We start from the raw sequence: 203,857 nt of genomic DNA, 5'->3' as shown, positions 1-203,857 counted from the left end.
CTTTGCTATGTTGAGCAAAGGAACAGAATATCAGGCCCAGGCAATGACTGCCTGAGCCTAATATGTCCCAATGAAATGCTTTACTTAGATGAAAATCAGCTACCGTAATCAGTGACTTGCTAAGAGCATTAAAGCTCGCGTTCTAGATATGATCCGGTAGTTCGCGCAAATATCAGTGAGCCAGAGTTAGCGACTCAATCAGAGCTCGAACATAAGCGTGCATTTATTCTAAGTCAAAATCGTTTCATTGTTGACAGAGGGGAGTCCACATAAGCAAGTGGCGAAGCCACATCTAACCACTAGCCACTGCTTTTAGAAGCGAAGCCACGTCTAACCCCGAGCTACGTCTTTTCAAGGCACCGATACATATAACCATTTATGATTCAGGAGCAACGTGATAAACGCCTCCGGATCGCTCAGCCCGGAGAGATGAAGATATGATTTCACCGCAAACCCGGTGGGATTAAACCCCATATAGGTGACGCTTATTTCGTCTCCGCTCTCCCACGGGCCTGTCGCTGCCGCATCAATGATCTCTGCTCTTCTGGAATCTGATAAAACTCCGAGCTGGGTGGCGTGAGCGAGATACTCCTGCGCGGCATTGCTCCAGTCATCCTTTGCGCTGTTGGCGTTGTGCTGGAAGATTGCATGGGTGATCTCATGGGCGAAAGCACCAACATAGTGTTCAGCATCAAAGGGCATGCTGTACATCTCTGGCGCTTGGCTGCTATGCAATATCGCGGGTAATGACATCATCAGAATACGATCGCTCTGGCGGTCATAACTGCCATAGGCCATATAGCCCTCGTGATCGATGCTCTGTTCAATAATCTCTATCGCTATTGGCCGTTGCGACTGCAACGTATACCGATTAAGAAACCTGATCGTCCTGTCAGCCGCATCACAAACATAATCGACCATACTGTCATCGGGTGCCGATATTAAAATCTCAGGAGTCGCCGCACAACGATATTCACTTGCGACAACCGGGTACACCCAGATAGCAGGAACGATAACCAAACCATAACCAAAACAACGTATCGATTGGAAAAACTCTGATTGACACTTTTTCATATGCACATGTCCATTTTTAACCACAGGTTGCGCGTCGACTCTGACCTTCGGGCACCAAACCTGTGACACAAACTTTCAAAAAAACATTACCGTAGGTTGGGATGAGGTACGAATCCCAACAGGACAGAAGGTATGCCAACTGTTGCAAACGAGGCGATCAGTCGCTCTGGTTACAATGATTCTATGACACCTGTCAGTTTAATCATCATCGGCAGAAAATTCCGTGTTTTATGTTCGCTAACGTACGGTCTACTACGTTTATCTACAGTATGTTGGGGGAGTTAAGAATCCTTGGATGGTTACGCTTCATCGCCACCGGGAAATCAATGTTCAGGATCAGCCACCGGTCGTCAATGTTGTCGACCGTACAGATCGGCCTGAGACCTGCCAGGCATTATCAAATAAGGGGTTGGGTGATAACGCTGAACTGTTCATATCAGCCTCAATGTATTACCAGGAGTTAATCATGTTCAATAAAACGTTAATGATGACCGTTATGGCGAGTTCTCTGCTATTTACCCATAATTTTGTTCTCGCAGCAGACCAGGATCAAACACGTCTGCAAGACCCGGACAAAACCATGGATATGATGCAGGATAATGATCGTGTTCGGGATACAGACCAACTCAAGGACAATGATCAGACACGCGACATGGTTTATGGCAGCCACCTAATGACCGATGAGGAGCGCAGCCAGTATCGCACACAGATGCAGGCCGCTAAAACGGACGAAGAACGCGCGCAGATCCGTACAGAACACCATCAACGTATGCAGGTACGTGCCGAAGAGCGTGGCGTGACGTTGCCAGACAACATGCCGGCTAAACGCAGCGGTATGGGCACAGGTGCTGGCATGGGTACAGGCAGTGGTATGGGTTACGGCAACGGCATGGGCAATGGTAGTGGCGCAGGTAACGGCGGCAGTGGATCGGGTGGCGGAAAGTAATGATCAAAACGCGCTTTTGGGTTGCCCGTTGTTAGACGCGGCTGCGAGTTTACTGGCCCTTCAACCCATCAATAAAACGCTGAGGCAAGGGAGTGGTCTCTCCCGCTTGAGGCCAGTGCTTTGACGTTGCCTGGGCGCTGAGTGTTTTAATTCGCTTCTGGTCAAGTGGATGGGATTGCATAAACTCGACGCCCTCGCTATTGCCGGATGCTTTGTGCCAGGCGCTAATAGTGTCAAACAGATCAGAAGCGCCGTGAGTGTGACCATAGAGCGTGTACACGGCTTGCAGCGCTTCACTATCCGCCTGTTGTTCCATCGTCCGGCTAAAGTGCAGCATCGTATAGACACCCGCCTCCCCCATCAGATCAAGATCACTGAAACCCAGTAACACCGCAAGAGCAGCGCTGATCGTCACGCCTCGGGTCAGACTGACAATCGGATCACGGTGCTTTATGTGCGCGATTTCATGGGCCAGCAGCATCGCCAGTGCGTTCTCATTGGGCAACTTTTGCAACAACCCCCGGAACACCACGACATTGCCACCGAGGGTGGCAAATGCATTAACCGTATCGCCATCAGAATAGTGCAGTGTTACCTCGATCTCTTCAGGCAGATCCATCACCTCAACCACCCGATCAGTCACCTGTTGCAGGTAGTGCTCCACTGCTGTGTCCGCCGGTGCTTCAACCGGAAAGCTGGCCGTTAATCTCTTTTCGGTGTCGAACGGGATATAGGGCGCCATAAAGCCGGCGGACAAGCCCAGAATATAGACCAGTGCAACAATCAGAATGGTTGCGCCGCTGAGCAGCACGACCAGTTCTTTCAGGGGATGAACATCGGTGACATTTATCCCATCCGGTATCTCCCGGTGTTCAAACTTCATCGCTCGGTCCACACGCGATCAGCGCCGTACCATAGGCCAGCACCTCAACTGAACCGATGGCGTTATTGCGTCCTTTGGAGATTGAGGCCGTTTCGTACTTTACGTTAAACACATATTCCGCCCCCATCGCTTCAGCCTGCTGTTTCATTCGCAACAGGGATTCCCGACGGGCACGATCGAGCAGCGATTCATAGGAGGTGACCCTGCCACCCAGAAGGTTACGCAGTGCAGCGATAAAGCGTTTGAAGTAATCCACCGAGATGACCGTATTGCCCATCACCAGGGATTGATCAAACAGCCTGTCGGTGGGTGGAAAGCGGCTGGCTATGGTGGGCAAACCACTCAGTCGTTTTTCACGCTGAATAATCGATTTATAATGTTTTTTCTCGGCTACCTGGCCGACCAGATAGCCCAGCGTCATCAGCAGCAGAAATATAATCAGATTTGTCATCAGATTACTCCAGGATAACCGCGGAGCCATAAACGTAGATCTCAGCGGCACCCTGGGCCACGGAGGAGGTAGAAAAGCGGACATTGAGTATCGCATTGGCCCCCATTGCCTGCGCCTGACGTTGCATCCGTTCCATCGCTTCGTCGCGGGACTCCTGCAACAGCTCGGTATAACCTTTTAACTCGCCGCCGAAAATGTTCTTGAGCCCTGCCATAATATCCCGGCCGACATGCTTGGCACGTACCGAACTGCCCTGAACCAGACCGAGATGCGTCTTCACCTCTTTTCCCGGTAGTATCTCCATATTGCTGATCAGCATGCTGACCTCCTGTACTTGTTAACTGAAGGGTATGACTTAAATTAGCCGTGAGAAAATTATATAGGTTAATCCGGTCTTTACCTATGACATCCAGTTTTAACACCAGACCCAGGCGCTACCATTCTCTATAAAGAACTACCGGCCAGTTCAGTTATTCACCAATGGGGTTATAAAAATGAGCTTTATCAATGCGAGGATTCTGACCAGTGAGATGCTGTTGAAGCCGCTGCCATAAAGCAAAAAAGCTCCGACAATATGATTGCCAGAGCTTTTTATTCGCCGATAACGACAACGACTATAGTGTCAGACCGGACTTCAGGGCTGTCTTTAAGTTCTATCTTAAAGCGCTATCTTAAAGTGTTATTCTGCAGCGTTGTTGCTTTGCCCGAGAATATAATCCCGGTACTTCATATCCTCTTCGAGGATATGCTGACGCAGCCAGCGTTGCAGATAACCGTTAACTGAATCACCAATGATGAAGGGACTCTGTGGAAACCGTGCATAGGTTGCGCGTATCGTTTCCAGCCACTCAACGAAGTTTTCATGTTGCCCCAGGTGCTCATCAAACCCCGGAAACCCCGCTTGCTTCATATACACCTCTTCACGGCTAAAATGGCCGCGAGTGTAGGCTTTCAGGCGGTCCAGTATGGAGTTGATGTAATCATGGCTCATATCCGCAGAGTCGAGTTCATCTATCAGCGCAAATAAGCCTTTATGGTCATCATCAATACTGTGATCACCAACGCTGAGATCACTGGTCCAGGTAATATTCATAGCCTTAAACTCCTATAGCAGACCAAGTGATAACACTGGAAACGCGATAATCAAACCCAGTCGCACAATGTCTGACAAGACAAACGGGAAAACACCCTTAAAGATCTCCTTGATAGGAATATCCGGTGCGACCGATTTTATAACAAACACGTTCATACCTACCGGTGGTGTAATCAACCCGAGCTCAACGGTGATCACCGCGATGATACCAAACCATATAGGATCAAACCCAGCCGCTTCTATCAACGGGTATACCACCGGCACTGTCAGTAATAGCATCGCTATACTGTCCATGACGCAACCCAACAGAATAAACAGCAACAACACACAGAACAGGATCATATAGGGTGTCAGTTGCATGCTGTCGACAAATTCCACCAGCGAGAAAGAGATACGTGATACGGAGAGAAAATAACCAAAGATCTCTGCGCCGATAATCATAAAGAAGATCATCGCAGACATAAACAGGGTTTCTTCAATCGACTCTTTAAACTGCTGAAATTGCATGCCGCGGAACAGAGCAATAAAGAACGTACCGGCAGCGCCGACTGAGGCGGCTTCTGTCGGGGTAAAGAGACCGGTATAGATACCGCCAATAATCAGCGCAAATACTCCGGTAAAAGGCACCAGACCTTTCAGACCGATAATTTTTTCAGCAAAGGTGGTTTTCGTACCCGGCTGTGCCAGGTGTGGAAAAAGCATCACCACAATGGCAATAGTGACGCAGTAAAGGAAGAGTCCTAATAAGCCCGGAATCACCCCCGCAATAAACATATCACCCACGGATTGTTCAGTGATTAGCGCATAGAGCAGCAGCGCAATCGATGGCGGAATCATAATACCCAGGGTACCACCAGCCGCCAGCGTGCCGGATGCCAGTGACTTAGCATAACCGTTCTTTTCCATCTCAGGCAATGCGACCCGTGACATACTCGCCGCGGTGGCCATTGATGAGCCGGAGATTGCAGAAAAGATACCGCATGAGGTGACTGCTGCCAGCGCCATACCGCCGCGCCAGCTGCCAAACAGGGTACGCGCACCTTCAAACAGTTCCTGTGACATCTTCGCCTTGGAAGCAAACACCCCCATCAGGATAAACATAGGTATTGGACTGAAACTGTAGTTAGACAGGGTTTCGAACGGGCCACTATCCAGAATTGACAGAGCCGGTTCAAACGCAACGATCCAGCCAAAACCCACAAAGCCTGTCACCGCCATTGCCAGTGCGATCGGCATACGCAATGCGATCATTCCCAGCATGCCGAAAATACAGATTAAACCGATAATTGATCCGCTCATGACAGATTCTCTCCTTTCCAAAAGAAGAACAGGCGAAAACTGATCAGCAGTGCTGCCAGTGCAAGAAAGGCCGTTGCAAATGACGTCAGGCCATACAGGTAGGTCAGAGGGATCAACAGATCCTGAGTGGTCTCACCGGACATTTCAGCACTGCCTATTGCCTCATAAAAACGATAACTCATACCGCCTCCCAGCAACACGAAGCCCAGCATATAAAAACCTTCAAACAGCGCTTTTATACGGGGTTTAAAGTTATCGGTAAAAAGGTCGACGATAACCTGCGACCGGCCTACTGAATATGGCAACGCAAACACAACCATCAATAGCAAACCATATTTAATCAGTTCGACCCCGCCGATAAAGGTTAAGTCAACCGAGCCATCAGTTGCTTTAAACAAGGCACGGGACAGCACATCGGCAAGAGTAATAAACATCATTGAAACGAGAACAACGCCGCTGATCACATGCATTGCATGGGTAATACGATCAAACAGCCGGCTGAAAGCCATCATAAAATACTCCATTTAACGGAATAGTAAGGCGGGGCTTAACAGTTAAGCTTGCGCCTGCCAGACTTAGCAATCTAAACCCGACAGGCAACAAACATTACTTACAGGTTGCGGCGAGTTCATTCGCACGGGCATATACCTTACGAGCAGGTAATCCCTTAGCTTCCAGTTCCGACAGGTATTCTTCAATCGCCTGATCCATAACCGGTTTCCATGCTGGATTTTCAATACCACCTTCTACGGTGTAGATTTCATGCCCACTATCAACCGCTTGTGCACGGCCTTTGATATCAAGATCATCGAAGACCTTCGCGGCATTCTGTGACCATTCGGTACCGGAATTATCATCCAGAACTTTCTGCAGATCGGCAGGCATGCTGTTGTAAACACTTTTGTTCATGGTCATCAGGAACGACAACGTATACAGACCACCCACTTCGGTGTGCTTAGGCGTCAGTTCGTTAATACGGAATACCAGTTGGCCTTCCCATGGCAGCGAAACGCCATCGATCACCCCACGCTGCACAGACTGATAGGCCTGTGGTGCTGGCATACCGACAGGTTGAGCACCCAGACCTTCAAGCAGCTTAGCAACCACCGCGGTCGGACGGCGAATACGCAGCCCTTCAAAGTCAGAAGGTTCTTTCACCAACTTTTCAGTGGTATGGATATGACCCGGCCCATGGGTAAAGAAGAACAGCGGATGGGTCTCTTTATACTCACTGGCAATCAAACCCTCATCATAGAGGCCTTGAATAATACAGGAACCGTTGGCCGCATTTTGAGCGACGCCGGGCAGCTCTACTACCTGAGTCAGAGGGAAACGGTTAGCGGTGTAACCCTGAATCGTCATGGTTACATCAGCAATACGATTTTTAACCGCATCATACTGTGCCGGTGGCTTAGCCAGTGTCGAAGAGGGATAAACCTCAACTTCAATCCGACCATTTGAATCGGCTTTAACTTTATCGGCCCAGGCCTGGGCGATATTTTTGTGCTGGCTGGCAACCGGTGGAAAAAAGTGCGCCAGGCGTAGCGTGTAATCTGCCGCTTGAGCCGGAACCTGAACCATCAGGGCGGCCGTAAGCGCCATTGCTGTTGTCAGCAGGGGCTGTTTCATTTGAGACTCCTCAGTAAATTATATAAATTTTATATTTTTTATTATTTCGGTCATGCAGGCACAGAACCGTTTTTATTAATGCTTAAACAAACTCTTCAGTATCGATCTCCGCCTGAGTTGCCGGGTTATACCGGCTACCCGCGACGGTGTTCTGATTAATCAACTGATCGAGTTGCTGAAAAGCTTCAGCGCTCAGTTGCAGATCGACCGCACTGAAGTTCTCTTTCAGGTGATTCAGGTTCGTTGTTCCCGGAATCGGCACGATGTTCTCATCACGACCTAATAGCCATGCCAGAGATAGTTGCGCCAGCGTCATATCTTCTGCTTCAGCGATCTCCTCTACCCGACTTAAAAGCTGTAGGTTTACGGCATAGTTATCCGCATAAAAACGCGGCATACCCCGGCGTATATCTTTCTCTTCAAGGGCATTAACGTCGCGGAGTTTTCCGGTCAGAAACGCTCTGGCTAACGGACTGAACGCAACAAACGTAGCGCCCAGCTCACGACAGGCATCCAACACAGCAATTTCAGCGTTGCGGGTCCACAGGGAATACTCTGTCTGAACAGCAGCAATAGGGTGAGTCCTGTGAGCTTTACGCAGGGTATCCGCAGAGACTTCTGACAGCCCGATATCGCGGATTTTACCTTCGGCAACCAGATCAGACAGTGCACCAACACTGTCCTCAATAGGCACATTACGGTCCCAGCGGTGCAGGTAATACAGATCGATCACATCGGTTTGCAGACGACGAAGACTGTCTTCACAGGTCTTCTTAAGCATCTCCGGACGACCATTAATCTCACGCACACCCGCATCGTTTTTGAACATGCCGCATTTACTCGCCAGCACAAACTCATTACGACGCCCTTTCAACACCTTGCCCAGCAGCGTCTCGTTATTACCGAAGCCATACAGCGCTGCGGTATCCAGCATGCTGTAACCCATGTCGAGGGCCTGCAGCAGAACCTGCTCCGCTTCCTTCTCTGAAGGTGGCGTGCCATAGGCGTGTGACAGACTCATACAACCCAGACCAATCGGTGAACACTGAAAAGAGCCAAGTTTGCGGCTATTCATGAAAACAATCTCTCCTGCTGTATCTGTTCTTTTATGTTACTGCGCGGCTTCCAGACATTTTTCCAGTTGATCCAGGGTTTCCATTGCCGGATAACACTGGCTCAGACTGGAGTTTGGCTCGCGACCTTCACGAATAGCCGCGAAGAACTCGCGGTCCTGCAGCTCAATACCGTTAAAAGAAACCGCCACACCGGAAAGATCAATCGGATTACCTTTGCCATCTTCCAGATCATCATAACGGGCAATATAGGTGCCGTTATCGCAGATATAGCGGAAGAATGTGCCGAAAGGACCGTCGTTATTGAATGACAGAGAGAGTGTACAGAGCGCACCACTGGGTACTTTCATGCCGATACTCATATCCAGCGCGATACCCAGATCCGGATGAATCGGCCCCTGCATCGCCTGTACCTGAGTGGCGGTTTCGCCAGTCTGGTATTGAAAAAGATCAACTGTATGGCAGGCATGGTGCCACAGCAAGTGGTCGGTCCAGGAGCGTGCTTCACCCTTTGCATTGGTGTTGGTACGACGGAAAAAGTAGGTCTGCACATCCATCTGCAGGACGTTAAGCTCACCCGCCTGAATCTTGTTGTGAATCCACTGATGGCTTGGGTTAAAACGACGGGTATGACCGGCCATCGCAACCAGGCCAGTTTCTTTCTGTAGCGCAACGATCTCTTTGGCATCTTCGATGTTATCGGCCATTGGGATCTCAGTTTGCACATGCTTGCCTGCTTTAAGGCACTGTTTAACCTGAGCCGCATGAACCTGAGTCGGAGTCGCCAGAATCACACAGTCAACATCGTCACGCGCAAGGCTCTCGGCCAGATCAGTGGTGTAATGAGGAATATTATGCTCAGCAGCAAAGGCTTTAATTTTCTCTAAATTAGAACCGCCAACAACTGAAACGACTTCAGCGCCTTCAATTGCGCTGATCGCTTCCAGGTGTTTCATACCAAAAGCGCCTGCAGCGCCAGCAATACATACTCTCATTGAACCCTCTCCCATATTTCAATTACCGGAACACAGTTGCGAATCTGACAAATCAATATGCTCACCAGACGTTCCACAGCAACGATAATGCGTAACCTATTCGTTATAGTTAAATCTACAGATGGTGATAAAACTAACATCGGAATACCAAGCAGGATAATCCATTAACCGGAACAGCTATTCATTTTTTGAATAGAATAAATTTTATTACAGGTCTTCCAGGTCAACATCATGATCGGTATTACTCAATAACTTTATGAATGCAGACTGCGTCGCTGTTGGCTTCCAGCTGCTTCTGACTGTCACGCCTATAGGCCGGTAAGCATGCGACACCTCATAAGGAACTGCTTTAAAAACCCCCATTGAAAGTTCATGCTGTATTTGGTGTTCAGAGATCATGGTCAGACGATCACTGCCCGTTAACAGAGACCGAACCAGAATCTGGGATCCCGTCTCCACCAGCCGGGACGGCACATCAAGGCCTGCTTCGGTGAAGGTTGATTCAAAAATAGCCCGGGTCGGTGTGCCCCGACCAGGTATCACCCAGGGGTATTTCTGCAGTGTTTCAAGGGTAACATTCTGGTCCTGGCAAAGCGGATGGCCGGGGCGTGCCACGATCTCAACCGGCGATGAAAACAGCTCCTCCTGAATAACATCATCAGCAGGTACCGGAAAGCGCAAAGCTCCGAGTAGCAGATCGATATCACCATGACGCAGGTGATACAGCAGATCATCATAGGGGCCATCGTTTACCCGGATTCTGAAATCGGGAAACTTACTGGAAAACTCAATGATCGCTTTCGGCAGCAGCGATGTCCGGGCCAGCGGCATACTGCCGATCACCAGCTGTCCGATCTCCCGGTTGTGCAGAGCATCAACCTCATCCCGCGCCTGAGTAATCTCTGAAAATGCCAGTTTACTGGCTCTGGCCAGCGCCCGGGCCGCTTTACTTGAACTGATGCCGGTGCTGGTTTTCTCAAATAGCACCACCCCCAGTAGCGCTTCCAGCTCACGGGCTGCCCGATGCAGAGAGGATTGTGATATCCCCAGGTTGCGCCCGGCGATACTAAAATTGTGAGCTTCTGTCACTGCTATCAACGCCCGCAGCTGAGTAGTCGTCAACATCTGCAACAGGTGTGTGGGCTGGGATTTACTGCCTCCTAACCTGACCGCCCCGCGCAACCCTTCCAGAACCATATCCAGTGCCCGCTGAACCCGCAAAGCAAATACTTCGCCGGACTCACTGACATACATCCCGTCACTGCGGCGGCTGAATAAAGAGGTGCCCAAAGCGGCCTCAAGCTTGGCAATCGCCTGGGTAATCGCCGGTTGTGACAGGAACACCCGTTCGGAGGCTTTACTAATACTTTTACACTCAACAACCTCAAGAAAAACTCTGAGGTGGCGTATATTCGGTACTTCAAACAAAGGTGGCATCCTCTGAAAAACTATCTATAAAACATAGTCTATCTCAAAAACTAATACCATCACTTTAAAAATTGAATAGCCTTTAAAGGGCTGTTCAGAATACCTTTAAGGTATATTTGCTATCTTTGCTATGCAGAACTTACCTGTCAGGTACCCGCCTCTCAGGCTTTGCCCATAGCCAGATCGGCAGGCACACAACAACAAGGTATGAGAGAAGCGCAGATGATTATCGACTGTCATGGACACTACACCACCACACCTCCCGGTGTTGGTGAATATCGCGACCAGCAAAAAGCCGCTGTAGCCAAGGACCCTACTTTCAAGGGTGAAAAAGGCAAGGTTGTTGTCAGCGATGACGAGATTATCGAAAGTATCGAGAACAACCAGTTGCGCCTGCAACAGGAACGTGGCACAGATCTGACCATCTTCTCTCCCCGTGCAAGCTGGATGGGACACCATATCGGTAATGAGTACACCAGCCAGTACTGGACCGAGCACCAGAACGACCTGATCAAACGGGTTTGTGATCTGTATCCTAAAAACTTCGCACCGGTCGCTCAGCTGCCTCAGTCTCCCGGCGTTGATCCGGCTAAATCAGTGGCTGAACTGGTGCGTACCGTCGAAGAGATGGGCTTTATCGGCTGCAACCTGAACCCGGACCCATCTGGCGGTCACTGGCAGGATGCGTCACTCTCTGACCGCTCTTTCTATCCGCTGTATGAAAAGATGTGCGAACTGGACGTACCGGCGATGATTCACGTCAGTGCTTCGTGTAACGACTGTTTCCACACCACCGGATCACACTACCTTGGCGCCGATACTACAGGCTTCCAGCAACTGGTGATGTCTGATGTTTTCAAAGACTTCCCGGAACTGAAGATCATCATCCCTCACGGCGGCGGCGCGGTGCCTTATCACTGGGGTCGTTTCCGTGGCCTGATGCAGGACCAGGGCTATGAGCCACTGGAGATCTCGGCATTGAAAAACATCTATTTCGATACCTGTGTATACCATCAGAAAGGTATCGACCTGCTGCTGGATATTATTCCAACTGAAAACATCCTGTTTGCTTCTGAGATGATTGGCGCGGTGCGCGGTATCGACCCTGAAACCGGTCATTACTTCGATGACACCAAGCGCTATATCGACAACAACAGTAAGCTGTCCGCAGAGCAGAAAACGATGATTTTTGAAGGCAATGCCCGTCGGGTATTCAGCCGTTTGAAAATTGCAGAATAAGCTCAGCTTGCCATATTCAGAACTGACACTTTAGGAGAGCAGTTATGCAAGAGAATGTTGTTGTACAAAATATTGAGCGAGCTGATCCGGCAGTCATTGCAGCGCTGGGTAAGTGCGGTGTGGCGACAGTACATGAAGCTCAGGGCCGCCGTGGTCTGTTAGCCGATCACCTGCGCCCGATTCAGATGGATGTCACCATTGCCGGTTCCGCGATCACCATCTCTGGCGCAGCGGGCGACAACTGGATGATGCACGTGGCAATTGAGCAATGCCAGGAGGGAGATATCATGGTGTTTGCACCTACCTCCCCGTCTAACTTTGGTTTTTTTGGTGATCTGCTGGCGACCTCTGCACAGGCTCGTGGAGTCGTTGGTTTGATCATTGACGCCGGTGTTCGCGATACCCGTGATCTGCGTAAGATGAACTTCCCTGTCTGGGCTAAACATGTCTTTGCCCAGGGCACCATTAAAGAGACCCTGGGTTCAGTCAATATCCCGATGGCCTGTGCCGATGAGATCATTAACCCGGGTGATATCATCATCGCTGATGATGATGGCGTGGTCGTCGTTCGCCGCGAAGAAGCGGAAGAGGTGTTGGCAGAAGCACTCGCCCGTGAAGCACGTGAAGAGGATAAACGCGTGCGTATGGCCAATGGTGAGCTGGGGCTGGATATCTACAACATGCGCCCTCGCCTGGAAGAAAAAGGCCTCAAATATGTCTGATTCAGCCCGCTGTATGTGGATGCGTGGCGGCACCTCCAAGGGTGCCTACTTCCTCGCTGAAGATCTGCCGACGGATACTGCGGAGCGGGATGCTTTTCTGCTCGCCATTATGGGCTCGCCGGACCCTCGTCAGATCAACGGTATCGGTGGTGCCGATCCACTGACGTCGAAAGTGGCCGTGGTTAAAAAATCGGAACGTCCTGGTGTCGATGTTGATTACCTGTTCCTTCAGGTGTTCGTCGATCAGGCGACCGTGACTGATGCGCAGAATTGCGGCAACATTCTCGCCGGTATCGGCCCGTTTGCAATAGAACGCGGACTGGTCGCTGTAGACGCAGATGAAACCTCTGTTGCTATCTACATGGAGAACACCGGTCAGATCGCCATCGAACAGGTGCCGACCCCGAACGGTAAAGTCAGCTATCTGGGCGATGCCCGTATCGACGGCGTTCCTGGCACCGCCAGCGCCATTCCGGTTACCTTTCAGGACACTGCCGGTTCAAGTTGCGGCGCCCTGCTGCCAACCGGCAACCAGGTCGACATCATTGATGGCGTAGCGGTTACCTGTATCGATAACGGTATGCCTGTCGTGGTTATTAAAGCGGAAGACCTGGGTATTACCGGCACGGAAACCCGGGAACAGCTGGAACAGAACGAAGCGCTGAAATCACGTTTAGAATCGATCCGCCTGCAGGCTGGCCCGATGATGAATCTGGGTGATGTCACCCACAAATCGGTACCTAAAATGAGCATGGTCAGCCGGGCGACTCAGGGCGGTTCAATCTCCACCCGCACCTTTATCCCCCACCGCTGCCACGCATCGATTGGAGTATTAGGCGCTGTCAGTGTTGCCACCGCCTGCATTCTGCCGGACTCTCCTGCGCACGCACTGGCGGATATCCCTGCGGGTGCCACGAAGACAATGCCGGTAGAACACCCGATCGGTGAGATGACGGTGATTCTGCAGATGAATGATCAGGGCGAAGCGATAAGCGCTGCTATCCTGCGTACCGCCCGCAAACTGTTTGATGGCGAAGTGTTTGCCAGCTAAAGCCTGGCCAACCGCGCCTTTGCCAACGAAAGAATAGGAATAAAAAATGGACGCTGATTACCTTCCATTCCATGACAGCCCAAGTAAACCGGAATTCAGAGTACCGGCTGGTGCTGTAGACGCACACTGCCACGTATTTGGCCCGGCGGATAAGTTTCCCTACCATCCAAAGCGTAAATACACCCCCTGCGACGCATCTAAAGAGCAGCTCTTTGCCCTGCGCGACTATCTCGGCTTTGAACGCAATGTCATCGTTCAGGCCTCTTGCCATGGCACCGATAACGCTGCCCTGATCGATGCGCTGAATACAGCCGGTGAGCTGGCACGTGGCGTCGCTGTTGTCGACCCGGCTATCAGCATGGAAGAGCTGCAAGTGATGCATGAAGCCGGTGTGCGCGCCGTACGCTTTAACTTCGTCAAGCGACTGGTTGATACTACGCCAAAAGAGGTGTTTCTCAGTGTTGCTGAGAAGATCAAACAGCTGGACTGGCATATCGTGGTTTACTTTGAAGCGCCGGACCTGGAAGACCTGATCCCGTTCCTCAAGCAGCTTGATACCACCATCGTTGTTGACCATATGGGCCGCCCCGATGTTGCCAACGGTGTTGATCACGAAGATTTTCAGCGCTTTATCAATCTCATGGCTGAAAACACCAATGTCTGGACCAAAGTCAGCTGCCCTGAGCGTCTGACACTGCAAGCGCCGGATTACAGCGATGTAGTACCATTCGCCCGCACCCTGGTTGAGAAGTTCCCGGACCGGGTGCTGTGGGGTACCGACTGGCCACATCCCAACATGAAGTCTCATGTGCCTGATGACGGCAAACTGGTTGATGTTATCCCGATGATTGCACCGACTGCTGAGCTGCAACAGGCGCTGCTGATTGATAACCCAATGCGACTCTACTGGGAAAAATAATCTTATAACTTCCCCCACGTCCCACGTTGGTGCTGTTTAAGCATCAATGTCAAAGGCCTCTTGCGAGGCCTTTTTATTTACCTGCATGACAGTACAACACTTTTGTGCAACGTTATTTAGCCAGTGTTTACCCACTTGCGATTCAACAGAACCAATAACCAACCATTAGAGTCAACTATTTAAGTCAAGGGCTTAAAATGGTATCTTTTTAAGCGTAATTAACGCCCACTTCCGGAGTATCAATGGCCAAACCAACGCCTCTGCAGTTTTCCGTCAAATCAAACCTACTCATCAGCCCTAATATGCGCCGCATAACTGTATATGGCGAAGGCATTGCCCAATATCCGGAAAACGCTGCAGGGAACTACATTAAGCTGGTATTTCCACAGGAAGATGAGCAGAAACCCTGCCTGCGTACCTATACCATCAGTCAGATCGATTATGAGCAGTGCACAATGGAACTGGACTTTGTTATCCATACTGACGGCGGCCCTGCTTCTGTGTGGGCCGATTCGGCCAGGCCTGGTGATACGATCCAAATTGGTGGCCCTGGCCCTGGCAAACCGATATCACTGCCCGCAGACTGGTTTCTGATCGCTGGTGATATGACAGCGATGCCCGCGATCCGGAATAACCTGAAGCAGTTGCCGGAAGATGCACGGGGTTATCTCGTTCTGGAGATTATTTCAGAGGAGGATAAAGCTGCTCTGGATGCCATCACCATCCCGGCGGCCCTTGAAGTGATCTGGATAATCAACCCTGAACCAGGTGATCTGAAAAAATTTAGTGATGCGATACTCCAACTACCCTGGCTCGCGGGGCAGCCCTCAGTCTGGATAGCCGCAGAACTCGAAGAGGTGCTTAAAGCTCGCAGTCACATCAAAACCCAGCCACCGATAGAGAAAGGCAAGATGTATATCAGCAGCTACTGGCAACACGGTATGACAGAAGACCGTCACAAAGTGGCCAAAAAAGAGCAGCTGTAAGCCTGGTCGAGGAATCAGCGATCAGGTTTAGTTTCAGCGGGCCTTCGATGCGTTTCTGTAACCGCTTTTACCACGAAAGCCCCTCCCAACAGTCCCAGAAATCCAATACTGTAAGTTGCCATCGCAAGGCCTGAAAGTTTAACGATCAGGCCAATGATCAGTGGCCCGGATGTAGAACCGACATCCGAGAGCAAACGCCAGATACCGATGAATCCCCCCCGGTTCATTTTCGGCGCAAGATCAGATCCTACGGTCATAATTACCCCCGCTGAAACACCATTGCCCACCCCCATCAATGAGGCAATTAACACCAGACTCCATAACCCCTCGGCAAGAGGCAACAGACTGATACTCAGGCCCAGCAGCACAAGACTGGCGATAAAGATCGGTTTACGCCCAATACGATCCATCATACTGCCAGCAGGATAAAACAGCAGCGTGTCTATCATCGCACCAATAGAGATAGCGATACCGATACTGGTTTCATCCAGCATCAGTGCAGCGCCTGTCAGAGGCAGCAGCAACGCTCTGGATGCACGCACCAGCATCAGTGCCAACGATGCGACGCCCGCGGTCAGAAAAACCTTATGGTTGTCTACCAGCGCATCGCGCAAGGCCAGAACACTGTGATTATCCTGCCCATGAGGTTTGATATAGGAAACCCATAAGGAGACAAACAAAACGACCAGTAGAGAACTGACAGCAAATGCACCCAAGGTAAACTGATATCCCTGCGCGGCAATAAGAAGTCCTGCCAGTAACGGCCCGATTACATTACCCAGCCGAATGGTACCCGCAGACAAAGACATAACCCTGCCGCGCTCTCCCGGAGCCGCAGTATCCGTAACATAAGCAATACGCCCTACCAGCCAACTGCCATGGGCAAAACCCAGTAACAGTGCCGAAGCGGTTAATACCGAGAGCATCGGAAACAACGCCATCAGCCCAAGCGCCAGCGATGAGGTTACTGCTGCCCCGAGCATCACCCGCTTATCGCCAAAACGGGCCAAAAGAAGCCCCGCAGGCAGATCTGCAACCATCATACCGATCCCCTTAAGCCCGATAATCATTGCGGATTCAGCCAGCGATCCGCCAATCGTCAACACATACAACGGCAGCACCACCAGTAATGCCTGGTGAATGGTTGAAACAATTGCCGAGGGACAAACGACTGGCAGAAAAAACTTACGCAATATTCCGAACACTGAAAGCGGCCTGTAAGTAGGGTAAGAAGCGATGAATAAAATCGTCAGAACTGAGGGGCAATGATAGAAAACCGGTTAGTCAAAAACGAATCCATATGTTGCTATCGCTATAGAAAAATTCGATAAGCTATCATCCTGTTGCAGCCTAGCCGTTATTTTACCAACCTCATCGCAACAGAAAAGATGAGTTTTTCTAATCTTTTATTCAAGAATTACTCGTTTGTTTAGTCTTAGACCAAAGTCTAGAATAGTTTCTATCTTAAATATTCAAAGGAAGACAATCATGAGCAAACACTTATACGGACAGGAATCCACTGACTATGACCTTAATGAAGTTATTGCAGAAGCTGATCGCATGCGCGCAGAATATCTGCAAGAGTTCTTCTCTAATATCGCTAAAAAACTAACCAACCTGCTATCAGCAGAACTGCCTGAATTCATCCGTAGTCCACTGGCTCACCGCTGAGCGAGCCAGTCGCTTTCCTCTATTAAAACAATAAGCACTGATTAACCATTCTGACCTGTTCGTCCGTCTTCAGACTCCCGTCCAGATCAATATATACCGCCGATAATTTTTTAAGTGCGACCAGAGACTGATTGTCTGGCTGCCACCCCTCGCCCTCAAATTTCAACACGCCATCGACACGATGCTTTTCTGCCAACGCTAACAGCTCACTGGGATAGTAAAGTTTTGCGCCGTTCATCTGGTTCAGGTGATTCCAGGGCTCTTCATCGATATAGGCAATTATCTGATAACCTCCCGTTGCCAATAGCGCTTTGGACAGGTTATGACTTGAGTAACCGATGCCTATAATAATTAGCTTTTTGATGTCAGCTTTTCTAAAACGAGCTATCCAGCTAAACACTCTGCACTCCAGGTCAGATCAGATCAGCGCATTAAACGCTGCAACACCCGCTTCAGCGCACTGTATATCATCAGGCACTTTCCCCCCCGATACGCCGATGGCCCCGACCACACTGCCCTCCATAAAAATCGGTAAGCCACCACCAAACAGTGCGACCTTTTCATGTTGCGCCAAACCATTAGCCACGATGGGACGCCCTTCCAGTATCTCCGTCCATTTCTCAGTCGGTGATTTGAAGTTGGCAGCGGTATAGGCTTTTTTCTCTGCAAAATCCATCGCGGGCATGGGTGCACCCGGTTCTCGTAGGGAAACCAGACGGTTGCCCGCCGTATCAACCACCACTGCAATCATTTTAAAGCCAAGCTCATTTCCTTTACTGATTGCGGCCTTCGCAATCACCAGAGCCGCATCCAGTGTTAGTGATGCCTGCACATGGGTCTTGTTCATCGTATATTCCTGTTAACGCTGTTGCCCGGTTATCTAAGGCGCTGATTTTACACTTAATTGGTCATACAGGATCGCAGATATAGAGATTTATAGCCTATCTCTTTTGTTTCAGTGGTATTCAGTTTTACGATAACAATTGCTTCAGAAAATTGCTTTAATCTATGATCTAACGCTGCCGACACATACAGGAATGATTATGACCCAGCCGTCTTCACAAATTTCAGCCTATCATGCACATGTCTATTTTGATTCTAACAGCCTCCATCAAGCTGAAGAGTTTTGTGAACAAGCCCGCTATATACTGGGCGTCGCGATGGGCAGAGTTCACCAGAAACTGGTCGGCCCCCACCCGGAGTGGAGCTGTCAGCTTTCATTCAGCGCCGAACAAATTGGCGAGGTGCTGCCCTGGTTAATGCTAAACCGTAACGGTCTTACCCTGTTTATCCACCCCGTTACCGGCAACGATCTTGATGACCATACTAAATATATTATGTGGCTGGGCGACAGCAAGCCGCTTAATATTGAGCAGTTCCTCTAACAATATATTCACCTAATGCAGCAGATCTGTACTAGGCTAACCTTAAAGGGTCAATAATTCAGTCAGCGATGAAAACGATAACTGCAGAGGCCATTCATAATCGCCTGCCTCAGGAAACAATCCGCCAGGGTTCTCTTTTCGGAGCACTCTCAGATGATTGTATCAACTTTGTTCTCGAAGAGGGCCGCATACTTGAGCTTGCTGAAGGTGAAAAGGTGTTTGACAGCGGCGATAAAGGCGATGCCTTCTTCGTCGTGCTGGAGGGGAGTCTTAGCTTTGTTAAGCTCCACCACGGCCAACTCTACAACACCCGTGATATTAGTTTTGGTGAAGAAGTAGGTTTTGTTGCCATGATTGCGCTTCACGATCACGCAGGCTACGCCATTGCAAACTGCGACACTCGGGTGCTCGAAATCACTTCAGATCTGTTCGCCCGTATACATGAAAACTACCCATTCGATTTCGGGGTTATCACCCTGAATCTGGCTCGGGATATGGCGCGAAACATTCGTAAACTCAGCAATGCGCTGGTTAAAAACGCCATTAAATACTAAGCCGGAAATAAAAAACTGATGGCAGAACGTTAAAGAAAACGCAGGTTTCAAACCAACTAAAACCAACATTTCACTTTACATAACCAGCTTAACCAATTGAATTATATGTACCCAAACTCAGAATCCTCGGGCATCTGCTGGGCTTCAATCTCTTCTGTAATCCGTTCAACCTGTTTTTCAGCAGCGAGACTGCTGGCCTCAAAACGGGCCAGATGATAGAGGGCATCGCCCTCATTGACCACCGGGATATTATTCTGTCCGATGATAATTCCTGAGTTAGGCGCTATCACCTCCTCTTCATGCGTACCAAAGGGTGAAGCAACAATCCCCATCTGCTGGCCCCTGCTGACCCGCTGACCTACGGACACCACCGAGCGAAAAACCCCGTCAGAGTTGGTGCGAATCCAGGCTGATGAATTCGCTACGACAGGCGTCAGGGCTTTTTTGGTTTTCTTCAGTTGCGGTAACATTTTCAGATAACGCACCACATTCAATACTCCGCGAATCCCGCCACGAATGGCCCGGTCATCAAACCGCAGCGCCTCACCTGCTTCATAGAGAATCAGTGATATACCGGCCTCATCGGCGCACTGACGCAGAGATCCGTCCCTGAGCTTTGAATCAATAATCACCGGAGCCCCAAACGCATTGGCCATCTCCTTGGCTATAGGATTGTCCAGGTTAGCTCTGATCTGCGGCATATTACTGCGATGAATCGCCCCGGTGTGCAGATCAAGTACATGGGTACAGTGGCTGAGAATCTGGGTGCGGAATATATAAGCAATCCGGCTCGCCAGAGACCCCTTCTCGCTGCCGGGAAAGCAGCGATTCAGGTCACGTCGATCCGGAAGATAACGGCTCTGCTGAATAAATCCAAAAATATTAACCACCGGAACAATAATCAGGGTTCCCGCGATGCGGTGCAAAGATTTGTACTTTAATAACTGACGACAGATCTCTACCCCATTGAGTTCATCCCCATGAATAGCAGCGCACACCATCAGCGTGGGGCCGGAACGGCGCCCATGGATAACTTCAATATCAAGATCCAGATGGGTGTTGGTATACAATCTCGCCAGGTCTACGTGGATAGTTTTCCGCTCACCTGGCTTTACAATACAACCCGCAATCTCTATTGGACGGTTCAGCGAAGACACGATCGTTTATCCTTTCCCACGGGTGCGGGTACGGGTTGGATGCTTTTTAGCCGCAACGTTTTTCTCAAGAAAGTTGATAATACTCGCGGCCACATCTTTACCGGTAGCCCGCTCCACACCTTCAAGACCAGGGCTTGAATTCACCTCCATCACCAGAGGCCCCCGTTCTGAGCGCAGCAGGTCAACACCGGCTACATTCAGCCCCATCGTTTTAGCCGCCAGGACTGCTGTTGCGCGCTCTTGCGGAGTAATTCTAACCAGTGAAGCCGATCCGCCACGATGCAGATTGGACCTGAACTCCCCCTCTTTACCCTGACGCTTCATCGCCGCAACAACTTTATCGCCGATCACCAGGCAGCGGATATCAGCACCACCGGCTTCTTTAATGAATTCCTGCACCATGATGTTGGTTTTCATGCCCATAAAGGCTTCCAGCACACTCTCTGCCGCTTTACGGGTCTCTGCCAGCACTACACCGATACCCTGAGTGCCCTCAAGCAGCTTAAGCACAACCGGTGCACCACCGACCATATCTAACAGATCGGGAATGTCACTGGGCTTGTTAGCAAATCCGGTAATCGGCAAGCCAACTTTCTTGCGCGATAATAGCTGCATCGAACGTAACTTATCCCGCGAACGACTGATGGCGACAGACTCATTCAAAGGATACACATCCATCATCTCTAACTGACGCAGAACCGCTGTGCCATAAAACGTAACCGATGCGCCTATACGGGGAATCACCGCATCAAACTTACCCAGATCAACCCCCTTAAAGTGAATACTCTGTTCCTCGGAGTTGATGTTCATATAGCAGCGCAATACGTCCAATACTTTAACCTCATGGCCTGCTGCCTCTGCGGCTTCAATCAGACGACGGGTTGAATATAGGGATGAGTTACGGGACAAAATAGCAATTTTCATTAAAAAACCTTATTACTCTGGCGGATGTATGCCATGTGAAGTTAAGTATGCTCCCTGAGGATCTATCAAAAAACGGCCGTTCATTGCCGTTCTTCCCAGTAACATCCGAAAACGCATGGTATCTCGATTTGTCAGTGTCAGCTCGATAGAGTAGCGCTGAGCACCAATTACAATGTCTGTCTGTATTACATAACGCTGACTCTGATGGCCTCCTGAATCGGTAACCGTACGTATATCGCTAACAGGAGCTTCACAAGTGACAACCTTTTCAAGATCATACTGATTTGGGTGTACATCAAAACTGACCCAGTCCTGACCATCTTTTTGGAAAGGCTCCACCCGAAACGTATGCAACGCAGAGGTGCGGGCACCGGAGTCCACCTTAACCTTAATCTGCTCAATTCCCAGATCGGGTAATGATGCCCATTCACGCCAACCGATAACCGGCTTACTCTCTTTACTCAAGATAACGCCTCCCTCACTAATCCGCGAATTGAGTATGACCCGAGATCCCGGTCAAAGCACTCAAAATCATCCGGCACACTCTGAATTGCTGGTTAGCGCTGTTGCCGATGACGATATACACCATTCTCAGCCAAACCGATAGCCGGCTGATGAAAGTTGTTAAAAAAAAGCAAAATTCACCACCGGCCCCTATTACTACTGTTATATAAAACTTTATCTGCAGCAGAGGGTCAACTAAATAGTGTAATAGCCACCTCACCTTTGACATCAGCATCTTCAGAGAAGCAATAAAGCCAGAAATTCCCCACCTGATATCGAAGTGAACAAGCAAAGGAGTTACATCACCAATATGAAAACACGGGACAGCGGATGCTGATTTCTGAATTGCAGTATAAATAGCAACGTTACCCGGTATAATCGAACCCTATGCTTCCTGCCAGCGCCAGAAAACAAACCATGACTCTTACACGCCTGATACTTCTTATACTGCTCAGCAGCCCCCTTGAACTTCTTGCAGGCAACCTCACCATAACAATAGATGGGGTCAACGAAGAACAGGAAATCAATATCCGCAGTGTTCTGAGCATTGAGCAACTGAAAAACCTGGAGGTAATTAACCCCAGTCGGTTGCGATATCTGCACAATCTTGCTGAAGACGAGATAAAAACAGCACTGCAACCATTGGGATTTTATCAGCCGCAGATTAATGCAGAGCTGAACAAAGCTGAGCAGGATTGGCATGCCCACTACAGTATCACCCCTGGAAAGCTGTTATTGATTTCAAAATTTGATGTCCAGCTCAGCGGAGCTGCAGATAAAGATATCGCGTTTAAACAACTGTTAGCCAAAACGACCCTGAAGCTTGGCTCACCGCTGATACACAGCCAGTATGAACAGCTAAAAAAACAGCTCAGCTCGTTAGCCGTTGAACGGGGCTATTATCAGGCAAAACTGACCCTTCATCGTGTCGAAGTAAACCTGAAGGAGTATTCCGCAACAGTGATGCTTCACTTTGACAGCGGCCCCCGTTTTAATATCGGTGAGATCTCCTTTGCCCCTAACCCCTTTGATGATGAATACCTTAAATCATATGCCTCTTTCTCACCCGGTGATCCGGTACAGAACAGCAGTCTGATCGATCTGCAGTCAGCGCTGATCGATAGCGACTATTTTCAGCGCGTCGAGGTGCGCCCCCTGTGGAACCAGATGAGTGACACAGAGGTACCCGTATTTGTCGATCTGGAAACCAATAAGCGCACTAAATACCATGCCGGTTTAGGCTACGGTACCGATACCGGTGCGCGAACTAAATTAGGTATGACTAAACGCTGGGTGAATCACCAGGGTCACCAGTTCAACACCCAGTTACTGGCCTCAGAAATAATTACCAACCTGTCAGCAGAGTATTCGATTCCCGGAGAAAATCCGCGCGAGGACCGCTATGCCATTCTATTCAATCTGATGGATGAAAATTCAGACAGCGTTGAAACCCGAAGTTACTCCATTGGTATATCCAAACAGCAACAACGGGGACGCTGGCAGCAGGTTATTGCGCTAAATTATCAGCAGGAGGAATCAACCTTCAGTGGCGTAACCGATACCTCTTATTTCCTTATCCCCCAGATAACCTACAGCACAATCTCAACCAGAGACCGTTTACGGATTAAAAACGGTTATAGCCTGTCCACGCAACTACGGGGTAGCAGCCAGACACTGCTGTCGACTGAAGATTTTGTCCAGCTGCGGCTGAACGCAAAAGGAATATACAGCCTGAGCAATAATATTCGCCTGCTTGGGCGCGCTGAAGCAGGCACAACCTGGGTCGATGATTTTGATCTGCTACCAGCCAGCCTGCGATTTTTTGCCGGGGGTGATAACAGTGTACGGGGCTATGATTACCAAAGCCTTGGGCCACGCAATGCCAGTAATGATGTCATTGGTGGGCGGAACTTAGTGGTCGGCAGTGCAGAAATTGAATACCGATTCAAAGAGAACTGGGGGGTAGCTGCATTTATCGACAGCGGAAACGCCTTTGATGATGTGGATGTCAGCCTGCATACCGGTATAGGTATCGGCCTGCGCTGGTTCTCTCCGGTCGGACCGGTGCGCTTTGACCTGGCCGTACCACAGGATAATGGTGACAGTAACAGCGTACATCTGCACTTTAATCTGGGGGCTGATCTGTGACCCATCCCCCTATAGCGGCCAATACACCGCCTTCAGAGCCATCATCTAACAAGCAGCCTGAAAAACGCCATCGCCGACGTATTATGAACCGCTTCATTAAAGTAGCGTTATCGCTGCTCGCCCTCCTTTGCATACTGCTTATCGTTGTGTTTTTCTACTTCGTGGGCACTAACAGCGGTCTTCAGCAACTGATCTCGATCAGTCAGACGTGGCTGCCTGGCCAACTGCAAATCCGCCAAATCAACGGCTCGATACTGAATCAACCGGACCTTCAGCAGATCACCTATACCCAACCGGAGTTAACCGCTTCGTTTAGTCGTATCACCCTCGACTGGCAACCGGCCGCCCTGTTATCCGGCAAGCTACACATAGTTCAACTGAACATAGAAGAGCCGGTTATTACTCAGATAAGCAGCGCAGAAACAGCCCCTGAGGACACTGCCACCACACCGGTATTAGCCGATATTACCCTGCCTATACAGTTACAGATCGACTCACTGAACATCAGTCAGTTAAAACTGATAAATTCGACTGCGGCAGGTGAGCCTGCCCCAGCAACTGAAATTTCACAGTTTTCACTCCGCCTCCATACGGATGCAGATACACTGATCCTCGATCAACTGCACCTGGTCGCCCCACAAGCCAGTATCGATGTTAGCGGGCAACTTCAACCCAGCGGGCAGTTCCCGGTGCAACTGAACACCCAATGGACACTCAACCTGGCGGAACAGCAAACGCTGACGGGGCATGGCACGATAACCGGAACACTTAAAGGAGATAAAAATGGCCTGGCGGTGCAACAGACACTCTCCGGCCTGCTCAGCACGCAGCTCTCTGCAACACTGGAGAACCTGCTTGAAGCGCCACAGGGTCAACTCAGCCTGAGTGAGATTAAAACCGAACTTGGGCAGTTCACCCCTGAGTTATCCGGCAGCACCCTTACCGGTACAATTGAAGCACAGGGTGATAGCGACCAGGCCAGCCTCACGAGTCAATTGCAAACACGTCTGCCTGAGATGGGCGAAACGCAGCTATCACTCAAGCTTCAGCTGCACTTTGCAGATAATATTCTGCGCATCAAGCAACTGGACCTGACGCAGGTTAAACAGCAACACAGCGGTACAGCTGATAACCCAGACAGTCAGCAGCGCAAAGGCTTAACACTTAAACTCCAGGGCGAAGTCGACATCGCCAGCGCCCCCATCAGTTTTGACATTAACGGCCAGTGGAATGATCTGTACTACCCTATGACCGGCAAAGCTGCGTATGTCAGCCCCACAGGTAAACTGCAGATCAGCGGCGACCTGCAGCGCTATCAGTTCAGCCTCAACAGTTCCGTTGCTGGCACAGACATCCCGACTGGCCAATGGACACTCACCGGCAGCGGCAACGAGCATGCGTTAAGTCAGATAATGCTGAGTGGAAAGACCCTAGAGGGAGTCGTGCAGGTCAGTGGGGAGTTGGCCTGGCAGCCAGCGTTAAGCTGGAGATTTAACGCCTCTGGTAAGCAACTTAATCCGGGGAGTCACTGGGCTGAATGGCCAGGAAAACTCAATTTTCAGGCAGCGGTAAACGGAGCGCAACCAGCAGACAAACCACTGCAGCTGGAACTAATACTCAACTCACTGAGTGGTGAGCTTCGCAGCGAAGCGCTGACGGGTAACGGCACTTTCAGGGTTAATGGCGATAAACTGGGGATTCCCCATTTGCAGCTGAACATCGCCACCACCGAGATAACAGCGAGTGGCGCCATTGATGAAAAGCTGGATCTGGTTTGGGTAGTCAACTCCCCGAATCTGAACCAGCTGTTACCCAGCCTGCAAGGCAACCTGACTGGATCAGGCTCGCTGACAGGCACACAAGATGCTCCGCACCTGGTTGCCAAACTGGACGGCCAGAATCTGGCATTTAATACAGATCAAGCCGCCTCATTTACCGCTGATCTGGATATCAACCTGAGCACTTCCGCCCTCTCACATATTCAACTGTCAGCCTCGCAGCTTAATATCGCGGGTAACCGCTGGAAACAACTCAGCATCGATGGACAGGGAACCACCGATCAGCACACCCTGACACTCAACACCGAAGAGGGACCGGCAGATTTGCAGCTCAACCTTAGTGGACGCTGGAAAGACGCTCAGTGGAATGGCACGCTGAATAAGCTGAATCTGATTCAACAGGAGCTGGGTAACTGGCAATTACAGCAGCCGGTACCGGTGCAGCTGAGTGAAACCGATGCACAACTAAATACCCTCTGCCTCGAATCCACCGCTAAAGAGAACAGTTCGCTATGCCTCAGCGCTAACTGGTCAACTGTTGAGGGTATTCAGGGGCAACTGGACACTCAACGACTCTCATTAACCCATCTGGCCCCCTGGGTTCCCAATCAAAGTGAGTTGAAAGGTTATCTGCAGACCCATGCGACATTTTCCCAGTCGCCCAATAACCCACCAAGAATAAAAGGGGTTGTGGTGCTAAAAGAGAGCGAATTACTGCTTGAAGAGGATGATCTGCATATCATCGCTGATGAAATAACCATCAATATTAATGGGCGAAACAACCAGCTAAAGGCTGATATCGTTGTCCCATTGCAACAGCCCACAGGACAGCTAGAAGCCAACATCAGCATTAAAGACCTCAACGCTGGGCAGAACCTCGATGGCGACCTGAACCTGGCGCTGGATGATCTCAAGTTTATTTCGCTGTTCACACCCCAGCTTCAGGCGATCACCGGCAGCATCAGTTCAAAGATATCGATCGCTGGCACTATAGATAAACCTGTCGTTGAGGGCCACCTGACACTGAGTAATGCAACTGCCGACCTGCCCGCACTGGGTATCAGGCTTGAGGGGATCAACCTGTCCGTCATCGGCACCCCGGGAAATAACGCACTTCAACTCAAGGGGGAGATGCACTCTGGCAATGGGCCTGTAGCGCTGAGCGGTCAATACAACCCGGTCACGGATAGCGGTGAAGTCTCACTTCAAGGTGAGCGTTTTCAAGCGATCGCCACGGAAGAGATTCAGGCCTGGGTCTCCCCTTCAATCAAACTGAATATCGAGCCGCAAAAGCTCAGGTTACGGGGCGAGATCACAATACCGGAAGCTAAAATACAACCACCGGATATCCAGGCGACTGCGCCTATATCTGATGATGTGGTGATTATCGATCCGTCCAGTGACACACAAATCGAAGCGGCTATAAAACGTGTACTGGATGCACAGGTCAGGATCACCCTGGGGGATAAAGTCTATCTTGATGCACTAGGATTTGAAGGACGGTTATTGGGCAGCGTCCTGATTGAAGATGATGGCCGTCAGGTGACGCGGGCAACCGGCATCATGCAGGTCGCGTCAGGCCAGTATCGGCTGTATGGACAGGATCTGAACATCGACCGGGGCAGCCTGGTATACAGCGGCGGTCCGATGGACAACCCAGGGCTTGATATGCGAGTGTCGCGGGTCATTGGTGAGGTAACCGCAGGAGCGAAAGTCTCCGGAACGCTGAATGAACCACGACTCAGCCTGTTCTCTGATCCCTCAATGCCAGAAAGCAGCCAGCTGTCCTATCTGATGTTCGGGCATGCTCCCGGCGAGGGCGGCAGCTCAATGACCGAGCAGGAGCTGCTATTCAAAGCAGCTTCCGCACTGACACTCAAGGGAGGCAACACAGTTGCCGAGCAGATTTCCGAGACCTTCAATATTGACGAACTAGGGGTTGCCGGGGGAGACACTGCCACCGATACATCTCTGTATATCGGTAAATACCTCTCACCCCGCCTGTATGTTAAATATGGCGTCGGCCTGTTGGAGCCCACCCATACCTTCTTTATGCGCTATAAGCTGAATGATGCCTGGAGCGTAGAAACCCAATCGGCCACACAGCATAACGGAGGGGATATTATCTACACAATAGAGCGATAATGCGGCGCTTAGTCACGCTTATGTTGCAGTTAATCCTGAGTTTAAAAGCTGCCTCAGTTATTCTGGCAACTGCTCGGAACGTAACATTTTGATAGCACCGTTATCGGCACTACCCACACGAAAGATGTCCGCATAACGCAGTGCAGCGTTAGCATGCTCACGCATCAGCGCCTCTGCCCGAGCCCCCTGTCTGTTGATCAGTGCATCAAACACTAAGTGATGCTGAACATTAGCAAAGGTCAGGCGCAAATACTCCCGGTCCATCGCCGAACTGTCAATAGCGATGGAGTGCACCGATGCGAAAGGGATATGATCGTTCAGCATAATGGCTCCTTTAACCGCACCATTACCGCAATTTTCAATGATTGTGTTATGAAAATTCATATTCAGATCATGAAATGTCACCACATCCTCTTCATCAATTGAACCTGCGGAAAACAGTTCATCGCCTTTATCCAGACATTGTTTAAGGGTGTCGCGTACCACGTCAGTCATCCCGGCTTCTGCCAACAAACGTGCAGCCATCCCCTCAAGAACCCCACGTACATCCACCGCATTTCTGATCTCTTCAGTGCTGATCTCACGTACGGCATAACCCCGCGCACCCACCGTCTGTAGTAGCCCCTCCTGAGCCAGCAACTTCAGCGCAACACGGATCGGCGTCCGTGAAACACCTAAGCGTTCAGCCAGCGACTCTTCGCGCAGCCGCTCACCTGCCGCCAGATCTCCGTTCACAATCATCTGTCGTAACGATAAAATAACTCGCTGCCCCTGCTTACTCATCAATACTCCTAGCGTTGTTTCTAAACCACTGTCTAAAACCAAACCAGATAGTTCAAGCTATCTGATTACAGCTTACTTGGATACAAAAACCAAAAACTTACATGAAAAATCAAAAAACAATAACATCTCATATGACTGTTTTTACTGAGTTTTTAATCCAAAAAAAAGCATAGCCAACGTAGCGCAATCAAAAACACTTTACATTTTTGAATCCAATAATCTATATTTCTTACACGATTGAAAGCACTGACAAGGCTTTAACCTCAACCGCAAGGGCTGCAGAAACAGGAATCAGGTAACGATACAAACTGGCGCTCATAGTAACATTTTTTTCTTTTTGAGCATTGAATATCGCTATCTACAAAGCCTAGATAAACGACTGAACAGGACTTCACTGAGACGCCTGTCAATCGTACTCAATCGTTAGAAAAACCTGAACAAACCTATATATCTTATAAAAATAAACACATAGCGGACCGGCTTAGCCGATAACAGCCATATAAGACCCCTGCCTGACCATTACACCAACAGTAAGATCAGGACGTTATCGCTAAAAAGTCTGCGCATCATATAAATGATGCATAGGAGATACAATGTCGAAACGTCTGACTCGAATCATAGCCACAAATCTCATATCAGCATCCCTTCTGGCCTTAGTTCCGTTATCCTCAGCCCAGGCCGCCGAATTCACTATTCGACTGGGGCATCTGTGGCCTGCTGTCTCTGGCCCTCACAAGAATCTGATTCAGCCCTGGGCTGATAAAATTGAAGCGGAATCGGGCGGAAGAATATCTATAGAGGTTTATCCATCAGGTACCCTGGCTAAACCACCGGCTCAATATGATGCAGTCAAAAATGGAATTATGGATGCGACAGCAACCGTTCAGGGTTATTCAGCTAACCGCTTCCCACTTACGCAAATTGTCGAGCTCCCTGGGGTTGCGAAAAACGCAGTCAATGGCTCCTGTATTCTACAAAGCCTGCTTGATGAGAAGCTGATTGCGGCTGAGTATGAAGATACTAAGCCTATTTTCCTTTATACCCACGGCCCCGGTCTGCTGCATACGAAAGATAAACTGATCAAAGTGCCCGCGGACCTTTCCGGCCTGCGTATCCGCCGTCCGACCACGGTCGTAGCAGAACTGCTGACAGAATTGAACGCTCAGCCTGTGGGAATGCCAGCGCCTGGATCATACCCTTCAATGCAAAGAGGCGTTATTGACGGCGTAGCCTTTCCCTGGGAAGCAATGGCCTCATTTCGCCTGAATGAACTTGCCAATACCCACACAGAAGTCGGTGGACTCTATACGCTGTCTTTCATTGTCACTATGAACAAGAACACCTATGACGCTCTGCCTGCAGACCTTCAGACTGTAATCGATAAGAACTCCGGACTGGCGTGGGCGAAAAAGGCCGGTGAAGTATTTGACGCGCTCGATAATGTCGGCAAGCAACAAGCGATAGACGCTGGACATACCATTTATACCATTGATGGGGGCGCAGAAAACCCAGCCTGGAAACCGCTTCTGGATAAAGCTTCAAAAACCTACATCGATGCGCTGGAAGCCAATGGACTACCCGCCAAACAAGTCTACAACCGGGCAAAAGCACTGGCAGAAAGCTGCACTTCCTGAGCCCTTCAGCCTCTGAATCCGCTGGATTCAGAGGCAATCTCTTTGCACCCCTTTCTACTCCCTCCCCCGGCTTAAACTTCAACTTCGCAACGCCCCTATCGCAACACAGCTAATTTTTAAAACACTTTAGCATCCCGATATAAGCCTTATGTAAAAAAATATATTCGGAAGAACAATACAACAACTGTCACTATGAGATGTATTTGCATTGATTAATATCAACTGCCAGTTATTCTTATCCGTGAACACACTAAAACAAACACCGCCAGTACAGGTTGAGAGTATTTATGAAATCCAGCCCAATTCAAAGCATACGCTTTAAATTATCCATAACCATGGTAATGCTCACCCTTGCGATACTCATCGTCGCTACCGCGGGCAAAATTCTGACAGATGACCTTAAATCCGGGATAAACACCTTTGGTCAGAATTACCTGCCAGCAATTTCAAGTATATTAAATGCAGACAGAGACCTGTACCAGGCCAGAGAAGCTGAGCTGGAGTATCTGCTGGGAAATACCAACGAGAAAACACTCAAAGACTTTAATGAGAATGCTCAACAAGCTCTGGACCGAATGAACAAGTATAAAGAGCTGATGGCAGACTATCCTGAAATCATCCGTAAGCTTGACTCTTTTGATACACGATTCAAAAACTGGAAAAGCAAAGCTGAGCAGGTGCTTGTACTTGTTAAAGAAGGCAAAACAGACGCTGCGCACTCGTTGAGCGATGGCGAAGCACTGACTGCGTTTAAGAGCCTTCGAGACTTATACAACCTTGCAGGTGAAGAGCTTGATGCGCAGTCACTTCGCGAGCGTGACAGTCTGGCACACCAGCTCTCAAAGGTATCCTTCGGGTTAGGCGCCTTCATCTTTATAGTACTTATCATTGCCGGCCTGTTTACTTTTTTAACCCCTAAACTGTTAGTCGCAAACATCCGGCGTCTGACAAAAAGCATTGAGGATATCAGCCAGGGGGATGGAGACCTGACACTGAGAATCAACTCTGAGAGAAAGGATGAACTTGGGGAGCTCGCGAGTGCCTTTGATACCTTTGTCACAAACCTAGAGGTATTGATCGCAGATATTCGCCGGCAAGCAGAGTCAATGAACAGCAACTCTGAGCAACTGGAACATTCAGCAGACAGCAGCATGAAAATTGTCAACGAACAAAGCCAGGGCGTTGAGATGATTGCTACCGCAGTTGAGGAGTTCAGCACTGCGATTCGCGATGTCGCTGAAAATGCGCAGCATACCGCATCAGAAACAGCCAAGACAGTTGATATATCCCATCGGGGCAAAGAGATTATTAACAATTCGGTTATCAAGTTTCAAAACCTCAGCCGCTCAGTTACACATTCCGAAAAGGTTATTTCAGATCTGGCGAAAGAGTCCGAAAACATTGCCTCCGTCCTTGACGTTATCAGAGGCATTGCTGACCAGACCAACCTGCTCGCGCTAAACGCCGCGATTGAAGCAGCGAGGGCCGGAGATCATGGTCGGGGTTTTGCTGTCGTTTCCGATGAGGTGCGCTCTCTGGCGAGTAAGACACAGGCTTCCACTGAAGAGATTCAGGCGATGATTGAAAAGCTGCAATCAGGCGTCAGTCAGGCTGTCAGCTCAATCAGGGAAGGATCAGAACAGGTCAGCTCTTCCGTTGAACTGGTGGAGAGCACCCAGGAACTGCTGAACGACATTGAAACATCAGCAACATTGGTGAATGACATGGCCATTCAGATCGCCTCTGCAACAGAAGAGCAGAGCCTGGTAACCGATGAGATCAACCGCAACCTGACTCAGCTGAATGACCAGAACAGAGTATCCAGCGGTCTGTCACAGGAAACCCAGACAATCGCCATCTCCTTTAAGCACGTTGCCAGTGAACTCTATGGAAAAATGAAACGCTTCAAAGTTAGCAGTTAGTTAATAGGGATGCCGGACATAAAAAACGCCTCAATTGAGGCGTTTTCTTTAACTATTTAACGATGCGACACGATTTATTCGATAAGCGTATCTATCAGGTCAATCATAAACTCTGTTTGTTCAGAGTCCATCGGCTCCCAGTGCTTAATATCCATACTTTCAAGCACACCCTTACCTTTATCATCATCCTGCATGGTCAGTAATGCGGTCTGAATAGCCGGAATATGTTCAACCATTCGAGGCCCAACCAACAAGCTATGGTGCACAACACTGATCTCGCTACTGACCAAGACCCGCATTTTAGAACGGATCAGCTCGGAGAGCTCATCATAGGCTTCTTTAAGAAAGAATCCCGCGTCCGCATCACCATTCAACAGATTTTTAGCCACCACAACATAGCTGCTATGCTGTTTGATATCGGTATTACTTTTATCCAGATCCGCAGACTCGAGCATTATCATGCCCATGGTATGCACATCCGGATCATCTGTCGTCGCTACCCTGCTGCCCGGTTTTAGATCTTCGACCGTTTGAAATAAAGATTCGGCATTGACAGCAATAACCGTTTCATCTGATTTACTGGCAGGACGCGCAATAGCCTGAAAACCCATCTCCCGAACCAGCATCGAAGCATCGTATGGGTTCGCGTAAATCATATCAAACTTATCAGCACGGATATCGTTACGTTGCGCCTCAAAGTTATCATACAGTTCAAGATGAATACCGACGTCAAGTTTGCGCTGAAGCCAGGTATTAAAAAAGTACCAGCCTGAAATGTGATCAGGTGCGAAGTCAGGGCTGACCGTGAGATTAAATGTCATCGCCATCACTCCTCAGCCATCAATGTTTTATACAGCGCTTCACTCTCTTCAATCTTGCTGCGCGAAGGCTTTCGCCGCACCGATGTGTAGCCGACCAGCTGGCCATTACGAATATTGGGAATAACAGTCGCTTTAACCCAGTAATAGGCACCATCCTTGCGCAGATTCTTGACATAACCATGCCATTTTGTACCTTGATCAATCGTGTCCCAAAGACCTTTAAAAGCGATTGCGGGCATATCAGGATGGCGCAAAATGTAATGATTAGTACCGATCAACTCTTCTTCGCTGTAACCAGACATATCTATAAACGATTGATTCGCATGAGTTATTATACCTTGCGGATCAGTACGGGACACGATCAGCTTGCCGTCAGGATAGGGAACTTCCCGATCAACAATCTCTGCCGTGCGTTTCGTACCATCAAAATAGCTTATTTCAACAGTACGTACTTCTAATGTGTCTTGTTCAGACATACTTAAAGCCTTCTTCGCACAGGCACTGCACATCATCCATGACAGCCGTTTAACCCTTAATCAGTGCCCGATGTTAACGATTAAAGGATCTTACCGATCGCCTCTGCCGCACGCTTAACGTCAAGGAATATAAGACCCAGACGTGCATTTGGTTTAGCAACAACAGTTAGTACTGAGTCCTGGTTTGCATGGATCATCAGGATATATCCCTCATCCCCTTTTACCAGCACCTGCTCAAGATCTCCCCGGGCAAGCTCTTTTGACGTACGCTCCCCCAAAGACAACATTGCGGCACTCATAGCACCAACACGGTCTTCATCCATACTTGATGGCAGCAGGGCCGCAATCATCAGACCATCTGTAGAAATAACTGCAGAGGCTTCGATATCAGCTGATGTGCCGTTGAGATCACTCAAAATTGAGGTAAGCATCTCAGAACGCATAGAACACTCCTTCCATTTAATCTCCCTTTATGGGAGCTCATTAAATCTAAAGTTAATAATCAAGATAACGCCGCGCCAGACTTGCCAGAATTTCAGCAAATGCTTGCTGATTCAGCTTAGGCATATCAGATATCACCAGTGTAAAACGCTGATGACCGATATAAATCACCCAACAACCCACCTGACTTTGCCCTACGGCATTCATAATGCCCCAGGAGTCACCCGCTACACCAAGATCACTGGTTAAAATATGTTTATGACGCTCTTGCAGTGACAACAGGTCGGCTGCAAGTGCCGCCAGGGTTTCAGACTGTTCAACAGAGTAACCTGTTGAGGAAAGGCAAAAACCCTGATCATCGGCCAACAGCGCTTTACCACTGTCAGAGATCTGCTTAAGCAGGTCGGGCAGAATATCTTCCAGAGGCCCACGCTTAATTTCAGGCGGGGTTTCGGACAGAGCAACAAACCCCCGATCCAGGAGCTGTTGAAACAACCCCATAGCCTGAGTCTCGTCGAGATCTGCCAATTCAGCCACCAGCTCGAGCGAGTAAAGCAGCTCAAAATCCGTTGATAGTAACTGCAACAACATCGCTCTCGCATCATCCGGAGCTGAATTCAATGTTGCAAAATAGGCTCCGCTAGGGGTGATAGCGATATAACGAATGGAGTCCTGATTATAATCTCCCACCAAAATATCTCCGGCTACATTTATAAGTTACTAAATACCATATTGCCATGACACGACTGACAATTAGAAAGGCCCATTGACCACTGCTATTACTTAAATGCCCCCAGGGCATAGGCGGCAGTCATAAATGAAAACACATAACGCTGATGAATCTTCAACACTTTAACCACTTCCAAAGCGGACAGGCTATGCCGTCCCCATAAACTGCTAATGGTGGTTGCATGGGGTATTGCCAGCAAATGATCAAAATCCAGACGCCGGGTCAGACGATGAGGCTTCTCAGGGTCGATAACGCGGTTGAGGCGGCCCTTTGAGGTCCAAAGCGCCAGCTTCCAGATCATTTCATCACTATCAACAAGAGAAACCTTAGATCCGGCAACACTCGGACGATCAAGATCCAGATCAGCCCGTACATTGAGTGTCAGTTCCTGATAACCAAAACGCGTCAGGGCCAGCGGAATCAGCAGGTCTTCACTGAAGTCAAAAAGAAACTTCTTATGCTCTGGCAGATATGCCAGAGTACCGGGCAAACCGGTGATTTCAACAGGAACTTTCTGGGCTTCACCCGCAACAATCACTTCTTGTAAAATCGCCAGCAGGGTCGAATCCTCTTTAAAGAAAACACGGCGACGCTGATCCACTTCATACATGTTCACATCAGGGGCATTACCACAGCACTCATAAACCATCTGATAGGACAGTCGCGCTTTAACATCCTGCGGTTTCTTTTCTGCAGTTTTTCGTTCAACGGGAGCAACTGTCGGAGAGGTCAGCGCCGAAGAGGAAGAAACCGGCTGTGCAGTCTGATTACCCGCATTTGCCGCTGTTTCGAAACTAACAACTTCGTCACCATTGCTGGTTGTAGCCGGTACGCGATCCTGATCGAGTTGAAAACGCTGACGTACCTGAGAGGAGCTCAGAACGCGATCAGACGTAATCGTTTTGTAGTCTGCCATTGCCTGACGGCCTGACGCGAGTCGCTTTTGATATTCCTGAAAGGCTTTTTCACCCTCATTATTGACGCTGGAAGCAGTATTCTGATCGCGCTCATTAGGTACAAAACGTTCGACGGACTGTTTGATTGCTTTTATCAGGCGCTTACCTTCTAAGGGCTTGCGCAGAGTTTCAAAGCCGGAAAACTGATTTTCGGTGGCAGTGACTGCAATAATTGGACGGCTATCCCGGTACTGCTCAACCACAGGTTTAACCGCCGGGTGCTCCATATCAATGATAAGTACATCTGCCTGCTCAGTTGAAACAAGGCTGTACAGGTTCTGGTGCTGCATAAAGAACAGATCGATCGCTGTTTTAGATTGCAACTCAAAGCCGACGACTCCCAGCTTAATGACGTTGCTTGCAGCACGCTTATTCAGTTTGATATGAGATACCCCCACGACTTCGTCCACCCCGTTGTAGCGAGAAAATAAAAATAAAAAAATTATTAATGTAGTGAAAAGTTACCGTTACACAACACTGATTTCTGTTTACTTAACTGTAACAGTCTCGAATTATCGCCATCTGCCAGAATTTCACTAAACAGATCCAGCTCTTCTTTTCTCAACATTTCAGCACCCTGATCCAGAAGCCTTTTACGCAGTGCCAGCCCCCGACCATCAAGGGTCAGATAAAGATCCAGAAGTGCGCCGGTCAGTTCTGCTTCGTCATGGCATAAGATTGAGAGATAAACCCTCTGCACCTGGCTACGCAGATTATTTGGCCGTGAAGCCACTAATCGACTGAAATGATGTAGCAGTACAGACTTGTGCGGCCCATCATAGATTAGCTCTTTACCCTCCAGTGCGGTAAAAAGAGTCTCGATATTCAGAGCATTTAGCCCTTCAAGTTCAGCGTTCAGTTCCCATCCGGAAACTGCAGCCCAAATTGGTGAATTCACAAGCCCGCCCTCGACTACTTAGATTTTTCAAATCCGGTATCTGAACATCACTCAACCGGACTAACTTGTAAATAACGTTAATATAAAAACGTGCGGCTGGGTAATATTCACTACACATTTTAGTGACCTTATTAACATCATACATAAATACCTGATGCTTTCCTTACTCACAAGAGGTAATGTTGATCTATATCACATAGATCCAAGCCGCTAAATTAACTACAAATACATTAACTTAGACGAACAACTACTCAGCCTAAACCTAAAGCATTAGCGGGAAAATCTCTTACGAATCGTAACTTTAGCGTACTTTTAGGCTAAAAATCACGCACCAATTCAAGATTCGGGTCTAAGATTTCCGACCTACTGTCAGACCATCGCATACCAGTATTGTCTGACAAAGATAACAGATGAGGGGTATATCGTGCTTGAAGCTTACCGTAAACATGTAGAAGAACGCGCTCAGGAAGGCGTGCCAGCGAAACCACTTGATGCAGATCAAACTGCAGCCCTGGTTGAATTACTTAAGAACCCGCCTGCTGGCGAAGAAGTATTTATCCTGGAGCTGTTGGAAAACCGGGTCCCTGCTGGTGTTGACCAGGCAGCCTATGTTAAGGCCGGATTCCTGGCTGCAATCGCAAAAGGTGAAGCGGCGTCTCCACTTATCAGCAAAATCAAAGCTGTCGAACTGCTGGGCACTATGCTGGGCGGTTACAACATTCAGGCTCTGATTACAGCACTTGACGAAGAAGAACTGGCCCCGACTGCTGTTAAAGCACTGTCCCATACACTGCTGATGTTTGACGCATTCCATGACGTTAAGGACAAAGCGGCTGCCGGCAATGCTTTCGCACAGCAGGTTCTTGAGTCCTGGGCTGCCGGTGAATGGTTTACGTCTAAACCAGAACTGCCAGAGAAGATTACCGTTAGCGTCTTTAAAGTAACGGGTGAAACCAATACCGATGACCTGTCCCCTGCTCCGGACGCCTTTACCCGCCCTGATATTCCACTGCACGCAAATGCAATGCTGAAAATGGCGCGCGAAGGTATCGAACCGGTTAATCCAGGCAGCGTAGGACCCCTCACTCAGATCGAAGAAGTAAAAGCAAAAGGCTATCCTGTTGCATACGTAGGCGATGTTGTGGGAACCGGTTCTTCGCGTAAATCTGCAACTAACTCTGTTCTATGGTTCTTCGGTGACGATATCCCGCATGTACCTAACAAGCGTGCAGGTGGTTACTGCTTCGGTAGTAAGATAGCGCCAATTTTCTTCAACACTATGGAAGATGCTGGCGCACTGCCGATCGAAATGGATGTTGAAAAAATGAACATGGGCGACGTCATTGACATCTACCCGTATGAAGGTGTTGCCAAGAATGCTGAAACCGGCGAACTGCTTTGCGAGTTCAGTCTGAAGACGCCGGTGATCCTGGATGAGGTTCGCGCTGGCGGACGCATCCCTCTTATCATCGGTCGTGGTCTGACTGATCGCGCCCGTGAAGCCCTCGGTCTGGGGCCTGTTGATCTGTTCCGCAAACCTGAACAGCCTTCTGATACCGGCAAAGGATTCTCCCTGGCGCAGAAGATGGTAGGTAAAGCCTGTGGCGTTGAAGGCGTTCGTCCAGGCACATACTGCGAGCCTAAAATGACGACTGTCGGCTCTCAGGATACTACGGGACCTATGACCCGGGATGAACTAAAAGACCTGGCTTGCCTGGGCTTCTCTGCTGACCTGACGATGCAGTCTTTCTGTCACACTGCCGCTTATCCTAAGCCTGTAGATGTTCAGACTCACCACACGCTGCCAGACTTCATCATGAACCGCGGCGGCGTGTCTCTGCGCCCTGGTGATGGTGTTATTCACTCCTGGCTGAACCGCATGCTACTGCCTGATACTGTGGGTACCGGTGGTGACTCTCACACCCGTTTCCCAATCGGTATCTCTTTCCCGGCAGGTTCGGGTCTGGTCGCTTTCGCTGCTGCGACCGGCGTTATGCCTCTGGATATGCCTGAGTCTGTACTGGTTCGCTTTAAGGGCGACAAGCTTCAGCCCGGTATTACGCTGCGCGATCTGGTTAACGCTATCCCTTATTACGCCATCAAGCAAGGTCTGCTGACGGTTGCGAAAGCCGGTAAGAAAAACATATTCTCTGGGCGTATTCTGGAAATTGAAGGTCTGCCAGACCTGAAAGTTGAGCAGGCATTCGAACTGTCTGACTCCGCTGCTGAACGTTCAGCTGCTGCTTGTTCAATCAAACTAAACGAAGCCCCCATTAAAGAATACCTTAGCTCAAACATCACCATGTTGAAATGGATGATAGCTGAAGGCTACGGAGACCCACGTACTATCGAACGTCGTATCGCGGGCATGCAGGAATGGATGGCTAACCCTGTGTTGATGGAAGGCGATGCCGATGCAGATTATGCGGCGGTTATCGAAATCGATCTGGCTGACGTTAAAGAGCCTATTCTGGCCTGCCCTAATGATCCGGACGACGTTAAACTGCTGTCCGAGGTTGCTGGCACAAAGATCGACGAAGTATTCATCGGTTCATGTATGACCAACATTGGCCACTTCCGTGCTGCTGGTAAGCTGCTTGAAGCTGCGGGTACGACAACGCCAACTCGTCTGTGGATCGCTCCACCGACTAAGATGGATGCAGCTCAGCTGACTGAAGAGGGTTACTACAACATCTTTGGCAAAGCCGGTGCACGCATTGAGATGCCAGGATGCTCTCTGTGCATGGGTAACCAGGCACGTGTAGGCGATAACACTACTGTTGTGTCTACCTCTACCCGTAACTTTCCTAACCGCTTAGGTACCGGCGCTAACGTTTACCTGTCTTCTGCTGAACTGGCAGCAGTCGCAGCGTTGACGGGTAAACTACCGACGGTTGCAGAGTACATGAAATACGCGACTCAGATCGATAGCATGGCTGCCGATGTATATCGCTACCTGAACTTCGACCAGATCGATTCTTACATCGACAAGGCTTCTAACGTTATCGCTACGGCATAATCGAAAACCCGTCTGTTGGCGCTATGCTGTTCACATAAGCATTTGAGCTCTAACAAGGGCTTAATAAAAAATCCGGTGTTGATATCAACACCGGATTTTTTTATGCCTGTTCAGCCCTGCTCGATCTGAGCGACCGGTTTAATGTTTCTGACCTCAATAATTATTCTGACCTCAGTCACTCTACTCATAATATTCCCGTGGAATCGTTGAAGTCAGCCTTATCTTTATCCGAGATTAGCTTTACAACAGTCTGCCAGTCTATTGCTGTAAAGATGATAGTAATAACGGGGCATAACCCGCATGAGGCGCTCGTAAAAGAAACAGGGCGACAATTAGAGTACGCGATACGTTCGGAGAAAAGCGCGGCTAACGAAACGTTAGCCGCCCTGGATAAGAATGAGAAGCCAACCCGCAAAAAAAAAAGCCCTGAATGATCAGGGCTTTTTCGTTAATCACATTATCAGTGATTAAATACGTACGGCCGGGATAGCAGTAGGTGCTACGCTCAAGTCTTGGCTCGGTGGAGCAAAAGAGGTCAGGTTGATACCTTCAACCGCTTCTTTGTACTCTGCCAGAGTCGGGAAGCGACCCAAGATACAAGACAGTACAACCATTGGCGTAGAGCCCAGCAAAGACTCACCTTTCTTCCCTGCTGTATCTTCTACAACACGGCCCTGGAACAAACGGGTAGACGTAGCCAGCACGGTGTCACCAGGCTCTGCTTTTTCCTGGTTACCCATACACAGGTTACATCCGGGACGCTCCAGGTACATAATATTTTCGTACTTGGTGCGTGCTTGTTCTTTTGGATTCTCGTCAGAGAATTCAAAGCCAGCAAATTTCTCCAGCAACTCCCAGTCACCCTCTGCTTTCAGCTCGTCCACGATGTTGTAAGTCGGTGGCGCAACAACCAGAGGCGCTTTAAAGGTGATAGGACCTTTCTTCTCCAGGTTACGCAGCATCGCAGCGATAATCTGCATATCGCCTTTGTGAACCATACAAGAACCAACGAAGCCCAGATCTACCTTACGGCCATCGTAGTATGAAGCAGGACGGATCACATCGTGGGTATAACGCTTAGAGATATCTTCGTTGTTTACGTCCGGGTCAGCAATCATTGGCTCATCGATTACGTCCAGGTCAACAACCAGCTCGGCATAGTACTTAGCGTTGTCATCCGGAGCCAGTGCAGGCGCTTCACCGGATTTCACTTCAGCGATACGCTTGTCAGCCAGGTTGATCAGACCCTGCAGCATAGCTGCTTCGTTATCCATACCCTTGTTGATCATGATCTGGATACGGGACTTAGCCAGTTCCAGAGACTGGATCAGCGTATCGTCGGTAGAAATACAGATAGAAGCTTTCGCTTTCATCTCTGCAGTCCAGTCAGTGAAGGTGAAAGCCTGGTCAGCCAGCAACGTACCGATCTGTACTTCGATAACACGACCCTGGAAGACGTTTTCGCCACCGAACTTCTTCAGCATTTGTGCCTGAGTCGCGTGTACGATGTCACGGAAGTCCATGTGAGGCTTCATAGAACCTTTAAAGGTTACTTTCACAGACTCCGGAATTGGCATGGCGGACTCACCCGTCGCCAGTGCGATCGCAACGGTACCTGAGTCAGCACCGAACGCAACACCTTTAGACATACGGGTATGAGAGTCGCCACCGATGATGATTGCACGGTCGTCAACGGTGATGTCATTCAGTACTTTGTGAATAACGTCAGTCATTGAGTGATAAACGTGTTTCGGGTCACGCGCGGTGATGACACCAAACGCGTTCATGAACGCCATCAGTTTGGGCGTGTTTGCCTTAGCTTTGTTATCCCATACAGACGCTGTGTGACAACCAGACTGGAAAGCACCATCAACGCTTGTAGAGATAGTAGAAGCAGCCATCGCTTCCAGTTCCTGACAGGTCATAGGACCTGTAGTGTCCTGAGAACCTACAATGTTCACTTTAACGCGAACGTCAGAACCTGCGTGCAGAGGAGTCTTAGAAGTAACACCGACTGCGTTGCGGTTGAAAATCTTCTCAACAGCTGTCAGGCCCTGGCCTTCGATAGAGATCTCTTTAGAGGATGCGTACACAGCAGGCGCTTCAACACCCAGCGTTTCAGCAGCGAAAGTTTGCAGCTTCTTACCGAAGGTTACCGCGTAAGAACCACCCGCTTTCATGAATTCCACTTTTTGTGGCGTGAAAGCGTCAGATATATCAACCAGCTCCTGGTCGCCGTTGTACAGCTTCTTAGCTTTAGTGTCGATAGTCAGAACAGTACCGGTAGCAACAGAATATGCTTCTTCCAGAACCGGGTCACCGTTTGCGTCACGAACAACTTCGCCGTTAGCGTCGGTTTTCTTAACCCAGTTTTTCAGGTCCAGACCGATACCACCGGTTACACCAACAGTCGTCAGGAAGATAGGCGCGATACCATTAGTACCTGCAACGACCGGACGGTTATTGATGAATGGGATGTATGGGGATGTTTTTTCACCCGCCCAAAGTGCAACGTTGTTAACACCAGACATACGGGAAGAACCAACACCCATAGTGCCTTTTTCAGCGATCAGCATCACTTTAGCGTCAGGGTTTTGTTTGCCCATCTCTGCGATTTCCTGCTGAGCTGCTGGCGAAATCATGCACAGGCCGTGCAGTTCACGGTCAGCACGGGAGTGAGATTGATTACCCGGAGACAATAAATCAGTAGAGATATCACCCTCAGCAGCAATGAAGGTAATAACTTTGATCTTCTCTGGGATGTCATCCAGCTTGGTGAAGAACTCAGCCTTTGCATAGCTTTCCAGGATATCTTTAGCGATGGCGCTGCCCGCTTTGAAAGCATCAGCCAGACGAGCGTAGTCAGCGTCGTACAGGAATACTTGAGACTTCAGAACTTCACCCGCAGCAGCAGCCTGAGCATTGTCAGACAGAGCGATATCCAGCAGAGCTTCAACAGAAGGGCCACCTTTCATGTGCGAAAGCTGCTCAAGGGCGAACTCAGGAGAGATCTCTGCAACCGTTTCTTTACCCAGAGCAATATCTTTCAGGAAAGCCGCTTTAACGCCAGCCGCTGGAGTAGTACCCGGTAGAGTGTTGTAGATGAAAAAGTTTAAAGATGCTTCGCGATGTTCATTACCAACGTCTTTAATCTGGGCAATGATTTCAGAAAGTAGCTCAGCGCTATCAATCGGTTTGGGATTCAGTCCAAGGTCTTTTTTACGAACCTCGATTTCTTCTAGGTAGTCAGAATAGTAACTCATAGCGTAAAGCGTCTCGTCTCAGTTAATTCTAATTATGAATCGGTAACAGATTATAAGGAAAAAGTTACAAACAGCTCAATGAAAACAATTTAAATTAAGCTTATAGTCGATATAAATAAAATAAATGCCAGCAAAATCAACGTTTTCCAGATGGTATACATTGGTTGTAGGCTTACATTCTTTGTAGGCATACATATTTTTACACGCGGGGCGAGTCCATCCGTCCTTAATACAGGATTGGTTAACCGACTCTCGTGTCGATAGTGATTTAATCGATCAGTTAGACACCATTAACAGTCGCTTGATGCCGGTCGTCTTCAGAGCATGCAGAGCCTCCGAGTACTGACGGGGTGAGTATAGTTGTAACAAAAATGCAGAAAATTGACTGGCGCTCGCCGATCACTCAGGCATAGAGACATTCTCGATCGCCATCCATGAAACTCTTCTCTCATTGGCTTGAATTTAGTCGCCCATTTGGCTTCGCCATGCTTCTTCAATCCTGATCCATTATTCATTCAATAGCCTCTCAATTGACAAGCGTCACAACCATTCTGCGTTGCATACACCAGCCCGACACCACTTATAAAATTTTCAAAAAAGGCCAGATGCACTAGCAAATAGTCGTAGATTGTCTGTAATTTAGACAAAAACAACACCTTCAGCCTTGATTTAAGATGATCAATGACTAGTATTGTCGACAATCCTAACAAAATAACGATTTATGTTGCAGGTAATAGCGGCTCGTTAAACGGCTGAAAATATAACTAACAGAGAGATCGGGCAGCTCCAATCATGACTGGAAGCTCGTGCCTAAAAGGTTATAAGTTCAGAAACGTCCTATCTGCGTGAGGTATAAAATATGACAAGTCCTATCGATTTTGATCCCGCCCGTTCCATAAAAACACTTCCCGGAACAGCACACCGTTACCATAGCCTTCCAGATACCGCTGAACTATTTGGTATAAACCTTGATGAACTTCCCTTTTCTCTTCGCCCTATCCTGGAAGGTATCGCCCGGAATGTTGGCCAGAACGGTGTAACCGCTGAACAGGTTCAGGCGCTTGGACGCTGGACAGAACATCAGGGCACAAAGCCGATCGAAATTCCTTTCACCGCAGGTCGTGTCATTATGCACGATCTGAGTGGCACCCCCGCCATTGTCGATTTTGCGGCTATGCGTTCAGCAGTGCAGCGCATGGGCATGGACCCCGCGATCATTGAGCCTTTGGTACGCGCAGATCTGGTTATCGATCACACGGTGACAATGGACAATACCGGTAGCCCCGCTTCTCTGAGAATCAATGGCGAACTGGAAGCGGCCAGAAACAGGGAGCGTTATGCCTTTTTGAAATGGGGCGCGCAGGCATTTAAAACCATCAGGATTATTCCTCCGCAAACCGGCATTGTTCATCAGGTTAACCTGGAGTATCTGGCACAGGGCTACCTCAACATTAATGGGCTGATGACCCCGGATACCCTCATTGGTATGGATAGCCATACGCCAATGGCTAACGCTTTAGGTATTGTGGGCTGGGGCGTTGGTGGCATTGAAGCCGGAGCCTCCATGCTTGGCCAACCCATGCAGATGCTGGCACCCGAAGTGGTGGGTGTTGAACTCACAGGCGCATTAAGGGAAGGTGTCACCGCGACAGACCTGGTACTCACCATCACAGAGATGTTGAGAAAATATCCAGGGGGTGTTGTTGGTAAGTTTGTTGAATACATCGGTGAAGGGTGCGCTAACCTTTCCCTGCCTGACCGTGCAACCATCGCCAATATGTCGCCTGAATATGGCGCAACCATGGGCTTTTTCCCATTTGATGAAATCTCTGCCGAGTACCTGAGAGCAACCGGCAGGGATGGTGATCTGCCACTCGCATTTTATAAAGCACAAAATATGGCCTGGACGCCAGGTCAGACTCTTCCGCGCTATACCGATCTTCTTCAGCTTGATCTTTCTACTGTTGAACCTTCTGTGGCGGGCCCTAAAAGGCCTCAGGACAGGCTGCCGCTGGCTGAGCTTGGCAACGTTTTCAGAAAAGCGGCTGCAGAAGGAGAACGCAACCCTGAAGTGGTTAACGTGACGCCAATGAAAGCAGATGAAGCCGGTATTTACGCACCGTTACCTGAAAGAGAATTGAAAGATGGCGACATCGTAATTGCGGCGATTACGGCCTGCACCAATACATCCAACCCCGGCTTATTGATTGCAGCGGGCTTACTTGCCAAGAAAGCGAATGAGCTTGGGATGAAAGTACCTGATGGCGTTAAAACATCTTTGGCACCGGGGTCACCGGTTGCAACCGACTTTTTAACCAAGGCGGGACTGCAACAGCATCTGGATGCACTGGGTTTTAATACCGCCGGCTATGGCTGTACAACCTGCGTGGGTAATTCTGGCCCTCTGGCCCCGAGCATCGAAGCCGCATTACAAAACCACGACATTATCGCAGCCTCTGTTTTATCCGGTAACCGGAACTTTGAAGGCCGTGTGCATCCGGATGTTGATACCAACTTCCTTATGTCACCCCCTCTGGTCGTTGCCATGGCCATTGCGGGCAACGTGAATATTGATGTCACCACTCAGCCCATTGGTCAGGATGCCAAAGGCAATGATGTTTTCCTTAAAGATATCTGGCCGAGCAACGCTGAAATTACTCAGACGATGCATGCGTGTATGGACCCGAAAGCCTTCAGAGAAACCTACGAGAACTCTCTCGACGGCCCTGATACCTGGCAGAACCTGGCATCGCCTACCGGTCCTGTTTATGACTGGGATCCAGATTCAACCTACATCCAGGAGATCTCTTTCTTCGACGGTTTCTCACTGGAAACACCAAAAGATGCGTTAAACAATATCGCCGGGGCGCGCATGCTGGTGATGTGTGATGACAACACAACCACAGACCATATTTCACCGGTAAGCCGCATACGCGCAGACTCCCCTCCTGGCGAATACCTGATCTCACAAGGTGTTGCAGAGGGCGACCTGACATCGCTTGGGTCACGCCGGGGCAACCACCACGTGATGCTGCGCAGTATTTTCGGCAATGGTAAAGCCAGAAACCTGATGCTGCCTGGCACTACTGGCGCGGTAACGAGTTATCACCCTGCTGAAGGCGAACCTGCTCAAATGTCGATTTACGATGCCGCTGCGCGCTACCGTGAAGAAGGCACGTCCACCGTTGTGTTTGGCGGCAAGCTATATGGCACGGGGTCGTCACGTGATTGGGCCGCGAAAGGGCCTGCTTTGCTGGGTGTCAGAGCGATTATTGCTGAAAGTTTTGAGCGTATTCACAAATCCAACCTGGTGGGAATGGGTGTTTTACCGCTGCAACTACCGCAAGGGGTGACACGCGCTTCGCTCAATCTGGATGGCTCAGAAACCTTTGACCTGAATGGTATTAATACACTTGAGCCCAGGGGATCTGTAGAGCTGACCATTCACAGAGCGGATGGCTCTTCTCAGCAAATAGAACTGCTTTCACGTATCGATACCTCATCAGAGCTGGATCAGATACGTCATAAAGGGATCCTGCCGATGGTGTTACGAGATATTATCGCCGCAAATACATAACAGAATAGCGTAAGCGAAAAATACTGACAAAAAACCCGCCTGAGGCGGGTTTTTTATTTCAGCAACAGTCTGTAGAGCGCCAGCCTGGCGGAGACGGCTTAACGCAAATTAAACCTCCTCTGCCTCTTTAAGCCGCTCCTGCCGTTCACGCTCTTCCTGCATGACCGCTTTAATCTCCTCCAATACAGAATCAACGTCTGCACCCTCAGCGTCACCGTCATACAGACCGGTCAGCTCGGTTTCCGGTTTCAGCTCGCCCTCTTCATAGAGCGACCACATCTCTTCACCATAGCGCGACAGACTCAAAACAGGGGCAAACTGGGAATAGTAACGGGTCATATTATTAACATCACGCAGCAACATTGCCCGCGCACTGTTGTTTGCTGACGCATCGACAGCCTGCGGCAGATCAATCACGACCGGACCATATTCATCCACCAGCACGTTAAATTCAGACAGATCGCCGTGCACAATACCTTCACACAGCATCAGCTTAACGTAGTGCATCATTACCGCATAATCTTCCAGCGCCTGCTCTTCAGTGAGCAGTACATCCCCAAGACGAGGCGCAACATCGCCCTGATCGTCGACCACCAGCTCCATCAGCAGTACACCATCGATGCAGCCATAGGTTTCCGGCACACGCACACCCGCCCGATAGAGTCTTGCCAGCGCATCGACCTCAGCATTCTGCCAGATCTCCTCCTGCTGCTTGCGACCATATGCAGAATTTTTTTCCATCGCCCGGGCACGGCGACCGCTGCGAACTTTCCGACCTTCCTGATACTGAGCAGCATTTTTAAAACTACGCTTCACCGCATCTTTATAAACCTTGGCGCAACGTATCTGACCGGAGCAGTTGACGATGTAGATATCAGCCTCTTTGCCGCTCATTAGTCGGCTAATGACTTCGTCGATTAAACCCTCATCGATCAGAGGCAGAAGAGATTTTGGTGCTTTCATGCAAACCTATATGTTTAAAAAACCGTTTTAGCCAAGATCGGCAAAACTCTGTCAGCAATACTAACACTTTTAAAAAATAATATTAGCTGGAACAGATAGGATTATTGGTCGCAACCTGACAAAAAAAAGCCCGCGATAATCGCGGGCTTTTCAAAAGATTAAAAACATTAAACCATGGTAGGATCGGGATCCATTCCCATCAGCGAGCGTCCCAGAATCTGCTTACACACGTCATAATCAGTATACGCATGCGCCGCAGTCATATTGCAGTCGCGCCACAGACGCTGAATCTCATTGTCGTGAATCCAGGTTGAACCGCCTGACACTTCAAATAAGCGATTTACCGCCTCGCAACACATCTTAATCGCATACGCCTGGTTAGTACGCCAGAAAGCCAGTTCAGCATCGGTTGGATAGCGCTTCTGTTCACCAAAAGCTTTGTGCTCATCCCAGGTTTTTTCCATGAACGCACGCGCTGCAGATACCTGATGAGTCGCCTCAGCCAGACGCATCAGCGGCGGGATCTCCTTACCACTGCTGGCCAGTGTATAGGCACGGGTACGGTTTTTCGTCATCTCGGTATAGACGGTCAGCATCCGCTCAGCGATACCCAGTGCCATGGCCGCAAAACCGCAGGCAAAGTAAGGACGGTACGGTGTGTAATAGATCTTGCTGTCAGGGTACAAACCAAAACCTGAAGACTGACCGCTCATCATCGCCTTTGCACGTTCGATACGATGCTCAGGGATGAAGGTGTTCGGCTTGATCTTCAGGGTTTTAGTGCCAGAAGGCTTCATACCCGCAGAGTACCAGTCATCTTCAATATCATAATCGCTGGAAGGTATAACCCCGAAACAGTAGTCTTTTTCACCGGTTTCTTTATTGTCACGCAGGAAGCCCAGAATCGCCCACTGAGCATGGTCACAACCTGAACTCCAACGCATATCACCGTTAAAGATAACCCCGCCTTCACACTCTTCGGTTTTACCGAAAGGCGCAATAGAGCTACTGGCCACCGCATCCGGATCATCGCCCCAGAAATCATCCTGAGCCTGCTTTGAGAACATCGCCATCTGATGGCTGTGAGTAATCAGAAGGCTGAAAGCCCAGGCAGTACCGCCACAGGCTCCGGCAAGCGCCGCAATGCAATCGGTAACCTCAGGCAGTGACAACTCCAGGCCACCATACGCTTTCGGCTGAAGAGCACGATGCAGATTGATTGACTTTAACAGACGAATATTCTCATCCGGCACTTTACGCTCTTTTTCAGCCTGCACAGCATTTGCGGCGATAGCAGGCAGAATTTTTTTGAGCTCACCCAGCATTGGATTGGATCGTTCCATTACTCATTACCTTTCTCATTATTGTTTTAGTGACAGAAACTTTGACCGGCTCTTTGCCTGACTTATAGGTATTACGCAACCAGAGCAAAGCTTGCTATCAAATTCATGACTACATTATTGATGAGCTAGCAGCATAAGAGAATGGATCTTTCACAGTCTAACTTGCACTTTCCATAGTTAATATATGAAGTATAATCAGGTTGGTGATTATTTAAAAACCCTGCGAAAGCCCTGTATTTGGATGTTTTCATGTGAATACAACGACATACTGTTCTACACCATGAGATGCAGCTTGTACAAATCCATATTCAAAAGAGATAACGTTCACATCGAATCTTAACCACTATAATTGAGTATAACTGAGTAACTGAGCCCATGACTGAGATGCGAACAACGATGAGTAGTCAATCCAGCCCACTCGCGCAAAGTAACAACGTAACGACCGATATCCCCAACATCGATATCGGTAAAGCTTACGATCAGCATTACATCGACGCTGAAATACATTATGAGCACCTGGAAAAGCTGGCAAATTTCTTTGGCCGCAATATGCCGGTTCATCATCATGACCGTTTTTATCAGATTCATGTCATTCTCAGCGGCACGGTTCGTGTACACCTGGATGAAACCAGTTATACCGTCGAAGGACCGATGTTTTTTCTCACACCGCCAACCATCCCCCATGCGTTTGTTACCGACAATGACGCCACCGGCCATGTAATTACCGCAAGACAACAACTGGTATGGGAGCTGATGAGCGGCATGAGACCCACCCACTGGGGAAATAGCGGCATCATGAACACCCCTCTATGCGTCGCGTTATCGCCCGAGCAGGATCTGAACGCAAAGCAGATGCTCTACCTGTTAGGCCTTATGGCAGATGAGAATGACCATAGCAGCATCGAACATACTCTGGCGTTAAAAGCGTTATTACAGTTGGTATTGATCGATATCGCCCGACTTTCAGATCAAACCCACCAGAAACAAAAAACCCGGAAAGAGGATGTTCGAATATTTCACCGTTTCAATGAATTGATTGAAACCCACTATCAGGATCATCTTGCCCTGGCACAGTATTCTGAGATGATCAGCGTCACCGAGGCGCGACTCAATGAGATATGCAGACGTCTGGCCGGCCTTCCGTCCAAACGTCTCATCATGGAACGCCTGATGCAGGAAGCCCGTCGCTTGCTAACATACTCCTCAGCACCGATTACAGAGATTAGCTATCAACTGGGTTTTAAAGACCCCGCATACTTCGCAAGATTCTTCCGTAGAAATGCAGGAATTACAGCAAGCCAGTATAGAGAAGATAAAAATAATCAATAATTTCAGATATATAAAATACAAACCTAACTTAAATTATTATTTTATTGAAATAATTTATCTATGGAAAGTACAATTAAAGCAGTGGAAAATATATGTCTTATCACCCTGCGCACTCTATAATTAGTTAACATATTAATCTTTGTCCTGCCCTCGCACGGCAGCTACAATAATAATTACAACGATCCCCCCTATTGATCAAAGGTGACCCTCTATGTCTCAGACAGAATTCGACCCAAAAGATTTTCGCCGCGCACTCTCTCAGTTTCCCACCGGCGTAACGGTCATTACCACACTGGATGCTGAAGACAAGCCGGTTGGCGTCACCGCAAGTAGTTTCAACTCAGTGTCGATGGATCCTGTTCTGGTACTCTGGAGCATCGACAAAGGCGCTCATAGTCTGTCCGCCTTCGAAAATGCAGAGCATTTTGCGGTGAACGTCTTAGGTCAGAATCAGGTGTCCACGTCGAATAATTTTGCCAGCCGGGGCGAAGACAAATTTGCCAATGCAGCTTATACCTCAGGCCTGGGCGGCTCTCCTATTCTGGATGATTATGCCGCACAGTTTGAATGTAAAACCTGGGCGGTCTATGAAGGTGGCGACCATCTGATTTTAGTGGGTGAAGTGATTGACTACCGTTACAACGATAGTGTTGAACCGTTGGTATTTGCCCGGGGAAGCTATGCGATCTCTTCTCAGCACCCGGAGATGAACAGCTCACAAGCAGCAGCATCACAGGAAGATGATTTCATTGGCAGCTATCTGCTTTATCTGTTACGCGCTGCTTACCAGGGTTTTAGTTCTGAGCTCTACCCAAAACTAAAGCAACACCACGATATCACCCCGGAAGAGTGGCGTATCCTTGCGCGCATGATCTCCTCTCCGGAGATCGATACCCAGGAACTTGCTGAGCGGGTGATGCAACCTGAAGTAGCGCTCAATCAGACCATCAGCTGGATGGCAGAGAAAGGGCTTGTTGAAGTGTCTGATAACACCGCACGCATCACAGCTAAAGGCTCTGAGATCGGTGAAAAGATGAAACAGTTAGCGCTGGCTGAAGAAGCCCGGCTACTGGCCTCAATATCTTCTGAGCAATCTGATCAGCTGAAGCAAAACCTGAAGACACTGATCTCAAAACTTTAAGTTTAAAGCCATGAACTTAAAGCTATAAATTCAAAGCTCTAAATTTAAAACAAAAAAGCCCTGACACGAGATCAGGGCTTTTTTATTTCAGGTTACCTGAAAACGATAGATTTAATCGTTGATCAGTAACTGAATACCCGCAGCCGTATTGGAGATCGGCGCGATCAGGTTACGGTAGCCCTCGGTAACTTTACCGGTCAGACAGCCACGCATAGCCATCCACATATTCAGCTCAACGCCCTGACCACCGGCCAGTTCAACAATATCTTCCAGACTGTATTTAGTCAGTGCCTCAGGATCAGATACCATCTTATCCAGACACTCGATGTCGAAGTCGGTATTGATGATACCTGCCCGCTCGCCATCCAGCTGATGCGACAGACCACCGGTACCCATGACAACAACCTTCTGATCGCCACCAAATGATTCAACCGCACGGCCAATCTGCTGACCAAATGCATAGCTGCGCGAGAGCTTAGGCATCGGGTGACGTTCACAGTTGATGCAGATCGGAATAACCTTAACCTTAGCGTAATCCTTGCCCGGGTACATCAGGGTCAGCGGCACAGTCAGACCGTGATCGACTTTGATCTCCTGACAAACAGTCGGATCGAAATCGTTCTCAACCAGCTCATTCACAATGTGCCAGGACAACTCAGTCTCGCCCCGTACGGGAGGAATAGGATTAATACCCCAGCCTTCATCGGCATTCTCATACTCGGCAGCCGTACCCACGGCAAAGGTAGGTTTCTTATCCAGAAACATCTCCAGACCATGATCGTTATAAAAAATAATCAGAATGTCTGGATCAACTTCGTTAAACCACTTTCTCAGAGGCACATAGCTCTGAAAGAAGTCGCGCCAATATGGGGTGTCTTCCAGGCCTTTATCCATTGCAACGCCAATGGCTGGAATATGTGATGAACCGATACCGCCTACTATTTTAGCCATTGTTTTTACCTATCCCCTGACTGTCCAGATATGCTTGAAACTCTTCTGTGGTTTGTCCAGTCTGTAAACCACCGAAATCCTGTACATTCAGACCCAGAATCGGTCCGATTTTAGCGAGGTAATAAATACTACCGCCCTCACGAATCAACCCCAGAACGTCTCGATCACGCACGCACTGCTTCTGAGCTTCATTCAGCTTAAATTTCTCCATGTAAGCCTCTTCATCGGCGACAAAGGCATCACGGCCCTCCTTAGAATTAAAGGAGAAGAACATTTTATTCACGGGATAGCCCTTCGTGGACATCGGCCCATCGAAGAAAGTAGTGCCTGGAATAGCACGCATTTTTTTTATAGTCATAGTGACTCCATTGAGTTGCGGGACTACCAAAACCCTAGTATCAAAATATTAGCGCTTTCTACAAGTTGTATATTACGCACATTAACTATGGATAAAATGCAAATTTCATGCTTTATTATTGTACAAATCATGGATTAGCCAATTTCAGAATGACAAATAACAACTCTCACCACCCTATTCCTATTACCGACTTCTATGGCGAATCCACGGCCTGGCCGTTAGAGGATATGGTTCACTGTGAACAGTTAAGTCTGCGAAGCGCCTTGTATGACTGGCAGATAAAGCCCCACAGACACCGGGACCTGATGCAGATGTTCTTTGTCCTCGAAGGACAGGGTTCCGCCCAGGTTGATAATCGTTCGCTGTTGATAAGCGCAGGTGACCTGCTGGTCATTCCCGAGCAGTGTGTTCACACATTCCGCTGGGAATCCGGCTCCAACGGCTATGTACTGGCGGTCGCCCGCCCCCTGCTAAAACAACTGGAAAAAGTGCTTGATGACCCCTCATGGACCCACGGTACGGCAACCACCTATTCAACAGGAACCGACCAGAACTACCTGAATGATCTACTCTCCTCTCTTAACGAAGAGTGCTCAGGAAAGGAGATCTACCGCCACCTGTTGATGGAAAACCGGGTACTCTCTCTGGGAATCTGGATTACCCGAAAACATGCACTCATGAGCGAAGCAGAAGGACAACCCGAAAGCCGCTCAGAACAAAGACTAAAAAGATTTACTGATCTGCTAGAAAGCCATTTCGACCAGGAGCACAGCGTTGACTGGTACGCGAATAACGTGGGGGTCACAGCAGCCCATCTTAATGAGATATGTAAAAAGCTGAGACAACAAACCGCTCTCAGCCTGATTCACCAGCGCGTCCTCACCGAAGCCCAGCGCAACTTAATATTTACAGGTAAGTCCGCTGCAGACATTTCACACTTGTTGGGGTTTTCAGACCCTGCCTATTTCAGCCGTTTTTTTAAACGGCTGTGCGGCGTGACACCGAAACAGTTCCGACAATCAAAAATGCAAGATTAAGAAGACGATGTTTATACCCTCCCTGTTTGGCTGGGTTGTCATCCATCACTAAAGGGCTATTTCTCGCTAAACTTTAGCCCCAAAAATGCGTAGAATACCGCCTTCGTAAAAACACATAAAACCGGAGCTGTTATGAGTCTCGACGATATCGATAAGCCTTTAAGCAAAGAAGATGAAACTGCCCAAACGAAAAATGGCTTTCTGGCGCTTGTCTCAAGGCTGGTCTTCGATGAAAAGCTACCGGTACGCTTTATGTACAAAACCGTGCCTGCCCATCTGAATGACACCGGCTGGCGGATGTTTACCGGCTATGAGACCCCTGAGTTCCTCGAAGATGAGGTAACCAACCTGATTCCGGTAGCCGTCGAAAAGATGACCATGCTGGACCCATCCCTTACCGAACTGGTGGAGTACAACGCCGGTACCGTATGGGAGCGTACTCCAGAGTCTGAAGGATGGCAGCGGGTATATGACTTTAAGATTCCGGCAGACCGGGTGGAAGTCGAAATCACCAACGATATTGATGAGTTTAAACACTAATCACAAAAAAAGTGGTTATAAAACAGCCAAAAAAATTGAAGCCTTTCCCTTGAAAGGCTTTTTTTTGTCCTTATAAAGTGTATTAACGGAGGCTCAGAAGAGGTCCGTTAACGGCCTGATCATTGTGATAGGCAACTGAAAACATATTGCTCTATGAGGATATTATTATGCGTCAATTTGACCTTGCTCCACTCTACCGTTCCGCTATCGGCTTTGATCGTCTGGCATCCATGATCGACAACGCCACCCGCAACGAACAAACCCAGAACGGCTACCCACCTTACAATATTGAGCTGATCAGCGAGCATGCTTACCGCATCACGATGGCAATTGCGGGTTTTGAAAAGTCTGAAGTCTCTATCAACACTGAGCACGGTATGCTGACGGTGACCGGCAGCAAAAATGCCGATGAAACTGAGCGCCAGTATCTGCACCAGGGGATCGCCGCTCGTGGTTTTGAGCGCAAATTCCAGCTGGCTGACCATGTCCGGGTGACCGAGGCATCGATGGAAAATGGCTTGCTGCATGTCGATCTTGTTCAGGAGATCCCAGAAGCGATGAAGCCCCGCGCTATCGACATCAACTGATTCGTCGTTAACCCGACAGTTCGTTAGCTCAATAGCCATCAGATAACAGGGAGCCTGAAGCTCCCTGTTTTAATTTATGCCGCTATTCTCTGTTTTACTCTCAGCTCTACTCTCTGTTCTACTCTCTGCTAAGATAGGTAACTAACCGCCCGATGCCAGCGCTTGTTGATAAAGCCTGTTTATAGAGCTTGTTTATATAGCCTGTATATAAAGCCCGGCCATCTCCTGATCAAAACAGCAAAAGATAACCTCTTCCAAACCAAACGTTTTATAAGCCGCCGATACCGCGCTGGTTGCAATTGCGACCGCCTCAGCTTTGGGATATCCGTAGATTCCGCAACTGATGGCAGGGAAAGCAATACGTTTAATCTGATAAGCCGGACACAGCTTTAAACTATTAAGATAGCAGGATTCCAACAACCGGGACTCTCCTCTGCCTCCCCCTTGCCAGATCGGACCTACCGTATGAATCACATACTTCGCGGGTAACTCATAGCCCCGGGTAATACGGGCCTCACCGGTAGGACAACCATCGATAGTCCGACATTCAGCCAGCAACCCGGGACCAGCCGCACGATGAATCGCGCCATCAACACCGCCGCCACCCAGCAATAAACTGTTGGCGGCATTAACGATCGCGTCAACATTCAGCGTCGTAATGTCCGTTACCTCAACCCGAATCACTCTCATCTTCCCCAATTTTAATCGCCTGATAGATCCAGCACTTTACATCATCGCTCCAGTAATCCGCCGCAAGCCCAGCCTTTTGTCGTAACTGATTCAGAAAATTCTTTGGCTGATTTAACTGCTCCCACACCGACGGCAGAAAGGTAGAGCGGTGCCCTTCAGCTTCGAACAACAAACCATCAATACCCGGCCGGATCTTAGCCAGCAGATCAGCTTCACTACTGACTGGCAAGGGCACCATTGGCGTCAGCACCGAGATCTCATACTGCAGCTTTGCCAACTCAGCTGCAGACACCGGATCAAAACGCTGATCCCGGAATGCGGCCAGATAACTGTTGCGCAATACCGCATCAACCAACGAACTGTTCGCTTCCAGATTGCCAATACAGCCACGCAACCGCCCGTCGAGCTTCAGGGTAACAAAGCAGGCTCGCGACTTCTCCAGCCACGCAGGAATATTCTCGGCTGAGGGGCGTTGAGGCTCCTGGCCCGCCAGCCCACGGGCAACCGTGTCGCGGGCAAGATGAAGCAACAACTGTTGTTCAGTCGCGCTGTAACGCTCAATAGAATGCATAGGACGAATACCCCACTACCCGGCTTTGATCACCGGCGGTATCCCCGGAATTACAGTAACCCAGAAGCTCTGCCTCCAGTCGGTGTTCTGCTGCATAGGTCAACATACCGTTCAGGGCATTACAGCCGCAGGCTTGTTGCGGCTTGATATCGGTCGCAAGGTGGCTAATCTGCTGCAACGTTGCCCGGTCGATCTGCTGTGCTTCTGCGTAAGGGTGAAAATGACTCAGGTCGCTACTGATCACCAGCAGCGTGTGCGGCTCCCGCAGCACACGGCTGATCAGTGCAGCAACATCCTCTGATGGCGTTTGCCCCACCAGCACCGGTAACACCTTCAATGCACCATCCAACAGCTGTAAAAAAGGCAGCTGTATCTCCAGACAATGCTCCTGCGCATGCGCAGTATCGTTGACTACCGCCAGCCCGTCATCAACCAGCTTAGCCCCGAGCTCACGATCGATCTGAAGTGGCCCCAGCGGAGTTTGCCACATCTCAGCCCCGATCACCGCCATCCCCCGCAACGGCACCCGATGCGCAGGCCCCAACAGCACAACCCGGCGGATCTCTTTGAGATAGGGGCGGATGCGGTTATAGGCTTTTGCGGCAATCCCTCCCGAATAGATCAGGCCCGCATGGGGCACCTGAATAGCCACCGGCCTGCAACCCTGCTGCGGGTTATCTGCCAATAACTGACTGACCATCAGCGCAAGTTCGTCAGGATTATCCGGGTAGAACATACCGGCGACAGCAGACTGCTTAATTCTCATATACACTGATCCTTAGATAGCAAACGTACTCATACGCTCAGTATAGGTCATCCGCCCCAATGCAATCAGTCAATCCCCACCATCCAACCCATTACTGGCATCGTTCTGAAGATGGGCGAACCCAGTGTGATATTTGTCCACACCAGTGCAAACTGCAAGAGGGCCAGCGCGGACTCTGTTATGTCCGGGGGTGCGAAGCGGGCGAAATTGTACTGTACAGTTACGGACGCTCCAGTGGTTTCTGCATCGATCCGATTGAAAAAAAACCACTCAATCACTTTCTGCCCGGCACCCCGGTGCTGTCATTCGGCACCGCGGGATGCAATCTGAGCTGTAAGTTTTGCCAGAACTGGGATATGAGCAAATCCCGGCAGATGGACACCCTCGCCAGCCAGGCAAGCCCACAGATGCTCGCCGATGCCTGCGTCAAAACAGGCTGCCGCTCAATCGCTTACACCTACAACGACCCAGTCATTTTTATGGAGTATGCAGTTGACGTCGCCCAGGCCTGCCGGGAACAGAACATCCACTCTGTCGCGGTCTCGGCGGGCTTTATCCTGCCCGATCCCAGAGCTGAATTTTTCCGCTATATGGATGCGGCGAATATCGATCTGAAAGGCTTCAGTGAACGCTTCTATCACAAACTCTGTGGCGGCCATCTGCAACCGGTACTGGACACCCTCATCTACCTGGTACATCAGACCGACTGCTGGGTCGAGATTACCAACCTGATCATTCCCGGTGAGAATGATGATGCCGCTGAACTGCAAGCAATGTGTGAGTGGATATACGAAAAACTGGGCCCCTGGGTGCCTCTGCACTTTACCGCCTTCCATCCTGACTACAAAATGCAGGACAGGCAGCGCACACCACTACAAACCCTTGAAAAAGCGCGCAGCATCGCACTCAGCTGCGGGCTGAAACATGTGTATACCGGCAATGTTGCCGCAACCAACAGCGGCTCAACGTACTGCAGCCACTGCGGCCAGTTATTGATTGAGCGCTGCCAGTACCAGCTGGGCGAATGGAATCTTGATAAACACGGTTGCTGCAATCACTGCAAAACACCGCTGGCAGGAAAGTTTGAGGCGACACCGGGGAGCTGGGGAGCACAGCGGCAGGTAGTTCGTTTTAAGAGCAGTGGTTAGAGCGCTTTGAAAGCAGTGGCTAGATCGCTTCGAAAGCAGTAGCTAGATCGCTTTGAAAGCAGTGGCTAGATCGCGGCTTCGCCGCTGGCTAGTGGTTAGAACGTCGCTTCGCGACTCGCTAGAAAAAGCAAAGAAAAACAGCAGTAGCCACGATAATGCAAAGCGGGCATTAACGCTCAGCTCACCGGGATTTTGCGGAGCGCCAGCGTAGCAAAATATCCGTGTGTAGCTGCTTGTTATACACAATAACCTACCATGTATACTTTATAGGATTAGACGCACCCTTTTTGCGAAATTCATCTGGTGTGCGCTTACCTACATACTGTTGTTGTAACTCTACTGGAGCTTCATGCCCTTTGAATCCGTAGCGCCCTTCAACCGTCTCTCTTCCTGGAAAATTTGCTGTATTTGCTTCTATCCACTCATCCGCAACGAAAGCGCCCACAATTAAGCCTTGTACAGTTGCTAAAACAACCTCTGCTTCATTCGCTTTCTTTTTGCTCAAACGCCAAGCATAGCGAGTGGCTTCATAAAGTGAGCTATCCAGAGCGCTTCGATTAACGCTGATAAGCAAAGCTTTGTGTTCAAACTTTGCAGTTTCTGCGGAATATTTCTTTATGATTTCGGAAGAATGCATAGCACCAAAATCACTATTCCCATGACCATCCATAATATTGGTTATCCCCGGATAAGCATCTATTAAAGCGGCTTCAACCTCGAAAGCTGATTTTTCAGACAATCCATGCCTGTGAATAACATGAGCAACATCAAATCCCGCTATGTGAATTGATCTGATTCGGGTCATTTTTTCAGACAGGGAATCAGTCTCAATATCACCGCGAGCATGAGCAAATACACGATTGCCCTTACCTTTCCCGATATAAAAGGTTTCTCCGTTCCTAGGATCAATTAACCGGTAAACATAGTATTGAAGTTTTTCTGCTACTTCGGATGGAAAGGAATCAATCTTTGGGTCAGGCATGGGTTCTCCTTTGTGTATAACATCTTAATACTACGCCGGCGCATATGCATGCCGAACTGAATTTATTAAAGGAAAGGTAACTATCAGATAATAAAGAGGAAAAAAACCGACACCGCGATCTCCCTTAAGACAAAAACGAGAATGCGCAGTTGCATTCCGGGCCCGGCGTAATATTCCGCCAGCGTTTCAACCTATCCCTTTGTTTTTCAGACGTTTTGCTAACTCATCAAGCAGCAAAACGAGCCTTCTCTAACGATTCAACGAGCATAACCTCTGCGATATACAAAATATACTGTTTATACATACAAATTACGTACTGTTTTTGGTAGAGCTGGACTGATGATACTTCTAACGATTCTTTCTTTGCTCTTTCGAGCGACAAGCAAGTCACGCCTTTTGTGACGTTCGAACAACGAGCTACGGCTTTTAATCTTTTTCTAGCCAGTCGCGCAGCGACGTTCTAACCACTAGCCAGCGGCGAAGCCGCGATCTAGCCACGGCATATTCAATGCTAAATGAGATTCGACAACTTATCAAAAGCTCTTATAAAAAGCTCTTAAGAAAAGTTCTTATAAAGAATACTGATGCAAAAACTGCCGCACTTCGGGGACCTGTTTCAGGGTGCGCATCTGTTGCAACATCTGCATCGCTTCAGGGTATTCACGTGACATCATCTTCAACCACTGCTTGATCCGGCCGTGGACGTACTTAGGTGCCAGCTGTTGCTCCACCATTTCGAGAAACTGTTGTAGCAGAATCAGCATCTCAGGCCAGCTCAGGTGGTCCGGGTCATCGCCCCGTTGCAGTGCTTTAATCCGTAAACCCAGATCAGGTGCCGCAACTAAGCCACGCCCAATCATCACATCATCACAGCCGCTCACCTCACGACAGCGCTGGTAGTCCTGCCAGTTCCACACCTCTCCGTTAGCTGTCACCGGTATAGTGACATGCTCTCTGATACGGGCGATCCACTCCCAATGGGCCGGAGGCCGGTAACCTTCCTCTTTGGTGCGGGCATGCACCGTCAGACCATTGGCACCGGCATCAGCAATCGCTGCCGCATTCTCAAGCGCCTGGGACTTATCGTGATAACCTAAACGCATTTTCGCTGTCACCGGAATATGGTCAGGCACCGCCTGGCGTACCCACCAGACTATCTTATGCACCAGTTCAGGCTCGTTCAGCAGGATGGCACCGCCTTTACTTTTATTGACCGTTTTTGCCGGACAACCAAAGTTGAGATCGATCCCTCTGGCACCAATACTCACAGCCTTACGGGCATTACCCGCGACAACCTGCGGATCGCTGCCGAGCAGTTGCAGGATCACCGGGGTACCCGAGCTGGTATAACTGTCGTTAAACAACTCAGGACAAATTTTGCGAAAGACTTTGGCGGGCAACACCCGTTCAGAGACACGGACAAACTCCGTGACGCACTGATCGATCCCGCCAATACGGGTGAGGATCTCCCGCATGGGCGCATCAACCACCCCTTCCATCGGTGCCAGAACTATCTTCAAATTAACCCTTAAAGTCTATAAATAACATTTACTAGAGACAATAACTCTATGAAATCAAATACAAATAAAATGCCCGCTCCGATCTGCATCGGGCGGGCATCTTCATCAGACTCAGCTTAGATTGCAGCCAGACCCCGCTGCAGATCGCACTTAATATCGTCCAGGGATTCAAGCCCCACTGACAGTCGGATAAGATTGTCTTTAATGCCCGCTTCAGCTTTGGCTTCGGCGCTCATCCGTCCATGGGTGGTAGTGCCCGGGTGGGTAATGGTACTTTTGACATCACCCAGGTTTCCGGTAATGGAGATCATCTGCGTCGCATCGATAAAACGCCACGCAGCCGCTTTATCACCGCTCACTTCAAATGCCAGCACGCCACCAAATGCCCGCTGCTGTTTTTTCGCCAGCCCGTGCTGTGGATGCTCTTCCAGACCTGAGTAGTAAACCTTGTCGATACCCGGTTGCTGTTGCAGCCAGAGAGCCATCGCCAGTGCACTGGCACTGTGAGCCATCATCCGTAGTTCGAGTGTTTCCAGCCCCTTCATAAAGACCCAGGCATTAAACGGGCTGAGGCAGGCACCACCGGTACGGATAAAGCCGTACACCTCTTCCATCTCTTTGTCGCGACCGACAACCACACCACCCACACAGCGCCCCTGACCATCCAGGTATTTGGTTGCTGAGTGAACCACGATGTCCGCGCCCTGCTTCAGCGGCTGCTGCAATGCTGGAGTGCAGAAACAGTTATCGACCACCAGCAGTGCATCATGTTCATGCGCCAGTTTAGAGACCGCTTCTATATCACCCAGTTCTGCCAGCGGGTTGGAGGGGGTTTCAAGAAAAAACATCCGCGTCGCGGGTGTTACCGCCTCAACCCAGGCGTTGATATCTGTCGGGTCAACGTAGGTGACGCTGATACCGGTACGGCTGAGGTACTTATCAAACAGTGAAACGATAGAACCGAACACACTGCGTGAACAGACCACATGATCGCCCTGCTTCAGCAGCGACAGACAGGTGCTGAGAATAGCCGCCATACCTGAAGAGGTGGCAACCGCACGCTCAGCGCCTTCCAGAGCGGCCATACGGCGCTCAAAGGCATTGACTGTTGGATTGGTAAACCGGGAATAGATATTCCCCTCTTCCTCGCCACCAAAGCGGGCAGCCGCTTCCCGGGCGCTGGAATACACAAAGCTGGAGGTGGGATAGATCGCATCATTATGCTCTCCCTCATCACTCCGGTGCTGTCCTGCACGGATCGCCAGGGTGCTGAACTCATAGTCAGCATCCTCAAACTGGATCCGCTCCGGACGCTCAAAGCTGGACTTGGACATCAGCCATAGTTCCCATTAATTCAATAATACAGTCCTGCTAATCCGCTATATGGTCGCGTGCAGATCAGCATTCTGATTGGTTGATGATTTCTTTTCGCCACCTTTGGCAATATCGTTACGTTCTGCATCGATGCGATTGAGATAAGCCTCATCGATGTCACCGGTAATATATTTACCATCAAAGACAGACGCATCAAAGCCGGTCACTGAACTATTGCCCGCCAGCAGACAGTCTTTCAGATCATCCAGATCCTGATACAACATCCAGTCTGCACCGATCTCTTTACCCACTTCGTCATCGGTACGTCCGTGTGCAATCAACTCATTCGCCGATGGCATATCGATACCGTACACATTCGGGAAACGCACAGCGGGCGCAGCAGAGGCAAAGTAAACTTTCTTCGCACCCATCTCCCGCGCCATCTGCACAATCTGCTGCGAAGTCGTTCCGCGCACGATAGAGTCATCGACCAGCATCACTACCCGACCTTTAAACTCCAGTTCAATCGGGTTAAGTTTACGGCGCACCGACTTCGTCCGCTGAGTCTGACCCGGCATGATAAAGGTCCGACCGATGTAACGGTTTTTGATAAAGCCTTCGCGAAACTTAACGTTCAGATGGTGGGCCATCTCCAGGGCAGCGGTACGGCTGGTATCAGGAATCGGAATAATAACGTCGATGTCATGATCGGGACGCTCACGCATCACCTTCTCAGCCAGCTTAACCCCCATCCGCATACGGGACTTATAGACGTTCACTTCGTCAATAATGGAGTCCGGACGCGACAGATAAACATATTCAAACAGGCAGGGGTGCAACTGAGGATTTTCAGCACACTGCAGGGTGTGAACATCGCCATCCTGAGTGATAAAGATCGCTTCACCCGGCGCCACATCACGGATCAGGGTAAACCCGGAGATATCCAGAGCAACCGACTCAGACGCCACCATATATTCAGTGCCTGCGTCAGTATCACGCTTACCATACACCAGTGGGCGAATGCCGTGAGGGTCACGAAATGCAACAATGCCGTACCCGGTAATCACCGAAACCACCGCGTAACCACCCCGAACCCGCTTATGCACCGACTTAATGGCCGCAAAGATATCGTCAGCGCCGGGAACCAGTTTGCCAATTTTCTGCAGCTCATGTGCCATAATATTCAACAGCACTTCAGAGTCTGAGGTGGTGTTGATATGGCGCAGGTTCTCTTTGCGCATCTGCTCACGCAGTTCTGCGGTATTAGTCAGGTTACCATTATGAGCCAGCGCAATACCGTAAGGCGCGTTGACATAAAATGGCTGCGCTTCAGCTGAACTGGAGCTACCTGCGGTAGGATAACGCACATGGCCAATACCCATGTTGCCCATTAAACGTTTCATATGACGGGTACGGAAGACTTCGTTCACCAGCCCATTGTCTTTACGCATAAAGAAACGGTCTGCCTCACAGGTCACCATACCAGCGGCATCCTGGCCACGGTGCTGTAGCACTGTCAATGCATCAAAAATCGTCTGATTCACATTAGATTTGGCTACGATGCCAACTATACCGCACATTAAGGCTACCTCAGGTATTTAGTTAGTTACAGCAAGTATAAATGAAAAATTCGTTTAGCTATTCCGCCCGCTGAGATTCCAGATCATCTGGCCTATGTCAGCAGCGGTATCCCGTGTCCAGGATTCCATCAGCAGGAAGTGCGGAATCAGTTGTGATTCGGCCCACCAGCTATCTTCAATTACCGGTGAGCGCACCAGTAATGCAGTAATAACGATAACAATCAGACCGCCTCTGACAACGCCAAAACCGATGCCCAGAATCCGGTCAGTACTACTCAGACCGGTTGCCTGAACCAGCATATTGATAAGGTTGTTAATCACGGCTCCCACCATCAAAGTGGCAACAAACAGTAGTATAAAGGCTGCACCTAAGCGCAGTGAAGGCGTCTGCAGGAGGTCTTCCAGCAGCGTACTCAATGAGGGGGCAAACAGTCGGGCGACGATGAACGCTGCCACCCAGGTAACCAGCGACAGTGCCTCTTTCATAAAACCGCCGCGCAGGCTGTATAATCCGGAAATTGTGATGATGCCGATAATTGCCCAATCGGCCCAGTTTAGTTGCATACTAAGAATCTACTTCAGGATCTGAATCAAGGGCAGAATTCTACCAGAGCTCTCCGCTTAACCCAACGTTTATCGCGTCGTGAAGCGGACTATAATGCCTTCCAGACCGAACTCTTTCTGAATACTGGCCTGTAAAGCAGTCAGGCGGGTTTTCTGAATATCCGGACCGACAAAGACTTTTACCAGATCGTCCGTCTTGCGAATATAGACCTTATAACCCGCTTTAATCAGCTTTGTTCGCAACCCCTTAGCGTTATCCTCATCCTTAAAGCTTGCCAGCTGCAGACTCCAGGCGACGGGTACGCCTTCCTGATCCAGCGCAGGCGGATCATCGCGCTCTTCGATAAGCGGCTTTTGCTTCGCGACCGCTTCCGCAACCTGTTGCGGCATGACAGCAACCGTAACCGGTTCTGCAGGCTCAGCAGGCGTCGTTGTATCAGGCAGCGGTTTATTTTCAGGTGCTATGGTCACCAGTTGAGGCTCAACCGGCGGAGGAGGAATCGCACTCTCTAACTGGCGCTCCCGATATCCGGCACCATCAAAAAAGATCGGCAGAAGAATTGCCGCCGCTACAATCAGAATTGCCGCGCCGGCAAGACGCTGTTTAAAGCCGTCATTCACTGTTATATACCATCCATATTCAGTGCAATTAATGCATCACTCACAGTAAAGAAAGAGCCCGCAACGATCACCCGATCACCCCTGCTCGCTTCTTTTTGTACAGTTTCCAGCGCATCCGCAACAGTATCACAAGCTGTCTGGAGAGTAACGGCTACACCCAGGCTCGTCAGTTTTTCCGATAACACCTGTGCCGATTGCCCGCGGGCACCTTTAAGACTAACCAGATACCACTGATCAATCACCGGCTGCAGCAGACTCAACACCTGATCAATATCTTTATCGGCCAGCATCCCCAGCACCATCAGCGTACGCCCCTCTGCAGGTTTTTCACGCAGCTGACCCGTAAGATATTCAGCCGCTTCAGGGTTATGGGCAACATCGAGGATATAATCGGTATCAGCAACGCGAATCTGCTGCATTCTACCGGTCAGTGAAGCCTTCGAAAGACTCTCTTTTAACTGCTGAGGTTCAGGCATCATGCCCAATAATCCCAGCACCTGCATAACCGTTGCCGCATTCGCTTTTGGCAGGGTCAACTCAGGCAAACCGGAGACAGTCAAAATGCCGCCATCCATCTGCTCTCCCTGCCAAAGCCAGTTGTTGTTATCGGTTTGCTGCCAGTTAAAATCTCTGCCCCGCTGATATAAGCGTGCACCTATTTCATCAGCATAACGGGTTAACGTTTCCGGCGGATTCGGATCACCACAGACAGCGGGACGGCCGGCGCGATAGATACCGGCCTTTTCATAACCGATCTGCTCCCGGTTATCACCCAGCCAGTCGATATGATCTACTGCTACTGTAGTAACCACGGAGATATCCGCATCAACAATATTGATCGCATCAAGGCGACCACCCAACCCCACTTCAAGTAGCATCACCTCTGGCTTTTCGGCCGCAAACACATGCAATGCCGCCAGCGTATTGTATTCAAAGTAGGTCAGGCGAACATCACCGCGAGCCTGCTCTATCGCCGCAAATGCCCGAATAATATGCGCATCATCGACCGGCTGACCGGCAAGCTTAATCCGTTCGTTATAGCGCAGAAAATGAGGCGAGGTAAAACATCCAACGGTCACTCCCTGATCGCGCAACACCTGATCAAGCATCGCAACGGTTGAACCTTTACCGTTAGTGCCACCGACAATGACGGTCCGACTGCAGCTAAGGTCCAGCGACATCTGCTGGTAAACCATACGCACACGATCAAGACCCAGCTCTATCAGATCAACCGGGTGGTTGTTTTCAATCCATTCCAGCCACTGCTGCAGGGTAGTAAAGCGTGCTTCGGACATCAGTTTATTCCAGACAATAAAAAGGCCGCTAAATAAACTACAGCGGCCTTATCAGAGAGCTTCGGTCAGACTACGGCTGCTTCATAGTCTGATTCAGGAGCTGTATCAGACACACTAGGCAACCCCTGCATGATGCGTAGCATCGAAGAGAGGCGATCACGTAGCTGGCCACGGGAGATGATCATATCGATCTGACCATGCTCAAGCAGAAACTCGCTGCGCTGAAACCCTTCCGGAAGCTTTTCACGTACGGTCTGCTCAATAACCCGCGGCCCGGCAAAACCAACCAGTGCACCCGGCTCGCCGATGTTCAGGTCGCCCAACATCGCCAGCGACGCTGAAACACCACCATAAACCGGATCAGTCAGTACAGAGATATAGGGAACACCCGCCTGCTTCAGACGCTCCAGCGCAGCGCTGGTTTTTGCCATCTGCATCAGCGAGAACAACGCTTCCTGCATCCGCGCGCCACCACTGGCAGAGAAGCAGATCATCGGAATACGCTCTTCCAGCGCTATATTAGCCGCACGCACAAAGCGCTCACCGACAACAGCACCCATGGAGCCGCCCATAAACTTAAATTCATAGGCAACCGCCACCACAGCAAGACCTTTGACCTCACCACGCATAGCGATCAGGGCATCTTTCTCGCCGGTCTCTTTCTGCGCAGCGATCAGACGATCTTTATACTTTTTGGTATCACGGAATTTCAGATGATCTACCGGCTCTACCTCAGCGCCGATTTCACGCGTGGTACCTTCATCAAGGAACGAATTCAAACGAACCCGGGCCGTCAGCCGCATGTGATGATCACATTTAGGGCAGACATTCAGGTTTTTTTCCAGCTCCGGACGATACAACACGGACTCACACTTTGGACACTTCTTCCAAAGACCTTCCGGGATATTATTTCGCTTCTTCTCGGAACGAACCAGGGAAGGAACAATTTTATCCAGCCAGTTACTCATTAATCACTCCAGCTTCTGCCAATGGCAGCCTTTATTTATCCATGGCCTGACGCATGCTTGCAGTAATCGCTGCAACCGCGCCAGGAATCTGTTCCTGATTGCCGGCAAGCTCGGCAATCTTATTAACCAGTACACTGCCGACAATGACACCATCGGCCACTTGGGAAATCGCCCGGGCTGACGCATCATCACGAATACCAAAGCCCACACCAACAGGCATATCTGTATATTTGCGAATCATCTCCAGCTTTTCCGCTACCTCAGCAACATTCAGCGAGGCAGACCCGGTGACCCCTTTTACCGATACGTAGTAGACATAACCGCTACCTGCCGCACAGATCTTCTTAACCCGCTCGACCTCAGTGGTTGGCGCAAGCAGGTAGATCACATCGATATCAGAGGCCTTCATCAGCCGGTTAAATTCATTAGCTTCTTCCGGTGGCAGATCAACCGTCAAAACACCATCCAGTCCTGCCGCTTTGGCTTTATCTGCAAACACTGAATAGCCCATCACTTCAATCGGGTTCAGATAGCCCATTAAAACGACCGGGGTGGTCTGGTTGGTCTTGCGAAACTCAGCCACCATATCCAGCACATCGACCAAACGTGTACCGTGCAGTAAGGCACGTTCACAGGCCAGCTGAATAACCGGGCCATCGGCCATCGGGTCAGAGAACGGAATACCCAGTTCAATAATGTCTGCACCGGATTCGACCAGTGCATGCATCAGTGGCAGGGTTACTTTAGGCTCAGGGTCACCGGCTGTCACATAGGGGATCAGCGCTTTGCGGCCCTGGCTTTTCAGATTATTAAAACACTCAGTAATACGACTCATCTTAATCTTCACTCAGTCAGGGCTTAAAAGTTAATACCGTCAATTTCTGCAACGGTATGGATATCCTTGTCGCCCCGTCCTGACAGGTTAACCAGAATAATCTGATCTTTGCCCATCGTTGGCGCAATCTTCATCGCTTCAGCCACAGCATGACTGGATTCCAGCGCTGGCATAATACCCTCGGTCAGCGTCAGATGACGGAATGCATGCAATGCTTCATCATCGTTGATCGCGGTATATTCTGCTCTGCCGATCTCTTGCAGGTAAGAATGCTCAGGTCCTACGCCCGGATAGTCCAGACCGGCTGAAACGGAGTGAGTCCCAATCACCTGACCACCTTCATCGGACATCAGGCTGGTGCGGTTGCCATGCAAGACACCCGGCTTGCAATGCGAACTCAAAGGTGCCGCATGCTGGCCGGTTTCGATCCCATAACCGCCCGCTTCCACACCGATCATGCGTACACCCTCATCTTCGATGAATGGATGAAACAGACCGATAGCATTAGAACCACCGCCAACACAGGCAAGCAACACATCCGGTAATTTACCGGTCTGCGCCAGACACTGTTGACGCGCTTCACGACCAATAATGGACTGAAAGTCACGAACCAGTTTTGGGTACGGGTGCGGACCGGCCGCGGTGCCAATGATGTAAAAAGTATTATCAACATTGGTAACCCAGTCACGCATCGCTTCGTTCATCGCATCCTTCAGAGTGCGGGTGCCCGATGTAACAGAGACAACTTCAGCGCCCAGTAGTTTCATCCGGTAAACGTTGAGAGCCTGACGACGAATATCCTCTTCGCCCATATAGACAGTACATTCAAGCCCCAGCCGGGCAGCAACCGTTGCCGTCGCAACACCGTGCTGACCTGCGCCGGTTTCTGCGCTAACACGGGGTTTACCGGTGAACTTAGCCAACAAAGCCTGACCAATGGTGTTATTCACTTTGTGAGCACCTGTATGGTTCAGGTCTTCACGTTTCAGGTAGATTTGTGCACCGCCCAGCTCACGGGAAAGGCGTTCCGCGTGGTACAACGGTGATGGCCGGCCTACATAGTGGGCAAGGTCATAGTCAAACTCAGCCTGAAACTGTGGATCCCGCCAAAGCTTTTCGTAGGTCTGTTCAAGCTGCTGGAGAGCAGCCATCAAGGTTTCAGACACATAACGGCCCCCAAACTGGCCAAAATGACCACCTGCATCGGGCATCTGCTTTGCGATCGCGAGATCTTCTTTAGTTAGCACGAGCTACCTCATTCATAAATGATATTAGTTTTGAACTATCTTTTAGGCCTTTAGCCGCTTCCACCCCGCCGCTAACATCAACAGCATAGGGTTTAACCTGGCATATGGCCTGTGCCACATTGTGCTGATCGAGGCCACCCGCAAGAATCAGAGGGACATCGATATCAGCTGGGATGCGGTCCCAGTCGAACGCCTCACCTGTACCACCGGGGACTCCTGGACGATACGCATCCAGCAGAATCGCACGGGCAGCGACAAAGCGTTCAGTTTCAGCCGCTACATCAATGTCCGGAGACATTCGCAGAGCTTTGAAATATGGGTGATTGAACTGATTGCAGTATTCCGGCGATTCATCACCATGAAACTGCAGCAGATCGATACCCGTCTGATCCAGAACAGCCCTGACCTGTTCGGGAGACTCATTGACAAACAACGCCACCGTGGACACAAAGGGCGGCAATTGTTTGATAATAACCTCCGCTACAGCAGGCTCAACATACCGGGGACTGGGCGGATAAAAAACAAAGCCCAGCGCATCAGCACCGGCGTCTATCGCTGCTAGCGCATCCCCCAGCCGGGTAATTCCACAGATTTTTACGCGGGTTCGCATCACTTGGATCAGGCTAATTAGAAAGATCCCAATAGTAACAGATAGGAGGGCCTGAGGTTAACCGTTTTGCATCAGGAAATAAGGCCCCAGCTCCGATTTTGGCAACTCAAACCGATCCGGATATTTAACATCGACAAAATACAGACCATAGGGCGGCGCAGTCACGCCCCCCTGAGTGCGATCCCGGGCATCAAGCACCTCTTTAGCCCAGACAGGCTCAGCCTCCCCGGCACCGATTTTCATTAATACTCCGGCAAAATTGCGGATCATGTGATGCAGAAAAGCATTAGCTCGTACATCGATAACGATCAACTCTCCCGCCCGATAGATATCCATCGCTCTGACTTCACGCACCGGGCTTTTCGCCTGACAGGCAATTGCCCGATACGAGGTAAAATCGTGTTCACCGAGAAGATAGTCTGCCGCCGCCTGCATCCGTGACATATCCATCTCTTTATGGGTCCAGGTGACCCCCCGACTCAGCAGCCCCGGCTTGACCGGTGCAGAGTAGATCAGATAGCGATAACGTCGTTCCAGCGCAGAAAAACGGGCATGAAAACTATCATCCACCCGTTTAGCCCAGCGAATTGCAATATCATCAGGAAGTTTGGTATTAGTACCCATCACCCAGGCCCGGTCGGGGCGCTGCGTAGCGGTGTCAAAATGAATAATCTGATAAGTGCCACTGACACAGGCATCGGTACGCCCTGCGCAGATAACCTTAACCGGTTCATTCGCTATTGCAGAGAGCGCCTGCTCGACAGTCTCCTGTATCGAAGCGACATCTTTCTCTTTCTGCGTTTGCCAGCCACGGTAGGCTGCGCCAGCATACTCTACGCAGAGCGCATAGCGACTGACGGCTGCGCGTTGTGGATTTTCTGACTGAGATTCAGAGCTTTCTGAATCCAAGCCCTCTGAGTGGAAACTACCTGATCCAGAACTTTCACTGGCAACATCATAAGAAAGGGCGACCGAAGTCGCCCTTTGCTGATTTTCAAACTGGGTTTTATCCCGCTGCATATTCAATCATTTCTCGGCAGTTAATCGAACCGGGCCAGGCATACACCTGGCCTGTTGTGTTAGCTAATGGTGTTTAGCAGGCTGTTCGCCTCAGAACGCTGAGCTTCAGAACCCTCTTTAACGATCTCTTCGAGGATATCTTTGGCGCCATCCAAGTCTTCCATATCGATGTAGGCCCGCGCCAGATCAAGCTTAGTCTCAACCTCATCAGCACCTTCAAGAAGGTTCAAACCATCTAAAGAATCATCCTCAGAATCATCCGTCATATCGAGGCTAAGCTCATCACTGCCCGCATCACTTAAGAGCATTTCCAGCTCAGAATCCAGCTCAGCATCAAGATCATGGCCAAGAGGAGATTCATCATCGGCCTGAGGTGCAGCAAACTCTTCCTCATCCAGGACAACCTCATCATCAGCACCATCCAGCAGCGCCTGAAGGTCAGCATCCAGATCATCATCAAGATCAAGATCAAGATCAGTATCACTGTCCGCAGCATTCAGCTCTTCAACATCAGCATCACCGACACCGGCAAGCAGCGCATCCAGCTCAGCGTCCGCTGACTCATCGTCAGCATCTGAAGCGCTCTCTTCTTCACCCAACAGAGAATCAAGATCAGCAAAGTCGTCATCTTCATCAGCAACAGAATCATCCATCACCAAATCAAGCGAATCACCCTCATCGAAATCAGCGCTCTCAGCATCCTCAAGCTCAACATTTTCAAGCTCTGCATCTGCAACATCAAGACTGAAGTCGAGATCCAGATCATCTTCAAGCTCATTTGCTGGCTCTGCGTCTTCGCTGACATCAGCCATCGGCTGTATATCGAACTCTAGATCTGTATCATCATCAACGGCTTCTTCCTCAACGTCTCCACCAGCCAATAAGTCTTCTATACTATCAGCCTCTGGCTCCTCAGGTTCCTCTGGCACTTCAGGAAGAGGCCCCAGATCACCAAGATCACCCAGATCAGACTGAGCTGTCAGATCATCCAGGTCAAAAGACTCTGCTGCGCCCTCTCCCAGAATTGAATCGAGAGCATCATCAACCTCATCTTCATCTTCCATCGAAGCTGCAGCAACCGGTGTCTGACCAAAGTCTTCATCAAACCCAAGATCAAACTCCTGCTCATCAATATCCTGAGACTCTGCGGCTTCAACTTTATCGAGATCCATATCCAGATCAAGATCCAGCTCATCCAGATCAGTTTCCTCAGCAAGCGACTCATCGGACTCAGTTGCAGCGGCGACTGCAGCAGCGGCAGCAACTGCCGGAATAACGGTAGCGTCTTTATCCTGCGGCTGATCGACATCAATAGTCTGACCCGGCACAACAGCCTCGGATGAATCTTCTTTTTTGCCCCGACGCATAAACAATAGCGCCAGCAGGAACGCTATGATAGCGCCACCAGCGGCACCAATATAAAGACCAAACTCTTCCAACAAGCTTTTAGGTTGCGCCTGCGGCTCAGGTGCAGCCGCTACCTGACTTGCGATCGGTTGTTTCTTGGCTGTTTCCAACTCAGCCTGAAGATCCGCCAGCTGCTGATCTTTCAGTTCCAGCATGCGCTGTAGCGTTTCCATCTGCTGCGCAAGCGCATCAACCCGCCCGGTCAGCTCTGCATTCTCACGCTGAATCTGATCGACACTTTCAAGCGCTGAAGCCAGATCAGTTTCAAGCTGTTTATTTTTTTCCAGAAGAGCAGAGTCTGCCTGACTCATATCAGCGCCAGCCGCCTGGTCTGATACCGCGCTGGTATCAGTCTTGGCATCAGGGGAAACTATCTTCAGTTGCCCCTGCGCCGATTTGGCTGCAACCTCTTCACCCTTTTTTCCGGTGGCCGCCGCTTTATCAGCACCCTCTGCACCGCCAGAATTATCCATCTGCTGTGGCTGAGCAGCCGGGGTTACACCCTGCTTCCACATCTGCGTTTGACGCCAGAACTCTTCATTTGCCTGTTTTTGATTCAGCGCCTGAACCTCTTCCAACGAAGGCAGGCTCATAACAACGCCAGCTTTCAGCTGATTAACGTTGTTATTGCGAAAAGCATCGGGATTTTTGCGCTGGAGCGCCAACATCATCTGCGCTTCAGAGACTGTGTTGCTAGGCTTATGTCGTTTGGCGATATCCCAAAGGGTATCATTAACATCAACATACACCTGACCGTCGGTCATGCGGGTACGGATATTATCAACCGGTGCCTGGGGCGCCATCGGCTTTACCGCAACAGAAGCAGGTGCGCTCGCTGCAGAAGAACGTGCTGGCTGAACAGCAACCGGAGCAGGTGTCGGATCATAGATAGGGGGATCCAGCAGCACAGTGTATTCACGAACAAGACGTCCGCTGGGCCAGTTAACCTCTACCAGAAAGTTGAGGAACGGCTCTTTAACGGGAGCCGATGACGTCAGGATAATAATACCCCGACCAGAAGCACCCGGCTTCACCTCAAATTTTACATCAGAGAGGAAACGTAACTTCTCTATCCCGGCCAGAGCAAACTCATCGACATTGGCCATTCTTGGAAGAATCTGTTGCGGATCGACTGACCGCATCTGCAAAAGCTGTATCTCAGCTTGCAGAGGCTCGTTCAACGCTGATGTAATTCTAATTTCACCGAGACCAAGCGCATTTGCATTTGAGGTTCCTAAGACACCTGCAATTGCCAAACTTAGGGCTAATTTGCGCAGCATATTTTCGCTTCCTTAATTTCCCCTGGTCCTGAACATCACAAAAGTCGTCAATATTCAGAAAGTTACGTATCCAGTTTTATTGGGCAAAGTATTCATTAAAACCCATGTTTAATCAACAACCCAGATCGGCCATAAATAGCGAAACTTCAGTATTTAAAACCGCCCTGCACTGAACCGACATCGTCACACACCATTAAAATGTTCAAAATTAAAAATATAAAATCATATATTTCATAGACTTATAAGCAAAACATAAAAAATATTTTAACCTAAACACAAAATCAACAACCCACTGAACTGACACTACCTAAGTTGGTGACCGTACTTAACAACACGACTTAAAACTATTTATATCGGTTTCGTTGACCTGAATCACACCTGCAGATACAAAAAAACCGGCCTTTTCAGCCGGTTATATCTGTTTCGATGAATCAGCCCTGCAGCAGAATCCGCAGCATACGGCGTAACGGCTCTGCCGCACCCCACAGCAACTGATCACCCACGCTGAAGGCGTTGAGGAATTCATCCCCAATGTTCATCTTACGCAGGCGTCCCACAGGTACACTCAACGTACCGGTGACTTTGGCAGGCGTCAGATCACGGGCGGTAATATCACGTTCATTAGGCACCACACTCACCCAGTCATTCGCCTCCGCGATCATGGATTCGATCTCATCCATCGGCACATTCTGCTTCAGCTTGATAGTGAATGCCTGACTGTGACAGCGCATCGCACCGATACGCACGCAGGTACCATCAATCGGTACCGGATTAGCGCTCAGTCCCAGAATCTTGTTGGTTTCGGCATAGGCTTTCCACTCTTCGCGACTCTGACCATTATCCAGACGGGTATCGATCCATGGGATCAGAGAGCCCGCCAGAGGCACACCAAAATTATCGGTTGGCATCGCACCAGAACGAATAGTCGCGGCCACCTGACGGTCAATATCCAGAATTGCGCTGGCAGGGTTCGCCAGATCAGCCGCTACCGATTCTTTGATAACGCCCATCTGTGAGATCAGTTCACGCATATGACGTGCACCGCCACCGGATGCTGCCTGATAGGTCATGGAGGTCATCCACTCGATCAGACCCGCACTGAACAGACCGCCCAGCCCCATCAGCATCAGAGACACTGTACAGTTACCGCCGACATAGGTTTTTACGCCATTAGCCAGTCCGTCTTTGATGACATTCATGTTAACCGGGTCAAGTACGATGATGGCATCGTCTTCCATCCGCAGTGAAGATGCGGCATCGATCCAGTAGCCATCCCAGCCTGCAGCACGCAGAGCACCATAAACCTGTTTCGTGTAGTCGCCGCCCTGACAGGAAATAATGGCATCCATCTGTTTCAGTTCATCAATGGATGTTGCGTCTTTCAGGGTCGGAATATCTTTACCGATATCCGGACCTGGCTGACCTGCCTGGGACGTTGTAAAGAAGACCGGCTCATCGATATGATCAAAATCACCTTCTTCTATCATGCGCTGCATCAGCACGGAACCAACCATTCCGCGCCAACCTACAAAACCTACACGCTTCATCTGTTCCACCAAAAATTCGAACCTGCTAACAGATCCCTGAGAATAAAAACAACAAAGCTGCCACAATAGTCTATAGCAGCCTGCTATGGCTCCGGACGCTCCGAAGCCCTTTAATTATGCAACAATTTAGTCACATAGACTATCTGATTCAGAGCATTTTATGACCAACTGAAGCCATAAAACCCGGTTTACGCCTGTAAAGCCGCAATAACCGCATCACCCATTTCAGTGGTAGATACCTTCTGCATCCCTTCAGACCAGATATCGCCGGTACGCAGATTCTGATCCAGCACCTGACTCACTGCTGCTTCAATACGATCTGCTGTTTCGCCCGCGTTAAGCGAGTATCGCAGCATCATCGCAACCGACAGAATCGTTGCCAGTGGGTTCGCCATATTCTGCCCGGCAATATCCGGTGCAGAACCGTGGCATGGCTCATACATTCCTTTACCGTCAACATCCAGAGAGGCCGAAGGCAGCATACCGATGGAACCGGTCAGCATCGCTGCCGCATCAGAAAGAATATCGCCGAACATGTTACCGGTGACCATTACGTCAAACTGCTTCGGTGCACGCACCAGCTGCATCGCCGCGTTATCAACATACATATGGCTCAGTTCAACATCCGGATACTCTTTGGACAACTCTTCCATCACTTCACGCCACAGTACTGTCACTTCCAGTACGTTAGCCTTATCGACTGAACAGAGACGCTTGTTGCGGGCACGGGCGGCTTCAAACGCCACACGACCGATACGGCGGATCTCGTTTTCATCATAAACGTAGGTGTTATATCCCTCACGGACATTACCCTCTTTCAAACGCACGCCCCGTGGCTGACCAAAGTAGATACCGCCGGTCAGTTCACGTACAATCAGAATATCCAGTCCTGAGACAATTTCCGGCTTCAGGCTTGAAGCATGTGCCAGTTGCGGGTACAGAATCGCCGGACGCAGGTTACCAAACAGCCCCAGACTGGAACGGATACCCAGCAGCCCTTTTTCCGGACGGATCTGAAAATCAGGATTAGTGTCCCATTTCGGGCCACCCACAGCACCCAGCAGGATAGCATCAGCGGCGCGGGCCGCATCCAGAGTTGCTTCAGGCAGCGGTACGCCGTGAGCGTCAATTGCCGCACCACCCACCAGGGCCTCGGTCAGCTGCAGATCCAGACTGTCCTGCTGGTTAACCAACTCCAGAACCCGACGCGCCTGAGCTACGATCTCAGGGCCAATACCATCACCCGGTAAAACCAGTACATTTTTAGACATTATTCTCTTTCCTTAATCGGGGCTACAGAGCCTGCTCTGCCGCCGGAAATTCATTTATCTTGAGTATGGCGATTATTTAATCGCGTCAAACAACCACGGTGCCTGCTGACGACGGCGCGCTTCATAGGCACGAATATCCGCCTCGTTTTGCAGCGTAATACCGATATCATCCAAACCATTCAGCAGACAGTGCTTGCGGAAGCCATCAATACTGAAGGTCATCTCCTCACCGGATGGGGTGATGACCAGCTGGCGCTCCAGATCGATACTCAGCTGATAACCGTCAGCCGCAGCACTTTCTTTGAACAACTGATCAACCTTCTCTTCATGCAATACAATCGGCAACAGACCATTCTTAAAGCAGTTATTGTAGAAGATCTCAGCAAAACTCGGCGCAATCACGCAACGGAAACCGTAATCATCCAGCGCCCAGGGTGCGTGTTCACGGCTGGAGCCACAACCGAAATTTTCCCGCGCCAGCAGCACACTAGCGCCCTGATAACGGGGCTGGTTGAGGACAAATTCCGTATTTAGTGGACGCCCTTCGCAGGACTGATCCGGCTGACCTTCATCCAGATAACGCAGTTCATCAAACAGGTTTTTACCAAAGCCGGAACGCTTGATCGATTTCAGAAACTGTTTGGGGATAATCATATCGGTATCGACATTGGCCCGATCCAGCGGTGCAGCGATACCTGTGTGCAGTGTAAACTTATTCATCTCGCTCTCCCGATACCTAATTAAAGCAATTCACGTACATCGATGAAGTGGCCAGTCACGGCCGCCGCCGCCGCCATTGCCGGGCTCACCAGATGGGTACGACCACCGAAGCCCTGACGGCCCTCGAAGTTACGGTTAGAGGTTGATGCGCAGTGCTCACCATTGCCCAGTTTATCCGGGTTCATCGCCAGACACATGGAGCAACCGGGCTCACGCCACTCAAGGCCTGCCTCGATAAAGATCTTATCCAGCCCTTCCTGTTCTGCCTGAGCTTTAACCAGGCCAGACCCCGGTACCACCAGCGCCTGAATAATGTTATCCGCTACTTTACGCCCCTTAACGACTTTGGCCGCATCACGCAGATCTTCGATACGGGAGTTAGTACAGGAACCGATAAACACCCGATCCAGTTGGATGTCGGTAATTTTCTGATCGGCGGCCAATCCCATATATTTCAGCGCCCGGTTGATACCGTCAACCTTAACCGGATCTTTCTCATTAGCAGGGTTTGGCACCTGACCAGACACGCCCACCACCATCTCCGGCGAGGTTCCCCAGGTGACCTGTGGCTCGATATCGGCAGCGTTAATCTCAACCACCGCATCAAACTCCGCATCAGCATCAGAGGTCAGATCGCGCCACTCAGCAACCGCTGCATCCCAGTGCTCACCTTTCGGGGCAAACGGACGACCTTCGAAATAATCAATAGTGATCTGATCAACCGCCACCAGACCCACGCGTGCACCCGCTTCGATAGCCATGTTGCAGACGGTCATCCGCCCTTCCATCGACATCTCGCGGAACACGTCGCCACCAAACTCAATCGCATAGCCGGTGCCGCCTGCAGTACCGATCACGCCGATCACGTGCAGCACCACATCCTTCGCTGTCACACCAACGCCCAGCTCACCATCGACACGCACCAGCATGTTCTGCATCTTCTTAGTGATCAGACACTGAGTCGCCAACACATGCTCAACCTCAGAGGTACCGATACCATGGGCCAGCGCACCCAGCGCGCCCAGCGTCGCCGTATGAGAATCACCACACACTGCGGTGGAACCCGGCAGAATAGCGCCCTGCTCCGGTGCCATAACGTGGACGATCCCCTGACGGTGATCGTTCATTTTAAATTCGAGAATACCGAACTCATCACAGTTAGCATCCAGGGTTTTCACCTGAATTTTAGACACCGGATCGACAATCAGATCGACACCACCAGAACGTTCTGTAGTGGGGACGTTATGGTCCGGCGTGGCGATATTAGCATCAATACGCCACGGCTTACGCCCGGCCAGTCGCAGCCCTTCAAATGCCTGCGGTGAAGTCACCTCATGCAGCACCTGACGATCGATATAGATCAGCGAACTGCCGTCTTCGTTGGTTCGCACCAGATGCGAATCAAACAGTTTGTCGTATAACGTTTTTCCAGCCATTTGAGGTTACCTCACTACGTCTTATTACCGGCGATTGTTCAGCCAGCCTTTTTATATGCAGCAATCCTAGTGCAGGATATAGCAGAAAACAAATTCATAATTTTTATACTTTGCATTCCAGTTTGGAATAGATAGACTGACGACAACAGCAACAGGACAGATCCCATGGATACCAACTCGTTACAGGCCTTTGTCGCAGTTGCCGAAAGCGGCTCTTTTTCCCGGGCAGCGGAGCAACTATTTCTCACCCAGTCAGCGATGAGTAAGCGCATTCTGATACTGGAGCAACAACTGAATAGCCGTCTGTTTGACCGCATCGGCCGCACCGTCGGACTGACCGAAGCGGGTCGCGAACTGTTGCCCAGAGCGAACCGCATTCTGCTGGAACTGGAAGACGCGCGCCGCTCCCTGAGCAACCTCAGCGGTGAAGTCAGCGGCACCCTGTCAGTAGCAGCCAGCCATCATATAAGCCTGCACCGCCTGCCCCCGGTATTGCGTCAGTACATTCACGAGTTTCCCGAGGTAAAACTGGATCTGCGCTTTGATGAGTCAGAGATCGCCTATGATAATGTGCTGCGTGGCAATCTTGAGATCGCGCTGATCACCCTCTCGCCTCATCCCGACCCCAGCATTCATTCCCGGGCAATCTGGCGCGATAAACTCAATTACGTTGTCGCGCCCGATCACCCACTGGCAGCTCTTGATCAGGTGACACTGGAACAGCTGTGCGATTTTCCGGCAATCCTCTCTGGCAGCGCCACCTTTACCCGTCAGCTGGCCGAACTACAGTTTTCACAACTGGGCTTGCAGCCAGATAAAGCGATGTCGACGAACTACCTGGACACCATCAGAATGATGGTTCAGATCGGGCTTGGCTGGTCGCTATTACCCGAGACCATGACCGAAAACAGCTTAAAAGTGCTCAATGTGGATGTGCCTCCGGTGACCCGTGAGTTGGGATACATTACCCATAAGGAGCGGACACTGAGCAATGCAGCCCGTCACTTTATACTCCTTTTGGAGCAGGCGGCAGAAAAGGGTTCATAATCTTCACCCGCTTCATTAAGATGTTAATACAGATAACCATTAGGCACTGATGATGACTGAGAACTCGGGTAGCGGTACTGACAACTGGCTACAGGAACAACTGCAACGTTGGCAGGAGATGGCAGGTCAACTGACGTCTATGCAACCTGAAAAGTGGCAGCAGTTTCTCGACAGTTTTCAGGGCGGCCCTACTACTGATTTCAGTGATCAGCAGGCTAACCTGCTGAATCTGGTCAAGTCACAGGCAGCACAGTTCAGTCACTTTGCCGATTCACTGCGTGATAAAAACAGCGACAATCTCAGCACCGATCAGTTGGTGGAGCAGATGCAGCATTATATGCAGCAGCAGTGCAACGAGATGCTCAGCCGCCAATGGAACCTGCCGGAACCTTTTGCCACCCTGATGAAAGACGCCCTGTTGAATCCCGAATCTCTCTCCCAGACGCCCTTTCGGGAACTGCTGGAACAACTGGCAAAATCCCCGGAGATCGGCAACGGCCCCTACAGCCCGGCACAGATTCGCTCGCTGGCCCAGGCGGTCATCGATTATCAGGACTCCCTGCATGGTTACCTGCAGCAGTATGACCAGATCTTTAACCAGACCGGTGTCGATCTGAAACAACTGCTGGATCAGCAAACAAACGATATTGACAGTGTTAAAACCCTGCAAAACCTTTGGGTTGAGTGTTACGAAAAAGCCTACCGCGAAACTGTGTTCACCGAACAGTATCAGGCGTGTCATGGCCGCATCAGCAACAGCCTTAACCGGGTGCGTCAACTGGCCTTTAATAACCGGGATAAAAAGCTCAAAGAGTTTGGTCTGGTTACCCGGGAAGAGCTCGACAGCACCATCCGCGCACAACATCGGATGCGTAAACAACTGCGGCGACAGCAACAGGAGATCGACGAGTTGCGTGCGCTGATTGCCACACTCCAGAAGCAGCAGAAGCCGCCGCAACGCCGCAGCCGGAGCAAAACTGAATGAGCGGTTTCAAATTCAGCCCGGAGAAAATCATTTCAGAACTCTGCCAGTTCAACGAGCACCTGTTACAGAGCGTAAACACGCTGCAGCATCTCGAAGAGGTCAGCGTCGGCCAGACGCCTAAAGAGATCATCTATCGTGAAGATAAACTGCAGTTGTTCCGCTATCAAAGCGAGAAAACACCCGGCAAGAAACGCTGCAAAACCCCACTGCTGATCTGCTACGCGCTGGTTAACCGTCCCTATATGGTCGACCTTGACCAGGAACGCTCATTTGTTAAGCGACTATTGGAGCTGGGGCTGGATATCTACCTGATCGACTGGGGGTACCCCGATGCCGCTGACCGCTACCTGGATATGGATGACTATATCAACGGCTATATTGCCAACTGTGTCGATCAGGTATTACAGGATTCCGGCCAGGACCAGCTTAATCTGCTGGGAATCTGTCAGGGTGGCACTCTGAGCCTCTGCTATACCGCGCTTAACCCCGACAAAGTCAAAAACCTGGTCACCATGGTGACCCCGGTTGATTTTAAGACACCGGACAATATGCTCAGCCACCTGGCACAACAGATCGATATCGACCTGGCCGTTGAAACCTACGGCAATATCCCCGGCGCCATGCTCAACGATGCCTATAATGCCCTGATGCCGATGCGCCTGGGGCTGCAAAAAAACCTCAACACCCCCCGACAACTGAGAGACAGAGCCTCTGCGTTAAGCTTTCTGCGCATGGAAAAATGGATCTATGACAGCCCGGACCAGGCAGGTGAGATGTTCCGCCAGTTTCTCACTACCTTTTTCAAAGATAACGGTTTCATCAACAACGCTGTACTCGTCGGCGACCAGTCTGTCGACCTGAAGCAGATCACCCAGCCCCTGCTCAACGTTTATGGCAGTTCTGATCACCTGGTACCGCCCTCTGCTTCCCGTGCCCTGACCGGGCTGACAAACAGCCATGACTATACAGAGTATGAGGTCGCTTCCGGACATATTGGCGTATTCGTGTCCGGAAAATCGCAAACTGAGGTCGCCCCGGGCATTGCCGACTGGTTAAAGCAACACGAATAACAGGAAGATAATCCCGGCTTTTTTTGAAAATTCCCTTTTTTCCTCCGGGTTTCTCATCTAAAATCCCGCCTTTCTTTTGTCGTTAACCAAAAACCGTTTGGTTTTTAGCCGGAGTTTATGACGTTGCCATCTAACGGGAAAATCAAACTGCAGGGTTTTAACAACCTGACCAAAAGCCTGAGCTTCTGCATCTATGATGTCTGCTATGCCAAGACTAAAGAGCAGAAAGCTGAATATATCGAATATATTGATGAGCAGTACAACGCTGACCGTCTGACAGAGATCCTCACCGAAACCTGCGATATCATCGGCGCTACTGTGCTCAACGTTGCCCGCCAGGATTATGATCCTCAGGGAGCCAGCGTCACCATTCTGGTGGCAGAAGAACCCCTGAAAGACTCAGCAAATGTCGACACCTCGGAAAAACCAGGACCGCTTCCCGATTCGGTGGTTGCTCACCTGGATAAGAGCCATATCTGCGTGCACACTTACCCTGAAGCACACCCGGATGATGGCATCTGTACCTTCCGTGCCGATATCGAAGTGTCCACCTGCGGCATTATCTCACCACTGAAGGCGCTGAACTATCTGATCCATAAACTGGATTCCGATATTGTCACCGTCGACTACCGGGTGCGCGGCTTTACCCGTGACGTCAACGGCGTAAAACATTACATCGACCACGATATCAACTCGATTCAGAACTTTATCAGCCAGGATATCCGTGATGAATACCAACTGATGGATGTTAACGTCTATCAGGAGAACATCTTCCACACCAAGATGATGCTCAATGATGTCGACCTCAACACCTACCTGTTCGGCACCACCACCGCCGACCTGACCGGCCGCGAAATCGAAGAGATTACCGAACGTCTGTATCAGGAGATGAACGAGATCTTCTACGGGCGGAACATGCCGGATATGAAGGGGAAGTAAACAGTTAGAACGGCGCTGCGCGCCTGCTAGTCGCTAGTGGTTAGACGTCGCTTCGCGACTTGCTAGCAAGAGCCACTCGTTCCCATGCTCCTGCGTGGGAATGCATACCTTAGTTAACGTGCTCAACCAACCATGCTCAGCTATCTCTCACACTCTCATTCTTATAAATCAATGACTCTGACCCTGTTGATCGTTTTTATACCTAAGCAACGGTGTCAATACATATTCAATCAAATAGTACTTTCAAGTTTTCACTCCAGCACTAACACTCATACCGAGCACCAGATCGACTTCGCGGCCATCTACCCAGAGGGTGTTTTTATGCATCAGTATTCTGGCTTTGCAGATTAGTCCGCAGTTTTCATCGGCGGTGGCATCGCTGGAAACATTATCGACCACCGCGATGATCACTCCATATTTGGTAAAGGAGAAGGTGTTGATCCGGGCAATACACCCGATCAATTTGAAATAAAGGAATCGCGGTCTGCCATACAACCATTGGAGTAGGGTCGGGTTACCTGAGCGGGTAAAAAAATAGGTAGCCAGTAGATTATTGAGCTGCAAGGCTGCTGTCTATTCCATAGACTACATAACCCATTGTTTCAAAGCCGTAAACCATCGGATCATAGAGGATTCACTGCTCGAATACAAAGACCTGTATCAGCGCTTCGACACGCTATTCGCTGCCTTCCCACTCCCCTTTTCCATTAACTAAACCTATCCCTTTATCTTGTAGATTTTTCACGTCGACAGCCTCCACCCATCTATCACCTACTTTTTACATGGTTTTTTAGAATTCTTGCCTATACTAGATAGGTTCAGATTGCGGGGGTCTGGCACATAAAAATTATTAAAACTGAAACCCATTTGTAGAGAGAGCAATTATGAATCATCTCAATCGACGCGACTTTATCAAGCTCGGCGGCGTAGGCGTTGCTGCCGGGGTAACGTCTCTAACGCCATCAAGCGCACTGGCTAAACAGGAAGTATATAACCCTGGGGCAACGACGCTTCCCTATCCACAACTGGCCATTGCCTTAGCCAAGTCACTGCCACAAAACAAAGCCGTATATTTTAACTACCCCGATGAAAGCTCTCCATGCACTGTGATTCGTATGGGGCAACCTGTGCCTGGTGGTGTTGGCCCCAACCTGGATATTGTGGCTTACAGTAGCCTCTGTCCACATATGGGATGCCCGGTCAGCTACGACCCCGTATCTCGTGATTTCAAATGCCCCTGCCATTTCAGCGTGTTCGATAGTGAGAAAAAAGGCCAGATGGTCACCGGCCAGGCAACAGAGAACCTGCCTAAGATTCGCCTGGAATACGATACCAGTACCGATTCGGTGACTGCTGTTGGTGTTGATGGTCTGATCTTCGGCCGCCAGGCCAACATTTTATAATCCGGAGGGTCATTATCATGTCACTTAATAAAGATCGTATACCACTACCCCCTGTGGATGCTGAGAAAACTAATATGACCTGCCACTTCTGTATCGTCGGCTGTGGCTACCATGTATACAAATGGCCCCATGGAGCCGAGGGTGGGCGTGCACCTAATGAGAATGCTTTGGGCAAGGACTTCCGCAGCCAACAGCCGCCACTGTCGGGCACCATGACCCCCGCCATGGTCAACGTGGTTGAAGATAACGGCAAGAAGTACAACATCATGATCCAGCCGGACAAGGAGTGCGTGGTTAATCAGGGGCTGAGCTCGACCCGCGGCGGTCAGATGGCCACGATTATGTACAACGCCGACAGCATCACACGGGACCGTCTCAAATACCCACGCCTGTTCACCGGCGATGACTGGGTGGACCTGAGCTGGAGCGACGCGATGTCGGTTTACGCTGGGGTAACAAAGCGCATTCTTGACGCCTTCGGACCCGATTCAATCATGTTCAACGCCTTCGACCATGGCGGTGCCGGTGGCGGCTTCGAGAATACCTGGGGTAGTGGCAAGTTAATGTTCTCTGCCCTTAAAACCCGGATGGTGCGTATTCATAATCGCCCGGCTTACAACTCTGAGTGTCACGCCACCCGCGATATGGGCATCGGCGAGCTGAATAATAGTTATGAGGACAGCGAACTGGCAGACACCATTATGTTTATCGGAGCCAACGCCTACGAGACCCAGACCAACTACTTTCTCGCTCATGCTCTACCTAACCTGACTGGCGCCAGCCTGAATAAGAAGAAACAGTGGTTCAAAGAGGAAACTGTTGATAATGGACGCTTCATTCTGGTGGATCCGCGCCGCTCACTGACCACGGCGATTTGTGAGACTAACGCCCGGGACCGGGTACTTCACCTGCAGATCAACCCGGGTACCGATACCGCACTGTTCAACGGCCTGCTAACCCATGTCGTTAACAAAGGTTGGCACGATAAGGACTTCATTGCTCAATACACCTCAGGCTTCGATGAAGCCCTCAAGACCAACCAGATGAGCCTGGATGAGTGCTCCAGGATCACCGGCGTATCAGTGGCGGATCTGGAAAAAGCGGCCGACTGGGCCTATAAGCCGAAGCCATCCGGCCACCGCCCGCGTACCGCGCACCTGTATGAAAAGGGTATTATCTGAGGCAACGACAACTATCTCATTCAGTCAGCGCTGGTAGATCTGGTACTGGCCACCCACAACGTGGGTCGTCGTGGCACCGGCGTCTGCCGTCTCGGTGGTCATCAGGAGGGCTATGCACGTCCGCCCTATCCCGGTAAGCGGCCGATCTACATCGACCAGGAAATCATCAAAGGTAACGGCAAGATGCTCACCGTGTGGGCCTGCAACGCCTTCCAGTCTACCCTGAACGCTCAGGAGTATCGTCAAACGTTATATCGCCGTGCCAACATCGTCCGTGATGCGCTGGCCCAGGTGCGCGGGCGCGGCGTAGATAGCATGATCGACGCCATCTATGGCGCGGTCACTAATCGCGGCGGGTTATTCATTACCACCATCGATCTCTACCCGACTAAGTTCGCTCAGGCATCTCACCTGATGCTACCTGCGGCTCATCCCGGTGAAATGAATCTAACCTCGATGAACGGTGAACGACGCATGCGTCTATCGGAAAAGTTCATGGACCCTCCCGGGGAAGCCAAGCCCGACTGTCTGATCGCCGCCGAAATTGCCAACAGCATCAAAGCACTGTACGAGAAAGAGGGTAATAAGACGATGGCTGAACGCTTCTCGGGCTTCGACTGGAAAACCGAGGAGGATTCCTTCAACGATGGCTTCCGTAAACCCGAAGGCATAGACAGTCAGGGAGGGCCAACGGGCGATCTTGTCACCTATGAACGATTGCGTAAACAAGGCAATAATGGCGTCCAACTGCCGGTCAGGGAGTACAAGGACGACCAGCTGATCGGTACCGAGATGGTCTATGCCGATTACAAGTTCAGCACCTCCGATGGCAAAGCACACTTCCTGCCTGCCGAGTGGACCGGCCTGCCGGAGATGGTTGAATCCCAGCGTAAAAAATACCGGTTCTGGATCAACAACGGCCGCACCAACCATATCTGGCAGACGGCCTACCACGACCAGCGCGTCGACTTTCGCACCAAGCGCTATCCCATGGCACCAATCGAAATCAATCCGACAGATGCCAAAGAGCTGGGGATCGAGTCAGGTGATGTGGTCGAAGTGTTCAACGATTTCGGCTCCACCTTTGCCATGGCTTACCTGGAACCGGACATGAAGTCTGGCCACACCTTCATGATGTTCGGGTATTTCAACGGTAACGTAGGCGATGTTGTCACCAGCTGGACCGATCGGAACTACATCCCCTATTACAAAGGGACCTGGGCCGATATCCGTAAGGTCAGCTCGATGAAGGACTATAAAGAGACGGTATCCTTCAAGCGTCGCCGTTATATCTGACCATGGTGATTAAAAGCCGGCCCAGCAGAGGCCGGCTTGTTAAGTAATGAAAACAGAGAGATAGAATCAGATAGCTAACCTGCAACCATTTTAGAACAGATTTGTTACCCCCCCTCTTCCGTAAAGTTGCCCTGTAGTATTCATTTAATACCTCCTGCTACGCTGAGGCTGCTACCTTGTAACGCGTACCTTCTGAGATATAAAAACAATCAGCAACCGCTAGGAGTACGTGATGAGTAATAAGAAGATTCTGATGATCACCGGGGATTTCACCGAAGACTATGAAACCATGGTGCCCTTTCAAACCCTGCTGACGGTGGGTCACCGTGTCGATGCGGTCTGCCCTGATAAAGTGAGTGGCGATTCGGTTGCCACTGCGATTCATGATTTTGAGGGCGATCAGACCTATAGCGAAAAGCGGGGTCATAACTTCACCCTGAATGCCACCTTTGCAGAGATCGATCCTGCTGACTATGACGCGCTGGTTATTCCCGGTGGTCGTGCCCCGGAATACTTGCGTCTCAACCCTGCTGTGCTAACCATGGTGCGCCATTTCTTTGATACGAACAAACCGGTGGCAGCGGTTTGTCACGGCGCTCAGATACTCTCTGCGGCGGGTGTATTGAAAGACAGGAAGTGTTCTGCCTATCCCGCCTGTATGCCTGAGATCACGCAGTCGGGGGGGATTTTCGCTGAGATCGCTATTGATGCGGCCATCACCGATGGCAACCTGGTCACGGCACCTGCCTGGCCCGCTCATCCTGCCTGGTTATCGCAGTTTTTAGCGCTGTTGAAATAAGCTGCAACCTAGCACTGTTGAAATAGAGCGTTAGAAATAGCAAAAAGTTTAACCTGCAGCTAACCTTTGATAACGCTCAACAACGGCTATCTGAACAGGTAGCCGTTTTATTGTCGGCAGGAATAGCTCTGTTTTCAAAACGAACAGACAGGATTGAACTATGTGTAAACTGTTTATCAATGGCGATACGGCCCACTGGAAGAGCAGTACCCGATCACTACGTATCGACGGCATGGTTACCAGTGTGCGGCTGGAAAACTATTTCTGGAACACCCTGGAAGAGATCGCCGCGCGGGACCATATGAATATCCCGCAGATGCTCACCCGTCTCTATCATGAATCGATTGATGCGGGGCATGATCTGGGTAACTTCACCTCGTTCCTGCGGGTATGCTGTATGCGCTATCTGGCATTGCAACTGACCGGAGAGATTCCGGTCAACAGAGAGATCGCCATTAATACGCTGGATGCAGACTCTATTTTATTCAGAACAGGCATTAAAAAACCCGCTAGGACCTGTAAGGATCATTAGCGGGCTTATTCAACTAACAGACACTACTTATCTTCTTTCGTTGGCCCGGCATCATTACTGGCAGGATTGTCTGACGACTTTTCACCACCCGGCGGGGTAAAGATATTCCACATCGCCATGTTCTGATCGGCGATCTTGTTCATCATATTCAGTGGGTTGGCGGCACCGATCATATTCTGCATCTGTTCGCGGATACGTTCCTGCTGATCGATGAAGGTCGCAATACTCTGTTCCAGGTACTGGCTCATCATTCCCTGCATACTGTCACCGTAGAATCGGATCAGTTGTTGCAGCACCTGATTGGTCAACAGCGTGCCATGTCCCAGCGCTTCCTGTTCGCTGATAATCTGTAGCAGTATATTACGGGTAAGATCGGCTCCGGTTTTAGAATCCTGAACCTGAAAATTTTCCTGACTCAGTACCAGTTGCTTTACATCTTCCAGCGTGATGTAACAGCTGCGGGATGTATCGTACAGACGGCGATTTGTGTATTTTCTGAGAATTCTCAAAATTATCTCTCTCTGCTGTTTTATTCCTGCTTCCAACACGCTATATCAGTGCGGCGGGAAGCTATTTATTTGTTTTTATCCGAGCTTTTACTGGTGTTGCTATAGACAGTCATCATATTCAGCAGCATTTTTTGTATCGCATCCATAGAGCCAAGCCCACTAGCCATATAGGGCTGAAACAGCGTCAGCGGATCATAACCATCTACACCGGCATCCATGCGCTCCTGAATTTTGTTCATCATCTCTTTCTGAAACGATTCCACATCCGGCAACCCCAACACTTTACGGAGTTCTTCGGGAGTCATCTCCACATCTATTTTGAAATTCATCAGCACTATCCTCATTCGGATCAGCTTATCAGCCAGAAATTATCACCTACAGAGCAAGCCTTGCAGAGCGTTCTTTTAACAACGAACTTTCAACCACGATCTTTCAACCACAATCCCTGCGTAAAGCTGCACAATGGTGACTCAATGACTTAACTTTATTTAATCTAATACTATACCAACTGCGGTGCAAAACAAATTTACCGATTCGTAACTGCACAATTTTCTGGTTTTATCCAAATAGTTGCGCACAAAGCGGCGATTAATACGGCGATAGCAGCGACACTGAATGTTGCGGCTGCACCCAGGTTTTCCCACATCATGCCACTGCACAATGCGCCCAGTGCGCCGCCAACACCGAAGCCGAAGCTACTGAACATCGCCTGTCCCTGACCGTGATTGGAAGGTGAAAAATAGTGATGCACCAGGGCAATGCCCACCACGTGCAATACGCCGAAACTGACTGCATGCAGCGTTTGGGCAAACAGCATCAGCGAGAGATTTTCCGGGATCAGCCCGATCAGCAACCAGCGCAACACGCTGAGCAGAAGACTGATAATCATCAGCTTACGCAACCCCAGCCCGCCAATCAGTCTGGGCATCAGAATGAAGATCAGCACTTCTGCAACCACGCCAACCGACCACAGCAGACCGATCTCGGTACGACTGTACCCCAGGCTGTCCATCAGCACCGAGTAAAAGGTGTAATAGGGACCGTGACTAAACTGTATCAGCAGACAGATGAGAAAAAAGACCACAACCTGAGGCCGCAGCAATTGCTGCATAAAGCCACTTTCATTGCTGTTGCGGGCCGGGGCTTTACCCTCAACAAACAGTGAAGAGATCCAGATCATCACCATCAGCCCCAGCATCATACCAGGCAGCCAGCGGATACTGACCAGGTCGAGCAGCCAGCCTATACCCATCACCGCCGCAATAAAGCCAACAGACCCCCACAGGCGGATACGGCTGTAGAGCTCTTCCCGGCCCTTAAGGTGGGTCAGGGTCAGCACTTCAAACTGGGGGAGTACCGCGTTCCAGAAAAAGCTGAAACCCGCCATCACCAGTGCTATCCCCCAGGCCCCCTCTTGCCAGAAGATCAGTATAAAGATCAGGCAGGTAAAAAATGCACCATAACGCACAATCCGCAGCCGCTCTCCGGTGCGATCCGCCAGCCAGCCCCAGATATTCGGCGCCACAATCCGCGAAGCCATCAGAATCGCCATCAGCCCACCGATGGTCTCTGCATTAAAGCCAAACGACTTCAGATAGAGACTCCAGTAAGGCACCATCGCACCCAACAGCGAGAAATAGAAGAAATAGAAGCCCGACAGACGGCTGTAGGTATTGAGTTGCATCAGCTATTTGGTTTCATTGAGGTTTTGCTACGACTCCTGTCATGCATTCAGGTCATAAAAACAAAAATCCACCGATTTGTGCAACCGATGGATCTTTGCGATAGCGCAATACAGCACGCTACCCCACTAGCGGAAGGAAATCAGGCGTCGCCCAGTTCCTCAAGAATATATTGTGGCAGCGCGAAACTACCGCAATGGATCTGCGGGTTATAGTAACGGGTTTTGATACCGCTGGCCTTAAAGCGTTCGGCAATCAGATCGACACTCTGCTCTCGCTTAGCCGCATCATCGCAACCCCAGGCAAAGGTCATGGATCCGCCAATATAGGTTGGTACCGCTGCGGTATAAAAAGTCTGATCCGAGAAGTAAGGGCTGAGACGCTGACGGGTAGTCACCACCTCCTGAGGCTGCATATAGACCACGCCGTTTTGCGCCACGAAGATACCACCCTCATTGAGGCAACGCTTACAGCCTTCATAGAAACGGCTGCTGAAGAGTACTTCACCGGGGCCAACAGGATCAGTACAGTCAGAGATAATGACATCGTACTTCTCATCGGTCTGGCAGACGTAATCGATACCATCACCAATCACGATATTCGCACGAGGATTGTCGTAGGCGCCCTGCGAGTGGTTCGGCAGATACTCAACACACATATCGATGACCGCCTGATCGATCTCCACCTGAGTCACACTCTCGACCGCCTGATGTTTCAGCACTTCACGCAGCATACCGCCATCACCACCGCCGATAATCAGCACCTTTTTCGCATTGCCGTGGGCCATCAGCGGCACATGGGTGAGCATCTCGTGATAGATGAACTCATCTTTTTCAGTGGTCTGAATAATGCCATCCAGCGCCATAACAGTTCCGAATTTAGGGTTACGGAAAATAATCAGATGCCAGGAATCGGTCTGCTGTTCAAACAGCACCTCTTCAACATCAAATGCCTGACCGTAGCCATCGTAAAGTGTCTCTTTGTAGACTGTCATAGTAAATCCACCAAAACTGAAGACGAACGTTTCGCCGTCGTTAAAAAATAGTTACAGGTAACTAAAAACAAAAACCCCTTGGTTGCAAAAACAGATCTGCAAAAAGGGGTTTCACGAATGCAATGGAGTAATTTTAACCTTTTAACACCGGAGTTTCACACACTACCTCGGCATTTTGTGCCCGATGGCGCAGCAAGTGATCCATCAGTACAATCGCCATCATCGCTTCAGCGATAGGCGTGGCGCGAATACCAACACAGGGATCATGACGCCCATGTGTGACAACCTCAATCGCTTCGCCCCGGCTATTGATGCTTCGGCCCGGCAGACGCAGACTGGAGGTTGGCTTTAAGGCGATATGCGCGGTGATCTCCTGACCGGTGGAGATGCCTCCGAGAATGCCGCCCGAATGGTTAGAGAGAAAGCCTTCCGGCGTCATCTCATCACGGTGTTCGGTGCCCTTCTGTTCGACACAGGCAAAGCCATCACCGATCTCAACCCCTTTAACGGCATTAATACTCATCAGTGCATGGGCCAGTTCAGCATCAAGACGGTCAAAAATAGGCTCGCCAAGGCCGACAGGCACACCGGTCGCCGAAACAGAGATTTTCGCACCCACTGAGTTGCCCTCTTTACGCAGGGCATCCATATAGGCTTCCATCTCAGCCACTTTATTCACATCGGGACAGAAAAACGGATTTTGCTCAACCTGATCCCAGTCGAAGCCATCGATCTTAATCGGGCCAAGCTGAGACAGATAACCGCGCACCTCAACCCCTTTTGCAGCAAGAAACTTTTTCGCGACAGCACCTGCAGCAACGCGCATCGCCGTTTCCCGTGCCGATGAGCGGCCACCCCCACGGTAATCACGGAAGCCATATTTATGGGTGTATACGTAATCAGCATGGGCCGGACGGAAGGTTTCCTCAATGTTAGAGTAATCCTTGGAGCGCTGGTCGGTGTTTTCGATCAACAGGCCGATCGGCGTGCCGGTGGTCTTGCCTTCGAACACACCGGAAAGAATCCTTACCTCATCCGCCTCACGCCGCTGCGTGGTGTGTCGGGACGTACCCGGCTTACGACGATCAAGATCCCGTTGCAGATCCGCTTCAGTCAGTTCAATTCCCGGAGGACAGCCATCGATAATACAGCCCAGTGCCGGACCATGGCTTTCGCCGAAAGTAGTGACAGTAAATAGCTTACCGTAGGTGTTTCCTGACATCGTCTGTTCCCGATTTTAAAGCAAAAAAATTTAGTCGATTATACCCTAGTCATTCAGACAGCGCTGCAATACTGTCGCACCTCTGCGGCGGTCAGCAGGAAGACGCCATTGCCGCCCTGCTCCAGCTCCAGCCAGGTAAAGGGGATCTGCGGATACTGTTGTTGCAGATGTACTTCACTGTTACCCACTTCAACCACCAGCAGACCATCCTCGGTGAGAAACTGCTCTGCCTGGCGCAGAATCTGTTTAGTGATATCCAGACCATCAGGCCCGGAACCCAGCGCCAGATCGGGCTCATGCTGAAACTCCTGGGGCATCCCTGACAGATCAGCACTATCTACATACGGAGGATTGCTGACAATCAGATCATAGCGACGCCCCTGCAAATTGCTAAACAGATCGCTTTCGATAGCCGTGACCCGCTCATCCAGCTCATGGCGGGTGATATTACGCCGGGCAACATCCAGCGCATCGGCTGAGATATCCGCCAGATCAACCTCCGCCTCTTCAAAGGCATACGCGCAGACAATGCCGATACAACCACTGCCGGTACAGAGATCCAGAATTCGCTCCACCGGCCCTTCCCGCAACCAGGGGCTAAAATGCTGCTCAATCAGTTCCTGTATCGGCGAACGGGGAATCAACACCCGCTCGTCAACATAGAACGGCATCCCGGCATACCAGGCTTCTCCTATAATATAGGGCAGAGGCCGGCGCTGAATGACCCGCTGCTGAAGAAAATCCAGAACTCTTTCTTTCTCATCCTGGGTGATCCGCGCATCCAGCAGTTGTGGGTTACTGTTCCACGGCAGATGCAGTGCCCCCAGCACCAGTTGCACCGCCTCATCCCAGGGATTGTCGGTGCCATGACCAAAATAAAGGTCATGTTCATAGAAACGGCTCATGCTATAACGGACAAAATCACGTATCGTATGCAGCTCTTTCAGGGTCTGTGCTTGATTGATGGTCATGTCTGGATGGATAATTCGTCGGATTAATGCCTGCTTTATTGCAGGCCGTGTATGTTAATGAATAATGTTTGCGAACGCTATGTCTGAAAACGATCTGCCTGATAACGAAAACACCGAAGTTGATTTTGCCTCTGCCATGCAGGGCGTTACCCGCATAACAAATGACCGGGCAGACTTGCGCGGACGGCCCAAAAAACTGCGGCTGGCTGACGATGAGACCACCCGCTATAAACGGCAGATGGCGGTCACCGATGAAGAGATGATTGTCGATGGCCTCAACTCAGAGGTGATCAATCTGGTTGAAACCGAAGATGAATTGATCTTCGCCGCGCCCGGCGTTCAACTAAAACTGATGAAGCGTCTGAAACAGGGACATATCCCCTGGGATGCAGGTCTCGACCTGCACGGCTATATTATTGACGATGCCCGTACCGAGCTCAGCAGTTTTATTCGCGAATGCAGCCTTCAACAGCTACGCTGTGTAATGGTGATCCACGGTAAATCGAACAGCGTAGAAAGCCAGCATGCATTGATGAAGTCTTATGTGAATGACTGGCTGAGACAGATGCCTCAGGTGATCGCATTCACCTCTGCGCAACCAAAAGATGGTGGAACAGGCGCCCTTTACGTACTACTGAAACGGGCTAAGTAATAAAATCCGCAGAAATGCTTAAATCTTCGTCTACACACTTTACCTCTGTGTACTAATCACGTAAGTTAGCACACTTTTTTAACGGCCCTGTCACACAGCTGTGTTCCGCAGACGGTTCTCAGAGTGAGTGGCGGAGGATCAGACAGGCCAAGACAGGATTACACACTGTAATGGAAAAAGAATTTGCCAGCATAATCGAACAGCTGGGTGAAGACCTCACCCGTGAAGGCCTGGTCGATACCCCGAAACGCGCTGCCAAAGCGATGCAGTTTCTCACCCGCGGCTATGAACAGAACCTGGAAGAGGTCATCAATGGCGCGCTCTTCCCTACCGAAAACAGCGAGATGGTTATCGTTAAAGATATCGAGCTGTACTCTATGTGCGAGCATCATATGCTGCCATTCATCGGCAAATGCCACGTGGGTTATATTCCCAGGGGCCAGGTGATAGGACTGTCTAAGATCGCGCGGATTGTGGATATGTTTGCCCGACGCTTGCAGATTCAGGAAAACATGACCAAACAGATCGCTGATGCGATTATGCAGGCGACCGGCGCTGACGGTGTTGGCGTCGTTATCGAAGCACAGCATATGTGTATGATGATGCGTGGCGTGGAAAAACAGAACAGCAGCATGAAAACATCGATGATGCTGGGGTCGTTCCGCAAGAGTCAGTCAACCCGCAGTGAGTTCCTGTCACTGATCAACTGAGCTTTTTGTTAATGTTTAACTATAAAGGGATCCTCATCTGAGGATCCCTTTTTTAGTTATTGCTTACTTAATTTTACCTTTGAGTCATTTAGCCTCGACTCTGAACGTCCGCAACAGCGGCTTGAGCCAGCGCCAGCGACTCACCAGCATCGCCATAAAAATAAGACTACAGCCTCCCAATTGCAAAGCGCTCATCTCCTCTGCGTAGATTATCGCTGCCAGCAGAGCGGCCCATACCGGTTCCAGCGTCATGATTAACGCGACATGACTGGCCGGTGCCAGGCTCTGAGCGTAGGTCTGCAGGGCAAAACGCAAACTGGTGGCAATAAAGGCGCTGGCGAATAACCAGCCAAGTGCCGCATCACTCACCGAATCGGGCCAGACCTCAAAACAGGCCGAGACAACTATTCCGCCTATACCGACTATTAGCAGCTGTACTGCTGTCAGAATCAGCGCCGGAACCGCTAACGCCATGCGGGAGACCAGAACAAAATGCACCGAAAACAGCAATGCAGCAAAGAGAAACCACAACTGACCCGCCGCCAGAGAGATCCCGCCTTCGAGCGATAGAAGCATCAAGCCAAAAATGGCAACGGGCAGAGAGAGCCAGGTGCTCAGCGGTGCCCGTTCGCGGTACACCAGCCACGCCATCAGCGGGACCAGCACCACCCCCAGACTGGTAATAAACGCACCTTCCCCCAGATGAGACCCATGCTGCAGCCCCATAATCCAGCACAGCAGTGCGCAGGTCATCAGCAGCCCCAAACGCATCACCGGGACGAGAGTATGCTGCTGCAACAAAGGCCGCAGATCTTTATAGGCTGGCAGCATCAGCAATAATCCTGCAAACAGAAAACGGATACCGATAAACAGCAGAGGTGGAAACTCTTGTAACGCCTGCTTAGAAAAAATCCATCCTGCCGCAGCAATCAGGGTTACCAGTAACAGCAGCAGATCAGCCCGTGCTGCAGGAGACAGCGGCATAAAAACCTCAGTAGTCAGATGACGATAGTCTGTGAAAATTTTGGAAGTTTAGGCTGTTATCGCTTTTTGAACCATGAAAAAAGCTCAGGCGGTTAACTGTAACCCCCTGGCGGCATTATACATATCCTGTTTTGCGCAACACTCATTGGTTAAAAACAAGCAGGGATATCGCTTTATTAACGCATTGAAAGCTCCATCTGCCTCAGACTTTCCTGAGCCAGATGACGACCCAATTCTATCATCTCCCGTGCGCGGTGAAACTCATAGAAACGGCAGGCATCTTTGGGTATACCAATCAGCAGATCGGGTGGATAACCAGCGACTTTATACTTACCAAGCGACTCCTGCATCACTTCAACTGAGTTAAACAGAACATCAATTCGACCGGTAGCCTTATGAGGGGGAAGATCCCTGACGCCGGCTTTCAAGGTTTCGACTTTGGACTCATATTTTCGATTTAACTGCCATTCGTCACTAAAACCTGACTGTTCAAGATATTGAGTGTCCGGCAGGGGCACTCGATGCCGTTGGGCTTCGGCATTCAGATCAACCGCGATAATCAAGTCAGCGTGGGCGGCCACTGTCGGTATAATCGGGATCGGATTCAGTACACCTCCGTCGACCAACACCCGATCCTCTTCAATCACCGGCGTAAAGAAACCAGGAACCGCGATAGACGCCCTGATCGCATCAAACATCAGGCCCTTCTGGAACCACACCTCTTTCTGATGGGTCAGATCCGTGGCAACCGCCGTGTAGGCGATCGGCAGTTCCTGAATCAATGGGTTACCGGCGATATCACGCAGTTTGGTTAATAACCGCTCGCCTCTGATAGTACCCTCTCCCCGAAGAGTTAGATCCATCAGTTTAAACACATCGATACGTCTGAGGCTGGTTACCCACTCAGTGTACTGCTCGAGACGGCCCGCAGCGTAGATCCCACCCACAAGCGCCCCCATTGAGCTGCCAGCAATACAGACGATCTCATAGCCACGCCGGTTAAGTTCTTCAATAACACCGATGTGGCTATAACCCCGGGCTCCACCACTACCCAATACCAGCGACACTGTGGTTTTCATAGCTCTGATCCTTGGCTAAAACCTGACACTTAAATCGTATAAATAAACGGATATAAAATTGCTAACCAATCTGATCAGCGTAACTGAATCCAAACACCAGCAGGTTGCTCTATCTCACTAACCGGCAGTGCTGGTCCAACGCCAACATTCGAGACCCTTGCGGGCTCAATGCCTGCTTCGATCAGCAGATCCTGAACTTCAACCGCCGCGTTACTGCTGCGGCTCAACAGTTCATCTAACGCCACGCCACTGGCCTTATTATAGCTACCAATCAGAATCGACTGCTGTGGATTATTACTCATAAAATCGATCAGAGGCTCGAGTTGCTCACTATCATTCAACCAACTAAACCCTTGTTGTTGCAGATCTGCCGCCAAGGTTTCCGATGTCTGTTTCAGCGGTTCAATCAGATCAATATGCACATAGACCCGACGGTTACCCCGTTTTACCGTATACAGGGCCAGCTGAAGATTTCCGGCACTCGCAGAAAGAAAAAACTGACTCCGGTCCAGACCATAGAGTTCTGCGACTTCAAAATAGTTGTTTGCCCACTGGTTACTGCTACCACACTGGCGGCTGCTGCACTGAAAAAGAATTTTTGCCTGCATACTTTGCAGTAATTTCAGGTAATAGTTAAACGCCTGATCCGGTGTATCAATATCCGGAAGTCTGTAGGTGATGCGGGTGAGTTCGCCCTTTATACGTTTATCGAGTTCTGGCGCAATAATGCCGCCAATCTTTCTCATCGGACCGGTAGCAAGGGCATATTCAGGTACCGTCCGGGTGTTATAGCTGACAATCCAGCTTAACGGAAATCTGGGTAGCTGATGGGGGTCACTACTGCCACTGACATCACTCTCTGCCCGAACCGTGAAACTTAACAGCAACATCAACACTACCGGTAAAAATGCTTGAATCCTCATTAACAATCCTTATGTTCGCTAACTAAAGTTAAACCAGATCAAACTCATTAATCAGTGTAGCAATCAGTCCGACCGCCTGCTCTTCCAGATGCAGATGATGGCCTCCGGCTAAGCGTTCTGTTCTGATATTACGTAACAAAGCAATACGCCGATCACTCTGAGGTATACCATCTTTACCCAGAATAAGCAGTGTTGCTGCGCTGATACGCTGAAGAAAGCTTTCCACCTGAGCCTCTGACATACGCAGAATAGAGGGCAGCATTAGGCTCGGGTCACTACGCCAGAAGTAGCCCCCCTCACGCTGCTCAAGTCCACGTTCAACCAGCCATCGGGCCGCTTGCGAGTCCACCGGCCAGCGACCATTCATCCGAGCGGTTACTGCCGCTGCAAAATCGTCATAGCCTTTCTGCACCCGCCCCTGCAATCTGACACGTTTTCTGATCGCCAGTGCTAACTGCTCTGCCGTATCTTCCGGGTCGGTCACCAATGGTGCGATCCCCTCAATCAGTACCACTTTATTTAATCGCTCAGGAAAAGCCCCGGCAACCAGCGTAGCGATGCTGGCCCCCATTGAGTGCCCTATCAGAGAAAAGCTTTCTAATCCCAATTGATCGGCGACACCCAGTACATCCTGTACATTATCCCAGATATAATAGGGCATCGACGCGGGCCGGTGATCGGAATAACCATGTCCCATCAGATCCAGCGCAATCAACCGCATACCCCTTAACCGGGGCGCCAGACGATTAAAGGTAGCCGCATTATCCAGCCAGCCATGTAGCGCCAGCACCGGGGTTGCATCAGGATCACCCCAGCTCTTTGCCGCTATCCGGTGTCCATTGACGTTAAAGCGCAACTCTTCTTCAATCAGGGTATCGTTCATCTATTTATAAACCTTACTTTCCGTCGAGTTTGTCCCCGCACGGCATATATCAGGATACAAAAATGGGGTAGTATCTGCACTGTTTTCTCGTTTAAAAACAGATAGTTTTCAAAAATAGTTTAAACCGGAAGATTAACAATAGTGCTAACCGACCCGTCCCGAGGCCTTAGATGACGAACACCATATCACGCATTAAACCCCAACAGGCGGGGCTGTGGCTTCTGGGTATTCTGCTTCTGCCTGCAACCCTGTTCTTCCAGCCCAACCTTGGCGGCGAAGGGATGTCGATTTCACACAATATCTCCGTCTGGGTCGCTGCCGTTTTAGTAATATCCGCCGCCACCCTGCTGATGCTCAGAGAGAAACAGTTTAGCTATCCGAAGCTCTGGCTGCCAATGACCGCCCTGCCGATCGGGATGATAATCCTCGGCTTTATCGTGGACAATTTTCTACCGACAGAATGGCTGTTTCGGCAGCTCTATATTTTCGGCGGTTTTCTGTTTCTGATCGCCCTGTTCCAGTTTCGCTTTTCGCCCAGGGATGTCGAGCGGGTGCTGTGCATCATTCTGATCGCGGGTGTTGTCCATGCACTCTACGGAATCTCACAAATCCTCTGGCCCGGTATTCTGCCGCTGGTTATAACCCCGAGCCATAAGATCCCGTACAGCATTTTCCAACAGATCAATATTCATGCATCGTTCCAGGCGACAGTGCTGATGACCGGACTCTACATACTAAGCCGTCCCTGCACTCTCAAACTCCGCCCTTTATTGATGCTACTACTGCTAGCCAGTATTTTCCTGAGCAGCTTTATCGTTGCCTATTCCGGCTCACGCACGGGTCTTATCTCTGCGGTCATCGGCGGGACCATTTTCATTATTTGTAACTGGCGTCGCTATCTTCAACGTAAAACGCTCGCTATAGCTGCCGTATTCTCAATCTTTTTAGCGCTCTTTATGGGCAGTCAGGGTATACAGATTAGTTCAAAAAAGATTGGAGATATCTCCGATGCAAGCATCTCAGGGGTTGCGGAATCAGGAAACAACAGCCGCATTAATATCTATAAAATAGCCTTTGAGGTGTTTAAACAGCAGCCGCTCAGTGGCCACGGCATCGGCAGTTTCCAGAAAGTCTGGCATGACCAGAAAGTAGATTATCTACAACGATTTCCGAATGCCAATCTCCCCCCCGACCGCCTGAGTCATCCCCATAATGAGCTGATGTTCTGGCTGGTAGAGGGTGGACTGATCGCAATAGCCGGGATTCTGATATCGGTTATCGCGGTGCTCTATGCCGCCTTCAGCTGCGGCTGGCGGCGCGGATTGAGCTATATTGCGATGCTGATTCCCATCGGTTTGCATACCCAGGTGGAACTGCCCTTCTATATCAGCAATATCCCCTGGTTTATGATGCTATTGCTGATATTTGTGGTACTGCAACATAGTACTAAAAGCAAACCTCTGGCCCTGAGCCGATCTGCAGAGATCACCACCGGGGCTACCGCTGTCGCCCTGTTTCTGGGTGTAACACTGGTTATGGTTCAAACCGTACAGGCCAACAACAGCATTATCCGTTTTTTACAGGGTCGCATGACAGAACCGGCACAGCTACAACCGGCGCTGAGCAATCCATTCTTCAGGGAGGACGCCGAACTGTACCTTATGCGAACGCTATTGTTACGCGAACTGAACGCCCGACAGGGACATTTCGCACCCCAGTTTATTCAGTGGGCAGAGCCCTATATTGAATACACCCCGATCCCCCAGCTCTATATCGATCTGTCACGGGCCTACCTGGCAACCGGCGAGAAAGAAAAAGCGATTAAAACAATTGTGGATGGGCAGGCACGCTATCCCAAGATTGCAATGTTGAACGAGAGTTTCCGACTAATAAAAAATGCTGCAGCAGGGATATCTCAGCAGCTAAAGAGTAACAACCCGGCAGTGAGCGAAGCTGTTAGCGTGAACAGTACAGAAACTAGCGCAGCAGACGCTGCAGCTGCCCCAATCCTGCAGCCGGAAACGCCAGCTCAATAATCGCCATAGCGCCCGGTAACATCGGTTCCGGGCGAGTTAGGTTACCTTCGCATAGCAGGGAGACCAACGAGCCTATCAGCGGCTGATGTGTCACCAGTATTAGCACATCATCGGCCTGCTCTGCCAACCAATCCAGCACCCGCTGAGGTGATGACTCCGGCGTCAGTAACGCCAGAGGAAGCAGCTCAGCAGGCTGCACCTGGCGTACCAGATCAGCGGTTTGGCAGGTACGGACAAAGGGACTATGCACAATCCGCTCAACCCCGACAAGTTCAGCTGCGTTGAGTCTGAGCATCTGTTGCAGCTGCAGCCTGCCACGATCGGTCAACTGACGCTGCTCGTCACTCGGAGCAGTGTAGCTTGCCTCACCATGACGCAATAACAGTAAACGCATTAGCTATCAGTTCTTGGTAAAACAAACTCAACATCACTACTCTGGGTATTGAGCATCATCATCTTCGCCACCTGAGACACCGGAGCATGGTTAAACACCACCTCGTAAAGACCGCTGACTAATGGCATATATATCTCCAGCTCATCGGCTTTCTCTTTGACATAACGCAGGGTATTAACACCCTCAGCAACCTCTCCCAGCGCATCGACAGCGTCTTCCAGAGTCTTCCCCTCTCCCAAGGCATAGCCAACCCGATAATTACGACTCAGGGGGGATGAACAGGTTACAATCAGATCACCCACTCCGGCTAAACCAAGGAAGGTCATGGGATTCGCGCCCAGCTGAACGGCAAAACGACTCATCTCTGCCAGGCTGCGGGTCATCAGCATGCTTTTAGTATTTTCCCCCATGCCCAGCGCCGCACTCAGGCCAGAGGCGATTGCATAGATATTTTTGAGGGTTCCGCCAAGCTCGACGCCATACATATCGGTGCTGGCATAGATGCGAAAAAAGGCACAGTGAAGAATCTCCTGCACGGCGCTTCTTACCCGCTCATCGGCGCTGGCAATCACTGTCGCCGTCAGTTGCTGTTGCGCTATCTCTTTTGCCAGATTAGGACCGCTGATCACGCCGATAGGATTTGTGGGCAGCTCTTCAGCAAGAATCTGACTCATCAGACTGAAGGTCTTTGCCTCAATCCCTTTGGTGGTGCTTACCACGATCTGATCAGCCCGTAAAAATGGTTTTGCCTGATGAATTACATCGCGAAAAGACTGGCTGGGGATAGATACAAAGATAATCTCAGCATCCGCGACTGCGCGCTGCAGGTCTGCGGTAGCGGTAAGATTGTCAGATAGTTGGCGACCGGGAAGGTAACGATTATTCTCGTGGGTGCGATTAATCTCTTCAGCCCGCTCGGCATTGCGCATCCACAGATTAACTTTTTCACCCTTAGTGCCAATCAGGTTTGCTATTACAGTACCAAAACTGCCACCACCCAGTACTGCAACTTTTACCCTGTCTGTCATCAGAGATTCCTTACATATATAGATTTGCTTGAAGAACGTTTCTATAGCAGAGCGGTAATATACAAAAGCTCTTACTGATAAAAACTATTACTTATAATTACTGCCACTTAGCAAAGGTAAGTGTATTTTTGATCTGTCTATTCAGAACGCTCATTATGTTTTTCATCCAGCGAATCCAGCAATTTGTTAACCCCCAGAAACAGCAGCTTAACAATAAAATACCCCAGCACTGCTAACAGGCCAAACGACATCGCCACTGCGATTTCACCGGTCCGCTGATAGCCATTGACCGCAATAATAATAAAAAACAGGCTGACGACAATGGCCAGGACCTGGCTGATTCGGCCAGTTTTGTGCTTATCCATATCTTCCTCTTTGATCGTTCCCCACCTGTTGATCACAAAAAAACTGGCAAGTTCCGGTATATCTATTCAGTACAGTCGAACTTAACTCAGATAACAATCCATTAATGTTTTCAGGATGAGCAACTGAGCGATACATTCTTACCCGAGTCTGATGATCCCTGAGAGTATATCTCTAAATGCGCTTTATAGGGCTCCCGTAGTGCTGCATGTAACTGAGCCAGATCATTAAAGTCCCCCTGCTCCGCCCGTTCAATCACCTGTTGAGCGAGATAGCTACGCAGCACAATCCGCGGATTATACTGACTCATCAACTCAGCGGCATTAGCACCGATACGAGTCCGATAGCGCTGCAACCAGTCGGCAACCGGTTCGCTCTCTCCCAGCAAAGTAGTAATAGGTTCCGGATCGCCGATAACCCACTGCTGCAGGGCCAGAAAGGCATCATTATAATCCGCCTTTGTCTGCTGCAGAAGCTGTAGAAACGTCTCAATTAAATCACCATCCTGCAGGGTTTTATCATCCATACCAAGACGAAGTTTCATCTGCTCGGTATAGGCAACCGCATAAACAGGCTCAAAACGATTAAGCGCTCGTTCCAGATCCGTCTTTTTGACTAATCCGCTAAGGCTTTGCGCCAGGCAGACACAGTTCCACATCGCCACCGAGGGCTGCTGCTGATAGGCATAGCGGCCATGTTCATCAGACCGGTTACAGATGTAAGCTGGCTGGTACTCATTGAGAAAACCAAAGGGGCCATAATCCAGCGTCAGCCCGAGAATAGACATGTTATCGGTGTTCATCACCCCATGACAGAACCCCAGTACCTGCCAGCGAGCGATTAGCTTCGCGGTTCTCTCAACCACCTCAGAATACAGCGCAAGGTAGGGGTTCTCACTCACGTAGCAATGAGGGTAATGATGCTCGATAACAAAGTCAGCCAGCTGTTTTAATTGTTCAGGCTGGCGGGTGTAGTAGAAATATTCAAAATGGCCAAAACGGATATGGCTGGGACTCAGGCGCACCATCGAGGCAGCAAACTCTATCGATTCACGGTAGATCTGGGTTTCACTGCCAATAATGCACAACGCGCGGGTTGTCGGCACACCCAGTGCGGCTAGTGCTTCACTGGCGAGATATTCACGGATGACAGAACGCAGCGCAGCGCGGCCATCCGCATGTCTTGAGAATGGGGTTTTACCACTACCTTTAAGTTGCAGTTCCCAGCGCTGACCATCAGCACCCGGGAGATCACCCAATAACGCGGCACGACCATCGCCCAACTGAGCAGTATAACCGCCAAACTGATGACCTGAATAAACCGAGGCAAGTGGCTCACTGCCAGGCAGCAACCTGTGACCACCGAAATACTCACTCAACTGCTGCGCTGAAGCCTGACAGGGGTCAAGCCCTATCAGCGCCGCAGCATCCGTACTGAAAGCAACCAGAAATGGATTTTTAAGTGGCTGAGGGGTGACCGGGCTATAGAGCGCTTCAGGCAACTGGCCGAAACGGTTACCCAGTTGCAGTTGATCTAATCCAGCCCGGTTCATCATGCGTTACCGTCGCGGTGGTTATACCGGTTCCAGCAGATTAGGATCAGGGTAAACGCACTTCATCTTCACCCCGGCAACCTCTTCGATCTCTGGCAGCAGGAAGGAGTCATCCTCGGTAGCAAAGCTTATAGAGGTCCCTGTAGAACCTGCCCGACCGGTACGACCGATACGGTGCACATAGTCATCCGCATCTTCAGGCAGCGCATAGTTAATCACATGGCTGACACCATCAACATGGATACCCCGACCGGCCACATCTGTGGCGACCAGAATATTGATCTTGCCGCTGCGGAAATCTTCCAGGGTTTTAACCCGCTTCTGCTGGGTGATCTCTCCGGACATCAGCGAGGCTTTCAAACCATCTTTTTGCAGTCGCTCAGCCAGACGTCGCGTTTCATCACGTCGGTTACCAAACACGATGACCCGCTCAAGCTGATTGAGCTGCATAAAGTTGCGCAGCAGTGTGTATTTGTCTTTACGGGAGACCAGGTAGACTAACTGTTCGACAGAATCGGTACTCTTCTGTTCAGGGGCGATCTCAATCACCTTAGCATCAACCGTCCATTGACTGGCAAGAGCCATAACATCATCGGTAAAGGTGGCACTGTAAAGCAGCGTCTGGCGATCCCCTTTACGCGGTGTGTGACGGATAATCGTACGCACATCCGGGATAAATCCCATGCTCAGCATCCGGTCTGCTTCATCCAGCACCAGCACTTCAACATCACCGAGATCGACATCTGAGGAACGCACAAAATCGATCAGGCGCCCCGGTGTCGCCACCAGAATATCAACCGGGCGGGCTGCCAACTGCTTACGCTGTTTATCGTAATCCATCCCGCCCACTAGTGCGACGACGCCGATATTGGCATATTTACCCAACTCTTCAGCATCCGATGCGATCTGCAACGCCAGTTCCCGGGTGGGCGCAATAATCAACGCGCGAGGAACCCCTTTTGTCGGTTTATATTCCAGCGGGTAATCGAGCAGATCGGTGATGATACTGATCAGAAACGCTGCGGTTTTGCCGGTGCCGGTCTGCGCCTTACCGATCATATCCCGCCCTTCGAGTGACTCAATCAGCGTGGCTGCCTGAATATCAGAGCAATATTTGAAATTGAGATCCGCAATGGCATGCATCACATCATCGGGCAGATCAAAATCATGAAAGCGCTTTTTACCCTCAACAGGTTCTACGGCAAAGTCTTCACGGCGCCACGGCGTTACCGGTTTTGCTTTAGCCTGAGGTTTTGGCTGGGATTTAGCCTTTTCAGGGGAGCTTGAGCCGGAATCATCAGCGCTGGCCGAACGTCGGTTAGTCCCTCTGGAGCTTCTGTGATTATCGGATTCAGTTTTCGTTGCCGTTGCCTTGTTTGAAGCGGGTGTCGCAACGGTTATCGGGTTTTCCTGAGACGCACTATCGTCTGCACGTTTAAATAATTTCTTTAACAAAGTCATACCTTATCCGCAGGAGCGAACGGTTAGCTAATATTTCGTCTGAATGGTGGCAGAGAATCCAGCAGTTGTCGGCCATATCGCCGGGTTACAACACGCCGGTCCAGCAGCACGATTCTTCCCCTGTCCTGCTCGGTTCGCAGCAGCCGTCCAGCGGCCTGGGTTAATCGCACCGATGCCATCGGCACCGACCATTCCATAAAAGAGTTGCCACCCTGCTGCTCAATCCACTCAGCCATGGTGGCATCCACCGGATCATCCGGCACACTAAAGGGAATCTTGGTAATAATCACTTCGGTGAGATAGTCACCGGGAAGGTCGACCCCTTCAGTAAAAGAAGCGAGGCCAAAGATAACACTTCCCCGCCCCTCATCAATTTCGGTCTTATGGCGTTTCAGAATCTCGTTTTTACTGAAATCACCCTGTGACAACACCCTATTGTTGAGCTTTTCGTCGAGACTGGCAAGCACTGATCGCATCTGCCGCCATGAACTGAACAACACCAGGGTACCGGTATCGGTCTTCAGCTCCGCATTAAGATAATCAGCAACAGCTTGCGTATGCAGTTCCGGGTCGTTTGCCTCAACTTTCATCGGCGGAACATAGAGTTCGGCCGCATGATAATGATCAAACGGACTGGGCAGGCTGAAACAGGGCGTATCCGCAGGCAACCCAAGATCAGCCAGCAGCCGGTCAAAACGACCCAGAGCGGTCAGCGTCGCAGAGGTAACCACCGCAGCATAACAGTGTTGCCAAAGATTCATACGCAACATCTCAGCCGCGGATACCGGGGCACTGCTGCATTCAAAATCATACCCCTGAGCCGTTTCGGCGAGACTGATCCAGCGGGCGGTTGGGGTGGTATTTTCAGCATCGGGATGCCCCATCGCGCGACCCAGCCCGGTAATATTCTGCAGCCGCGCTACCATCATACCAACACGGGGATACCAGATCTCAGCGGCCTGACGATCAATCCCCCCTTCACCATCAAGCGACTCTTTCAGCAGATCCAGTATCATCTCCATCTTCGCTGCCATACGTGCGCCCAGATGCTCAACCTGCAGACCAAACTGTTTTACCTCATCCGGCACCACCCCACTGGTATAGCGAAACCGCTCTTTAGGGCGCTTGAATGAATCATCCAGCAGAATAGGGCGAATCAGTTCAGCCCAGTTATTCAGCACCACCTGAAGATCTTCGCCGGGCTTGCGCTGCTGCTGTACATAATCACTCATGAGCTGTGGCGTGCCGGTTTGCTCGAGCATCTTATCCAGTTGCTTGATGGTCCCGGAAAGCCAGCGCTCGGTTGATTTTAAACGCAGGTTAAAGGAGAAATGCCCACTGGCCTTATCGGACAGGTGGTGGCCCTCATCGAAGATATAGATGGTTTCAGAGGGATCAGGCAGAATCGCCCCGCCCCCCAACGCAAGATCGGCCAGAACGATGTCATGGTTGGCAATAACGCACTCAACCTGATCAAGATCTTTACGCGCTTTAAAAAAGCTGCAGGCGGAAAAATTGCTGCAGCGCCGGTTAGTGCACTGCAGGTGGTCACTGGTCAGCGGGCTCCAGTCCTGGTCACTGATATCCTGAGTCAGGTTATCCCGGTCACCATCCCAGCGCCCGGAGGCAAACTCATTCAGCAGGCTCTTATAGAACTCGACAGTGTCGCTGTCTAACCGTAGCGACAGCTCATCCTCATACAGCGCCTGCTGAGCTGTCACACCATGAGCATCGAGATGCTGTTCAGCTTTACTGATACAGAAGTAGCGACCACGCCCTTTGGCAAGACCGAAGGTGACGGATAATCCGGCATGCTCAGCCACCTCAGGAAGATCTTTATTCAACAGCTGTTCCTGCAGTGCAACGGTCGCGGTTGAAAGCACCACTTTCTTACCCTTCGCCTTGGCAATCGGCAGAACGGCGAGCAGATAGCCAATGGTTTTACCGGTTCCGGTGCCCGCTTCAATCACGCTGACATGCTTTTCACCGAGACGATGAGATTTTTCGTCCTGTAGAATCGCACCGAGCACCTTTGCGACTTCCGCTATCATCTGCTTCTGGCCCATTCGGGGCTTCAGCTGACGGCTTTCCAAAAAACGCCTGTACGCTCCCTGTATCTCTTTTTTTATCTCTTCTGAAAGCACCTGACCGCCCTAATACACTGTAACCACGCACATTCTAGCAATAATACTGGATAAATAGACAGAAAAATGTTTACAAACAAATAATACTGTATATAGTTACAGCTACTGGATAAAAACACAGAGTTCATCATGAAACTGACACAACGCCAAACAGATGTACTTGATTGCATAAAAAAATGCATCAGCACCACCGGTTATCCACCAACCCGTGCGGATATAGCTAAAGAGTTGGGGTTCAAATCAGCCAATGCGGCAGAAGAACACCTCAAGGCACTGGCCCGTAAAGGTGCCATCGAGATGATTCCCGGTACATCGCGGGGCATCCGGATACCTGGATTCGATGATGAGCAAGGCCTGCCAATTGTAGGCCAGGTTGCTGCCGGTGAGCCGATTCTGGCCCAGGAGAATGTTGAAGACCGCATTACCATTGCGTCTGACTTTTTCCATCCTCCTGCTGACTATCTGCTGCGGGTGCGTGGTACCAGTATGAAAAATATTGGCATTATGGATGGCGATTTGCTGGCTGTTCACCAGTGCCAGAGCGCTAAGAACGGCGAAATAGTTGTCGCCAGACTCGACAACGATGTCACCGTAAAACGCTTTAAACGTGAAGGTAACCTTGTATACCTGATCGCAGAAAACGAAGAGTTCGAGCCTATTGTGGTCGACCTGCAAACGCAGGAACTCTCAATTGAAGGCCTCGGTGTCGGGGTTATCAGAAGAGGACAGTAATCATGTTGCACGCAGTTAGCAGTTTTAACAGCTCAGAACCCGTTCTGCCAGGTCTTATTCGTCCGGCAGCAGCAGCACAACCGCATCAATCAGGACTTGCCGGCAAAGTGACCGAAATAGTTTTGCAGGGCAGTGATTTTGGGGAAATGACCATGCTACTGCCGCTACTTGCACAACTGAGTAAAGATGATCGCTGGTTTGCCTGGATCGCCCCGCCAACAGCATTGCCAAAGAGCCTGCTCGAGGCCGCAGGCATCGATCTGAAGAAGGTTATGCTACTACAGCCCGATCAGAGCCACTCAACCTATCAACTGGCGTGCCAGGCGCTTAAAGCAGGCACCTGCCATGCGGTTATCAGCTGGCCGGGCGTAGTAAGCAGTGAAGAGCTGGCAGGGTTAGAAGATGCTGCCGTTAACGGTAAAAGCCACGGCATTGTTATCCGTGACCGTCGACTCTGCTGAGTCGCCCCTTCAGAACAACTTAACTGAAGAAAATAAGCACACTAGACATCTTTTTTACTCATCTGACCAAAAATGAGAGTCAAAAAAAACAGCGCCGAGGCGCTGTTTTTTTTTTGCTTTTCTAGCTGAGCAAAACCTTAACTGATCAATGTCAGAGACACAGATCAGCTCGGTTAGATAAGCGCTAGTGAATGACTCGCGACTGATAATCTGAGTCATCACCAAACTCATTGTCTGACTCATTGATAAGATTATCCGTTTCAGCTGCAGCTTTCACATTCAGATCAGAGATCATATGAATCCCCGCGGTTAGCATCACCTTAGCCACATCAATGCATTCCTCTTCAAGCTGCTCCCTGACACTTTCAGAGAAACTGATCCGCATAATAGGCTCGTCGTCAGAATCAGCCCGTCGCAAGGCTATCTGGCCATCGTCCAGCTCAATTATTTCCAAAAACATATCTGACATATTCTTCTCAATCCAGGCGACACCCGGGTCTGAAAAAACACTGTTAAACGACTCGATAAACCAATCGAGCCTGCTATACCAAACCTACTGGGCACGCGTTTACAGAGGCAAACTTCATCTGCCAGCGTATACCGGCTGACAAAAACCAGCATAAGTCGATGGTTACCACTCCTGCATGCCTGCACGCAGACGCTCTATCAGCAGTTTAAACTGGTTAAACCAATTTTGATATTCTTTGAGAATATCGGCATCTTCAGCATGATCCGGATTGATCTGCATAACATGGATCTCAGAAACACTGTGCGCCTGCGCCGCAGACGCCTTATGCTCTTCGGCACGCCAGCAGGCTTTATACGCTGCCAGAAGCTGGTGTAACCAACTGCCAGAATCATTATGCAGCTGTTGCAACTCAATCACTTCAGGCGCTTCTAACCCCTGCGCTTCCATCTGCTCAGTCAACTGGCTCAGTTTACTGATCCGATTCGCATCGAACCGGTATTGCTCAGCAATCTCTCTCAGCAATGAACTGTAAGCAGAGACCATATGAAATAACACAGACTCGTTATAGGACTCAATCAGAGCATGTTTACTCCAACCTGTCGATTCCTGAGCCACTTTAAGCGCATCCAGATGGATGCGGGTAAAGTTTAGTTTCTGATTGGTACGGGTCAGGTATACACCGCTCATACTAGGTCTCCGCTCACTTCGTAGCCGCTGATTTCTTCGCTTTGGCAGCTTCCGCTACCCACTTACTACCAGTATAAAATGCTCGCCATCCGGTTGCTTTACCGTCGACTTCAGTCATCACGTACTGCTCTTTTGTTTTACGACTGTAGCGAACGATAGCTGGGTTACCCTCATCATCCTCCACGGGCGCACTAAACAGGAAGCTGTACTTTGGATCGATCTCACTCTGGTGCGGCAGAAGCTCAGTGACTTTCGGCGCCCGTGTTTCCCGCTTTCGAGGAAACTGGCTGGCGGCCAGAAACAGACCGGAAGCACCATCCCGCAGAATGAAAGTGTCATCGACGTTGTCACACTGCAACTCTGGCATCGGCACCGGATCCATCTTGGGCGGTGCAGCCTCGCCACTGCGCAACAACTTACGCGTGTTTTTACAGGTCTCACTGGTACAACCAAAGAATTTACCAAAACGGCCTGTCTTCAGCTGCATCTCAGAGCCGCACTTATCACACTCAAGTACCGGGCCGTCATAGCCTTTAATTTTGAACGAACCCTTTTCAACTTCGAAACCTGAACAGTCAGGATTGTTACCACAGATGTGCAGCTTACGTTGCTCATCAATCAGGTAACTGTCCATCGCAGTATCACAGATTTTACAACGATGCTTGTTGCGCAGGATTCGGGACTCTTCCTCTTCGTCGCCGTCAACACTCACCACTTCATCACCGTGAACCAGATTCATGGTGGTTTTACAGCGCTCTTTAGGTGGTAAAGCGTAGCCTGAACAGCCCAGAAAAACCCCGGTGGTACCGGTACGGATCATCATCATCCGACCACAGCTTGGGCAGGCGATATCCGTTTCTGTCGGAGCATTCAGCCGCATTCCCGTTTCAGGATCCTGCGCTTCAAGCAAACGGTCACTGAAACCTTTGTAGAACTGGTTCAGCAGGGATTTCCACTCCGTTGTTCCGGTCGCAATACCGTCCAGCGATTCCTCCATCCGGGCGGTGAAACTAAAGTCCATCAGATCTGTGAAATTTTCCACCAGCCTTTCGGTGACAATATCACCCATTTTCTGCGCATAAAAACGGCGGTTCTGGACTTCGACATAACCCCGGTCCTGAATGGTGGAGATGATCGAAGCATAGGTCGATGGCCGGCCGATGCCGCGCTTTTCCAACTCTTTAACCAGGCTGGCTTCAGTATAACGTGGCGCAGGCTTGGTAAAGTGCTGTTTAGGATCCAGTTGCTGAAGCTGCAACACGTCGCCCTGCTGCACATCCGGTAAAATAATATCTTCATTCTTACCCTGGCTATTCATCACCCGGGTATAACCATCAAAACGGAGGATCCGCCCCTTGGTACGCAGTTCGAATTCACCAGCGGTGACTGTGATCCGGGTACTGGTATAGAGCGCCGGAGTCATCTGACAAGCAAGAAACTGACGTCGAATCAGTTCATAGAGCCGCTCAGCGTCCCGCTCCATGCCGTTAAGGGCGGTCGCCTCGATAGTGACGTCAGAGGGACGAATCGCCTCGTGAGCCTCCTGAGCGCCCTCCTTGCTGCTATAAGAGTTAGGATTTTCCGGCAGATATTTACTGCCAAAATTGTCACTGATGTACTCTCTGCACGCGGCCACTGCTTCGCCACTCAGATTAGTCGAATCGGTACGCATATAGGTGATGTAGCCAGCCTCATAGAGCCGTTGTGCCATCATCATGGTTTTCTTCACACCAAAGCTCAGACGGGTACTGGCCGCCTGCTGCAGTGTCGAGGTAATAAACGGCGCTGAAGGACGACTACTGGTCGGCCGATCCTGGCGGTTTGTTACCCGGAAGGCCTGCTGTTTAAGCTGCGCAAGGTGTGCCTCAGTCTCTTTCCCGGTGACCGGACGGAAGGTCTGATCGCGGTATTTATCAACCTGGAGCCGCAACGCCTCTTTTGTATCTGATTCTACATCCGCATGCAGCTCCCAGAACTCTTCAGGGATAAAGCTGCGAATCTCTTTCTCACGTTCTACCAGCAAACGCACAGCAACTGATTGAACCCGTCCTGCGGACAGTCCCCGGGCAACTTTTGCCCAAAGCAGCGGCGAGACCATATAACCCACGACACGGTCCAGGAATCGTCGCGCCTGCTGTGCATTAACCCGATTAAGATCAAGCTCGCCAGGCTGTTTAAACGCTTCCTGAATCGCTTTTTTGGTAATCTCATTAAATACCACACGCTTATAGCGCGAATCCTCACCGCCGATCGCTTCCCGCAGGTGCCAGGCAATCGCCTCCCCTTCGCGGTCCAAATCGGTTGCGAGATAGATAGTGTCAGCATCTTTCGCCAGTCGCCTTAACTCATCCACGACTTTTTCTTTACCCGGTAAAATTTCGTAGCGCGCATCCCAGTTATGCTCGGGATCAACACCCATTCGGGCAATCAGTTGCTTTTTGCTCTTTTCAGCCTGATGACGAGCCTTCTCGTCCGGTGACATTTTCCGTGTCAGAGCGGCCTGCCGCGCACGCTCTTTGGGGTCGGAGCCGGTCCCGTTACCTGAACCACTGGTGGGCAGATCACGAATGTGGCCCACACTCGACTTAACCACAAACTGGTTACCCAGATACTTGTTTATGGTTTTCGCTTTTGCAGGTGACTCAACAATAACTAGGGACTTTCCCATATAAATACAATCCTTAAAGGACAAGGTGACAATACAAAACAGCGTGCATATATAAGGGCTGTAACCAGCAGGGTCAAGCTTCTGCCAAAAAAAACACGCTAATTGATCAAGAGTATTGGCTAATAAAGGTATGTTTCTGGTAGCTTAAATGCAGTATGCTGCCGCCAATATTAGCCTGTTCCTTAATTACAACTACCTGAGAATATGTTGCAAGACAACCTGATTTTTCTTTTTTCTTTAATCGCCGTCGGTTTCATTGCGCTACTGGTTAACCATTTTTTTTCTACCAGAGAGCAACAGCAGGAATATCGTTCCAAGCGATTAAGAGAGCTGAACCAGAAGTCTGGCGAAGCTTTGGAAACCCTTGCGATTCTCAAGGAAGCTAACTGTCGCTCCGAAATTTCCGATGCCTTAAGCGGATATATCGTAAGTATGATCGAAGAGATCTCGATACTGGCACCAGACTCTGACCTACTGCAGGATATCAGTGCGCAGAAAGAGAGTACCGACAGGGTTAGCCCCGTTCCCGGTGGCTTTAATAATGACCGGGCACTGAAAAAAGCTCAGATCCACGTGCAACACGCGGAAAAACTCTGCATTGAAATGGCACAGCTGGGCAAATTGAGCGTATCCCGGGCTAAGCAGTTTCAACATGACCTCTACTGGCTGCATGTCTGTGTCTTTGTCGATGCACATATCAACCAGGGAAATTATTATCTCGAGCGGGACGACAAGTTAATCGCCATGTCCCATTACAAACATGCGAAAGCGATGATTGCCCGGGCCAACGTACCGCAAAAGCAGAAACAGGTCTATGTCGACAGGATCAGAGATCTGCTCAACAAAGCACGCCCAAGCAGCGCAATGGCAACAGGTAATCTGGCGGCATCACTTGACCAACTGGCTCAGAAAGAAAACAGAGAAGAGCAAAACTAAGGCTTATCATCTCTGATAAACTCAAACCGTGGCACGACGGTTCCATCACTCACAGTGACATTTTCATTAAACATCTCCAGAGGTCGAACCCATACCGCACGGTCTCCATAACACGGCCGGTAGACCACCAGCCACTCCTCGGTTTCGGAGTGTCTGGCAAGATGAAGTACCTGATATTCTGCGCCCTTATAATGCCGGTAGAAACCCTGCTTAAGTGTCATAAAACTGCCTCTAGAACTGTTCATCGATAAAAGGCTGAAGCAGCGCGTGCAACTGTTCAAGCACCTCTTCGCCACCTTTTTCATTCCAGTACAATGAGATATGTATAGGCGTCGATTCAACCGATGCAACCCCCTCCGGAAGCTGTGAAATCAACAGGTTAAGCATGGCTAGCTGTTTTTCATTGAGACGACGCTCTCCCACCCCCCAGCACCAACCCTCTGGCAGACCTTCGTCAGCAACCGCAATCTGGCGAAAAATCTGCCACTCAATAAAGTTTGCCCGGTGTTTTTTGTCCAGATTATAACGCGGCAGTCGGTAAGCGGTCGCCTTCATTACTTCAGGCTCAACCTGACCGGCGGCGCGAGGAGGTTTTGCCCGCACTATCTGCACCTGAAATCCCCGGCGACTAGCCTGCTGCCTTAACTTTGCTAAATAACGCTCCCGGGGACTGGGCATCACCCACATCATTGACCCCAGCAAGGACATCATAACAAGAACAATAATAGCCCACTTCATTCAATATCCTCGACTACCCAAATTGACCCCGGTCAGATTCAAAACCTGCGGGTGTATGCTACTCTAATAATCAGGAATCAAAAGGAGATATTCCCATGTCCCTATACAAACATATTTTAGTGGCGACTGATCTGTCAGAGGAATCTGATCAGTTGATCGACAAAGTTAAACAACTGGCAGAATGCACCAATGCAGAGCTATCACTGGTTCACGTTATAGAGCCCCTCAGCTTCGCTTATGGCGGCGATGTCCCTATGGATCTGACAACCATTCAGGCACAGCTGGATGAACATGCACAGAGCAAAATGACTCGCTACAGCAAGCAACTAGACTATCAGGTAAAACAGTGCCATGTGGTCTCAGGCCATACCGAAACTGAGATCCACCGGATTGCTGAAGAACAGGGTTGTGACCTGATCATGGTCGGCAGTCATGGACGTCATGGCCTGGCTCTGCTACTGGGTTCAACCGCAAACGGCATCCTCCACGGCGCTAAGTGTGATGTTCTGGCTATCCGGGTTAAAGCAGAGGCATAGAAGCATTGAAACATAGAGGCACAGCCTCTATGTTCCTGCATACCACACTAACGAGTATTCTTTCAAATACTCGTTAACGCTTATAGCATCGCTTCTAATTCGACCCAGCGTTCCATTAGCTCCTCTAGCTGAGCCTCTTTGCTCTGCAACGCAGCCAGCCTGGCTGAAACATGCTCACGATCGCCGCTATAAAAGTCAGCGGCACCCGTTTCAGCGTGTAACCGATCAATCTCAGCTTCCAACTGCTCTAACTGCCCCGGTAACAGATCTAACTCCCGTTGCAGCTTATAACTGAGCTTTTTCTTCGGCGGTTCGGCCTTAACCGGTTCAGCAGCAACCGCAGGCTTAGCACTGGCTTTTGCTGTACTAACCGCTGGCGCCTGAGACCGCTGACGCAGCCAGTCTTCATAACCACCGACATACTCCTGGATTTTGCCGTCACCTTCGAACACCAGTGTTGAGGTTACAACATTGTCCAGAAACGCCCGGTCATGACTGACCAGCAATAAGGTCCCTTTATACTCTAAGAGAATCTCTTCCAGCAGTTCCAGAGTCTCTATATCAAGATCGTTGGTCGGCTCATCGAGCACCAACAGGTTAGATGGCTGACTGAACAGTTTCGCCAGCATCACTCGGTTACACTCGCCACCGGATAATGCTTTGACCGGTGTGCGGGCGCGCTCAGGCGAGAACAGAAAATCACTCAGATAGCTGATGATATGGCGTGACTTACCATTAATGACAATACTTTCACGGCCTTCTGAGATATTGTCGATAATGGTTTTTTCGGGGCTCAATGTCCCCCGCAACTGATCAAAATAGGCGATATTGAGGCTGGTTCCGAGCTTCACCACACCGTTATCAGGCTTCAACTGTCCTAGCAATACTTTTAACAGCGTACTTTTACCCACACCATTAGGGCCAATCAGACCGATACGATCACCGCGTTGCACCGACATTGTCAGATCGCTGATCACAGCCTCTCCGTTATAGCCGTGACTCACCTTTTCCAGTTCAATCACAATTTTGCCGGAGCGGTCGGCCTGCTCGACCTGAAACTTCGCTTTACCCTGCAACTCCCGACGCTGAGAGCGCTCAACCCGCAGGTCTTTCAGCGCTCGCACCCGACCTTCGTTACGGGTTCTGCGCGCCTTAATACCCTGCCGGATCCACTTTTCCTCTTCCGCCAGGCGCTTATCAAACAGCGCATTGTGGCGCTCTTCCTCTTCCAGCAACTTCTCTTTTTGTGTCAGGTAAGCGGAGTAATTGCCGGGAAATGAGGTCAGATTTCCGCGATCCAATTCAACGATACGGGTGGCAAGACGCTCAACCAACGAGCGGTCGTGAGAGATAAACAGCACACCACCACGAAACTCCATAATCTGTTTTTCTAACCACTCAATGGTTTCGATATCCAGATGGTTGGTCGGTTCGTCCAGCAACAGGATATCCGGTGACTGAACCAGTGCAGCCCCCAATGCAGCCCGACGACGCCAGCCACCGGACAGGGCAGACATCAGTTGATCTCCATCCAGCTCAAGACGCTCCAGAACCTGCTGAATTTTCTGTTCCAGATGCCAGCCATCAACCAGTTCAATGCGGTGCTGCAATCGTTCCAATTCAGCCATATCCGTATCACTGTGGCTCATGGCCAGCGTTTCGTAACGGTTTAATAGATCAACTGTTTCAGCACAGCCAGACGCAACCACATCTCTGACTTTGCGATCATCGGCCGCAGGCAGCATCTGCGAAAGCTCAGCAACACGCGCCCCGCCATCCTGCCAGATCTCGCCATCATCGGTTGCCTGATGACGTGCTAATACTTTCAGCAGGGTCGACTTACCCGCACCATTAATACCCACCAGAGCAACCCTTTCGCCTTTATCCAGCTGAAAGTCGACGTGATCGAGCAGTTGTTTATCGCCAAATGCGACGGAGACCTTATCCAGTCTGATCAGAGCCATGCTTAAATCCACCAAAAACGTTGGCCGCATATTCTACAGAAAAACCACAGGGCGGTGATACGCAAAGAAAATATATTTACAGTTCCCGTTAAAGATCATGAAGATATAAGGGCTGCTTGATCAATTTCACCAAATCGGCAGATATTTCACTCGAATTTACTGCACCATTGCCGCTATGATTGGGGTAACAGTGACTACTGAAATAGGGATATATGCTTTATATACTGAGTTCAACCAAATTACCCCGAACCCTCTGCAGTATTTTTGTCTGTACGTTGTTGACGGGAGGTATAAATACGGCTGTTGCGGAGTCAACTCTGGCAGACTCAGCTATTGCGTCAGCTTCTGAAGCAGGCCTCGCTGTGGCCACTGCCGCAGAATCACGGTTGCTCTATGAACAAGCCCTCAACGCATTGAAAGATGATGACCTTGAGCAGTTTTATCTGCTTAAGTCCCGGTTAACGGCCTACCCTCTTTATCCCTATATTGAACAACAAGAGCTTGAACACAATTTTGACACTGTCACTCAGCACCACATAAACCTTTACGCACAGCAATACCAGGAGATCCCCACGGTTTATCAATTGCAGCAAAAATGGCTGAGTTATCTGGCAGCCAATAAACGCTGGCAGCACTATATTACCGCCCATCAGAACGCTGACGTAGAGAGTGAGCTATATGAGTGTCATTACCGTAACGCGCTGCTACAAACAGGTCAGTCGAGTCTTGCCGTGAAAGGTATTGAGAGTTTATGGAACGCGGGGCATTCGATACCGAATGCCTGCGATCCTGTTTTTGACCACTGGAGCGCAAAATATAATGCACCCTCCAGCAAGCTGGCCTACCAACGGTTCTGGAAAGCCGTAGATAATAACAATATAGACCTGGCTCGATATCTGACACGTTTTATTAAAGATAAGCAGCAGAAGCGCGCCACAGAGCGATTCTTCGAGATCAGCAAGACCCCCTCTCTGGCTCAGGACCTTAGCTACTTGCCAGGTGACAATATTGCCAGTCAGTCAACCTATCTGTATGGCATCGATCGTCTGTCAAGAAAAAGTCCGCAGGCTGCCACGCAGGCGTGGCTTAAAATTCGCACAAAACTGACCTTTAGCCCGGAAGATCAGCAAAATCTGAACCGGACACTGGCACGACGTGTGGCAAACCGGCCCGATAAGCAAACCGATACACTTCTACGGCAGTTGAACAAACCCGTTGATGAAGAGATTCAGGAACGTCGTATCATGCTTGCGCTGACCGATCTCAACTGGAAAAAAGTCCATCAGTTGATTGACCAACTGCCCGCAGAAACACAGCTAAATGAACGCTGGGTCTACTGGAGGACGCTCTCGGCCAGCCACATAGAGGGACTTAAACCTGCCTATTCCGATGCTTTTGTAAACCTGAGTACCCAGCGCAGCTATTACGGTTTACTGGCCGCGAGAACGCTGCAAACCGGTTTTCGTCTGAACCCACAACAGGATAAAGTACCCGAGCAGGGTGTATTGGCACTGGCGAATCACCCCGCTATGCTGCGAATGCATGAACTTTACCAACTGGACGAGCGCTATCTTGCCCGGCGTGAATGGAATCAGCTAACCCGGGATTATGATGCCGATCAGCTGCGCACTGCAGCCACTGTCCTGCACCGCTGGGGCTGGCACAATATGGCGATCATCGGTGTTGCCAAGGCAAAATACTGGGATGATATAGCCCTGCGATTCCCCATGCCCTACTCTGAAATCTTTTCCGAACTGGCGGGCAAGTACAATATAGACACCAACTGGGCCCGTGCGATTGCACGCCAGGAAAGCGCCTATCAACCCCATGCTCGCTCCCATGTTGGCGCCAGAGGCTTGATGCAACTGATGCCAAAGACCGCTCAGTTTACGGCAAAACATAACGACATCCCCTACAAAAACAGCAGCGATCTTTATCTGCCAAAAACCAATATCAATCTGGGCGTAGCCTACCTGGCTGAGATGCAGGAAACATTCAGCAACAATCAGATCTACGCCACCGCTGCCTATAATGCAGGCCCCCATCGGGTTAAGCAGTGGTTGAAGCAACGCGGGGATCTGCCGGTTGATATCTGGATAGAAACAATTCCTTTTAATGAAACCCGCCGATACGTCATGAACGTTATGGCCTACCATGCGGTTTATCGTACGCTGGCGGGACAGCCTTCCCATATCATTGAGGGACAAACAGCTTTCCGCCTGGCGTTACAAACTTCTACAGGGGCTACACAGGCCGCGCAACTGCGGGATTATATCCGCCTTAATCCCAACACACCTCAGACCCGGTGATGACAGATCAGATTAGCCACAGTGGCCGCTATTCACTGACCGATATCGGCATCAATCTGACCGATAGCGTGTTTGATGCTGATCGTGAAACCGTTATTCAGGATGCGGATACAGCCGGGGTTAAGCGAATGCTGATCACGGGGACCAATGCCAGGGAAAGTGAACAGGCGATCAGCCTTTGCCAGCAACACCCCAACCGATTGTTTTGCACCGTTGGGGTTCACCCCCATTATAGTAAGGAGTTTAGCCCGGAGGTTCGCAATACTCTGGCCGCTTTACTGAAACACCCACACGTGTGTGCTGTCGGCGAGACCGGCCTGGATTTTAACCGCAATTTTTCCACCCCCGAACAACAGATATGGGCATTTGAGCAACAGCTTGAGCTGGCATCAGAATCGGGGCTGCCGCTGTTTCTTCACGAAAGGGATGCACATATGCAGCAGATTAAGATGCTGCGCTATGTGAAAGATGAGATAAGCGGTGGGGTAGCACACTGTTTTACCGGCAGCCGTGAAGAGTTGTACAACTATCTCGACCTGGATCTGTATATCGGCATTACCGGCTGGATATGTGATGAACGCAGAGGCGTTGAGCTTTTCAATCTGCTCAAAGAGATTCCGGCCAACCGCCTGCTGCTGGAAACCGATGCGCCCTACCTGATACCTCGCAACCTGAAACCTAAGACCAAAAGTCGTCGCAACCTTCCTGCCTATCTGCCACACATTCTCGAACAGGCAGCCCTGGCGCGCAATGATGATCCGCAGGAGTTAGCACAGCAAACTGAAGCGAACTGCCAGCGGCTATTCCGTTTTAGTCAGGCAACACTCAATTAGGCCGATAAATCCAATCAACAACAGCTTTTTCAAAGAGAACTCAGACAACCTGAACTTCAAGCCCGGAGACAAAACGGCTAAGATCCTCAGCACCAAATGGCCAACGCAACTCAGCCCCGCTTGCTTCATCCACCAGCACCGGGATCAATAACGCGTACTGTTCCATCAACTGATCATCATAAGCGATATCGACCTCATCCAACTGGTGTTGATGTGGATCAAGACCGGCAATAAGCACTTCAACCGCCTCATCACACAGATGGCAGCCAACACTGCTCATAAGTAGAAACTGACGCATTCCCCCTCCTCATCACCGTGGCGAAACAAATATTTGAATTCTGATAAGCGTATAATCATACCTCATTTAAACCCTGAATTTGTGCTATCTCAACGCCGTTCAGATACACTGACGGGAGTCTCAGCCCGACAGACGTTGAAGCAATACGGATTGGACCGTTGACAAAATACTGCAACATACCAATGTTACATTTACGGCCAGGATTGACCGGAAAGCCGATAAACCGGACTAAAGTAGTGCAATACTAGTGAAATTGAGGCTTGCTGCGCCGCATCAAGTTGTCTATGCTCAGGTACTCTGTTTGCATAATAGTCATTCTACTCCGGGTTCAGAAGATAGCCCTTACGGCTAACCAAACAGGCATAAAAATTATAAACAGTCGTCCATGCGGTAGCTCATCATAGAAGTGACACCACATACTCAGGCAGGCTCCAGAAAGAAGGCAGTTTTATGGAAAACAACAGCAACATGCTCTCTAACCCACAAGAATTTATCAATTATCTAAATCAGGAAAGCAAAAAAGTTCTGGAGATGTATTCTCAGGGAAACAGTGACGATCTGTTCAAGAAATTCACGCAGTCCTGGACTGAGCTTGCTGCACGCTCTTTCGAAGACCCTTCCGTCTGGGTTCGTGCTATTACTGACTATCAGCAAGCCCAGATTAACCTGTGGCAAAACATCCTGACAGGCAAAGCGGTCGAAAAGCCGATCGCTGAACCACAGAAAGGTGATCGTCGCTTTGCTGCTGAAGAGTGGAGTCAGAATCCGGTATTTTCGTATATCAAGCAGTCTTACCTGCTGACCTCAAATTTGCTCAACGAGATGGCAGCCAACGCCCAGCTCAGCGATATTGAGCAAAAGAAGCTCCAGTTCTATACGCAGCAATATACTGATGCAATGTCACCTACCAACTTTGCACTGACCAACCCTGAGGTTTTGCAGCAGGCGCTGGAAAGCAAGGGTCAAAGTTTGGTTGATGGTCTGCAAAACCTGATGGGTGATATTGAGAAAGGCCGCATCACTATGACGGATGAGAGCGCTTTCACCCTGGGTGAAAATATTGCCACATCTAAAGGGGCCGTGGTTTTCGAAAACGAAATGCTGCAACTTATTCAGTACACACCTTCGACCGAGCAGGTATACAGCCGGCCAATGCTGATTGTGCCTCCCTGCATTAACAAGTTTTACATCATGGACCTGCAGGAACATAACTCTTACGTTAAGTACTGTGTTGACCAGGGACAAACCGTATTTCTGGTTTCCTGGGTTAACCCTACTGTTGAACAGCGCGGACTGGCGTGGGATGACTATGTTGAAAACGGCACCCTGAAAGCGATTGATGCGGCTAAAAAAATCACCGGACAGGATAAAATCAACTGTGTCTCATGGTGTATCGGCGGAACCATTCTGGCGTCCACTCTGGCGGTGATGGCGAAGCGCAAAGATGAGTCTGTTGCCTCTGCAACTTTCCTAACCACACTAACGGATTTCACTGATCCTGGTGATCTGAGCGTTTTCATCGATGAGCAGCAGGTCAAACAACTGACTCAGAAAGTCGATGACGAAGGCCTGCTCAACGGTCGCAATCTCGCCTCTGCATTCAACATGCTGCGCTCTAATGATCTGGTCTGGTCATACGTTGTTAACAACTATCTCAAGGGCCAGAACCCGGCTCCATTTGATATTCTGTACTGGAACTCTGACTCTACCAACCTGCCAGCGAAGATGTACAACTTCTATATCAACGAGATGTACATCAACAACAAACTGTCCCAGCCCGGTGGCCTGACGATTTGTGGTGAATCGATCGATCTGCGTGATATCACTATTCCGGTTTACTTCCTCTCGACGATCGAAGATCACATCGCGCCCTGGAAAGGTACTTTCAAAGGTACAGAGATGATGCAGGGTAAGATTGAATTTGTACTGGGTGCCAGCGGTCACGTTGCCGGCGTCATCAATCCTGCCTCTAAAAACCGTCGCAACTACTGGACCGGTGGCGAATTGGGTCAGGGTCCGGATCATTGGCTGGAAACCGCTGAACGCCAGGAAGGCAGCTGGTGGCCAAACTGGTCTAAATGGCTGAAACCTAAGGCAGGCAAGAAAGTTGATGCACCTAAAGAGCTCGGCAGTGCCGAATTCAAAGTCATCGAGCCGGCTCCGGGTCGTTATGTCGCAAGTCGCGTTGACTAATTGACATAACAACCGATAATAAGCCGGGGCCTGTGCCCCGGTTTTTTTTACTTCTGCTTGCAGTCTTAGACCTGACATCCTGCAAGCCATCACTTTTGAAGCAATACCCTGTGAAAGCATCACCTTTGAAAAAACGCACGCAACCCTCCATCCGCGAAAGCCGCCAGATTCTCGCATTGGCTATTCCGATTCTTATCGCTGAATTATCGCAGGCCGCGATGGGGTTTGTTGATACACTGATGGCTGCCCGCTATAGCGCAGAGGACCTTGCCGCTGTAGCTTTAGGCTCGGGGATCTGGCTGCCCGTAGTGATCTCGCTGGGGGGGCTGCTGATGGCCGTCACGCCGATGGTCGCAAACCATGCAGGCAGCGATCAGTTGCGGCGTACCCGATTAATTTTTCATCAAGCGGTTCTGATCGCTCTGATTGCAGGCGTATCAGCCTGGCTAATACTGCGCAATATGGCACCGGTTCTTGATCTCATGCAGGTTAGCGGCAGCTTGAAAGAGAAGACTCTCGGTTATCTGGATGCGCTTTCCTGGGGTGTGCCCGGGATGATTCTCTACCAGGCGGCACGCAGTTATTCAGAAGGATTAGGCAAAACCCAGCCGCTAATGAAAATTGGCCTGTTAGCCCTGCTCTGCAACATCCCCCTGAACTACCTGCTGATCTACGGTAAGCTGGGCTTTCCTGAACTGGGAGGCGTAGGCTGTGGCTGGGCGACCACCATAGTGATGTGGATTATGGCGCTATCGGCAGGCTGCTATCTTCACTACTCCCGTCACTTTCGCAGACTCAAACTGATCACCCTGCCATGGCCCAGGACGAAATACTTCTTCAGTATTCTGAAAATCGGCGTGCCTATTGGCGTTACACTGCTGATTGAAGTCAGCATGTTTACGATGATCGCCCTGCTGATTGCCCGACTGGGAGAGAACGTCATAGCCTCTCACCAGATAACCCTGAGTTTTACCGGCATGGTATTTATGGTTCCGCTGAGCATCGCTATGGCACTTACCATTCGTATTGGTCAGTGCATCGGTCGGCGGGACCTAGTTGCAGCGCAAACAACAGCTATTACCGGCTATGCTATCGTCTGCTGCTGTTCAGTTATCGCCTGCTCTCTTATCGCATTACTCTCCGTTCAGATTGCAACCCTATACAGCAACGAGGACGAGATCATTCAACTCGCCAGCAGTCTGCTATTGATCGCGGCTATTTTTCAGATACCTGATGCGATTCAGGTAGCCAGTGCCGGCATTTTAAGAGGACACAAAGACACTGGAGTGCCACTGTTAATTGTATTCACTTCATACTGGCTGATCGGCCTGCCACTGGGTTATATGCTTGGCCTCACCGACCTGCTGGTTCCCGCCCTGGGTGCAAAAGGCTTCTGGCTAGGAATGATCGCAGGCCTGAGTGTTGGTGCTACACTGTTGTTACTCCGGTATCAAAACATTAAACGTAGATGCGATATTCCAGCCCATTCCTGATAATTCTGCTCGCAATGCTGTTGCAGGGCTGCGACCAACGGCCGGCAGAATCGATGCTGGAGCGCTACAGCAACCGGGTCGCGAACAGCCTCAACAGTGATGCAGAGCTGAATCTGGACATTCCTCTGGCACTCCCCCCCTACCCCAAAAGACGAGAACGTATTCAACCGGTCCCCGATCTGCGGCAGGGCCTGATTGAGGTGCTGAACCTGCGCCACTGTCAGCTGATCAATCTGATAGCTGAGCGCAACAGTTCATTGGGTAAGGTAATGCCCCCCTCCCGGCAGATGGTTTATGAGATAAGATTGTTATTCCGTTTGGGCCGCTGCCAGCAGACTCTGACTCAACACGACTCTGATGCTGAGCTGTTACAACAGGTCGATGAAATTTTTCTGATTAAAAAAGCCAACTTTGAAGTAGCGCTGTGGAATGGCATCTTTACCAGCGAAGCGATAGAGCGGAATTTTTCACGCTCGGAGCCTCCGCTATCGTTAACCGATGATGACGGTTTCAGCCAGACCCGTCAGGCGTTACTCATGTTAAACCGTATCGCCGCTCTGAACAGTGAGATCAATACCCCTCAGACAGAATGGACAGAGCCGGATTATCTTGATCAGCTGGAACCTCACTACCAGGCTCTTTCAAGCCTTCGATACGGTAGTCGCTGGCTACGATCACTCTATCTGGTTACCTACACACTCAACCATACCGCCAGCGTGATTGAACAAAAACTCGGGCAACGACCGCTCTGTTTCAATAAACAGGCAACGCCAAAAGCGCTGATTGTAAAAAACGTATTCAATAAATACTATGCAGGGGAACTGCAGCCCTACATGGCCAGAATAGACAGAGAGGGCCGGGAATGGCTGGAGCTCAACCGTCGACTGCTACTTAACTTCAAGCACATTCCCGATGCAATGAAGGATTATCAGGCGCAGATTATCGCCAGCGATGCCCCACTATGGCTGAACTACACAACCGCAAGAGACCGTCATACGAAAGCCTGGCAACGCCTGCTGAGCCAATGCAACCTGATGCCTGGCAGTTAATCGACTGGCCAACACCATTTTGAGTAAATAACACAGGTGTTGTCATCTAAGCTGTGAAACAATAAAGTTACTCTTTATTTTTTAAACGGTTAACCGTGTCCAGAGATTCCCAGTACAGATCCAGAAACGCTTCTGCAGGCCGGTTTTCATCCAGCCTGAGTTTCCTTGTGGGTCTGATACTGTTATCACTCACCTATACGCTCATTGCCGCCCCTGAATTCACCGTACTGATGTCAGATGCCCAGATCAAAAAACTGGGGCAAAAGTATGGCGATATGGCCGAACGGCGACTCCAGAGCTGGCAGAATCTGATCAAAGATATTGCCGACCTCGACGAAGATGAAAAACTTCATCGGGTAAATCGTTTTTTTAACCAGATGGAGTTTGTCGATGATATCGTCCACTGGAACCAAAAAGACTATTGGGCCAGTCCGGTTGAATTTCTGATTACCAACGGGGGCGATTGCGAAGACTTCTCTATCGCCAAATACTACACCCTGCGTCAGGTAGGCATCCCGATAGAAAAACTCAGTATCGCCTATGTTAAGGCACTCAGACTGAACCAGGCACATATGGTGTTAACCTATTACTCAACGCCTAAAGCGACACCTCTGATACTGGACAATCTGATACCCGAGATAAAACCTGCAAACCGGCGCCCGGATCTGCAGCACGTTTACAGTTTTAACGGCGACAATCTGTGGTTATCGAAAAAAGGCCGCCGCAGTACGCTGGTGGGTACTTCGGACCAGCTAAAGCCCTGGGTACAGCTTCAATCACGAATGGAAAAGCAGGATTTTTAATCCTGATAAATAAGCAGATGAGGAATCGAAAATGTCTATCGTTAATCAGTTAATGGCCGCCGTGTTAGCCGTGCTGATCGGATTGGCGTCTGGCACGGTATATCTGATGTCAGATAGTTCCAAGGAGATGCTGATCCATCAGCTCGAGTCCCATGGCCAGGATACTGCCACCCACCTGGGCCTCTATCTGGCTCCGTATATGGCGGAACGGGATACTGCAGCGATTGAAACCACGGTAAACGCAATTTTCGACAGCGGTTTCTATCAACAGATCCGGGTCGTCGATGCAGAAAACCAACCGCTGTTTATCAAACACACCGATGCACAGATCAACGATAGCGTACCCACGTGGTTTATTCGCCTGGTGGAGATCACCCCACCCGAGATGACCCGGGAAGTTACCAGCCAGTGGCAGAAAGTTGGTTCAATTTTCGTCCAGAGCCGTGCGGGCTATGCTTATGAGCAATTATGGCGGGGAACCGAGAAAACCTTTGCCTGGTTTGTTGTGCTCTCTCTTTTCAGCATGTTTTTTATCAGCCTGCTAATGCGCTACATACTCAACCCTCTGAAGGGAGTCGAAGAGCAGGCAATGGCACTGTCACAACAGAAGTATATTGAACAGAGTCTCATTCCCGGCACCCGTGAATTAAAACAGGTCGTATTGGCGATGAATATGATGGTTCGCCGGGTACGTACCATGTTTGATGAACAGGCGAAGAATATCGAAGAGATACGCCGCACCGCCTATCAGGATGACCTTACCGGACTGGCCAATCAACGGGCAACGTTTACCCAGCTTAATGAACGTATCGATTATCGCAAGGATTTTGGCCAGGGCAACCTGATTCACTTACAACTAGACGATCTGCAACAACTCAATAAAGAATTGGGGATGGAGAAAACCAATAATTTTATACGCGCCTGTGCTGACCAGCTCAACGAACTGGCTCGCATAACAGATGAGCCGGTTATCGGGCGCATCAGCATTTCGGAGTTTATCCTGCTAAGCGATATTACCGACCCTGACCAGCTACAGAGAGAGTTAAACAAGCTGGCAAGCAACCTTAAAGACTTCTATCAGCAGCTAAGTGATACCGCTGAGAGTAAAGTATTCTTCCTCGGTGCAGCCGCCTATTCAGAACAAAGCAACTCCAAAGAGCTGCTGGGTAACGCGCGAAAAGCCACCGATAAAGCGCGTAGGGATAACGTCACCCTGTATTGTCAGAGCACTGACAACAGCGAAGCGCAAAAGAGCTGGCATCAGCATGTGAGTGATAAAATAAGTAGCGGCGATATTTTTTTACAGTCTCAGCCAGTAAAACAGGTATCTGAACGTCAGGACGTCATTCATAACGAGATTTACGCCCGCATACTTAACCAGGATAACCTCCCCTGCATGGCAGGTGAGTTTATCAGTGTGGTGAAACAGTTAAATCTGATGTCGGCCCTGGACAGGTCAGTTCTGAAATCCGCCATCAAGCTGCTGGAAAATAATCCGGAAATGACCCTAGGGGTAAATCTGAGTAATGATTCAGTCAGAGATATTGCTTTCTGCGAATGGCTGATCAGCGCTGCAGAAAAACTTTCCGGCGCCGAACGACTCTGCATAGAGATCAACGAAACATCGGTGCTGAATAACCTTAGCCAGGTCGCACTCTTCCGTGATCAGCTCAAACAGGCGGGCGTCCAGTTCGGTGTCGATAACTTCGGTATCAACCCGGCGGGTTTCAGCTATCTTTACACTGTTCATCCGGATTACATCAAGATTGACGGTTCTTTGATCAGAGAACTGGACAATAGCGCAGAAGACCGCTTCTTTGTCAGAAGCCTGGTGACTGTCGCCCACAGCCTGGATATAAAAGCGTATGCGGAACATGTGGAGCGGGATACTCAGCTGAGTGCACTGCGGCAGCTGGAAGTTGACGGCTCACAGGGCTGGATTCACGGCAAGCCCGAACAGCTCTGAATCGGGCTATTGCAGGATTGATACGGACAAAAAAACCGCCAACAGGCGGTTTTTTTAGTACTACAGGTGATTAACCGCGCTTGGTTAGCAACATTTCCAGCTTGTTGTTAAGGCGCTCTTCCTTCTCCTTAACTTTTTGCTGAACCTTCACTTCCTGCTGCTTTTGCTGACGCAGTTTATTAATCTCTTTCAGCTGCTGCTTGGCATGTTCAGCTTCAGACTCAGTAACAGTGCCGGAAGCCTGACCATCCAGACCGATACGGTCAGCACCCTCTTTCAGGCTGCGAAAGTAATAGGGGGAACGCACATACGAAGCCAGCGCCCGCTTAATCTTATTCTTCGCCAACTTCTCATCAGCAACCAGATCTTCCTGAATTCCGATTTTCAATGGCCGCATACTTTCCCGATTAAAGACCTCGGGATAAGCATCGCATAGCAACTGTAACGCCGCCTGGTTAGCTGCCCGGTTTTTTGAGCGGGTACGGGATTTTGATTTATCCGTAGTATCTGTTGCTGTCACAGTAAGTTTCTCTCAACCATTTATCTATCGGCCCTCGGGGCCTGTTATAAAAAAAACACTACCTGATCCTTAACAGGGAGACTACTCCCCTTTACGGATCAGGTAAAAAAAACGATCATCTTCCACTTTCTGGTCAATCAGTTCATGTCCCAGAAAAGTACAGAATTTTGGTACATCACGCTGAGTTGATGGATCGGTTGCGGTCAACTGCAACACCTCACCAATCGCCATTTCCCGCACTCTGTTGTGCAACAGCATTACCGGCTCAGGACAGAACAGACCTGTTGCATCCATTACCTGATCCGCTTTAACTTCAACCATCAACTCCACCTCAACTTCATCGGGAGACATATTGTCGCAAATTCAGAGGTATAGAAAAACCCATCTTTTTATCTGATAGCATTTTACCCGCTTCAACAGTGCTATTATATTGAAATAAATGAAAATAAATTTATTCAGTTAACGGAGAAGAAAAATGATTCGAGTACTGATAGAGCGCCATATTGCCGACGATCTGGCAGAGCACTACGAGAAAGCTGCACGCAATACTCTGCAACTTGCAATGCAGGCCCATGGTTTTATCTCAGGCGAGTCCCTTAAGAACAGTCATGATGCCAACCACCGGGTGGTCATGGCAACCTTTCGTTCGATTCAGGACTGGCAGCGCTGGCACGCATCTGAAGAGAGACGGCAGATTATGGAAGCGATCATGCCAATGCTGGAAACAGACGAAAAGATTACCGTTCTGGAACATTAACCGTCACACTCACACCCGAGTACAGCCAGCATCAAAGATGCCTGCTATCCATGATAATCCAGCAGTCTCACATGCACGGTAATCTCTTCACGGTCATGATAAAGGTGTTTAGCCGCTATAGAATAACGGACACCCGCATCATTTAACGCATTTTGCAGATAATCCAGACAGCTTTTCACCTCTGGATAACGCTGCTTCATCGGCAACTTAAGGTTGAAAATTGTTTCACGACACCAACCGTTAACCAGCCACTGCGTCATCAGCTTTATCACCCGGGTCGGTTTATCAACGATATCGCAGACCATCCAGTCAACAGCCTTATGCGGTTGATAAGTGAAGGCATCTTCGGTCAGATGTTTCACCTGCCCGGTCTCCATCAGCGACTCTGCCATCGGACCGTTATCAATCGCCGTGACAAACATATTCTGATTTACCAGCTGCCAGGTCCACCCGCCTGGCGCCGCACCCAGATCAACCGCACGTTTGCCACTGCTAATATACTGATGCCACTGATTTTCAGGAATAAACCAGTGCCACGCCTCTTCAAGTTTCAAAGTCGAGCGACTGGGGGACTGATTGGGAAATTTCAGCCGCATAATGCCCATCGGCCAGGGAGCAGAGTTAACGACCGGTGCATAGCCAATATAAAAACAACTACCCGTGAGGGCGAAAATATGCAGTCTGCAAGCCGCTTTTCGTTGCAGAATACCTTTTTTTCGCAACACCTGACTGAACGCTGAGCCGAAGCTATTACAGAATCGCTGCATTTCACGACCTTCCGTCGTATCAGCAGGCTCAACCCATAACTCACAACACTCAGGTAATCCGCTAACATGTTCAATCAGCGAGCCAATCCGGTCTTCAGTATCAATACCCTCAACTATTGGCAGACAAGCAACCCACTGGCGAACAAAGACAAGATCATGAAACTGCAGCTTCTCCACGGCCAGAGAGGCCCCGTCCGGCTGGTGACTGACAAACAGAGCATAGCCGCTGTTTTCTTCAAGTTTACAATAACCATAGATACCCTGTTGCTCACACAACTCACGTACTTCGGCCGCACACTCTTTTTCAAAGCCGGGACGACAATAGAGTAAAAGGTGATTCACAGGGCAGTACCTCACTGATAGGGGTTAATGATTTTGAGTGAGGATTCTACTGCATCGGAGACATGTTCGTCCTGAGTAATTCCGGATATTTTCCTGGGCTTGAGATCATGATCACCATCCTCAAGCCAGTGGAGCTGAACAGATGGGGCAAGCCTGTACCTCTCAACCACCTCTTTTCGCCCCATAACATCGCGGGTTCCCTGAAATATATGCACTGGCTTAGCGACACAAAGAAGATGTTCAATTCTGGGGAGATCCTGCTTCCCTGCAGCATAGAAAGGATAGCCATAGACTAAACACCCGGTTACAGCAGGATGCTCTGTCAGCATTGTCGCCATGCGTCCACCCATTGACTTCCCGGCCAGCCAGAGCGGTTGTCCATCATCAAACTGCTCAATCAGCTGAGCAAAATATTCAAGCAGCCGGGGTTGGCGGTCTGGTGGACGCTTTTTCCCGTCAGACCTGCGCTTTTGCATGTATGGAAACTCAAACCTGATAACCTCAACCCCGCCAGCCGCAAGCCCACTGGCAATCTGACTCATAAATAAGCTATCCATCGGCGCACCGGCGCCATGGGCCAGCAAAATACGCCCCTTATCTGCCCTGCCTTGAACGATCATTGTTACCCTCCTAATCACAAATGCGACTGATTATGCGTCAAAATCCGCTTGATCCACATCAACAAAAGAGAAATTAGTAACTTTTGATACTGGCTTGATCTGCGTCAACCTTTGCCAAAAACAGCACTAAAGGCCAGTTTAAGAATTCATATTCAAAAAACAAACAACACATAAAACCAATATAAATCAATATCTTAAAAAAAAACACAAACAAGATTAAATTTTAAAAGTGTGAGATTTTTCAATTTCGCACTGCGGCACTATGTCGCAACTAATACCGTTGACGCATTGAAATGTGGGCGTTGTTTCCACATAATAGCCAGCGGAAATTTACTTTCTAAACCTTTCTAATAGCTTGTTGATGAGAGCCTGATATGAGCACAGCAGCTGAACACCCAACCTACAATTACAAGGTGGTGCGTCAATTCGCCATCATGACAGTGGTATGGGGAATCGTCGGAATGGCCGTGGGCGTGTTAATCGCATCCCAATTAGTATGGCCTGCACTAAACTTTGATACTGCCTGGTTGACTTACGGTCGCTTGCGTCCGTTGCACACCAACGCAGTTATCTTTGCATTCGGAGGCTGCGCACTGTTCGCAACCTCTTACTACGTCGTACAGCGTACGAGCCAAACCCGCCTGATCTCTGACAAACTGGCCGCCTTTACTTTCTGGGGCTGGCAGCTGGTTATTCTGAGTGCAGCGATCACCCTGCCACTTGGCTTAACTCAGTCTAAAGAGTATGCCGAGCTGGAATGGCCTATTGATCTTCTGATCACTGTGGTCTGGGTTGCCTACGCTATCGTGTTCCTGGGTACTGTGAAGATGCGTAAAACATCTCACATCTACGTGGGTAACTGGTTCTACATGGCATTCATTCTGACAGTTGCAGTACTGCACATTGTTAACAGTGCAGCAATGCCTGTTTCTCTGTTCAAGTCCTACTCTGTATATCCAGGTGCGGTTGATGCCATGGTTCAGTGGTGGTATGGCCACAACGCGGTAGGTTTCTTCCTGACTGCAGGCTTCCTGGGCATGATGTACTACTTCGTACCGAAGCAGGCTGAGCGTCCAATCTACTCTTACCGTCTGTCTGTAGTACACTTCTGGGCTCTGATCGCAACCTATATGTGGGCTGGTGGTCATCACCTGCACTACACTGCCCTGCCTGACTTCGCTCAGACGCTGGGTATGGTTATGTCCCTGATCCTGCTGGCTCCATCATGGGGTGGTATGATCAACGGTATGATGACTCTGTCTGGTGCTTGGCATAAGCTGCGTACTGACCCTGTACTGCGTTTCCTGGTGGTTTCTCTGTCTTTCTATGGTATGTCTACCTTCGAAGGCCCGATGATGTCTATCAAGACTGTAAACGCGCTGTCCCATTACACTGACTGGACTATCGGTCACGTACATGCGGGCGCTCTGGGCTGGGTTGCGATGATCTCTATCGGTGCTGTTTACCACATGATCCCTAAACTCTGGGGTAAAGCACAGATGGCAAGTGTTGGTCTGATCAACACCCATTTCTGGCTGGCTACTATCGGTACTGTTCTGTACATCTGCTCTATGTGGGTTAACGGTATTCTTCAAGGTCTGATGTGGCGTGCAGTTAACGAAGACGGCACCCTGACTTACAGCTTCGTTGAAGCTCTTGAAGCAGGTCACTGGGGCTTCTTCGTACGTGCCCTGGGTGGTTTATTCTTCCTGACCGGCATGTTCCTGATGGCATACAACGTATGGCAGACTGTCCGTAAAGACAGCACAGCTCCTGCAGCTGATGCGTCTGCGCAGACAGCTTAAGGGATAGGAGCATAGAAAATGATCAAACATGAAACGATTGAAAAGAACATTGGCCTGATGATCCTGCTGATTATCCTGGTAATCAGTGGCGGTGGTCTGGCTGAAATCGTACCTCTGTTCTTCGCCAATTCGACTACTAAGCCGATTGAAGGTCTGCGTACCTATACTCCACTGGAACTGGAAGGCCGGGATATCTACATCCGCGAGGGTTGCTATGTATGCCACTCTCAGCAGATCCGTCCTTTCCGTGCAGAAACTGAGCGTTACGGTCACTACTCAACTGCCAATGAATTTGTATGGGAACATCCGTTCCTGTGGGGTTCAAAACGTACCGGTCCTGATCTGGCCCGTGTAGGTGGACGTTACAGTAATGACTGGCACCGCGCGCACCTTTACAACCCGCGTGATGTAGTACCGGAGTCCAAGATGCCCGCTTACCCATGGCTGTTTGAAAACAAACTGTCTGGTGCGGATACGGCTGCCAAGATGCAAGTGCTGGCTAAACTGGGTGTTCCATACACCGAGGAAGAAACCAGTAAGGCTCGCGAGCAGGTAGAAGGCAAGGCAGAAATTGACGCCCTGGTTTCATACCTACAAGCACTTGGTAAAACCCACTCTCAATATACCAACAAGCGGTAATTCGAGTGAGCTACGAAGTTTATGGTCCCTATCTGCCAGCAGTGATGATAATCACTTTTATCGGACTGTTTATCTGGGTGTTATTACCGGGTAACCGAAAAAGGTTTGAAGACGCATCACAACTACCTTTCGCCGACGAGGATGAAAAACCTGCCGGTGAAGACTCTGCAAGTGCTGATATGACCAATAGCGGGAGAAATGAAAGATGAGTGCTTTTTGGAACGCATGGGTATGGGCAATTACCCTGGCAGTTATTCTGGGTTGTACCTGGTTACTGCTTGCCACGCGTAAGAGCGAACCACACAAGGAAGCGACAGAGGAAACTCTGGGACATTCTTTTGATGGTATCGAAGAGTATGACAACCCTCTTCCGGGTTGGTGGTTTCAGATGTTTGTGGCTACCGTTATCTTTGGTATTGCCTATCTCGGACTCTACGGTCTGGCTAACGTAAAAGGCTTTTACGGCTGGTCTTCTGTAGGTCAGTATGAAGAAGAGATGGCACACGCCGAAGAGGTGTACAAACCTGTATTTGCAAAATACGCAGCGATGTCTGTTGAAGATCTGCAGAACCAGCCTGACGGCCTGAAAATCGGTCAGCGCATGTTTGCAAACAACTGCTCACTGTGTCACGGCGCAACCGGTGCAGGCGCCTATGGCTTCCCTAACCTGACCGACGGTGACTGGCTGTATGGTGGCGCACCTGCCACTATCAAGCAGTCAATCACCAATGGTCGTCAGGGTGCTATGCCAGCCTGGGGTCCGGTACTGGGCGAAGAAGGTGTACGTGATGTGGCAAGCTATGTATTGTCACTGAGCGGCGCTGAGCACGACGCTGAGATGGCTGCTCGCGGCCAGCAACAGTTTCAGGCTCTGTGTACTGCTTGTCACGGTGCTGACGGTAAAGGGATGCAGGCACTGGGTGCGGCTAACCTGACCGACAACACCTGGCTGTATGGTGGTTCTTTCGCGCAGATAAGCCACACAATCCGTGCGGGTCGTAACGGTGTTATGCCAGCACATAAAGATCTGCTAAGCGATGACAAGATCACCCTGATCACCGCCTACGTGTACAGCCTTTCTAACAAGTAAGGTTCAGATCAATAAAAAAGGCGATATGATGAAAATCATATCGCCTTTTTTTGTACCGCCGCTTAACTACTGCATCAAACCGCGTATAATATTCAAATTCACTAATAGACCTTTTACATGATGGTTTTGGTGTTGGTATTTCGACTACTTGATGGTGAGGAATGGTATGAATCAAATACCAGTAAAGGACGTAACTCCAAAAGGCAATAAAGGTGATGAGAACTTCGATCTTTATGCCAAGCGTGAACATATCTATGTAAAGTACTACAAAGGGTTCTTTAAGAACTTCCGCACAATCTCCGGCTTTATGATGCTGGTGATGTTTTACGGTTTCTCCTGGATTCAATGGAACGGTCAACAGGCTGTTTTATTTGACCTGCCAAGCCGACAATTCCATATATTTGGTTTTACTTTCTGGCCCCAGGATTTCATGCTACTTTCCTGGCTGCTGATCATTCTTGCGTTCACTCTATTCTTTGTCACCGTATTTGCCGGTCGCCTGTGGTGTGGTTATGCCTGCCCTCAGTTCGTCTGGACCTGGTTCTTCATCTGGGCTGAACGGGTAACAGAGGGTGATCGCAACCAAAGAATGCGCATGGACAAAATGGGCTGGAGCGGTGAAAAAATCGTCCGCAAAACAGCTAAGCACGCTATATGGCTAATTATCGCTGCCGCATCTGCTATTGCATTTGTCGGTTATTTCACCCCAATCCGCGAACTAACCCCCGCGGTGCTCTCCTGGAATCTGGGCCCATGGGAAACCTGGTGGCTCGGCTTTCTGACAGTGGCAACGTATGCCAATGCTGGATGGATGCGTGAACAGGTGTGTATCTATATGTGTCCATACGCCCGCTTCCAGAGCGTTATGTTTGACCAGGACACTCTGATCATCTCTTACGACAATATCCGCGGTGAAAACCGTGGAAAACGGAAAAAAGGGACTGATTACAAAGCGGAAGGTCTGGGCGACTGTATCGACTGTGATAACTGCGTTCATGTTTGCCCTGTCGGTATCGATATCCGTGACGGTCTTCAATATGAGTGTGTTGCCTGCGGTGCCTGTGTCGACGTCTGTGACGATATTATGGACCGCATGGGCTATGAACGCGGCCTGGTTCGCTACACTACCGAACATGCACTAAATGGGGGAGAAACGCATATTCTCCGGCCACGACTGATCGGCTATTTCGTCGCGATCTGTGCAATGTTCATCGCGTTTAGCGTTACCCTGTATAACCGGGTTCCGCTGGAAGTTGACATTATTCGTGACCGCGGTCAACTTTATGTTGAAGCGTCGAACGGCATGATCGAAAACGTTTATACTCTCAAGCTTGCTAACAAGTCTCAGGTTGATCACCGTTTCAGCATTGAGATTTCAGGAGTTGAAGGCATCACCATGTCAGGAGACAGTGAAGTAGTGATTCGCTCAGGAGAACTATTGGATCACCCAATCAGTCTCCAGGCAGATCCACGCTATCTTGAACGCCCGAACTACGACATTATGTTCCGCGTTCAGGCTCTGGATGATGAGAGTATTCTGGTTGAGGAAGAAAACCGCTTTATCGGACCGGTAAAGCGGTAAGCAAAGCCTACCCTCCCCCAGTCGACTGAGTTAGAATAGCTGCCGGATTTACCTCCGTGCAGCTATTTCTTTTTTAAGGAAACATATGACTGACCAACAAATCGCCCCCTGGTATAAGCAGCCCTGGCTATGGTTTATTATCGCCCCACTCATCGCCACCGTCCTCTACTCTACTGTTTACATCACAGCATCAATAGTCACTAATGATGGTGTAGTACTTGAGGAATATACCAAGCGCGCCAGGGCATTTCACGAAGACAACCAGCTACAAGAGGTTGCAGTTCAACTGGGTATGAGCGGCACGTTGCGCTTTGACACGGTCACTAGCGATATCAACTTTGCACTCCTGAGCAGCAAAGACGAACCGCTTCCGGAACAACTGAATCTCACCATCGGACACCCAACTAAAGCCAGTCTGGATGTAACCACAACGCTGCGTCAGCTGAGGCCCGGACACTATGTAGGTGAGTTGCAAACGTCTCTCAATGGCAATCGAAAACTGATCATCAGCCCGGATGATAAAAAATGGCAGTTAATCGAAGAAGTTGAACCTCCTTACGATCAGCAAAGCTTTACATTTGGTAACCAGTAACCCGTCATGAATGCCGCTGAAGGTAATCTGCACAAACGTCAGGGCTGCTATCATTGTGGCCTCGACATCCCCAATCACAGCCAGTTTTTTACCGTTATTGCAGGTGAACCTCGCCGAATGTGCTGCCCAGGCTGCCAGGCGGTGGCTCAGGTAATCGCTGACGGAGGCCTGGAAAACTACTACAAGCATCGCACTGTCGAGGCGACCTCTCCTGAATCGCTCAGTGCCAGTGAACAGCTTCAGGCTGAGTTCGAGCTATATGATCACAGCAGTGTCCAGAAACACTTTGTGGCTGATCTGCCTGACGGTACCAGGCAGGCGACACTGGTCATCGAAGGCATTACTTGTGCAGCCTGTGTCTGGCTGCTGGAACATCACATCAGCTCACTTGATGGCGTTATCGTTGCCAGCGTTAACCTGACCAATCACCGTGCCCGCGTGCAGTGGGATGATGAAACGATTAAACTAAGCGAAATTTTTTTCGCGATGCACAGCATCGGCTATCAGGGTCATCCTTACCACCCTGATAAAGAGGAACAACTGCTAGAACAAGAGACCAAACGAGCGATGCGCAGGCTGGGCATCGCCGGGGTCTTTACTATGCAGATTATGATGCTCGCCGTTGCACTCTATACCGGTGCCGGAGCAAGCCTCGAAGCCGATTATGAGAACTTTATTCGCTGGGCCAGCCTGGTGTTAGCCACGCCGGTAGTATTTTACGCTTCCAGACCTTTTTTTCAGGCGGCACTGCGTGACCTGCGCACCCGTCATCTGACCATGGACGTACCGGTTTCCATCGCCATTGGTGGTGCCTATATTGCCAGCATCTGGGCCACGGTAACGTCCAGCGGCGAGGTTTACTATGACTCAGTCAGCATGTTTACCTTCTTCCTGCTGATAGGCCGTTTTCTGGAGATGAAAGCCCGACACCGCACCGGCAAAGCAGGCAATGCGTTACTCAACCTGCTGCCTGCCAGCGCCATACTCCTTTGCGACGAAGGAGAGAAAATTGTCGCCGCTAATGAGCTACAACAGGGCGATCGGATTCTGGTAAAACCCGGCCATACAATTCCTGCTGATGGTCTGATTGTTAACGGCACCAGCAGTATTGATGAATCAGCACTCACCGGCGAGTATCTGCCATTAACCAAAAACATTGGTGATGCGGTTGTCGGCGGGACAATCAATGTTGAAAATCCGATTCAACTGGAAGTCACGCAAGTTGGCGAGAGTTCCCAGCTTTCTTCTATTGTACGGCTACTGGAACGAGCCCATGATGAGAAACCTAAGGTCGCCCGGCTGGCCGATAAAGTCTCAGGATACTTTGTTGCAGCGGTACTGATTGTTGCCGCCACGGTCGGAACAGTGTGGTGGCAGATTAGCCCGGACCATGCATTCTGGGTGACCCTTTCCGTACTCGTCGTCACCTGCCCTTGCGCCCTTTCCCTTGCGACACCAACAGCCCTGACTGCGGCAACCGGAACCCTGCGTCAGCATGGTCTGCTGATTACCCGCGGTCATGTATTAGAGAGCCTGGCAAAAGCGACCCATATCGTATTCGACAAGACCGGCACCCTCACCGAAGGCAACCTGTCACTGCAAAACACTTATCGCCTTTCTGATTTATCTGAAGTAGAGTGCCTGGATATTGCGGCATCATTAGAAGCACATTCAGAACACCCGATCGCCAGAGCGTTCCACCGGGCCAGTCGGCAAGACCGGGTCATTCCAGCTGAGCAGTTGACAAATCATGTTGGCATGGGGCTTGAAGGCTATATTGCAGGCAAACGTTTTTTCATCGGCAAACCCAGCTTCGCCAGCCAGTTCTGTGGCAAACCACTGGATTTCAGTGATGCCCCCGATAGCCATGGGCAATGGCTGTTGCTCGCCAGCGAAACTGAACCCCTGGCGTGGTTTGGCCTGAATGACCCGGCCCGCAAACAAGCAGCGAGGATGGTACAGCAATTACAAAAAATGGGCCTGGAAGTACAGATGCTCACCGGCGACAGCTCCGCTGCGGTTCAACATATCGCCCGGCAGCTGAAGATTGACAAGGTTATTTCCGGCGTTAGCCCGGAGCAGAAGCTACAGCATATCCAGCAACTTCAGGAGAGTGGCGCACAGCTGATAATGGTCGGCGATGGTATTAATGATATACCGGTACTGGCCGGCGCCCAGACCTCCATCGCGATGGGCTCTGCCACAGATCTGGCAAAAACTAATGCCGATGCAGTGCTCATATCCGGTGAACTGATGCGCCTGCCACAAGGGTTGCGCCTCGCCAGACGCACCCGGGCAAATATCCGCCAGAATCTGAGCTGGTCTCTTTTGTATAACCTGATTGCACTACCCCTTGCCGCAGCAGGCATGATTGCCCCCTGGATGGCGGCGATAGGTATGTCCGCCAGCTCCCTGGTGGTAGTGGGTAATGCCCTGCGTTTGACTAAACTTGATCGCCCTGATCGGTTAGAATAGCTACAACAACCTGAGTGAAGTATTGCTATGTCAATTATTTATCTGCTTATTCCTATTGCTATCATACTTGCCGGGATAGGCATCTGGGGCTTTTTCTGGTCAGTTAACAACGGCCAGCTGGATGATCTGGAATCACCAGCACACAGTATTTTATATGATGATGATGAGCATCTGATTCCCGACGAGGCTAAACAGCGCAAACCCACTGAACCGCCAACCGAAAAACGATGACAGAACCACTATCAGCCTTTACCGCCTTGCTTTTAGGCCTGCTGGGCAGCGCACATTGCCTGGGCATGTGTGGTGGTATATCCAGTGCTGTGGCCATGGGGATCGACCGTAAAAACCAACGGCCCGTGCTGCTGCTACTCGGGTTTAATGTTGGCCGTATCGCCAGCTACACCCTGGCAGGCGCACTGCTAGGCAGCATCGGCTGGCTGATTCGTTCACCGGAAGTATCTCTGTTTTTACGCAGCCTGGCAGGTGTCATCCTCATTTTTATGGGACTCTACGTCGCACAGATCTGGAAGGCACTGGCCTATTTAGAAAAGCAGGGAAACCGGCTTTGGCGGCACATTCAGCCGCTCAGCAGGAAACTACTGCCGGTGCATAACCCGATGCAAGCGCTGGCGCTTGGCGCGCTGTGGGGCTGGTTGCCCTGCGGCCTGGTCTACAGCACACTGATCTGGAGCGCCACCGCCAGCGACTGGAAAACATCAGCCCTGCTGATGGCCTGTTTTGGCCTGGGGACGGTACCGGCAATGCTAGCCACAGGGCTACTCGCGAGCCAGGTACAGGCACTGTTAAAAAATAGAAGCGCCCAAACCGTTGCCGGGCTTCTGATCATACTCTTCGGCCTGTACACCATTCCCTGGCGGGGACTGGGTTTAAGTCTGGCTTGATAAACATCAATACGGGGTCGGTTAAAATCACTATAATCGTCCCTTTGCAGTATAAGTGAGAAATGTTGTGACCCAGAATAACCTGATTAAATGGGATCTTGACCTGATCCGCCGCTATGATCTTTCCGGCCCCCGGTACACGTCTTACCCTACTGCGATTCAGTTTAACCCTGATCTTTCCGCTACCGATCTCGTCAGCACGGGTCAGCAAACAGCAGATCATAATGCTCCACTGTCTCTCTATGTCCACATCCCTTTCTGTGCGCATGTGTGCTATTACTGCGCCTGTAACAAGGTGATTACCCGCAACCGCAAAAAAGCCCAGCCCTATCTCGATACCCTGTATAAAGAGATGGAGCAACTGTCTGCATGGTATGCCGATGACCGTATCGTAGAACAGCTGCACCTTGGGGGCGGTACACCAACTTTCATCAGCAATGAGCAGATGATTGAGCTGATGCAGAAGCTGCGACAAAACTTCAAACTCCTGGATGACGATTCCGGCGACTACTCCATCGAAATCGACCCACGGGAAGTGGACCACGAAATGCTTAAAGTATTACGTGATATCGGCTTCAACCGGGTAAGCTTCGGCGTGCAGGATATTGAACTGAAAGTGCAGCAGGCGGTCAATCGGGTTCAACCGGTTGAAGAGATCGCTGATGTGCTCCACGAAGCTCGGCGCCTGGGTTTCCGTTCGATCAATATCGATCTGATCTACGGCTTGCCCCATCAGACACTGGACAGTTTTGTGAAAACGCTGGACACCATTATCGAGCTGAGTCCCGACCGACTCTCCGTGTTCAACTATGCGCATATGCCAGACCGATTCCGCTCCCAGAGCCATATCAAAGCGGAAGACCTGCCCAGCCCGGAAACCAAACTGGCGATTCTGGAAACTACCATCAGCAAGCTGATTGGCGCCGGTTATGTGTATATCGGTATGGATCATTTTGCCAAGCCCGACGATGAACTGGCACTGGCACAGCAGAGTGGCAAGTTGCACCGTAATTTTCAGGGATACACCACTCACAGTGATTGCGATCTGGTGGCGATGGGCGTTTCATCGATCAGCCAGATCGGTGATGTTTATTATCAGAATGAGCACGATATGGGCGCTTACACCGGTGCCGTTGAGGATCATAATTTCGCCATCAAACGCGGCGTTACCCTGACACTGGATGATCGCATCCGACGGGCGGTTATCACCCAGTTGATCTGTCATTTCCAACTGCATATGGCCGATATTGAACAACAGTTTGATATCAGTTTCCCCGAATACTTTGCTGAAGAGTTACAGGAACTGGAGCGATTCACCGGTGACGGACTGGTAAAACTCAACGATAACAGCATCGAAGTAACCCCCGCCGGACGTCTGCTGATCCGTCGTATTTGCATGGCATTTGATGCTTATATTCCTAAAGAACAACCAACAAAAGGATTTTCCCGAATCATTTGATTCGGGAAATACTTCACCCGGCTTGCGATTTAGTAGATAATCACTGGCTAGCAAAGTCTAACAATACAACAAAACAGGACATAGTTATGGGCAACCATAAGGCATCTGAAGGGAAACTACATAGCTTAAGGCAGGTTCATTGCAGCACATGCAGCCTGAGTTCATTATGTTTACCCGTGTCCCTGAATATGACAGAGATGGACCGGCTGGACGATATTATCGATAAAAGCCGGCCGCTGAAAAAAGGCGAACACCTGTTTCATCAGGGTGAACCGTTCTCTTCAGTCTACGCGCTTCGTGCCGGCACGATAAAAACATACACCCTCACTAATGAGGGAGAGGAACAGATCACCGGCTTCTACTTCCCTGGCGAAATGGTCGGTATGAGTGGCTTTGACAGTGAACAGTATCCGGTTTCAGCGAAGATTCTGGAAACTACCACCGTGTGTGAAATACCGTTTGAACGGTTGGATGAACTGTCCGGTCAGATGCCGGAGCTGCGTCGTCAGATTCTGCGTACAATGAGTAAAGAGATCCGCGATGATCAGCAGATGATGCTGCTGTTAAGCAAGAAAAATGCTGAACAGCGCGTCGCTACCTTCCTGGTAAAACTCTCCACCCGCTTTAAAGCACGTGGATACTCAGCAACCCACTTCCGCCTGTCGATGTCCAGAAACGAGATCGGTAACTATCTCGGCCTGGCCGTTGAAACCGTTAGTCGTATCTTCACCCGCTTCCAGAAAATGGAGCTGGTGCGGGTGGATGGTAAGGAGATCGAGCTGAGCAATCTTGAAGAGATCTATAGCCTTTCCGGTGAGTCTCAGGATCTGCATCCATGCGAAGAGCAAACCTGCCCGCACACCTGATCCCTGTCAGAATTGAAAAATACCCGCCGATTGCGGGTATTATTTTTATAGCCCCACAGTTTTAAGGTAATACTGATGAGTTTCGATGAATGTTATATCAAGTCCGTCATGCGCACCATTCCGGACTGGCCAGAACCCGGAGTAATGTTCAGAGATATCACCCCGCTGTTTAAAGACCCTAAAGCACTACGGATGATCGCTGACGCCTTCATTCAACGCTATATCGACACTGAGGTTACCCACATCGCCAGTATCGATGCCCGTGGATTTCTGTTTGGCTCTATTATCGCTTACCAGTTAAACCTTCCTCTGGTGCTGGTGCGCAAAAAAGGCAAACTCCCCGGTAAAACCATCCACCGTGAATATGCCCTTGAGTATGGTACTGCCGCGGTTGAGATGCAGGTTGATGCGGTCGCAGCAGGTGATAAAGTGCTGATTTTTGATGACCTGATTGCAACCGGCGGCACTATTCTGGCGGCCAGTACCATTATTAAAGAACTCGGTGCTGAGGTCTATGAAGCCGCTGCACTGATCGATCTGCCGGATCTGAAAGGCTCTGAGCTGATCCAGCAAAGTGGTATTCCGGTATACACCCTGCTTGCGTACGAAGGCCTCTGATCCGCTGACGAGGGAACACTCTTTAAATCGCTCCCTCACCCTTTCCTATTTTTAACACCCAGACGCCAAACCTGAATATCAGCAGATCATTCCTGTTCGCAGCTCGCTTATCTCTTTACAATAGCCACTCTTTTTTTATCTGTTATTAAGGGCTCATCTTATGTGGTTCAAAAATGCCATCTTTTATCGTTTCACACAGCCGTTTAGCTATACACCGGAAGCCCTTGAAGAGAAACTCAGTGAGAAAGCCTTTACCCCGTGTGGCAGCCAGGAACTCAGCCGCTTTGGCTGGGTGAGCCCCAGCAGCGGCCTGTCTGACATGCTGGTGCATGCGGGTAACGGCTATCTGCTGATCGCAGCACAGAAAGAGGACAAGATCATCCCCTCTCAGGTCATCCGCCAGCAGCTGGATAACCGGGTCAAAGTGATCGAAGAGGAACAGGCACGCAAAGTCTATAAAAAAGAGAAGGATCAGCTCAAAGATGAGATCGTTCTGGACCTGTTGCCGCGGGCATTCAGCAAGTTTCAAACCACCTGGGCGTTGATCGCACCGCAACAGAATCTGCTGATTGTAGATGCCAGCAGCCACAAACGCGCTGAAGAACTACTTAGCCACCTGCGCAGCCTGCTAGGCTCTCTGCCGGTCGTTCTGCCTGATGTTAATCAATCTCCCTCTGCTGTCATGTCTGGCTGGCTGGAGCATCCTGAGGGCCGCTTCGCAGGTCTTGAGCCGATGGACGAGTGCGAGCTGCGTGATAGCGCGGTGGAAACCGGCGTCATCCGCTGCAAAGGGCAGGATCTCGATAGCGATGAGATCCGCCACCATCTGGAAGCAGGCAAACGCGTGGTTAAGCTATCGCTTGAGTGGCAGGAAAGCCTCAACTTTATTCTCCAGGACGATCTGTGCATTAAACGTATCAGGCTGTCAGATCAGCTGAAAGAGAAACTCGACCAGGACAGCCCGGATGAAGCATTTGCCCAGTTTGACGCCGAATTTGTACAGATGTCTCTGGAGCTGACCCGTCTGATTCCAGCTCTCACCGAAGCCTTCGGCGGCGAGGCTCAGCGCCCCTGATAGTGACACTCAGGTAATGGATTAAAACCGGACAGCTGTCCGGTTTTTTTGTATTTCAGGCCAGCGCTGTTATAAATCACCGTTTTTTTTATCCAGCACTCATCGAATCAAGCCGACTATTTCGACAGTCTGGCTAAGCATACTATTTGAACATTGCTGGCCACTGTGTAGACTACGCCCATACAGCCGATCAGGATCCTTCCGTGAGTAAAAGTTACAGCGTTAAAGAGATTTTCTACACCCTTCAGGGAGAAGGTGCACAAGCCGGCCGACCTGCCGTATTCTGTCGTTTTACCGGCTGCAACCTCTGGTCCGGTCGCGAGCAGGATCGCAGTAAAGCAGTGTGTGATTTCTGCGATACCGATTTTATCGGCACCGATGGTCAGAATGGCGGCAAATTCCGCTCAGCGGATGCTTTGGCAGAGAAGGTAAAAAGCTTCTGGCCCAATAACGCCGGAAAAACTCAGGGAAAGCCTTACGTCGTCTGTACCGGAGGGGAGCCACTGTTGCAGCTTGATGCAGAACTGATCGCAGCGCTGCATCATGAGGGCTTCGAGATAGCGGTAGAAACCAACGGCACCCTGCCAGTACCCGATGAGGTCGACTGGATCTGTGTCAGCCCTAAAGCGGATGCGCCGCTGGCGCAGCTCCGGGGTGATGAGCTAAAACTGGTTTATCCGCAACCCCTGGCCCAGCCCGAACAATTCGCGCAGCTGCAGTTTACCCATTTCTACCTGCAGGCGATGGATGGACCGATGCAACGCATGAACACCCAGGATAGCATCGCCTACTGCTTAGCCAATCCGCAATGGAAACTAAGCCTGCAAACCCACAAGCTACTTGGCATCGACTGAAGCCGCCCGCAGACTAGCCGGACTATTGCGCCATATCACCAGCAGCACCGCAGGTATCTGCATCAGAATGCCGTACAGCAACACCGCGAGGGACATCTCCGGCTGTTGCAGTATGGCGCTAGTGACCATCAATGCCGTACCCGCATTCTGAATCCCTGTTTCGATACCCAGCGTCAGCGCCGTTTCAGTGTTCAGGCGCAGTAAGTAACGAGCGATAAGCATCGCCAATAGCATCGCACTACTGGCAAGCAGAATAATGGCCGGGCTTAGCAACGGCATCAATTCAGGCAAAACGGACCGGTTCGCCCAGCTGATCATCACCACCACCATACACATAAACACCAGTGAGAGAATCTTCATTGGCCGTTGCAACTGAGCACAAATTTGCGGCCAGCGGTAATTTATAAGCACCCCGATTGCGACCGGTAGCAGGGTCACCATAATCAGTTTCATAATCGTACTTAGCAGCGGTAACTCCACCATCACACCATTACCTAACAGGTGTTCCAGAGTGAACCAGGCAAGCCAGGGAAGCGTAAAAGGGATAATCAGGCTGGTAATCGCAGTCAGTGAGATTGACAACGCGGTATCTGCGCGACACAGATAACTGATCATATTCGAAGTGGCACCGCCCGGCGCGAAAGAGACAATCAGCAACCCCGCGGCCAGGGTCACTGGCAACGCCAGCGCTGTCACTACCAGCCAGGCCAGCAACGGTAGCAACAGGAGCTGCAGCGCAACACCCGCAATAATAGCGACCGGCCGGTATCGAAGCGATAAAAAATCAGCGGGTTTAAGTGTCAGCCCCATGCCCAGCATAATAATAAACAGAGCAATTGGTAATAACAGCGAAAGTGCATTGCCACCTTCCATTCAGGATGACTCCATCAGACTCATTTCAAGAGCGGTTATAGTAGGGTGCTGACACCACTAAGACAACCGCCAGATAACACAGAATCAAAGGGCTATCCCAATCTACCCACATAAGCTGTGGATAACGTTGTGGGTACCCTCAAATTACCTCTCCGGATGACCCGGTACTTCACCGATCCGCCCAATATGTTCATTTTTTAACCAGATGTTTTTTCCTATATTTTTCAGACAGTTACAACCAATTGATCTGGATCAAACGAATAGTTCAGGATACTTATCCAAGATAAGTGTCAATTCAGCGTCGTTACTGTGACAGATAAAAGTCAACCTGTTTTTTGTAAAAAAATTAATAAAAATCAGCTTTCATCTGGCCAATTGATTCTGTTCCACTTAACATGTTGGCCTCTTAAAGAACCGGACTCGTTTTAACTCATGTCAGAAACACGTAGCAATCAGTCACAAGCACAACGCATTACCATTATCGGTTCAGTTATCGATACTATTTTGGGCGTGCTGAAAATCGTTTTTGGTATGTTGTCACACTCCAGCGCATTGATCGCCGACGGCATCCACTCACTGTCTGATCTGCTAACTGACGTACTGGTCGTCTGGATTATCAAATACTCGCATCAGGAGCCTGATGAAGAGCACCCCTGGGGACATGCCCGCTTCGAAACAATCGGCACCGTCATTCTGGGTTGTATACTCATCGCAGTTGCTGGCGCAATGGCCTATGACAGCCTGTTGACACTCTTTCGCGCTGAAGTAGTACTACTGCCAGAATGGCCAGCACTGGTGATTGCAGCAATCTCTGTATTCGCTAAAGAAGCTATCTTCCGTTACACCCTGACCGTTGGCAAGCGCATTAAATCCGATCTGATTATCGCCAACGCCTGGCACAGCCGTACCGATGCGTTCTCCTCTATTGTGGTATTTTTCGGTGTTGCGGGTGCCATGGCGGGAATCGCCTGGCTGGATGCCGTTGCGGCGGTAGCAGTGGCGCTGATAATTGCCAAAGTGGGCTGGGATCTGACCTGGAAAAGTATTCTCGAACTGGTTGATACGGCCCTGCCGGAAGAGCAGACTCAAGCGTATACCGATGTCATCATGCAGGTTGAAGGGATACTCAGCGTCCATAGTTTCAAAAGCCGCAGTATGGGCAGCCAAAGCTTGCTGGAGATGCACCTGCAGGTAGCGCCCCACCTGAGCGCCTCAGAAGGTCACTATATTGGCGATAAAGCCGTGGCGCAGTTGATGCGAAAGTTTGAGGATATTGGACATATCATCTTCCATATCGATACGTACGATGATGAAGAGGGATTCGACAACTCAACCAACCTGCCGGTACGTACCGAAATCAGCGGAGTTCTGTGGGAACTGCTTGATCAAACCGGCCATCCAGAACTGGGGATCAGCCGTCTGGCTCTGTATTACCGCAGAGACTCTGTAGAAATTGAACTGATGTTGCTGGACACCCCAGCCAACCAGCAGATTGATATGAAAGCGCTGGAAGCAGAGTTGGAGCGATTATTTAAACAGCACAGCTGGTTCCGAAGTATCCGTCTGTGGCAGGGGTATCAGCCACCCAAACTCTGATGGGCTTTATTTAATAAGCTTCACTGCATGAGCGCGAGCTAATGGATTATATACGCCCAGCCCGGCCCCATAGTGCCGAGCTGGAGATTCGCAAAAGCCGATTTATTGCTGATATTCAGCCGGTCTGCGACCGGGAGGAGGCAATGCGCTTTATCGAATCAGTACGTGCACTCCATCCTAAAGCTAATCACCACTGCTGGGCTTATGTCGCCGGCAATCCTGACGATGCCCACCAATGGAACTGCAGTGATGATGGCGAACCCAAAGGCACCGCGGGTCAGCCGATGCTGAATGTGCTGCGGCACAGTTACCTGGGCAATATCTGCGTGGTTATCACCCGTTATTTCGGCGGTGTTAAGCTAGGCACAGGAGGACTGGCGCGAGCTTACTCTCAGGCGGTACAAGAGGCGTTGAACGAACTCCCTACGGTTGCTGTGATTGCCACTGTTGCGGTCAGTCTCACTGCTCCCTATAACCTCACCGGAGAGCTGGAACATCTGATAGCTCAGTTCCAGCTGAGTGACTGTGCGCGAAGCTTTGGTGAAGCCTTTATGTTAACGGCAAATCTGCAAGCGCACCGGCAGGAGTCTTTTCGGGAGGCACTGATCCCCTTCCAGCATCTGATCACCCTCAGCATTAGTTAATCTCATCACGAAATACCATTGCATACGCAGTCGCCAATGCTTCACTGCGGGTCTCATGGCAAAAACTCTGCGGAATCAAACCCAGAATTTTCAAACGACTGAGAATATCCTTAACGATCGGATTAAGACCGATAATATGGACATCACGGCCAAGCTGCTGCGCCTCCGTAATCATATCCTCGATTGCCAGTGCCGTTGATACATCGATCAGAGGTACCCGGCTAAAATCAAGCAACAGGGCATCGTGGGGATTACGGCCCTGAAGCTTAGCCGCAAGGCCTTTCGCAGCGGCATAACTTACCGGGCCATCAAACTGATACAGAATTACCCGCCCACGGGTTTCAGCCAGCAATTTACGTTCCCGCTTACTCAAACCCTCATTATTTCCAGCCACACTGTCAATCACCCGTATACTGTCTAACTGATTATCCGCCAGCCTCTTAACGGTGACGACATTAGCAATGAAGATTCCGGTAAACACCGCAGTCACCAGATCCACCATTACCGTCAACACCAATACCAGCAACATCAGACAGGCGACAAACAAAGGTGCCCGATGAAGCCGCACCAGAAAACGCCAGTCAATAATATCCAGCCCCACCTTAATCAGAATACCAGCCAGCACAGCATGCGGAATTTGCTCCGCCAGGGGCGCAGCACCCAACACGACACAGACCAGTACCAGTGCATGAAAACCGCCTGCCAGAGGTGTACTGCCCCCCGCTTTGATATTCACCACGGTGCGCATTGTGGCACCGGCCCCGGGTAATCCGCCAAACAGACCTGCGACCATATTACCGACGCCCTGCCCGATCAGCTCCCGGTCTGAGTCATGCTGAGTTTTGGTCATATTATCCGCCACCAGCGAGGTAAGCAGAGAATCGATAGACCCCAGTACGGCCAGCATCAGCGCGGCAAACAACATATCGGTAACAATTTCCAGCGAAAATCGGGGAATCTGCAGCTGAGGTATTCCCGTGGGGATATGACCAATCAACGCCAGATAAGTATGTCCATGAAATAGCTGATAGATCACCGTACCCGTAATTAGCGCAAGCAGTGCCGGAGGGATAATACGAGCTAGTTTTTTGGGGCAAAAGATCACGATTGCCAGCGTCACTGAGCCCAGCAACAGCGCCGCAGGATCGGCAGCGGTCATATAATAAGGAATAGCCTTCAGCGCTGTTACAGCATCCGCTGATGAGGGGTAACCGAACATCGGCCCCAGCTGAAGCAGGATAATAATAATGCCGATACCTGTCATAAAACCTGAGATCACAGGAAACGGCACCATAGTGACATATTTGCCCAGTTTCAGCAGACCAAAGCACATCTGAAACAGACCTCCCATCATCACGACTGTAAACGCAAACAGAGGCCCATTTTGCGGATCCAGAGCAACAAACTGGGTAAAGACGGATGCCATCACCACGGTCATCGGCCCGGTAGGCCCGGATACCTGGCTTGGCGTACCGCCAAACAGCGCCGCAAACAGCCCGACAAAAATCGCTCCGTAAAGGCCTGCGATGGCTCCGGCTCCGGAAGAAACTCCAAACGCCAGGGCTAAAGGCAGGGCAACAACGGCGGCCGTTAACCCGCCCAGCAGATCGCCTTTGAGGTTTTGAAAGTGAAGTCCATGAATCAGTGACATATCAGATCCTGACTATGCTTGTTTTTTTATTAGTGTCTGGACAGATCAGAAAACAACGGAAGTGCCCTGCAACCTTCCATCACTTGTCTGGTTGAATCAATCAATAATTAGTCGATATAGATCAGGTAAAAACGATATTTTTTGAAACAACCGTTCGATATCATCAAAAAACTGCAATAAGCACTATCTACCCCATTGAAAAATAATGGTATTCTTTACCGCATTAAATGTCAGGACATACAGTCTCGCGAAATAGGAAAAGGTTCTATGCAGTTCGCAGATAATCCGCAACAAGCCACCGAGTATCTTCGCCGGGCGATTCCGCTGATGGTACAAAGTGGTATCCCGCCAACCCCGCTTAATTATGCCCTCTGGTATGCCTATGTTTCCAAAGCACTGCCTGCGCTTAACCAGCAGATGGACAACGTTTTGCAAATCTATGGCACTTGTCCAAACAGAATAAGTGAACAACTTTTCCGAGACTTTCTCATTAAAGATGAGGTTGAAAACGCAGAGATAGTGCAGAGAGCACTCCTCTCTGTCATGGGGGATCTGGAGAGTACCGCGTCTTCAACGGTGCAAAACACAGAAGCCTATAATGAGGTATTAATAGATAGCCTGGCAGCACTCAAAGAAAGCAGTAATGACCAGTCCCTCGAATCTATTATCCAGAATTTAACCGTTAACACCGAGACCATCAGTGAAAGTACACGACTGTTTCAGAAGAAGATTGATGAAGCACAGTCTGAGATCAGCGAGCTAAAGAAACAGCTGAACCAATCACGTCAGGAAGCCACCATTGATCCACTCACCGGGTTATATAACCGCAGAGTCTTTGATACAGAGATCAGTCAATTGGCGGCTAAACCTGAACCTGATGTATCCCTGATTATGGTGGATATTGACTTCTTCAAAAAGTTTAATGACACCTATGGCCACCAGATGGGTGACAAAGTTCTGCAATATGTTGCCAAACTGATCAAAGCTGAGTGCCCGGAGCCCCTCCTGCCTGTTCGTTTTGGCGGTGAAGAGTTTTCCATGTTACTTCCTGGTGTAAAAATACCTGATGCGTGCAAACTGGCCGAAACAGTACGCAAGAAAGTTGCTGCAATCCGTATCACCCAGAAAAAGAGTGGCGAGACTATCAGCTCAGTCACAGCATCTTTCGGGGTTGCCCGATTAAGCGAGGATGAATCGCCGGAAAGCCTCATTGCCCGTGCTGATGCAGCCCTTTATAAAGCCAAGGAAGCCGGACGGAATAACGTGCAGATCGCCGATCATGCCTGAATCAGAACCTTTGAGTGAGCACCTTTTACACCCTTAAGACAAAAAAAATCCCCGGTCTGCATAACAGCCGGGGGAATAGTCGATGAAGGTCACTTAACTCGCTGGTTCACGCATTGTCACAAACTCTTCAGCAGCAGTCGGGTGAATACCAATGGTGGAATCAAATACCGCCTTGGTGGCGCCGGCTTTCAGTGCAACAGCGATGCCCTGAATAATTTCGCCAGCGTCGGGGCCAACCATATGCACCCCAAGCACCTTGTCACTGTCACGATCAACCAGCATTTTCATAAAGGTTTTCTCGTCACTGCCGCTCAGCGTATGCTTCATTGCTCTGAACGTAGACTTATAGACATCGACATTTTCATAGAGTTCACGACTTTTTTCTTCGGAAAGCCCAACGGTGCCAATATTTGGCTGGCAGAATACCGCCGTAGCGATCAGATCATAGTCCACCTGCTGGTTTTTACCGGCATACAGGTTGCGCACCAGCGCCATCCCTTCTGCCAATGCAACTGGTGTCAGTTGCACCCGGTCGATCACATCTCCAATAGCATAGACTGAGGGTTCCGCTGTCTGAAACTGATCATTAACCACAATCGCACCATTCGGTTTCTGCTCGATGCTGATCGTCTCCAGGCCCAGATCCATAACGTTTGGTACCCGGCCGGTCGCATACATGATGGTATCTGCTTCCAGAGTAGAACCATCGGTCAGATGCGCCAACAATGATCCATCAGTCTGCTTCTCGATCTTTTCAATATTGTTATTGAAACGCAGATTCACATGTTTCTTCGCCACTTCCGCAGCGGTGAACTCACGCACCTCCTGATCAAAACCACGCAGGAACATATCGCCACGGTAGATCAGCGATGTTTCCGCCCCAAGCCCGGCGAAGATACCGGCAAACTCAACCGCTATATAACCGCCACCAACGACAATGGCGCGTTTAGGGAACTGATCAAGATAGAACACCTCATTGGAGCTAATAACATGTTCGCTGCCCGGAAACTCAGGCACATAGGGCCAGCCACCGGTAGCGATTAGAATGCGTTCAGCGCTGTACTGTTTGCCGGACACTTCAACAGTGTTTGGTCCGGTGATACGCGCCCGGCCATCCAGCAGATTCACCCCTGAATTGACCAACATATTGCGGTAGATACCATTGAGCCGCTCTATCTCTTTGGTTTTATTATCCCGTAAGGTAGGCCAGTCAAAGGTCGATTTACCCACCGTCCAGCCAAACCCGGCGGCGTTTTCAAAATCTTCGCTAAAATGGGAACCATAAACAAACAGTTTCTTAGGCACACAGCCCACATTGACGCAGGTGCCTCCCAGGTAGCGGTCTTCTGCCATTCCTACCCGAACACCCATCGCTGCAGCCATACGTCCAGCCCGAACACCACCGGAACCGGCACCAATTACAAACAGGTCAAAATCAAACTCTGCCACAGAAATCCCCTTAACACTGATAACAATTAACAAAAAGACTGGTCGGATAAAGCTGAACCGTCTGATAACAATCTATGGTGCAATAATCTACCTGTTGTAGCCCTATGATGCCAATAAAGATAGGCAAAATAGGTAATAGGGTTTTTCAATCGGTTGGTATTTGCACTTTGCCCGGACGAAGGTTAAGTTAAGCGCCACTGTATTATTCTCTATAGATTTTATTCTTTATCGACCTTCCTTTGGATTTATCATGAAACTGATCTCATTTAATACCAACGGCCTGCGCGCCCGACCCCACCAGATTAAAGCCCTGATAGAAAAGCATCAGCCCGATGTTATCGGTATTCAGGAAACCAAGGTGCATGATGATGAGTTTCCTGCGGAGATGATCACCGCACTTGGCTATCATGTGGAATATCATGGGCAAAAAGGCCATTACGGTGTCTGCCTGATCTCTAAACTCCCGCCTGTTAGTCTGGAAAAAGGATTTCCTGGCGATGACGACGATGCTCAGAAGCGCATGATCATTGGTGAGTACGATATCGAAGGGACTCGGGTGAAAGTACTCAATGGCTATTTCCCGCAGGGGGAAAATATTGCCCATGAAATCAAATACCCGGCCAAACGCAAATACTATAACGATCTGCAAAACTATCTTGAACAGCAGTGTGATCCGGCACACCCACTGGTGGTGATGGGTGATCTGAACATCTCACCGGAAGATATCGACATCGGTATCGGCGAAGTTAACCGCAAGCGCTGGTTAAAAACCGGTAAAACCAGTTTTCAACCTGAAGAACGTCAGTGGCTGACACGATTGCTAGGCTGGGGACTGAAGGACACCTTTCGTAAAATTCATCCGGACACTGACAACCTGTTCAGCTGGTTTGATTATCGCAGCAAGGGCTTTGAAGACCAACCGAAACGTGGCCTGCGTATTGATGCGGTGCTGGCAACGGAATCTCTCTATCAGCGCTGCACCGATGCCAATATCGACTATGATATCCGCGGCATGGAAAAGCCCTCAGACCATGCCCCTATCTGGGCTAGCTTTGAGTAACAATCTGAGCACTAAAGAAAAGCACGTAAAAACAGGATAAAGGGGCGCTCAGCCCCTTTATACATAGCGTTATATAATCTAATCACTCAGTAATTGAACTGACAAAGCCGGCGGACTTCACCACCATCAGGTCGGCGTGCAGTTCATCCAGAATACGCTCGATGGTGCTACCGACTAATATCCGGTCCAGCAACCCTCGCGCTATAGCACCCACCACCAGAATATCGATGTGGGCTTCATCTACATATTCAAGAATCGCATGATGGGTCTCTTTCTCTTTCAGCGTGACCGCAGGGCTGTCAGTTGTAAGGCCATAGGGTTCCAACAGCTGCCCCAGAGCAGCAACATGTTCTGCCCTGACCTTACGTTGCATACCTTCAAAATCGGTCACCAGATGTTCATCAAAGATGGCTGAGTGAGGCAACACATTAAAGCTGTGCATCACTTTCAGATCTCCTTCCAGGGTCTGAACCATCCGCCGCGCCCATTCCAGTATGGTTTTATCCAGAGCCGCCGGGCTATCACACTCGTGAAAAGGATCAACTGCAGCCGCGACATGACCACCATCAGACCAGGGTTTCTGTTTAACCAATAGTAAGGGAACAGGGCACTCTCTGATCAGTTGCCAGTCACTCTGGTCAAAAATGTAATGCCCCAGACGACTGTGCTGCTCTATCTGATGCAAAAGGATATCAGGCGCATAGCGTAACACTTTACGCACCACAGCTTCTGTCCGATGCCGCTGCCAGCAAAGATCCAGATCAACGTCGATACCAAGCTCTTTAAAGGGTTCGGCAAGTCGTTCCAGTTCCGCTTCGACCTTATGCATATAACCATGTTCGGCTTTAAGCAGAGACTCCTGATCCAACAGATAGGTGTTACGCAACGATGTATTATAACAGCAGCAGAACAGCTCAACTTTTGCCCCACTCCCCTCTGCCAGCCGTACAGCTTTTTCCAGTATCAGACTGCAATCTTTACCGTGCTCAATATTCACCAGAATTTTGCCGATATCCACAACAGAACCTCCTCAGCGGGTTACCCTTTAAGCATGAGCCAGCATCGCTATTTTGCAAACTCAATCTTTTGATCTGGTACCTATAAGCGATACAGTTTTTAACACACGCATTCACACGCCATCAACCTCAGATCAGGCCTGTAAAAATTGCAGCGGAAACACAGATAATCTTTTATATTAAGTCTTTCTAATATAGAATAGGTGACATGATTTCCGATGGTACTGAGACAACTCAATGCAGTCTCATCGATAACTATACGCCCATAATTTAACCACGAGGTTACCCCTATGACTCTTAACGCTGCCCTTCGCCTGCTGGCGGGATCCGTTATTCTTATCAGCCTGGCACTGGGAACTTACCTCAATCCAGCCTGGTATTACCTCACCGGCTTTGTCGGCCTTAACCTGCTGCAATCCGCATTTACCAAGTGGTGCCCGGCGATGACAATATTTCGTCTGTTAAAGCTAAAAGAGCAGACGTGCGCCACCGGCATGAGTGTCCATCAGGGAGTCCATATCATCGCTGGCGCTGCGGTTCTGATTACCGTTGCCGCCTTTATGTTTTTTGCCGCGCCGCAATGGGTGTTGTACATCACCGCCGTGGTTGGTGCCAGTCTGCTTCAGTCTGCGTTCACAGGCTGGTGCCCCGCGTTCACCGTTGCCTCACTGCTGGGATTTAAAAAAGCGGCTTAACATTCGTAGTTTCCACTAAATGCCGCCCTGTGCGGCATTTTTTATACCTTTTACAACCTCATGCTGGCATTCATCGCTGCAGCATCCTCTGGCATCGGCTCCAGACAGCAAACTAATTACCCAAAGCGGTAACTGCTGCCCACTTCTGATCACTGGAATTCCTGCCACCATGGTAGGATAAGCAGTTGATTAAGAGGAGACACCGGGTGCTGCGATATAACCTGCATAAAATATTAAAGCTGATGTTACCTGGCGTCATACTTATGCTGCTCGCTCCGCTTATTCACAGCCAGCTTGTTGATCTTAGCTTTATCCAGCAACAGCTATTCGGCTATCTCCCCCCTCTTCTGGGTGGCCTGTCTGTCATCCTCTGCATCAGTTTTAATCAGGGCCGGTTGTTGCTCACAACCATTAATCTGCTCTGCCTGTTTTTGTTAATTCAGAACCAGCTGCAAACCAGCCTGAGCCAACCCTCTAATTTTGTTTTATTCAGTTGCATCAGTCTGTTATTCCCTCTGTTGCAGCTGTTTATTAACTTTATTCCGGAACGGGGTCTGAGCACCCGCTGGCTGATCAGACATCTGCCGCTGATCACCGGAGGTTATCTGCTGTTCTGGATCGCAGCGGAAAATGGCCTGCTTGCGGCCTGGTTCAGTGAACTGCCGATGGGGCTGATTCAGATGTTTTCCGATCCCTATCTGCTTAGCCAGTGGTCGGTATCAGCATTCGCAATAGCGACCCTGTTGGGACTCATCATTCTCTGGTTCCGAGCCACTTTGGCTGATGCCTGCCTGGTGATCATTACCCTGTCGATAGCGGCGATGATGGCGCTGTTCGGTATGTCTTCCGTTTCCGTTCTCAGCTGTACACTGGGGTTAATACTCATCCTGTTTACAGTACTGTTTAACTCATACAGCATGGCATTCATTGATGAACTGACCGGTCTGCCCGGGCGTCGCGCCCTGGAAAACACACTCCGCAGTGCCGGACGTCACTACACCCTGGGGATGGTTGATATCGATCATTTTAAGCAGTTTAACGATACCTACGGCCATGACGTGGGGGATCAGGTGCTGAAAATGGTAGCCAACCAGATGAAGCAGGCAGCCCGGGGCGCAACTGTATTCCGTTATGGCGGCGAAGAGTTCACCATTGTGTTCAAAAGAATGGATGAGGTCAGGGCCATCGAGATCGCTGAGAAAGTACGCACCACCATTGAGGCTTATCCGATGCGCATTCGCGATAAAGGCCGTCCGGGTAATGAGAAGCAGGGCCGCCAGCAGCGTAATCGTTCAGGTGGTTCTAACGACACCACAGAGGTCACCATCAGTATTGGCCTGTGCGAGAAAACGCCGCAGCATAAAGACAGTCAGGCCGTGATAAAACAGGCGGATGAAGCGCTCTACCTTGCAAAACAGCAAGGACGTAACCGTTCGGTGGCCTGTCATATCGCTCAGCCACGTAAACGCAGAACGCCAATCTCCTCATGAAAAACTTTCACGCATGAAATTTTGCCAGCGGCCGATAACCTTGCGTGACACACGGGAGTTACTAAACTTAAAGCTCTTGTAAACTTAAAGCTCGTTAAATGAGTTCCGGCAACACAAGCAAAGGAGATGATATGGAGATCAGTTCAATACAGAATCAGTCGGCGACTGAACGCAGTAAGCCAACTGACGAGATATCAGCAAAACAGCAGACCAAAAACGAACAGAACCAGGCAATTTTGCAGGCATCTCTGGATGTCAGTATCTCCTCAGGTAATGATTCACTGGCACTTCTGTATCGCACCGCTGTCAATGAGTTAAACAAAGTACTCGAAACTGACCTGGGCTCATCAGCAATTCAGAAAGCCTATGATTCGGGTCTGGATGTGACTCCTGAGGCAACCGCTGAAAGGATTGTCTCGCTGAGCGCTAACTTCTTTAGTAGTTATCAGAACCAGCACCCGGAGATGGACTATCAGACTCAGGTTGAAAGCTTTGTCGGTATTATTTCCGGGGGTATTGATCAGGGATTCGCGGAGGCCCGGGACATTCTCGATGGTCTGAACGTTCTGGAAGGTGATATTGCCGCAAATATCGACACCACTTACACCATGGTACAGGAAAAGCTTGTCACACTGATGGATACCCTCCTGAACGCTGACCAGACGCCTGCTCCAGATACTGCTGAATAAAGCAGCGACGGCATAACAGTGATATTTAATGCAAAAAAACCGGGTAATGCCCGGTTTTTTTATCACTGTATACAATCAGAACGCATATCTCACCCGACCATAGATATTGCTGGCATCTTCAAACTGACCAAAGAAAGTATGAGCTTTGTCACCAACAAACACGTTCGCCCCAAGATCAAAACTCAGAGTGTCACTGTAGCGATAGTTAACTGATGGCCGCGCATAGTAGTCGTCATCACTGGGAGAATAGAAGACAAACATCGACCAGACCAGATTATCCTGCCACATCCGATAGTTCAGCCGGGTGGTATAGAGATAACGGTACTCTTCCGGGTTATAAGGCGAGGCGGATGCGGCTTCCAGCGCATCATAATCCAGCGTCTGTTCAAGATAGTACTGCAACCCCAGTGTCAGCTTAGGTAGCAGTTCGCGCTCATATCCCAGCAGGAAACGAAACTGGCTATTGGGCTTGAAAGGATCACTGCCATCATTGTCTTCAGCCATATGCAGTGCAATCTCAGCATTGGCTAAACCGGAACCGAGGTTCCCCCGTACACTGGCGCCCAGCACATTCAAGCGGGTGAATACGGGATCGCCCAGACTATCCAGCGCATTGGGCTGCTTCTGAAATCCACGATAGCCATAGAGTGCCCACTCGGTACTATCGATGTTTCCAGAGACCCGGGCAGCAAACTCACCGTTGGTGAAACTGTTTGCGGGTTCCTCTGCATCAATCCGTCCTGCAGGCGCAGCGACATTCTGCCCTGCCTGGGGTGAAAACCAGGAAAAACGCTCGCCGTTAATATAGCGATCAGATGTATAGTCGGGCATCCACACCAGATCAAGACTGGCTGAATCACCATAGTAGCTAGCCTTAGCGGCCAGGGACGGCGCTTTCAGATACTCAGTATCACGACCGGAAAAAAAGGACTGCCAGTCTTTGGGAAACAGGTCATTGAGAAACAACAGATCCCCAGTGCCCCAGGTGAGCACCTGCTGCCCCAGCTTGAGGTCGGTACGGTCAATAGGGGTCAGGGTATAAGACGCTTCACGCAGATCGCCCCGCACACCCTGATCAACGCCATCAGCATAAACATCCGCTTTCAGAGTATAGCGGTCATTACCCACATAACCGGTGGTTTCAAGACGCAGGCGCAGATCCGCCAGCGTGGCATCATCCACGGGGGAGAAACGATCATTCAGAGCCGGGTCGTAATTCAACCGGTTGCCCAATCCACCCTCAATGAAACCATGCCATTTACTGCTACTTTTCGGTTCAGCCCAGCTATCGTCACTCCAGCTATCATTCCCCCAGCCCTGCTCACTATCGCTGGCTGCCGCAGTTGTGTCCTGCTGTGCAGCGACAACCGACGTCGAGGCCAGAATCGCGATCAGCAGCGCCGGTTTAAGGGCTAGATTTTCCAGAACGTTCGTTACACTCATAGCCATTACTCTGGACGCTTCAGCCACTGACGTGGCGGATTACGGAGGGATCGTTCAGTAAATACCGCGCTGTCCATACCCAGATCATAACGGATAAAACGGAACTCCATCGTGGTGCTCGCGCCACTCACCAGATCACTGACCCGGGATTTGGTTACCGTCGTAATATCCTGAACCGTCTCAGTTTCCAGCACCTCTACCCGGCGATACAGTTTATCGCCAACATCGTAATACTCGATCTTCATCGGTAGCATACTCACTTTGTCGATCCACACCTGATAACGGCTAAACTCAACCGAATCAGGATCTTTAGGGGTATTTTCGAGCACATAAAACTCCCCGGTAGTGTCCGTCAGTGTATGATTATCTTCTTCAGGATTACGACCGGACACATCCTCATAGAAATAGTTTGAACCGACAAAGCTGGTACGTTTATCACCGGCAGAGATCCGTTTAACCAGATCCAGTCCCGGCAGATAGAGCCAGCGGTCATCATCGGTGCTTGCATGTTTTTCAACCAGAAAAACCGTATCACGTACATCGGCCGGGCGGCTGAAGGCAACCAGAAACTGCTGATCTCCGCCATCCTCATGGTCTCGCCTCAGGATGGTAAACTGTCGCTGTTGCTCACGTCCCTGAGAGTCCTGAATCAGCATCCGTGCTTCTGAACGACCATCTGCACCCTGATAATAGGCTGCCAGGTTTGCCTGCTTCACTATCTCATTAACATCGGTCAGATCTGCAGCACACAGCTGCGCTGAAACGGTTAAGGTCAGACCCGCTACGAATGTGGTAAACAGTTGCTTAATCATGGGTACTCTCCTTCATGCCAGGCTTAACGCCAAACAAACTATCTTTATCTTTAATCATCTCCATCACAGCGGGCAGCAACATCACCGTTACCACTGCTGACACGGCCATGATGGTTGCCAGAAAGAAGCCCACCGTAATGTAGGGAACCAGCGGCGCAAACAGCAATGGCGTGAAGCCAATAGCCACCACCACAGCGTTGCGGCTGATCGCCCGGGAGGGGCCTTTGTAAACCTCAGCCACGGTCTGCTCCCAGTTACCACACTGACGATAGATCGCCCGGGTGCGCTCCAGAAAGTGGATGGCAAAGTCGACCGAGAGCCCCAGCGTCAATGCTGATAATACGGCAATCGGCATATCATAGTCCTTACCCACCAGTCCTATCAGGCCGTAGATAAAGAGAATGGTCACCGTCAGCGGCAGCATTGACAGCAGGCCGATTTTGATCGAACGGAACAGCACCACCATGATCAGCAGTACCATGAAGAATGCCCCTATCAGGCTTTTCAACATGCCATTAACCATCTCGTCCTGCCAGACAACGTTAATGTAGGTGAGACCCGCCCAATTAAGTTTAACTCCATCCGGCAGCGGATGATCCGCCACATAACCCTCTACCAGTGTCAGCACCCGGCTCATATCCTGATTATCACCGCTGCTGAGCTGCAGCCATAAAACCGTAGAACGGTAGTCCGGAGTCACCATATGCCACAGATCGTTAGGACGGTGTGAGCCCTGAAAGCTCAATACTGTCTGTGCTGCAGCGGTGGCGGTAGGTGGCAGACGATACTGTTCTGCAGCGCCGCCCTGGAGTTCACGATAGACTGTTTTCAGCATCGTTGGCAGACCATTACTTTTGCCAACATATTCAGACTGGTCGAGAAAGTTCTGCAGGTCGTCCACATATTTCATCGCCTCAGGGGTGAGAAAATACTTACTGCCTATCTGAGCCTTCTCAGTCATACCCAACAGATCCAGCCACATTGTTTCATTGGCACTGTCGTCATAGCTTAGCTGGTCGAACAGATTGATCAGCGCATTGGTATATTCGATAAAACTCTCAACCTTAACGCTATCCAGTTTCTGTTGCAGCTCAACGCCCTCTTTGGCCGCCCGGGCCAGAAGCGTTTGCTCAAGCCCGCTGCGCAGATCACTGGTTTTATCCAACACCAGAAATGCATTATAGGTTCCGGGGAAGTGGTGGTTCATTACCCGATCAGCCACACGCAGCGGGTGGTCAGGTTTAAACCAGCGAACCGGATTATCGTTAATCTGAATCTGTGCCACACCATAGGCACTGCCAACGATAACCAGAACAAACAGCATCAGCAGACCCTTCGCACGAGCAATCGAGAAACGCCCGGTTGAGATCAGTAAACGGCCGAGAAAAGAGTTGTCGTCTTCATCGATATTATGATCTTTCATCTGCGCCATCCGCTTGGGGGACAGGCTGATAATATAAGCAGGAACCAGTGTGATGGTGAGCACAAACGCCAGCATAATACCAAACGCCACATGCAGACCGAAGATCTGTACCGGCGGAATCGGTGTAAACGCCAGTGAGGCGAAACCCACTGCAGAGGTCACCGAGGTATACAGCATGGGGGTAAACAGATGGCCCAGCACCTCTTTCAGCGCCTTTTTCGGATCTTCACCAGGACGATAACGATCAGCAAATTCTGACAGAATATGCACCGAGTCGACCACCGCAATCGGCATCAGAAAGATCGGAATCATCGAACTCATAATGTGAACGGTATAACCCTGACCAATCAGTAATCCCATGGTGATAATCACCGCTCCCATTGCCACCAGCATTGGTGCTGTGATCAGCAGGAAACTGCGGAAGAACACCCACATCAGGATAAAGATCATCAGACCTGCAAGAGGAGCTGAGATCGCCATCTGGATAAACATCTCAACGCCGAAAGTATCTTCAGCCACCGGCAAGCCGGAGATGTAATACTCATTGTTACCACTTAGCTTGCCTATCTCTGTCTGAATCAAGCCGGAGATACGGTAACTTTCAGATTTTTTAGTAATCGGAACATAGATACCGGCTGCCTGACCATCACCGGACACCAGGGTGTTATTGAGCAACGGCAAACGTTCAACAGAGGCTCTAAGCTGATCAATGCCCGCCTGATCTTTGGGCACCTGCTTCATCATCCACTCAAAGCGGATCGTCCCGGGACCCTCCTGACTGATATTGTCGACGCGGTCCAGCGACATCATATCCTGACTGACCACACCATCCATCTGCACAATAGCATCAGACAGTTGCTGCAGTTCAGACAGACTCTGCTGATTGTAGATCCCCCCGGCGGAGTTATTCACAATACCGACAACTATCATGTCATAGAGGCCGAAACGCTCTTTCACGTGATCATGAAATACCCGCGCTGCATTGTCTGCAGGCAGCATGTTTTCAGGATCGGTATCCACCTTGATTGAAGGGATCTGCAAGCCCGCCAACACAGTCAGCAACAGCACTGCAAAAAAGACCCATTTCGGCCGATTCATTGAGATATTAATCAGTGTAGATCGAAGCATCTGCGGTTCCCATTTTACGTATAAGGAAATCTTTATTTCGCTTATTATATTAGAATATACTAATATTTAAAAGTACTACATTAGTAAATTGAGATTTAAGCGCTGCTAAAGTAGAATCACTACTGTATTGTAGGGTACGAAAGATACTTTCAGGGCTCAGCAAGATAATAAAAACTGGCGAGAAGAAAAGATTGAATACAGCAACTCAGCAGATGACGCCCGAAACACTGGCGATGATGAAAGAGAATTCAACTAAAGCCGCTAAACTAATGAAAGCACTGGGTAATGAAAGTCGCCTGTTGATTCTCTGCTACCTCGATGGCAAAGAGTTATCAGTCACCGAACTTAACCACTGTCTTGACCTGAGCCAGTCAGCCCTGTCGCAACATCTGGCAGTGCTGCGTAAAGATGGTCTGGTAAGCACACGCCGGGAATCACAAACGATCTACTATTCACTGTCCGGTAATACCGCCACTCGCATTATTCATACATTGCATGAGATGTTCTGCCCTGCTGTCTGAACCTGAGATAGGCCTCTAAACTAAAAAACCACCTGAGACAGGTGGTTTTTTATGGCCTGATTCAGACTCAGCCCTGCAGCCGGTAGCGCTGCCAGTCCTCGGTTGGCTCATTCAGCATCATCTCCATCTCCACAACATCCTCCTCCATGTTGTAGTGATTTTTAAAGCCCAGTTTCTGCGCCAGACCCTGCATTCCCTTATTAGAGGTGAGGGTCGATCCCATCAGCAGCAGAGTCCCCCGCGCTTTACAGTAGTCGATCGCTTTTTGCATCAGCACAACCCCAAGCCCCTCCCCCTGGAGATCATCGCGGATCACCACGGAAAATTCAGCGCGCACATTATCAGCATCGGTAACCGCCCGGACGACCCCCAGGGTTTCCCAACCCGGCTCGCCCTGCCTGGGTGCAGTGACAATAAAGGCCATCTCCCGGTCATAATCGATCTGGGTCCAGTTCGCCAGCTCCTGGTGGGTCGGAATGCCACGGCTATAGAAATAACGCAAGCGGATCGATTCCGGGCTGAGCTTGTTATAAAACTCCAGATGGTTCGGCTCATCCTCTCCCCGTATCGCCCGCACCATCGCCTTGCGGCCCGATTTACGCAGGGAGATATGTTCACTGAGATACTCCGGATAGGGGGAGATTGCCAACACCGAAGGTTCACCCAGAGAGACTGCCACATCAACCGCCAAAACGCCCCGTCGGTTAATCAGCATCGGATTAATCTCCAGCCCCTTAAGATTGGGCAGCTCCACAACCATCTGCGACAGCTTGATCAGCAGATTGCTAAGCTGCTCCAGATCCCTCTCCAGTTGCTCACTGCTCTCACTGAGCACAGAAAATATATGTGAAGTACTGATCAGCTGACGTGCCAGGCTGAGATTAAGCGGCGGTAACATCACCTGCCGATCGGCCAGAACATCGACGGAATAGCCACCTTTACCAAACACTAACAGTGGACCAAAAACCGGGTCCCGGGTGATTCCCATATTGATCTGCAAAGATTGAAAACCACGTTTCATCTGCTGCACACAGAACCCCTGGATATCATCATCAGGAAAACGTTCCCGCACCCGGTAAGCAAGCTGCGTCGCCGCCTGATTAACATCATGAGATGAAAACAGATCCAGCGCCATATCTTTCCAGCGGGGATGGTTTTTATTGTCATAGTTAAAGGGGTAGATGTTCTCTTTATGTATCACTTTAACGGCCACTGCACCGCCAAGTTTTTTAGCGATCTCGACCACACCATCAACATCATCTGCATACTGGGTATGGGATACCGGAATATCGTACTGATCTAACAAGTCTGTCGCTTCATTGTGGGTCAGATAATCCCGCCCCTCTGCCAGTGCATTGGCGATCAGTGCTTTGGCCCGCTGATGGTTTTGCTCGTTTGGATCAACAAAGGGCGCCGGTGTTTGCTTCATAACCTCCTGATTACGGCGAAACTCAACCATATGCATGAAAGCATCCACCGCCTCTTCCGGGGTAATAAAGGTGGTAATACCCGCACCATTAAAATGATTGCGGGACTCAATCGCGGTACTCCGCCCCATCCAGCAGGTGAGGATATTACGCGGTGTATTGCGCGCCACCTTGATAATTTCTTCGGCAGTGGCAAGACCCGGGGCCAGCCGGGTGGGCGCATGCAGCACCAGCACCGCATCAACATTAGGATCTTTGGTCAATAGTTGGGTCACCCGGGCAAAACGTTCGGGCGTCGCATCAGAGTGCATATCAATTGGGTTTTTCAGATTCCAGTGATCGGGCAATATCTCCCGTAGCGCCGTCACCGTTTCTTCACACAGTTCTGACAGTTCTCCACCCTTACGTCGCAGCTGATCAGTTGCCAGAGCATTAGGCCCCATACCGTTACACACCAATGCCAGTCGTTCTCCACGCATCGGTTTCATACGGGTCAGGGTTTCCAGCGCATTGTAGAGCTGATCGACTGTATCCACGCGAACCACACCCGCACGGCGCAGCGCAGCATCATAGACCAGATCTTCATCCCTGATCCCCAGCGCGGGCTGATTCTCTTTCTCCTCATCAAAGATCATATTTGATTTAAGCACCAACACCAGCTTGTTGCGTGAGGCAGATCGTAGCGAACTGAGAAGATTGCGGGAAGAACCCACTAAGTGATCCAGCTGAATCAGGATCGACTGGGTGTAAGGGTCCTGCGCGAAATAGTCGATGATTGACGGCAGGTCGATATCAACCCCCTCCCCCAGTGTAAGGAAGTGGGAGAAACCGATCTCTTGACCGTTGGCCCAGTCGATCATCGCCGTGCCTAACAACCCCGACTGACCCACATAGCTGACTTTACCCTTACGAATATTCAGGTGTGAATAACTGGCATTCATATTATGGCCAGACACCAGCATCCCCATGCAATCCGGTCCCATTATCCGGATACCATAAGGCTTCGCGGCTTCCATAATCTCATCGCGCATGCTTTTGCCCAACGGCTCACTGGCGATAGTCAAACCACCGGTAAGGATCATCGCGGCTTTAACCATATTGGCACCCAGCTTGCGAATAAGCTCCGCAACACTTTCGGGGGGAGAACAGATAATGGCCAGATCCGGCATTTCCGGCAGCTTTGTTAAACTGCTGTAACAGGTAACCCCGAAAACAGTGTCATAACCGCGCTTATTAACCGCCATCAGCGGTCCCTGATAGCCACTATCCAACAGGTTTTGCAGCACGATGCCACCCATGCTGTTCTCTTTTTCAGAGGCTCCGAACACCGCAATCGATTTAGGCTTAAAAAAACGTTTGAGATATTTTGTACTCAAGAGACTTACTCCACAGACCTTCAGAACTGATCAGTACATCTGATCCAACTACTGAGTCTATATCTTCCATATTACGCAGGTGCAGCACAAACATTATTCATCGAATAATAATGATTAACGTCATAAACCCCTGCCAAAGTGGGTAAAACCGTCATGGCTTACCGGTTTATCTATCAACAGGTAAGAAAGCGTCCCGTTCAGTTTAGCAACTCTGGCGAGTCTCGCCGAGATTTCCAACCGGACCAGCCTTCAGATAGAAGCGGGGAGTCGGTGCGCAGATCCTTTCGATATGTGGATGAACATTTCTGCACAGATCATGCAACAGCCTGATCTTTGTTGATCTGCACTAAGAGTATCCTGTCCAGAAAACAGATGGTGAGACACTACGTTTACTCAAAAACGTCTATGTTGTCAGCTATAAATAGCAGTATGTTTGATGTCGAAACGTCGCGATGCAAAGATTCAGGATTCAGGTTTCATCCAGCAGCGAGAAAGATATAAACGTGGTAAACAACCCCAGACCAATAATCACGGGTGGTGCGGGGATCGCCAGCATCAGCAAGCAGGAGCCCAGCCAGATACGGTAGACCCAGCGCAGTCGGGCCTTATAGGCAGCGGTAAACTTACGTCGGAAGAAGTGATTACTATCAGGATGAGTGACATGCATCCATTCGGGCAACAATAACAACAGATAGAAGCGTATTAATTCAAATCCCATAGTGATTCTCCCTCGAAAGCTGTTCATACAGCTTAACAAAGAATCAGGATATTGCCTGTCCGACACCTGACATTGGATAACACCAGGGCCGTTTGAATCAGTAATCGGCGACCCGATAAAGAATGGCATCACGATACCCGGTCACAATACGGATCAATCCAGAAAGCTGATGATTGAGCTCTGCATCACCGCTATCAACGATCAACGGGCGACCTTCCAACTCCTTTATTTTGCTCTTGGTCGCCACCACAATGATATTTTCGCGGCCCAAGCGTCTTAATAGTTGAGGACTCAGTTGCTGATTGCCACGACCGATAATGTGTCCCTGACCGCCAATCACGGTAATCACCAGCCGGGTTGCATAACCCTCGGTCATGTCTAATAGCTGCTGCGCGGTCAGATCGCTGCCGATCAGTTCACCGTTCTCAATCAGGTCAACCCCCAGCAGGGTGTTCTCAAGCCCCAGATGATCCATCAAAGCCTGCACGGTTGAGCCTGAGCCCATGATATAGCGCACGTTATCCTGCATGTTTTCAGCAAAATCAGCGGCGATATCGTCCAGCACCAGCTCTTCGACCTCCCGTCCGCCATTTTTGACGTGCTGAAGAAAGCGCCCCTCCTCCGGCACCAGCAACTCACCATAGTATTTAGCCCGAACCCGTCCCGCACGGAACGCATCTTCGTCGATATCCCGCACCTCCTGATCTGCCAGGGTCACCAGCTCACCCCGCACCAGCATCGCCACCACTTCGCCAGCGGCTTTGGGAGTGACCGCATAAACCCCGGAATGAATTTTGACGCCTGCGGGAATGCCCAGCACCGGGGTGGAATCACCAATCGCATGACAGATATTACGGGCCGTGCCATCGCCACCGGCAAACAGAATCAGATCAACACCCTGTTCAGCCATCTCCCGGGCAGCACGTTCAGTATCTTCGGCTGAGGTGTGGCCCGGAGTAATAGCGCCGATCACACGAGGCTCAAAACCTGCAATACGGGCGCTCTCCTCGCCCATCTCTCCCGGATAGGTAAGCAGTTCAATATCCAGACCTGCAAGAGGTTCCAATGCCTGCTGGGTGCGCAGGTTGGCTTTGGGCTCAGCCCCCATTGCCAGTGCTTTAATAGCGGTCGCTTCACCATCGCTGCCTTTAAGCCCAACACTGCCGCCAACACCGGCCAGCGGATTAACAATCAACCCAAGACGAAACATCTATAACTCCTGCCCGGTCTGATCCAGATTGCCGGTTTCTACCAAAAACTGCTGATACACGAAGGCAGTAATAATCAACCGGGTATCTTCATCAAGATCCAGGAACTTAAAACCATGGTTAAACAAACCGTTCGCCTCCGCCGGGCTGCTGTGAATATTTCTCAACTCCACCGGCACCAGTAAAACCTGATCGATATCGCCTATCTGTAAACGGGTTGTCAGATAAAAACGCTCGCCGACGCTGCCCAGCGTATAGGGCAACTGCAGACAGACACCATCGGTACTGATATCAATACAGAGCGCACCAGCAGGCAGTCCTTCCCGCTGGGCCATCTCATCATAGTCATCGAGAGAACAACTGAGGTTCACCGGAATCCGGCTATGCCCCCTGATCCGCTTCAGCTCAATCGTATTGGGATATTCCAGCAGCCAGTAACTGAACGGTTGCTCGTACTGTTTAAGTATTTTGCTGGTAAAATTGCAGATTCGATTGCCGCTGATCAGACGAAGACTGGCCAGGTTACCTTCATTCGTCAGTGTTGAAGCACCACTTTTCAACGATGGTGCGGAGATCATAATGCCGCCATTTTCAGCATACCCCAGCAACTTAGAGGTGAACTTCGTCCGGGGAGTCCTGATCTCAACCCGGACCGACTCCCCAATCTGCAGGCGCAGATCTGCCAGCGTTTTATCCGTATGCATTGATTCCAGTTTTAGCGACATCAGGTCTTTTTCGTGTTCCGGTTTATAAAAATATATACAGATCAGCAGGGTTGCTAAGCTAACAGAAGATCACTTCAGACAAAAGCCAACCGCTTGTAACTGCTGAGACAGTTCAGCTGAAGGGGTTGCTCCAGACAGTTTTGCCGCGACAAACTCACGCCTCACAGGGTAGTTTTTCCTTAACAGATCAAACGCCAGCGGTTGCGCGTCAGCGTCCACCAGCGAGTCCATAAAGCGCTGAAAATCGGCCTCCGGCTGGTAGATGGCGTGAACGATGTCGGTGAGCGTCTCCGAACCCTCCAGCAAAATCTCAGGCGCAGGCCCTGCATTCGCAAGACAATCAGACAGTTCGATCTCAGGGGTTATTCCCTGTTGCAGGCAAAACGCCCGATACAGCATCCAGGTGCCGCGAATCTTACCATCCAGGGTGTAACCGGCAATATGCGGTGTGCCGATGCGAGCCCGCTGCGCCAGATGACTGTCGACCACCGGCTCATCCTCCCATACATCCAGCACCAGTGTTACATCTGCGCGTTGCTGATGCCAGTGAAGCAGCGCTTTATTATCGATGACCGGCCCCCGACCCGCGTTCAGTAATATCGCCCCGGGCTTAATCATATGAAGATTCTGCTCATGCAGCAGATGATAACTTGGATGAGCCCCACTGTGGGTCAGTGGCGTATGCAGACAGATAATATCGGCCTGTTCTAACAGCGCTGAAAGACCGATAAACCCCGCTTCGCCAGCATCCGCACGAAGAGGATCATTCAACAATAACTTAACCCCCAGATCCGCCAGCCGCTGTTGCAAACGTCGGCCAACATTGCCCACACCGACGATACCGACCACTTTATCCGTCAGACTGAAGTTCTGTTCCGCAGCAACCAGCAGGAGATTGCTGATAACGTACTCAGCCACCGCATCCGCATTACAGCCCGGCGCGCTGGAAAAACCAATGCCATTCGCCTTAAGCCAGTCAGTATCAATATGGTCCATTCCGATGGTCGCGGTGCCGACAAATCTGACCGGGGTATTGTCTAGCAGCGGCTGATCTACCCGGGTCACCGAACGCACTAACAGCAGGTCCGCCTGTTGCAGATCACTGTTCTGGATAGTTCTGCCGGGCAGCTTATGAATCTGCCCCAGATGGCCAAATAAGCGCTCCAGTGCAGGAATATTTTCATCAGCAACGATGTTCAGTCCGGTAGATTTCAATGATCACTCCAAAGGTTATAAAATCAGCTGGTTAAGGGGCGAAACGCCGATTATAATGGCGCGCCTTACGCTTTGACATCATTTCCGGGCAAATTTACTCAGGTAGTTTTTTGATTATTCGCTGGCGCAGACAACAGGATTATTTCATTGTCCGACTCTATCAGGATCTGATGGGGGACTGGGTGCTGAGCGAATCCTGGGGGAATACGCTGAACAACCGAGGCTCAATTAACCACACCATCTTTCATTGTTACCATGAAGCGCGCGGCCAGCTGCGCGAGATCAGCCGACGTCAGAAGTCTCTGGGGTTTAAAAAAACCGTATCAAAAGAGCAGCAGATCGAACTGGATTTCGGTTAAGCTGCTTCGCCTCAATAACTCTGTAATTAATTAGCCTCAACGGTTGGCATCTGCTTGCCGCAGCGATATATTCCCCACTACATAACACACATATTAATAATAATTGTGCCCGACGGTATCACATTGTTAGCCGTCAAATATGAGCTAAGAGAGGTTTTATGAGTAAGTTTGATTTTGCCCCAATGCCTGATACAGAAGGCTTTTTCGGTAACTACGGCGGCCAGATTATTCCTCCTGAACTTAAAAAAGTGATGGATGATATCAACCAGGCTTACGAAGAGATCTGTAAAAGAGAAGATTTTCAGCAAGAACTGATGCAGCTGAATCAGGACTATGTTGGCCGTCCCAGCCCGATCTACCATGCCAAACGCCTGAGTGAAAAACTCGGCGGTGCGCAGATCTACCTCAAACGTGAAGACCTCAACCACACCGGCGCCCACAAGATAAACCATTGTCTGGGCGAAGCACTGCTGGCGAAGTTCATGGGTAAAAAGAAAGTGCTGGCGGAAACCGGTGCCGGTCAGCACGGTGTAGCTCTGGCGACCGCCTGTGCACTGGTGGGCATCCCCTGCGAGATCCATATGGGCCAGGTGGATATCGAGAAAGAACACCCGAACGTCACCAAGATGAAAATTCTCGGCTGTAAGCTGGTACCGGTGACCCGTGGCACCGCCACCCTGAAAGACGCCGTTGATAGTGCCTTTGAAGAGTATCTGAAAAATCCCGAAGAGTTTATCTACGCCATCGGTTCTGTTGTTGGCCCCCACCCGTTCCCGAAAATGGTACGCGACTTCCAGAGCATTGTCGGCCGTGAAGCGCGTCAGCAGTTCAACGAGCGGCATGGCAAAAATCCGGACATCATCACCGCTTGTGTCGGTGGCGGCTCTAACGCCATCGGTCTGTTCACCGCTTTCCTGGAAGATGAAGATGTGAAAATCGTCGGCGTCGAGCCGGCCGGTAAAGGTCTGGATACTAAAGACCACTCAGCCACCCTGACCAAAGGCACACCGGGCGCAATTCACGGTTTCAAATGCTATGTCCTTCAGGATGAAAACGGCGAACCTCTGCCGGTTCACTCGATTGCATCCGGCCTGGATTACCCCGGTGTCGGCCCGCAGCACTGCTACCTGAAAGATATCGAGCGGGTTGAGTATGAATCAGTTACCGACGACGAATGCCTCAACGCCTTTATGACCCTGTCTCAGGTAGAGGGGATTATCCCGGCACTGGAAAGCGCCCACGCCGTCGCCTGGGCGATGCGCGAAGCACCGAAGCTGGGCAAGGATAAGAGCATTCTTGTGAACCTCTCCGGTCGGGGCGATAAAGACGCTGATTATGTGGCGGATAAATTGGGGCTTTAAGCACCGAGTTAAACCCTGAAGTTATCTTTTACATGGAAAGAAAGGACCCAATCTTATTTACTTAAGATCAGGTCCTTATTTATTAGCGCTTAACTTTGAAGCTTTTCCATCTTCCGATACAACGTTGACCTGGCAATCCCAAGATACTTCGCCGCCTGGGTCAGATTGCCCTCGAATCGTTCGATTGCTTCCAGAATCATCTCATCACAGCTCGCTTTGATCGTACTGGTTGTAAAATTTTCGATCGTTGCATCGCTGACTGAACGATTGGCGTAAACGATATCAGGCAGATCACCCGGCTCAATTGAGCGACCAGGCTCTGCCAGAGTATCGGCATAGATCAGCGCATTTCGTAACTCACGCACATTACCCGGCCATGAATAACGATTGATATAGTGCAATGCTTCATCAGTTAACTGCCGTTGTCCATCTGATTCATCCGCTAATATCAGTTTGCTAACCCCCCTGATATCGTCTCTCTCTCTCAGGGGCGGAATAGTAATTTCAAAACCACTGATCCGATAGAACAGATCCCGCCGGAACGCCCCGTTTTCTATTGCACCTGAAATATTTTTATGGGTAGCACAGATCAGCTGAAACTGTACCGATTCAGATTTTGCTGACCCCAGACGCACAACTTCACGAGTCTCAAGGACTCGTAACAATCGGGTTTGCAACGCCACGGGCATATCGCCAATCTCATCAAGGAACAGCGATCCACCATTGGCTTGCTGTATTTTCCCAGCTCGCCCTTCCCGACTTGCACCCGTAAACGTTCCAGCTTCATAACCAAAAAGCTCACTCTCGATAAGTGATTCAGGAATAGAAGCACAATTGAGCGTCACTAGCTGTCCCTTTCTCGCAGGGCTGAATTGATGTAGATAACGAGCAACCACCTCTTTGCCAACACCTGATTCACCCAGGATCAATACCGGCAGTCGGCCAATCGCTTTCAGTCCGTTATCTATCGCTGCGTGGATTCGCTGATCACCGAAATACGGCTTAGCTGCAGAGGAGTCTATTTTTTCAGCTTCCTTTTTTTTAAGCACGCGGTTTTTATAGTCTTGGCTATGCTTTTCAAGGCGATTCTGATCAAAACCTTTCTGTTGAAAACTAAGCTCAGGCGGATTCAGCTCACCACTCTGAAACAGTCGTTCCTGCTCACTACGAGGTACATTAAGTACTCGCCCATGCAAGGAGATACCTCCCGACAGGTTCAGATTGAAAGACTGGCTCCTTAATAAGCCCTGATCGAACAAGACAGAGAATGACTCATCAAACAGCCCCTCAAAATATATACTCTGGTGCTTAAGGTCTAGCTTAAAAAAACGTTCCGCAACGATGTTGGCGCCGATCACTGTCTGCTCGTACGAAAATGCCAGCACAATGCTATTGGCACCAAATTGCCCCGTTCCTGACTGAAGCTCAATAACGATCGCATTGGGTATCGACATTATCAGTTCGTTTTGAATATTTCTGGCGCAGGCTTCGAGAAGATAAAAAGCAGCCGGATCCCGGTTGGGGGCTTCATTAGTAATATCCACAGTGGCACAAACAGAGCCTAAAGGGTCATACACAGGAACTGCCGCACAATTAAAGCTTTTGTGAAACTCTTTGTAATGTTCCGGACCAAACACACTTACGAAACGTTCAGAGGTGATGGCACAAGACATCGCTGAGGTGCCGATCAGTTCTTCAGACAGCACAGCCCCCTGCCTGAAAGCATCCATGATTCTAGGTTCAGCAATATTTTTTGAGCGACGGACATCAAGCACCTGGCAAACATTGTCGGTCAGTAAAACTGACCAGCCTGCCCCGCCCAGAGATTGGTAGAGTGCATCAAGGTGTTTACGTGAGCAGTCAAGCAGAGGTTTCTGAAACAGAAAAATATCTTTAAACTGATCCGAGGCTAAAAAACCATAGTCTACATGACCCGCCATCAGCAGATTATTCGAATAGCATCGCTGCCAGGAATCAAAGATCGGTTTATCGAGTAAACGGGCCAGATCATGCTGACCGCGTTCAAAGTCGCGACGAACCACAGACATATTGGGAAGCATAGGGTCCCTCTTATTTTTATTATGGGTCTTGAGCTATCTATATTACGTTGAAAACTATACAGCGATGGGTGACAAAATTCATCCGTTTAAAAACTGAGCTTTGCCAAAACAGATAACAGAACTCCGATACAACGGTCAGGAAGACGTATCCTGTCAGAACACACTAAAAGTCGCTATACAGTTCCCGCAAATACTATGCAATTACTGCAAACGCCAAAGTTATGTGGAACTACGGCGCGTTAAAGCAGCTGACTCTCTGACTTAACCGAGGTAAAAACAGCTATACCATGAGGGGGGCGGGGGGGGTAAAAAATAGCAGAAAAAAGCCCCACCGAAGTGAGGCGAAAGCCAGCAAAGTGCTCCTTATGATGCTTATCAGAAGGGGTAGATAAGTGCTTCATCCCGTATGCTGATCCACTTCCTTTCAGTGAATTCTTCCAGATTGGCCGGACCACCAAAACGACCGCTATTGCCGGATGATTTCATACCCCCAAACGGCACCTGATACTCGTTATTCACCGTCTGATCGTTGATATGCACCATACCCGCATCAATACGATTGGCGATTCGTTTAGCACGGGATATATCAGCACCCTGAATAGAGGCGGCAAGCCCATACTGAGTATTATTGGCAAGCGCTACCGCCTCATCATCTGTAGTAAAAGTGACCACCGGGGCAACCGGGCCAAAAATTTCCTCCTTAAAGATGGGCATATCGGGTGTAACCTGCGTTATCACCGTTGGATAGATAAAGGCACCTTCCCGCTTGCCACCACAAACAACCCGGGCCCCCATCGCAACAGAATCCGCAATCAAACCCATAACACGATCTGCCTGGCGCGCATTGATAACAGGCCCAAGGTGTACCTGCTCTTTATAGGGGTTGCCGACCGCCAGGTTCTCTGCGCGGGCACAGAGTGCCTCAACATAAGCATCCGCCACCGACTCATGAACAATGTGCCGACCCGCCTGCATACAGATCTGACCCTGATGCAGGAAGCTGCCCCAGGCTGCGCAGGAGGATGCCCCTTCTATATTGGCATCGTCGAGTACAACAAAGGCGTTATTACCGCCTAACTCCAGCGCCACTTTCTTAAACATTCCACCGCATACCTGCCCTATCTGGCGCCCGGCAGCTGTCGAACCGGTAAAGGCGATCATATCGACCTGAGGATGCTCAACCAGCCGCTGACCAACAGTCACCCCACCCGGTGCCAGGGTGCAAATACCTTCAGGAAGCCCTGCTTGTTTGAGCAGTTCAACAATGAGATATCCGCCCACGACAGCGCTATTAATATCCGGTTTAACAATGACACTGTTGCCCATCGCCAGTGCTGGCAAAACGGCCCGCAGACTCAACAATAATGGAAAGTTCCAAGGTGAAATCACCCCCACAAGTCCGACCGGAACACGGATACAATGGTTTTCACGTCCGGGAATATTTGAGGGATAGATATCCCCGTAGGGAGTCATCGGCAGCGCCGCGCACATATAGGCCTGATCGATGCAAGCCTGCAACTCCCATTGTGCTTTGCCCTCAATAGAGCCGCACTCCCGGGTATTCCAGGTATTAATCAGCGAAGCATTCTCTTCTAACAACGCCGCAAACCGACGAATCACTTTCGCCCGGGCATCAAAATCGGTGTTTGCCCAGCCTTCCTGAGCGGCCTTAGTCGTTTCGATCAGCCCATCCAGTTCATTAATCGTCACCGCTGCAAAAGAGCCAAGACGACTCCTTGTGGCGGGTTCAGTGATATCAATTAACTCTCCGGAAAATGCCTTGTCTGACACAAAGTTGCAGCTGTCATTATAGATCTCTGAAAAACTCATACTCATCTCCACTATCAGCTGAAGTTAGCTTTAATAATCTCATCCGCGATATAGCTCGACAGCGCGTAGACCGTTTCAGACGGGTTATAACCAATTGAGGTGGGCAGCAAACTGGCATCCGAGATGTACAGTTTTTTCACATCGTGGGTTTCACCATAAGGATTCACTACTGACGTTTTGGGGTCAGCGCCCATTCTGCAGGTGCCCTGCGGATGGAACGAGGTATACCGGTAGCGGGCAGGCTCATTCTTGAGACTATCAATCACATCGTCTATCTCAACCACGCTGTTAATCACCGTGCGGTCTGAGGTCGGCAGATACAGGTATTTTGCCCCAGAGGCAAAAAGGATCTTAGCGTTAAATTTTAGCCCCTCTTTCATCGCATCGAAGTCATGATCATCCACTTCATAGAGAATCTCTTTAACGCCATCGGTGTATCTGACTTCGCCCACATTCTTATCGTGAATCAGGGTTATCAAGCGGATGCTGTTACGATATTTTTCCATATAAGCAACATAGTTTTTACCGGTCCCTGGCTCTGCCTGAAAGCTGGCTTCAACGGGCTCCTGAACCGCATTTAGCAGGATATACCCACCCTCGTCTGGCAATGTATGAGTATCCACATAGAGAGAATGAGTCGCCCCATGAAAGTCATCGACTTTCTCTTCAAACATAGCGGTCACAGACATACTGGGGTGACAGGCAAAGTTTTTACCCACCTGTCCACTCGAATTCGCGATACCCGAGCGTTGTAGAATAATCGGGCTTTGTACTGGCCCTGCAGCGAGCACAACAATCGGGGCGTTAACGGTTACCTGGGTTTTCACCACTTTAGTTTTCGGATCAACTACTTCGGCTTCAACCCCTGCCGCCTGACCATTCTTAGTCACAATCCGTGTCACCCGGGTATCAGCATAGATCTCTGCACCGTGGTTGCAGGCCCATGGCAGATAGGTCACCAGCATCGACTGCTTACGATCGGTTTTACACCCTGAAAAACAGAAGCCGGTCATCGCACAATCACGAATATTGCGCTTCGCAATACCCGGCTCAATATTCAGTTTATTCAAGCCTTTAAGAATCAGATCAGCACCAATACTGGTCTCATGCCTGGCATTAGGTTCGATACTCAGATTCTTCTCAATCTTATCAAAGTAACCTGACATCCGTTCAGGTGTCAGGTTGCCTAAACCGTGCTCATCCCGCCATAAATTAAGAAAGTAATCCGGCGTTCTGAAACACAACGCAGCATTCACAACGGTTGAACCACCCACACAGGCTCCCTGTAACACAGTCACATCACCATGAGTATTAGACTGCCCACCTTCATCCTGATACAACGTCCCCATGGCCATTGCCAGCATCTCTTTAAACTCAGATGACGGAACATAGGGGCCTGCTTCCAGAACTACGACTTTCTTACCCTGTTTAGCCAGTTCATAAGCGTTGATAGCTCCACCCGCACCGGAACCGATAACAACGACGTCAGCATCAATCGTCAACTTCGGATTCTGAATATCCTGCGCCGTTTTTATATTCAATTTATTATTATCTGTAGACATAAGTTACTACCTGCCGTCTTTATATCGTAGGCTCGGGTGTATTTCCGAGAGAAGAGAGATTCCACTTATCTGAAACGGGACCATCATAGCCAAGCGGCCCCCAGGTATTTGGAATAGCCCAGTAAGCCAACACCGTCAGTTTCTTAATCCCCATGGACAGAGCCCTTTCAGGTGGCGCAGATGAAGCACTCCACTGGTCGACGAAACGGATCGCATCCGCATCATTCAGATTGATAAAACGATCACCAAACGCCTTCAACGATCCCTCGTTGAAGTAGCTAATGCCACCACGAAGCCCCTGACGGATATTCGGTGCCATTCCTGCCAGCAACGCCCCCTCAATGGTGGGAAGAACGGGCAGTGAAGCAGGGTCAACCAGCGTGCTATCACCGGTTGGCAGGGAGATCTTCAGCATTTTGGCAAACACCGCACGCTCAAGATCATCCATACGCGACACATCAGTCAGTACACCTGCGATCACATTGACTGCGGGTAAAGCACTGATAGAGGCAGCGATCATTGCAACATTTTTAATAAAATGTCTTCGGCTAATTATCAGATCTTTCATAGAATTACACCTATTCAGAATACTTTTACAAAACGGAGATTCAGGCGATCTTCCTCAAAAAATCCATTTTCAACTTCAAGGCTTCGACCATACTCCACCATCACCTGCAGATCCGGCGCGACAAAATGAGAGAAGGTGGCGTTCCAGCTGCTGTTGTCCAGCTCATCGTTCTGGTCAACGCCATTCAGGCTCGTCTCTCCCCCAAAATCATGATAATAACTCAGCGCGGCTTTTGTTCCAGGCCCAAAACTTTTCGACAGGTGGGCCTGAATACCGTATTGATCGTCCTGATCTTTACGTGCACCGCCAAAATCATCGTTTTCACCAAAGAAGGTATATTCAGCAATAAGATCAAGCGAGAGGGTTTCCGTAAGAGGCGTGACATAACCCGCCTGGGTAATCATTTTCCAGCGGTTTTCACCAATGTTTACCGCGCCTTTAGCACCGTCATAATCCCCGATTGGCAGAGAGGCCAACGCTGTTATACCGAAAGCCTGCTTAGTCTCAGCGTTGTTGTATAGCCAGATAGTGCCGCCCACAATCGGGTCACCGACACCTGAACTACTGATAGTCCCCCCTGTGGTATCCAGAGATACCTTACCAAACGGGATAATGATCTGCGGATCAAGAATGTAACCACCTGCTTCAATAAAATGCACCCAACGCAACAAACCGATATCGGTCTTCAATTCATTGATACCCGCCAGACCGGAGATCTCCTTTCCTGAAGAGTAGAACTCCTGATGTTCGGTATGTTGGATATACAAAAGCCCCAGATCAATACCTGCAGGCAGAGGACTATAATCTCCCGGATCGGTTGCCACCTGAGCTGAATTGGCAATTGCAGGAAAAAGTGCAACACCGGTTGCCAGTGTCGTTGCAGCAAGAACAGATAAATGTTTTTTCATCATCGTACCATGTTATTTTTTTATGATTGGTACAGATGTCAAAGCAGCGACTGTGCCACCAGAAAAAAAGCCATTATTTTCAATAACTAATAATATTCAGATATTAATAACTTCAGCTTAATCGTCCCAGATAGGGACAGATTAAAATCGCTGACTGTCCCATTTTCGGACGGTTCATTATCGGTCTATAAACGTATACTGAAAGCGGCTTTCTGATCGAAGGGGTACCTGCGATTCATTTAAACGAATCACTTTAGACTGAAATACACCAGCAGGTTAGTCAAACGGGACCATCCCTAAAAATGCTTTACCATCCAGTCGATAAACACTCTTAAAGCCGGTTTCATATGTGAGTGATGGCTGTAGAGCACTGAAAGCGGTAATGAAGGGGGGCGAATGTCGGGCAGAATCTCAACCAGTGTGCCTGCTTCAAGCTGACGCCGGATATGGTATTCCGGTATCTGAATAATCCCCATGCCCGCTTCACAGGCCGCCACATAGGAATCACCGTTGCTGACCGAGAGCGTTGCCGGCAGATGCACTTTACGCAGTTCACCGCTGATACTGAACTCTAAAGGCTCCACCTCCCCGGACGATGAGGATCGGTATTCAACACAGCGGTGCTGTTTGAACTCGTCCAGCCCTGCAGGGATTCCATACTGACTTAGGTAACGGTGACTGGCACAGGTAACCTGCGGCAGCGGTTTAAGTGAGCGGGACACGGATGAGGTCTCAGCCAGTTTACCGATACGGACCGCACAGTCGACCGACTCTTCCACCAGATTAATCAGCCGGTCACCGGCACTCAACACCAGTTCAATATCAGGGTAACTGGCACAAAACTCAGGTAACCGGGGTATCACTTCCAATCGTGAAAATGTATTAGGAAGGTCCACTCGCAGCAGCCCCCGTGGCATAGCAGCGACCTGCGACAGGATCTCTTCTGTTTCAGTGACCTGTTCAAGTATCTTGCGACAGCGCTGATAATAAAACCGGCCATCAGCAGTAGGATTCACCTTCCGGGTGGTTCGGTGTAGCAACCTGACACCGAGGCTATTTTCCAGCTGCTTTAGCATCGAGGTCGCAGAGGCTCTGGAAATATTCATCTCCTTCGCCGCCTGGGTAAAACTTCCGCTATCGACAATACGGGTAAACACCTGCATAGCAAAAAGTCTGTCCACACTCTGCCTATTATTCAGAAATTTAAAACAGTCTATCAATACATTGGCTAATTATCCCGACAATCCAAAGATATATACTTGATATTCTGAACAATAAATTACTTAACCGGATAGTTAATCTGATGCATAAAGACCTTTCATTATCGGCGATCACCGCCGGACTACTGGCCGTACTGATCTCCTATTCCGGCCCGCTGGTGATTTTCTATCAGGCGGCGCAAAGTGCGGATGTCAGCAACGAAATGATGGCCTCCTGGGTCTGGGCGATCTCTATCGGTGCTGCTGTTTCAGGCATATTCCTGAGCATCTGGTTTAAAGCCCCTATCATCACCGCCTGGTCTGCCCCCGGAACGGCGCTGCTGATCACCCTCTTTCCTGAGTTGTCACTGAATGAAGCCGTTGGGGCTTATATTACGGCGGCGTTTCTGCTTATTCTGCTAGGGTTCTCGGGTTACTTTGACCGCATCATGAGCGCTATCCCCAGAGGGATCGCCCACGGGATGCTGGCAGGAATTCTGTTTCAGTTCGGCATTAAAGCGTTTCTGGCGATCCAGTTTATGCCTGAGCTGAGTATTATGATGATCGCCAGCTACCTGATATTCAGGCGCCTGCTACCCAAATATTGTCTGCTATTACTGCTCATCGCCGGTCTTGCCGGGGCGATGCTATTAGGAGAAACCAATCTGCAGTCAGTCGAACTCAGCTTCACCTCTCCGGTGTTTATCGCGCCAGAATTCAGCTTTAACGCCACCCTCAGTCTTGCCCTGCCGCTGGTAATAGTCAGTCTCAGCGGCCAGTTTCTACCGGGTTTTGCCATTCTCAAAGCCTCAGGATTCAACACCCCGGCCCGGCCCATATTTATCTGCACCGGAGCCATATCCGTGATTACCGCACTCTTTGGGGGGATCACCACGGTGATTGCCGCGATTACGGCGGCACTCTGTACCGGCAAGGATGCCCATCCGGATCCCGACAAACGCTATATCGCAGGCATCTCCAATGGCGTGTTCTATCTGATTGGCGCTACCTTTTCTGGAACGATCATTGCGTTGCTCGCCGCACTGCCTGAGCATTTTGTCGAGGTTCTGGCAGGGCTGGCGCTGCTGGGGGCGATCGCCAGCAATCTGCTGGGGGCGGCACAGGAGAGTTCACACTTCGAAGCCTCACTGATCACCTTTGTCGTCACCGCGTCAGGGATGAACTATCTGGGCATTGGCGCGGCGTTCTGGGGGGTGATTATCGGCCTGCTAAGTTACGCTGTGCTGTATCAGAAACCGGGTAATTTAAAGGGATGGTTCAAAAAAAGCTGATTACTTATAGCGTTACGCAAAAATTGAATGATTGACAGGCCGAATCCGGCCTTCTGTCGATTGGGTTAGCCTTTTCGATACCCTATACTATTTTCATTCATCGTTTGGCTCTCTTACGGACTTCAGTGAACAACTCGTCTGGAGTAATAAAGATAAGACGCTGCCCGTTTATCAGATCGATCCTGACTCTGTTCAGGGCAAACGATGCACGTTCTATAGCTGTGAAAATGAGAAGAAATATAATGAAACAATCAATTCATGAGTATCTCGCCGAGTTCGAAGATATTCCGGGTACCCGGGTGTATACCGCCCAGCGGGGCAGAAAAGGTTACTGGTTAAACCAGTTTTGCATGAGCCTGATGACGCCGGAAAACCGCGAACGTTTTAAAGCCGATGAGCGGGCCTATCTCGACGAATGGCCTATGACTGAAGCGCAAAAACAGACCATTCTGGATCGCGACTACAATGCGGCCCTTGATGAGGGCGGCAATATCTACTTTTTAGCCAAAGTGTTTTCAACCGATGGCTTAAGCTTCCTGCAAGCGGTTGGCACCATGACCGGCATGACCCCGGAAGACTACCAGGCAATGATGATCGCCGGTGGTCGCTCTCCTGAAGGCCTGCGTTCAATTAAGGATGGGAATTAATCATGGCACGAATTACAGCAGCCATCGCCAGCAGCCATGTACCCGCCATTGGTGCAGCGATTGATAACGGCAAGACCGAAGATGCCTATTGGAAACCGATTTTCGAAGGCTACGAATGGACCCAACAGTGGCTGAAAGAAGAGAAGCCAGATGTGGTTATTCTGGTCTATAACGATCATGCCTCCGCCTTCTCGATGGATATTATCCCAACCTTTGCGATTGGCTGTGCTGAAGAGTATCAGTCAGCGGATGAGGGCTGGGGGCCAAGGCCGGTACCGCCCGTGGTTGGCGAGCCGGATCTGGCCTGGCACATTGCCCAGTCCTGCATCCTGGATGAGTTTGATCTGACCATTATTAACAAAATGGATGTTGACCACGGTCTGACCGTACCGATGTCGCTGATGTTTGGTCAGCCCGACGCCTGGCCGGTAAAAGTAGTGCCGATTGCCGTCAATGTTGTGCAGTATCCACCACCCACGGGCAACCGTTGCTGGATGCTGGGTGAAGCGATTGCCCGCGCCGTAGAAAGCTTCCCTGAAGACCTCAATGTACAGATCTGGGGCACCGGCGGTATGAGCCATCAGCTACAAGGCCCACGTGCAGGACTGATCAACCAGCCATTCGACAATGCATTTCTCGATGACCTGACCGCCAACCCACAACGTCTGCGGGAGATGCCCCACATCGAATATCTGCGCGAAGCAGGCTCTGAGGGTATTGAACTGGTCATGTGGCTGATTATGCGCGGCGCACTGGGAGACCATGTTAAACCGCTACACCGTCACTATCACGTCCCGGGGTCCAACACCGCAGTGGGCCATCTGGTATTAAAACCGGAATAACCTGTCTCACGGTTAACACGTTACTTTTGTGTTGTTCTCAGGCCATCGTCGTTATGGCCTGAGCACTTTATCTTGGCGTTTGTTGCTTTCAACGATGTCGAAACTCACTTAACTTGAAATAGATGACAGGCATTCTCACAGAGGATGTAATGACCTCGAAGGTCAACTTTCTACAATGCGGGCATTAACGCTTCCAGCACCGGTGCGTTCAGCGTCCGGAGACTGGACTTGTTATATTTTGTATTTCAGTGACGAGATTTTCTTGTTCTTTTGAAAGCTCTGCAAGCTCTTCGTTAAGTGGTGGTAAAATCTCGTCTAGCGTTTTATTCTCTGCTTCTTTTGTAATAACGGTATATTGCAAACCATGTGTGGTAGCCTGCTGCAGTAGTTGATTAATGTATTCTCTCTCAGCAAGTATTCTTGTATTGACATATTCTAGCTGAGAGTTTAATGCCTGGACTTTTAACGTTCTAAACGTTAATTCTGCTTGATCTTTTTGGGCTTGACTTGATGCTTCCCAAATTTCCTTTGTTTCAGCAAGTTCTTGCTTTTGAATTTGTATTGATTGAGTGAGCCAGTAAAATGCAAAAAATGCTATAAACGGATTCAGTACTCCACCAATAAAATCACCAAATGTACCCCAGTCTGAAGTATTTGTTGACACGTCTTGTCCATTTAGCACGAACCACACTAAGTAGCTTAATGGAACTATAATTATCGCTGCCAGAACTAATTTTGACGTTCTATCTATTTTTGATTGGAGATCATCCAGGTTCATGTATTTTCCTGATTAGAAACATAATTTTATAGTCTGCCCTTGTAAGGTTGGAAAGCTTGCAAGCTGTGCTACCTTACAAGTTACGTTAAACTCCATGGGTGGATAAAAAATGCACCTTAGAAGTCGAAAGTACCAGGAAAATGTGACTAATTATGCGAAGGCAAAGACTGTCAGAGAGGAAAAAAGGATAATGGTATTCATCCTGAATATCCGTCTTAAGTGCCTGGCCAAGCAACACAGACCCATCAAAATCACAGACTACGATACGGGTACTCCAGTTACCCACCGGATTTCACTATATCCCAGCCTTGTTGATGACTACAACTGCTGTTTTCTTTGCTTTTTCTAGCGAGTCGCGAAGCGACGTTCTAGCGACTAGCCAGCCGCAAAGCGGCGATCTGATAACGCCCCCCCAATCATAAAAAAGGCAGCCAAATGGCTACCTTTCAAATAAGACTCAGACATAGACGCGTTGCGCATCACCCCTGATCGCCCCCACCTACGGGGAGGATTGTTCCGGTGATATAAGAGGCGTCATCGGAGGCAAGAAAGAGGATTGCGCTGGCCTGCTCATCGGGGGTGCAATAACGGCCCATCACTGTTGAATCGATGGTCTGATCTACGATCTGTTGATACCACACTTTTTCATCATCGCTCATCGGCTGGGTGTTGCGGGGGATTTTTCGCTCACCGACATCGGTGCCGCCGGGTGCGACCGCATTAACACGGATTCCGCGCTGGCCATTCTCCCAGGCCAGACAGGCGGTCAGTGCGTTTACCCCCCCTTTGGCTGCAGCATAGGGAACCCGGTTGAGTCCTTTTGTTGCGATGGATGAGACATTCACGATTGAGCCTGCGTTTTGCTTCTGCATAAAGGGCAGTACCGCATGACAGCACCAGAGTGTCGGAAACAGTGAGCGGCGTATCTCCGCTTCTACCTGTGCCTCTTCATAATGCTCATAGGGTTTAACCCAGATGGTGCCACCGACATTATTGATCAGGCTATCGATACGGCCATATTTGTCTACGGCGGCAGCCATCGCCTTGCTGCACTCGGCATATTGCTCCAGATTGGCGAGCACTACCAGTGGCTCTGGAAAGCCCTGCCCGGTGATCTCAGCGGCAACCTCCTCCACCAGAGGCGAGAAATCGACCAGTACCAGCAGCGCACCTTCCGCCGCCGCCTGAAGCGCGACCTCCCGGCCAATGCCCTGAGCGGCCCCTGTGACGACGACAACCTTTTCTTCAAAACGACGTACAGACATAGAGGTTACCTCAGGCAAATTTTTCGTAATGGAAGCTGGCGGGTGTCATGCCTTTTTCTGAGAAGTAGTGGTTGACCGCATCGACCATCGGCGGCGGTCCGCAGAGATAGATATCAACGTCACCATCACAGAGGTGTTCGGCTTCAATGTACTGGGTGACATAACCTTTGGCTGGGTGTTCGCTGTCCGGGCTGGCCACACAGGTGGCGAAACTGAACAGTGGCAGCGCTGCCGCCAGACGCTCCAGCCGGTCAACCTCGACCAGGTCGATATCGTTGGTTACACCGTAGATAAGGTGTACCGGGTATTCCAGACCATCCCGTTGCATCTTTTCCAGCATCGCCGTGAATGGGGCCAGACCGGTACCGCCTGCCAGAAACAGTGCCCGGCGGTTCATATCCCGCAGATAGAAGCTGCCAAACGGACCAGAGATCTCCAGTGGTTCGCCGACCTGAGCACTGTCACGCATATAACCGCTCATCTTGCCATCGGGAATCACCCGGATCAGAAAGGAGACTTCGTTAGCATCACTCACCAGTGAACTGAAGGAGTAAGCCCGGGTTTCATCACTGCCCGGCACTTTAATATTGACATACTGCCCTGGCAGAAAGTGCAGCTTCGCCAGTTTTTCACCTTTCACCGAAAAGCTGATCGCGGTGTCTGAATGACGATTAATCGCCGACAGCTCAACCGGATAGGTCTCGGTAACGGTTTTGCAGACCTTAGAGGACACCGGTACTGAAACGACGCAGTCAGAGGTGGGCACCATACGACAGGTAAGCACCTGCCCCTGCTCTGCCTCTTCCTCAGAAAGCGCATCCTCGATGTAATCTTCCAGTATGTACTTGCCTGATTCGGCATGACACATACAGGTACCACAGGCGCCGTCGCGGCAATCCAGTGGAATATTAACCCGCTGACGATAGGCGGCATCAGCGACCAGTTCACCCTCGTTGCACTCGATAAAACGAGTGACACCGTCTTCAAAGTTTAATGCAATTTTATAAGACATAATCGATCCCGGCCCCCGTCAAACCGGGGGCCTTATTGTTATTATTAAAGATGATAGATATCGACCACATGATGGATATAGTCGTTTTTCAGTACGACTTTTTTCGCTTTGATCCTGGGACGATCACCCGTGGTATCCAGGGTGTAGTAACTGGTACCGAAGTAGGTGTAGACGTGCTCATAACGATAGGCATAGTTAACCCAGTTAAAACGCACTTTACACTGATCATCTGACGCTTCGACAATCTCAATATTGCTCAGATTATGCGAAGTGCGCGGCTGTGGCAGACTGGTGGCGCTGGATTTATCCGTGTTGATACGGAATACCCGGTCTTCCAGTCCGCTGCGTGAGGGGTAATACATCAGCGAAATCTCGGACTGAGGGTCTTCGGTCAGCTCGCCGGTATCATCCCAGGAGGGCACCCAGTAGGTTACATCTTCGGCATACATCTCCAGCCAGCTATCCCAGTCTTTGTCATCAAGATAGCGGGTCTCTTCATAGAGGAACTTATTTACCTGCTCGATTGAGATAGCCATGATTATTTCTCCTCCTGTTCGGCTGCCGCTTTCTTCATCACATCGACCCAGTAACGATGTTGCACGGTGTACAATCCCTCATCTTCGGTTTTGGCACCGCTCATCACTGGATTCATACCCAGCTTTTTCGCCTCCTCATCCGGCCCTTTGATCCAGTGCTCTGCCCCCCGGCACATATCGTTCCATTCCAGGCTGCTGGCCATAAAGCCTTTCTGACAGGAGCGGAACTCTTCCAGGTCATCCGGGGTTGCCATACCACTGGCATTGAAGAAGTCTTCATACTGACGAATACGCTGAGCACGCGCCTCGGCACTTTCGCCCTTCGGCGCGATGCAGTAGATGGTGACTTCCGTTTTATTCACATCGATAGGACGGAACTGGCGGATCTGCGAGCTGAACTGATCCATCAGGAAGACGTTCGGATAGACGCACAGGTTACGCAGATTACCGATCATCCAGTCCGCTCGTGCCTCACCACTGCTGGCGATCAGCTCGTCACGGCGCTGGTAGATTGGCCGGTCTTTCGGGTTTGGCCACTGCATCCACAAACAGATATGGCCATGGTCGAAGGCGTAGAAACCACCCTTCTGCTTCGCCCAGGTGCTGGCATCCATCGCTTTGGTTTTATCGGTTTCTTTATCCCGACGACCGGTGGTGGCCACATAGTTCCAGTGCACCGCACTGACGTGATATCCATCCGCGCCGTTTTCAGCCTGCACTTTCCAGTTGCCGTCATACACGTAGGTAGAGCTGCCACGCAGTACTTCCAGACCTTCCGGCGACTGATCAACAATCATATCGATAATATTGGCCGCTTCCCCCAGATACTCCTCCAGAGAGACGACATCAGGGTTCAGACTGCCAAACAGGAAGCCCTTGTAACTGGCAAAACGAGGCACCTCTTTGAGGTTGTGCGAACCTTTGCAATTAAACGATTCCGGATAACCGGCATCATCAGGGTCTTTAACCTTAAGCAGCTTACCATCGTTGTTGAACACCCAGCCATGGAACGGACAGGTGTGGGCCGCACGATTGCCTTTTTTGGTCCGGCACAACATCGCTCCACGGTGACTACAGGCGTTGATAAAGGCTTTCAGCTCATTGTCTTTGTTGCGGGTAATAAAGATCGGCTGGCGCCCCATGGTGTAGGTAAAAAAGTCATTCTTGTTAGGAATCTGGCTTTCGTGAGCAAGATAGATCCAGTTGCCTTCGAAGATATGCTTCATCTCCAGTTCGAACAGTTCCGGATCGGTAAACATATCCCGCTTGCAGCGATAGATACCCTCTTCAGGTTTCTCTTCCATCATTGAATCAATTTTATTAAACAGTGCTGTGTTCATTCGGGCCACCTCTATTGTTTTATTCAAAGATACTCAACAGAGGAGTCGATCAATATCCGCTTTATGCCGACCTATATCCTATTTATGCACCTACCGTACAGAAACCGGATAATGCGTCTTTGTCGACCAGGAAAGGGGGATCGAGGTAGTGACAAGTAGTTACTAATAGAACGGCAGTCTGCCGTGATAAAAGACGGTGACTTAATCTAAAAACATACGCACCCCAGAGGACACAGAGAGCACAGAGAAACCGCTAAACAGCACTTCTCCGTATCCCCTGTGCGCACTGTGGTAAAGCCTTATCCAGACTCAAGCCCGCGGTTTTTGGCGCGACGTCTGCCGTGATAAAACACGGGAGCCATCATCTAAAACAGACTCACCACAAGGACACTGAGAGCACAGAGAAACCGCTAAACAGTACTTCTCCTTGTCCTCTGTGCGCTTAGTATGCCCTTTGGGTACTGTGGTAAAACCTTTTTAACATCCAGACTCAAAACAGCGGATTTTCTTTATCTCCCATAACCTGCGATAAACCAAAAAAAGACCTCCAGAAGGAGGCCAAACACATTGCGAAAGGGAGCAAAGCAAGCGTGAAAACACGGTGACACAAGAGCCATATGAAACTCAAGATATCTGGCTGTGTAGCCCGAAAAATCCCTCTTCCGGGCAACGTTGCCGATCAGGTGAGTACTGACAGGAAGCGTTCATTCAGAACCCGGTCATGATAGAAGATCGCCTTACCCAGATCTTCCGCTTTCCAGGTGACCGGTTCATGGTCGGGATAGTGACAGTCACCGCCACAGAACACCTCGTTACGGTTACCTGACGGGTCGAAGAAGTAGATAGTCTGGCCGTGTGTCAGACCATGACGGGTTGGACCAATATCAATGGAGGTATCGGTCATGGAGATCAGGTCACCGGCGCGCAGCACCTGCTCCCAGGTTTCCAGAAAGAATGATGCGTGATGAAACTTACCGGGATCAGGGCATTCGATAAACGCCACATCATGGGCTTTCATGCTGGCGGTGATGAACGCGGCGATGCGGTTACCATCCGGATCAACCACCTGCTCGGCCAGATCAAAGCCCAGCACATCGCGGAACAGCTCATAGGTTTTGTTGACATCTGGCCCGTACAGCAGGCAGTGATCGAAGCGGGTGGCTTTCATCCCCTTGAGATCACGGGGCCAGGCCTCAGGGTTCACATTTGAGATCCCCCACTTGCCGGTTTGCTCTTTCTCAGCATAGAGTTCAAATGCGTGACCGGTGGGCGCCTGGAAACGGATGCGACGACCACAGCCATTCAGTTCACCGGCGGCGATATGCTCAACCGCACAACCATAGGCGACCAGATCCGTTTCTAACTGTTTCAGCACTTCGTCGTTGAGAACCTTAAAGCCCATAAAATCCATACCGGGAGCATCTGCTTCACGCAGCACAACCGAGAACTTATCAACTTCGGTCCAGCCTTTCAGATAAACCCGCCCCTGCTCATCGCGATCCATTTCGATCAGTCCTAACAGGTCACGATAATGTGTAACGGCTTCATCAATATCCAGCACCCGGATCTGTACATGACCGGGACGCATAACACCCTTTTTCATTTTTTCTTCCTCATTTTTATTATTAGTAGGACTTCCCGGCTTGCCGGGTCTTTACCCGCTAGTCATCAGCAATGGAACGCCTTAATGCCCCCACTATCGCGAATGAGCACTGTAAAAAAAATCCGCTCAGCGAAACTCTGTATCCGTTTTCTGCAGCGAAGCGAATGCAATGCGCTAGATGGACAAAGCTTGCAACCAGTGGCTATTGGAAAGTCCGCTGCAGACATAGGCTGGGGTCGACTTAATCCTCTAACTTTGAGACATTAGTGATGAACAATAAAAAGAAGATCTTCCAGTCAGTTCTACCTGCTACCGTTGCTGCAACCATTATCTCTATGAGCACCTGCTCGATGGCGGCAGACAGTGATCCGATTAAAGTGGGTGTTATGCTGCCCTTCAGTGGTGTCTATGCAGGACTGGGCGAATCGACCCGTAATGGTTTGAAGCAAGCGTTAAAAGAACAAGGCAACAGCATCGCTGGCCGCCCGGTTGAGTTTATCGAGATGGACACGGAAGCCAAGCCTGCACGGGCACCCGAAATCACCTCCTCGCTGGTTGATAACCAGAAAGCTGACTTCGTCATTGGCCCGGTACATTCAGGTGTAGCGATGGGGATGATCAAAACGATCAAAGGTAAAGACTCCATCATGATCATTCCCAATGCCGGTGCTAACGCTGCCACGGGTGCATTCTGTCAGCCCAACGTCTTCCGCACCTCATTCTCTTCATGGCAGACCGCTTTCCCGATGGGTAAAGAAGCCTATGACATGGGCTATAAAAAGATCGTCACCATGAGCTGGAACTACGGTTTTGGTAAAGAGTCGCTGGAGGCATTCAACGAATCCTTCACCAAAGCCGGTGGTGAAGTGATTAAAGAGATGCTGGTGCCGTTCCCGAAAACAGAGTTTCAGTCCTATCTGACCGAGATCGCGTCCATTAATCCTGATGCCGTATTTGTCTTCTTTGCGGGCGGCGGTGCGGTTAAATTTGTTAAGGATTACGATGCCATGGGTTTGAAAGGCAAGATCCCTCTGCTGGGTTCAGGCTTCCTTACTGAAGGCACCACCACCGCACAGGGGCCAGCCGCTGAAGGAGTGATTACCACGCTGCACTACGCCGATGCGCTGGATATTCCGAAGAACAAAAGTTTCCGTCAGGAGTATGAAACACTTTATGGCAAGCCCGCCGATCTGTTTGCTGTGCAAGGCTATGACGCCGGTCAATTGATCGTGGATGCGGTAACCGCGACCCATGGCAACACCGCCGACAAAGCCGCCCTGATTCAGCAGATGGAGAAACTGGAAATTGATAGCCCCCGGGGTTCATTCCACTTTTCAAAAGCTCATAACCCGATTCAGACCATCTACCTGCGCAAGGTCGTCGATGGTCAGAACACCGTCGTTAAAGTCGCTCACGAAAATCTGGAAGACCCTGCCCGCGGCTGCAAGCTGTAAATAGTTGATCTGGGCCTCTGCGGAGGCCCACTCAACGTTCTTCTTAAGGTAAGCATTTATGGATACTTCACTTTTCCTAGTACAACTTCTCAACGGAGTTCAGTACGGCCTGCTGCTATTTCTGATTGCATCCGGGCTTACGCTGGTGTTTGGCGTCATGGGCATACTGAATCTGGCGCATGGTTCAATGTATATGATCGGGGCTTACCTCGCATATTACTTCACTACCCTGACTGATAGCTTTCTGCTGGCCTTTATTATCAGTGGCACCATTGCGCTGGTGATTGGCATCATCATTGAAAGATTTCTGATTATTCACCTCTATAAGCGGGATCATCTGGATCAGGTTCTGTTGACTGTGGGCCTGATCTTTATCTTTAACGCCACCCAGAGTTATGTCTGGGGCAATGATCCTCTGGGCGTTGAAGTACCGGAACTGCTGTCAGGCTCAATCAGGCTGACGGATATCGTCGAATATCCGGTGTATCGCCTGTTTATCTCGCTGCTCTGTCTGGTGGTTGCGGCAAGCATGTACTTCACCATCAATAAGACCCGGCTGGGGATGATGATCCGCGCGGGCGAATCTGATCGCGCAATGGTTGAAAATCTGGGTGTTGATATCAGCAAACTGTTCACCATTGTATTTGCCATTGGCGTCTTTCTCGCATCGCTAGCGGGTATCGTTTCTGCCCCTATCGTCAGCCTGGTTCCGGGCATGGGCGAACACGTGCTGATCTCCTGCTTTGTCGTCGTGGTGATTGGCGGCCTGGGTTCAATTAAAGGCGCATTTGTGGCAGCACTGATTGTCGGCATCGTTGATACCTACGCCTCCGTTCTACTGCCGCAGATCTCGAGTATGTCGATCTACCTGCTGATGGCACTGATCCTGCTGGTCAAGCCTCAGGGCTTGTTCAAAAACTGAGGATTTAACTATGTCAATTTTCGCTAATAAATCAGAAAAGATTTTTATCTATCTGTTCTTTGCTATCGGGCTGTTTATTCCTCTGTTCCTTGAGGGTAACACCTTTTATATCAATAAATTTTCAACCATTATTATCCTGGCCATTTTTGTTATGTCGCTGGATTATCTGGTCGGTCGTACCGGTCTGATCACCCTGGGACACGCAATGTTTTACGGTCTGGGGGGTTATATATTTACCATTCTCGCACCCGAGTATGAAGCGGTTAACTTCTGGGTTTATACCTTCTATGTAATGCTGATCAGTGGCTTTATTGCGCTGATTGTAGGTCTGATTGTGCTGCGTACCAGTGGTATCTATATGATCATGATCACCCTGGCACTGGCACAGATGACCTTCTACTTCTTTGCGGACTCAATTGAGTATGGTGGCCAGGATGGTCTGTTTATTTACATCAAACCGGAAACCAGTATTTTCGGGCTGAGCTTTCTCGATCTGGACAATGAAACCCACTTTTACTATCTCTGTCTGCTGTCGCTGTTTAACTGTTTTGTATTCTTTAAAATCATTATGAACTCCTCTTTCGGACGGGTTATCGATGCTTTGAAAGAGAACCCTGACCGGGCCACTGCGCTGGGTTACAACATCTTTCATTTTCGCTTAATCGCGTATGTTCTGGCCTCCTCACTGGCGGCCTATGCCGGTTATCTGTTTGCGCTGCAGTTTGGCTTTGTTAACCCCAGCATGATGTCCTGGGACGTATCTGCCACCGCGCTGGTGATGGCGCTGCTCGGCGGGCTGGGATCTATTTACGGAGCTATCATTGGCAGCTTTGTGTATGAAGGTTTGCACTACTTCATCGAACACCTGACAGAGTATTGGATGTTCTTTATGGGGGCGCTGATTATTGTGCTGGTACTCACCCTTAAATACGGTATGGCAGGCTTCCTCAATAATCTGAGCGGAGGGAAACGGTCATGAGTCAAACAATCCTTGAAGCCGAAAACCTGTGTAAATTCTGGGGAGGTCTGAAAGCACTGAATGAACTGAATATAGAGTTCAAAGATAAGCAGTTGCACAGCATTGTCGGCCCCAATGGCGCAGGCAAAAGCACCCTGCTAAACACGCTGTGTGGTGCCTATCCGGCCACCAGCGGCGTGATCCTTTATCATGGCAAACCGATCACCCACCTGAAAGGTTATGAGTTTTGTCGTACAGGCATTGGCCGCAGTTTTCAGAAAACGAATATTTTCCATAACGCGACCTGCCTGGAGAACTGTTGTATCGCTGCCCAGCAGCGGATCGGTGGTAGCTTTAACCTGTTCAGAAAACGCAGTACCAACCGAAAAATCGCTGAGATAGCCCGGTCGGCCCTGGAACAGGTCGGCCTGGGTGCACGGGCGGATACCAAAGCTACGGAAGTCAGCTACGGCGAGCAACGCCAGCTGGAGATCGCTATGGTGCTTGCCACCGCGCCGAAAGTACTGCTATTGGACGAACCAATGGCGGGGATGGGCCATGAAGAATCACAAACGATTATCAGCCTGTTAAAAGAGCTGAAAAAGCAATACTGCATTGTCCTTGTCGAACACGATATGGATGCCGTATTTGAGCTGTCAGATCTGATGACCGTAATGGTTGATGGCCAGCACTTAATAACCGATACCGTAGACAATATCCGCAACAACCCGCTGGTTCAGGATGCTTATCTCGGAAACGATGACGAGGTATTTTAACCATGCAAAATATTCTTGAGGTTCACGGGCTGCAAACACTGTACGGTGAAAGCCATATTCTTCATGGCGTATCCTTTGATATTAAAGCGGGGGAAACGGTGAGTATTATGGGCCGCAACGGCATGGGAAAATCGACGACCCTTAAATCAATTCTGGGAATCGCACCACCGCGTAGCGGTTCGGTGATTTACAAAGGTGAAGATATCACCCGCCTGCCCACCTGGAAACGGATGCGTCAGGATATCGCCTATGTCCCCGAGGGACGCGGTATGTTCCACAACCTGACGGTAAAAGAGCACCTGCAGATGGCTGCCCGAAAAAATTCCCGGGGTGAAACCAACTGGACCTATGACCAGGTGCTGGAAGTCTTTCCCCGCCTGACAGAGCGGCTAACCAACAAGGGCACTCAACTGTCCGGTGGTGAACAACAGATGCTGGCAATTGGTCGTGCACTATTGACCAACCCGGACCTGCTGATTCTTGACGAAGCGACTGAGGGGCTGGCCCCCCTGATTCGTAAAGAGATCTGGCAGGTGATCAGACAGATTAAAGACTCCGGTGTTTCAACCATCATTGTTGATAAAAACATCAAAGTCCTTAATGAACTCTGTGAACAGCATATCCTGATCGTCAAAGGTAAAGTCGTGTTTAACGGTGACTCTGAAACGCTCAATGAAAACAAAGAGTTCATTGAACAAAGTCTGGCAGTCTAATACGATAGCAGGGGTCGCACGTAACAATCGCGACGCCTGCTATAAGGAACAAAGCACTGTATGATCGACACTACGATTACCATTCCCAAAGATCAGAAACAGGGCATCAGCTCTTTAGAGCTGGGCCTGAAGATCCTGGAACACATTGCTGAATATGGCAAGCCTGTTACCCTGAAAGCACTCGCAGAGCTTGCTGAGATGTCTCCCAGCCGGTTACATAAATATCTGGTTAGCCTGGTAAAACTGGGCTACATCAACCAGCAAAGTAACTCAAGATATACGCTTGCCACCAGCAGTCTGAAAATCGGCATCTCAGCATTACGTCTGATCGATCCGATCCAGAGCGCTTTCCTCTGCGCAGAGAAGCTGCACCGGGAATACGACCGAACCATTACCGTCGCGATCTGGAACGGTAACTACCCTCTGGTAATTAAATGGCTTGATTCCAGCCGCTCGCTGAACGTCAATATCCGCCTCGGATCACAGCTTTCACCTTTTACCTCAGCTTCCGGGCGCATTTTTCTGGCGTTTCTGCCCGATCAAAGACGTCAGGAGATCGTCGATGAATTTTTTGACAACCCTCCGGCCCTACCGAGACATATGGGACAGCCGCTGAATAAAAGTGCGTTTATAAAGCTGCTGGAGGAGATCCGGGAGGAAAAAGTCTGTCGCTTCAAGCAGGACTATCTGCCGGATATAAACGTCGTCAGCGCGCCCATCTTTGATGTTGATAACAACATCAGCTCTATCATCAACCTACTCGGTCAAACCAGTGACACACCGGTCGATAAAGGCAGCCTCTATGAGCAGGCGGTGCTCAGTGCCTGCCAGACGGCCACGCAGCAATTGAGAGGCTATATTTAGACGCCCTGTTCCGGTGTAATCGAGACATAAAAAAGGCACCGATTTAAGGTGCCTTTTTTATGAGATATCAGCTTTCAAATAGCGTTAATGGCTTCTTTTTTTTAACGTTTCAGATGGCAGTTCGCCAAACATCTTGCGATATTCGCTGGAAAAACGCCCCAGATGCATAAAGCCAAAATCTAAAGCTACTTCGGTGACATTGCGACAGCCACCCTCGCCATCCTGCAACATTTTGTGCACGTGCATCAGCTTCTGCTGCTTAATATAGTGCATCGGGGTAACTGACTTGTGCCGGGCAAAAATATTATAGAGGGTTCGCTGACTGACCCGGCTAAGCGTAGCCAAATCATCGATGGAAAGGTCATCTTTTATATGATTCGCAATGTAGCTGTCGATGGCAGAAAAACAGTGCGGCGCCTGCAGTTCATCGGGAATCTGAATGTTATTTGAAAAGCAGTCCAGCAACTTAACCGCCAGCAAACTACTGTAGGGTGCCAATTGAGAAAAATCAGATTGTGCGGCTTCGGCTTCCATAAAGATAAGCTCCAGCAGGTGGATCAGAGAGCGGTGATCTGCCGTTTTACGTACCGCATGATCGAACTTCACCCCATCCTTTGGCAGATAAGCGACCTTTTCCGCCAGCGCTGAGACCATCACACTCTTAGGGATTTTGACGATCACTTTCTCGCAATCAGCAGAGTAGTTAAGGTCAACCTTGTCATTAGGATTGAGCAGCAGCACCTCGCCAGCACTGACTCTCAGATCTTTATCTGCCAGGCTCCAGTCACAGACTCCGCTGGTCACTATCTGCAGATGGTAGATATCTTCCAGATCAGCTGACTGCACCCTGACATTACCACCATAGGTTATCCGCGAAAGCGCCACATCGGAAAAATTTCGATGCCAGATAGACGCTTTCTGGTCGCACTCACCCTTAACAGATATCCTATGTGTTCCAATGTGTTGATTGACGTAATCGGATATAACTTGCGGATCTCGCGCCTGATAGATGGCACTACCCTGAAGCACTTCGTTAAACATCATAACTACTCATTTTTTATTATTTATGAATGCATTTATATATAATCAATCTCTTAAAGTCAATTTACGCGACCAATACCAGCCCTTTTCAACATGAATAATTTACAAGATGATATCGACGCACGGTTTACGGGATACACCTTGCTGTCGTTAACTTTCCCCATGTTGACATAAGACCAGCAAAGCTTTGCTTTTACAGAAAAAACCACTGCGGTTCGACGCTTGCCCAGATCCAGATTACTGCTAGTATCGGTAAGCTGAACGGCCGCTATCCAATAAGAATTAACAATAATAAGGACGCTTCATGGGAATTTTACAGGTGCTGATCAACCCGGTATTACCGGTGTTTGCGATTCTGGCGCTGGGGTTTTTCTTAGGGAAAACAAACCGAATGACGGTCGAACAGGCTAAAACCGTCAACTGGGTGGCGACGTCCATCTTCCTGCCTATTCTGGTATTGGGTCTGGTGAGTAACGTACCCTTCAAGCAGTTTAGTCCTGAACCCTTGTTATCCTATATGCTGGCGGAGCTGATCATTATCAGTCTGGCATTCTGGCTGGCACTAAAACTGGGGCTGCAAAAACAGGAAGCCGTACTCATGTCGGTCGGCTGTGTTTTTGTCAACAATGTCTTCTTAGTATTGCCTATCTCTCAATTTCTCTATGGCGCGGAGAACGTATTGCCGATTGTTGCCATTCTGACGCTGGATACCATTATTCTGTTTATGGGCACACTGTTCGCCCTCGAACTGACACGCCCTGAACAACCATCACTGCGGCATGTCTTCAGAGTCATAACCCGGCTGCCTCTGGTACAGGCAATCGGAGCAGGACTGTTGTTAAACCTGCTGAATATAAAACTGGCAGACCCCATACAGACATTTATCAGCTTCAACGGACACGCCGCCGCGCCTCTGGCTCTGGTGGCACTGGGTATTGTTCTTTCACAGGTTCCCATCCGTTTTGACCGAGTGGTATGCATCTTTACAGGAATTAAACTGATCATCTTTCCATTCACGGTATGGGCCGCTATGTCACTATTCGCGCCGGTAACGCCAGACAGTGGCAAATATATGCTCAGTTCAGCGGGACCGATTACGACCGCGGTGTTCTCTTTTGGCATGCTCTATGGGGCACCAACCACCCGGGTTGCACAACTGCTGGTGTTAACCACGCTGCTCAGTCTTATCTCGATTGCTGCGCTGGCCTGAGACAGAAGAGCATCATTATCCAGTGAAGCAGATATCATCTGTATGCATGTTATCTGCATGCTTTCAAGATCAGATCGCTTCACTGCGTTCCCCCTGCAGTGCAACCTGAGATTGCCTTTTACTTTTCTGGACAGGAATAACAGCGACAGCGAAGCCACGACGCTACCAGGAATAACCTGATAGCGTTATAGCCCCTTGCAATCTTATTGCTGTTACACGCTCGGTAGCAGTTGCTCCGGCATGTACGCGTTATAGGCAGCACTCTGAATCAGCTGCTTGGCATTTTCAATATCCGGTGAGAAGTAACGATCCTTATCATAGAAAGGCACCACCTCACGCAGCTGTGCTTTCGCCGCCTCAACCCGTTCTGATGACTTCAGCGGCGCACGGAAATCGACACCCTGACAAGCCGCCAGCAGTTCAACCGCCAGAATACCCGCAGTATTGTCCGCCATATCCTTCAACCGGCGAGCGGCGAAGGTGGCCATCGATACATGGTCTTCCTGATTGGCCGAGGTTGGCAGACTGTCAACGCTGGCAGGGTGTGCCAGTGACTTGTTCTCCGAGGCCAGGGCCGCACCGGTCACCTGGGCGATCATAAAGCCAGAGTTCACGCCGCCATTATTAACCAGAAACGGTGGCAACTTACTCAGATTGGAGTCGATCAATAGCGCCATGCGCCGCTCAGACAACGACCCGATCTCAGCGATGGCCAGCGCCAGATTATCGGCTACCATGGCGACCGGTTCGGCATGAAAGTTACCGGCGGAGATAAACTCATCAGTTTCGATAAACACCAGCGGATTATCAGACACCGCATTGGCTTCTACCAGCAGAACCTCTGACGCCTGCCGAATCTGCTGCAGACAAGCACCCATAACCTGAGGCTGACAACGCAGTGAATAGGGGTCCTGAACTTTCTCACACCCTTCATGGGAGTCACCAATCTCGGAACGCTCACCCAGCAGATGACGGTAGGCGGTCGCCGCATCGATCTGCCCCTGTTGCCCGCGCACTTCATGTACCCGGGGATCAAACGGCCGACGGCTACCCAGCGCCGCTTCCACAGACAGGGATCCGGATATAATCGCTGCTGCAAACAGATCTTCGGCGGCAAACAGCCCCTGCAGCGCAAAGGCGGTAGATGCCTGGGTGCCATTCAGCAGCGCCAACCCCTCTTTAGGTGCCAGAGCGATCGGTTCCAGCCCGGCGATCCGCAGGCCCTCGGCACCCGACATGCGCTCACCGTTATAAGTCACTTCACCTTCACCCAGCAGTACGGTGCTCATATGTGCCAGTGGCGCCAGATCACCGGAAGCCCCGACCGAGCCTTTCTGCGGGACACAGGGGTAAACTTCAGCATTAACCAGTTTGATCAGCGCTTCTATAATTTCCAGACGGATTCCGGAAAAACCCCGTGCCAGCGAGTTGATCTTCAGAGTCATCATCAACCGTACAGTCGATTCAGCCATGAGTTCACCCACACCCGCAGCATGAGACAGAACAATACTGCGCTGTAGCAGCGCCAGATCTTCAATGGCGATACGGGTATTTGCCAGCAGACCAAAGCCGGTGTTGATCCCATAGACAACCCGTCCCGCTTCGATGACCCGTTCAACCGCCGCACTACTGGCATGAATCCTATCATGACAGGCGGGATCGAGAGACAGCGACACCGGCTCATGGTTAATTCGGCGTAATTCAGCCAGGGAGAGATGCCCCGGGTTAACAGTAAGTTGATACATCAGGATAATTCCTAAAAAATGTTTATCGCCTGCATCAAATCAGGCCCGACGTCGATCAGGCCCAATGAGCAATACACTATCAGTTATAGTTGATTTTTTATCTGTTCAGCATCGGCAGATCCAGCCCCTGCTCCCGGGCGCAATCGATGGCAATATCATAACCGGCATCCGCATGACGCATCACGCCGGTGCCCGGATCATTGCGCAGCACCCGCGCCAGGCGTTTTTCCGCAGCCTCAGTACCATCCGCAACAATTACCACTCCGGCGTGCTGACTAAAGCCCATGCCTACACCACCGCCATGATGCAGCGACACCCAGGTGGCTCCACCGGCGGTATTCAACAGGGCATTCAGCAACGGCCAGTCGGACACCGCATCGGAGCCATCCAGCATCGCTTCCGTTTCCCGGTTGGGGCTGGCTACCGAGCCTGAATCAAGGTGATCCCTGCCGATTACCACCGGCGCTTTCAACTCTCCATTTCTGACCATCTCGTTAAATGCCAGCGCCAGGCGCTGACGATCCTTCAACCCTACCCAGCAGATCCGCGCCGGCAGCCCCTGAAAAGCGATCCGTTCACGGGCCATATCCAGCCAGTTATGCAGATGCGGATCATCCGGAATCAGCTCTTTGACCTTCTGATCAGTTTTATAGATATCTTCAGGATCACCGGACAACGCTACCCAGCGGAAAGGACCGATCCCCTCACAGAACAGCGGCCGGATATAGGCGGGCACAAATCCGGGGAAGTCGAAGGCGTTATCGACCCCCTTATCTAAAGCCATCTGACGGATGTTGTTACCATAATCCGTGGTCGCTGCACCCTGGCTTTGCAGAGCCAGCATCGCCCGCACCTGAACCGCCATCGACTCTTTTGCAGCATCGACCACCGCCGCTTCATCTTTCAGGCGCATCTGCGCTGCGTACTCAAGCGTCCAGCCCTTCGGCAGATAACCGTTCAAAGGATCATGGGCACTGGTCTGGTCGGTCACCACGTCGGGTGTGATACCCCGTTCAACCATTTCCGGGAAGATATCCGCGCAGTTACCCAGCAAGCCTACCGAAACCACTTCGCCCTTAGCTTTAGCGCTGGCGATCATATCCAGCGCTTCATCCAGGGTATAGGCTTTCTTGTCGACATAGCGGGTTCGCAGACGGAAATCGATGCGGGTCTCATCACACTCGACGGTAATACAGGAGAACCCGGCCATGGTTGCCGCCAGGGGCTGAGCCCCCCCCATTCCCCCCAGACCACCGGTCAGTACCCAGCGGCCAGAGGCATCACCCCCAAAGTGCTTTTTCGCCATCGCGGCAAAGGTCTCGTAGGTCCCCTGCACAATCCCCTGCGAACCGATATAGACCCATGATCCCGCGGTCATCTGGCCGTACATCATCAGGCCCTGCTTATCCAGTTCATTGAAGTGTTCCCAGGTCGCCCAATGGGGCACCAGATTGGAGTTGGCAATCAGCACCCGGGGGGCATCCGCATGGGTTTGAAACACCCCCACCGGCTTACCGGACTGAATCAGCAGGGTTTCATCTTCTTCCAGTCGCTGCAGCACCTCAATAATCTTGTCATAGCACGCCCAGTTGCGCGCTGCACGACCGATGCCGCCGTAAACCACCAGATCCTCCGGCTTCTCGGCAACGTCCGGATGCAGGTTGTTCATAAGCATCCGCATCGGCGCTTCAGTCAGCCAGCTCTTACAACTCAGCTCAGTTCCGGTCGGCGCTTTAATAATGCGACTGGCGTCGTGGCGGGTATCGTTCATTTTTCTTATCCTCGTTTAACAATACAGTGGAACAGACGCGCAGCAACGCGTGCGGTCCGGTTATCAATATCAAATTCAGGGTTGTATTCGGCAAGATCGGCCAGTTTCAGTTTGCCGGTTGCGATAATCGTTTCGATCAGCGGTTCCAGTATCTCCAGCCCTACCCCCCGGGCGGCGGGAGCACTGACACCGGGAGCCACCGCTGCCGGCAGCACATCTAAATCGATGGTCAGATAGAGCTGGTCGCAGTCGGCCATAAATTGTTGTAGCAGAAGCGTTGTTTCAGTCAGTCGGGTAATATCCAGCTCACTGTCCTTACGGTAAGTGACATGCAGCTGATCGGCTCGCTGGAACAGCGCGGCGGTGTTCGACATCTCACTGACACCGAGACAGCAGTACTTAAACGGCCAGTTATTGGCCTGACACTGTTGTGCAATCTGATAAAACGGCGTGCCGGAGCTACAGCCGTTGCTATCCAAACGCATATCGAAGTGAGCATCAAAGTTGATAATGCCGATGTTGGGCATACTGCCGGATATGTCACTCTGCCCCTGCAGATAGTGGCTCAACCCTAACCAGCTGCCATAAGCAACCTCATGGCCACCACCCAGAACAACCGGAAAGTGACCTGCGCTCAGACAATCCTGCACCTGATCCGCCAGCGCCTGATGAGCCGCTTCTAACTCATCGCCCTCGCACACCACATTACCGGCATCCCAGGCCGGCCGGGAGACAGACCAGGGCAGGCTGGCCAGCGCACTGCGCAGCAGATCCGGTGCCCGGCGAGCGCCAACACGGCCCCGGTTTCGGCGCACTCCTGCATCGCTGCAAAAGCCGATAATCGCCACACTGTCAGCGGTCTCAGCCGCAGTCCCGGCAGTCAGCGGTTGAATCTGCTGATGCAGACGATTGGCCAGTTCTGGCAACTCTTCCGTATCAATACGGCCTTTCCAGATAGCGTCAAACGCCGTTGAGTATTCAGACATGGGTTACCTCCCCGGCGACAATTCGCTGGCGGATCGGATTGACGCCAAACTGACAGGCCAGCTCAGCCGGATGAGCGATATCCCAGAGCACCATATCAGCCAGCATCCCCTCGCGAAGCATCCCTATATCCGCAGCTGAACCGAGAGCCTGCGCCCCATAACGGGTGACCCCCGCGAGCGCCTCTTCCGGCGTCAGGCGGAACAGTGTGCAGGCCATGTTCATCATCAGTTGCAGCGATGCCAGCGGCGAGGAACCGGGATTCAGGTCGGTGGCAATAGCCATCGGCACCCGGTAGTTACGCAGCAATTCGATCGGCGGCAGCTTTGTTTCGCGCAAGAAATAAAAGGCACCGGGCAGGAGAGTTGCGACGGTGCCCTGCCCGGCCATTGCTTTAACCCCCGCCTCATCTAACCACTCCAGATGATCAGCCGACCAGGCACCATAACGGGCCGCCAGTTCCGCCCCGTGCAGATTGCTTAACTGTTCAGCATGGGCATGAATCCCCAGACCGTGGGCCCGGGCAGCCCGGAACACCCGATCACATTGGGCCGGAGAAAACGCGATGCTTTCGCAGAACACATCCACCGCATCAGCCAATCCTTCACTGGCCGCTGCTGGAATCAGTTCATTGCACACCAGATCGATATAGCCCTCTGCATCATCGCTATACTCGGGTGGTAGCGCATGGGCACCCAGCAACGTCGTCGACACCCTGACCGGGGTTTGTTCAGCCAGCTGTTTAGCCGCCCGCAGCATATTCAGTTCTGCCTCAAGACTGAGTCCATAGCCTGACTTAATCTCGACCGTGGTCACCCCTTCCGCCATCAACGCTTGCAGACGCGGCTGGGACAACTCCACCAGCTGATCGACCGTCGCGTTACGGGTCGCATTCACCGTCGACAAAATACCGCCGCCCTGTCGGGCGATCTCGGCATAACTCACACCCAACAGGCGCTGTTCAAACTCCTCAGCGCGATTACCGGCATAGACCAGATGGGTATGCGCATCAATCAGGCCTGGTGTCATCCAGCCGCCCCGAGCATCGATCAGCTCAGCTGTCACAGTGTTCAGATCGAGCTCAGACATTGATGCAATCGCCACGATCTTGCCATCCCGAACCCCGACCGCCTGATCGTTCAAAGCCCCATAGGGGGCTTCGATATTCGGATCCAGCGTTGCACAGTTGACATTGATCCAGATTTTCTCACAGCGCTTAAACACAGAAACACCTCAGAAACACTTTGTATATACATATATATACCACTGCATTTTATTGAAGCCAAACTCTTTTTATTAATATTGCTGACGCTGAACCTGAATGGAAGTTGATATGGCGGAAAAACGCCTTATAGATTATAGGAATAGATAGATCAGACTTGGCTTACTCTGCTTACAAAATATTCGTTATTCGTCCCGACCCAGACAGGAAAAATGGGCATACAACGAACTGAACAGATCTGAGTATATGTATAGACATAACAAAGCCGAAGCCTTGTAATAGCCCTTATAATAGCGACAGTGATAACGGTACGGGAACAGAGCTGTTCCGCTATTTGATAGATGAACAAAGAGGAAGTAACTGAACGGTGCCTCTGACTAATTAAAGAGTTAGTCAGCAATAATAGAACACTTACGCGCCCGGTGACGCCAGCGAACGTAACTTATAACGGGTGCCGGGATAGGTCAGACAGGCAAAGCTAACCAGACGATCATCGGACCAGGTGCGGCGATTGACTAAAAGACAGGGGGTATTGGTGTCGATATCCAGCAACTTCTGCGCATTCGAATCCGGCAGGATCGCTTCGACGATATGTTCCACATTCGACACGGGATACATTTTTGACAAATATTCGTGAGGCGTACCGGCAGTGAAGTCCTGCTTCAGATAATCTGGCAACAGGCGGGCGATAACGAAACGATTTTCCAGCTGAATGGGCAGATCGTTTTCCCGATGCACGATCACCGAGCGATACAATGCCGTACCTACCGGAACACCCATCTGCATCGCAATCACCTCATCCGCTATCGCTTCTTGCAGTTTGATGACCGAACAGCTGTAACGGTGCCCCCGCTGTACTACCTCTTCAGCGATATTACGGATATCCACCAGCGGTGATTCCGCTTTAGCATCGGTGACAAAGGTGCCCATGCCCGGATAACGCACCAGCAGGTTTTCCTGCACCAGATCCCTGATCGCTTTATTGACCGTCATCCTGCTGACTTCAAACTGTTTCGCCAGCTCAACTTCGGCCGGGATTTTACTGCCAGAGGTATAGGTCCCCTGTTTAATGCCGTCCAGAATATAGCCTTTAATCTGCTGGTAGCGCGGTCTGTTGCTCACAAGCTCCCTCATCACGGTGTAAAAAATTGATTGTATCTATTCAGGCCTGAGTTGTCAGATTTACTTAGCCCGGGCGATATAATGATGACCACCGTACAGCAGATAAGCTATTTCTGAGCGGTCGCACCTCCCACTCAATGACCAGCCGATTTCAAATTGCGCTTCAGGATTTAAACGTTCATCATATAGGCCGTTTTTAACTGTTAACGGTATGCATACAACCATGAGTAATTTCACCGACGTTTCCTTTTTGAACACTGTATTTGGCAATAAGCTGGGCAACCTAGACAATCCTGACTGGGAAAAAGCGGGTAAGCAGTTACACCTGATACAAGAAGAACTGGCGGAACTGGTTGAAGGGATTCAGAACAAAGATATGTCTGAAGTACGTGATGCTGTGGCTGATATTCTAGTGGTCACCTATGGCATGGCCCATGTGCTGGGTATCGATGCGGATAAAGATATGGCAGCGGTTCAGGAAAGCAACCTGTCTAAACTGTGCAAAACCGAAGCTGAGATTGAAGAGACTCTGGCCTACTATCGTTCAGAAGTGGGTATCGATGTATACAGTGGCGGCGATCTGCCTAAAGCCTTTGTTAAGTCGTCAGAAGATCAGACCGGCAAGGACGGTAAGTTCTACCCTGCGCATAAGTTTCTTAAATGCATTAACTGGCATGAGCCAAAGCTGGGTTAAATATTCAGACTGAAAGCTGCCAAAAAAACGGTGCATTTATGCACCGTTTTTTGTTAGCTAACGAGGCCGGTTAAAGATCTATTCGCCAACAACATCAATAAAAATAGATCTTAACCGTAAAAATAAGCATTTTACCCGACGTCCAATATGTGACTCAGACATCAGTAAATCAGAGCGCAATAATCGGGTCATTAAAGGCATCCCGGGTGTAATTCTCAGCACCTGTAGCGGTAACGCAAACATTATCTTCAATACGTATTCCCCCCCATGGCGTAAGCTCATTAACTAACGGCCAGTTAATATGACGAGCAAGGGGTGTGGACTTTAATTGCTCCAGCAATAACGGAATAAAATATAATCCGGGCTCAATAGTGACAACCATCTGTTCGGTTAACAGGCGGGTTAAACGTAAAAATGGATGTTGCTCCGGTGGCGCTGACATTGAGCCTTTGATGTTCTGTTGCCAGCCACCAATATCATGCACCTGTATGCCCAGTAAGTGCCCCAGACCATGGGGATAAAAAGTCCGCGTAATTGCAACTTTATCCGATGGATCGAGGCCCGCATCAGACTTCACTATGCCGGCAGTAGATAATATCGAAAACAGTTTCTGATGCATCT

The 203,857-nt window shown here is 50.2% G+C and carries 186 protein-coding genes and 1 pseudogene (1 of these 187 only partly in view); 79 read left to right on the top strand and 108 right to left on the bottom strand.

The window, feature by feature from the left end; genetic code table 11:
- Positions 1 to 351 precede the first annotated feature (351 nt).
- Positions 352 to 1,074, bottom strand: coding sequence for a DUF6639 family protein (locus Q0499_RS05320; protein WP_299196993.1), 723 nt, complete (start codon positions 1,072 to 1,074; stop codon positions 352 to 354).
- Between the two features lie 295 nt (positions 1,075 to 1,369).
- Between Q0499_RS05320 and Q0499_RS05315 the strand changes: the two genes are divergently transcribed.
- A complete protein-coding gene (locus tag Q0499_RS05315) occupies positions 1,370 to 2,020 on the top strand; it encodes a hypothetical protein (RefSeq protein WP_299196991.1) in 651 nt (216 codons plus the stop codon).
- Between the two features lie 49 nt (positions 2,021 to 2,069).
- Here the strand turns inward: Q0499_RS05315 and Q0499_RS05310 are convergent, their stop codons facing one another.
- The 10 genes from Q0499_RS05310 to Q0499_RS05265 form a co-directional block, all read right to left on the bottom strand.
- Positions 2,070 to 2,903, bottom strand: a complete 834-nt coding sequence (locus Q0499_RS05310) for a M48 family metallopeptidase (protein ID WP_299196990.1) — start codon at positions 2,901 to 2,903, stop codon at positions 2,070 to 2,072.
- The gene (locus Q0499_RS05305; protein ID WP_299196989.1) at positions 2,893 to 3,354 is read right to left on the bottom strand and encodes a YbjQ family protein; all 462 of its coding nucleotides are present in this window, start codon (positions 3,352 to 3,354) and stop codon (positions 2,893 to 2,895) included. The genes Q0499_RS05310 and Q0499_RS05305 overlap by 11 nt, the downstream gene beginning before the upstream one ends.
- A 4-nt stretch (positions 3,355 to 3,358) precedes the next feature.
- Positions 3,359 to 3,673 carry a YbjQ family protein gene (locus Q0499_RS05300; protein ID WP_299196988.1) on the bottom strand — a complete coding sequence of 105 codons (315 nt, stop codon included), beginning with the start codon at positions 3,671 to 3,673 and terminating at the stop codon, positions 3,359 to 3,361.
- Positions 3,674 to 4,033: 360 nt separating this feature from the next.
- Positions 4,034 to 4,447, bottom strand: coding sequence for a bacteriohemerythrin (locus tag Q0499_RS05295; RefSeq protein ID WP_299196987.1), 414 nt, complete (start codon positions 4,445 to 4,447; stop codon positions 4,034 to 4,036).
- Between the two features lie 12 nt (positions 4,448 to 4,459).
- A complete protein-coding gene (locus tag Q0499_RS05290; protein ID WP_299196986.1) occupies positions 4,460 to 5,746 on the bottom strand; it encodes a TRAP transporter large permease in 1,287 nt (428 codons plus the stop codon).
- Complete coding sequence (locus Q0499_RS05285; protein ID WP_299196985.1) at positions 5,743 to 6,258, bottom strand: TRAP transporter small permease subunit; 516 nt, start codon at positions 6,256 to 6,258, stop codon at positions 5,743 to 5,745. The genes Q0499_RS05290 and Q0499_RS05285 overlap by 4 nt, the downstream gene beginning before the upstream one ends.
- 94 nt (positions 6,259 to 6,352) lie before the next feature.
- Positions 6,353 to 7,375, bottom strand: a complete 1,023-nt coding sequence (locus Q0499_RS05280; RefSeq protein WP_299196983.1) for a TRAP transporter substrate-binding protein — start codon at positions 7,373 to 7,375, stop codon at positions 6,353 to 6,355.
- Between the two features lie 82 nt (positions 7,376 to 7,457).
- Entirely contained in the window at positions 7,458 to 8,450 is a 993-nt protein-coding gene (locus Q0499_RS05275) for an aldo/keto reductase (protein WP_299196982.1), read from the bottom strand.
- Between the two features lie 36 nt (positions 8,451 to 8,486).
- The gene (locus Q0499_RS05270; protein WP_299196981.1) at positions 8,487 to 9,443 is read right to left on the bottom strand and encodes a Gfo/Idh/MocA family oxidoreductase; all 957 of its coding nucleotides are present in this window, start codon (positions 9,441 to 9,443) and stop codon (positions 8,487 to 8,489) included.
- 207 nt (positions 9,444 to 9,650) lie between these two features.
- Positions 9,651 to 10,871, bottom strand: coding sequence for a LysR family transcriptional regulator (locus Q0499_RS05265; protein ID WP_299196980.1), 1,221 nt, complete (start codon positions 10,869 to 10,871; stop codon positions 9,651 to 9,653).
- Between the two features lie 222 nt (positions 10,872 to 11,093).
- Between Q0499_RS05265 and Q0499_RS05260 the strand changes: the two genes are divergently transcribed.
- From Q0499_RS05260 to Q0499_RS05240, 5 genes are all read left to right on the top strand, one after another.
- On the top strand, positions 11,094 to 12,110 hold the full coding sequence (locus Q0499_RS05260; RefSeq protein WP_363317775.1) for an amidohydrolase family protein: 1,017 nt from the start codon (positions 11,094 to 11,096) through the stop codon (positions 12,108 to 12,110).
- A 44-nt stretch (positions 12,111 to 12,154) separates the two neighbouring features.
- Positions 12,155 to 12,832: a 4-carboxy-4-hydroxy-2-oxoadipate aldolase/oxaloacetate decarboxylase gene (locus Q0499_RS05255; protein ID WP_299196978.1), complete on the top strand. Its 678-nt coding sequence runs from the start codon at positions 12,155 to 12,157 to the stop codon at positions 12,830 to 12,832.
- Positions 12,825 to 13,883 carry a 4-oxalomesaconate tautomerase gene (locus tag Q0499_RS05250; protein ID WP_299196977.1) on the top strand — a complete coding sequence of 353 codons (1,059 nt, stop codon included), beginning with the start codon at positions 12,825 to 12,827 and terminating at the stop codon, positions 13,881 to 13,883. The genes Q0499_RS05255 and Q0499_RS05250 overlap by 8 nt, the downstream gene beginning before the upstream one ends.
- A 46-nt stretch (positions 13,884 to 13,929) precedes the next feature.
- The gene (locus Q0499_RS05245; protein WP_299196975.1) at positions 13,930 to 14,802 is read left to right on the top strand and encodes an amidohydrolase family protein; all 873 of its coding nucleotides are present in this window, start codon (positions 13,930 to 13,932) and stop codon (positions 14,800 to 14,802) included.
- 242 nt (positions 14,803 to 15,044) lie between these two features.
- Positions 15,045 to 15,788: a siderophore-interacting protein gene (locus Q0499_RS05240; RefSeq protein ID WP_299196974.1), complete on the top strand. Its 744-nt coding sequence runs from the start codon at positions 15,045 to 15,047 to the stop codon at positions 15,786 to 15,788.
- 14 nt (positions 15,789 to 15,802) lie between these two features.
- On the opposite strand, the gene Q0499_RS05235 is transcribed toward Q0499_RS05240, so the two are convergent.
- Positions 15,803 to 16,993, bottom strand: a complete 1,191-nt coding sequence (locus Q0499_RS05235) for an MFS transporter (RefSeq protein WP_299196973.1) — start codon at positions 16,991 to 16,993, stop codon at positions 15,803 to 15,805.
- Between the two features lie 283 nt (positions 16,994 to 17,276).
- Here Q0499_RS05235 and Q0499_RS05230 point away from each other — a divergent pair, with 283 nt between their 5' ends.
- Entirely contained in the window at positions 17,277 to 17,459 is a 183-nt protein-coding gene (locus Q0499_RS05230) for an RSP_7527 family protein (protein WP_299196972.1), read from the top strand.
- A gap of 22 nt (positions 17,460 to 17,481) precedes the next feature.
- Here the strand turns inward: Q0499_RS05230 and Q0499_RS05225 are convergent, their stop codons facing one another.
- Entirely contained in the window at positions 17,482 to 17,859 is a 378-nt protein-coding gene (locus Q0499_RS05225) for a hypothetical protein (RefSeq protein ID WP_299196971.1), read from the bottom strand.
- 18 nt (positions 17,860 to 17,877) lie between these two features.
- A complete protein-coding gene (locus Q0499_RS05220; protein ID WP_299196970.1) occupies positions 17,878 to 18,306 on the bottom strand; it encodes a heme-binding protein in 429 nt (142 codons plus the stop codon).
- A gap of 196 nt (positions 18,307 to 18,502) precedes the next feature.
- Here Q0499_RS05220 and Q0499_RS05215 point away from each other — a divergent pair, with 196 nt between their 5' ends.
- Together Q0499_RS05215 and Q0499_RS05210 are read left to right on the top strand one after the other, a co-directional pair.
- Positions 18,503 to 18,844, top strand: coding sequence for a DOPA 4,5-dioxygenase family protein (locus Q0499_RS05215; protein WP_299196969.1), 342 nt, complete (start codon positions 18,503 to 18,505; stop codon positions 18,842 to 18,844).
- A gap of 68 nt (positions 18,845 to 18,912) precedes the next feature.
- Positions 18,913 to 19,398 carry a cyclic nucleotide-binding domain-containing protein gene (locus Q0499_RS05210; protein ID WP_299196968.1) on the top strand — a complete coding sequence of 162 codons (486 nt, stop codon included), beginning with the start codon at positions 18,913 to 18,915 and terminating at the stop codon, positions 19,396 to 19,398.
- 101 nt (positions 19,399 to 19,499) lie between these two features.
- On the opposite strand, the gene Q0499_RS05205 is transcribed toward Q0499_RS05210, so the two are convergent.
- Genes Q0499_RS05205 through Q0499_RS05195 form a run of 3 tightly spaced genes read right to left on the bottom strand, consistent with a single transcriptional unit; the run spans position 19,500 to position 21,944 of the window.
- Positions 19,500 to 20,555 (bottom strand): succinylglutamate desuccinylase/aspartoacylase family protein, encoded by a 1,056-nt coding sequence (locus tag Q0499_RS05205; protein WP_299196966.1) that lies wholly within the window; start codon positions 20,553 to 20,555, stop codon positions 19,500 to 19,502.
- Positions 20,556 to 20,561: 6 nt separating this feature from the next.
- Positions 20,562 to 21,479, bottom strand: coding sequence for a 30S ribosomal protein S6--L-glutamate ligase (gene rimK, locus Q0499_RS05200; RefSeq protein WP_299196965.1), 918 nt, complete (start codon positions 21,477 to 21,479; stop codon positions 20,562 to 20,564).
- Positions 21,480 to 21,491: 12 nt separating this feature from the next.
- Positions 21,492 to 21,944 (bottom strand): ATP-dependent zinc protease, encoded by a 453-nt coding sequence (locus Q0499_RS05195; protein WP_299196964.1) that lies wholly within the window; start codon positions 21,942 to 21,944, stop codon positions 21,492 to 21,494.
- Positions 21,945 to 22,400: 456 nt separating this feature from the next.
- On the opposite strand from Q0499_RS05195, the gene Q0499_RS05190 reads away from it, so the two are divergent.
- Positions 22,401 to 24,131, top strand: a complete 1,731-nt coding sequence (locus tag Q0499_RS05190; RefSeq protein WP_299196963.1) for an autotransporter assembly complex family protein — start codon at positions 22,401 to 22,403, stop codon at positions 24,129 to 24,131.
- On the top strand, positions 24,128 to 28,054 hold the full coding sequence (locus Q0499_RS05185) for a translocation/assembly module TamB domain-containing protein (protein WP_299196962.1): 3,927 nt from the start codon (positions 24,128 to 24,130) through the stop codon (positions 28,052 to 28,054). The genes Q0499_RS05190 and Q0499_RS05185 overlap by 4 nt, the downstream gene beginning before the upstream one ends.
- 57 nt (positions 28,055 to 28,111) lie before the next feature.
- Here Q0499_RS05185 and Q0499_RS05180 read toward each other — a convergent pair whose 3' ends face one another.
- Positions 28,112 to 28,837, bottom strand: coding sequence for a GntR family transcriptional regulator (locus Q0499_RS05180; protein ID WP_299196961.1), 726 nt, complete (start codon positions 28,835 to 28,837; stop codon positions 28,112 to 28,114).
- A gap of 593 nt (positions 28,838 to 29,430) precedes the next feature.
- Here Q0499_RS05180 and Q0499_RS05175 point away from each other — a divergent pair.
- Both Q0499_RS05175 and Q0499_RS05170 read left to right on the top strand, forming a co-directional pair.
- Positions 29,431 to 30,471, top strand: coding sequence for a TRAP transporter substrate-binding protein (locus tag Q0499_RS05175; RefSeq protein ID WP_299196959.1), 1,041 nt, complete (start codon positions 29,431 to 29,433; stop codon positions 30,469 to 30,471).
- 287 nt (positions 30,472 to 30,758) lie between these two features.
- Entirely contained in the window at positions 30,759 to 32,393 is a 1,635-nt protein-coding gene (locus tag Q0499_RS05170) for a methyl-accepting chemotaxis protein (protein ID WP_299196958.1), read from the top strand.
- A 74-nt stretch (positions 32,394 to 32,467) separates the two neighbouring features.
- Here the strand turns inward: Q0499_RS05170 and Q0499_RS05165 are convergent, their stop codons facing one another.
- The 6 genes from Q0499_RS05165 to Q0499_RS05140 all read right to left on the bottom strand — a co-directional run bounded on the left by Q0499_RS05165 (position 32,468) and on the right by Q0499_RS05140 (position 36,715).
- The gene (locus Q0499_RS05165) at positions 32,468 to 33,214 is read right to left on the bottom strand and encodes a phosphate/phosphite/phosphonate ABC transporter substrate-binding protein (protein WP_299196957.1); all 747 of its coding nucleotides are present in this window, start codon (positions 33,212 to 33,214) and stop codon (positions 32,468 to 32,470) included.
- Between the two features lie 5 nt (positions 33,215 to 33,219).
- Entirely contained in the window at positions 33,220 to 33,690 is a 471-nt protein-coding gene (locus Q0499_RS05160) for a PAS domain-containing protein (RefSeq protein ID WP_299196955.1), read from the bottom strand.
- A gap of 80 nt (positions 33,691 to 33,770) precedes the next feature.
- Positions 33,771 to 34,133, bottom strand: a complete 363-nt coding sequence (locus Q0499_RS05155) for a roadblock/LC7 domain-containing protein (protein WP_299196954.1) — start codon at positions 34,131 to 34,133, stop codon at positions 33,771 to 33,773.
- 52 nt (positions 34,134 to 34,185) lie between these two features.
- Entirely contained in the window at positions 34,186 to 34,821 is a 636-nt protein-coding gene (locus Q0499_RS05150) for a hypothetical protein (protein WP_299196953.1), read from the bottom strand.
- Between the two features lie 89 nt (positions 34,822 to 34,910).
- Positions 34,911 to 36,215, bottom strand: coding sequence for a hypothetical protein (locus Q0499_RS05145; RefSeq protein WP_299196952.1), 1,305 nt, complete (start codon positions 36,213 to 36,215; stop codon positions 34,911 to 34,913).
- 47 nt (positions 36,216 to 36,262) lie between these two features.
- Complete coding sequence (locus Q0499_RS05140; protein ID WP_299196951.1) at positions 36,263 to 36,715, bottom strand: hypothetical protein; 453 nt, start codon at positions 36,713 to 36,715, stop codon at positions 36,263 to 36,265.
- Positions 36,716 to 37,139: 424 nt separating this feature from the next.
- Between Q0499_RS05140 and acnB the strand changes: the two genes are divergently transcribed.
- Positions 37,140 to 39,734, top strand: a complete 2,595-nt coding sequence (acnB, locus tag Q0499_RS05135) for a bifunctional aconitate hydratase 2/2-methylisocitrate dehydratase (protein WP_299196950.1) — start codon at positions 37,140 to 37,142, stop codon at positions 39,732 to 39,734.
- 467 nt (positions 39,735 to 40,201) lie between these two features.
- Here acnB and Q0499_RS05130 read toward each other — a convergent pair whose 3' ends face one another.
- The gene (locus Q0499_RS05130; protein WP_299196949.1) at positions 40,202 to 42,997 is read right to left on the bottom strand and encodes a bifunctional aconitate hydratase 2/2-methylisocitrate dehydratase; all 2,796 of its coding nucleotides are present in this window, start codon (positions 42,995 to 42,997) and stop codon (positions 40,202 to 40,204) included.
- Positions 42,998 to 43,856: 859 nt separating this feature from the next.
- Here Q0499_RS05130 and acnA point away from each other — a divergent pair.
- On the top strand, positions 43,857 to 46,574 hold the full coding sequence (acnA, locus tag Q0499_RS05125) for an aconitate hydratase AcnA (protein WP_299196948.1): 2,718 nt from the start codon (positions 43,857 to 43,859) through the stop codon (positions 46,572 to 46,574).
- 108 nt (positions 46,575 to 46,682) lie between these two features.
- Here acnA and Q0499_RS05120 read toward each other — a convergent pair whose 3' ends face one another.
- Both Q0499_RS05120 and Q0499_RS05115 read right to left on the bottom strand, forming a co-directional pair.
- Positions 46,683 to 47,537: a PA4780 family RIO1-like protein kinase gene (locus Q0499_RS05120; protein WP_299196947.1), complete on the bottom strand. Its 855-nt coding sequence runs from the start codon at positions 47,535 to 47,537 to the stop codon at positions 46,683 to 46,685.
- Between the two features lie 167 nt (positions 47,538 to 47,704).
- Positions 47,705 to 48,880, bottom strand: coding sequence for a p-hydroxyphenylacetate 3-hydroxylase oxygenase component (locus tag Q0499_RS05115; RefSeq protein ID WP_299196946.1), 1,176 nt, complete (start codon positions 48,878 to 48,880; stop codon positions 47,705 to 47,707).
- Between the two features lie 396 nt (positions 48,881 to 49,276).
- Here Q0499_RS05115 and hpaA point away from each other — a divergent pair, with 396 nt between their 5' ends.
- The gene (hpaA, locus tag Q0499_RS05110) at positions 49,277 to 50,209 is read left to right on the top strand and encodes a 4-hydroxyphenylacetate catabolism regulatory protein HpaA (protein WP_299196945.1); all 933 of its coding nucleotides are present in this window, start codon (positions 49,277 to 49,279) and stop codon (positions 50,207 to 50,209) included.
- A gap of 211 nt (positions 50,210 to 50,420) precedes the next feature.
- Entirely contained in the window at positions 50,421 to 51,350 is a 930-nt protein-coding gene (locus Q0499_RS05105) for a flavin reductase (RefSeq protein ID WP_299196944.1), read from the top strand.
- A gap of 111 nt (positions 51,351 to 51,461) precedes the next feature.
- On the opposite strand, the gene Q0499_RS05100 is transcribed toward Q0499_RS05105, so the two are convergent.
- Both Q0499_RS05100 and Q0499_RS05095 read right to left on the bottom strand, forming a co-directional pair.
- A complete protein-coding gene (locus Q0499_RS05100) occupies positions 51,462 to 52,301 on the bottom strand; it encodes a class III extradiol dioxygenase family protein (protein ID WP_299196943.1) in 840 nt (279 codons plus the stop codon).
- Positions 52,294 to 52,659 (bottom strand): protocatechuate 3,4-dioxygenase, encoded by a 366-nt coding sequence (locus tag Q0499_RS05095; RefSeq protein ID WP_299196942.1) that lies wholly within the window; start codon positions 52,657 to 52,659, stop codon positions 52,294 to 52,296. The genes Q0499_RS05100 and Q0499_RS05095 overlap by 8 nt, the downstream gene beginning before the upstream one ends.
- A 149-nt stretch (positions 52,660 to 52,808) precedes the next feature.
- Here Q0499_RS05095 and Q0499_RS05090 point away from each other — a divergent pair, with 149 nt between their 5' ends.
- From Q0499_RS05090 to Q0499_RS05080, 3 genes are all read left to right on the top strand, one after another.
- Complete coding sequence (locus tag Q0499_RS05090) at positions 52,809 to 53,696, top strand: helix-turn-helix domain-containing protein (protein WP_299196941.1); 888 nt, start codon at positions 52,809 to 52,811, stop codon at positions 53,694 to 53,696.
- A gap of 132 nt (positions 53,697 to 53,828) precedes the next feature.
- Positions 53,829 to 54,236: a DUF2185 domain-containing protein gene (locus Q0499_RS05085; RefSeq protein WP_299196940.1), complete on the top strand. Its 408-nt coding sequence runs from the start codon at positions 53,829 to 53,831 to the stop codon at positions 54,234 to 54,236.
- Between the two features lie 167 nt (positions 54,237 to 54,403).
- A complete protein-coding gene (locus Q0499_RS05080) occupies positions 54,404 to 54,823 on the top strand; it encodes an Hsp20 family protein (protein ID WP_299196939.1) in 420 nt (139 codons plus the stop codon).
- A gap of 192 nt (positions 54,824 to 55,015) precedes the next feature.
- On the opposite strand, the gene Q0499_RS05075 is transcribed toward Q0499_RS05080, so the two are convergent.
- Genes Q0499_RS05075 through amrB form a run of 3 tightly spaced genes read right to left on the bottom strand, consistent with a single transcriptional unit; the run spans position 55,016 to position 56,850 of the window.
- Positions 55,016 to 55,513, bottom strand: a complete 498-nt coding sequence (locus tag Q0499_RS05075) for an O-acetyl-ADP-ribose deacetylase (protein ID WP_299196999.1) — start codon at positions 55,511 to 55,513, stop codon at positions 55,016 to 55,018.
- Complete coding sequence (gene amrA, locus Q0499_RS05070) at positions 55,494 to 56,084, bottom strand: AmmeMemoRadiSam system protein A (protein ID WP_299196938.1); 591 nt, start codon at positions 56,082 to 56,084, stop codon at positions 55,494 to 55,496. The genes Q0499_RS05075 and amrA overlap by 20 nt, the downstream gene beginning before the upstream one ends.
- Entirely contained in the window at positions 56,071 to 56,850 is a 780-nt protein-coding gene (amrB, locus tag Q0499_RS05065) for an AmmeMemoRadiSam system protein B (protein ID WP_299196936.1), read from the bottom strand. The genes amrA and amrB overlap by 14 nt, the downstream gene beginning before the upstream one ends.
- Before the next feature lie 59 nt (positions 56,851 to 56,909).
- Between amrB and amrS the strand changes: the two genes are divergently transcribed.
- Positions 56,910 to 57,998: an AmmeMemoRadiSam system radical SAM enzyme gene (gene amrS / locus Q0499_RS05060; protein WP_299196935.1), complete on the top strand. Its 1,089-nt coding sequence runs from the start codon at positions 56,910 to 56,912 to the stop codon at positions 57,996 to 57,998.
- Between the two features lie 250 nt (positions 57,999 to 58,248).
- Here amrS and Q0499_RS05055 read toward each other — a convergent pair whose 3' ends face one another.
- The 17 genes from Q0499_RS05055 to leuC all read right to left on the bottom strand — a co-directional run bounded on the left by Q0499_RS05055 (position 58,249) and on the right by leuC (position 78,215).
- Positions 58,249 to 58,980 carry a hypothetical protein gene (locus Q0499_RS05055; protein ID WP_299196934.1) on the bottom strand — a complete coding sequence of 244 codons (732 nt, stop codon included), beginning with the start codon at positions 58,978 to 58,980 and terminating at the stop codon, positions 58,249 to 58,251.
- Positions 58,981 to 59,549: 569 nt separating this feature from the next.
- A complete protein-coding gene (locus Q0499_RS05050) occupies positions 59,550 to 60,500 on the bottom strand; it encodes a tRNA-dihydrouridine synthase (protein WP_299196933.1) in 951 nt (316 codons plus the stop codon).
- 116 nt (positions 60,501 to 60,616) lie between these two features.
- The gene (locus Q0499_RS05045; RefSeq protein WP_299196932.1) at positions 60,617 to 61,834 is read right to left on the bottom strand and encodes an O-succinylhomoserine sulfhydrylase; all 1,218 of its coding nucleotides are present in this window, start codon (positions 61,832 to 61,834) and stop codon (positions 60,617 to 60,619) included.
- Between the two features lie 45 nt (positions 61,835 to 61,879).
- Positions 61,880 to 63,394 (bottom strand): amidophosphoribosyltransferase, encoded by a 1,515-nt coding sequence (gene purF / locus Q0499_RS05040; RefSeq protein ID WP_299196931.1) that lies wholly within the window; start codon positions 63,392 to 63,394, stop codon positions 61,880 to 61,882.
- A 54-nt stretch (positions 63,395 to 63,448) separates the two neighbouring features.
- Positions 63,449 to 63,958 (bottom strand): CvpA family protein, encoded by a 510-nt coding sequence (locus tag Q0499_RS05035; protein ID WP_299196930.1) that lies wholly within the window; start codon positions 63,956 to 63,958, stop codon positions 63,449 to 63,451.
- 69 nt (positions 63,959 to 64,027) lie between these two features.
- The gene (locus Q0499_RS05030) at positions 64,028 to 64,579 is read right to left on the bottom strand and encodes an SPOR domain-containing protein (RefSeq protein ID WP_299196929.1); all 552 of its coding nucleotides are present in this window, start codon (positions 64,577 to 64,579) and stop codon (positions 64,028 to 64,030) included.
- A 2-nt stretch (positions 64,580 to 64,581) separates the two neighbouring features.
- A complete protein-coding gene (folC, locus tag Q0499_RS05025) occupies positions 64,582 to 65,874 on the bottom strand; it encodes a bifunctional tetrahydrofolate synthase/dihydrofolate synthase (protein WP_299196928.1) in 1,293 nt (430 codons plus the stop codon).
- Positions 65,875 to 65,939: 65 nt separating this feature from the next.
- Entirely contained in the window at positions 65,940 to 66,842 is a 903-nt protein-coding gene (gene accD / locus Q0499_RS05020; RefSeq protein ID WP_299196927.1) for an acetyl-CoA carboxylase, carboxyltransferase subunit beta, read from the bottom strand.
- Positions 66,843 to 66,873: 31 nt separating this feature from the next.
- On the bottom strand, positions 66,874 to 67,677 hold the full coding sequence (trpA, locus tag Q0499_RS05015; RefSeq protein WP_299196926.1) for a tryptophan synthase subunit alpha: 804 nt from the start codon (positions 67,675 to 67,677) through the stop codon (positions 66,874 to 66,876).
- Positions 67,678 to 67,700: 23 nt separating this feature from the next.
- Complete coding sequence (gene trpB / locus Q0499_RS05010; protein WP_299196998.1) at positions 67,701 to 68,888, bottom strand: tryptophan synthase subunit beta; 1,188 nt, start codon at positions 68,886 to 68,888, stop codon at positions 67,701 to 67,703.
- Between the two features lie 25 nt (positions 68,889 to 68,913).
- A complete protein-coding gene (locus tag Q0499_RS05005; protein WP_299196925.1) occupies positions 68,914 to 69,534 on the bottom strand; it encodes a phosphoribosylanthranilate isomerase in 621 nt (206 codons plus the stop codon).
- Positions 69,535 to 69,591: 57 nt separating this feature from the next.
- The gene (truA, locus tag Q0499_RS05000; RefSeq protein ID WP_299196924.1) at positions 69,592 to 70,554 is read right to left on the bottom strand and encodes a tRNA pseudouridine(38-40) synthase TruA; all 963 of its coding nucleotides are present in this window, start codon (positions 70,552 to 70,554) and stop codon (positions 69,592 to 69,594) included.
- 59 nt (positions 70,555 to 70,613) lie between these two features.
- Entirely contained in the window at positions 70,614 to 73,241 is a 2,628-nt protein-coding gene (locus tag Q0499_RS04995; protein ID WP_299196923.1) for a FimV/HubP family polar landmark protein, read from the bottom strand.
- Between the two features lie 431 nt (positions 73,242 to 73,672).
- Complete coding sequence (gene asd, locus Q0499_RS04990; RefSeq protein ID WP_299196922.1) at positions 73,673 to 74,788, bottom strand: aspartate-semialdehyde dehydrogenase; 1,116 nt, start codon at positions 74,786 to 74,788, stop codon at positions 73,673 to 73,675.
- A gap of 188 nt (positions 74,789 to 74,976) precedes the next feature.
- On the bottom strand, positions 74,977 to 76,059 hold the full coding sequence (gene leuB / locus Q0499_RS04985; RefSeq protein WP_299196921.1) for a 3-isopropylmalate dehydrogenase: 1,083 nt from the start codon (positions 76,057 to 76,059) through the stop codon (positions 74,977 to 74,979).
- A 72-nt stretch (positions 76,060 to 76,131) separates the two neighbouring features.
- Positions 76,132 to 76,779, bottom strand: coding sequence for a 3-isopropylmalate dehydratase small subunit (leuD, locus tag Q0499_RS04980; protein WP_299196920.1), 648 nt, complete (start codon positions 76,777 to 76,779; stop codon positions 76,132 to 76,134).
- A 20-nt stretch (positions 76,780 to 76,799) separates the two neighbouring features.
- The gene (gene leuC, locus Q0499_RS04975; RefSeq protein WP_299196919.1) at positions 76,800 to 78,215 is read right to left on the bottom strand and encodes a 3-isopropylmalate dehydratase large subunit; all 1,416 of its coding nucleotides are present in this window, start codon (positions 78,213 to 78,215) and stop codon (positions 76,800 to 76,802) included.
- A gap of 165 nt (positions 78,216 to 78,380) precedes the next feature.
- Here leuC and Q0499_RS04970 point away from each other — a divergent pair, with 165 nt between their 5' ends.
- The 4 genes from Q0499_RS04970 (at position 78,381) to speD (ending at position 82,256) form a co-directional block, all read left to right on the top strand.
- Complete coding sequence (locus Q0499_RS04970) at positions 78,381 to 79,262, top strand: LysR family transcriptional regulator (RefSeq protein ID WP_299196917.1); 882 nt, start codon at positions 78,381 to 78,383, stop codon at positions 79,260 to 79,262.
- Positions 79,263 to 79,314: 52 nt separating this feature from the next.
- On the top strand, positions 79,315 to 80,247 hold the full coding sequence (locus Q0499_RS04965; RefSeq protein WP_299196916.1) for a poly(R)-hydroxyalkanoic acid synthase subunit PhaE: 933 nt from the start codon (positions 79,315 to 79,317) through the stop codon (positions 80,245 to 80,247).
- Positions 80,244 to 81,317 carry a class III poly(R)-hydroxyalkanoic acid synthase subunit PhaC gene (phaC, locus tag Q0499_RS04960; protein WP_299196915.1) on the top strand — a complete coding sequence of 358 codons (1,074 nt, stop codon included), beginning with the start codon at positions 80,244 to 80,246 and terminating at the stop codon, positions 81,315 to 81,317. Before Q0499_RS04965 ends, phaC (Q0499_RS04960) begins: the two co-directional genes overlap by 4 nt.
- 117 nt (positions 81,318 to 81,434) lie before the next feature.
- Entirely contained in the window at positions 81,435 to 82,256 is an 822-nt protein-coding gene (gene speD, locus Q0499_RS04955; RefSeq protein WP_299196914.1) for an adenosylmethionine decarboxylase, read from the top strand.
- Positions 82,257 to 82,499: 243 nt separating this feature from the next.
- On the opposite strand, the gene Q0499_RS04950 is transcribed toward speD, so the two are convergent.
- Positions 82,500 to 82,820 carry a hypothetical protein gene (locus tag Q0499_RS04950; protein ID WP_299196913.1) on the bottom strand — a complete coding sequence of 107 codons (321 nt, stop codon included), beginning with the start codon at positions 82,818 to 82,820 and terminating at the stop codon, positions 82,500 to 82,502.
- A gap of 320 nt (positions 82,821 to 83,140) precedes the next feature.
- Between Q0499_RS04950 and Q0499_RS04945 the strand changes: the two genes are divergently transcribed.
- The 4 genes and pseudogenes from Q0499_RS04945 to Q0499_RS04930 all read left to right on the top strand — a co-directional run bounded on the left by Q0499_RS04945 (position 83,141) and on the right by Q0499_RS04930 (position 87,467).
- A complete protein-coding gene (locus Q0499_RS04945; protein WP_299196912.1) occupies positions 83,141 to 83,659 on the top strand; it encodes an arsenate reductase (azurin) small subunit in 519 nt (172 codons plus the stop codon).
- Between the two features lie 17 nt (positions 83,660 to 83,676).
- Positions 83,677 to 86,136: pseudogene (locus Q0499_RS04940) on the top strand (arsenate reductase (azurin) large subunit).
- A 232-nt stretch (positions 86,137 to 86,368) separates the two neighbouring features.
- On the top strand, positions 86,369 to 86,935 hold the full coding sequence (locus tag Q0499_RS04935; protein WP_299196911.1) for a DJ-1/PfpI family protein: 567 nt from the start codon (positions 86,369 to 86,371) through the stop codon (positions 86,933 to 86,935).
- Positions 86,936 to 87,095: 160 nt separating this feature from the next.
- Complete coding sequence (locus tag Q0499_RS04930) at positions 87,096 to 87,467, top strand: ribbon-helix-helix domain-containing protein (protein ID WP_299196909.1); 372 nt, start codon at positions 87,096 to 87,098, stop codon at positions 87,465 to 87,467.
- A gap of 23 nt (positions 87,468 to 87,490) precedes the next feature.
- Here Q0499_RS04930 and phaR read toward each other — a convergent pair whose 3' ends face one another.
- The 6 genes from phaR to prmB all read right to left on the bottom strand — a co-directional run bounded on the left by phaR (position 87,491) and on the right by prmB (position 92,845).
- Positions 87,491 to 87,976, bottom strand: a complete 486-nt coding sequence (gene phaR, locus Q0499_RS04925; protein WP_299196908.1) for a polyhydroxyalkanoate synthesis repressor PhaR — start codon at positions 87,974 to 87,976, stop codon at positions 87,491 to 87,493.
- A 65-nt stretch (positions 87,977 to 88,041) separates the two neighbouring features.
- Positions 88,042 to 88,305, bottom strand: a complete 264-nt coding sequence (locus Q0499_RS04920) for a DUF6489 family protein (RefSeq protein ID WP_299196907.1) — start codon at positions 88,303 to 88,305, stop codon at positions 88,042 to 88,044.
- Between the two features lie 197 nt (positions 88,306 to 88,502).
- Positions 88,503 to 89,660 carry an MFS transporter gene (locus Q0499_RS04915; RefSeq protein WP_299196906.1) on the bottom strand — a complete coding sequence of 386 codons (1,158 nt, stop codon included), beginning with the start codon at positions 89,658 to 89,660 and terminating at the stop codon, positions 88,503 to 88,505.
- Positions 89,661 to 89,800: 140 nt separating this feature from the next.
- Positions 89,801 to 90,652: a polyamine aminopropyltransferase gene (gene speE, locus Q0499_RS04910; RefSeq protein WP_299196905.1), complete on the bottom strand. Its 852-nt coding sequence runs from the start codon at positions 90,650 to 90,652 to the stop codon at positions 89,801 to 89,803.
- A 133-nt stretch (positions 90,653 to 90,785) separates the two neighbouring features.
- Positions 90,786 to 91,874 (bottom strand): chorismate synthase, encoded by a 1,089-nt coding sequence (gene aroC, locus Q0499_RS04905; protein ID WP_299196904.1) that lies wholly within the window; start codon positions 91,872 to 91,874, stop codon positions 90,786 to 90,788.
- 53 nt (positions 91,875 to 91,927) lie between these two features.
- Positions 91,928 to 92,845: a 50S ribosomal protein L3 N(5)-glutamine methyltransferase gene (gene prmB / locus Q0499_RS04900; protein ID WP_299196903.1), complete on the bottom strand. Its 918-nt coding sequence runs from the start codon at positions 92,843 to 92,845 to the stop codon at positions 91,928 to 91,930.
- 79 nt (positions 92,846 to 92,924) lie between these two features.
- Here prmB and Q0499_RS04895 point away from each other — a divergent pair, with 79 nt between their 5' ends.
- Together Q0499_RS04895 and folE are read left to right on the top strand one after the other, a co-directional pair.
- Positions 92,925 to 93,497 carry a Smr/MutS family protein gene (locus Q0499_RS04895; RefSeq protein ID WP_299196901.1) on the top strand — a complete coding sequence of 191 codons (573 nt, stop codon included), beginning with the start codon at positions 92,925 to 92,927 and terminating at the stop codon, positions 93,495 to 93,497.
- 170 nt (positions 93,498 to 93,667) lie between these two features.
- Positions 93,668 to 94,207: a GTP cyclohydrolase I FolE gene (gene folE, locus Q0499_RS04890; protein WP_299196899.1), complete on the top strand. Its 540-nt coding sequence runs from the start codon at positions 93,668 to 93,670 to the stop codon at positions 94,205 to 94,207.
- Between the two features lie 84 nt (positions 94,208 to 94,291).
- On the opposite strand, the gene Q0499_RS04885 is transcribed toward folE, so the two are convergent.
- The 4 genes from Q0499_RS04885 to Q0499_RS04870 all read right to left on the bottom strand — a co-directional run bounded on the left by Q0499_RS04885 (position 94,292) and on the right by Q0499_RS04870 (position 98,076).
- Positions 94,292 to 95,191: a DMT family transporter gene (locus Q0499_RS04885; protein ID WP_299196897.1), complete on the bottom strand. Its 900-nt coding sequence runs from the start codon at positions 95,189 to 95,191 to the stop codon at positions 94,292 to 94,294.
- Between the two features lie 176 nt (positions 95,192 to 95,367).
- Positions 95,368 to 96,270, bottom strand: a complete 903-nt coding sequence (locus Q0499_RS04880) for a patatin-like phospholipase family protein (RefSeq protein WP_299196896.1) — start codon at positions 96,268 to 96,270, stop codon at positions 95,368 to 95,370.
- 74 nt (positions 96,271 to 96,344) lie between these two features.
- Positions 96,345 to 97,193 (bottom strand): DUF4892 domain-containing protein, encoded by an 849-nt coding sequence (locus Q0499_RS04875; protein ID WP_299196895.1) that lies wholly within the window; start codon positions 97,191 to 97,193, stop codon positions 96,345 to 96,347.
- Between the two features lie 28 nt (positions 97,194 to 97,221).
- Complete coding sequence (locus Q0499_RS04870; protein WP_299196894.1) at positions 97,222 to 98,076, bottom strand: alpha/beta hydrolase; 855 nt, start codon at positions 98,074 to 98,076, stop codon at positions 97,222 to 97,224.
- A 170-nt stretch (positions 98,077 to 98,246) separates the two neighbouring features.
- Between Q0499_RS04870 and Q0499_RS04865 the strand changes: the two genes are divergently transcribed.
- On the top strand, positions 98,247 to 100,112 hold the full coding sequence (locus Q0499_RS04865) for an O-antigen ligase family protein (protein ID WP_299196893.1): 1,866 nt from the start codon (positions 98,247 to 98,249) through the stop codon (positions 100,110 to 100,112).
- Here the strand turns inward: Q0499_RS04865 and sixA are convergent.
- The 6 genes from sixA to dinG form a co-directional block, all read right to left on the bottom strand.
- The gene (gene sixA, locus Q0499_RS04860; protein ID WP_299196892.1) at positions 100,054 to 100,506 is read right to left on the bottom strand and encodes a phosphohistidine phosphatase SixA; all 453 of its coding nucleotides are present in this window, start codon (positions 100,504 to 100,506) and stop codon (positions 100,054 to 100,056) included. The two genes, Q0499_RS04865 and sixA, sit on opposite strands and share 59 nt — an antisense overlap.
- Entirely contained in the window at positions 100,506 to 101,534 is a 1,029-nt protein-coding gene (locus tag Q0499_RS04855) for an NAD(P)H-dependent glycerol-3-phosphate dehydrogenase (protein WP_299196891.1), read from the bottom strand. The genes sixA and Q0499_RS04855 overlap by 1 nt, the downstream gene beginning before the upstream one ends.
- 137 nt (positions 101,535 to 101,671) lie before the next feature.
- Entirely contained in the window at positions 101,672 to 101,899 is a 228-nt protein-coding gene (locus Q0499_RS04850) for a hypothetical protein (protein WP_299196890.1), read from the bottom strand.
- Between the two features lie 110 nt (positions 101,900 to 102,009).
- Positions 102,010 to 103,452, bottom strand: coding sequence for a protein adenylyltransferase SelO (locus tag Q0499_RS04845; protein WP_299196889.1), 1,443 nt, complete (start codon positions 103,450 to 103,452; stop codon positions 102,010 to 102,012).
- Positions 103,453 to 103,470: 18 nt separating this feature from the next.
- Positions 103,471 to 104,910 carry an ATP-dependent RNA helicase RhlB gene (rhlB, locus tag Q0499_RS04840; protein WP_299196888.1) on the bottom strand — a complete coding sequence of 480 codons (1,440 nt, stop codon included), beginning with the start codon at positions 104,908 to 104,910 and terminating at the stop codon, positions 103,471 to 103,473.
- A 23-nt stretch (positions 104,911 to 104,933) separates the two neighbouring features.
- Positions 104,934 to 107,054 carry an ATP-dependent DNA helicase DinG gene (gene dinG / locus Q0499_RS04835; protein ID WP_299196887.1) on the bottom strand — a complete coding sequence of 707 codons (2,121 nt, stop codon included), beginning with the start codon at positions 107,052 to 107,054 and terminating at the stop codon, positions 104,934 to 104,936.
- Between the two features lie 126 nt (positions 107,055 to 107,180).
- On the opposite strand from dinG, the gene lexA reads away from it, so the two are divergent.
- Positions 107,181 to 107,786 carry a transcriptional repressor LexA gene (gene lexA / locus Q0499_RS04830; protein WP_299196997.1) on the top strand — a complete coding sequence of 202 codons (606 nt, stop codon included), beginning with the start codon at positions 107,181 to 107,183 and terminating at the stop codon, positions 107,784 to 107,786.
- 2 nt (positions 107,787 to 107,788) lie between these two features.
- The gene (locus Q0499_RS04825) at positions 107,789 to 108,247 is read left to right on the top strand and encodes a SulA-like leucine-rich domain-containing protein (protein ID WP_299196886.1); all 459 of its coding nucleotides are present in this window, start codon (positions 107,789 to 107,791) and stop codon (positions 108,245 to 108,247) included.
- Between the two features lie 184 nt (positions 108,248 to 108,431).
- Here the strand turns inward: Q0499_RS04825 and Q0499_RS04820 are convergent, their stop codons facing one another.
- The 3 genes from Q0499_RS04820 to topA all read right to left on the bottom strand — a co-directional run bounded on the left by Q0499_RS04820 (position 108,432) and on the right by topA (position 112,071).
- On the bottom strand, positions 108,432 to 108,716 hold the full coding sequence (locus tag Q0499_RS04820; RefSeq protein ID WP_299196885.1) for a hypothetical protein: 285 nt from the start codon (positions 108,714 to 108,716) through the stop codon (positions 108,432 to 108,434).
- Between the two features lie 162 nt (positions 108,717 to 108,878).
- The gene (locus Q0499_RS04815; protein ID WP_299196884.1) at positions 108,879 to 109,403 is read right to left on the bottom strand and encodes a DUF6586 family protein; all 525 of its coding nucleotides are present in this window, start codon (positions 109,401 to 109,403) and stop codon (positions 108,879 to 108,881) included.
- Between the two features lie 13 nt (positions 109,404 to 109,416).
- Entirely contained in the window at positions 109,417 to 112,071 is a 2,655-nt protein-coding gene (topA, locus tag Q0499_RS04810) for a type I DNA topoisomerase (RefSeq protein WP_299196883.1), read from the bottom strand.
- A gap of 204 nt (positions 112,072 to 112,275) precedes the next feature.
- Here topA and Q0499_RS04805 point away from each other — a divergent pair, with 204 nt between their 5' ends.
- The gene (locus Q0499_RS04805) at positions 112,276 to 113,007 is read left to right on the top strand and encodes a DNA topoisomerase I (protein ID WP_299196882.1); all 732 of its coding nucleotides are present in this window, start codon (positions 112,276 to 112,278) and stop codon (positions 113,005 to 113,007) included.
- Here Q0499_RS04805 and Q0499_RS04800 read toward each other — a convergent pair.
- Together Q0499_RS04800 and Q0499_RS04795 are read right to left on the bottom strand one after the other, a co-directional pair.
- Positions 113,004 to 113,228, bottom strand: coding sequence for a DUF1653 domain-containing protein (locus Q0499_RS04800; protein WP_299196881.1), 225 nt, complete (start codon positions 113,226 to 113,228; stop codon positions 113,004 to 113,006). The genes Q0499_RS04805 and Q0499_RS04800 overlap by 4 nt on opposite strands.
- Before the next feature lie 10 nt (positions 113,229 to 113,238).
- The gene (locus Q0499_RS04795) at positions 113,239 to 113,745 is read right to left on the bottom strand and encodes a hypothetical protein (RefSeq protein WP_299196880.1); all 507 of its coding nucleotides are present in this window, start codon (positions 113,743 to 113,745) and stop codon (positions 113,239 to 113,241) included.
- 95 nt (positions 113,746 to 113,840) lie between these two features.
- On the opposite strand from Q0499_RS04795, the gene Q0499_RS04790 reads away from it, so the two are divergent.
- Positions 113,841 to 114,281, top strand: a complete 441-nt coding sequence (locus tag Q0499_RS04790) for a universal stress protein (protein ID WP_299196879.1) — start codon at positions 113,841 to 113,843, stop codon at positions 114,279 to 114,281.
- 80 nt (positions 114,282 to 114,361) lie between these two features.
- Here Q0499_RS04790 and Q0499_RS04785 read toward each other — a convergent pair whose 3' ends face one another.
- Positions 114,362 to 116,245 carry an ATP-binding cassette domain-containing protein gene (locus Q0499_RS04785; protein WP_299196878.1) on the bottom strand — a complete coding sequence of 628 codons (1,884 nt, stop codon included), beginning with the start codon at positions 116,243 to 116,245 and terminating at the stop codon, positions 114,362 to 114,364.
- Between the two features lie 362 nt (positions 116,246 to 116,607).
- On the opposite strand from Q0499_RS04785, the gene Q0499_RS04780 reads away from it, so the two are divergent.
- Together Q0499_RS04780 and Q0499_RS04775 are read left to right on the top strand one after the other, a co-directional pair.
- Positions 116,608 to 118,554: a transglycosylase SLT domain-containing protein gene (locus Q0499_RS04780; protein WP_299196877.1), complete on the top strand. Its 1,947-nt coding sequence runs from the start codon at positions 116,608 to 116,610 to the stop codon at positions 118,552 to 118,554.
- A complete protein-coding gene (locus Q0499_RS04775) occupies positions 118,554 to 119,387 on the top strand; it encodes a TatD family hydrolase (protein WP_299196876.1) in 834 nt (277 codons plus the stop codon). Before Q0499_RS04780 ends, Q0499_RS04775 begins: the two co-directional genes overlap by 1 nt.
- A gap of 40 nt (positions 119,388 to 119,427) precedes the next feature.
- On the opposite strand, the gene Q0499_RS04770 is transcribed toward Q0499_RS04775, so the two are convergent.
- Positions 119,428 to 119,685, bottom strand: a complete 258-nt coding sequence (locus Q0499_RS04770; protein WP_299196874.1) for a glutaredoxin family protein — start codon at positions 119,683 to 119,685, stop codon at positions 119,428 to 119,430.
- A gap of 450 nt (positions 119,686 to 120,135) precedes the next feature.
- Between Q0499_RS04770 and phaC (Q0499_RS04765) the strand changes: the two genes are divergently transcribed.
- The 5 genes from phaC (Q0499_RS04765) to Q0499_RS04745 all read left to right on the top strand — a co-directional run bounded on the left by phaC (Q0499_RS04765) (position 120,136) and on the right by Q0499_RS04745 (position 127,189).
- A complete protein-coding gene (gene phaC, locus Q0499_RS04765; RefSeq protein ID WP_299196873.1) occupies positions 120,136 to 121,878 on the top strand; it encodes a class I poly(R)-hydroxyalkanoic acid synthase in 1,743 nt (580 codons plus the stop codon).
- A gap of 125 nt (positions 121,879 to 122,003) precedes the next feature.
- Positions 122,004 to 123,371 (top strand): MATE family efflux transporter, encoded by a 1,368-nt coding sequence (locus Q0499_RS04760; protein WP_299196872.1) that lies wholly within the window; start codon positions 122,004 to 122,006, stop codon positions 123,369 to 123,371.
- Entirely contained in the window at positions 123,347 to 124,420 is a 1,074-nt protein-coding gene (locus Q0499_RS04755; RefSeq protein WP_299196871.1) for a DUF3080 family protein, read from the top strand. Before Q0499_RS04760 ends, Q0499_RS04755 begins: the two co-directional genes overlap by 25 nt.
- A 95-nt stretch (positions 124,421 to 124,515) precedes the next feature.
- Positions 124,516 to 125,223, top strand: coding sequence for a transglutaminase-like cysteine peptidase (locus Q0499_RS04750; protein ID WP_299196870.1), 708 nt, complete (start codon positions 124,516 to 124,518; stop codon positions 125,221 to 125,223).
- 31 nt (positions 125,224 to 125,254) lie between these two features.
- Positions 125,255 to 127,189, top strand: coding sequence for an EAL domain-containing protein (locus Q0499_RS04745; protein ID WP_299196869.1), 1,935 nt, complete (start codon positions 125,255 to 125,257; stop codon positions 127,187 to 127,189).
- A gap of 70 nt (positions 127,190 to 127,259) precedes the next feature.
- Here the strand turns inward: Q0499_RS04745 and Q0499_RS04740 are convergent, their stop codons facing one another.
- Positions 127,260 to 127,709: a ProQ/FinO family protein gene (locus Q0499_RS04740; protein WP_299196868.1), complete on the bottom strand. Its 450-nt coding sequence runs from the start codon at positions 127,707 to 127,709 to the stop codon at positions 127,260 to 127,262.
- Positions 127,710 to 127,790: 81 nt separating this feature from the next.
- Positions 127,791 to 128,060: a sulfurtransferase TusA gene (gene tusA / locus Q0499_RS04735; RefSeq protein ID WP_299196866.1), complete on the bottom strand. Its 270-nt coding sequence runs from the start codon at positions 128,058 to 128,060 to the stop codon at positions 127,791 to 127,793.
- Between the two features lie 124 nt (positions 128,061 to 128,184).
- Here tusA and Q0499_RS04730 point away from each other — a divergent pair, with 124 nt between their 5' ends.
- Positions 128,185 to 128,466 carry an antibiotic biosynthesis monooxygenase gene (locus Q0499_RS04730; RefSeq protein WP_299196864.1) on the top strand — a complete coding sequence of 94 codons (282 nt, stop codon included), beginning with the start codon at positions 128,185 to 128,187 and terminating at the stop codon, positions 128,464 to 128,466.
- A 44-nt stretch (positions 128,467 to 128,510) separates the two neighbouring features.
- On the opposite strand, the gene rlmM is transcribed toward Q0499_RS04730, so the two are convergent.
- On the bottom strand, positions 128,511 to 129,575 hold the full coding sequence (rlmM, locus tag Q0499_RS04725) for a 23S rRNA (cytidine(2498)-2'-O)-methyltransferase RlmM (protein ID WP_299196862.1): 1,065 nt from the start codon (positions 129,573 to 129,575) through the stop codon (positions 128,511 to 128,513).
- Between the two features lie 11 nt (positions 129,576 to 129,586).
- Positions 129,587 to 130,195 carry an alpha/beta fold hydrolase gene (locus tag Q0499_RS04720; RefSeq protein WP_299196860.1) on the bottom strand — a complete coding sequence of 203 codons (609 nt, stop codon included), beginning with the start codon at positions 130,193 to 130,195 and terminating at the stop codon, positions 129,587 to 129,589.
- Positions 130,196 to 130,569: 374 nt separating this feature from the next.
- Between Q0499_RS04720 and ccoN the strand changes: the two genes are divergently transcribed.
- The 14 genes from ccoN (at position 130,570) to queE (ending at position 144,152) form a co-directional block, all read left to right on the top strand.
- Entirely contained in the window at positions 130,570 to 132,000 is a 1,431-nt protein-coding gene (ccoN, locus tag Q0499_RS04715) for a cytochrome-c oxidase, cbb3-type subunit I (RefSeq protein ID WP_299196859.1), read from the top strand.
- Positions 132,001 to 132,018: 18 nt separating this feature from the next.
- Positions 132,019 to 132,639 (top strand): cytochrome-c oxidase, cbb3-type subunit II, encoded by a 621-nt coding sequence (gene ccoO, locus Q0499_RS04710; RefSeq protein WP_363317773.1) that lies wholly within the window; start codon positions 132,019 to 132,021, stop codon positions 132,637 to 132,639.
- A gap of 5 nt (positions 132,640 to 132,644) precedes the next feature.
- On the top strand, positions 132,645 to 132,848 hold the full coding sequence (locus Q0499_RS04705) for a cbb3-type cytochrome c oxidase subunit 3 (RefSeq protein ID WP_299196858.1): 204 nt from the start codon (positions 132,645 to 132,647) through the stop codon (positions 132,846 to 132,848).
- Positions 132,845 to 133,729, top strand: a complete 885-nt coding sequence (gene ccoP, locus Q0499_RS04700; protein WP_299196857.1) for a cytochrome-c oxidase, cbb3-type subunit III — start codon at positions 132,845 to 132,847, stop codon at positions 133,727 to 133,729. Before Q0499_RS04705 ends, ccoP begins: the two co-directional genes overlap by 4 nt.
- 166 nt (positions 133,730 to 133,895) lie before the next feature.
- Positions 133,896 to 135,311: a cytochrome c oxidase accessory protein CcoG gene (gene ccoG, locus Q0499_RS04695; RefSeq protein WP_299196856.1), complete on the top strand. Its 1,416-nt coding sequence runs from the start codon at positions 133,896 to 133,898 to the stop codon at positions 135,309 to 135,311.
- 85 nt (positions 135,312 to 135,396) lie between these two features.
- On the top strand, positions 135,397 to 135,903 hold the full coding sequence (locus tag Q0499_RS04690) for a FixH family protein (protein WP_299196855.1): 507 nt from the start codon (positions 135,397 to 135,399) through the stop codon (positions 135,901 to 135,903).
- A 6-nt stretch (positions 135,904 to 135,909) separates the two neighbouring features.
- Positions 135,910 to 138,378 (top strand): heavy metal translocating P-type ATPase, encoded by a 2,469-nt coding sequence (locus Q0499_RS04685; RefSeq protein WP_299196853.1) that lies wholly within the window; start codon positions 135,910 to 135,912, stop codon positions 138,376 to 138,378.
- 27 nt (positions 138,379 to 138,405) lie between these two features.
- Entirely contained in the window at positions 138,406 to 138,609 is a 204-nt protein-coding gene (gene ccoS, locus Q0499_RS04680; RefSeq protein ID WP_299196852.1) for a cbb3-type cytochrome oxidase assembly protein CcoS, read from the top strand.
- On the top strand, positions 138,606 to 139,280 hold the full coding sequence (locus tag Q0499_RS04675; RefSeq protein ID WP_299196851.1) for a sulfite exporter TauE/SafE family protein: 675 nt from the start codon (positions 138,606 to 138,608) through the stop codon (positions 139,278 to 139,280). The genes ccoS and Q0499_RS04675 overlap by 4 nt, the downstream gene beginning before the upstream one ends.
- Positions 139,281 to 139,347: 67 nt before the next feature.
- A complete protein-coding gene (hemN, locus tag Q0499_RS04670) occupies positions 139,348 to 140,739 on the top strand; it encodes an oxygen-independent coproporphyrinogen III oxidase (RefSeq protein WP_299196850.1) in 1,392 nt (463 codons plus the stop codon).
- Positions 140,740 to 140,825: 86 nt separating this feature from the next.
- Complete coding sequence (gene fnr, locus Q0499_RS04665; protein ID WP_299196849.1) at positions 140,826 to 141,605, top strand: fumarate/nitrate reduction transcriptional regulator Fnr; 780 nt, start codon at positions 140,826 to 140,828, stop codon at positions 141,603 to 141,605.
- 75 nt (positions 141,606 to 141,680) lie between these two features.
- Positions 141,681 to 142,223: an adenine phosphoribosyltransferase gene (locus tag Q0499_RS04660; protein WP_299196848.1), complete on the top strand. Its 543-nt coding sequence runs from the start codon at positions 141,681 to 141,683 to the stop codon at positions 142,221 to 142,223.
- Between the two features lie 160 nt (positions 142,224 to 142,383).
- Positions 142,384 to 143,298 carry a recombination-associated protein RdgC gene (gene rdgC / locus Q0499_RS04655; protein WP_299196847.1) on the top strand — a complete coding sequence of 305 codons (915 nt, stop codon included), beginning with the start codon at positions 142,384 to 142,386 and terminating at the stop codon, positions 143,296 to 143,298.
- A 203-nt stretch (positions 143,299 to 143,501) separates the two neighbouring features.
- Positions 143,502 to 144,152 carry a 7-carboxy-7-deazaguanine synthase gene (gene queE, locus Q0499_RS04650; RefSeq protein WP_299196846.1) on the top strand — a complete coding sequence of 217 codons (651 nt, stop codon included), beginning with the start codon at positions 143,502 to 143,504 and terminating at the stop codon, positions 144,150 to 144,152.
- Here the strand turns inward: queE and Q0499_RS04645 are convergent.
- Positions 144,135 to 145,025 carry a bile acid:sodium symporter family protein gene (locus Q0499_RS04645; protein ID WP_299196844.1) on the bottom strand — a complete coding sequence of 297 codons (891 nt, stop codon included), beginning with the start codon at positions 145,023 to 145,025 and terminating at the stop codon, positions 144,135 to 144,137. The two genes, queE and Q0499_RS04645, sit on opposite strands and share 18 nt — an antisense overlap.
- A 432-nt stretch (positions 145,026 to 145,457) precedes the next feature.
- Here Q0499_RS04645 and Q0499_RS04640 point away from each other — a divergent pair, with 432 nt between their 5' ends.
- Both Q0499_RS04640 and Q0499_RS04635 read left to right on the top strand, forming a co-directional pair.
- On the top strand, positions 145,458 to 146,621 hold the full coding sequence (locus Q0499_RS04640) for a cation diffusion facilitator family transporter (RefSeq protein ID WP_299196843.1): 1,164 nt from the start codon (positions 145,458 to 145,460) through the stop codon (positions 146,619 to 146,621).
- Between the two features lie 41 nt (positions 146,622 to 146,662).
- Entirely contained in the window at positions 146,663 to 147,265 is a 603-nt protein-coding gene (locus tag Q0499_RS04635; RefSeq protein ID WP_299196842.1) for a YigZ family protein, read from the top strand.
- Here the strand turns inward: Q0499_RS04635 and Q0499_RS04630 are convergent.
- Positions 147,258 to 148,916 carry a SulP family inorganic anion transporter gene (locus Q0499_RS04630; RefSeq protein ID WP_299196841.1) on the bottom strand — a complete coding sequence of 553 codons (1,659 nt, stop codon included), beginning with the start codon at positions 148,914 to 148,916 and terminating at the stop codon, positions 147,258 to 147,260. The genes Q0499_RS04635 and Q0499_RS04630 overlap by 8 nt on opposite strands.
- A gap of 267 nt (positions 148,917 to 149,183) precedes the next feature.
- Between Q0499_RS04630 and Q0499_RS04625 the strand changes: the two genes are divergently transcribed.
- Complete coding sequence (locus tag Q0499_RS04625; RefSeq protein ID WP_299196840.1) at positions 149,184 to 150,203, top strand: GGDEF domain-containing protein; 1,020 nt, start codon at positions 149,184 to 149,186, stop codon at positions 150,201 to 150,203.
- Between the two features lie 93 nt (positions 150,204 to 150,296).
- Here the strand turns inward: Q0499_RS04625 and gorA are convergent, their stop codons facing one another.
- Positions 150,297 to 151,652 (bottom strand): glutathione-disulfide reductase, encoded by a 1,356-nt coding sequence (gene gorA / locus Q0499_RS04620; RefSeq protein ID WP_299196839.1) that lies wholly within the window; start codon positions 151,650 to 151,652, stop codon positions 150,297 to 150,299.
- Between the two features lie 250 nt (positions 151,653 to 151,902).
- On the opposite strand from gorA, the gene xthA reads away from it, so the two are divergent.
- Positions 151,903 to 152,712 carry an exodeoxyribonuclease III gene (xthA, locus tag Q0499_RS04615; RefSeq protein WP_299196837.1) on the top strand — a complete coding sequence of 270 codons (810 nt, stop codon included), beginning with the start codon at positions 151,903 to 151,905 and terminating at the stop codon, positions 152,710 to 152,712.
- Between the two features lie 82 nt (positions 152,713 to 152,794).
- On the opposite strand, the gene Q0499_RS04610 is transcribed toward xthA, so the two are convergent.
- On the bottom strand, positions 152,795 to 153,730 hold the full coding sequence (locus tag Q0499_RS04610; RefSeq protein ID WP_299196836.1) for a universal stress protein: 936 nt from the start codon (positions 153,728 to 153,730) through the stop codon (positions 152,795 to 152,797).
- Between the two features lie 288 nt (positions 153,731 to 154,018).
- On the opposite strand from Q0499_RS04610, the gene Q0499_RS04605 reads away from it, so the two are divergent.
- The 3 genes from Q0499_RS04605 (at position 154,019) to Q0499_RS04595 (ending at position 156,602) form a co-directional block, all read left to right on the top strand.
- Positions 154,019 to 154,423 carry a DUF2892 domain-containing protein gene (locus Q0499_RS04605; RefSeq protein ID WP_299196835.1) on the top strand — a complete coding sequence of 135 codons (405 nt, stop codon included), beginning with the start codon at positions 154,019 to 154,021 and terminating at the stop codon, positions 154,421 to 154,423.
- Between the two features lie 263 nt (positions 154,424 to 154,686).
- Positions 154,687 to 155,913, top strand: a complete 1,227-nt coding sequence (locus tag Q0499_RS04600; protein WP_299196834.1) for a GGDEF domain-containing protein — start codon at positions 154,687 to 154,689, stop codon at positions 155,911 to 155,913.
- A gap of 131 nt (positions 155,914 to 156,044) precedes the next feature.
- Positions 156,045 to 156,602 carry a DUF5610 domain-containing protein gene (locus Q0499_RS04595; protein ID WP_299196833.1) on the top strand — a complete coding sequence of 186 codons (558 nt, stop codon included), beginning with the start codon at positions 156,045 to 156,047 and terminating at the stop codon, positions 156,600 to 156,602.
- Between the two features lie 75 nt (positions 156,603 to 156,677).
- Here the strand turns inward: Q0499_RS04595 and Q0499_RS04590 are convergent, their stop codons facing one another.
- The 3 genes from Q0499_RS04590 to Q0499_RS04580 are packed head-to-tail and all read right to left on the bottom strand — an operon-like array spanning position 156,678 to position 161,408.
- Positions 156,678 to 158,045, bottom strand: a complete 1,368-nt coding sequence (locus Q0499_RS04590; RefSeq protein ID WP_299196831.1) for a DUF1302 family protein — start codon at positions 158,043 to 158,045, stop codon at positions 156,678 to 156,680.
- A gap of 5 nt (positions 158,046 to 158,050) precedes the next feature.
- Positions 158,051 to 158,857: an outer membrane lipoprotein-sorting protein gene (locus Q0499_RS04585; protein ID WP_299196829.1), complete on the bottom strand. Its 807-nt coding sequence runs from the start codon at positions 158,855 to 158,857 to the stop codon at positions 158,051 to 158,053.
- Complete coding sequence (locus tag Q0499_RS04580) at positions 158,850 to 161,408, bottom strand: MMPL family transporter (protein ID WP_299196827.1); 2,559 nt, start codon at positions 161,406 to 161,408, stop codon at positions 158,850 to 158,852. The genes Q0499_RS04585 and Q0499_RS04580 overlap by 8 nt, the downstream gene beginning before the upstream one ends.
- Before the next feature lie 212 nt (positions 161,409 to 161,620).
- Here Q0499_RS04580 and Q0499_RS04575 point away from each other — a divergent pair, with 212 nt between their 5' ends.
- Entirely contained in the window at positions 161,621 to 161,929 is a 309-nt protein-coding gene (locus Q0499_RS04575; protein WP_299196995.1) for a metalloregulator ArsR/SmtB family transcription factor, read from the top strand.
- A gap of 67 nt (positions 161,930 to 161,996) precedes the next feature.
- Here Q0499_RS04575 and Q0499_RS04570 read toward each other — a convergent pair whose 3' ends face one another.
- The 5 genes from Q0499_RS04570 to Q0499_RS04550 form a co-directional block, all read right to left on the bottom strand.
- Positions 161,997 to 164,732 (bottom strand): bifunctional acetate--CoA ligase family protein/GNAT family N-acetyltransferase, encoded by a 2,736-nt coding sequence (locus Q0499_RS04570; RefSeq protein WP_299196825.1) that lies wholly within the window; start codon positions 164,730 to 164,732, stop codon positions 161,997 to 161,999.
- 469 nt (positions 164,733 to 165,201) lie between these two features.
- On the bottom strand, positions 165,202 to 165,450 hold the full coding sequence (locus Q0499_RS04565) for a hypothetical protein (protein WP_299196820.1): 249 nt from the start codon (positions 165,448 to 165,450) through the stop codon (positions 165,202 to 165,204).
- Between the two features lie 97 nt (positions 165,451 to 165,547).
- Positions 165,548 to 166,660, bottom strand: a complete 1,113-nt coding sequence (locus tag Q0499_RS04560; protein WP_299196812.1) for an ATP-NAD kinase family protein — start codon at positions 166,658 to 166,660, stop codon at positions 165,548 to 165,550.
- Positions 166,661 to 167,383, bottom strand: a complete 723-nt coding sequence (locus tag Q0499_RS04555; protein ID WP_299196809.1) for a flagellar brake protein — start codon at positions 167,381 to 167,383, stop codon at positions 166,661 to 166,663.
- Between the two features lie 69 nt (positions 167,384 to 167,452).
- The gene (locus Q0499_RS04550) at positions 167,453 to 168,598 is read right to left on the bottom strand and encodes a 4-phosphoerythronate dehydrogenase (RefSeq protein ID WP_299196808.1); all 1,146 of its coding nucleotides are present in this window, start codon (positions 168,596 to 168,598) and stop codon (positions 167,453 to 167,455) included.
- A gap of 110 nt (positions 168,599 to 168,708) precedes the next feature.
- Here Q0499_RS04550 and Q0499_RS04545 point away from each other — a divergent pair, with 110 nt between their 5' ends.
- A complete protein-coding gene (locus tag Q0499_RS04545; protein ID WP_299196807.1) occupies positions 168,709 to 168,957 on the top strand; it encodes a hypothetical protein in 249 nt (82 codons plus the stop codon).
- A 158-nt stretch (positions 168,958 to 169,115) separates the two neighbouring features.
- Entirely contained in the window at positions 169,116 to 170,318 is a 1,203-nt protein-coding gene (trpB, locus tag Q0499_RS04540) for a tryptophan synthase subunit beta (RefSeq protein WP_299196806.1), read from the top strand.
- Between the two features lie 89 nt (positions 170,319 to 170,407).
- Here trpB (Q0499_RS04540) and Q0499_RS04535 read toward each other — a convergent pair whose 3' ends face one another.
- The 6 genes from Q0499_RS04535 to Q0499_RS04510 form a co-directional block, all read right to left on the bottom strand.
- Entirely contained in the window at positions 170,408 to 172,378 is a 1,971-nt protein-coding gene (locus Q0499_RS04535) for a sigma-54-dependent Fis family transcriptional regulator (RefSeq protein WP_299196804.1), read from the bottom strand.
- Between the two features lie 375 nt (positions 172,379 to 172,753).
- Positions 172,754 to 174,208: an aldehyde dehydrogenase family protein gene (locus Q0499_RS04530; protein ID WP_299196803.1), complete on the bottom strand. Its 1,455-nt coding sequence runs from the start codon at positions 174,206 to 174,208 to the stop codon at positions 172,754 to 172,756.
- Positions 174,209 to 174,222: 14 nt separating this feature from the next.
- Positions 174,223 to 175,770, bottom strand: a complete 1,548-nt coding sequence (locus tag Q0499_RS04525) for a GMC family oxidoreductase (RefSeq protein ID WP_299196801.1) — start codon at positions 175,768 to 175,770, stop codon at positions 174,223 to 174,225.
- Positions 175,771 to 175,789: 19 nt separating this feature from the next.
- Positions 175,790 to 176,338 (bottom strand): gluconate 2-dehydrogenase subunit 3 family protein, encoded by a 549-nt coding sequence (locus Q0499_RS04520; protein WP_299196800.1) that lies wholly within the window; start codon positions 176,336 to 176,338, stop codon positions 175,790 to 175,792.
- Positions 176,339 to 176,352: 14 nt separating this feature from the next.
- Complete coding sequence (locus Q0499_RS04515) at positions 176,353 to 177,246, bottom strand: transporter (protein WP_299196799.1); 894 nt, start codon at positions 177,244 to 177,246, stop codon at positions 176,353 to 176,355.
- A 296-nt stretch (positions 177,247 to 177,542) separates the two neighbouring features.
- Positions 177,543 to 178,427, bottom strand: coding sequence for a LysR family transcriptional regulator (locus Q0499_RS04510; protein WP_299196798.1), 885 nt, complete (start codon positions 178,425 to 178,427; stop codon positions 177,543 to 177,545).
- A gap of 122 nt (positions 178,428 to 178,549) precedes the next feature.
- Between Q0499_RS04510 and Q0499_RS04505 the strand changes: the two genes are divergently transcribed.
- The 3 genes from Q0499_RS04505 (at position 178,550) to Q0499_RS04495 (ending at position 181,226) form a co-directional block, all read left to right on the top strand.
- Positions 178,550 to 179,737, top strand: a complete 1,188-nt coding sequence (locus tag Q0499_RS04505; protein ID WP_299196796.1) for a benzoate/H(+) symporter BenE family transporter — start codon at positions 178,550 to 178,552, stop codon at positions 179,735 to 179,737.
- A 242-nt stretch (positions 179,738 to 179,979) separates the two neighbouring features.
- On the top strand, positions 179,980 to 180,384 hold the full coding sequence (ligA, locus tag Q0499_RS04500) for a protocatechuate 4,5-dioxygenase subunit alpha (RefSeq protein ID WP_299196795.1): 405 nt from the start codon (positions 179,980 to 179,982) through the stop codon (positions 180,382 to 180,384).
- Positions 180,385 to 180,386: 2 nt separating this feature from the next.
- Positions 180,387 to 181,226, top strand: coding sequence for a class III extradiol dioxygenase subunit beta (locus Q0499_RS04495; protein WP_091355714.1), 840 nt, complete (start codon positions 180,387 to 180,389; stop codon positions 181,224 to 181,226).
- A gap of 208 nt (positions 181,227 to 181,434) precedes the next feature.
- Here the strand turns inward: Q0499_RS04495 and Q0499_RS04490 are convergent, their stop codons facing one another.
- The 6 genes from Q0499_RS04490 to Q0499_RS04465 all read right to left on the bottom strand — a co-directional run bounded on the left by Q0499_RS04490 (position 181,435) and on the right by Q0499_RS04465 (position 187,760).
- The gene (locus Q0499_RS04490) at positions 181,435 to 182,004 is read right to left on the bottom strand and encodes a hypothetical protein (protein WP_299196791.1); all 570 of its coding nucleotides are present in this window, start codon (positions 182,002 to 182,004) and stop codon (positions 181,435 to 181,437) included.
- A 479-nt stretch (positions 182,005 to 182,483) separates the two neighbouring features.
- Complete coding sequence (locus Q0499_RS04485; protein WP_299196785.1) at positions 182,484 to 183,269, bottom strand: 1,6-dihydroxycyclohexa-2,4-diene-1-carboxylate dehydrogenase; 786 nt, start codon at positions 183,267 to 183,269, stop codon at positions 182,484 to 182,486.
- A 10-nt stretch (positions 183,270 to 183,279) separates the two neighbouring features.
- Positions 183,280 to 184,281, bottom strand: a complete 1,002-nt coding sequence (gene benC / locus Q0499_RS04480; protein ID WP_299196783.1) for a benzoate 1,2-dioxygenase electron transfer component BenC — start codon at positions 184,279 to 184,281, stop codon at positions 183,280 to 183,282.
- A gap of 44 nt (positions 184,282 to 184,325) precedes the next feature.
- A complete protein-coding gene (gene benB / locus Q0499_RS04475; protein WP_363317774.1) occupies positions 184,326 to 184,820 on the bottom strand; it encodes a benzoate 1,2-dioxygenase small subunit in 495 nt (164 codons plus the stop codon).
- Positions 184,820 to 186,157 carry a benzoate 1,2-dioxygenase large subunit gene (gene benA / locus Q0499_RS04470; protein WP_299196778.1) on the bottom strand — a complete coding sequence of 446 codons (1,338 nt, stop codon included), beginning with the start codon at positions 186,155 to 186,157 and terminating at the stop codon, positions 184,820 to 184,822. Before benA ends, benB begins: the two co-directional genes overlap by 1 nt.
- 679 nt (positions 186,158 to 186,836) lie before the next feature.
- Positions 186,837 to 187,760, bottom strand: a complete 924-nt coding sequence (locus Q0499_RS04465) for a catechol 2,3-dioxygenase (RefSeq protein ID WP_299196767.1) — start codon at positions 187,758 to 187,760, stop codon at positions 186,837 to 186,839.
- 269 nt (positions 187,761 to 188,029) lie between these two features.
- On the opposite strand from Q0499_RS04465, the gene Q0499_RS04460 reads away from it, so the two are divergent.
- Genes Q0499_RS04460 through Q0499_RS04435 form a run of 6 tightly spaced genes read left to right on the top strand, consistent with a single transcriptional unit; the run spans position 188,030 to position 193,447 of the window.
- Positions 188,030 to 189,214, top strand: a complete 1,185-nt coding sequence (locus Q0499_RS04460; protein WP_299196756.1) for an ABC transporter substrate-binding protein — start codon at positions 188,030 to 188,032, stop codon at positions 189,212 to 189,214.
- Between the two features lie 58 nt (positions 189,215 to 189,272).
- On the top strand, positions 189,273 to 190,136 hold the full coding sequence (locus tag Q0499_RS04455; RefSeq protein WP_299196754.1) for a branched-chain amino acid ABC transporter permease: 864 nt from the start codon (positions 189,273 to 189,275) through the stop codon (positions 190,134 to 190,136).
- A 10-nt stretch (positions 190,137 to 190,146) separates the two neighbouring features.
- Entirely contained in the window at positions 190,147 to 191,115 is a 969-nt protein-coding gene (locus Q0499_RS04450; RefSeq protein WP_299196751.1) for a branched-chain amino acid ABC transporter permease, read from the top strand.
- Entirely contained in the window at positions 191,112 to 191,870 is a 759-nt protein-coding gene (locus tag Q0499_RS04445) for an ABC transporter ATP-binding protein (RefSeq protein ID WP_299196749.1), read from the top strand. Before Q0499_RS04450 ends, Q0499_RS04445 begins: the two co-directional genes overlap by 4 nt.
- Positions 191,871 to 191,872: 2 nt before the next feature.
- Positions 191,873 to 192,583 carry an ABC transporter ATP-binding protein gene (locus Q0499_RS04440; protein WP_299196744.1) on the top strand — a complete coding sequence of 237 codons (711 nt, stop codon included), beginning with the start codon at positions 191,873 to 191,875 and terminating at the stop codon, positions 192,581 to 192,583.
- A 60-nt stretch (positions 192,584 to 192,643) separates the two neighbouring features.
- Positions 192,644 to 193,447: an IclR family transcriptional regulator gene (locus tag Q0499_RS04435; protein ID WP_299196735.1), complete on the top strand. Its 804-nt coding sequence runs from the start codon at positions 192,644 to 192,646 to the stop codon at positions 193,445 to 193,447.
- An 84-nt stretch (positions 193,448 to 193,531) separates the two neighbouring features.
- Here the strand turns inward: Q0499_RS04435 and Q0499_RS04430 are convergent, their stop codons facing one another.
- The gene (locus Q0499_RS04430; RefSeq protein ID WP_299196734.1) at positions 193,532 to 194,491 is read right to left on the bottom strand and encodes an AraC family transcriptional regulator; all 960 of its coding nucleotides are present in this window, start codon (positions 194,489 to 194,491) and stop codon (positions 193,532 to 193,534) included.
- Between the two features lie 301 nt (positions 194,492 to 194,792).
- Here Q0499_RS04430 and Q0499_RS04425 point away from each other — a divergent pair, with 301 nt between their 5' ends.
- A complete protein-coding gene (locus Q0499_RS04425) occupies positions 194,793 to 195,698 on the top strand; it encodes an AEC family transporter (RefSeq protein WP_299196731.1) in 906 nt (301 codons plus the stop codon).
- Positions 195,699 to 195,910: 212 nt separating this feature from the next.
- Here the strand turns inward: Q0499_RS04425 and hutH are convergent, their stop codons facing one another.
- From hutH to hutC, 5 genes are all read right to left on the bottom strand, one after another.
- Positions 195,911 to 197,443 carry a histidine ammonia-lyase gene (hutH, locus tag Q0499_RS04420; RefSeq protein ID WP_299196724.1) on the bottom strand — a complete coding sequence of 511 codons (1,533 nt, stop codon included), beginning with the start codon at positions 197,441 to 197,443 and terminating at the stop codon, positions 195,911 to 195,913.
- 97 nt (positions 197,444 to 197,540) lie between these two features.
- Positions 197,541 to 199,214, bottom strand: coding sequence for a urocanate hydratase (hutU, locus tag Q0499_RS04415; protein ID WP_299196718.1), 1,674 nt, complete (start codon positions 199,212 to 199,214; stop codon positions 197,541 to 197,543).
- A gap of 5 nt (positions 199,215 to 199,219) precedes the next feature.
- Positions 199,220 to 200,200: a formimidoylglutamase gene (hutG, locus tag Q0499_RS04410; protein WP_299196716.1), complete on the bottom strand. Its 981-nt coding sequence runs from the start codon at positions 200,198 to 200,200 to the stop codon at positions 199,220 to 199,222.
- Positions 200,193 to 201,422, bottom strand: a complete 1,230-nt coding sequence (hutI, locus tag Q0499_RS04405) for an imidazolonepropionase (RefSeq protein ID WP_299196713.1) — start codon at positions 201,420 to 201,422, stop codon at positions 200,193 to 200,195. The genes hutG and hutI overlap by 8 nt, the downstream gene beginning before the upstream one ends.
- Positions 201,423 to 201,831: 409 nt before the next feature.
- Entirely contained in the window at positions 201,832 to 202,542 is a 711-nt protein-coding gene (gene hutC, locus Q0499_RS04400) for a histidine utilization repressor (protein ID WP_299196708.1), read from the bottom strand.
- A 223-nt stretch (positions 202,543 to 202,765) separates the two neighbouring features.
- Between hutC and Q0499_RS04395 the strand changes: the two genes are divergently transcribed.
- Positions 202,766 to 203,236: a nucleoside triphosphate pyrophosphohydrolase family protein gene (locus Q0499_RS04395; protein WP_299196700.1), complete on the top strand. Its 471-nt coding sequence runs from the start codon at positions 202,766 to 202,768 to the stop codon at positions 203,234 to 203,236.
- A 169-nt stretch (positions 203,237 to 203,405) separates the two neighbouring features.
- On the opposite strand, the gene pepQ is transcribed toward Q0499_RS04395, so the two are convergent.
- Positions 203,406 to 203,857: the 3' end of a Xaa-Pro dipeptidase gene (pepQ, locus tag Q0499_RS04390; RefSeq protein ID WP_299196698.1), read on the bottom strand. It continues 880 nt past the right edge of the window; only the last 452 of its 1,332 coding nucleotides appear in the window; the start codon falls outside the window, past its right edge; the stop codon is at positions 203,406 to 203,408.

It is taken from the genome of uncultured Amphritea sp. (assembly GCF_937127095.1).
In the GTDB taxonomy this organism is placed as follows: domain Bacteria; phylum Pseudomonadota; class Gammaproteobacteria; order Pseudomonadales; family Balneatricaceae; genus Amphritea.
The sequence above is the reverse complement of the archived record's forward strand: the minus strand, read 5'-3'. Positions and strand labels throughout refer to the sequence as shown.

Excerpts from the sequence above, each read along its gene's own strand:
- Q0499_RS05230 (WP_299196972.1), top strand. The coding sequence starts at position 17,277 with ATGAGCAAACACTTATACGGACAGGAATCCACTGACTATGACCTTAAT.
- speD (WP_299196914.1), top strand. The coding sequence starts at position 81,435 with ATGACGTTGCCATCTAACGGGAAAATCAAACTGCAGGGTTTTAACAAC.
- topA (WP_299196883.1), bottom strand. The coding sequence starts at position 112,071 with ATGGGAAAGTCCCTAGTTATTGTTGAGTCACCTGCAAAAGCGAAAACC.
- Q0499_RS04490 (WP_299196791.1), bottom strand. The coding sequence starts at position 182,004 with ATGAACCTGGATGATCTCCAATCAAAAATAGATAGAACGTCAAAATTA.
- Q0499_RS04915 (WP_299196906.1), bottom strand. The coding sequence starts at position 89,660 with ATGCAACTCAATACCTACAGCCGTCTGTCGGGCTTCTATTTCTTCTAT.
- Q0499_RS04605 (WP_299196835.1), top strand. The coding sequence starts at position 154,019 with ATGACTCTTAACGCTGCCCTTCGCCTGCTGGCGGGATCCGTTATTCTT.
- Q0499_RS04595 (WP_299196833.1), top strand. The coding sequence starts at position 156,045 with ATGGAGATCAGTTCAATACAGAATCAGTCGGCGACTGAACGCAGTAAG.
- Q0499_RS04495 (WP_091355714.1), top strand. The coding sequence starts at position 180,387 with ATGGCACGAATTACAGCAGCCATCGCCAGCAGCCATGTACCCGCCATT.
- rimK (WP_299196965.1), bottom strand. The coding sequence starts at position 21,479 with ATGAAAATTGCTATTTTGTCCCGTAACTCATCCCTATATTCAACCCGT.
- Q0499_RS04450 (WP_299196751.1), top strand. The coding sequence starts at position 190,147 with ATGTCAATTTTCGCTAATAAATCAGAAAAGATTTTTATCTATCTGTTC.
- Q0499_RS05075 (WP_299196999.1), bottom strand. The coding sequence starts at position 55,513 with ATGAGAGTGATTCGGGTTGAGGTAACGGACATTACGACGCTGAATGTT.
- Q0499_RS04845 (WP_299196889.1), bottom strand. The coding sequence starts at position 103,452 with ATGATGAACCGGGCTGGATTAGATCAACTGCAACTGGGTAACCGTTTC.
- Q0499_RS05315 (WP_299196991.1), top strand. The coding sequence starts at position 1,370 with ATGGTTACGCTTCATCGCCACCGGGAAATCAATGTTCAGGATCAGCCA.
- Q0499_RS05305 (WP_299196989.1), bottom strand. The coding sequence starts at position 3,354 with ATGACAAATCTGATTATATTTCTGCTGCTGATGACGCTGGGCTATCTG.
- Q0499_RS04690 (WP_299196855.1), top strand. The coding sequence starts at position 135,397 with ATGACTGACCAACAAATCGCCCCCTGGTATAAGCAGCCCTGGCTATGG.
- Q0499_RS05240 (WP_299196974.1), top strand. The coding sequence starts at position 15,045 with ATGGCCAAACCAACGCCTCTGCAGTTTTCCGTCAAATCAAACCTACTC.
- rdgC (WP_299196847.1), top strand. The coding sequence starts at position 142,384 with ATGTGGTTCAAAAATGCCATCTTTTATCGTTTCACACAGCCGTTTAGC.
- Q0499_RS05245 (WP_299196975.1), top strand. The coding sequence starts at position 13,930 with ATGGACGCTGATTACCTTCCATTCCATGACAGCCCAAGTAAACCGGAA.
- Q0499_RS04995 (WP_299196923.1), bottom strand. The coding sequence starts at position 73,241 with ATGCTGCGCAAATTAGCCCTAAGTTTGGCAATTGCAGGTGTCTTAGGA.
- Q0499_RS04745 (WP_299196869.1), top strand. The coding sequence starts at position 125,255 with ATGTCTATCGTTAATCAGTTAATGGCCGCCGTGTTAGCCGTGCTGATC.
- aroC (WP_299196904.1), bottom strand. The coding sequence starts at position 91,874 with ATGTCAGGAAACACCTACGGTAAGCTATTTACTGTCACTACTTTCGGC.
- Q0499_RS04575 (WP_299196995.1), top strand. The coding sequence starts at position 161,621 with ATGACGCCCGAAACACTGGCGATGATGAAAGAGAATTCAACTAAAGCC.
- Q0499_RS04465 (WP_299196767.1), bottom strand. The coding sequence starts at position 187,760 with ATGAAAAAGGGTGTTATGCGTCCCGGTCATGTACAGATCCGGGTGCTG.
- ccoO (WP_363317773.1), top strand. The coding sequence starts at position 132,019 with ATGATCAAACATGAAACGATTGAAAAGAACATTGGCCTGATGATCCTG.
- Q0499_RS04685 (WP_299196853.1), top strand. The coding sequence starts at position 135,910 with ATGAATGCCGCTGAAGGTAATCTGCACAAACGTCAGGGCTGCTATCAT.
- folE (WP_299196899.1), top strand. The coding sequence starts at position 93,668 with ATGGAAAAAGAATTTGCCAGCATAATCGAACAGCTGGGTGAAGACCTC.
- phaC (WP_299196915.1), top strand. The coding sequence starts at position 80,244 with ATGAGCGGTTTCAAATTCAGCCCGGAGAAAATCATTTCAGAACTCTGC.
- Q0499_RS04770 (WP_299196874.1), bottom strand. The coding sequence starts at position 119,685 with ATGCGTCAGTTTCTACTTATGAGCAGTGTTGGCTGCCATCTGTGTGAT.
- Q0499_RS05115 (WP_299196946.1), bottom strand. The coding sequence starts at position 48,880 with ATGGAACGATCCAATCCAATGCTGGGTGAGCTCAAAAAAATTCTGCCT.
- tusA (WP_299196866.1), bottom strand. The coding sequence starts at position 128,060 with ATGTCTCCCGATGAAGTTGAGGTGGAGTTGATGGTTGAAGTTAAAGCG.
- Q0499_RS04440 (WP_299196744.1), top strand. The coding sequence starts at position 191,873 with ATGCAAAATATTCTTGAGGTTCACGGGCTGCAAACACTGTACGGTGAA.
- Q0499_RS05080 (WP_299196939.1), top strand. The coding sequence starts at position 54,404 with ATGCGTCAATTTGACCTTGCTCCACTCTACCGTTCCGCTATCGGCTTT.
- ccoG (WP_299196856.1), top strand. The coding sequence starts at position 133,896 with ATGAATCAAATACCAGTAAAGGACGTAACTCCAAAAGGCAATAAAGGT.
- Q0499_RS04885 (WP_299196897.1), bottom strand. The coding sequence starts at position 95,191 with ATGCCGCTGTCTCCTGCAGCACGGGCTGATCTGCTGCTGTTACTGGTA.
- Q0499_RS05005 (WP_299196925.1), bottom strand. The coding sequence starts at position 69,534 with ATGCGAACCCGCGTAAAAATCTGTGGAATTACCCGGCTGGGGGATGCG.
- leuC (WP_299196919.1), bottom strand. The coding sequence starts at position 78,215 with ATGGCTGGAAAAACGTTATACGACAAACTGTTTGATTCGCATCTGGTG.
- Q0499_RS04525 (WP_299196801.1), bottom strand. The coding sequence starts at position 175,770 with ATGTCTACAGATAATAATAAATTGAATATAAAAACGGCGCAGGATATT.
- Q0499_RS04645 (WP_299196844.1), bottom strand. The coding sequence starts at position 145,025 with ATGGAAGGTGGCAATGCACTTTCGCTGTTATTACCAATTGCTCTGTTT.
- Q0499_RS04855 (WP_299196891.1), bottom strand. The coding sequence starts at position 101,534 with ATGACAGACAGGGTAAAAGTTGCAGTACTGGGTGGTGGCAGTTTTGGT.
- Q0499_RS05260 (WP_363317775.1), top strand. The coding sequence starts at position 11,094 with ATGATTATCGACTGTCATGGACACTACACCACCACACCTCCCGGTGTT.
- Q0499_RS04930 (WP_299196909.1), top strand. The coding sequence starts at position 87,096 with ATGTGTAAACTGTTTATCAATGGCGATACGGCCCACTGGAAGAGCAGT.
- Q0499_RS04625 (WP_299196840.1), top strand. The coding sequence starts at position 149,184 with ATGCAGTTCGCAGATAATCCGCAACAAGCCACCGAGTATCTTCGCCGG.
- Q0499_RS05090 (WP_299196941.1), top strand. The coding sequence starts at position 52,809 with ATGACAAATAACAACTCTCACCACCCTATTCCTATTACCGACTTCTAT.
- Q0499_RS04875 (WP_299196895.1), bottom strand. The coding sequence starts at position 97,193 with ATGAGGATTCAAGCATTTTTACCGGTAGTGTTGATGTTGCTGTTAAGT.
- Q0499_RS05285 (WP_299196985.1), bottom strand. The coding sequence starts at position 6,258 with ATGATGGCTTTCAGCCGGCTGTTTGATCGTATTACCCATGCAATGCAT.
- Q0499_RS05175 (WP_299196959.1), top strand. The coding sequence starts at position 29,431 with ATGTCGAAACGTCTGACTCGAATCATAGCCACAAATCTCATATCAGCA.
- Q0499_RS04560 (WP_299196812.1), bottom strand. The coding sequence starts at position 166,660 with ATGTTTCGTCTTGGGTTGATTGTTAATCCGCTGGCCGGTGTTGGCGGC.
- Q0499_RS05275 (WP_299196982.1), bottom strand. The coding sequence starts at position 8,450 with ATGAATAGCCGCAAACTTGGCTCTTTTCAGTGTTCACCGATTGGTCTG.
- Q0499_RS05220 (WP_299196970.1), bottom strand. The coding sequence starts at position 18,306 with ATGAACAAGACCCATGTGCAGGCATCACTAACACTGGATGCGGCTCTG.
- Q0499_RS05055 (WP_299196934.1), bottom strand. The coding sequence starts at position 58,980 with ATGCCTGACCCAAAGATTGATTCCTTTCCATCCGAAGTAGCAGAAAAA.
- Q0499_RS04720 (WP_299196860.1), bottom strand. The coding sequence starts at position 130,195 with ATGATCGTTCAAGGCAGGGCAGATAAGGGGCGTATTTTGCTGGCCCAT.
- Q0499_RS04825 (WP_299196886.1), top strand. The coding sequence starts at position 107,789 with ATGTTGCACGCAGTTAGCAGTTTTAACAGCTCAGAACCCGTTCTGCCA.
- trpA (WP_299196926.1), bottom strand. The coding sequence starts at position 67,677 with ATGAGTCGTATTACTGAGTGTTTTAATAATCTGAAAAGCCAGGGCCGC.
- Q0499_RS04430 (WP_299196734.1), bottom strand. The coding sequence starts at position 194,491 with ATGATGTTTAACGAAGTGCTTCAGGGTAGTGCCATCTATCAGGCGCGA.
- asd (WP_299196922.1), bottom strand. The coding sequence starts at position 74,788 with ATGAAGCGTGTAGGTTTTGTAGGTTGGCGCGGAATGGTTGGTTCCGTG.
- Q0499_RS05120 (WP_299196947.1), bottom strand. The coding sequence starts at position 47,537 with ATGAAAGCACCAAAATCTCTTCTGCCTCTGATCGATGAGGGTTTAATC.
- Q0499_RS04935 (WP_299196911.1), top strand. The coding sequence starts at position 86,369 with ATGAGTAATAAGAAGATTCTGATGATCACCGGGGATTTCACCGAAGAC.
- Q0499_RS04675 (WP_299196851.1), top strand. The coding sequence starts at position 138,606 with ATGACAGAACCACTATCAGCCTTTACCGCCTTGCTTTTAGGCCTGCTG.
- Q0499_RS05105 (WP_299196944.1), top strand. The coding sequence starts at position 50,421 with ATGTCTCAGACAGAATTCGACCCAAAAGATTTTCGCCGCGCACTCTCT.
- Q0499_RS04485 (WP_299196785.1), bottom strand. The coding sequence starts at position 183,269 with ATGTCTGTACGTCGTTTTGAAGAAAAGGTTGTCGTCGTCACAGGGGCC.
- xthA (WP_299196837.1), top strand. The coding sequence starts at position 151,903 with ATGAAACTGATCTCATTTAATACCAACGGCCTGCGCGCCCGACCCCAC.
- Q0499_RS04565 (WP_299196820.1), bottom strand. The coding sequence starts at position 165,450 with ATGGGATTTGAATTAATACGCTTCTATCTGTTGTTATTGTTGCCCGAA.
- Q0499_RS04730 (WP_299196864.1), top strand. The coding sequence starts at position 128,185 with ATGATTCGAGTACTGATAGAGCGCCATATTGCCGACGATCTGGCAGAG.
- Q0499_RS04460 (WP_299196756.1), top strand. The coding sequence starts at position 188,030 with ATGAACAATAAAAAGAAGATCTTCCAGTCAGTTCTACCTGCTACCGTT.
- leuD (WP_299196920.1), bottom strand. The coding sequence starts at position 76,779 with ATGAATAAGTTTACACTGCACACAGGTATCGCTGCACCGCTGGATCGG.
- Q0499_RS04920 (WP_299196907.1), bottom strand. The coding sequence starts at position 88,305 with ATGAATTTCAAAATAGATGTGGAGATGACTCCCGAAGAACTCCGTAAA.
- Q0499_RS05255 (WP_299196978.1), top strand. The coding sequence starts at position 12,155 with ATGCAAGAGAATGTTGTTGTACAAAATATTGAGCGAGCTGATCCGGCA.
- Q0499_RS05190 (WP_299196963.1), top strand. The coding sequence starts at position 22,401 with ATGACTCTTACACGCCTGATACTTCTTATACTGCTCAGCAGCCCCCTT.
- Q0499_RS04505 (WP_299196796.1), top strand. The coding sequence starts at position 178,550 with ATGCATAAAGACCTTTCATTATCGGCGATCACCGCCGGACTACTGGCC.
- fnr (WP_299196849.1), top strand. The coding sequence starts at position 140,826 with ATGGGCAACCATAAGGCATCTGAAGGGAAACTACATAGCTTAAGGCAG.
- Q0499_RS04395 (WP_299196700.1), top strand. The coding sequence starts at position 202,766 with ATGAGTAATTTCACCGACGTTTCCTTTTTGAACACTGTATTTGGCAAT.
- Q0499_RS05280 (WP_299196983.1), bottom strand. The coding sequence starts at position 7,375 with ATGAAACAGCCCCTGCTGACAACAGCAATGGCGCTTACGGCCGCCCTG.
- Q0499_RS05320 (WP_299196993.1), bottom strand. The coding sequence starts at position 1,074 with ATGAAAAAGTGTCAATCAGAGTTTTTCCAATCGATACGTTGTTTTGGT.
- Q0499_RS05295 (WP_299196987.1), bottom strand. The coding sequence starts at position 4,447 with ATGAATATTACCTGGACCAGTGATCTCAGCGTTGGTGATCACAGTATT.
- Q0499_RS04555 (WP_299196809.1), bottom strand. The coding sequence starts at position 167,383 with ATGTCGCTAAAACTGGAATCAATGCATACGGATAAAACGCTGGCAGAT.
- Q0499_RS04870 (WP_299196894.1), bottom strand. The coding sequence starts at position 98,076 with ATGAACGATACCCTGATTGAAGAAGAGTTGCGCTTTAACGTCAATGGA.
- Q0499_RS04635 (WP_299196842.1), top strand. The coding sequence starts at position 146,663 with ATGGATTATATACGCCCAGCCCGGCCCCATAGTGCCGAGCTGGAGATT.
- Q0499_RS05250 (WP_299196977.1), top strand. The coding sequence starts at position 12,825 with ATGTCTGATTCAGCCCGCTGTATGTGGATGCGTGGCGGCACCTCCAAG.
- Q0499_RS04585 (WP_299196829.1), bottom strand. The coding sequence starts at position 158,857 with ATGATTAAGCAACTGTTTACCACATTCGTAGCGGGTCTGACCTTAACC.
- hutH (WP_299196724.1), bottom strand. The coding sequence starts at position 197,443 with ATGTATCAACTTACTGTTAACCCGGGGCATCTCTCCCTGGCTGAATTA.
- Q0499_RS05170 (WP_299196958.1), top strand. The coding sequence starts at position 30,759 with ATGAAATCCAGCCCAATTCAAAGCATACGCTTTAAATTATCCATAACC.
- Q0499_RS05130 (WP_299196949.1), bottom strand. The coding sequence starts at position 42,997 with ATGAGTTACTATTCTGACTACCTAGAAGAAATCGAGGTTCGTAAAAAA.
- ccoN (WP_299196859.1), top strand. The coding sequence starts at position 130,570 with ATGAGCACAGCAGCTGAACACCCAACCTACAATTACAAGGTGGTGCGT.
- rhlB (WP_299196888.1), bottom strand. The coding sequence starts at position 104,910 with ATGACTTTGTTAAAGAAATTATTTAAACGTGCAGACGATAGTGCGTCT.
- Q0499_RS04600 (WP_299196834.1), top strand. The coding sequence starts at position 154,687 with ATGCTGCTCGCTCCGCTTATTCACAGCCAGCTTGTTGATCTTAGCTTT.
- Q0499_RS04785 (WP_299196878.1), bottom strand. The coding sequence starts at position 116,245 with ATGGCTCTGATCAGACTGGATAAGGTCTCCGTCGCATTTGGCGATAAA.
- phaC (WP_299196873.1), top strand. The coding sequence starts at position 120,136 with ATGGAAAACAACAGCAACATGCTCTCTAACCCACAAGAATTTATCAAT.
- Q0499_RS05180 (WP_299196961.1), bottom strand. The coding sequence starts at position 28,837 with ATGAGTAAGCAGGGGCAGCGAGTTATTTTATCGTTACGACAGATGATT.
- Q0499_RS04820 (WP_299196885.1), bottom strand. The coding sequence starts at position 108,716 with ATGTCAGATATGTTTTTGGAAATAATTGAGCTGGACGATGGCCAGATA.
- sixA (WP_299196892.1), bottom strand. The coding sequence starts at position 100,506 with ATGCGTTTACTGTTATTGCGTCATGGTGAGGCAAGCTACACTGCTCCG.
- Q0499_RS04880 (WP_299196896.1), bottom strand. The coding sequence starts at position 96,270 with ATGAAAACCACAGTGTCGCTGGTATTGGGTAGTGGTGGAGCCCGGGGT.
- Q0499_RS04970 (WP_299196917.1), top strand. The coding sequence starts at position 78,381 with ATGGATACCAACTCGTTACAGGCCTTTGTCGCAGTTGCCGAAAGCGGC.
- folC (WP_299196928.1), bottom strand. The coding sequence starts at position 65,874 with ATGTCCGAAGCACGCTTTACTACCCTGCAGCAGTGGCTGGAATGGATT.
- Q0499_RS04850 (WP_299196890.1), bottom strand. The coding sequence starts at position 101,899 with ATGGATAAGCACAAAACTGGCCGAATCAGCCAGGTCCTGGCCATTGTC.
- Q0499_RS05160 (WP_299196955.1), bottom strand. The coding sequence starts at position 33,690 with ATGTCTGAACAAGACACATTAGAAGTACGTACTGTTGAAATAAGCTAT.
- Q0499_RS05300 (WP_299196988.1), bottom strand. The coding sequence starts at position 3,673 with ATGCTGATCAGCAATATGGAGATACTACCGGGAAAAGAGGTGAAGACG.
- trpB (WP_299196998.1), bottom strand. The coding sequence starts at position 68,888 with ATGCCCGATGCAGGTGGTCATTTTGGCCAGTTTGGGGGCCGTTATGTG.
- amrS (WP_299196935.1), top strand. The coding sequence starts at position 56,910 with ATGCAATCAGTCAATCCCCACCATCCAACCCATTACTGGCATCGTTCT.
- Q0499_RS04640 (WP_299196843.1), top strand. The coding sequence starts at position 145,458 with ATGTCAGAAACACGTAGCAATCAGTCACAAGCACAACGCATTACCATT.
- Q0499_RS04630 (WP_299196841.1), bottom strand. The coding sequence starts at position 148,916 with ATGTCACTGATTCATGGACTTCACTTTCAAAACCTCAAAGGCGATCTG.
- Q0499_RS05165 (WP_299196957.1), bottom strand. The coding sequence starts at position 33,214 with ATGACATTTAATCTCACGGTCAGCCCTGACTTCGCACCTGATCACATT.
- accD (WP_299196927.1), bottom strand. The coding sequence starts at position 66,842 with ATGAGTAACTGGCTGGATAAAATTGTTCCTTCCCTGGTTCGTTCCGAG.
- amrB (WP_299196936.1), bottom strand. The coding sequence starts at position 56,850 with ATGAGAATTAAGCAGTCTGCTGTCGCCGGTATGTTCTACCCGGATAAT.
- Q0499_RS05215 (WP_299196969.1), top strand. The coding sequence starts at position 18,503 with ATGACCCAGCCGTCTTCACAAATTTCAGCCTATCATGCACATGTCTAT.
- benC (WP_299196783.1), bottom strand. The coding sequence starts at position 184,281 with ATGTCTTATAAAATTGCATTAAACTTTGAAGACGGTGTCACTCGTTTT.
- Q0499_RS04530 (WP_299196803.1), bottom strand. The coding sequence starts at position 174,208 with ATGAGTTTTTCAGAGATCTATAATGACAGCTGCAACTTTGTGTCAGAC.
- Q0499_RS04455 (WP_299196754.1), top strand. The coding sequence starts at position 189,273 with ATGGATACTTCACTTTTCCTAGTACAACTTCTCAACGGAGTTCAGTAC.
- truA (WP_299196924.1), bottom strand. The coding sequence starts at position 70,554 with ATGCAGCGGGATAAAACCCAGTTTGAAAATCAGCAAAGGGCGACTTCG.
- Q0499_RS04425 (WP_299196731.1), top strand. The coding sequence starts at position 194,793 with ATGGGAATTTTACAGGTGCTGATCAACCCGGTATTACCGGTGTTTGCG.
- Q0499_RS04965 (WP_299196916.1), top strand. The coding sequence starts at position 79,315 with ATGACTGAGAACTCGGGTAGCGGTACTGACAACTGGCTACAGGAACAA.
- leuB (WP_299196921.1), bottom strand. The coding sequence starts at position 76,059 with ATGTCTAAAAATGTACTGGTTTTACCGGGTGATGGTATTGGCCCTGAG.
- purF (WP_299196931.1), bottom strand. The coding sequence starts at position 63,394 with ATGTGCGGTATAGTTGGCATCGTAGCCAAATCTAATGTGAATCAGACG.
- ccoS (WP_299196852.1), top strand. The coding sequence starts at position 138,406 with ATGTCAATTATTTATCTGCTTATTCCTATTGCTATCATACTTGCCGGG.
- hutG (WP_299196716.1), bottom strand. The coding sequence starts at position 200,200 with ATGTCTGAATACTCAACGGCGTTTGACGCTATCTGGAAAGGCCGTATT.
- Q0499_RS05095 (WP_299196942.1), bottom strand. The coding sequence starts at position 52,659 with ATGACTATAAAAAAAATGCGTGCTATTCCAGGCACTACTTTCTTCGAT.
- Q0499_RS04800 (WP_299196881.1), bottom strand. The coding sequence starts at position 113,228 with ATGACACTTAAGCAGGGTTTCTACCGGCATTATAAGGGCGCAGAATAT.
- benA (WP_299196778.1), bottom strand. The coding sequence starts at position 186,157 with ATGAACACAGCACTGTTTAATAAAATTGATTCAATGATGGAAGAGAAA.
- prmB (WP_299196903.1), bottom strand. The coding sequence starts at position 92,845 with ATGACCATCAATCAAGCACAGACCCTGAAAGAGCTGCATACGATACGT.
- Q0499_RS04435 (WP_299196735.1), top strand. The coding sequence starts at position 192,644 with ATGATCGACACTACGATTACCATTCCCAAAGATCAGAAACAGGGCATC.
- Q0499_RS04895 (WP_299196901.1), top strand. The coding sequence starts at position 92,925 with ATGTCTGAAAACGATCTGCCTGATAACGAAAACACCGAAGTTGATTTT.
- hutU (WP_299196718.1), bottom strand. The coding sequence starts at position 199,214 with ATGAACGATACCCGCCACGACGCCAGTCGCATTATTAAAGCGCCGACC.
- Q0499_RS04580 (WP_299196827.1), bottom strand. The coding sequence starts at position 161,408 with ATGCTTCGATCTACACTGATTAATATCTCAATGAATCGGCCGAAATGG.
- ccoP (WP_299196857.1), top strand. The coding sequence starts at position 132,845 with ATGAGTGCTTTTTGGAACGCATGGGTATGGGCAATTACCCTGGCAGTT.
- Q0499_RS05290 (WP_299196986.1), bottom strand. The coding sequence starts at position 5,746 with ATGAGCGGATCAATTATCGGTTTAATCTGTATTTTCGGCATGCTGGGA.
- Q0499_RS04865 (WP_299196893.1), top strand. The coding sequence starts at position 98,247 with ATGACGAACACCATATCACGCATTAAACCCCAACAGGCGGGGCTGTGG.
- speE (WP_299196905.1), bottom strand. The coding sequence starts at position 90,652 with ATGACAGTCTACAAAGAGACACTTTACGATGGCTACGGTCAGGCATTT.
- hpaA (WP_299196945.1), top strand. The coding sequence starts at position 49,277 with ATGAGTAGTCAATCCAGCCCACTCGCGCAAAGTAACAACGTAACGACC.
- amrA (WP_299196938.1), bottom strand. The coding sequence starts at position 56,084 with ATGCATTCTATTGAGCGTTACAGCGCGACTGAACAACAGTTGTTGCTT.
- Q0499_RS05155 (WP_299196954.1), bottom strand. The coding sequence starts at position 34,133 with ATGCGTTCTGAGATGCTTACCTCAATTTTGAGTGATCTCAACGGCACA.
- Q0499_RS05270 (WP_299196981.1), bottom strand. The coding sequence starts at position 9,443 with ATGAGAGTATGTATTGCTGGCGCTGCAGGCGCTTTTGGTATGAAACAC.
- Q0499_RS05310 (WP_299196990.1), bottom strand. The coding sequence starts at position 2,903 with ATGAAGTTTGAACACCGGGAGATACCGGATGGGATAAATGTCACCGAT.
- Q0499_RS04790 (WP_299196879.1), top strand. The coding sequence starts at position 113,841 with ATGTCCCTATACAAACATATTTTAGTGGCGACTGATCTGTCAGAGGAA.
- Q0499_RS04660 (WP_299196848.1), top strand. The coding sequence starts at position 141,681 with ATGAGTTTCGATGAATGTTATATCAAGTCCGTCATGCGCACCATTCCG.
- Q0499_RS04515 (WP_299196799.1), bottom strand. The coding sequence starts at position 177,246 with ATGAAAAAACATTTATCTGTTCTTGCTGCAACGACACTGGCAACCGGT.
- trpB (WP_299196806.1), top strand. The coding sequence starts at position 169,116 with ATGAGTAAGTTTGATTTTGCCCCAATGCCTGATACAGAAGGCTTTTTC.
- acnA (WP_299196948.1), top strand. The coding sequence starts at position 43,857 with ATGACAAGTCCTATCGATTTTGATCCCGCCCGTTCCATAAAAACACTT.
- Q0499_RS05085 (WP_299196940.1), top strand. The coding sequence starts at position 53,829 with ATGAGTCTCGACGATATCGATAAGCCTTTAAGCAAAGAAGATGAAACT.
- Q0499_RS04815 (WP_299196884.1), bottom strand. The coding sequence starts at position 109,403 with ATGAGCGGTGTATACCTGACCCGTACCAATCAGAAACTAAACTTTACC.
- Q0499_RS05045 (WP_299196932.1), bottom strand. The coding sequence starts at position 61,834 with ATGTCCAAGTCCAGCTTTGAGCGTCCGGAGCGGATCCAGTTTGAGGAT.
- Q0499_RS04445 (WP_299196749.1), top strand. The coding sequence starts at position 191,112 with ATGAGTCAAACAATCCTTGAAGCCGAAAACCTGTGTAAATTCTGGGGA.
- Q0499_RS04755 (WP_299196871.1), top strand. The coding sequence starts at position 123,347 with ATGCGATATTCCAGCCCATTCCTGATAATTCTGCTCGCAATGCTGTTG.
- Q0499_RS05210 (WP_299196968.1), top strand. The coding sequence starts at position 18,913 with ATGAAAACGATAACTGCAGAGGCCATTCATAATCGCCTGCCTCAGGAA.
- Q0499_RS05035 (WP_299196930.1), bottom strand. The coding sequence starts at position 63,958 with ATGCAACTAAACTGGGCCGATTGGGCAATTATCGGCATCATCACAATT.
- Q0499_RS04775 (WP_299196876.1), top strand. The coding sequence starts at position 118,554 with ATGACAGATCAGATTAGCCACAGTGGCCGCTATTCACTGACCGATATC.
- Q0499_RS04535 (WP_299196804.1), bottom strand. The coding sequence starts at position 172,378 with ATGCTTCCCAATATGTCTGTGGTTCGTCGCGACTTTGAACGCGGTCAG.
- Q0499_RS04945 (WP_299196912.1), top strand. The coding sequence starts at position 83,141 with ATGAATCATCTCAATCGACGCGACTTTATCAAGCTCGGCGGCGTAGGC.
- ligA (WP_299196795.1), top strand. The coding sequence starts at position 179,980 with ATGAAACAATCAATTCATGAGTATCTCGCCGAGTTCGAAGATATTCCG.
- Q0499_RS04520 (WP_299196800.1), bottom strand. The coding sequence starts at position 176,338 with ATGAAAGATCTGATAATTAGCCGAAGACATTTTATTAAAAATGTTGCA.
- Q0499_RS04805 (WP_299196882.1), top strand. The coding sequence starts at position 112,276 with ATGTTGCAAGACAACCTGATTTTTCTTTTTTCTTTAATCGCCGTCGGT.
- Q0499_RS04590 (WP_299196831.1), bottom strand. The coding sequence starts at position 158,045 with ATGAGTGTAACGAACGTTCTGGAAAATCTAGCCCTTAAACCGGCGCTG.
- Q0499_RS05100 (WP_299196943.1), bottom strand. The coding sequence starts at position 52,301 with ATGGCTAAAATAGTAGGCGGTATCGGTTCATCACATATTCCAGCCATT.
- Q0499_RS04795 (WP_299196880.1), bottom strand. The coding sequence starts at position 113,745 with ATGAAGTGGGCTATTATTGTTCTTGTTATGATGTCCTTGCTGGGGTCA.